Here is a 216,867-nt window from a genome sequence, read left to right on the forward strand (position 1 = left end):
GACCGGCGGTACGGACGCCCCGGAGTTCGAGACCGCCCGCGAGATCGGCGCCGCCCTGCTCGAGGCGTTCAACACGCCCTACGAGGAAGGCGGCGTGGACGAGATCCACGTGGTCTACACGCAGTTCAAGTCCATGGTCGTCCAGGAGCCCGCTGTCATCCGACTGCTGCCGCTGGAGGTCGTGGAGGAGGACGTCGTCCAGGAATCGGACCTGCTGCCGCTCTACGAGTACGAGCCGGAACCCGAACAGGTCCTCGACGCGCTGCTGCCCCGCTACATCGAGTCGCGGATCTTCGCGGCCCTCCTGCAGGCTGCCGCCTCCGAGCTCGCCGCCCGCCAGCGGGCGATGAAGTCCGCGGGGGACAACGCCAGCGAGCTGATCAAGAAGTACACCCGGCTGCGCAACAACGCGCGCCAGGCGGAGATCACGCAGGAACTGTCCGAAATCGTGGCCGGCGCCGACGCCCTGAGCGCCTAGACCCGGCCGACACACCTAACCAACGCTAGACACCCAAGCGAAGTGAGAGAGATGACTGCCCAACTCAACGAGCAGGGAACCGCCGCCGCGGCGCCGGGAGCCACCGGCCGCATCGCGCGCGTCATCGGCCCGGTCGTCGACGTCGAATTCCCGGCCGACGCCCTTCCCGAAATCTACAACGCGCTCACCACCGAGATCACGCTCAACGGTGAGACCAAGACCATCACCTTCGAGACCAGCCAGCACCTCGGCGACAACCTGGTCCGCGCGATCTCGCTGCAGGCCACCGACGGACTCGTCCGCGGCACCGTCGTCCAGGACACGGGCTCCGCCATCTCCGTCCCCGTCGGCGACGGCGTCAAGGGCCACATCTTCAACGTCCTCGGCAAGCCGCTGGACGTGGAGGAGTCGGAGCTCCAGGTCACCGAGCGCTGGCCGATCCACCGCAAGGCCCCGGCCTTCGCGACCCTCGAGGGCTCCACGGAGATGCTCGAGACCGGCATCAAGTCCATCGACCTGCTGACCCCGTACATCAAGGGCGGCAAGATCGGCCTGTTCGGCGGCGCCGGCGTGGGCAAGACGGTGCTCATCCAGGAGATGATCACCCGCGTGGCCCGGAACTTCGGCGGCACCTCGGTGTTCGCCGGCGTGGGCGAGCGGACCCGCGAGGGCAACGACCTCTGGGTCGAGATGGAGGAGGCCGGCGTCCTCAAGGACACCGCCCTCGTCTTCGGCCAGATGGACGAGCCGCCGGGCACGCGTCTGCGCGTGGCCCTGTCGGCCCTGACCATGGCGGAGTACTTCCGCGATGTGCAGAACCAGGACGTGCTGTTGTTCATCGACAACATCTTCCGGTTCACGCAGGCCGGCTCCGAGGTCTCCACCCTGCTCGGCCGCATGCCGTCCGCCGTGGGCTACCAGCCGAACCTGGCCGACGAGATGGGCCTCCTGCAGGAGCGCATCACGTCGACCAAGGGCCACTCGATCACGTCGATGCAGGCCATCTACGTCCCGGCCGACGACTACACCGACCCGGCCCCGGCCACGACGTTCGCCCACCTGGACGCCACGACCGAGCTCTCGCGTGAGATCGCCTCGCGCGGCCTCTACCCGGCGATCGATCCGCTGACGTCGACGTCCCGCATCCTGGACCCGCAGTACATCGGCCAGGACCACTACGACACGGCCGTGCGCGTCAAGCAGATCCTGCAGAAGAACAAGGAGCTGCAGGACATCATCGCGATCCTCGGCGTCGACGAGCTGTCCGAGGAGGACAAGATCGTCGTGGCCCGTGCGCGCCGCATCCAGCAGTTCCTGTCGCAGAACACCTACACCGCCAAGCAGTTCACCGGCGTCGAGGGTTCGACCGTGTCCATCAAGGACACGATTGAGGGCTTCAAGGCCATCTGCGACGGCGACCTCGACCACGTCGCGGAACAGGCCTTCTTCAACATCGGCGGGCTCGACGACGTCGAGCGGGCCTGGGCCAAGATCCAGGAACAGACCAAGTAGCCATGGCCGAACTCGAAGTCGAAATCGTCGCCGCGGACCACTTCGTGTGGTCCGGGGCGGCGACCATGGTCAAGGCACGCACCAGCGACGGCGAGATCGGCGTGCTGCCGGGCCACACCCCGGTGCTCGCGATCCTGGCGGAAGGGGTCCTCGAGATCCAGCCCGTCCAGGGTGCCCGCATCGTGGTCAACGCCGACGGGGGATTCTTCTCCGTCGACAAGGACCGCGTGGTGATCGTCGCCGACAACGCGCAGATCGACGAGTCCGCCACGGCAGGAAACCGATAGTCCTGCCTTGAACGACGTCGGCCTCCCGTTCGCCATCCTGGCCGCAGCCCTGCTGCTGATCCTGATGGCCCTCGGCGCCATGGGGCTGCGCCGCTTCCAGCTGCGGCGCGCCCTGGGCACGTTCGACGCCTCCATCTCCACCGCCCCCGGGCGGTGGATGATGGGGGTTTGTCGTTACGGGGAGAACCACCTGGAGTTCCTGCGGCTCTTCTCCGTTTCCCCGGTGCCGCGGCGCCGGTTCGTCCGTTCGTCGCTGGAGCTCAGGGGCTGGCGCGATCCGCTGGACGAGGAGTCCGGTCGGATCCAGCCGGGCAGCGTCGTCGTCACGCTCGACTACCGCGGCGAGAGCGTCCTGCTGGCGATGGACTACGGCGCGTACACGGGCCTCAGTTCATGGCTCGAGGCCGGTCCCGTCGTCGGGGTCGGGACCTGGCGTTAACGCACCAAGGGGCGCCACCTTCACAGGTGGCGCCCCTTGGCGTTGGCGGAGCTGCGGTCCGGTCTAGAGCGCCGAGACGCCGGTGGCCTGCGGCCCCTTGGCGCCCTCGCCGATCTCGAACTGGACCCGCTGGTTCTCCTCGAGCGTGCGGAAGCCGTTCGACTGGATCTCCGAATAGTGCACAAAGACGTCGTCCTTGGCGCCGTCCGGCGTGATGAATCCGAAGCCCTTTTCGGCATTGAACCACTTGACGGTTCCCTGTGCCATGCGTGTTTCTCCTACGGTGTAGCGCGTACGGCCGAAGCACCTCACTCCGGCCGGGTGGTACCGATGCGAGGAACCCGGCGGCCGGAGCCGCGGCTTCCACACCCGCAACCTGCTTTGCGGGTATGACAAACACCAACACAAAGACTGAGTCCAGCATCACATACCGGCGTTGGCTAGGCAACGGTTTTAGGCCAACGTTTCGTGAATGTCCGGTTTCACGTCGGTGCGGGGCGTCAGTCCCCGAGGGGGTCGAGCCGGCGCCCCTGGCGGTAGACGCCCAGGAGTCCGAGTCCGGGATCGAGCACCAGCACGTCGGCGCTGAATCCCTGGTGGAGGGAGCCCGCCTCGTCCGCCAGGCCCAGGACGGCGGCCGGGACGGACGTCGCGGAGACGACGGCGTCCTGCAGCGGGACGCCGGCCGCCACGGTGGAGCGCAGGACGTCGAGCATCGTGGCGGTCCCGCCGGCGAGGGAGCCGCCGGCGCCCAGCCGTGCCTCGCCGCCGCGGACGCTGACCTGCTGCGGACCCAGCTCGTAGTCGCCGTCCGGGAGTCCGGCGGCGGACATGGAGTCGGTCACGAGCGCGATGTTCCGGGCCCCGAGCAGGGAGAACACGGTGCGTACCGTGTCGGGGGCCAGGTGCACGCCGTCGGCGATGAGCTCGACGACGGCGCCCCCGGCCGCGGCTGCTTCGAGGCACGCCGCGACGGGGCCGGGGGAGCGGTGGTGCAGCGGCGGCATGCCGTTGAACAAGTGGGTCACCGTCGGCTTCTCGGTGTAGCCGTCGAATCCCGCCGAGGAGAGCTCCTCGGCGGCGAGCCGCAGGGACGCCGCCGTCGTCGCGGCATCGGCGTCGGTGTGCCCGAGGGAGGGGACGACGCCGTGGGAGGCGAGCTGCTCGACGAGGGCATCGGCGCCGTCGAGCTCGGGCGCGTACGTCATGGTCCGCAGCTGGCCGCGCGCCGCCTCGACGAGTTCGTCCACGAAGTCCGGCTCCGGCTCGGAGATGTGGGCGGGATCCTGGGCGCCGCAGCGGACCGTGGAGACGTAGGGGCCCTCGGAGTGGACGCCGGCGAGCAGCCCCTCCTCGGCGAGGGACGCGAGCACGCCGGCGGCATCGAGCATCGCGGCGCGGTCGGCGGTCACGAGGCTCGCGAGCAGCGTCGTCGTCCCGGAACGGTGCAGGAAGTCCACGGCCCGCCGGGCGGCCGCCTCGTCGCCCGCGGGGAAGTCGCCGCCGTTGGCGCCGTGGCAGTGCAGGTCGATGAGCCCGGGCAGCAGGAGGGAGCCGGCGGGCACGTCGACGCGTTCGAAGTCCTCGCGCTCCTCCCACTCGGCGAATTCCGCGGCCGTTCCGGTGAAGGCGATCCGGTCCCCTTCGAGGGCCAGGACGCCGTCGGGGATGTCGAGGCCGTCGGCGATGATGTGGCCGGGGATCCAGCGGTGGGAGGCGCTTCCGTCCGAGTACATGGAACCATCATAGGGGCCGGTCCCCGTGGCCTTGACGGTGGGGACCGGGCCTAGAACAGGCGTGACGCGGAGTCGTCGACCCCGCGCATCGCGTCGTAGTCGAGGGTGATGCACTCGATGCCGCGGTCCGTGGCCAGGGTGCGGGCCTGGGGCTTGATCTGCTGGGCCGCGAAGACGCCGCGGACGGGGGCGAGGAGGGGGTCGCGGTTCATCAGCTCGAGGTAGCGCGTGAGCTGCTCGACGCCGTCGATGTCGCCGCGCCGCTTGAGCTCCACGGCGACCGTGGCGCCGCCGGCGTCGCGGGCCAGGATGTCCACGGGGCCGATCGCGGTCATGTATTCGCGCCGGACCAGGGTGTACCCGGCGCCGAGGGTCTCGATCTGCTCGGCCAGGAGGCGCTGGAGGTCCGCCTCGACGCCGTCCTTGATGAGCCCGGGATCGATCCCGAGCTCGTGGCTCGAGTCGTGCATCTTCTCGTGGATGCGGATGACGAGGCGGTCGTCGCTCTTGGCGTGCTGGACGTTCCAGACCTCCGCGACGCCGGCGGCGGCGTCCTCCTCGTCCGCGGGCACGGACCGCATGGAGGCCGGGGGGCTCATCCAGTTCAGGGGCTTGTAGGAGCCGCCGTCGGAGTGGACGAGCACGGAGCCGTCGGCCTTGACCATGAGGAGCCGGGTCGCGAGGGGAAGGTGGGCGCGGAGGCGGCCCTCGTAGTCCACGGAGCAGCGGGCAATCACTAAACGCACACGAGCACTCTACCGGCTCGGTGCGGGCGCTTCGGCACCCGTGTTGCACAATAGGGGCATGCCCCGCTCCAATCGACCGCGCCGCTCCGCGTCCGGACGCGCGGGCAACAAGTGGGCCAGGGCGGAGGACGACGCCGGGGCGCCACTCGAGCGCTCGCGCTACGGCCTGCCGCAGCTCCAGTCGGGACGGGACGGGCAGTGGCACGTGCGCTCGATCGCTCCGGCGCGCGCCGGCAAGGACTACACGTGTCCCGGGTGCCACCGTGCCATCCCGCCCGGGACGGCGCATCTGGTCGCCTGGCGTGCGGACGACTGGCGGGGCGACGATCGCGCGGCGGCCGATCGGCGGCATTGGCACACGCATTGCTGGGCGACGCGCCAGGCGGGAGCCGGCTACTAGCCGGGCTTCCGCGCCCGGGCCGGCGGGTTCGCCGTGGCGCGGCCCGGGATCAGAGGCGGTCCTGCCGGGCGATGAAGACCTCGCGCAGCAGGAGCATCGACGCCGCCGCGAGGGGAATCGCCATGAGCGCCCCGACGATTCCCATGAGCGCGCCGCCCGCGATGACGGCGATGACGGCAACGGCTCCGGGAACGGCGACGGCCTTCTGCATGACGCGCGGCGAGATGAAATAGGCCTCGAACTGCAGGTAGGCGAAGTAGAAGACGGCGTAGACCACGGCGGTCTGCCATCCCGCGGTGAGGGCGACGAGCGAGACGAGGATCCCGGCCGTGACGGCTCCCACGAGCGGGATGAAGGCCAGCAGGGCCACGGCGACGGCGAGCAGCAGCGAGAACGGGACGTCCGTGATGCTCATGAGGATGAAGGCGTAGGTGGCGTTCGCGAGCGCCACGAACGCCTGGCCGATCACGTAGTTGCCGACGCTGTTGGTGATCTGTTCCGAGAGGGCCTGGACGCGGTTCCGCTTCGAGCGCGGCGCGAGGCGGTAGGCCCAGACCTTGATCGCGGGGAGCGAGGCCAGGAAGTACACGGCGAGGACCAGGACGGTCAGCGCCCCGAACATGCCCTGCGCGATGACGGTACCGGCCCCGATGACGCCGCCGAAGAGCCCGCCCACGTTGTCCGGATTGGAGAAGAACTTGTTGACCTCCTCCTCGAGCCGGTCCCTGACCTGGAACTGCTGGTCCGCGGTGAGGAAGAACTCGGAATTCAGGAAGTCGTCGACGAATCCGGGGGCCCGGGCGACGAACTGGGCGGTCTGGTCGACCATGGTCGGGATGAGCGTCGCGAAGACGGCCGCGAAGGCCGCCGCCAGGAGCAGCACGGCGGCGACGACGCCCAGCGGCCGGGGGGCGCCGCGCTTCTCGAGCCAGCGGACGATCGGATCCAGGCCCAGGGCGATGAAGAGCGCGAGGGAGATCCACACGAGGAGCGGCCCGACGTTGGTCAGGACGAAGTACCCGAGCAGGGCGAGCCCCACGCCGACGGTGCCCATGAAGCCCGTCTGGACCGGGTGGCGGAGCGTCGCGGACCCCAGTTGGCGTTCCGGTTCGTCGCCCTCCGGCTCCGGGGGCATGTCGTAGTGCGGGTACCGCGGTGGCAGCGCCAGGAGGCGGCGGACGCGGTCGCGCAGCCCCGCCGGCGCGGCCGCGACGGCTGCGGGCGTCGCCGGAGTGCCGCTTGCCGTCCGGAGGGGCGCCTCCTGCGGCGCCGGCTCGACGGGGGGCTGGTGGGTCGTGGCCGGTTCGCCGCCGCCCCCGGCCGCGACCGGCTCCGGCGGCAGGGAGGCCCCGGGGGAGTTGTCCTTCTCGTCCTTCGTCACGGGTCGAGCCTACCGGCCCGCCGGGGCTTCCCACGTGGTTCGGGACACAGCGGGGAACCGCTGCGGTAACCAATTCGTTATCATTGGGAAGCGGCGGTGCGCACCCGTGTGCCCACCGCGGCGTCGTGGCCATTCATCGACCCCTTCCGTTAGGTGTAGTTCAGTGCGTATTTTGTCAGCCGTGGTGGCGCTCCTGCTGGGTGCCGCCGCCCTCCTCGTCGGCATCGGCCAGAAGACCTTCTGGGCGCCGCCGGAAATGGCGACAGCGACCCTCTCCGCCCCGTTGCAGGACGCTCCGCTGACGGTCATCGAGCCCGCGGTCGGCGAGGTCCACGCCGATGCGGTGGACATCACCATCGAGTCGAGCGGCGAGTTCACCGCGGCGCTGGGCCGCAGCGGCGACGTCGAGGCGTGGGTGGGGGACGCGCGGCACAACGTCGTCTCCGGCGTGGACGCCGAGGAATGGATCCTCAACGCCGAGTACGTCGACGGAGAGGCCGAGGTCCCGAATCCCGCCGGCTCCGATCTCTGGGTCGCCACTGAAACGGCCGACGGCCAGCTGGTCCACCGCTGGACCGAGCCCGCGGAGGGCGACTGGTCCCTCCTGCTGTCCGCCGACGGCACGGAGCCCGCACCGGCGACCATCACCGTCACGTGGCCGAACGACGCGAGCACGCCCTTCGCCGTGCCGGCGATCATCGCCGGGGCCCTGCTGATCGTGCTCGGGCTGGCGCTGGCCGTCCGCGCCGGCCGGGGCGGACGCGGTCGGGGTGGCCCGGCCCGGGCCACCGCGCCGACCGGTCAGGGTGGGGCCCCGCAGCGGACCGGGGCTGCAACGACGGCCCAGACCGAACGCACCTCCGCCGCCGCCCCCGCGCGGCCCGTGCGCCGCCTCGCCGCCGTCGCGGCCGCCGCGCTGATGGCGCTGCTGCCGGCCGCGCCGGCCTCCGCCACGCCGAGCCCCTCGGAAGCGGCCTCCGAGAGCGCCCCCGCCTCGGAAGGCGCCGATCCATCCGAGCCGACGGACGGCGACGCCTCGCCGGAGGGAACCACCCCCGCCGATCCGGGGAGCGAACCGGCCGTCCCTGCCGTGCTCCTGGAGACGCAGCTCGAGCGCATCCTCGAGTCCGTGGAGGGAGCCGCCGCGACCGGGGACAAGTCCCAGGACTCCAAGGACCTCTCGGGCCGCTTCGCGGGCCGGGCGCTGGAGCTGCGGAAGACCAACTACGAGCACCGCTCCGACGGGGTGGACATCGCGGCGCCGGTCCCGGTGGCGGCCGGCCCCGTCCTCTCGGCGGCGGTCACGACGAGCACGGATTGGCCGCGCACGGTCACGGTCGTCACGCAGGGCCAGGACGCCACGGTCCCGCAGGTGCTGACCCTGCGGCAGGAGTCGCCGCGCGAGAACTACAAGGTCGTCTCCGCCGTGTCCATGCTCCCGGGGTCGGAGTTCCCGGGCATCGCCGTGGGCGATCCGTCCATCGCGACCCTTCCCCTGGACGCCGCCGGCCTCGTCATGACCCCGGCCCAGACGGCCGACAGGATCGCCAGGGTCCTGGACAATGCGGAGAACCAGCACGCGCCCTCGTTCGCCAAGAGCGTCTTCATCGACGCAACGCACCAGGCGCAGACCGAGGTGGCCGAGGACAACGACGATGCCCGGATCACGTACGCCCGCAGCGTCGACCGGGACTCGATCACGGCTTCCTCCACTCCCGACGGCGGGGCGATCGTCAGCGTCTACGTCACGAGCACGATGACCGCCGAGCCCAAGGAGGACGGCGGCACGGTGTCGCTGGACGAGGCCAGCGCCAAGCTCGCCGGTGCCTCCAGCACCAAGGACCAGGCCGTGATCACGTATGGTGAGTCGCTGGTGATGTACGTGCCGGCGGAGGGCAGCGACGAGCAGGTCCGGCTCATCGGCGGCGACGTCGTCCAGCTGGGCGCCGAGGTCGGCAGCTGACCGCGGCCCGTTTCGACGAGAACACCCCACGGTAGAGAGAGGTCCTTCCGCATGAGCACCACCCCCGAGCCCGCCGCCGCGTCGAGCCGAGGCGCCGTCGACTTGTCGGCGTTCGCCGGACAGCCCTCCGCCCCCGGCGGCGCGCCAGGAGGCGGCTGGACCCGCGCCGTCGGCCAGGCCGACTTCCAGGACGTCGTCCAGCTGTCCTCCGAGGTTCCCGTCGTCGTGTCGATCGGCAGCAGCGCCTCGCCCGCCTCGGGCGAGCTCGATGCCCTCCTGGGACGGATCGTGGACGGCTACGGCGGTCGACTGGTCCTCGCGACCGTCGACGCCTCCCGCGAGGCCGCCATCGTCCAGGCCTTCCGTGTCCAGCAGGTCCCGGCCGTCGTCGCACTCGTCAAGGGCCAGCCCGTGCCGATGTTCCAGGGGGCGCTGCCCGAGGCCCAGCTCCGCGAGCTCTTCGACGAGCTCCTCCAGCTCGGCGCGCAGCACGGGGCCACCGGAACCGTGCCGCCGTTCGGTGCCCCGGCCGAGGAGGCGCCGTTGCCCCCGGCCCACCAGGAGGCCCTCGACAAGATCGACGCGGGCGACTACGCGGGGGCCGCGGCAGCCTACCACAAGGCCCTGGCCGAGAAGCCGAACGACGCCGAGGCGGCCACGGGGCTGGCCAACGTCGAGCTGCTCGAGCGCACGAGCGGCATGGACGCCTCCGCCGTGCGGGCGGCCGGAGCCGAGGCGCCCGGGGACGTCGACGCGCAGCTGGCCGTCGCGGACCTCGATCTCGTCGGCGGCCACGTCGAGGACGCGTTCAACCGCCTGCTCTCCGCCGTCGGGCGGACCGCGGGCGAGGAGCGCGATCGGGTGCGCGCTCGGCTCGTCGAGCACTTCGGGATCGTCGGCGCCCAGGATCCGCGTGTGGGCGCGGCGCGGCAGAAGCTCGCGCGCCTGCTCTTCTAGCTCCGCCGGTCCCGCGGATCCACGGGACCGGCGGCGTAGTCCTTCCGGTGGACGTCCGCGGTTCGTCCGTCGGGATGATGACCGTCGGATCCCGGCGCTGCTAGGTTCGAGGCATGACCCAGGAACAGAGCACCTCCGCCGCGCCGGCGCTGGCGATCCGCGGACTCGGCAAGCGCTTCGGCGACAAGTCGGCCGTCAACGGCATCAGCCTGGACGTCCCGTCCGGTTCCTTCTACGGACTCGTGGGCCCGAACGGGGCGGGCAAGACGACGGCGCTGTCCATGGCCACCGGACTGCTGCGTCCCGACGCGGGCCAGGTCTGGATCCACGGCGTCGACATCTGGGTCGACACGCTCAAGGCGAAGTCCCTCCTCGGCGTGCTGGCGGACGGCGTGCGCCTCTTCGACCGGCTCAGCGGCCGCCAGCTCGTCACCTACGCCGGGCTGCTGCGGGGCATGGACGCGGCCACCGTGGAACAGCGCACGGAGGACCTCCTGCGCGTGCTCGACCTCGAGGAGGCCTCCGCCAAGCTCGTGGTCGACTACTCCGCCGGCATGACCAAGAAGATCGCGCTGGCCACGGCCCTGATCCATTCGCCCCGCGTCCTGGTCCTGGACGAGCCCTTCGAGGCCGTCGACCCCGTCTCGGCGGCCAACATCCGCGACATCCTCGCCGACTACGTCGCCCACGGCGGCACCGTGGTCGTCTCGAGCCACGTCATGGACCTCGTGCAGCGGATGTGTTCGCACGTCGCGGTGATCGCCCAGGGCAACCTGCTCGCCTCGGGCACCGTCGACGAGGTCCGGGCCGGCTCGAGCCTCGAGGACCGCTTCGTCGAGCTCGTCGGCGGCCGCGCCGACCGGGAGGGGCTCTCGTGGTTGCACAGCTCCTGAAGCTCAAGGCACGCCTCTTCGCCAACGGGCTGAGGCGCAGCCCGTGGCAACTCGTCGGCGTCGTCATCGGCGCCCTCTACGGCCTGTTCATCGCCGTCATGCTGCTCATCGGCCTCGCCTTCCTGGGCGGGCAGGATCCAGAGCTCATCGGTACGGTCCTGGTCCTCGGGGTCTCTCTCGCCGTCCTCGGCTGGGCCCTGATCCCCGTGCTCCTCACGGGCGTCGACCTGACCCTCGATCCCGCACGGTTCACGACCTTCACGATCCCGCCGCGGCAGCTCGTGGCCGGGCTGCTCCTGAGCGGGCTCATCGGGACGCCCGGAGCCATCACGCTCGTCCTGCTCGCGGGGCAGGGGCTCGCCTGGCGGCTGCACCCCGGGGCGGCCGCGGCCGCGGTGCTCTGCGGCATCCTCGCCACCCTGCTCTGCATGGCGCTGGCGCGCCTCACCACCACCGCCGCCACCGCCCTCACCGCCAACCGCCGCTTCCGCGAGATCTCCGTCGTCCTCCTGATGGTCCCCCTGCTGCTCCTCGGGCCCATCATCGACCGCGTCAGCGACGGCTTCGAGAGCGCCCTGGACTGGCTGCCGGCCATCACCGGCGTCCTCGGCTGGACGCCCCTCGGCTCCTTCGCGGCCGTCCCCTCGGACCTGGCCGCCGGGCAGCCCGCGCTCGCGGCCGCGCGCTTCGCCGTCTCGCTCGCCTACCTCGCCGTCATCGTGTGGGGCTGGAAGGTCCTGCTGCTGCGGGCCATGGAGTCTCCGGCCCAGTCCACCGGCGGCGGCCAGGCGGCCAAGGGCGCCGGTGCCTTCCGCCTCTTCCCCGCGACGCCCTGGGGCGCGGTCGCCGCGCGCTGCCTGACCTATTGGCTCAAGGACCCGCGCTACGCGGTCAGCGTCGTCATGGTGCCGCTGATCCCGTTCCTGCTCTGGTACTGGTCGGCGCAGTCCGGGGACTTCACGGCGCTCTTCTTCGCGGCGCCGATCATCGCGGTCCTCATGGGCTTCAGCATCTCCGCGGACATCTCGTACGACAGCACGGCGTTCGCGCTGCACGTCGCCACGGGCCTGAAGGGCCTCGACGACCGGCTGGGCCGGGTGCTCGCCTGCGCCGTCGTCGCGCTCCCCGTCGTCCTGCTCTCCGCGGTGGTCCCCGCCCTGCTGCTGGACCGCGCGGAGATCCTGCCCGCCGTCCTCGGGATGGCGCTCGGCGGACTCCTGACGGCCTTCGGGGTCTCCTCGATCGCCTCGGCCCGCTTCACCTACGGCGTGCCGCAGCCCGGCGACAGCCCCTTCAAGACCCCACCCGGCAACGGCGTGAGGATGGCCGTCGTGCAGCTGGCCATCTTCGCCGTCATGGGCGTGCTCCTTCTACCCGAGATCGGCTTGATGATCGCCTACCTCGTCACCGGGCAGGCCCTGTACGGCTGGCTCGCCCTGGCGGCCGGGCTCGTCCTGGGCGCCGTGTTCCTGGGCATCGGCCTGCGCGTCGGCGGGCGCTGGTGGGAGGCGAGGCTGCCCGAGCTCATGCAGGCCACGGTCGCCAACAAGTAGCGTGGTGATCCGGCGGGCGCGCCCCGCCGTCTTGGTAGACTGGGGTCCATGAGCAGCCTGCCCCCGGATCCCTTCGAGAACGACCCGCGCGACCCCGGAACCGGTGGCGGAACCGCCACGATCGAGCGCGAGCAGCTGCGCGAACACGTCGAACCCGGCGATGCCGAGCGCTTCGCGCACTACGTCCGCAAGGAAAAGATCATGGAATCGGCCTTGACCGGCGAGCCCGTGATCGCGTTGTGCGGCAAGGTCTGGGTCCCGGGTCGCGACCCGCAGAAGTTCCCGGTCTGCCCCGACTGCAAGGCGATCTACGAGGGCTTCGGCGCCGGCGGGGACGACGGCGGCAAGTAGCCGCAGCGCCGGGCCCGCCCCGTTTCCCCGGTGACGCCGGGCCGCCCCGGGCGGAACCGCACCCGCGCGCCCACTCCGCCATCCGACGTCGTACCCCTGAAGGAGCCGATCCGTGGACGAAGCCCTGTTCCACGTGGGCGAAAGCATGCCGCCCGCGTACCCCGAACGGGCGGCATGGGGCACCGCGCCCAAGCTGCGCCAATGGCAGCAGGAGGCGCTCGAGCTCTACATCGAGAGGGCTCCCCGGGACTTCCTCGCGGTGGCGACGCCGGGCGCCGGCAAGACGACCTTCGCGCTGCGCATCGCTGCGATGCTCGTGGACGCCGGCACGGTCAACCGCATCACGGTCGTCGCGCCGACCGACCACCTCAAGCGGCAGTGGGCCGACGCCGCGGCGAGGATCGGCCTCTCGATCGACCCCAACTTCAAGAACGCCGACGGGCGCCACGGCGCGGGCTTCATCGGGGTCGCCGTGACGTACGCGCAGGTCGCGAGCAAGCCGCTCCTGCACCGGGCCAAGACCGAGGCCGCCCGCACGCTCGTGATCCTGGACGAGATCCACCACGGAGGCGACGCCCTGAGCTGGGGCGACGGAATCCGCGAGGCCTTCGAGCCCGCGACGCGGCGCCTGGCGCTCACCGGTACGCCGTTCCGCTCCGACACCGCCGCGATCCCGTTCGTCGAGTACGCCGAGGACCGCGAGGGCATCCGGCGCTCCAAGGCGGACTACACCTACGGATACGGCAACGCCCTCAAGGACCACGTCGTCCGCCCCGTGCTGTTCATGGCCTACTCGGGGCAGATGCGCTGGCGGACGTCGGCGGGCGAGGAAATGGAGGCCCAGCTCGGCGCGGGCTTCACCAAGGACATCACCGCCCACGCGTGGCGGACGGCGCTCGACCCGCAGGGCGAGTGGATCCCCGCCGTGCTCGCCGCCGCGGACCGGCGGCTGACCGAGGTGCGGCGCACGGTGCCCGACGCCGGCGGGCTCGTGATCGCGACCGACCACGACGATGCCCGGGCCTACGCCGCGCAGCTCGCCCGCATCACGGGGGAGAAGGTCACGACGATCCTCTCCGACGACGCGAAGGCCTCCTCGAAGATCGAGGCGTTCTCCGCCGGGGGCGACCGCTGGATGGTCGCCGTGCGCATGGTCTCCGAGGGCGTCGACGTGCCCCGGCTCGCGGTCGGCGTGTACGCCACCTCGACGTCGACCCCGCTCTTCTTCGCCCAGGCCGTCGGCCGGTTCGTCCGCTCGCGCAAGCGCGGCGAGGTGGCTTCCGTCTTCCTGCCCTCGGTCCCGGTCCTCATGGAGCTCGCCAACCAGATGGAGCTCGAGCGCGACCATGCCCTGGACCGCCCCGAGCAGCACGTGGACGATCCGGAGTTCATCCCGGAAGAGGCGATGATGGACGAGGCCAACCGCGAGGAGAAGGCCTCCGATTCCCTCACCCAGCAGAAGTTCGAGGCGCTCCAGTCGCAGGCCTCCTTTGACCGGGTCCTGTTCGACGGGGGCGAGTTCGGCACGGGCGGACTCGTCGGCTCGGAGGAGGAGCAGGACTTCCTCGGCATCCCGGGGCTGCTCGACGCCGAGCAGGTCGGCACGCTGCTGCGGCAGCGCCAGCAGGAGCAGGTCACGCGGCGGGGCCGCAAGGCCGCCGTGCAGGGCGCGCACGAGGAGCCCGGGGTCGTGGATCACCGCCAGCTCATGGACCTGCGCAACCAGCTCGCGAAGAACGTCTCCGCCTGGTCGGCGCGGACCGGGACGCCGCACGGTGTCATCCACACCAAGCTGCGCGAGGTCTGCGGCGGGCCAGCGGTGGCCCAGGCGAGCGCCGAGCAGCTGACGCAGCGGCTCGGAAAGCTGCAGGACTGGTTCGTCGGGCGCCGCTGAACGTTGTCAGCCCCGCGGCGTCGGCACCCCGTCGAGGACCTCGATGCCCGCGCCGCGCAACTCGGCCGCGACGACTTCGATCCCCTCGGGGTGGACCGCCGCGGTCAGCGGCATGACGACGCGGACGGCGAAGCCCGCGGTCGCGGCGTCGAGCGCCGTGGCGCGGACGCAGAAGTCGGTCGCGATCCCCACGACGTCCACCGCGGCGATCCCCGCCGCGCGCAGCCAGTCGCCCAGCAGTGGCCCGCCGGCACCCGCCTCGTCCGTCCCGGGCGCGCCGGCGGCGGCCAGCCGGCCCTCGAACCCCGAATAGGCGGCCTCGAAGCGGCCCTTGCGGAAGAACGCGTCGATCTCGCCCCGGACGACGGCGGGGCCCAGCCCCGGGTGGGGATCGGCGCCCGGGGTGCCCGCGACGCAGTGGACGGGCCAGCTGTCGCGGAAGTCGGGCGTGGCCGAGAAGTGGGATCCCGGGTCGATGTGCCAGTCCTGGGTCGCGGCCACGGCGTCGTAGCCGCCGCGGTTCTGCGCGAGGAAGGCCTCGATCCGTTCCGCGACGGCTGCCCCGCCCGCGACGGCGAGCGATCCGCCCTCGCAGAAGTCGTTCTGCACGTCGACGACGACGAGCGCGCGACGCGCCGGACCCTCCGCGTGCTGCCCTGGGCCGGCCGCCCCGCCGCTCCCGTGTCCTAGCGTGTCCATGGGCTCCTCCTAGACCTCGTCGATGAAGCGCGTCGGGACGACGGGCTCGCCGCGCTGGAGCCGCCGGGCCACGCCGGGCAGCTCCTGGACCGAATCGTGGTGCCGCAGCGCCGCGCGGCGGACGCCCTCGGCGCCCGTCCACCCCTCGTGGAGCTCACCGCCCGTGACGAAGCGGCACAGCAGATCGCGGTCGTTGGCGTCGGCGTCCGGCCGTTCCCCGATGCCGACGAGCTCGGCCGTCGCCCGGCCGCGCTCGTTGAGCCGGCGCACGGCGCTCTTGCGGCCGCCGATGCTGGCCTTGTTCTCGGCGGCCTTGGCGACGTCGACGTACTCGCCCGCGTCGTTGGTCCGGCTGACGAGCTTGTAGACCATGGAGGCGGTGGGCGCCCCGGAGCCGGTCACGAGCGCCGTGCCGACCCCGTAGGCGTCGACGGGGGCGGACTGCAGGGCGGCGATCGCGTATTCGTCCAGGTCGGAGGTGACCATGATCCGGGTGCGGTCGTTGCCGAGGTCGTCGAGCAGCCGGCGCACCCAGCGCGCCTGCTCCACGAGGTCCCCGGAGTCGAGCCGCACGGCGCCCAGCTCCGGCCCCGCGACGTCGACGGCCGTGCGGACGCCCTGTTCGACGTCGTACGTGTCCACGAGCAGCGAGGTGCCCCGGCCGAGCGCGGCGACCTGCGCCTCGAAGGCGGCCCGCTCCGAGTCGTGCAGGAGCGTGAACGAGTGGGCCGCGGTCCCGACGGTCTTGAGCCCGTAGCGGTGGCCGGCCTCGAGGTTGGACGTGCTGTCGAAGCCGGCGATCACGGCGGCGCGGGCGGCGGCGACGGCCGACTCCTCCTGCGTGCGCCGGGAGCCCATCTCGATGCAGGGGCGGTTCCCGGCCGCGGCGACCATGCGCGACGCCGCGGAGGCGATCGCGGAGTCGTGGTTGAGCACGGAGAGGATGAAGGTCTCCAGGACGCACGCCTCCGCGAACGTCGACTCGACCGTGAGGATCGGCGAGTTGGGGAAGTAGAGCTCGCCCTCGGCGTAGCCGTAGATGTCGCCCGTGAAGCGGAAGCCCTCGAGGTACTCGAGCGTCGCCTCGTCGACGACGCGCGTGGAGCGCAGGAAGTCGATCTGCTCCGCGCCGAAGCGGAAGTGCTCGAGCCCCTCCAGGATGCGCCCGGTGCCCGCGACGACGCCGTAGCGGCGGCCGTCCGGCAGGCGGCGGGCGAAGGCCTCGAACACCGAGCGCCGGTGCGCGGCCCCGGAGCGGAGGGCCGCCTGGAGCATCGTGAGCTCGTAGTGGTCGGTGAAGAGCGAGGTCGGCTGCTGCCACATGGGCGTATCTCCTGGGGACGGCTGGCGTGGCCCTCGACGGGCCGTTCAGCGACCACTCTAGTTCCCCGCACCCGCCGTAGAATGGGTGACATGCCCCTGATGACAGCCCCCACCGACGTGCTCCCGCGCGAGGAGACCGAGCAGCTGAGGGACCTCGCCGTCCCGTACGTGCTGATCGTCTGGAACGACCCGGTGAACCTCATGAGCTACGTCAGCTACGTGTTCCGCAGCCACTTCGGATACAGCAAGGCCAAGGCCGACGCACTGATGCTCGAGGTCCACGAGCAGGGCCGGTCCGTGGTCGCCTCCGGCCCCCTGGAGAAGATCGAGTCCGACGTCGCGGCGATGCACGCGTTCGGCCTCTGGGCCACGTTCACCCGCGCGGACGGGGCCTGACGCGTGGCGAAGGCCTTCAAGAACACGCCCCGGGGCCTCAGCTGCCACCTCGAGAAGGCGGAACGCGAGCTGCTGCGCGGCCTCTTCAACGACGTCGTGACGATCCTCGAACCGGACCAGCCCGCGGCCGGCGCGGACACCGACCCCCTGTGGGCCCTGACCGGGATGGACCCGGCGGCCCATGCCGTCCCGGCCGCCGCGCCGCGGGACGGGGCCGAGCTGCGGTTGCTCCCGGACGCGATCAGGGACGACGACGGGGCCGCCCTCGAGTTCCGCCGCCTCACCGAGCGGGGGCTGCGGGAGACCAAGACCGCCGCCCTGCGCGGCGCGGCGCTCGCGCTCGAGTCGCCGACCGTCGTCCTCGACGAGGCGGCGGCCGTCCGCTTCGCGGCGGCGCTGAACGACGTCCGGCTCGTGCTGGCCCAGCGCCTCGGCGTCGAGACGGAGGAGGACGCCGAACGGGTCCACGCGGTGGAGGACTGGAGCGCCGCCGAGACGGTGGACGAGTACCTGGCGCTCGTCTACAACTTCACCACGTGGCTGCAGGAATCGCTCATGCAGGCGCTCGCCGACACCCTGTGAGCCGTGCCACACCCCGCCCGCGGCCGCTGCCGGCCGCGGGCGCAGGCAGTATCCTCTGTAGATCATGACCGACGAACCCCGCATCAGACCGGCCGGGCCGCAGGCATCGGCGCCCCTGGGCATCTTCGACTCCGGCGTCGGAGGCCTGACGGTCTCGCGCGCCGTCATCGACCAGCTGCCGAACGAGTCCACCCTGTACGTGGGGGACACCGCGAACAGCCCGTACGGGCCGCTGCCCATCGCCGAGGTGCGGGCCAACGCGCTCGGCGTCATGGACGAGCTCGTGGACTCCGGGGTCAAGCTCCTCGTCATCGCGTGCAACTCGGCCTCCTCTGCCGTGCTGCGCGATGCCCGGGAGCGCTACACCCACCGCTACGGGATCCCCGTCGTCGAGGTCATCCAGCCCGCCGTGCGCCGGGCCGTCTCGGCGACGCGCAACGGCAGGATCGGGGTGATCGGCACGCAGGCCACCGTCGGCTCGCGCGCCTACGAGGACGCGTTCGCCGCGGCTCCCCACTTGCGGATCCACTCGGCCGCCTGCCCGCGCTTCGTGGAGTTCGTCGAGCGGGGCGTCACGACGGGGGAGGAGCTCCTGGCGACCGCGGAGGAGTACCTCGCCCCGCTCAAGGAGGCCGGCGTCGACACGCTGGTCCTGGGGTGCACGCACTATCCCCTCCTGACGGGCGTATTGTCCTATGTCATGGGGGACAACGTCACGCTCGTCTCGAGCGCCGAGGAGACCGCCAAGGACGTCTATGCGGCGCTCATGCGCCACGGCCTGTCACGGCCTGGAGGCACGGCCCCGAGCCACCACTTCGTCGCGACGGGGGACGCGGCCTCCTTCGAGGTCCTGGCCCGCCGCTTCCTGGGGCCCGAGGTGCTCGGCGTCGAGCACGTCGACCACGTGGCGGCGCGCTACCCGACGGGGTCGATCGCCCGGATCACCCCCGAGATGATCGAGCGGGCCGCCGCCCGCGGGGGGATCGGATGAAGCTCACGATCGTCGGCTGCACGGGCTCGTTCCCGGGCCCCGGGTCCCCGGCCTCCTGCTACCTCGTCACGGCCCACGACGGCCAGCGCCCGTGGCGGATCCTCCTGGACCTCGGCAGCGGCTCGCTCGGCGTGCTGCAGCGCTACATGGACCTGAGGGACATCGACGCGGTGTTCCTCTCCCACCTCCACCCGGACCACTGCATGGACCTCTGCGGCCTGCACGTCGCCGTCCACTGGGACCCCGCGGGCTGGGGCCGCGAGCGGATCACGGTGTGGGGGCCGGAGGCCACGGCGGACCGGATGGCGACCGCGTACGGGCTCGAACTCGACCCGGGCATGCACGAGGACTTCGACTTCCGCCACTGGACGGCCCGCGAGCCCGTGCGGCTCGGGCCGTTCACGATCACGGCCCACGAGGCGCGCCACCCCGTGGACGAGGCCTACGCCATCCGGGTGGAGGCCTCCGAACCGCTCTCCGACGGCACGGTACGGACCTCGGTCCTGGCCTACTCGGGAGACACGGACACGTGCGAGGGGCTTGTCGAGGCGGCCCGCGACGCCGACATGTTCCTGTGCGAGGCGGCCTTCGAGGAGGGCCGCGACGACGCGATCGACGGCGTGCACCTCACCGGGCGCCGGGCGGGCCTGATGGCCACCGAGGCCGGGGCGCGCCGCCTGCTGCTGACCCACGTCCCGGTGTGGACGAGCGTGAACACGGTCGTCGACGAGGCCCGGGAGACGTACGACGGCGGACTGGCCGTCGCGGTCTCTGGCGTCACCTACGGCGTCTGGTCCGGCGACCGGCTCGCCGAGCCGAAGGCCGGCCCGAAGGCCGGCGACCCGCTCCACCGCTAGCGCCCGCCGTGAAAGACTGGGGGCATGACTGAATCCCCCCAGGACACCACCACCATCGTGCGCGCCGACGGCCGCACGCCCGGACAGCTGCGGCCCATCACCATCACGCGGGGCTGGTCCCAGCAGGCCGAGGGCTCGGCCCTGATCGAGTTCGGCAACACGCGCGTCCTGTGCACCGCCTCCTTCACCGCCGGAGTGCCGCGCTGGCTCAAGGGCGAGGGCCGCGGCTGGGTCACGGCCGAATACGCCATGCTGCCCCGCGCCACGAACACCCGTTCCGACCGCGAGTCCGTCAAGGGCCGGATCGGCGGGCGCACGCACGAGATCTCCCGCCTCATCGGCCGCTCCCTGCGCTCGATCATCGACACCGCGGCCCTCGGCGAGAACACCATCGTGCTGGACTGCGACGTCCTCCAGGCCGACGGCGGCACGCGCACGGCGGCCATCACGGGCGCCTACGTCGCGCTCGCGGACGCGGTGTCCTGGGCCCGCTCGGAGAAGCTCGTCCCGGCCAAGGCGCAGGTCCTCAAGGACTCCGTGGCCGCGGTGAGCGTCGGAATCATCGACGGCGTCCCGATGCTGGACCTGCCCTATGTGGAGGACGTGCGCGCCGAGACGGACATGAACGTCGTCGTCACGGGCGACGGGCGGTTCATCGAGGTCCAGGGCACCGCCGAGGGCGCGCCGTTCGACCGGGACGAGCTGGACCGCCTGCTCGACCTCGCCCTGGCGGGGACCTCGGAGCTCGCCCTCATCCAGCGCGAGGCGCTCGGGGATCGCGCATGAGCGCCGCCCCCGGGGCGCCGGGGGGCCCCGTCGTCGTCCTCGCGACCCACAACCAGGGCAAGCTGAGGGAGCTGCGGGAGCTCCTGCGCGGCCAGGTTCCCGGGCTCGACGTCGAGACCCAGGTCGTCGACGCCGCGGCGGTCGGCGGCCCGGACGTCGCCGAGACCGGCACGACGTTCGCCGAGAACGCGCTGCTCAAGGCCCGGGCCGTGGCCGAGGCCACGGGGCTCGTGGCCCTCGCCGACGATTCCGGCCTGGCGGTCGACGTGCTCGGCGGAGCGCCCGGCATCTTCTCCGCGCGCTGGGCCGGCCGGCACGGGGACGACGCCGCGAACCTCGGACTCCTCCTCGCCCAGCTCGCCGACATCGACGCGCCGCACCGCGGGGCGGCCTTCGTCTGCGCGGCAGCCCTCGCCGTGCCCGGCGGCGGCGACGCCGTCGAGATCGGCCGGCTCGAGGGGAGCCTGCTGACCGAGCCGCGCGGGGACGGCGGATTCGGCTACGACCCGGTCCTGCTGCCCGCCGGGCTGGACCGCAGCTGCGCCGAGCTCACGGCGGCCGAGAAGAACGCCATCAGCCACCGCGGACAGGCCTTCCGCGCGCTGCTGCCCGCCGTCGTCGGGGCGCTCGAGGCCCGCCCCTGAGCCCCCGGGCCGGGCGGGCCGCCACCCGCCCGGCCCGCCACGCGGAGGTGAGGACTTCGCCACACGGCCGGCGGCGCTGGGCGGCAGGGGCGGGGAACTAGGGCACACTGGTAGGTGATGAACCTCCTTGCCCCCACCGCCGCCACAGCCGCGCCCGCCGCGCCGTCCTCGGGAAGCTGGCTCAGCGACCTCGCCGACTGGTCCGTCCACCTCATGGAGGTCATCGGGGCGCCGGGCGCCGGACTCGCGATCGCGCTCGAGAACCTCTTCCCGCCGCTGCCGTCCGAGCTGATCCTGCCCATGGCGGGGTTCACGGCGAGCCGGGGCTCGTTCACGCTCTTCGAGGCGCTGCTGTGGACCACGCTCGGCTCCGTCGTCGGGGCGGTCGCCCTCTACTGGGTGGGACGCGCGCTGGGGCGGAACCGGACGCGCTGGCTCTTCGGCCGGCTCCCGCTCGTGAACCTCGAGGACGTCGACAAGGTGGAGGCGTGGTTCGACCGGCACGGTCCCCAGGCCGTCTTCTTCGGGCGCATGATCCCCATCTTCCGCAGCCTGATCTCGATCCCGGCCGGCGTCACGTCCATGGCGCAGTGGAAGTTCATCGCGCTCACCACGGCCGGCAGCCTCATCTGGAACACGATCTTCGTCATGGCCGGCTTCTACCTCGGCGAGCAGTGGCACGTCGTGGAGCAGTACGCGTCCGTCTTCCAGCGGATCGTCATCGTCGTCGTCGCGCTGCTCGTGCTCGCGTGGATCGTGGCCAGGCTGCGCCGACGGCGGTCGGCGACGCCCGCGTCCGGCCCGGACGACGTGCTCTGAGCGGATCCCCATGTCCTACGATTTCACGTCCATCGACTTCGAGACCGCCAACGGCTTCCGCGGCTCCGCCTGCAGCGTCGGCCTGAGCAAGGTGCGCGCCGGGAGGATCGTCGAGGAGGCCTCCTGGCTCATGCGGCCGCCCGAGGGCTATGACCACTTCGATCCGCGCAACGTCCAGATCCACGGCATCACGGCGGACCGGGTCGCGAGTGCGCCGCGGTTCGGGGAGCTCTTCGGCGACATCGCGGACTTCATCGGCTCCGACGTGCTCGTCGCCCACAACGCGGCCTTCGACGTCGGCGTCATCCGCTCCGCGCTCGAGGTCTCCCGGCTCCCGGGACCGGCCTTCGACTACGCGTGCACCGTGATCCTCTCGCGCCGCAGCTACCAGCTGCCGTCCTACTCGCTGCCCTTCGTGGCCGAGGCCGCGGGGGTCCCGCTGCGCCACCACCACGACGCCGTGGAGGACGCCCGCGCGTGCGCCGGGATCATGATCGACATCGGGCGGATCCACGGCGCCCCGGACGTCCCCGTCCTGCTCGACGGCGTCTCCGCCGGTTCCGGCCGCTCGCCCGCCTACACGCCGGGGGACCCGGTCTCCAAGGCCACGGCGGACGCCCTGAACTGGCGCGCCGCCGGCGGCGCCGTCCCGCAGCAGCCGGACTGGGCGGTGTGGCCGCAGGAAGGCGCCAACCCGCCCGCCAATCCCGCAGCCGATCCCGCTCATCCGCTGTTCCGCCAGACGGTGGTCTTCACCGGCAACCTGGGGATCAGCCGGCCCGAGGCGAAGAACCGGGCCGCCCAGGCCGGGGCGACGACGGCGAGCCGTGTCACGCGCTCCACGAGCGTGCTGGTCGTGGGCGACGGCTTCACGGCCGCGGACCTGCGCGGCGGGCGCCTCACGTCCAAGGCGCGCCACGTGCTCCGGCTCCAAGAGGCCGGGCAGCGGATCGAGGTGCTCTCCGAAGGCGAGTTCCTGCAGATGGTCGGCGGGTCCTGGCCGAGCGGACGCTGAGCCCGGCGGACGCCGGGATGTCCGCGCGCCGGCCCGGGTGGCCGCCGGGCCCGACGACGGCGGGCGGGCAGGAGACGGGCGCGCCGTGGCGCGCCGTGGCGGACTAGGCGAACACGAGGCGCGACCAGCGCCGGGCCCACTCGCGCAGGGCCGCGGCCGCGGGCAGCCGCGCTTCCCATCCGTCCGGGAGCGCGGCCGTGCCGAGGGCGCCGCCGAGCAGCATCCGGGCCATCGCCGTCGTCCCCGGGTCCGTCTCGCCGTGCGCGCACGCTTCCCGGACGGCGTCCCACGCGCCCACGGCGCCCCGTCCGGCGTCGAACGCGGAGCATCCCGCGGCGGCGGCCGCGCGGGCCTCGTGCAGCGCGTCGTGGGCCGGGCCGGCGCCCGCCTCGGCGGCGGCGGCCGCCGGGTCCAGGCCGGATTCCAGCGCGCCCGGACCTCCCGTCAGGGCCCGGGCGAGCAGTTCCGCGGCGGAGGCCGCGGCGGCCGCCGCGGAGGGCGAGCCGTGCGTCAGGCGGCTCGCGTCCGCGGCGAAGCGCGCCGCCGTCGAGGGCGTGACGTGGGGCAGGAAGGCGCTGACGGCCGCCGGCGCCAGGACGGCGGGGGAGTCCGCGGACGCGTCGTGCGGCCGTGCGGCCGTGCCCATGGCCTCGTGGCCGAGCCCCGCTGTCAGGGACTCGGACGCCGGACCGATGCGGACCGGGGTGCCCTCGAGCAGGGCGTCGATCCAGCGGGGCCGCGGTTCCGGGGCCCCGTCCGGGAACGCGCCCGTGGCGAGGCGGTACCAGCGCAGTCCGGCGAGCCACAGGCAGGCGGCCTCGTCGCTCGCGACGCCGTCGTGCGCCCACTCGAGGGCCTCGAGCAGCCCGTCGGCGAAGTACAGGGGCAGCAGTCCCGCTGCGTCGGGAACGGGGGAGAGGGCCTGCGCGGCCAGGGCCGCGATCGCGCGGTCCATGAAGAGGGCGGGATCGGACACGGGGCGGGGATCAGCGGAGGCGGTCACCCGGACAGTCTAGTGAGGAGCGGCCGAGGCCGAAGCGTCGGGGCCCGACAGTAGGGTGGCTTCATGCGATTCCTCCACACCTCCGATTGGCACCTCGGGCGCTCCTTCCACGGCGCCGGGATGCTCGATGCCCAGGCCGCGTTCATCGACGAGCTCGTCGCCACGGTGCGGGAGCGGCGCATCGACGTCGTGCTCATCGCGGGCGACGTCTACGACCGCGCGCTGCCCGGGGTCGACGTCGTGCGGCTCTTCGACGACGCCCTCGTCCGCCTGCGCGCGGCCGGGGCCGAGGTCGTGCTGAGCAGCGGCAACCACGACTCCGCGACGCGTCTGGGCTTCGGCGGACGGCTCCTGGGATCGGCCGGGATCCACGTGCGGACGCGGCTCGAGGAGCTGGACCGTCCCGTGGAGTTCGACGCCGGCGACCACCGGGTCGCCGTCTATGCGCTGCCGTACCTGGAACCGCGGATGACGGCGGACGCCCTGGGGGTCGAGGCGCCCGGCCACGGCCCCGTCGTCGCGGCGGCCGTCGGGCGGATCCGGGACGACGTCGAGACACGCGGCGCGGGCACCGGACCGCTGCGCACCATCGTCATGGCCCACGTGTTCGCCGCGGGCGGCAGCGGCAGCGACAGCGAACGGGAGCTGAGCGTGGGCGGGCTCGAGATCGTCCCCGTGGACGTCTTCGAGGGATTCGACTACGTGGCCCTGGGCCACCTGCACGGCCGCCAGACCCTGCGCCCCGGCGTGCGCTACAGCGGGTCGCCGCTGCCGTACTCCTTTTCCGAGGCGGGCCACGTCAAGGGCTCATTCATCGTCGAGACCAGCGCCGACGGGATCGACGTCGAGGAGGTCGAGTGGTCGCGCCCGCGTCCGCTCGCGGTGCTCAGGGGCCGGCTCGAGGAGCTCCTCGCCGACGAGGCGCTGGCGTGGGCGGAGCCCGCGTACTGCCAGGTGACGCTCACGGACGCGGACCGCCCGGCGCAGGCCATGCAGCGCCTGCGCGAGCGGTTCCCCGAGACCCTCGTGCTCGCCTTCGAGCCGGAAGGCCGCCGGGAGGAACGCGGGCGCAGCTACGGGGAGCGGATCGCGGCGGCGGCCTCGACGCTCGAGGTCTGCAGCGGATTCGTCGACCACGTGCGCCAGCGGCCGCCGTCGGAGCTGGAGACGGAGGTCCTCGCGGCCGCGCTGGCGGACGCGGCGAGCCGGGAGGTCTCCGCATGAGGATCCACCGCTTGCGCCTGAGCGCCTTCGGTCCCTTCGCCGGCACGGAGGACGTCGACGTCGACGCGCTGTCCGCCGACGGGCTGTTCCTCCTGAACGGGGAGACGGGGGCGGGCAAGACGAGCGTCCTGGACGCGATCTGCTTCGCGCTCTACGCGGGGCTGCCGGGCGCACGCGAGGGAACGACGCGCCTGCGCAGCGACCATGCCGAGCCGGGCGCCGTTCCGGAGGTCGTCCTGGAGTTCTCCTCCGGCGGACGCCGCTTCGAGGTCACGCGGTCCCCGGCCTGGGAACGCCCGAAGGCGCGGGGCACGGGCACCACGCGGCAACAGGCCCAGAGCCGGCTGCGCGAGCTCGTTCACGGGGCATGGGTGGAGAAGTCCACGCGCAACGACGAAGTGGCCTCGGAGATCCTCGCGGTGCTCGGACTCGGCAAGGAGCAGTTCACGCGCGTCGCGATGCTGCCCCAGGGCGAGTTCGCGGCCTTCCTCCGGTCCAAGGACCGGGACCGCGAGGCGCTCTTGAAGAAGCTCTTCGACACGAGCGGCTACGCGGGGGTCGAAGAGGCGCTCGCGCAGCGGACGGCGGCACTGCGCGAACGGGCCGCCGGCGCCGAGGCGCAGCGCCGTGCCGCGCTGGATCAGCTGCGCGCCGATGCGGCCGACGCGGTCGATGGATGGGATCCGGACACGGACGACGCCGGCCTCGTCGAGGCTTTCGAGGCCGGCCTCGAGGCGGCCCGGGGGCGTGTCGACGTCCGGCTCGACGCGGCGTCGACGGCGCACGCCGCAGCCATCGCCGACGCGGAGGAACTGACCCGCGCTGCCCGGGACCATGGACAGCTCGTCGCGTGGGAGCGCCGCCACGCGGCGCTCGAGGCCTCCACTTCCCAGGCCGATGCCGCCGGGCGGCTTCTCGCCGCGCACGCGGAGGCCGCCGCCGCGCAACCGGCGCGCCGGGCCGCGGAACGCGCCGCCGCGGAGCACCGGGACGCCGTCCGGACCGCGGAATCGGCCACCCGGGCCGTGGACGAGGACGGACTCGCCCCGGGCTACCGCGACGCCGCCGAGTCGATGGAGGGCGCGCGTTCGCTCGCCGCCGCAGAGCTCGCGGTGGCCCGGGCGGCCCGGCCCCAGGAAGACGAGCTCGCCGCGACGCTCGAGCGGATCGCCGCGGCCGGCCGTGTCGTCGAGGCGGCCGAGGAGCGCCGCGCCGCCTCCGAGCGCGAGGCCGCCGCGCTCGAGGACACGCTGCCGGAGCTGCGGTCCGCGCGGGACGCCGGGGCCGAAGCGGCGGGGCGCGTCGAGGGGCTGCGCTCGGCCGAACGGGCGGCGCGGTCCACGGCCGAGGCGGCGGAGGAACTCGAACGCCAGCTCCCGGTGCTGCGGGCGGCCGAAGAGGCGTGGGTCCGGGCCGAGGACGCCCGGTTGACGGCGCAGGGCCGGGCCGTCGAGCTCGGACGGCGCCGCTTGGCCCAGGCCGCGGCATCGCTCGCCCTCGGGCTCGAGGACGGATCGCCCTGCCCTGTTTGCGGCGCACCGGAGCACCCGCGGCCCGCGGCCGCCCCCGACGGATCGCTGGTCCAGGAGGCGGACCACGAGGCGGCCGTGGCGGAGGCCGAGCGCCTGGCCGTCGTCTCCAGCGGGGCACGCGACCGGCGGGACGAGGCCGCCCGACGTGCAGACCGCCTGCGGGGCGCGCTCGGGGAACGCGGTCACGACGAAGCCGTCACGGGGCTCGCGGCCGCCCAGGCCGCGCTCGCCGCGGCCGAGGGCGCCGTCGAGGGCCACCGGGCCGCCGAGGCGGCCGTGGTCGCAGCGGAGGCGTCGCTGGCCACGGCCCGCGCGGGGGCCTCGGCCGCCGCGGCGGAGCGGGCCGCCGCCGTGGCCTCGCGCGACGGCCTGGCTGAACAGCGCCTCCGGCTCGAGACGGCGCTGGAGGCGGCCCGCGGAGGACACCCGAGCGTCGCCGAGCGCGTCCGGGCCCTCGACGCGGCGACCGCCGTGCTCTCCCGCGCGGCGGAAGCGCTCGAGGGCCGTGCGCGCGCGGCCCGGGCCCACACCGAGGCGGAGGCGGAGTGGGCGCGGGCCCTCGCGGACCACGGCTTCGACACGGCCGAAGACCAGGCCGGGGCGCTGCTTCCCGAGGCCGAGGCAGCGCGGCAGCGCGAGACCGTCGAGCGGCACCGCGCCGAGCTGCACCGGCTCGAGGAGCTCGGCGCCAGCGAGGAGGTGGCCCGGGCCCGCCGGGCCCGCGCCGCCGGTGTCCAGCCGCCCGACGACGAGGCGCTCGAGGCCGCGGCGGCCCGCAGCGCCGAGGCCCGTCGCGGGCTCGACGAGGCGTTGAGCGCCCAGGCCGTCCTGGCCCAGCAGTCGGCGCGCTTCGCGGTGGCCCGGGACCGCCTGGCCGCGTTGGAGGCCCGGCAGGGACCGCTCCTGGCCGAGTACGATCTCGTCTCCTCGCTGGCCGAGCTGGCCCGGGGCACCGGGGAGAACCGCTTGAAGATGACGCTCAGCACCTACGTCCTCGCCGCCCGGCTCGAGGCGGTCGCCGCGGCGGCCACGGAACGCCTCGACGTGATGAGCAGCGGGCGCTACCGGCTCGTGCACGACGACGGTCCGCGCGGCAACAACAAGTCCGGCCTCGGCCTCCAGGTCGTCGATGCGTGGACCGGGCAGCAGCGCGACACCGCCACGCTCTCCGGCGGGGAGTCGTTCATGGCCTCGCTCGCCCTGGCACTCGGGCTCGCGGACGTCGTCCAGCAGGAGGCCGGCGGCATCGACATGGAGACCCTCTTCGTCGACGAGGGATTCGGCTCCCTCGACGAGGGCGCGCTCGAGCTCGTCATGAACGCGCTCGACGGGCTGCGCCAGGGTGGCCGCGTCGTCGGACTCGTCAGCCACGTCCCGGAGATGAAGCTGCGCATCCCCACGCAGCTGCACGTGCACAAGGGGCGCCGGGGCTCGCGGCTCGAACTCGTCCAGCACGACGTCGCCGATGCGTGAACCGCCCGGTATGATGGTGTGGTTCGCCGCCGTCGCGGCGGAATCCAAGGGTTGGGCGCACCGGGTGGCTGGGACGGTGCGCACGTAGAAGGACCCTGCCCATGACCGCCCGCTCCTCCTTCCGTTCGCTGCGCTCGCTCGCCGGAACGGTCTTCTTCCCCTTGGCCCTCGTCGCCCGCCTGCCGTTGGCGATGCTGACGATCGGCGCCCTCACCCTCGTCACCGCCACGACCGGTTCCTACTCCTCCGGCGGCGTCGCCGCCGGCGCGGTCGGCGTCGGCTCCGCCCTCGGGGCCCCCGCCTTCGGCTACGTGGCCGACCGCGTCGGACAGCGCCCCGTCCTGTTGCCGCTCGCGATCGTCCACGCCGCGGCGGTGGCCGCCCTCATCGCGGCCGCGCTCGGCCTGGCCGCTCCCGCCCTCGTCGCGGCCCTCGCCGTCGCGGCCGGCGCCAGCTGCCCGCAGGTCGGCCCCATGGCCCGCGTCCGCTGGATGGCGCTGACCGCCGAACGCCCCCACGGGCGCAAGGAGCTCGAGACCGCGCTGAGCTACGAGTCCACGGTCGACGAGATCACGTTCGCCCTGCACCGCACCGCGGCCAGCGTCCGTCCCCACCGGGGCACCGCGGCGGGCCAGTCCGATGCCGCCCGGTCCGCGGCCGCCTGGAACCGCGGGCGGACGCTGCGGGTCGGAACCGCCGTCGCCGGGATGATCGGCATGGGCACGATCTTCGGGAGCCTCTCCGCGGGAGCCGTCGCCTTTGCCGGAGCCCAGGGCGACTCCAATGCCGGAGGGCTGCTCTACGCGGCGCTGGGCCTCACCTCCGCCGCGGCCGCGCTGTCCGTGGCGGTCTGGCCGACGGCCTGGACACAGCACGGCCGGTGGATCGCCTGCGCCGCGCTCCTGCTTCCCGCGACCCTGCTGCTGCAGCTTCCGGACTCCACGCCCGCGATGGTCGCCGCGCTCATGCTCGTGGGCCTGCCCGTGGGCCCCGTCATGGTCGCGATCTTCACGCTCGGCGGCGACGTCGCTCCGCGCGGCCGCCTCGGCACGGTCATGACGCTGCTCGCGAGCGGCATCGTCGTTGGGACCGCGATCGGCAACACGCTCGCCGGGCTGCTCGCCGAGGACCTGGGCCACCACGGCGCGATGGGCGTCGCCTCGGCGGCCGCCGGGTTCCTGCTCCTGTGCGGCGTGGCCATGCGCGTCGGCCGGCCGGGGCGCCGGCGGGCGGCCCGGGCCGAGCACCGCTCCGCGGCGGCGTCGTAGCGGCCCGGGAGCGGCCTCAGTCGCCCGTGACGGCCGCGCCGAGGGCGCGCTCGATCGCCCCGGCCGCGCTCCGCACCCGGGCGCCGAGCGTGTCCTGGTCCTCGGCGTGCGCGGCGGTCGCGTAGACGACGGCGATCGCGGCCGGCAGCTGGCCCGGGGCGGTGATCGGGGCCGCCACGGAGGAGACCCCGTGGATGACCTCGTCGCGGCTCGTCGCGTAGCCGCGCGCCCGCGCGGCCGCGGCCTCCGGCCGGTACGGCTCGCCGGGGGAGCGCTGCGCCCACTCCTGGGCCGTGTGGGCGGACTGGATGGCGATGCCCGGCGCCCCCCGGTCGAAGGGGTGGCGGGAGCCCGGCTGCTGGATGACGCCGCCGGGACCGTGCCGCGGCTCGACCGTGACCAGGGTGATGCAGTCGTGGGGGTCCCAGACCGCCACGAAGGCGCACATGCCCAGGGAATTGGCGAGGTCCGTGAGTTCGGGCAGCGCCGCCGACTGCAGCCCGCGCTGGACGCCGCGGGCGAGCGCGGCCAGGCCGGGTGCCCCCTGGACGCGGCCCGAGTCGTCGCGCATCACGAGGAAGTGGTCCTCGAGCGTGCGCAGGATCCGGTAGGCGATCGAACGGTGCACGCCGAGGCGTCCCGCGAGCTCGGCGATCGTCAGCGGCCCGGCGGCGTCGGCGAGGATCTCCAGTGCGCGCAGGCCGCGCGAGAGCGTCTGGGAGTGGGGCGCCTTGGCGGGCTCGGTGGGCATGCGGTTCCTCGCTGCATCGTGTGTCCGGGGGTCCGGGACGCCTTGTGCCGCGGCGCCGGCTCCGATAGCTTCGGTAGTGGTTCATTATTAGAACATGGGGTTCGATAATTGAACACCAGTTCCGGGTCGGCAGCGCCCCGGTACCCGTGCAGCTCCAGGAGGCCCCGATGATCGTTCCGCGACGCGAGGCGGACAACGCGGCGGAGGGCCCGGTCTCCACGCCGCCGGCCCTGGACCTGAAGCACTTCCGCGGAAGCCTGGGCCGGTTCGCCACCGGCGTCGCCATCGTCAGCTTCGACGGGGCCTCGAAGCGCCACGGAATCACCGTGAACTCCTTCACCTCCGTCTCCATGGATCCGCCGCTCGTCCTGGTCAGCATCGCCCGGACCGCCCGCGCCCACGACGAACTCGCGGGACGGCCGTTCACGGTCAACATCCTCGGCGCGGAACAGCAGTCGCTGGCCCTCCACTTCGCCGGACGCCCGATCCGGGACCCGGAGTGGGTCGAGGGCGGCACCGCGCCGCGGCTCGCGCGTGTCCTCGCCTACTTCTCCTGCGCGCCCTGGGCGGAGTACGACGGCGGCGACCACACCCTCTTCCTCGGCGAGGTCCGCGACTTCAACTACCGCCGCGGGGACGCGCTCGCGTTCGCCAACGGCGCCTTCACGACGATCCCCGAAAGCCAGCTGGGGATGGAGGAACTCCTCTAGCCACCACGGCCCGGACCGCCTCCGCGCCCGGGCGCCACAGGAAAGGGACCACCATGGGAATCAGGACGGGACGCGAGTTCCTCGACAAGCTCGACGCGATGCGCCCGCATCTCGTCATCGACGGCGAGGTGGTCTCGGGAGGCCTCACCGCCCACCCGGCCTTCGCGGGCGTCGCGCGCAGCTACGCGGGGCTCTACGACCTCCAGCACGATCCCCGCCACCGCGACGTCCTGAGCTTCGTTGACCCGGAATCCGGGGAGCGGGTCTCGACGTCGTTCCTCGTGCCACGCTCGGCCGCGGACCTGGCGCGGCGCCGCGAGGCCGCGACCGTCTGGGCCCGGCACAGCAACGGCTTCCTCGGGCGCACGGGCGACTACATGAACTCCTGCCTGACGGCGCTGGCCTCCGCCAAGACGTTCTTCTCCCGCGCCGATCCCGTCTTCGGGGAGCGCATCGAGGCCTACACGGCCTACGCCCGGGAGCACGACCTGCTCGCGACGCACACGCTCATCCCGCCACAGGCGAACCGCTCGGTCTCCGGCTCGGAGCAGCTGGGCGGCCAGCTCGCCGCCCGCGTGGTCGAGGAGCGGCCGGACGGGATCGTGGTCACGGGAGCACGCATGCTCGCCACCGTGGCCCCGATCGCCGACGAGCTGCTCGTCTTCCCCTCCACCGTCCTGCGCGGCTCGCCCGACGACGCGCCCTTCTCCTTCGCCTTCGCGCTCCGGAACGACGCGCCGGGACTGCGCTACCTGTGCCGCACCGGACTGCACCACGGGGGGAGCGCGCACGACGAGCCCCTCGCCTCGCGCTACGACGAGGTCGACGCCGTCGTGGTCTTCGACGAGGTCTTCGTGCCGAACGAGCGGGTCTTTATGCTGGGCCGCCCGGAGCTGTGCAACGCGTGGTACCAGGACACGGGCGCGGCGGCCCTGATGACCCATCAGGTCCTGACGCGCACGGTGGCCAAGAGCGAGTTCTTCCTGGGGCTCGCCTCGGAGATCGCGGACGCGATCGGGATCGACGGCTTCCAGCACATCCAGGAGGACCTGGCCGAGCTCGTCCGCACGGTCGAGATCGGCAAGGCCCTCGCCGTGGCCGCCGAGGCCCAGGCGGCCCCGAGCCCGGACGGCGTCTACCTGCCCCACTGGCCCACGCTGAACGCGGCCCGGAACTGGTATCCCAAGGCCTCCCAGCGCTTCCCGGAGATCATCCGCACGTTCTGCGCGTCCGGGCTCATGGGCCTTCCCGGCGAGGCCGACCTCGCGATCGCCCGGGACGACATCGAGCTCTACCTCCAGTCCAAGGGGCTGACGGGTCCCGAGCGGATCCGCCTCTTCAAGCTCGCCTACGACGCCTCGATCAGCGGCTTCTCCTCCCGCCAGGCGCTCTACGAGTACTTCTTCTTCGGTGATCCCGTGCGGATGGCGGGCGCCCTCGTCAACGGCTACGACCGCGGCCCGGCGCGGGAACGGGTCCGCCGACTGCTGGAGGGATGAGGTGCCGGCGGACAGACGTGGCCCCGGGCTGTGATCCGCGCTACCATGTCCTAGATCACATATACCGTACGAACGTTCGGTAAATCACCACCGCTGTCACGACGACCCACCGGAGCATCCATGAGCACCATCGACCTGCCTCCCGCGAAGAAGCGGAACGAGGAACGCCGCGTCCTCGCCGGCACCCTGGTCGGCACCACCATCGAGTGGTACGACTTCTTCATCTTCGCCCAGCTGACGGCGACCCTGCTGACGCCCCTGTTCCTCGCCCCGCTCAACGAGAGCAACCCCGGGCTGGGCCAGATCCTCGCGTTCGCGATGATCGGCATCTCCTTCCTCTTCCGCCCGCTCGGAGCGGTCATCGCGGGACACCTCGGCGACAAGTTCGGCCGCAAGCGCGTCCTCGTGGCCACGCTCATCCTGATGGGCGTCGCGACCTCGCTCATCGGCCTGCTGCCCACCTACGCGCAGATCGGCCTGTGGGCCCCCATCCTCCTGGTGCTGCTGCGCATCGTCCAGGGCTTCTCCGCCGGCGGCGAGTGGGGCGGTGCCGCCCTGATGGCCGTCGAGCACGCGCCCAACCACCGCCGCGGCCTCTTCGGCGCGTTCCCGCAGATCGGCGTCCCGATCGGCATGATCCTGGCCACGGGCCTGCTCCTCGTCCTGCGCCTGTCGATGACCCCCGAGGAGTTCAACGCCTGGGGCTGGCGCATTCCGTTCCTGCTCTCGATCATCCTGATCGTCGTGGGCTACATGATCCGCCGTGCCGTCGAGGAGTCCCCGGTCTTCAAGCAGCTCGAGCAGCGCAAGGCCTCCGAGCACACGCCGCTGCGCGACCTCTTCCGGACCAACACGGCGGAGGTCGTCAAGGCCGCGCTGATCTTCATCTCGAACAACGCCGCCGGCTACCTGCTGATCGCGTTCTTCATCGCCTACACGACGCGCGTCCTGGAGATGCCCGTGACCCCGGTCCTGCTGGCCACGACGGTCGGCTCGTTCGGCTGGCTGATCTTCACGCTCATCGGCGGCTGGATCTCCGACTACCTCGGGCGCCGCAACACCTTCCTCATCGGCTACGGCATCGTGTTCGTCTGGATGATCCCGATGTTCATGCTGATCGACACGCGCAACCTGTTCCTCTACGGCTTCGCGATCTTCGTCCTCACGATCGGCCTCGGCCTGTCCTACGGCCCGCAGTCGGCGATGTACGCGGAGATGTTCCCGGCGCACATCCGCTACTCGGGCATCTCGATCGGCTACGCCCTCGGCGCGATCCTCGGCGGCGCGTTCGCCGCGACGATCGCCCAGGCCCTCCTGGAGGCCACGGGCAGCTCGATCTCCATCTCGATCTACATCATGGTGATCACCGTGGTCTCGATCGCGGGCGTGCTGTGGGCCGGAGAGACGCGCGGCAACAACCTCCACGTCGAGGACATCGAGCCCACCCCCGTCTCGAAGTAGGACGCCGCAGGCGGGGGCGAGGCGCCTCCGCCGGCCGTGCCGGGCCGTCCCGGAAGCCAGGGCCGCGGGCGCGGCCGGTCCACCCGGACCGGTCCCGCCCGCGGCTCAGCCGTGTCCGGCGCGCAGCAGGGCCAGGACCCGCTCGTCGTCGAGCTGTTCGAAGGCGTCGTAGTGTGCCCCCACCGCGCGGAAGCGAGGGGGCCTGAGGGGGCAGATCAGCTGGTCCGAGCGGGCCTCGATCGCCCGGCACGCCCCGGGGGCGCCCACGGGCGCGGCGGCGGCGACGTACGCGGCCCCGGCCTCCCGGAGGACCCCGACGGCGGCGAGCAGCGTCGCGCCGGTGGCGATCCCGTCGTCGCACACCACGACCACCCGGCCCGCGACGTCCTGCTCCCGCCCGCCGAGGTAGCGGCGCAGCCGCGCGGCCAGCACCTCGTGTTCGTATTCCTCCACGGCCCGCAGCGCGTCGTCGAGCCGGCGGCGACCGGCCGGGTCCCCGAGGCGGCCCATCTCGGCGGCGAGCACCGCGGGAACGTACTCGGTGTGGCGCCGGCCGGCCAGTCCGGCCACGGCCCCGAACGCGACCTCCGGGCTCGACGGGAGGCCGAGCTTGCGCACCACGAGCACGTCGCGTTCCACCGGTCCGCGCCCGGGCTCCGCCTCGAGCACTCCGGCGACGCCCCAGGCGATCGGGACGCCGCCACGGGCGAGACCGAGGACGACGACGGGGCGGTCCTCCGGGCGGGGAAGCCGGGGGAGCAGGGCCCGTCCGAGCAGCAGCGCGGCGTGGGCGCGGTCCCGGTAGGTGGGACCGTCCTGCGCCGGCGCGTCCATGCGCCCCAGTCTGCCCCGCCCCCACCCGGCACGCAACGAACGGGGGCGCAACGAAGCGGCGGCCGGCACCAGAAGGTGCCGGCCGCCGTCGTACCCTCCCGGGGACTAGACCTGGTTGCCCAGCTTGAAGCCCTTGGCCGCCTCGCCGTGGTAGCTGCCGTCCTCGTCGCCGGCCCGCGTGTAGGAGAAGCCGTCGGCGCCGATCGTCACCTCGAGCTCGGAATCGTCGGTCCGTTCCACGACCTCGCGCGGGTTGCCGTCGAGGTCGAGCACGAGGGAGGCCTCGGTGTACCACGAGGGCACCACGGGGTTGCCCCACCAGTCGCGGCGCTGGTTGTCGTGGACGTCCCACGTGATGACCGGGTTGTCGGGATCTCCCGTGTAGTAGTCCTGGGTGTAGATCTCGATCCGGTGGCCGTCCGGATCCAGGATGTACAGGTAGAACGCGTTGGAGACGCCGTGGCGTCCGGGGCCGCGCTCGATCCGGTCCGAGATGCGCAGGGCGCCCATCTTGTCGCAGATCTGGATGATGTTGTGCTTCTCGTGGGTCGAGAACGCGATGTGGTGCAGCCGGGGTCCATTGCCTCCGGTCAGCGCCGTGTCGTGGACCGTGCCCTTGCGGTGCATCCAGGCGGCATACGTGGTGCCCTCCGAGTCCTTGATGTCCTCCGTGACGCGGAAGCCCAGGTCCTCGAGGTAGGCCCGGCCGCGCGGGACGTCCGGCGTGACCTGGTTGAAGTGGTCGAGGCGGACGAGCTCGCCGGCGGAGTAGAGGTCGTAGCGCATGTGCAGGCGCTCGACGTGCTCCGTCTCGAAGAAGAACTCGTACGGGAAGCCCAGCGGGTCCTCGACGCGCACGGCGTCGCCGATCCCCTTGACGAAGCCCTCGCCGCGGCGTTCGGTGCGGCAGCCGAGCTCGCGGTAGTAGGCCTCGGCGGCGTCGACGTCCTGCGGAGTGCGGACCCGGAAGGCCATGGCCTTCAGGGCCGCGACCGGGCCGCGCGTCAGGACCAGGTTGTGGTGGATGAACTCCTCGAAGGAGCGCAGGTAGATCTGGTCCTCGTCCTCCTCGGTCACGTGCAGGCCCAGCACGTCGACGTAGAACCTCCGGGAGGCCTCCAGATCGGTGACGACGAGCTCGGCGTAGGCGCAGCGCAGGATGTCCGGCGCGGGCACGGAGGGCTTCGGGATGGGGTTGCTCATGGTTCTCTCCTTCGAAAACGCGGGCGCCTAGGCGCCGAACTTGGGGGTGTGGACGTCGCCGAGGGTGATGTGCACGGCCTGCTGGTCGGTGTAGAAGTCGATCGAGCGGTAGCCGCCCTCGTGGCCGAGGCCCGAGGCCTTGACGCCGCCGAACGGGGAGCGCAGGTCGCGGACGTTGTGGCTGTTGAGCCAGACCATGCCGGCCTCCACGGACTGCGCGAAGTTGTGGGCGCGCTTCAGGTCCGAGGTCCAGACGTAGGCGGCCAGGCCGTACTTGGTGTTGTTCGCGAGCTCCAGCGCCTCCTCGTCCGTGTCGAACGGCGTGATGGCGACGACGGGGCCGAAGATCTCCTCCTGGAAGATCCGCGCGTCGGGGGCGACGTCCACGAACACCGTCGGGGCCACGTAGGATCCGTTCTCCTGGCCCTCGGGCAGGTGCTCCGGGCGGCCGCCGCCGGCCACGAGCCGGCCCTCGGCCTTGCCGAGCTCCACGTAGGACATGACCTTCTCGTAGTGCTCAGGGTGCACGAGGGCGCCGACCTGGGTCTTCGGATCGTGCGGATCGCCGACGACGATGTTGCGGGCGCGTTCCGCGTAGGCCTCGACGAAGCGCTCGTAGATCCCGCGCTGGACCAGGATCCGGCTCCCGGCCGTGCAGCGCTCGCCGTTGAGGGAGAACACGCCGAAGAGGGTGGAGTCGATCGCCGCGTCGAAGTCGGCGTCGTCGAACACGATCGCCGGGGACTTGCCGCCGAGCTCCATGCTCATGCCCTTGAGCCCCTCGGCGCAGTTGCGGAAGATCGTCTGGCCCGTCGAGGACTCGCCGGTGAAGGAGATCAGCGGGACGTCCGGGTGCTTCACGAGCGCGTCGCCGGCGCTCTCGCCGAGGCCGTTGACGAGGTTGAAGACGCCGTCGGGCAGTCCCGCGTCCTTGAAGATCCGCGCCCACAGGGAGGCGGAAAGGGGCGTGAACTCGGCCGGCTTCAGGACCACGGTGCAGCCGGAGGCGATCGACGGCGCGAGCTTCCAGGACTCGAGCATAAAGGGGGTGTTCCACGGGGTGATGAGGCCCGCGACGCCGATCGGCTTGCGGTTGACGTAGTTGATCTGGGAACCGGGGACCTTGAAGGCGTTGTCGTGCTGCGCGACGATCAGGTCGGCGAAGAAGCGGAAGTTCTCGGCGGCCCGCTGGGCCTGTCCGCGGGCCTGCGTGATGGGCAGGCCGGTATCGAAGGTCTCCATCTCGGCGAGGCGGTCCTCCTGGGCGACGACGGCGTCGGCGATCGCATAGAGGACCCTGGCGCGTTCGCGCGGCTTCATCCGCGGCCAGGGCCCGTTGACGAAGGCCTCGCGGGCGGCGGCGACGGCGGCGTCGACGTCGGCCTTCATGCCGGAGGCGGCGGTCGCGTAGGGCTGGTTCGTGACGGGGTCGAGGACCTCGAACGTCTCGCCGCCGACGGAGTCGACGAACTCACCGCCGATGTAGTGCCGCAGGTGCGTGGGCAGCTCGTCCGGGACGAAGTGCTTGCTCATGGTGTTCCTTTCGATGGGAGGTTCCTAGAGGGCCGACGGTGCCATGCCGGCGGATTCGAGGTAGGCGTTGAGGGTGTTGGTGCGGTGGCGGCGCGCCGCGGACTCGACCTCGGCCGCGGGCGCGCCGGCCTCGATGAGGTCCAGCAGGGCGTCGTGCTCCTGGACGGAGAGCCGGGCGCGGCCCGGGATGTGCGTGAAGCTCGAGGAGCGCATCGTGCGCATCCTGTTCCAGCCGCGGTGGACGAGGTCCAGGATGTGCGGGTTGGGGCACGGCCCGTAGAGCACTTCGTGGAACTCGGTGTTCAGGGCCGTGAAGCGGGGCGGGTCGAAGTCCTCGAGGCACGCGCGCAGCTCGCGGTTGAGCCCGCGGGCCCGCTCGAGCTGCGCGGGGTCCAGGAGCGGAGCGGCGAGGGCCGTGGCCGCGCCCTCGATGACGGCGAGGGTCTGCATCGTGTGCAGGTACAGCGTGTTGTCGGCGGCGGCGACCGTCGCGCCCACGTTGCGCTCGAAGGTCACGAGCCCTTCGGCCTCCAGACGCCGCACGGCCTCGCGGACGGGAACCGTGCTGCAGCCGAGCTCGGCGGCGATCGCCCCGAGGACCAGGCGGTATCCCGGGCCGAAGCTCCCGTCGCCGATCTTGCGCTGGAGCAGCTCGTAGGCCTGTTCCGACTTACTCGGCGCCATCGGGTTCCCCCGCGTCGACCCACGCCTGGTAGCGGGCCTTCCACTCGCGATTCATCGGGAAGAGCCCGTCCACCTTGTGCCCGGCCCGGACCATCCTGAAGACGAAGCCGTCCTGGCGCTCCTGCTCGACGACCTCGTCGGCGATCTCCGCGGCGAGCGCCGGGGGGATGACGAGGATGCCGTTGTCGTCGGCCACGACGATGTCGCCGGGCTGGATCGTGGTCCCGCCGCAGCCGATCGTCACGTCGTGCTCCCACGGCACGTGCTTGCGCCCGAGCACGGCCGGGTGGCCGCCGTTGTGGAAGGTCGGGATGTCCAGGGCCGCGACCTCCGACAGGTCGCGGACGCCGCCGTCGGTGATGATCGCCTCGGCGCCGTTGACCTGGGCCCGCAGCGCGAGGATGTCGCCGAGCGTCCCGGAGCCCTTTTCCCCGCGGGCCTCCATCACGAGGATCTCGCCGGGTCCGACGGCGTCGATGACGCGCTTCTGGGCGTTGTATCCGCCGCCGTGGGAGGCGAAGAGGTCCTCGCGGTGGGGGACGTAGCGCAGCGTGCGGGCGGTGCCGATGGCCTTGCGGCCCGGCTTCGTCGCGGTGAGGCCGTCGACGCTGACGTTGTTGAGCCCGCGCTTGCGCAGCGCGCCTGAGATCGTCGCGGTGGCCACGGAGAGCAGCTTGGCCTTGACCTCATCGCTCAGGGCGGAGGTTCCGGTGACCGCGGGGACGACGCCGGCCGCCTCCTCGGAGCCGTAGGCGTCGATCCGGTCCGCCTCGCTCGTCTTCGGGCCGTTGCCGAAGGAGCCGAAGGCCACGGTGCCCTCGACGACCTCCGTGCGCAGCCGGCCCGTGCCGAGCCCGGAGGCCGCGTCGTCGACCTGGACCTCGACGACGTCGCCGGGGACGATCACGGAGGAGCCGGCCGGGGTCCCGGTGAGGACGATGTCGCCCGGGTGCAGGGTCATCTGCTGCGACAGGTCCGCCACGATCTGGGCGAAGGGGAAGATGAGCCCGGCCGTCGAGTCGTCCTGGGCGAGGCTGCCGTTGACCCACGTGCGCAGGCGCAGGGCGTCCGGATCCACGGAGGACGCGGGGAGCAGGGCCGGGCCGAGTGGCGTGTAGCCGTCGCCGGACTTGGAGCGGACGTTGGAGCCCTTGTCCGCGTACTTGAGGTCGTAGACGCCGAGGTCGTTGGACGCCGTGACCCATCCGACATGGGCCCAGGCCTCCTCGGGGGACACGCGCCGGGCCGTGGTGCCGATGACGAGCGCGATCTCACCCTCGAACGCCAGCAGCTCCGTGCCCGCAGGGCGTTCCACGGTGGAACCGGACAGGGCCAGCGAGGAGGAGGCCTTCATGAAGTAGGAGGGGAACGCGGGGATCCGCCCGCGCTGCTCGGCCCGTGAGCGGTAGCTCAAGTGCACCGCGAGCACCTTGCCCGCGGCCCGCAGCACCTCCTCGTCGACGGCTCGGGTGCTGGCGGCGGCGTTGCCCTGGGTCACGGTTCCTCCTGCGCTGGACGGTTACTGTGTACGAAATCGTATACGATCCAGTCTCGCGTGTGAACTGCGCTACGTCAAGGTCCCCGCGGCCGCCGCCCGCTCATTGGTCCCGTGGCCAGTGCGCCAGTGCGCCGGTCCGTCCATGCGCCCGTGCGCTCGTCAGCCCGCCGGCTGCGCGCTCACGAGCGGGGCGCACTCGGCGCCCTCCTCGTCGCCCGTGTGGATGTCCGTGATGAGGACGTCCTGGCTCGCCCCGCCGTCGAGCTCGTAGCTCTCCTCGGCGGAACCGAGGACGGAACCGTCGGCGGCCGAGACCGTGAAGCGGACCGTGTAGCTGTTCGCGGCCGTTCCGGGATTGGCCAGGACGCCGCGCGCGTTCCACCGGCCCGTGGTGTCCTGGGCGCACTCGACGTCGGTCAGGACGTCGGAACCGGAGCCGGAGGAGCCCTCGCGGACCGCGGCGAGGGTGCCGATCTGCTCCCCATCGGGGCCGAAGACACGCAGGATGCCCTCCTCGCGCTCGGCCCGCGCGGCGGTAGAGAGCCAGGTGTCGACGTCGGGGCAGGCCATCATCGTGCCCGCGAGCGCGTCGAAGACCACCTGCCCGCCCTCGACCGTCCAGCCGCCCATGAGCCGGTTGCATCCATCGGTCCCGGTCACGGAGCCGTCGTCCGTGAACTCGAGGGTGGGGAGGGAGGAGTCCGTGGGGTTGCCCCACGTCCCGACGACGTCCGTCCCGTGGGCGTCGTCCGTGCCCGCGGGTCCATCCCCGCAGGCGGTCAGCAAGAGGATCGCGGCCCCGGCCGCTGCGAGCGCACGACGTGGTTTCATACCGCTAGGGTAGGCCGGACTGCCCGGGCAGGGACAGGGTTGGCGCGTCGCAGGTGCCGCTGCCCGTGGCAGGACCCGGCCGCGGCGGGGTCCGGTCAGGGGCGGCATGCCCGGCAACGGGGCCGGGCGCCGGCACCGTCAGGACGCGAGGAACTCGACCGCGGCCTTCTTGAAGGCGCGCGAGGTGACCGCGTTCGCGTGGGTGCGGGCGGGCAGCAGGAGCTCCGTCGCGGCCTCGTCCCCGCCGCGGTCGCGCGCCATGCCGGCGAGCCGCGGCATGGTCTCGGCGAGCTCGTCCCGGTCGCCGGCGACGAGCAGGAGCGGCTGCCGGGGTACGGCGTGCCCGGGATCGAAGGGCTCCGACTTGACCGCCTCCACGAGGCTCATGAGCGCGAAGAGGTCGTTGGAGGGCACGAGCCGCGCCATCCGCAGCAGCTCGGCCGTGGACTCGTCCGCGATCGGCGTGCCGTCGGCGAGGTGGCGCTGGGCGGCGGCGAGGTCGAACGCGGCGAGGGGATCGACCGCGGCCGGCCCGCCGAGCGCCGCCCGGCGCACGAGCTCCGGCTGCGTCGCCGCGAGCTCCCAGGCCAGGCGCGCGCCGAGCGAGTAGCCGACGACGTCGACTCCCGAGGACGGATCGGACTCGTCCAGGGGAAGGACCCCCTGGTCCTCGAGGACCTGCAGAAGGTCCGCCCGGATCCGGCTCGGCGTGTAGGCGTCGAGCTCCTCCGGGGCGGACGCGGCCCCGTGCCCGGGGAGGTCGACGGCGATCGCCCGGCGTCCGGCGTCGTTCAGGAACGCCGTCCAGCCCGTCGCGACCCAGTTGAGCTCGGTCGACGAGGCGAAGCCGTGGATCAGCAGGACGGGGCGCAGTCCGGCGTCCTCGGCGGGTTCGAAGACCCGAACCGCGAGCCCGTTCGGCGTTCCCTCGACGAGGTGCGCGGCGCCGGCCACGGGCTAGTCCTCGTCCAGGGCGGCGCTCAGGCGGACGCGGCGCTTCGGCGCGGTCTCCTGCGGCACGGTGCCGACGATGCCGGCGGTGTCGTCCGGGACCTCGAAGACGATGAGCGGATCGCCCACGTTGATCGTGTCCCCGGGCCCGCCGTAGGTGCGCACGACCTTCCCGGACTGCGGGCTCGGCAGCTCGAGCGAGCTCTTGGTGGTCTCGACCTCCACCATGGGCTGGTTGCGCTCGACCTGCTCGCCCTCGGCGACGAGCCACTCCAGCACGGTGGCCTCGATGAGGCCCTCGCCCAGATCGGGAAGGGGAAAGGAAACTTCAGCCACGGCGGTACTCCAATACCCGTTGGATCCCATACAGGATGCGGTCGATGTTCGGCATGTACTCGGCCTCAAGGCTACCGGAGGGGAACGGGACGTCGAAGCCCGTCACGCGCTCCACGGGCGCCTTGAGCGTACCGAAGCACGCCTCGGTGATGGTCTGCGCGACCTCGGCGCCGAGGCCCGCGGCGCGCGGGGCCTCGTGGACGACGACGGCGCGGCGCGTCTTGGACACGGAGGCCGCGAGACCGTCCGCGTCGATGGGCTTGAGCCAGCGCAGGTCGAGGACCTCGACGTCGATCCCGTCCTCGGCGGCCAGCTCGGCGACCTGCAGGCAGCGGGCCACCATGCCGCCCCAGGCGACGAGGGTGAGGTGGCGGCCGGGGCGGGCGACGACGGAGCCCTCGAGCGGGCCCGGCTCGTCGAAGTCGACGGCGTCCTTCTGCCAGTAGCGGGACTTGGGCTCCATGAAGATCACGGGATCCGGCCGGGTCGCCGCGTGGCGCATCAGGTGGTAGGCCTGGTGTGGATTCGAGGGGGAGACGACCTTGAGCCCGGCGACGTGGGCGAAGAGCCACTCGAGCGATTCGGAGTGAAGCTCGGGGGAGTGGATGCCGCCGAAGCTGGGCATGCGCAGCGTGATCGGCATGGGCAGGGCGCCGCGGGTGCGGAAGTTCATCCGGGCGATCTGCGTGACGATCTGGTTCACGGCCGGGTAGGTGAAGCCGTCGAACTGCACTTCCGGGATGGGACGGTATCCGGCCATGGCCAGTCCCACGGACATGCCCAGGATGCCGGACTCGGCGAGCGGGGTGTCGAAGACGCGCTCCTCGCCGAAGCGTTCCTGGAGCCCGTCGGTGATGCGGAAGACGCCGCCGAGGCGTCCCACGTCCTCGCCGAGGACGAGGGCGCGCGGATCCTCTTCGAGGACGTCGGCGAGGGCCGCGTTGATGGCCTTGTTCAGGGACAGCTGCTCGGTCCCGGTGCGCTTCACTCGCGCCATGGCTTCCTCTCGGGTAACGGCTGGGCTAGACATGCTCGGACTCCTCGCGCCACAGGGCGGCCTGGCGCTTCAGCGCCTCGGTCTGCTCCTGGTAGACGAACTCGAACATCTCGGCCCCGGGGCGGGGGCCCTGGGCCGCGACGGCGGCGCGGGTCGCCTCTTCGAAGGCCTCGGCCCCGGCGCGGACGGCGTCGAGGTCCGCGGCGTCGGCCAGGCCCTCGGCCAGCAGGCGCTCGGCCAGCGAGGCGACGGGGTCGGCGCCGGCGTCGCGTCGCTCGTCCTCGAGGCTCCGGTAGCGGCCGGGGTCATCGGACGTGGAGTGGGGGCCGCGCCGGTAGGTCATGGCCTCCACGATCACGGGGCCCGCGCCGGAGCGGGTGTGCGCGAGGGCGGCGCGCATCCCGCGCACGACCGCCTCGACGTCGTTGCCGTCGAGCCGGATCGAGGCGATGCCGTAGCCCGGTCCGCGGGCCGCGACGGAACCGCCGGCGACCTGGCGCTCGGTGGGGACCGAGATGGCCCAGCCGTTGTTCTGGACGAAGAAGACGACGGGGGAGCGGTAGACCCCGGCGAAGTTCATGGCCTCGTGGATGTCGCCCTGGGACGACGCCCCGTCGCCGAGGTAGATCAGCGCCGTGGGCAGGTCCTCGGCCGGGCGGCCCTCGCGGAGGGCGTCGAGTCTCTGCCCGTGGCCCCAGCCGACGGCGTGCAGCGCGGAACCGGCGATGACGGTCTGGATCGGCGTGAAGCGGTACTTCGCCGCGTCGTAGAGTCCGCCGTTCCACGTCGCCTTGTGCGTGGCCATGAACTCCGGCATGTCCACGCCGGCCGCGAGGGCGGCGCCCATCTCCCGGTAGGTGGGGAAGACGAAGTCGCGCGCCATGTCCAGGGCGAAGACGCTGCCGACCTGCGCGGCCTCCTGGCCCTGCATGGGGGCGTAGCCGGGCAGGATGCCCTGGCGCTGCCACGCGATGGCGGAGACGTCGAGGTGCCGGACGGTCGCCATGAGGCGGTACAGCTCGAGCAGCTCGTCGCCGGACAGCGGTTCGCCGTCCGGGACGAGGGTGGTGGTGTCGTTCACGATGGATCCTCTCCGCGTGTGAAGGCCTACGGTGACCGTACTCACACGCCGACGGTGGCGCAATCTGCCAGCAAACGACCGCGCAAACTGTCAGAAGTGTGCGGCGATCTGCCATGATGGCTAGACAAATTGTCATCTTGAACGAGGGGGTGTGCGGCCATGGCGGTCGACGGACTGGATGCGCGCGTGCTGGAGCTGTTCTCGGACGATCCGCGGATGTCGGTACTGGAGGCCTCGCGCGTGCTGGGCGTGGCCCGGGCGACGGTGCAGGCGCGCCTGGACAAGATGCAGCGCGACGGCGTCGTGACGGGGTGGGGTCCCCGCATCTCGGCCGAGGGCCTCGGCTTCCCGGTGCGGGCGTACTGCTCCCTGGCCATCCACCAGGACGCGGGCCACGATGCCGTCGCCGCGGCCCTCGCCGCCATTCCCGAGGTGCTCGAGCTGCACACCGTCTCGGGCGAGAGCGACCTGCTGGCCTGCGTCGTCGCCCGCTCGAACGCGGACCTGCAGCGCGTGCTGGACGCCGTCATCTCCACGGGAACCGTCGTGCGCTCCTCCTCGCTCGTGGTCCTGAACACCCCGCTGCCGCTGCGCACCCTGCCGCTCGCCCGCGCGGCCGCCCGCCGCGACTGAGTCCGCTTCGGGCGACACATGCTTGGAAGGACCAATCCCGGAGGGGTATCCTGAGTTATTGTCGTCGTGACAATAACTTGTTCGTCCGCCGGGAGGGAGCCGCCATGGAGTTCGCGAACGTCTCCGAGCGCATGGCCCTGAGCCCCGAGCTCGCGGTCTCGACCGTGATCTTCGCGCTGCGCGACGCGGACGTCTCCGACGCGGGCCGCAAGGAACTCTGGCTGCCGCTCGTGCGCCGCACGCGCGAGCCGTTCAAGGGCCGCTGGGCCCTGCCGGGCGGCCCGCTCGGAGGCACGCAGGCGCTCCAGGACGCCGCGGCGGCCAACCTGCGCTCGACGACGGGGCTCGTGCCGCGCTACCTCGAGCAGCTGTACGCGTTCGGCGGCCTCGACCGCTCCCCGTCGCGCCGCGTCGTCTCGATCGTCTACTGGGCGCTCGTCCGGGAGTCCGACGCCGGTGCGCACCCCGCGCGCCCGGAGGCCGGAACCCGGCCGGTGACGGGAGCGGACGGGGAACCGGGGCCGACGTCGGTGCTGCGCGAGGACCCCAACGTCGCCTGGTTCGCCGCGGGGGACGAGGCCGTCCTGGACGGGCTCGCCTTCGACCACGCGGACATCGTCCGCTACGCCTTGTGGCGGCTGCGCAACAAGGTGGCCTACGGCTCGATCGCCCACCGCCTCCTCGGGGAGCGCTTTACGCTCGCGCAGGTCCGGGAGGTCTACGAGGCCGTGCTGGGCCGCAGCCTCGACCCCGCCAATTTCCGCCGGCAGCTGCTCGCCTCGCCGGGGATCGTCGAGACCGGCGAGTTCCTGCAGGGCGGCAAGCACCGCCCGCCCCGCCTCTACCGCTACGTCGAGCCGGAGCCAGCCGGCATCCCGGACCCCGGCTGACGCCGGCCGCACCGCCACCGGCCACCTCCTCCCCTCCCTCACCCTCGAAGAAAACGGACCACGCCATGACCAGTGTCAACGTCACGATCCAGGCCCTGAGCGGCCGCCCCGCCGAGGGGGCCGTGTTGACGCGCCCCTTGGGTACCTGCACCACCACGCTCGCGAGCCCGCCGTGGGACTTCGACGCGTCGCCCGGCTACGGGCCTGGCGCCTCGATGGGCGACGCCGCGCCGGCGGACACCCCCCGCCAGGGCGGCATTCCGTCCGCCTACCGCGAGGCCACCGACGAGGAGCTCGACGCGCGCATCCGCGCCGCGAAGGACGCCCTCGGCGAACGCCTCGTGATCCTCGGGCACTTCTACCAGCGGGACGAGATCGTCCAGTACGCGGACTTCATCGGCGACTCCTTCCAGCTCGCCAACGCGGCGCTGACCCGGGACACCGCCGAATACATCGTCTTCTGCGGCGTCCACTTCATGGCCGAGACGGCGGACATCCTGTCCACGGAACGGCAATCCGTGATCCTGCCCAACCTGGCCGCCGGGTGCTCCATGGCCGACATGGCCGACGAGTCCTCGGTCGAGGAGTGCTGGGAACAGCTCACCGAGCTCTACGGCACCGAGCCGGACGCCGAGGGCCGGGTCCCGGTCATCCCGGTCACGTACATGAACTGCTCCGCCGCGCTCAAGGCGTTCGTCGGCCGCCACGGCGGGATCGTCTGCACCTCCTCCAACGCGGCCACGGTGCTCGAGTGGGCGTTCGAGCGCGGCCAGCGCGTGCTGTTCTTCCCGGACCAGCACCTGGGCCGCAACACCGCCAAGGCGATGGGCGTCCCCCTGGAGCGGATGCCGATGTGGAACCCGCGCAAGCCCCTCGGCGGCAACACCCCCGCCGCGCTCGAGGATGCCAAGGTGCTGCTCTGGCACGGCTTCTGCTCGGTGCACAAGCGGTTCACGACCGCCCAGATCGACAAGGCCCGCGCCGAGCATCCCGGCGTCAAGGTCATCGTCCACCCCGAGTGCCCCATGGAGGTCGTCGACGCCGCGGACTCCGCCGGCTCGACCGACTTCATCCAGAAGGCCGTCGCCGCCGCCACGGAGCCCACGACGTTCGCGATCGGCACCGAGGTCAACATGGTCAACCGCCTGGCCGCCCAGTACCCGCAGCACACGATCTTCTGCCTGGACCCCGTGATCTGCCCCTGCTCGACGATGTACCGGATCCACCCGGGCTACCTCGCGTGGGTCCTCGAGGAACTCGTGGCCGGGCGCGTCGTGAACCGGATCTCGGTCGGCGAGGAGACGGCCGCCGAGGCGAAGACCGCGCTCGAGCGGATGCTGGCGGCCCGGCCGTGAGCACGGGCCCGGGGGCGCGCCGGAGCCGCCGGCTCGTCGTCGTCGGTTCCGGCATCGCCGGCCTCTACGGCGCCATCGCCGCCGCGGAGCGCGGCCACACGGCCCTCCTGCTGACCAAGGACCGCCTCCAGGACTCCAACACGTGGTACGCCCAGGGCGGGATCTCGGCCGTGGGACCCGCCGGCGTGGCGTCCGGGGACAGCGCCGCCGCCCACGTCGAGGACACCCTCCGCGCCGGCGCACGGCTGGGCGACGCGCGCGCCGTGCGGATGATGTGCACGAGCGCGTGGGGACACATCGAGGCGCTCGCCGCCCACGGAACGGCCTTCGATCCCGCCGTGCCGTCCGGCCGGGCCTCGGGGACGACGCCGGGGCCGCGCCCGGGCGCGGACGGTACCGGGGCGTGGGCCCTGGGCCTCGAGGCGGCCCACAGCGCCCCGCGCATCCTCCACGCGGGAGGGGACTCGACCGGGCGCGTCGTGGCTGCGGCGCTCATCGGCGTCGTCCGCCGGCTCGCCGCCGAGGGACGGATCGAGCTGCGCGAGCACACCCTCGCCGCGGGCCTGCAGGTGGCCGAAGGAGCCGTCGACGGGGTGCGTCTCGCCGACGGGACCGTGGAACGCGGAGACGCCGTGCTGCTGGCCACGGGCGGGATCGGACGCCTCTACCCCCTGACGACCAACCCGGCCGGCGCGACGGGCGACGGGGCGGCGATGGCCTGGGCCGCGGGCGCGGCGCTCGCCGACGCCGAGTTCGTGCAGTTCCACCCGACGCTCGTCCCGGACGGGCCGTTTATGGTCTCCGAGGCCGTGCGCGGAGAGGGGGCCGTCCTGCTCGACGGAACCGGGAGGCGCTTTATGGGCGCCGTCCACCCGGACGCCGAGCTCGCCCCCCGCGACGTCGTCGCCCGCGCCATCCACCGCGCGCGCCGCGAGACCGGCTCCGTGCACCTCGACGCGAGCGGCGTCGAGCGCACCCGCGGCCGCGGCTTCCTGGCCCGCCGCTTCCCGGGCATCACGGCCCGGCTGGCCGAGCTCGGCCACGACCTCGCCGCCGCGCCCGTCCCGGTGTCCGAGGCCCAGCACTACTGGATGGGCGGGATCCTCACCGACGCCCAGGGCCGCAGTACCCTCCCGGGGCTCTTCGCCGCGGGGGAGACCGCCTGCACGGGCGTGCACGGCGCCAATCGGCTCGCCTCGAACTCGCTCCTCGAGGCCATGTGGTCTTCGCGTGGAACGCGGCCGCCGCGCTCGACGGCGCCGCGTTCGACGACGCCGGGTGGACTCCGGAGCGCGTCCTCGCGGACGCCGGCTTCGCCGAGGCGACGCCGCTCCCCGGGCCCGCCGCGCCCGCAGTTCCCGGGCCCGGGAGCGCGCGCCGGGCCGGCGGCGCGGAGATCGGCGGCGCGGACGTCGGCGGAGCACACGTCGGCTCCGGTGTCCGGCCGCCCGCCGTCCACGACGGCGCGGCGGAGCCCTTCGCCGCGCTGCACGCCGTGACGGGCGCGTGGCTCGGCGTCGAACGCGACGCCGACGGGCTGGCGCGCGCCATCGGGCGCCTCGACGCACTCCAGTCGGAGGCGGCCTCCTCCGCGGCCGCGTTCTCCGCGGCGCGCGCGGCAGGGGCCGTGGCGGGGTCTTCGGCGAACGCCACGCCGTCCACCCCGGCCGGCGCCCCCGGTGGGCCGCCGGAGACCGGCGGGTCCCGCGCCCGCACCGAGGCGGCCCACCTGATCGCGCTCGCCGGCGTCATCGCCCGCGCCGCCCTCGAGCGGCCCGCGTCCCTCGGCGCCCATCACCGGACCGACGCCCCGGCACCCGGGCGCGCGTCCGGCGTCGTCCCCGCTCCGCGACGTGCCTACGTCCGCGGCGCCGCATCCCCGTCCCCGATCCCCGCCGCCACCGGCAGAACGGCCCGTCATGACTGAGCAGAGCACCACCGGGATCCCCGGCACCGCAGTGGACGCCACCGTGCCGTCCACCGCCGCGCACGACGACGGCGTGACGTGGCCCGTTCCCGCGGCGGCCGTGACCCGGATCGTCGCCGACGCCCTCGCCGAGGACCTGCCCCAGGGCGACCTCACCGCCCAGGTGCTCGTGCCCGCCGCGGCCGTGGCCCACGTCGCGGTGATCGCCCGCGAGCCCGGGGTCTGCGCGGGGATCGAGGTCTTCCGGGAGGCCATGCGCCAGGGCGGGGCGGGCGTGGACGTCCGGCCGGCCGTGCGCGACGGGGCCCGCTTCGCCGCCGGCGACGTGCTCGCCACGGCGAGCGGCCCGGCCCGCGCCGTCCTCGCCGCCGAGCGCGTCGGGCTGAACCTCCTGCAGCGCCTGTGCGGCGTCGCGACCCAGACGCGGGCCCTCGTCGACGCCGCCGGCCGCGACGACGTGCGGATCGCCGACACGCGCAAGACCACGCCGGGCCTGCGGGTGCTCGAGCGCTACGCCGTGCGCTGCGGCGGCGGGCACAACCACCGCGACAACCTCTCCTCGGCCGTGATGGCCAAGGACAACCACCTCGCCCTGCTCGGCACGGGCGCGGAGCTCACCGCGGCCCTGCGCGCGGCGCGCGCACGGCTCGGGCACACGGTGCACCTCGAGGTGGAGATCGACTCCCTCGAGCAGCTCGAGCCCGTCGTCTCCGCCGGCGTGGACACCGTCATGCTCGACAACTTCGGCCTCGAGGACCTCGCCGAGGGGGTGCGCCGGGTCGCCGGGCGCTGCCTCGTCGAGGCCTCCGGGAACGTCTCCGTCGAGACGGTCGCGGCCATCGCGGCGACGGGGGTCGACGTGATCTCGGCCGGATCCATCACGCACAGCGTCCGCTCCCTGGACCTCGGCCTGGACTGGGTGGGCGGGGCGTGATCTACCTCGACGCGGCGGCGACGACGCCCGTGCGGCCCGAGGTCCTCGAGACCGTCTGGCCGCTGCTCACGACGGACTTCGGCAACCCCTCGAGCCGGCACGGCGCGGGGGAGTCTGCCGCGCGCGCGCTGGCCTACGCGCGGCGGACGGCGGCCGAGGTGCTCGGCGTGCGGGACGGGGACATCGTCTTCACCTCCGGCGGGACAGAGTCCAACAACCTCGCCCTCAAGGGCCTGGCCCTCGCCGAGCCCAGGGGCCGGCACCTCGTCAGCACGGCGGTCGAGCACTCCTCCGTGCGCGGCGCGCTGGACTACCTGGTCCGGCACCACGGCTTCACCCTGGACGTCGTGCCCGTGGACGGTCTCGGACGGGTTGACGAACAGGCCTTGGCCGCGGCCGTGCGCCCGGACACGACGCTCGTGTCCGTCATGGCCGTCAACAACGAGGTCGGCACCGTCCAGCCGGTGCAGGCCGCCGCGGCCGTGGCGCGTTCCGCGGGGGCGCGCTTCCATACGGACGCCGTCCAGGCCGCCGGGTGGCTCGAGCTCGCGCCGCTGGCCGCCGTCGCCGACGCCCTGAGCCTGTCCGGGCACAAGGCCGGGGGGATGAAGGGGGCGGGGCTGCTCATGCTGCGCGGCCGCCTGGGCGCCGAGCCGATCCTGCACGGCGGCGGGCAGGAGCGCGGGCGGCGCAGCGGCACCGAGAACGTCGCGGGGGCCGTTGCGACGGCGACGGCGCTGCGCCTCGCCGCGGAGGCGACCGCGTCCGGCGGGCCGGAGGACGGCTACGGGGACTACCTGCGCCGCGCCGTGCTCGACGGGCTCGGGTCCGGGGCGTCCGCGGGCACCGTGCGCGCCGTGGCGACGGGCGATCCCGTGGACCGTGTGCCCGGGATCGTCTCCTTCTGCTTCCCCGGAACGGCGGGGGAGGCCGTGCTGCTGGAGCTCGAGCGCCGCGGCGTGCAGTGCTCCTCGGGCTCCGCGTGCCACGCCGGCTCCGACGAGCCCTCGCCCGTCCTGCTGGCCATGGGCTTCGACGCCGACACGGCGCTCACGGCCGTCCGGTTCAGCTTCACGCGGCAGGTCAAGGAGGCGGAGATGACGACGGCGGCGCGGGCGACCGTGGCCTCCGTCCGCGCCGTCGCGGGAGGGTAGCCGGGCGGCCTGCGCCCGGGGGCCGGAGCGGCTACGCTGGGACGCGTCGCCCCCGTCCGGTACCACCGCAGAGGAACCACCCACGCCATGTCGCGCACCGCTTCCGCCCGGATCGTCTCCCAGGCAGCCCCCGGTACCCGCCTCGTCTATGCCGTCGCGGCCGTCAGGGACCCGGGCTACGACGCGTTCGAGGAGCGCCTCGTCGTCACGATCGACGGCCGCGAGGTCGAGCCCGAGGAGGTCCCGGACCACCACGGCGGCCGCCTGCACGTCGTCGAGACCGACGACGCCGCCGAGGTCGTCCTGGACTATTCCCTGAGGGTCGAGGGCCGGGCCGACCCGGCACCCATCGACGTCGCCGACCTGATCCGCTACGTCCGGCCGTCCCGGTATTGCGAATCGGACAAGCTCCTTCCCACGGCCTACGCCCAGTTCGGGACCCTGCGCGGCGTGGAGCTCGTCCAGGAGGTCTCGGCGTGGGTCACCGAGCAGCTCGGCTACGTCTCCGGCTCCTCGCGCGGCAGCGACGGCTCCGTGGACACGCTGCTCGCCCGGCGCGGTGTCTGCCGGGACTTCGCCCACCTCGTGGTCTCCCTGCTGCGGGCCAAGGACGTGCCGGCCCGCCTGGCCGCGGCGTACGCCCCGCAGCTGCGGCCCATGGACTTCCACGCCGTCGCCGAGGCCTACGTCGACGGCGCCTGGTACGTCGTCGACGCAACCGGCCTCGCGCCGCGGCAGGGCCTCGTGCGGATCTCGACCGGCGCCGACTCCTCGGACACCGCCTTCCTCTCGACGGTCGGCGGCTCGCTGCAGCTGCGCTCGATGAAGGTCGACGCCGGCTCGGACGAGACCCTCGAGGACCCCGGCGCGCGGGCTCTCGTCCAGCTCCGCTGAGCCGCGGGCGGTCCCGCCGGTTTGCCCTGCAGATCCTGCGGCTTCCGAGGCCGGATTCGCGCAGGAGCTGCACACGAAACGCGCCGGTCGCGGGCGACCGCGCCTGGCAGCGGCGTCAGCCGCCCTCGACCGCTCCGCGCAGCTTGGCGGTGAGCCGTTCCAGTTCGCGCAGCTCCGCGGGTTCCAGCGCCGGGGAGACGAGGTCGCGGATGTGGCGCACGTGCGCCCGCCCGATCCGGCGCTGCACCGCGGCCCCCTCCTCGGTGAGCGTGAGGCGGACGGCCCGCTGGTCCGCGGGATCGGGCGCCCGCCGCAGGAAGCCGCGGGTCTCGAGGCGGTCGATCATGCGGCTCAGGCTCGGCTGGCTCATGAGCAGCAACGGTGTCAGGTCGCCTTGGCGCAGGCCGCCCTCGGGGCAGCGGGCCAGATTGAAGAGCACGTCGTACTCGCGCATCGAGAGCTCCTTGAACTCCTCGAGCTGCTGGAGCCGGCGCATGACGGCCACTTGCGCCCGGAAGAGCGATTCCCAGGCCTCCGCGGACAGCCGGACCCCGGCATCGTCGCGTGCCGGATCATCCTGCGCCATGTCAGCCCGCCCGTCCCGTGGGCGCTGTCGCGGTCGCGGTCGCTGTCGCGGCCGCGACCCGGCCCGCGTGCGTCGGCGGAGCGGGGTGGTCCGCCGGCGTCCGCTTGGCGTACTCCTCGCGCAGCCCGGGCAGCACGGTCTCGCCGAAGAGGTCCAGCTGGTTCAGGACGGTCTTGAGCGGCAGTCCCGCGTGGTCGATCAGGAACAGCTGGCGGTGGTAGTCGCCGAAGAACTCCTGGAACGAGAGGGTCTTCTCGAGCACCTCCTGCGGGCTGCCCACGGTGAGCGGGGTCTGGGCGGTGAAGTCCTCGAGCGAGGGGCCGTGCCCGTAGACGGGGGCGTTGTCGAAGTACGGCCGGAACTGGCGGACGGCGTCCTGGGAATTCCGGGCGAGGTAGAACTGGCCGCCGAGCCCCACGACGGCCTGGTCCGCCCGGCCGTGGCCGTAGTGCTCGTAGCGCTCGCGGTAGAGCCCGATCAGCTGCTGGTAGTGCTCCTTGGGCCAGAAGATGTTGTTGGCGAAGAAGCCGTCGCCGTAGTAGGCCGCGATCTCCGCGACCTGCGGGGTGCGGATCGAGCCATGCCAGACGAACGGCGCCACGCCGTCGAGGGGCCGCGGGGTGGAGGTGAAGTTCTGCAGCGGGGTGCGGTGCTTGCCGCTCCACGTCACGGTGTCCTCGTCCCAGAGGCGGCGCAGCAAGTGGTAGTTCTCGACCGTGAGCTCCACGGAGTCCTGCGCGCTCTTGCCGAACCACGGGTAGACGGGCGCCGTGTTGCCCCGGCCCAGGACCAGGTCGACGCGGCCGTCGGCGAGGTGCTGCAGCATCGCGAAGTCCTCCGCGATCTTCACGGGGTCGTTGGTGGTGATCAGGGTCGTGGCCGTGGAGAGGATGATCCGCTCGGTCCGCGCCGCGATGTTGGCCAGGAGCGTGGTCGGCGAGGAGGAGAAGAACGGCCGGTTGTGGTGCTCGCCGATGGCGAAGACGTCGAGCCCGATCTCCTCCACCTTCTGCGCGATGGCGACGGCGGCCTTGATCCTCTCGTGCTCGCCCGGCGTGGTCCCGTTGACCGGGTCGGTGGTGATGTCGCTGACGCTGAAGACGCCGATCTGCATGGTGCTGCTCCTGTCCCGTGCGGTGGTCCCGCCGATTCATCTTATATGCGTTTGCATACAAAACGAAGTGGGTGGCCGGGCTATTCCCGCACCATGGCCTGGCTCAGGCCGCGGCGTGCCGTGGGGCTCGCCGGGCCGTGTTCCGCCGTTCCCGGCGCACTTCGAGGAGGCGGTACAGCACGGGGACGAGCACGAGCGTGAGGGCCGTGGAGGAGACCAGGCCGCCGATGACGACGACGGCGAGCGGCTGGGAGATGAAGCCGCCCTCGCCCGTGATGCCCAGCGCCATGGGCGTGAGCGCGAAGATCGTGGCGAGCGCGGTCATCAGGATGGGCCGCAGGCGCTGCCGCGCGCCCTGGTGGATGGCGTCGTCGAGCGGCATCGCGGCCCGTCCTGGACCGGGCTTGCGGTACTGGTTGATGAGGTCGATCAACACGATCGCGTTGGTCACCACGATGCCCACGAGCATGAGCATGCCGATGAGCGAGGGCAGCCCGAGCGGCACGCCCGTGACGAGGAGCAGCCCGATCGCGCCCGTGGCCGCGAAGGGAACGGAGACCAGGAGGATGAGCGGCTGCGCGAGCGACTTGAACGTCGCGACCATGATGACGTAGACGATCGCGACCGCCGCCAGGAGGGCGAGGTAGAGCTGCTCGAAGGACTCCGCCTGCTGCGTCGCCGCGCCGCCGACGGTCGCCGCGGCACCCTCGGGCAGCTCGAGGGCGTCGATGCGCCCGGTGACCTCCGCGGCCACCCCGCCGAGGTCGTTCTCCCCGGGCGTCACGGAGACGGTCGCGATGCGTTCGCCGTTGGCGCTCGAGACGCTCGCGGGCGCCTCGACGACCTCGACGGCGGCGATGTCGCCCAGCTCCACGGGTCCCTGCGGCGTCGGGATGGCCAGCGCACGGAGCTCCTCCACCGTCCCGGCCGAGCCGCCCTCGCCGATGGCCACGGGGTACTCGGTGAAGCCGAGGCGGACGCTCCCGGCCGGCAGCGGGGCGAGCGCCGAGGCGGCGAGCCCGCCGATCTGCTGATCGGTCAGGCCGCGACGGGCCGCCTCGGCCGGGTCCACGGTGACCGAGACCTGTGGGCGGGAGGCCACGAGGTCCGATTCGACGCCGCGGGCGCCCTCGATGCCCGCCAGGCGCTCCTCGACGACGGCCGCCGCCTCCTCGAGGAGCTCCGGGGTCGGGGCCGTGATGTCGACGTCGACGGTGCTGCTCGTGCCGAAGCCGCCCTCCTGGGTGCTGAAGCGCGGCGCGGTCCCGCCGGCGGCCGCCTCGACGGCGGGGCGGACGGCGTCGATGAGCTCCTCGACGTCCCGGCCCTCCTCCGTGATGACCGTGAACTGGGCCCGGTCGGTCCCGGCGCCGAAGGACGCGAAGCCGCCCGAGGGATTGCCCACCGTCAGCTGCACATCGCGGATCCCGTCCCCGGCGCGCAGCGCCTCCTCCACGGGCAGGGCCGCGTCGAGGGTGGTCTGCAGCGAGGAACCGGCGGGTAGTTCCTGGACCACGCTGAAGCTGTTCTGGCCGCTCGAGCCGAGCAGGTTGGTCGGCAGGAGCGGCACCATCGCGACCGTGCCGGCGAGCAGGAGCACCGCGGCCGTCAGGGTGATGACGGGGTGGCGCTGGGTGGAATCGAGCACGGGGGAGTAGCCGCGCTGGAGCCAGCTCCCCCGTTCCCTCTCCAGGGCCCGCTCGCGGGCGGCCGCCGCGGCCCGGGGGGCACCGGCGTCGTCCGCTGCGGGGGAGGCGTGCCCACGGCCCAGGAACCAGTAGGCGAGCACGGGGACGATCGTCAGGGAGACCAGGAGCGAGGCCACGAGCGCGAGCGTCATGGTCAACGCGAACGGCCGGAACAGCTCCCCGGCGAGGTCGCCGACGAAGGCGACCGGGAGGAAGACCGCGACCGTGGTCAGGGTGGCGGCCGTGATCGCGGTCGCGACCTCCCGCACGGCCGTGCGGATGGCCGTGACCTTGTCCTCGCCGTAGGCCAGGTGCCGCTTGATGTTCTCGATCACGACGATCGAGTCGTCGACCACGCGCCCGATCGAGATCGTCAGCGCGCCGAGGGTCAGGATGTTCAGCGAGTACCCGAACGCGTTCAGGCCGATGAACGTCACGAGCAGGGAGAGCGGGATGGAGACCGCGGTGACCAGGGTCGAGCGGACGCTGAGCAGGAAGACCAGGATGACGAGCACGGCGAAGCCCAGGCCCAGCAGTCCCTCCGTCGTGAGGTCCTTGATGGACTTCTCGATGAAGGGCGCCTGGTCGAACACGGTCGTGAAGACGGCGTCGCCGCCCAGCTCGGCCTGCAGCGAGGGGAGGAGCTCGGCGACCGCGTGCGAGATCGCCACGGTGTCCCCGTCCGGCGTCTTGGTCAGCGCGAGCGCGAGGGTCTCCTCGCCGTTGGTACGGGTGACCGACGTCGGCTCGTCGTCGACGATCTCCACGCTCGCGACGTCGCCGATGACGGAGACGTCGTCCCGGCCCTCGATGCTCAGGGGAAGCCCGCGCACGTCGTCGAGGGAGGCGATGTCGGTCCCGGCCTGCACGGGCAGCGTGAGCCCCTCCTGGCCGACGCTGCCGATCGGGAAGAGCCCGGCGTTCTCGTCGAGCGCCGTGGCGATGTCGGCCACGGACGCTCCCGCCGCCGCGAGGTCCGCGGCGCGTGGCAGGACGGCGATGTGCTGCGTGGCGCCGCCCGTGACGTCGACGGTGCGCACCCCGTCGACCTTGCGCAGCTTGGGGACCGTGAGCCGCTCGAGGTCGGCCTTGAGGCCGTTGAGTGAGTCCCCGCCGGCGACGGCGAGGTAGACCACGGGGAAGTCGGCGATGGACCCGGCGAAGGAGCTCGGCTCGACGTCGTCGGGGAGTACCTGCCGGGCGTTGGCGACGGCCCGGTCCACCTGGTTGCGGGCGCGGTCCAGGTTGGTCCCATAGGTGAAGGCGAGGTTGATGGTCGCCAGCCCCGTGCGCGACGTGGCGGAGGAGGACTCGAGTCCCTCGACCGCCTGGAGGGCGTTCTCAAGGGGCTCGCCGACCTGGCGGTCCACGACCTCGGGGGAGGCGCCCGGCATCGCGGCCACGACCGTGATCTGCGGGAACTCGAGGGAGGGGATGAGCTCCTGCTTGAGCGAGCCCATGGTGATGACACCGAACACCGAGGCAAAGACGGTGATGAGGGCGATCAGCGCCCGGTTCCCCAATGACAGCTCGGCGAGGCGGTGCATGGTGCTCCTTCGGATCGGACCCGTCGCGGTCCCGGTGCCGGCGCGTCCGGCGGGCGGCCGCTCCGGTCCGGCCGGTGCCGGACGCCCGCCCGAGGCGTCAGGCGAGCTTGAGGGTGGAGTCGGTCGCGGCCGTGACCTCGGCCAGGAGCGCCGGGTTCTCGTTGAGCCGCGTGCCGTGGCTCGGGATGATCTCGGTGAGCTTGGACTCCCAGCCGCCGAACTGGGCGGGGAAGCAGCGGCGCAGGACCTCGATCATGATCGGGGCCGCGGTGGAGGCGCCCGGGGAGGCGCCGAGCAGGCCGGAGATCGTCCCGTCGGCGCTCGTGATGACCTCGGTGCCGAACTGCAGGACGCCGCCCTTCCGGGGATCCTTCTTGATCACCTGGACGCGCTGGCCGGCGGTGATGAGCTCCCACTCGCCGGAGACGGCGCCCGGGAAGTACTCGCGCAGCGCCTCGTCCTTCTTGCCGCGGGACTTCAGCACCTCCTTGACCAGGTAGGCCGTGAGGTCCAGGTTGTCCTTGCCGACGGCGAGCATCGAGAGCAGGTTGTGCAGGCGCAGCGAGCGCGGAAGGTCCCAGAAGGAGCCCGTCTTGAGGAAGTTCGTCGAGAACCCGGCGTACGGGCCGAACATCAGGGAGCGCTTGCCGTCCACGAAGCGGGTGTCGAGGTGCGGCACGGACATCGGCGGGGCGCCGACCGAGGCCTGGCCGTAGACCTTGGCGTGGTGGCGGGCGATCGTCGCGTCGTTGGTGTTGCGCAGGAACTGGCCGGAGACGGGGAAGCCGCCGAAGCCCTTGATCTCCGGGATGCCGGAGAGCTGGAGCAGGTGCAGGGCCCCGCCGCCGGCACCCACGAACACGAACTTGGCGTGCACGGTGTGCTTCTGCCCCGTCGCGTTGTTCTTCACCGTCAGGGTCCAGCCGCCGCCCGAGCGCTCGAGGCGCGTGACGCGGTGCCCGAAGTGCAGCTCGGTGCCGGCGGAGCCGAGGTGGGAGGTCAGCTGGCGGGTGAGCGAGCCGAAATCGACGTCGGTGCCGCCCGCGACGCGCGACGCCGCGACGCGGTGTGCGCCGTCGCGGCCCTCGGCCACGAGCGGCGCCCACTCGCCGATGGTGCCGAGGTCCTCGGTGTGCTCGATGGCCTCGAACAGGGGCTGCGCCTTGAGGGCCTCGTAGCGGGTGCGCAGGTAGTCGGCGTGCGCGTCGCCGAGGACGAAGCTCATGTGGGGGAGCGGGTTGATGAAGGACTCGGGCGCGCCGACGTGGCCCTGCTCGACGAGGTAGGCGTAGAACTGGCGGGAGACCTGGTACTGCTCGTTGATGCCGACGGCCTTCGCGGGGTCGACGCTGCCGTCCTTGGCGGCCGGCGTGTAGTTCAGCTCGCAGAGCGCGGAGTGCCCGGTCCCGGCGTTGTTCCACGGGCCGGAGGACTCGAGCCCGGCCTGGTCCAGGTTCTCGAACAATCCCATGGTCCACCCGGGCTCGAGCTGCTTGATGAGCGCGCCGAGCGTGGCGCTCATGATGCCCCCGCCGATCAGCGCGACGTCGAGGTTCTGGGTGGGGGTGGTCGCGGACACAGGCATTCTCCATCATCGGACGATCTGGGTGGCTTACGCCAAGGTTAGCGCGGCGCCTCGAGGCGGATGAAATCCCCGCCGGCCCGCGGCGTCAGTCCGTGACGACGCTCACGCGGTCGAACACCTCGTCGAGGACGGGGCTCGAGGGATAGCTCGTCACGGACTGGCCGACGGCGACGGCGGAGATCGGGTAGGCGATCGGCAGGGCCGGCAGGTCCGCGGCCAGCAGCTCGCCGATCGCCCGGTAGGCCTCCGTCCGCTCGTCGCCCGGGGCCATGGAACGCGCCGTCGTGATCTGCGTGCGCAGCGCGGTGGGCGCGTAGCCGAACTGGCGGGCCGAGGCGCCGAAGATCGAGCTGAGGAAGTGGTCCGGGTCGCGGTAGGAACCGGACCAGCCCAGGAGGTTGAAGCCCGGCTGCTCGCCGCCGAGGACCTGCTGGAGGTAGCCCTCGGACCAGGGCACGGGGACCGGTCGGATCGTGATTCCGACGGCGGAGAGCTGGCGGCTCAGTTCCGCGTAGATCCGCTCGGGCAGGGGAAGGTACGCCCGCGTGATGCCGAGCGGGTACGTGAAGGGGACCGGTTCGCCGTCGTACCCCGCCTCGGCCAGCAGCTCGCGTGCCGCTTCCGGGTTGTAGCCGTAGTAGCCCTCCGGGCTCGGCACCCCGAGGCTCGGCGGCAGGAAGCTGCGCGCCTCCTTGGTGCCGGAGATGAAGAAGCGCTCGATCAGCCGCTGCCGGTCCACGGCGTGCGCCACGGCCTGGCGGACGGAGACATCGGCCAGGACGGCGTTCTGCTGGTTCATGCCGAGGAAGAAGACGGAGAACGGATCGCGCTGCAACAGCTGCTGGCCGCCGCGGACGAGCTCGCGCAGCTCGTCGAGGGTGACCATGTCGTAGCCGTCGATGTCGCCGCGGCGCAGCGAGCGCAAGCGGGATCCGGCATCGCGCAGCACGCCGAACTCGACCGTGTCCACCTGGCCGCGGTCCTGCCAGTGGCCGTCGAAGGACTCGAGCACGACGCGGTCGCCGTCGACCTGGGCGAACGCGAACGGGCCCGTGCCGACGGGTGCCGCGCCGAAGGCGGAACGGGGGGCGCCGTTCTCGTCGAGCTCGACCTCGTCGGCCGCGAGCTCCTCGAGCGCCCGGGGGGAGGCGATGCCGAAGCCGGCCATCGTCAGGGCCTCGATCAGGCCGGTCAGCGGGGCGCGGAGCCGCAGCTCGAACGTCATGGGGTCCACGGCGGTGCAGCCGGCGAAGTAGCTCGCCCCGTCCAGGACCTCCCCGTCGATGCCCTCGACCTCGGCGTCCTCGAGGGCCTCCGCCCGGTCGGCCAGGGTGTCCTGGCCGCCGGTGTCGGCGACGACGGGGGCCGGGGGCTGCGGGTGGTGGTGGAAGACGGCGTCGAAGGCCTGTCCCGGGCGGGCCCCGAGCTCGGGCGGGAGGGAGGCCCAGCGCTGGAAGTTGGCGACGCAGGCCTCGGCGTCGAACGCGGTGCCGTCGTGGAAGAGGACGCCCTGGCGCAGCGTGAAGCGGTAGCGCAGGCCGTCGTCGGAGACGGTCCAGCCCGTGGCCAGGGCGGGCGTCGGCGCCCCGGTGTTGGGGTCGACGCCGACGAGGGTCTCGAAGACCTGGCGCGTGATGCGGAACGACTCGTTGTCGACCGCGAGCGCGGGGTCGAGGGTCTCGGGCGCCGCGGCCGTGCCGAAGCGGAAGACGAGCGGCTCGGGATCCCCCGTGGGACCGGGAGTGGTGGCCGGGGTCCCGACGGTGCCGGGGGTGCAGCCGGCGAGGGCCGCGGCCGCCACCGCGCCGAGTCCCAGGAAGCCGCGGCGTCCCAGAAGGCGGGGCCGCACGAGGCGTGCGTCGTCGTGTCCGGCGCTGCGCTCCACGCGTGCTCCTTGGGGTCGGGGCCTGCACGGCCCGGCGGTCGGGGGTGTGCCTGGTACAACGCACGGGGCCCCGCGGAAGATCCACGGGGCCCCGCGCGGCGCGTCCGGTGCGGCCGCGCAGAAGTGCGAGCGGGGGGACTTGAACCCCCACGTCCGAAGACACTGGAACCTAAATCCAGCGCGTCTGCCAATTTCGCCACGCTCGCGCGGACCGGGCTTGCGCGAAGCCCCGTTCAGTGTAGCCGACGGCCCTGCGCGGCCGGTCAGGCCGAGGCGAGCCCGAGGTCGCGGTGGAGCTTGGCGACGTGTCCCTTGGCCCGGACGTTGTATTGCGCCAGTTCGACGACGCCGTGCTCGTCGACGACGATCGTGGAGCGGATGAGTCCCTCGTAGGTGCGGCCGTAGTTCTTCTTCTCGCCCCACGCGCCGTAGGCGAGGGCCACGGCGTGGTCCTCGTCGGCGAGCAGGGTGAAGCCGAGGTCCTGGTTCCGGGCGAAGGCCTTGAGCTTCTCCGGGGCGTCGGGGGAGAGGCCGACGACCCGGTAACCGGCCGCGGCCAGGGAGCCGAGGGTGTCGTTGAAGTCGCAGGCCTGCTGCGTGCAGGCCGGCGTCGAGGCCGCGGGGTAGAAGTAGAGGACGGTCTTGCGGCCGGCGAACGAGTCGAGGGTGTGCGTGGCGCCTTCGGAGTCCGGCAGGGCGAAGGCCGGGGCGCGGTCCCCGGTGGTCAGGCGGGCGGCGGTCTGCGTCATCGTCGGTCCTTACGTTCGCGTGCGTTTCGGGTGCAGATGCAGAAAGAGGCCGGCCTGTTCGGCCGGCCTCCTTCGGGCTGGTGCACCCCCCGGGACTTGAACCCGGAACCCATTGATTAAGAGTCAATTGCTCTGCCAATTGAGCTAGAGGTGCATCATGCTGGGCGGCTGGTTCGTTTCCGACCGACCGCGTCTGCAACGGGATAAAACACTACCAGCGCTCCCCGCCCGATGCAAAACGGAACGGGGCAATGAGATCGACGTCACCTGCGCGCGTGCCGTGGCCGGGCCTAGGCTGGCTTGCATGGAACCCGTCACCGTCTTCACCTTCCCCGATTCCGCGCTGCTCGAGGCCTGCTCGCCCCTGCCCGAGGGGGTGCGTGCGGGCGTCTGGGACCTCGACGGCGACCCCGTCGGCGTGGACCTGGACGAGATCGAGGCGGTGGTGCTTCCGTACATCATGTCCGGCGGCTCCTTCTCCGCCGTGCGCAGGGCCCCGAACGTGCGGATCGTGCAGACCCAGTCCACGGGGTACGACGGCGTGGCGGAGCGCGTGGGAGGGCACGTCGCCGTGGCCTCGGCCGCCGGGGTGCACGCCGCGGCGACGGCGGAGCTCGCGGTCGGCCTGGCCCTGTCCTCCCTGCGCGGGCTCGACGAGGCGGCCCGGGACCAGCACGCGCGCCGCTGGGCGCCCGCCCGGTGGCGCGGTCTCGCCGACCGCAGGGTCGGCATCGTGGGCGTCGGCGGCATCGGCGAGGAGATCCGCCGCCGCCTGGAGCCGTTCGAGGTGGACCTCGTGCGGATCGGCCGCGGCGCGCGCGAGGACGGCCACGGCCGGATCCACGGCATCGACGAGCTCCCGGAGCTCGCCGGCGGGCTCGAGGTCCTGGTCCTGATCGTTCCGCTGGACGACTCGACGCACCACCTCGTCGACGCCGCCCTGCTCGCGCGGCTGCCCGACGGCGCGCTCGTGGTCAACGTGGCCCGCGGCCCCGTCGTCGACACCGACGCCCTCACCGCGGAGGTCGCCTCGGGGCGCCTGAAGTGCGCCCTCGACGTCGTGGATCCGGAACCGCTGCCGGAGGACCACCCGCTGTGGACCCTTCCGGGAGCGTTCATCACGCCGCACAACGGCGGCAACACGGACGCCTTTCCGCCGCGCATCACGGCCCTGCTCAAGCGCCAGATCGCGGCGCTGGCGCAGGGGCGCACGCCGGAGAACCTGGTCCACGAGGGGGACCGGCTGCTGGCCGGGCGGTAGACGCCCGGGATCCCTTACGCCTGGTTCGGAGCGTCGACGCATCGCCCTGGTCTGGAATGCAGATCGTGGGGGCTGGTTCTGGGTGTCGACGCTTTGCCCTGGTCTGGAATGCAGATCGTGGGGGCTTCGCGGCCCTGAAGCCACATCATCTGCAGGGCAGACTCGGGGAGACCGCCTGCGAGGGTTCAGGCGGACTCGCCCGAGATCTGCCGGCGCTTTTCGAAGGCGTGCTCGAGCCGGTCCAGGAACCTCGCGCGGCCGTTGGCGGTGAAGATGGCCTTGTCGGCCCGCACGACGATCCAGCCCAGGGATTCGTAGGCGAAGTCCCGGTTGATGTCCTTTCCGAGCTGGACCAGCTCGGAGTGGTGGGCACCCTCGTACTGGATGGCGATGCGGAGTTCCCTGTACTGCAGGTCCGGCAGGATCGTGGCTCCGCCGGGGCGGCTGACGGGTCGGTTGACGAGCGGTTCGGGATAGCCCGCCTCCACGATGAGCTGGCGCAGGATCGACTCCGGCCGCGAATCGACGCCGGGACGCATCATGGCCAGGGCCTTGCGCGCGGCGACGGCTCCCGGGATCCGTCCGCGACGGGCGAGTACGGCGGAAAGCCGCTCGACGGAGGAGACCGGGTGCCGGCCCAGGGGCCCTGACCGCCGGTTCGGGCCATCGCCTCTTTGGAGCAGGGAGTCCCCGGCGACCACGAGCTCCCTGACGTCCAGGCCCAGGGCGGCCAGATCGGTCCACGTCCACTCCGCGCTCGTCAGGCGCAGCGCGTCGAAGCTCCGGACGTCCTCCTTCGTGAGGGGAGCGGTGTGGCCGACGACGCCCTTGCGCCGTGGTGCCGCACCCCGTCCCGCGACCCGGGTCAGGTGGACCGGGCAGGTCGATTCGTGGCGCCGTTCGAGCCACATGCCCCACGCCTGGGCGGCACTCGTGTGGCTCACGTACGTGTCCGGTGTGATCGTCGAGTAGACCGCGAGGACCTGCCGCGCATCCGACTCGAACGCCGAGTTGATGCGGAGCCCGCGGCTGGGGACCGTCATCTCCGGCAGCCTCAACTGATGCCGGGTGACTCCGCCGGCAAGGGCGTCTTCGGCCGTGAAGATGCCCTTCTGGGCGGCGTCGGGCAGGCTCTTGCGTCGTGACATGAACCCATCGTCGCCCGGATGAGGCCGGCGCGATCTGGGTTATCCACAGGCGACGGCGCCCGCCGCGGGCCGCCACGCCGAGGATCGGCCCGGCCTGCCTTCTTTCGCTTGCAGATCGTGGGGGGTTCGCGGCCCTGAAGCCACATCATCTGCAGACCAGACCAGACCAGACCAGACCAGACCAGACCAGACCAGACCAAGCCGAGGTGGGAGGGGCCTAGTCGGCCGGGGCCGGCTCCTGCTCGGTGGAGAAGTCCTCGAGGCGGGTCATGAACTCGTCCATGAAGGCGCGGAAGTCCAGCGCGTCAGCCGCCTGGTCCAGCCGGACCAGGGACCCGCCGTCGGGAGATGCGGCCGGCGGGAGCGCAACGCTCGGCGCGTCCGCGACGTCGAAGCGGTAGACGCGGCCCGTGGTCGTCCCGACCTCGTAGCCGCCCTCCCGGACCTCGGCGAGGTGGGACACGTTCGTGAGGTTGATGGACACGGCATCGTCCAGGGGGGAGAGGTCGCGGGGCTGCAGGGGCGCCACGATGAGCTCGAGCGGCTGCCTCCGGTAGCCCACCACGAAGCTGCCCCCGCCGCCGGAACGACCGGCGCCGAAGACCAGGTTGTAGCTGCCGAAGTTGGGAATCTGCTCGTCGAAGGCGCCATGGAGGTGGGCCTTCAGCGCGGCGTCGCGTGCGTCGTCGTTCGTATCGTTCCCCATGGCAACCAGCATAGGCGCAGCCGCCGACGGCGTCCCCCGGAATGTTGCGGGAGCCGGTCACGGGTTCGTTGCGATACCGGAGCGTCACTAGAATCGCCAGCATGAGCCAGGACACCACTCCAGACATCAAGCCACGCAGCCGCGCCGTCACCGACGGCATCCACGCCGCACCGGCCCGCGGCATGTTCCGCGCCGTCGGCATGGGCGACGACGACTTCGCCAAGCCGCAGATCGGCGTCGCGAGCTCCTGGAACGAGATCACCCCCTGCAACCTCTCCCTGAACCGCCTCGCCCAAGGTGCCAAGGAAGGCGTCCACGCCGGTGGCGGCTTCCCCATGCAGTTCGGCACGATCTCCGTCTCCGACGGCATCTCCATGGGGCATGAGGGCATGCACTTCTCCCTCGTGTCCCGCGAGGTCATCGCCGACTCGGTCGAGACGGTCATGATGGCCGAGCGGATCGACGGCTCCGTCCTGCTGGCCGGCTGCGACAAGTCCCTTCCCGGCATGCTCATGGCGGCGGCCCGCCTGGACCTCGCGAGCGTCTTCCTCTACGCCGGCACCATCATGCCCGGCTTCGCCAAGCTCGAGGACGGAACGGAGAAGGAGGTCACGCTCATCGACGCCTTCGAGGCCGTCGGGGCGTGCGCCGCGGGCACCATGAGCGCCAAGGACCTCGACGCGATCGAGCGGGCCATCTGTCCCGGCGAGGGCGCGTGCGGCGGCATGTACACCGCCAACACGATGGCCTCCGTCGGCGAGGCGCTCGGCATGTCCCTGCCCGGCTCCGCCGCCCCGCCGTCCGCCGACCGGCGACGCGACATGTACGCCCGCAAGTCGGGCGAGGCGGTCGTGAACCTGCTGCGCAAGGGCATCACGGCCCGGCAGATCCTCACCAAGAAGGCCTTCGAGAACGCCATCGCCGTCACCATGGCGTTCGGCGGTTCCACCAACGCCGTGCTCCACCTGCTCGCGATCGCGCGCGAGGCCGAGGTCGAGCTGACCCTCGACGACTTCACGCGCATCGGCCAGAAGGTCCCGCACCTCGCGGACATGAAGCCCTTCGGCCGCTACGTCATGTACGACCTCGACAAGATCGGCGGCGTGCCCGTCGTCATGAAGGCCCTCCTCGACGCCGGCCTGCTGCACGGCGACGCGCTCACCGTCACGGGCAAGACCGTCGCGGAGAACCTGGCCGAGATCGATCCGCCGTCCCTCGACGGCAAGGTCCTGCGCACCCTCGACAACCCGCTCCACGCCACCGGCGGCGTGACGGTGCTGCACGGCTCGCTCGCCCCCGAGGGAGCGGTCGTGAAGTCGGCCGGCTTCGACGCCGACGTCTTCGAGGGCACGGCGCGCGTCTTCGAGCGCGAGCAGGGGGCGCTCGACGCGCTCGACCACGGCGGGATCAAGGCCGGAGACGTCGTCGTCATCCGCTACGAGGGACCCAAGGGCGGTCCCGGCATGCGGGAGATGCTCGCCATCACCGGTGCCATCAAGGGCGCCGGCCTGGGCAAGGACGTCCTGCTGCTCACCGACGGCCGCTTCTCCGGCGGGACGACGGGGCTGTGCATCGGCCACGTCTCGCCCGAGGCCGTCGACGGCGGCCCGATCGCCTTCGTCAAGGACGGGGACCGCATCCGCGTGGACATCGCCGCCCGGACGTTCGACCTGCTCGTCGACGAGGCGGAGCTCGAGGCGCGCAAGGTCGGCTGGGAGCCGCTCCCGGCCAAGTTCACGACGGGCGTCCTCGGCAAGTACGTCAAGCTCGTCAACTCGGCGAGCGTCGGCGCCTACTGCGGCTGACGCAAGGCGTCCGGTGGTCGGAAGTGTCCAGCCACCGGACGCCTTGTCCACATAGTGAGACGGCCGGGCGGCGTGTTGACAGTGTTCCCGACAGGCGGGGAGACTGGGGGACATGCACAAGACCACCGTTGTCCTACGAGTTACCAGGCGCGTCGCCTAGGTCCCATCGTCGGACCGGTGACGCGCAACCCCGCTGAGGCTTCGAGGCCGCCAGAGGGGTTTTTTTATGCGCAGAACCAACGGAGAGAAGGAAGAATCCTATGAGTAACGGAACACCCATCAGCCCCTCGCTGGTGGCCAAGGCCGCGGGCCGTGCCAAGGATGCTGCTCCTGTCTCTTCCGCCGTGGATGCACCGGGTCCCGTGCAGGGGCCCAACAACACCGTTGCACCCACGCAGATGACTGGCTCACAAGCCATCGTCCGCGCACTGGAAGAACTGGGCGTCACCGACGTCTTCGGGTTGCCGGGCGGGGCCATCCTCCCCACCTACGACCCACTGATGGACTCGACCAGGATCAACCACGTCCTGGTCCGCCACGAACAGGGAGCCGGGCACGCCGCCCAGGGCTACGCCATGGTCACCGGGGAAGTCGGGGTGTGCATCGCCACCTCCGGCCCGGGCGCCACCAACCTCGTCACGGCGATCGCCGACGCCCACATGGACTCCGTCCCGATGGTGGCCATCACCGGCCAGGTCGGCAGCGCGTTCATCGGCAGCGACGCCTTCCAGGAGGCGGACATCGTGGGCATCACGATGCCCATCACCAAGCACTCGTTCCTCGTCACCCGCGCCGCGGACATCCCGCGCGTCATGGCCGAGGCGTTCCACATCGCCGGCACGGGCCGCCCCGGTCCCGTGCTCGTGGACATCACCAAGGACGCCCAGCAGGCCACGATGGAGTTCTCCTGGCCGCCGCAGATCGACCTGCCCGGCTACCGCACCGTGGTGCGCGGGCACTCCAAGCAGGTCCGCGAGGCGGCGAAGCTGATCCAGGCCTCGTCCCGTCCCGTGTTCTACGTCGGTGGCGGCGTCATCAAGGGGCACGCCTCGCAGGAGCTGCGCGAGCTCGCCGAGCTCGTGGGGGCCCCCGTGGTGACCACGCTCCAGGCCCGGGGCGCGTTCCCGGACTCGCACGAGCAGCACGTCGGGATGCCCGGGATGCACGGCTCCGTCACCGCGGTGACCGCGCTGCAGCAGTCCGACCTGCTGATCACGCTCGGGGCCCGCTTCGACGACCGCGTCACCGGCGTCCTCTCCACCTTCGCGCCCCACGCCAAGGTGATCCACGCCGACATCGACCCGGCCGAGATCTCCAAGAACCGCGCCGCGGACATCCCGATCGTCGGCTCGGTCAAGGAGATCATCCCGGAGCTGCTCGAGGCCTGCCGGACGCGCTTCGCCGAGGACGGCGCCCCGGAGCTCGCCCCGTGGTGGGCGACCCTGAACCGCCTGCGGGAGACCTACCCGATCGGCTACACGGACACGAACGACGGGCTGTCCGCTCCGCAGAACGTGATCCAGCGGATCGGCGAGCTGACCGGTCCGGAAGGCGTCTACGTCGCCGGCGTCGGCCAGCACCAGATGTGGGCGGCCCAGTTCGTCAAGTACGAGCGGCCCCACCAGTGGCTGAACTCGGGCGGCCTCGGCACCATGGGCTACTCGGTGCCGGCGGCCATGGGGGCCAAGGTCGGGAACCCGGACCGCGTGGTGTGGGCGATCGACGGCGACGGCTGCTTCCAGATGACCAACCAGGAACTGGCCACGTGCGTCATCAACAACATCCCGATCAAGGTCGCCGTCATCAACAACTCCTCGCTCGGCATGGTGAGGCAGTGGCAGACGCTCTTCTATGAGGCCCGCTACTCCAACACCGACCTGAACACGGGCCACGGAACGGCCCGCGTGCCCGACTTCGTCAAGCTCGCCGACGCCTACGGCTGCGCCGGGCTGCGCTGCGAGCGGGACGAGGACATCGACGCCACCATCCAGCAGGCGCTCGCGATCAACGACCGCCCGGTCGTGGTCGACTTCGTCGTCAGCCGCGACGCGATGGTGTGGCCGATGGTGCCCTCGGGCGTCAGCAACGACGCCATCCAGATCGCCCGCGGCATGACCCCTGATTGGGAAGAGGAGGACTGACCATGGCACGCCACACGCTGTCCGTGCTCGTCGAGGACGTCCCGGGCGTCCTGACCCGCGTGGCCGGGCTCTTCGCCCGCCGCGCGTTCAACATCCACTCGCTCGCCGTCGGACCGACCGAGGTCTCCGGGATGTCCCGGGTCACGGTCGTCGTCGACGCCGAGGGTGACCTGCTCGAGCAGGTCACCAAGCAGCTGAACAAGCTCATCAACGTCATCAAGATCGTCGAACTCACCCCCGACTCGTCCGTGCAGCGGGACCACATCCTGGTCAAGGTGCGCGCGGATCCGGCGACCCGGCTGCAGGTAACCCAGGCGGCCGACCTCTTCCGTGCCTCGGTCGTGGACGTCTCCACCGACTCGCTCATCATCGAGGCCACGGGCACCGCCGAGAAGCTGAACGCGCTCCTGTCCGTGCTGGAGCCGTTCGGCGTCCGTGAAATCGTCCAGTCAGGGACCCTGGCCATCGGCCGGGGCTCCAAATCGATGTCGGACCGCGCCCTGCGCTCCGTCTCCGCTTGAAACCGCCCTTCTAAGGAGTAACCAAAGTGACCGAACTGTTCTACGACGACGACGCCGACCTGTCGATCATCCAGGGCCGCACCGTCGCCATCATCGGCTACGGCTCCCAGGGCCACGCCCACGCGCTGAACCTGCGCGACTCCGGCGTCGACGTGCGCGTCGGCCTGAAGGAGGGCTCGAAGTCCCGGGCCAAGGCCGAGGCCGAGGGCCTGCGCGTCGTCACCGTCGGCGAGGCCGCCGCCGAGGCCGACGTCATCATGATCCTGACCCCGGACCAGGTCCAGGCGAAGGTCTACGCCGAGGAGATCGCCGACAAGCTGCAGCCGGGCGACGCCCTGTTCTTCGGCCACGGCTTCAACATCCGCTTCGGCTTCATCCAGCCGCCGGCCGACGTCGACGTCGCGCTCGTCGCCCCGAAGGCCCCGGGCCACACGGTGCGCCGCGAGTTCGAGGCCGGCCGCGGCATCCCGGACCTGATCGCGATCGAGCAGGACCACTCGGGCGCCGCCCGCGAGCTGGCCCTGTCCTACGCCAAGGCCATCGGCGGAACCCGCGCGGGCGTCATCGAGACCACCTTCACCGAGGAGACGGAGACCGACCTCTTCGGCGAGCAGGCGGTGCTCTGCGGAGGCGCCTCGCAGCTGATCCAGTACGGCTTCGAGACCCTCACCGAGGCCGGCTACAAGCCGGAGATCGCCTACTTCGAGGTGCTCCACGAGCTCAAGCTGATCGTGGACCTGATGTGGGAGGGCGGCATCGCCAAGCAGCGCTGGTCCGTCTCCGACACGGCCGAGTACGGCGACTACGTCTCCGGCCCGCGCGTGATCACCCCGGAGGTGAAGGAGAACATGAAGGCCGTCCTGGCCGACATCCAGTCCGGCGCCTTCGCCCAGCGGTTCATGGACGACCAGGCCGCGGGCGGCAAGGAGTTCCTCGAGCTGCGCAAGAAGGGCGAGGACCACCCGATCGAGTCCACGGGGCGCGAGCTGCGCAAGATGTTCAGCTGGGTCGCCGCGAACGACGACTACACCGAGGGCGTCGCCGCGCGCTAACGGCGCGGTTCCCGTCCCACGGGGTACGACGGCGGCTCCCGCGCTTCGGCGCGGGGGCCGCCGTCCGTCGTCGTGCCCTGGGCGTAACATCCGGAGCCCGAACGCGATGGCCCGCGGGGGCGCGGGATAACCTTGGACGGGCGCCCCTGTGGGCGGCCGCCACGTTCACCGCATCCAACAGCAAAGGTGCCACCGAAGTGTCAGATCCCAAGCCCGTAGTCCTGCTGGCCGAAGAGCTTTCCCCCGCGACCGTCGAGGCGCTCGGGCCGGACTTCGAGATCCGCCGGACGGACGGTGCCGACCGTGCCCAGCTGCTGTCCGCGATCGCAGACGTCGACGCGATCCTGGTGCGTTCGGCGACCAAGGTCGACGCCGAGGCGATCGCCGCCGCCGGACGCCTGAAGGTCATCGCCCGTGCCGGAGTCGGCCTCGACAACGTCGACATCAAGGCCGCCACGCAGGCCGGCGTCATGGTGGTCAACGCGCCGACCTCCAACATCATCTCCGCCGCGGAATTGACCGTTGGGCACATCGTCTCGCTCGCCCGCCGGATCCCCGCGGCCAACGCCTCCCTCAAGGGCGGTGCCTGGAAGCGCTCCGCGTACACCGGCGTCGAACTGTTCGAGAAGACGGCCGGCATCATCGGGCTGGGCCGCATCGGCGCCCTCGTCGCCGCGCGGCTGCAGGGCTTCGGCATGAACGTCGTCGCCTACGACCCCTACGTCACCTCGGCCCGCGCGCAGCAGCTCGGCGTGCACCTGCTCGAGCTCGACGAGCTGCTCGAGACGTCGGACTTCATCACCATCCACATGCCCAAGACCCCCGAGACGGTCGGCATGCTCGGTGCCGAGGCCTTCGCCAAGATGAAGGACTCCGCCTACGTCGTCAACGTGGCCCGTGGCGGCCTCGTCGACGAGGAGGCGCTCTACGCCGCCCTCAAGGAGGGGACCATCGCCGGCGCCGGGCTCGACGTCTTCGTCAGCGAGCCGAGCACCGAGCTGCCGTTCTTCGAGTTCGAGAACGTCACCGTCACGCCCCACCTCGGCGCCTCCACCGACGAGGCGCAGGAGAAGGCCGGCATCTCGGTGGCCAAGTCAGTGCGCCTGGCCCTCTCCGGCGAACTCGTCCCGGACGCCGTGAACGTCGCGGGCGGCGTGATCGACGAGAACGTCCGCCCCGGCATCCCGCTGATCGAGAAGCTCGGGCGCATCTTCACCGCGCTGACGAGCGACTCGCTGACCACCATCGACGTCGTCGTCGCGGGCGAGATCGCCTCCCTCGACGTCAAGGCGCTCGAGCTCTCCGCGCTCAAGGGCGTCTTCCGCGACGTCGTCTCGGAGCAGGTCTCCTACGTCAACGCTCCCGTGCTCGCGGAGCAGCGGGGGATCGCCACGCGCCTCGTGACCACGTCCGAGTCGCCCGAGTACCGCAACGTGCTGACCCTGAACGGCGCGCTGTCCGACGGCACGCAGCTCTCCGTCGCCGGCACCCTGACCGGTCCCAAGCAGGTCGAGAAGCTCGTCGGGATCAACGGCTACGAGCTCGAGATCCCGATCGCCGAGCACCTGATCGTGCTGCTCTACCAGGACCGCCCGGGCGTCATCGGCTCCCTCGGCACGGCGTTCGGAACCCACGGGATCAACATCGCCGCCATGCAGGTGGCGCGCAAGGAGGAGGGCGGTCCGGCGCTGGCCGTGCTCGCCGTCGACTCGGCCCTTCCGGCCGGGATCCTCGACGAGGTGAAGGCGTCCGTCGGCGCGAGCGTGGCCCGCGAGGTGAACCTCGAGGACGATTAGAAGCCGCCGGCGTCCTGCGCCGGCGGTGTAGCGAAAGGGTCCCCGGCCGACGGCCGGGGACCCTTTCGCCTCACTCCTGAGGTCCGGCTACGACACGCGGCTCATGTAGCCGCCGGCCGTGACACGGACGACCGTCGTCGTGGAGCCCACCTTGATGGTGAGCTTGGTGGCGCCGTTCGGGTACTTGCCGGTCGTCACGGAGACTGCCGCGGTGGAACGGGCCGGGACGATCACGGAGAACAGCCCGAGGTTGTTGGACTGGTGCTTGAAGACGACCTGATCGGAGGGGACCCTGACCTGTTCGGTGGGGTAGTAGTGCCCGCGCGGTGCCGCGCTGACGACGCCGGGCGCCGCGTTGCGGTGGATGAGCGTCGAACCGGCGGGGACGCTCGAGATGCCGCTGAACGGCACCTGGACGATCGTCGTCTTCGTGGCCGAGCCCGGGGCCGAGGACTGGATCGTCGTCCGGTTCACGACCTTGGAGGTCTGGTCCGAGGGGAGGTTCCACAGGGTCTCGACCGTGTGCGTCTTCGCCTTGTCGTTGATCCTCACGCGGTCCAGGACCACCGCGATGTCGGGATCCTTCATCACGAGGATCCCGCGGGTGCGCTGGCCCTTGGTGTTGAAGGCCTGTGTCATCTCGACGAAGTCGCGGTCGCCCCGGGGGGAGTAGGCCTTCCTCGTCACGGTCGCGGGACCGCCCTTGCTCATGACGGTCGTCGGGATGAACGTGGTGCTGTGGGCGACCTCGCTGAAGCCCCAGCCCCGCCACGTGGTGCCGACGATGCCGGGGTGGCCGCCCTCGATGATCACGTCGCGCCCGCGCGCCGTGTAGAGGAACTCGAGGAGGTCGCCGCGGTGCGCCTTCTTCTCGCGTCCCGTGCCCCCACGGAACAGCCAGGAGTTCTCGTTGTTGAAGCCCGTCGCGCGGGATCCCCACGAGGAGCGGCCGAAGGCCATGCCGTTCTTGTAGATGGCGATGCGGTGCTTCGGCGCCGTGCCCTGCCGCCCGTTGCTGCCCGCGTACTGCATGTGCGGGGTGCCCGTGGCCGACGCGCTCAGGAGCTTGCTGTCCCCGTATTGGTGGTAGCGGCCGATGGAGTTGACCATGTGCGCGACCGAGGTGCCGAGGAGCCCGAGGCGCTCGTTGAACGCGGCGGAGCTCCAACCGCAGGCGGTCATCAGTTCCTGCATCTGCGCGAAGAGGCTGTAGTTGAAGAGGGCGTACGACGGCGAGGCCTCGTTGCTCAGGCCCTCGGCGTTGACCTGGGTCGGGAAGGCCTGGGCGATCCGGTCGACGGCCGTCTGCTGGTAGCGCCGCTCCCCGAGCAGGCAGCCCGTCCGCAGGAGCGCGAGGTTCTCCATGGAGCCGTGGTTGTGGGCTCCCGACCAGCGGGTCACGTTCTGCTCGGCATGTCGGTGGATGGCGGGCAGCAGCCACGCGGCGTTGGCCGGCAGGGCGCCGCCGTTCTGCTCCATCAGGACCTCCCGCAGGCACAACAGCGTGTTGAGCCGGTGGGTGTTCGATTCCTCGACGTCGGTGTTGCCCTTCCAGCTTCCCTGGTGGTCCTTGACCCAGTCCTCGGCCACGGTCGCGGCGCGCGCCAGGGCGGCCGCATCGCCGGCACGCCCGGCCTCGATGTTGTTGCCGAGCCAGCGGAGGCTGTGGAACCACAACCGCCAGCCCAGGTCCTTGTAGGGATTGGCGGCCCAGTTGATGTTTCCGCGGCCGTCGCCGACCTTGGCGGGCGCGTAGATGTGCCAGGCGTAGATGTCCTGATTGACCTGTGACACCGGGTTGTCGCGGGGCACGAGGCCGTAGCCCTGACAGCGGTACTGGGCCGGCACGGCGGCGGCCGTGGACTGTCGGGCCTTGCTCCGTTGCGGCGCGGGAAGGGGTGAAGAGAATTCCATGTCCCTCAGGGCGGGGACCTCCGGCGGCACGTAGCCGCCCGGGACGGTGCCGAGGTCGGCCGGTTCCCAGAAGCCTCCGACCTCGCCGTCTGCGGACGGCCCCTCGCCGGGAACGGCCCCGCCCGGCTCCGTGGTGCCGGATCCGGCCCCCCGGGGGGCCTCCTGCGCGGCGGCGATGGCCGGCGTCGTCCCGATGACCAAGGCCGTCGCCAGCAGCGCGGCAGACCAGCGATGGAGCGTGCTTCCCATGGATCTTCCCCCGGATTCCCCTGCCCGGTTCCCCCGATTGGTTCCGGCGCTCCCGTCAGGATAGCGCGTGGAACGCACCCGGACCCGATGCGGTCGACTCGGTGTTTCGCCCGCGCGTTTCCCTGTCCGTTTGCTTGACTGGTTCGCATCTCCAGTACCGGAAGCCGCTCCAGCGAACCCAGCGGCCCGCGGCCCGTTGACGGCCGGCCCGTCGTGCCGCCCGGAGGCCGTTGGTGGCGCCCCCTCTTCTGGACGCTCACGGGGGTGACCGTGGCCGTCGTCGCGGCGTCGGCCCTCATGCCCCTTGTCGTCGGCGTCTCGGCGGGGGACAGGACCTCTCCGGTCCGGGTCTTCTTCGACGTGACCGGCGAGCGCAATCTCCCGACGTGGTGGAACTCGGGGCTCCTGATGCTCGCGGGATTCCTCAGCCTCTGCGTCGGCGTGCCGATCGCGGCCGCCGTGCTGCTCTTCGCGTGGTTCGCCGCGCGCTTGCTGCCCCGGCCGAGCCGCGTCCTGCTGGCCTGGGGACTCGGCATCTTCTTCGCCGGGGCCATTGGCGTGGAGGCGCTCACCGGGCTCCTGCTGCCGCAGATCGGCCTCGGTTCCCCGCTCTACGTCGCGCTCTACCACGTCGAGGAGTTCCTCGAGTGCGTCGGCGCCGGGGTGCTGTGCGTCATGCCGCTGTCGGCCTCCGCCGTCGAGAGGATCCCGGGCAGCGGCCTGCGGGCCCGTTGGCTGCCGTTGGCGCCCCCGGCCGCGTCTCCGTCTGCGTCCGGCGCCCCGCCTGCGGTAGATTCTTCGGGTGACCACCAACGCTGAGCCCACCCCGTTCTACATCACCACGGCCATCTCCTACCCGAACGGCACCCCGCACATCGGGCACGCCTACGAGTTCATCGCGGCCGACGCGATGGCGCGCTTCAAGCGCCTCGACGGCTACGACGTCTTCTTCCTCACGGGCACGGACGAGCACGGGCAGAAGATGCTGCAGACGGCGGAGAAGGAGGGGATCAGCCCGCGGGAGCTGGCCCAGCGGAACTCCGACGTCTTCCAGGAGACGCAGGACGAGCTCGCGATCAGCTACGACCGCTTCATCCGCACGACCGACGCCGACCACTACGAGGCCGCGCAGGCCATCTGGCGGCGCATGGAGGCCAACGGGGACATCTACCTCGACAAGTACTCCGGCTGGTACTCGGTCCGCGACGAGGCGTTCCACTCCGAAGAGGACACCGAGGTCCGCGAGGACGGCGTGCGCTACGCCAAGGAGACGGACACCGAGGTGACCTGGACCGAGGAGGAGTCGTACTTCTTCCGGCTCTCCGCGTACCAGGACCGGCTCCTGGCGCTCTACCGGGACCAGCCGTCCTTCGGCGCCCCGCGCTCGCGCTTCAACGAGGTCATCCGCTTCGTCGAGCGCGGCCTCGAGGACCTGTCCATCTCCCGCACGACCTTCGACTGGGGCGTGCCCGTCCCGGGCAACCCGAGGCACGTGATGTACGTGTGGGTCGACGCCCTGACCAACTACCTCACGGGCGTCGGCTTCCCCGAGACCGGCTCTCCCGCCTTCCGGCGCTACTGGCCGGCGGACGTCCACGTCATCGGCAAGGACATCTCCCGCTTCCACGCCATCTACTGGCCGGCGTTCCTCATGAGCGCCGGACTCGAGCTGCCCGAGCGGGTCATGATCCACGGCCACCTGCACAACAACGGCGTGAAGATGTCCAAGTCGCTGGGCAACACCGTCGCCCCGACCGACTGGACGCAGGTCTACGGGCTGGACCAGACGCGCTTCTTCCTGCTCCGCGAGGTCGCGTTCGGCGCCGACGGCAACTACAGCCACGAGGCGATCGTCTCGCGCATGAACTCGGACCTGGCCAACAACCTCGGCAACCTCGCCCAGCGCTCGCTGTCGATGGTCGCCAAGAACTGCGGCGCAAGCGTCCCGGCGCCGGGCGGGCATTCCGACGCCGACCTCGCCCTGCTCGGGGCCGCCGACGCCCTGCTCGAGTCCAGCCGGGACTACTACTCGAGGCAGGAGTTCAGCCGCGCGCTCGAGGCCGCCTGGAACGTCCTGGGCGACGCGAACGCCTACTTCGCCGAGCAGCAGCCCTGGGTCCTGCGCAAGACGGACCCGGCGCGCATGGAGACGGTGCTCTACACGACGCTCGAGGTCGTGCGGAAGGTCGCCCTGCTCGCGCAGCCCGTCATGCCGGGTTCCGCCGGGCGGCTCCTGGACGCGCTCGGCCAGCCCAAGGGGGCCGCGCGCAGCTTCGCCGCCTTCGGCACGCCGCTCGAGCCGGGCACCGCGCTGCCGGCCCCGCAGCCGGTCTTCCCGAAGTTCGAGGAACAGGCCGGTTAACCGCCGTGGAACGTGCCCGGACCGGGAAGGGAGCCGTGTGAAGAAGTCGATCTTCATGTACGGCGGCTGCGTCACGCGCGATTCCTTCGCCTACATCGAGGACGAGTACCGGCTCGTCAAGTACGTCGCACGGCAGTCGCTCATCAGCGCCGGGCATCCGCCCGTGGACATCGCGCCGGAGCAGTCGCGGCTGGAGTCCAGCTTCCAGAACTCCCAGCTCCGGGGCGACATCGAGTCCAGCCTCCTGCCGGCCCTGCGCTCGCAGGCGGCCTCCGTCGACGCCGTGGTGCTGGACCTCGTCGTCGAACGGCTGGGCGTGGTCAAGTTCGGCGACGGGTTCCTGACGCGCTCCAACGAGTTGTCCAAGAGCCCCGCCCACGCCCTGCTGACCCCTGAGCACGAGGTGGTGCGGTTCGCGACGCCGCGCCACCTGCGCTTGTGGAAGTACTCGGCCCGCCGCCTGGTGCAGACGCTGTCCCGCCGGGGCGCCCTGGAGCGCACCGTGGTCCTCGACACGCCCTGGGCCACGCACTCGAACAGCGGCGCGCCCGTCGCCGGCTACCGGAACAGGCCGTCGGAGGCCATGAACGAGCTCTACCGGCCCTACTTCGCGTATCTCGCCGAGCTCGGCGTGCGGGTCGAGCGCCTGCCGGACGAGTTCGTCGTCGCGGACGACGACCACCAGTGGGGCGTGGCCCCGTACCACTACGTGCCCGCCGCGTACGAGTGGATCGCGTCGGTGGTCCGCTCGGTTCCGCCCCCCGCCTCCTGATCCCGGCGGTCGTCCGCCGGGACCAGGGGAGCGGGACGCCCGCCGCGTGCTCGGCGGGCCCCGGCGTCGCCCCTACTCCGTCGCGAGGCCCTCGACGGGGGAGAGCCGCGCCGCGCGCCGGCCCGGCACCACGGAGGCCGCGAGCGCGGCGAGGACCGCGACCGCCAGCACGAGGGCCAGCTGGGCCCACGGGACGGAGACGTGGATCGACGCGAAGGAGCCGATCGCGGACTGCGCCCCCAGGATGCCGTAGCCTGCGCCGAGGGCGGCGCCGAGGACCGCTGCCACGCCGGCGATGAGGACCGCCTCGAGCGCGAGCATCCCGCGCAGCTGTCCCCGGGTCAGGCCGAGGGCGCGCAGCAGCGATGACTCCCGCGTGCGTTCCAGCACGGAGAGGCTCAGCGTGTTGGCGACGCCGATGAGCGCGATGAAGACCGCCACGGCGAGCAGCCCGCTGACCACGAGCAGGAGCGTGTCGATCACCTGGGTGAACATGGCCCGCTCGAGCGCCCCGCCGGAGACGGCGTAGTCGGGCACCCCCAGCTGCGCGGACACGGCGGCCGCCAGCTCGGTGAGGGCGGCGGCGTCGAGCCCCGGATCGGCCTTGAGCCACAGCAGCGGCGTCATGCCCTGGGCGGCGAGCTCGGCCGCACCCAGGCCGGCGGTCCAGCCGGCCGCGGTCCCGCTCGTCACGAGCGGATCAAGGTAGTTGGCCCGCGTCGTCAGCGTGGCGAGCGGCCCCGAGACGGCCCCGGAGAGCGGTTCGACCGTCACCGTGGACTCCTCGACGTGCTGTGGGACGACGATCTCGCCGGGCCCCGGGACCATCGCCGGGTCGTTGACGACGGCGGCGAGGGCCGCCTCGTCGGCCGCGTACACGGGCGTGCCCGTCGGGCCATGGGCCACGGGGACGAGCAGGGCGGCGGAGGCGACGCCGTCGATCCCTTCCAGCGCGGCGGCGTCCGCGGCCGTGTAGCCGGTGTGGGTTCCGGGCGCGGCGCCGTCCACGGGTCCGGAGTCGTAGACGGTGAGGTCCACGAGGTACTCGCTGCCGAGTTCGGCCTCGAGGGTCGCCTTGGTGGTCTGGGCTCCGACCATCATCATCGCCACGAGCGTGACGCCGATGAGCAGGGCGGTCGCCGTGGTCGAGGTCCGGGCGGGGTTCCGCACGGCGTTGAGCGAGGCGAGGCGCGCCGGCACCCCACGCCCGCCGACGAGGCCGCACAGGCGCACGGCGGGCGGCAGGAAGACCGAGGCGAGGAGCAGGAGCCCCGTGAAGGACACGAGGCCGCCCGCGAAGCCCACGAGCAGTTGCGCCGCCGCGGCGCCCAGCGCCAGGAGCGCGCCGCCGCCGAGCAGCAGCACCGTCCCGGCCACGATCCGGAACCGTCCGGCCCGGTTGCCCGCGGTCGCCTCCTCCGCGGGCCGCAGGGCGGCCAGCGGGGCGACGCGCATCGCCCGGCGGGCCGGGAGCCACGCCGCGGTCAGCGTCATGAGCGTTCCGACGCCGAGCCCCGCCAGGACGGCGCCCGCGGGGACGGCCAGCACGGCGAAGGACGCCTCGGGAAGCGTGCCCACGTAGGCCACGAGGCCCGCCATGACGCCGATGGCCAGCAGCACGCCGAGGCCCGAGGCGACGAGGCCGACGAGGAGGGCCTCCACGAGGACCGAGCGGCGGATCTGCTGCTTGACGGCGCCGAGCGTCCGGAGCAGGGCGAGCTCGCGCGTGCGCTGGGCCACGAGGACGGCGAAGGTGTTCATGACGACGAGTCCGGTGACCACGAGGGCCACGAGCGCGAACACGAGGAGCACGATGGTCAGCTGGTCCTGTCCGCCCGTGAAGCCGGCGAGGTCCTGCGTCGTGCGCTCCGCCGGGGTCTGCACGATGGGCGCCGCGATCCCCGAGTCCCCGAGCGCCTTGGCGGCCGCCGCGGCGACCCCCACGGGATCGGCCCCGGCGTCGAGGCGCATCAGGAGGGCCTGGTAGACGGTGTCCCCGCCGAGGAGGCGTTCCGCGACCGCGGGCGCCGCGGTGAGCTGCGGGAAGCCGGAGACGAAGGGGTCGCTGCTCGGCACGCTCAGCCCCGCGACGGCGACGTCGAGGCTGAACGGCGTCCCGTCCGGGTCCGCCCCGGACAGGACGAGCCGGTCGCCGACGCCCACGCCGAGGCGCCCGGCGCTGCGCTCGTCGAGGAGGACGGAGCCGTCGTCGCCCGGCCAGTCGCCCGTGGCGAGGACCGTGCCGCGCAGCGCGGCGTCGTCGGCGAGGGGAAGGACGACGGCGTTGTGCTCGCCGTCGCCGGCCTGGAGCCTGCCGAAGCCGCGGAAGAGGGGGGACGCCGCGGCGACGCCGTCGAGCGCCTGCACGGCGTCGAGCTGGGCCGGGCCGAGCTGCCCGGCGTCCGGGACGCCGGGCTCGGTGCCGGCGACGAGCCCGGCCGGCTGGTAGGCCTCGCCGACGCTGCGCTCCAGGGACGCGGTGGTGGAGGCGTTGACCATGAGGGTCGCGGAGAGGAACGCGGTGCCGATCATCACGGCCAGGACCACCGCGATGAAGCGCCGCGCGTGCGTCCTGAGGTTGGCCAGGGCGAGCCCGAGCATGTCAGGCCCCCAATCCGGCCAGCGCAGCGGTGACGTTCTCCGGCGTCGGATCCTGCAGCCGGCCGACGATCTCCCCGTCGCGCATGAGCAGGACCTCGTCCGCGTAGCCGGCCGCCACCGGGTCGTGGGTGACCATGATGATGGTCTGGCCCATGTCGCGGGCCGAGGCCTTCAGGAGCGTGAGCACCTCGGCCCCCGTGCGGGTGTCGAGGTTGCCCGTGGGCTCGTCCCCGAAGACGACCTCGGGCCGCGTCAGGAGCGCCCGGGCCACGGCGACGCGCTGCTGCTGGCCGCCGGAGAGCTCGTGGGGCTTGTGGCCGAGGCGGTCGCCCAGGCCGAGGGTGTCGACGACGGTCGCGAGCCACTCGGCGTCGGGCCGGCGGCCGGCGAGCTGCAGCGGCAGGACGATGTTCTGCTCGGCGGTGAGGGTGGGGACCAGGTTGAAGGACTGGAAGACGAACCCGATCGTGTCCCGGCGCAGGCGGGTGAGCTGGTTGTCGTCGAGGCGGGTGATGTCCTGCCCCGCGATGAGGATCTCGCCGGAGGTGGCGGTGTCGAGGCCGGCGAGGCAGTGCATGAGGGTGGACTTGCCGGACCCCGAGGGGCCCATGATGGCGGTGAAGCGGCCGCGTTCGAACGCGACGTCGACGCCGCGCAGGGCCTCGACCCGGGTGTCGCCGGATCCGTAGTGCTTGGTCAGGCCGCGGGCCGCGACGGCCGCGGTGGACGTCGGGAGGGAGGTGTCGGTGATGGTCATGGCCTCCACGCTACGGAGGCCGGCGCCCGCGGGGCATCCACCGGGCGGACGGACTCGCAGGGCCGGCCGTCATCCCCAGGTATGAGCCGGCGGTCCCGCCCGGTCCTACGGCGTGACGACGCCGGTCGCGTAGGCGATCAGCACGGCCTGGACGCGGTCGCGGGCGCCGAGCTTGGCCAGGATCCGGCCCACGTGGGTCTTCACGGTGGCCTCGGAGAGGAACAATCCGGCGGCGATCTCCGGATTCGAGCGCCCCGCGGCGATGAGCTCGAAGACCTCGCGTTCCCGCGCCGTGAGCGAGCCGACGGCCGCGGCGTGCTCGCTGCTCTCCGGCGTCGGCCGCCGCAGCATGGGGGCGACGTGGTCCAGGAGCCGCCGCGTCGTGGACGGGGCGATCACGGCGTCGCCGCGGTGGACGGTGCGGATCGCCTCGAGCAGCTCCTCGGGCGGGGCGTCCTTGAGCAGGAAGCCGCTCGCGCCGGCCTGGATGGCCGCGAGCGCGTACTCGTCGAGGTCGAACGTGGTCAGGACGATGATCCGCGGGCCCTCGCCCTCGGCCCCGCCCAGGAGCCGTTCCGTCGTGGCGATCCCGTCGAGCTCGGGCATGCGCACGTCCATGAGGACGACGTCGGCGTGGGAGACCGCCGGGGAGGCAAGCGCCTCGCGGCCGTTGGCAGCCTCGGCGACGACATCGAGGTCCGGCTGGGAGTCGATCAGCATGCGGAAGCCGCTGCGGACCAGGAGCTGGTCGTCCACGAGGGCGACGCGGATGGGGCCGTGGGGGTCGTGCATCAGTCCTCCGAATAGGGAAGGAACACCGAGGCCTCGAAGCCGCCGGCGGGGCGGGGGCCGGCGTGGACGGTGCCGTCGTAGAGCCGGACACGCTCGGCCATGCCGACGAGGCCCTGGCGCGAGCCCGCGGTCTCCTCCGAGGCCGTGGCTCCCCGACCATTGTCCACGACGGAGACGGTCAGGCCGCCGGCGCCCCAGTCGGTCCTCACCGTCGCCGTCACCGCGGGCCCGGCGTGGCGGATGACGTTGGTCAGGCCCTCCTGGACGGCGCGGTAGGCGGCGAGCTCGGCCCCGGGCGGCAGGCTCCTGCGGCGGTTGCCGGAGGCGCCGAGGACGACGTCGAGTCCCGACGTGCGCGTGGCCTCCACCAGTTCGGGGATGTCCTCGAGCGTCGGCAGGGGAGCGGACGACGCCTCGTCGTCGCTGCGCAGCACGCCGAGGAGGCGCCGCATCTCGCGCAGGGACTTGCGCCCCTCGTCGGCGATCGTCCCGAGCGTCTCGACGGCGAGCCCGGGACGGTCCGCCGCGGCGTAGCGGGCGCCGTCGGCCTGCGTGATGATGATGGACAGGGTGTGGGCGACGATGTCGTGCATCTCGCGGGCGATCCGGTGCCGCTCGTCGGCGGCGGCGAGCTCGCGTTCCTGCTGCCGCTCGACCTCGAGGCGGCGGGCCCGGTCCGTCACGGCCTTCAGGGCCAGGCGCCGGTTCCGGGCGAGGTCCCCGAACGTCCAGGAGAGCAGGACGATCAGGCTGATGCCCAGGAAGCTCAGGACGAGTCCCTCGACGCTGAAGGCCCCGCCGACGGTGCCGAAGCGCAGGGTCGCCATGAGGGCGCCGGTGATGCCGAGCGCCAGGCCGGCGAGGGACTGCCAGCGGCGGCCGTAGGCGGCGAGCGTGTAGAGCGTGATCGGCACGGCCGCCTGGGAGGGCAGGAAGGTGTCGACGAACACGAGCTGCAGGAGGCTCCCGGCAACGACCGCCGCCGCGCTCGCGCCGGGGTGGCTGCGGCGCCAGATCAGCGCGAGGAGCTGGATCGAGGAGACCGCCAGGACGGGCAGCGCCGGCGTGAGGGCCGCGATGATCCCGGGGAGCAGTCCGAGGAAGAGCCACAGCGTCAGCGCGAGCGCCCGGTCGACGGCGGCCGGGTGCTCCCGGATCCAGCGGTCGAGCGAGCGGTGCGGGTTCATGGATCCATCCTAGGCGGGCAGGCCGCCTCCTCCGGCGACGTGTTTCGTCTCGCCATATGAGACGCATTGACCATCATGCGGACGCCGTTTTTAGAATGGTGGCATGAGCAGAACCATTGATCTCGCAGTCATCCCGGGCGACGGCATCGGCCCCGAAGTCATCGCCGAAGCCGTCAAGGTCCTCAAGCGGGCCACGCAGGTCGAGGACGTCCGGCTCACGCTGACGGACTACCAGCTCGGTGCCGCCCACTGGCTCGCCACGGGGGAGACGCTCACGGAGTCGACCCTCGCGGCGCTCAAGGGCCACGACGCCATCCTCTTCGGCGCGGTCGGCGCCGCGCCGGGCGACACCCGCGTCCCCTCGGGCCTCATCGAGCGCGAGCTGCTGCTCAAGCTGCGCTTCAGCCTGGACCACTTCGTCAACCTGCGCCCGTCCAGGCTCTACCCGGGCGTCCCCAGCCCGCTCGCCGAACCGGGCGAGGTGGACTTCGTCGTCGTCCGCGAGGGCACGGAGGGCCCCTACGTCGGCAACGGCGGCGCGTTGCGCGTCGGCACCCCGCACGAGATCGCCACGGAGGTCTCCGTCAACACGGCCCACGGCGTCGAGCGGGTCGTGCGGGATGCGTTCGAGCGGGCCGGCAGGCGGCGCAAGAAGGTCACGCTCGTGCACAAGCACAACGTCCTGGTGCACGCCGGGCACTTGTGGCGCCGGACCGTCGAGGCGGTCGCGGCCGAGTACCCGGACATCGAGCACGACTACCTGCACGTCGACGCCGCGACGATCTTCCTGGTCACCGATCCGTCGCGCTTCGACGTCATCGTCACGGACAACCTCTTCGGGGACATCCTCACCGACCTGGCCGGCGCCGTGACCGGAGGGATCGGGCTCGCGGCGTCCGGCAACATCAACATGTCCCGCACGGCGCCGTCGATGTTCGAACCCGTCCACGGCTCCGCGCCGGACATCGCCGGGCAGCAGAAGGCCGATCCCACCGCGGCCATCCTCTCCGCGGCGCTCCTGCTGGACCACGTCGGCCTGCCGGAAGCGGCGCGCCGGATCGAGGACGCGGTCGAGGCGGACATCGCCGGGCGGGCGGGCCTCGCCGGGGGGCGCAGCACGTCCGAGATCGGTGATGCCATCGCGCTGGCGTTGTCCTAAGCTGGTTAACGGTCATTAACGCAGCCCGCAAGGGCTCCAGTCGTAGAGGAAGTGCGCCGGCACATGGAATTCTCACAGCAGCTCTCCACCACCCCCAAGAGCGCCGAAGACCGCGCCGCCGTCCTGGCGAACCCGGGATTCGGCGACCACTTCACGGACCACACCGTCGTCATCGACTGGACCCTGGAGGACGGCCAGGGCGCCTGGCATAACGCGCGCGTCGAGCCCTACGGCCCGATCGCCATGGACCCCGCCGCGTCCGTGCTGCACTACGGCCAGGAGATCTTCGAGGGGCTCAAGGCCTACCGCCACGCCGACGGCAGCGTGTGGACGTTCCGCCCGGAGGCCAACGCGGCGCGCTTCAACAAGTCCGCCGAGCGCCTGGCGCTGCCGCAGCTTCCGGTCGAGGACTTCGTCGAGTCCCTGCGCCAGATCGTCTCCGCCGACCGCGACTGGGTGCCCTCGGGTGACGGCGAGGCCCTGTACCTGCGGCCCTTTATGATCGCTACGGAGGCCTTCCTCGGCGTCCGTCCCGCCCACGAGGTCTCCTACCGCGTCATCGCCTCGCCGGCCGGCAACTACTTCGGCGGCGAGCTCAAGCCCGTCTCGATCTGGCTCTCCACGCGCTACGCGCGCGCCGGCCGCGGCGGCACGGGCGAGGCCAAGTGCGGCGGCAACTACGCGGCCTCGCTCGCGGCCCAGCTCGAGGCCGAGGCCAACGGCTGCAAGCAGGTCCTGTTCCTGGATCCGTTCAACGACGACGCCGTCGAGGAGCTCGGCGGGATGAACGTGTTCTTCGTCTTCAAGGACGGGCGGATCGTCACCCCCGAGCTGAACGGCACCATCCTGCACGGCGTGACCCGCTCGTCCGTGCTGCAGCTCGCCAAGGACCGCGGCCTCGCGGTCGAGGAGCGCAAGATCACGCTCGAGGAGTGGCGCCGCTCCGTCGAGGACGGCAGCCTCGCCGAGGTCTTCGCCTGCGGCACGGCCGCCGTCATCACGCCGATCGGCGAGCTCAAGACCGAGGACGGCTCGATCACCTCCCCGGAGCCCGGGCCGGACTCGGTCGCCATGGCCATCCGCGAACAGCTCCTGGGCATCCAGACCGGGACCGTCGAGGACGCGCACGGCTGGCTGACGCGGCTGGCGTAGCGCGGGGCCGGTTCTCATAGACTGGCACCATGCGCATTCTCGTCACCGGCGGTGCCGGCTACATCGGGTCCCACACCGTCCTGCAGCTGCTCGAGGCGGGGCATGACGTCCACGTCCTGGACAACCTCTCCAATTCCTCTCCCGAGGCCCTGCGGCGCGTCGCGGAACTGGCGGGGCACGAGTCCCGCCTCCACGTCGCCGACCTCGTGGACGCGGAGGCGGTGGACGCCGTGCTGGCCGAGGCGGAGCCCGAGGCCGTCGTGCACTTCGGCGGCCTCAAGGCGGTCGGCGAGTCCTCGGCCCAGCCGCTGCGCTACTACCGCAACAACGTCGCGGGCACGCTCAACCTGCTCGAGGCCATGGACCGCCACGGCGTGCGCACCTTCGTCTTCAGCTCCTCGGCCACCGTCTACGGAGAGGCCGGCGGGGTCGTGGAGTACACGGAGGACCTGCCGCTGGACGCCATGAACCCCTATGGCCGGACCAAGATGCACATCGAGCAGATGCTCGACGACCTCGCCGCGTCCGATCCGCGCTGGGCGATCGCCAAGCTGCGCTACTTCAACCCCGTCGGCGCCCACGAGTCGGGCACCATCGGTGAGGACCCGCAGGGGGTGCCGAACAACCTCATGCCGTTCGTCGCGCAGGTCGCGGTCGGGCGCCGCGACGAGCTCAAGGTCTTCGGCGACGATTACCCGACGCCGGACGGGACGGGCGTGCGCGACTACATCCACGTCGTCGACCTCGCCGCGGGTCACCTCGCGGCGCTGGAGTTCGTGCTCGAGCACGGCGGGCTGCACGCCTGGAACCTGGGCAGCGGCCTCGGCTCCTCGGTTCTCGAGGTCGTCGCGGCCTTCTCGCGCGCCGCCGGACGCGAGGTGCCCTACACCGTCGTCGAGCGCCGGCCCGGGGATCTGCCGGCCTACTGGGCCGATCCCACGCGGGCCCGCGAGGAGCTCGGCTGGAAGTCCGAGCGCGGGCTCGAGGACATGGTCAAGGACGTGTGGCGGTGGCAGTCGGCCAACCCCCACGGGTACGACGACGGGGCCCCGGCCGGGATCCCGGAGGCCGGGGACGGAGCGGCACGGCTCCCGGCGGACGAGCCCGGCCCCGGCGATGCCCGCGCGGACGACGCCGCGGCAGTGGATAGGGTGTAGCCCATGCGCATCGCACGTTTCGTCATCGACTCTGATCCCCAGTACGGACTCGTGGAGGGCGACGAGATCGCCGCCATCGCGGGAGACCCCTTCTTCCAGGGCGTCCAGCCCACGGGCACGCGGCACCCCCTCGACGAGGTCCGCCTGCTCGCGCCGATCATTCCGCGGTCCAAGGTCGTCTGCTTCGGCCGCACCTACGCTGACCACGCCAAGGAGCTCGGCAACGAGGTCCCGGCCGCGCCGCTGATGTTCCTCAAGCCCAACACCGCCGTCGTTGGACCGGGCGATCCCGTGACGCTGCCCGCGTTCTCGGAGGAGGTCTCCTACGAGGCCGAGCTCGCCGTCGTCATCGGCCGGATCTGCAAGGACGTCCCGGCGGAGAAGGCCTCCGACGTGGTCTTCGGCTACACGATTGCCAACGACCTCACGGCCCGCGATGCCCAGCGGACGGACGGCCAGTGGGCCCGGGCCAAGGGCTGGGACGGATCCTGCCCGCTCGGCCCCTGGATCGAGACCGAGCTCGACGTCGACGACGTCACCATCAGCGGCCGGCTCGACGGCGAGCAGGTGCAGTCCGGCAGCACGGCGCAGCTGATCTGGAGCGTGGCCGACCTCGTCGCCTACGCCTCGCAGGCCTTCACGCTCCTGCCCGGCGACGTGATCCTGACGGGCACGCCGGCCGGCGTCGGGCTGGTCCGCGAGGGCCAGCGCTTCGAGGCCGAGATCGAGGGCATCGGGACGCTGTCGAACACCTTCCGGCGCTGACGTGTACGGACAGCGCCGCGTCGGCCGCGTGTTCGGCGGGGCCATGACGGAGATCCACAAGCAGCGCGCGGCCCGGCCCGCCTGGCAGAAGCGGCTGACGCGCCTGTGGTTCCTGGCCGTGGGCCTCGGCGTCGGGGCGCGGATCAACCATCATCTCGGCGGGCCGGACTGGGCGACGGGCGTGCTCCTGGCGACGGCGATCGGCCTGGCCGTGGCGCTGCTGGTCAGGCGGATCGCCGCCGCCCTACGGGCCCGCCCCGGAGGGGGCGCCGCGGGCTAGAGCGTCCGGCACTGGTCCTCCTTGCTGCCGGAGACCTTGTTCTTGCCTCCGACGGGCCGAGGACTGTTCTCCTTGCACTGCAGATTCCCGCGGACGATGTTGAAGCTGACCCGCTGCTGGCCCCGGTTCTTGAAGACCTGGATGTCGCCGCGCACGGAGTTGCGCACGATCCAGCCGGTCCTGCCCTCCTCGTGCTGGATGTTGCCGTTCACGGTGGTCCCGTCGGTGTGGACTGCCTGGTACTTGGTCTGGATGTCGCCGTCCACCCACGACTTGAAGACCTTGAGCGTGCCCACGGTGCGCTCGGTCTGCACGTTGCCCCAGACGCGCGCGTAGAGCACGTGCACGGAGCTGGCCTGCTTGGCCTGGACGTCTCCCTTGACGTGGGTGCGCGAGACGAGGATGTTCTTCGGCGCCGTCGTTCCCTGGATGTTCCCGTGGACCGTGCCGTAGTAGGAACCGAGCGTCGATCCCCGGCCCAGCTTGACGTCCCCGCGGACGATGACCCGGGTGAGCTTGCACGTGGCCCCGGCGGGTACCACGACGTTGCCGGAGACCGTGAGAGCTTTCTCATGTGCGCCGGGCGGCGGCTAGACTCGCTTGCATCATGACTGCACCAGCCACCATCCCCACCGTGACCGCCGAGACGCCCGTCCGCGTCCGCTTCTGTCCGTCCCCGACGGGGACCCCGCACGTCGGACTGATCCGCACCGCCCTCTTCAACTGGGCCTTCGCCCGGCACACGGGCGGGAAGATGATCTTCCGCATCGAGGACACCGACGCCCAGCGGGACAGCGAGGAAAGCTACGAGCAGCTCCTCGAGGCCCTCGACTGGCTCGGCATCGACTGGGACGAGGGCGTCGACGTCGGTGGCCCGCACGAGCCCTACCGGCAGTCCCAGCGCTCGGGGATCTACGAGGACGTCATCGCCAGGCTCCGTGCGGCGGGGCACCTGTACGAGTCCTACTCGACGCCGGAGGAGGTGGAGGCGCGCCACCGCGCGGCCGGCCGCGACCCGAAGCTCGGCTACGACAACCACGACCGCACGCTGACGGCCGGGGAGATCGAGGCCTTCCGCGGCGAGGGCCGCGAGCCGGTGCTGCGGGTGCGGATGCCGGACGAGGACCTCACGTTCACGGACCTGGTCCGCGGCGAGATCACCTTCAAGGCCGGCTCGGTTCCCGACTTCGTGGTGGTCCGCGCCAACGGCAAGCCGCTCTACACGCTCGTGAACCCGGTGGACGACGCCCTGATGGGCATCACCCACGTCCTGCGCGGGGAGGACCTGCTGTCCTCCACACCGCGGCAGATCGCCCTCTACCGCGCGCTCATCGACGTCGGCGTGGCCCGGTACATGCCGCTCTTCGGCCACCTGCCCTACGTCATGGGGCAGGGCAACAAGAAGCTGTCCAAGCGGGACCCGGAGTCGAGCCTCTTCCTGCACCGCGAACGCGGCTTCATCCCCGAGGGCCTGCTGAACTACCTGGCACTGCTCGGCTGGTCGCTCAGCGCCGACGAGGACGTCTTCGACCGCGCGCAGCTCGTCGAGGCCTTCGACGTCGCGGACGTGCTGTCCAACCCGGCCCGCTTCGACCTGAAGAAGGCCGAGGCGATCAACGGCACGCACGTGCGCAGGCTCGGGGCGGAGGACTTCCGGGAGCGGCTCGTGCCGTACCTGCGCCACGCCGGCCTCGTTGGCAGCGAGCCGTCGGCCCGGGAGCGCGAGATCCTCGCGGAGGCGGCACCGCTGGTCCAGGAGCGCATCACGCTCCTCGGCGAGGCCCCGGACATGCTCGAGTTCCTCTTCCGCGCGGACGAGGAGATCGTCGTCGCCCAGGACGCGCTCAAGGGCCTGCCGGGCAACACGGACGAGGTCCTGGCGGCGGCCGGAACGGCGCTGGAGGGGCTGGGGGAGTGGACCAAGGACTCCATCGAGGCCGCGCTGCGCGAGGCGCTCATCGACGGGCTGGGACTGAAGCCGCGGCTCGCCTTCGGGCCCGTGCGCACGGCCGTCTCCGGCAAGCGGATCTCGCCGCCGCTCTTCGAGTCCATGGTCATCCTGGGCCGGGAATCGTCCCTGGCCCGGCTCCGTCGGTTCGCCCAGGACATCAGGTCCCTCTAGCCGGCCCCGGGGTGGCGCGGCTCACACGGCAGGCCGCCCAGGCCGGTTTTGGATTTCGGATGAGTCTCCGGTAGAGTATTTACTCGTGCTGAGGCGCTAGAAACTTCCGCGAGGGAGGGCCTGGAGGCCGAAGTCCAGTGGGATATGGTGTAATTGGCAACACTACGGTTTCTGGTACCGTCATTCTAGGTTCGAGTCCTGGTATCCCAGCGAGGCGCTGCTCCGGCGGCGCTCTCATCCTGTCCGCTCCGGCGGGCGGGAAAGCGTCCGGCCCCATCGTATAGCGGCCTAGTACGCCGCCCTCTCACGGCGGTAACGCGGGTTCGAATCCCGCTGGGGTCACGGTCGCAACCAGCCAGTCGATGTGAATCGAAGGGCGCGGTTGCGGTGCTAGGGCCCCATCGTATAGCGGCCTAGTACGCCGCCCTCTCACGGCGGTAACGCGGGTTCGAATCCCGCTGGGGTCACAGGTTGAAGGATCGCGGAGCGCCATGGCGCACCGCGATCCTTCTTTTGTTTGGCAAGATGGATCCGTGAACGAACCCCCGCACGACCCAGTTGCCGTGGACCGGACCGTCGAAGGACTCGGGCAACTGCTCGAGGCCGCGGCCTCCGCCTCGCTGCCGCTCCCGCTGCCCGGTGCCGCCGAGGCCCGCGCGGCGGCCGCAGCGCTGGTCGACCAGGTCAACGACTACGTCCTGCCCCGCTACCGGAGCCTGGACGCCCCCCTGCTTGCCGTCGTCGGGGGCTCCACGGGCGCGGGCAAGTCGACGCTCGTGAACGGCCTCGTCGGCCGGGTCGTCACCCGGGCCGGTGCCATCCGGCCCACGACGCGCCAGCCGATCCTCCTACACCATCCTGGCGAAGCACGGTGGTTCGAGGGGGACCGGATCCTCCCGGCGCTGCCCCGCGTTTCCGGCCCGGCGGCAGTGTCGGCCGCGCCGACCGGACCGGCCGCTGATGGCCATGTCGAGACGCTGCTGCTCGTCGCCGATCCGGCCGTTCCCGCCGGCGTCGCCCTGCTCGACGCGCCAGACATCGACTCGGTCTCGGACGCGAACCGCCTCTTGGCGCGGCAGCTCCTCGCGGCGGCCGATCTGTGGCTCTTCGTCACCACCGCCAACCGCTACGCCGACGCGGTGCCGTGGGCGCTCCTGAAGGACGCGGCCACGCGCGACATCACGGTCGGCGTCGTCCTGGACCGGGTCCCCGCCGAGGTCGAGCGGGAGGTCGCCGACGACCTGCAGGCCATGCTCTCCCGCGAAGGCCTCCCGGACGCCCGGCTCTTCACCGTCCTCGAGCATCCGCTCGGCCCCGACGGCCTCCTGCCGCCCGAGGCGGTGGCCGGCCTGCGTTCCTGGCTCGAGGAGGTGGCCGGCGATGCCGCGTCCCGCACGGAGATCGCCCGCCGCACGCTCGCCGGGGTCGTCCGGCAGCTCGGGCCGCGGATCGAGCTCGTCGCCGCGGCGGAGGACGAGCAGCACGAGGCCGCCGCCCGGCTCCGCGCCGACGTGGACTCCGCCTTCGGCGAGGCGCGCGCCGGCATCGCCCGGGCTGCCGGCGACGGGACGCTGCTGCGCGGCGAAGTCCTGGCCCGATGGCAGGACTTCGTGGGCACGGGGGAGTTCTTCCGCTCCCTCGAGAGCGGGATCGGCCGGCTCCGCGACCGGATCGGTGCCTTCCTCAGCGGCAAGCCGCAGCCGGTCAAGACCGTCGAGGAGGCCATCGAGACCGGGCTGCACGCCGTGATCATCGACGAGGCGGCCACGGCCGCCGAACGGGTCGAGGAGCGCTGGCGGCAGGATCCCGCGGGACGGTCCCTGCTCGACGGCGCGGGGCTCGGTGGCGTCTCGGACGGCTTCAGCACCGAGGCGGCCGCGGCCATCCGGGCCTGGCAGGGCGAGCTCCTGGAACTCATCCGCACCGAGGGGCAGGGGCGCCGGTTGACGGCCCGCATGGCCTCCTTCGGCGTCAACGGGGTCGCCGTGGCGCTCATGATCGTCGTCTTCGCCTCCACGGCCGGGCTCACCGGTCTGGAGGTCGGCATCGCCGGCGGCTCCGCGGTCGTCGGGCAGAAGCTGCTGGAGGCGATCTTCGGGGAGGACGCCGTCCGGCGCCTGGCCCGCAAGGCCAAGTCCCTCCTCGAGGAGCGCTGCGCGGAGCTGCTCGACGCGGAGGCCGGACGCTTCACGGCGCTGCTTCCCTCGGGCCGGACCCCCGCGGACACCGAGGAGCTCCGCCGTCTGTCCCGCGAGCTGCAGGCGGGCTTCGACGGGGGCCGCTCGTGACCCGGCGCCGGCGCACGGCGTCGGCTTCGCCCCTCGAGGCCCGCCTCGAGGCACTCGACCGCGCCCGCCAGCTCGGCGACGGAGTCGTTCCCGTCGAGGCAGCGGGCACGGCGCTGGCCGTCCTCGAACGCGCCGCCTCCCGCCGGTCGCTCAGCCCGGACCACACCGTCGTCGGCTTCCTCGGCGCCACCGGAAGCGGCAAGTCCTCGCTCTTCAACGCCGTGACCGGGCGGGAACTGGCCCGCACCGCCGCCACGCGCCCGACGACCTCCCGCCCGATGGCCGCCGTCTCCGGAAGCGAGGGAAGCGCCGAGCTGCTCGATTGGCTCGGCGTCGAGGAGCGCCACCTCCTCGACGGGCCGGACGCGCCGGGACGGGCGGGCCGCGCGCGCCGGAAGAGCACACCTGGAGGGGTCGTCCTCCTGGACCTGCCGGACTTCGACTCCACCGAGGCCTCCCACCGGGAAACGGCCGAGCGCCTCGCCGGACAAGTCGACCTGCTCGTGTGGGTCCTGGACCCGCAGAAGTACGCCGACGCCGCGGTGCACCACGACTTCATCCGGCGCTTCGCCGGTCACGGTGCGGTCAGCGTCGTGGTGCTCAACCAGATCGACCGCCTGGCCCCGGAGGACCGCGGACCCGTCCTGCAATCCCTGCGCACGCTTCTGGATGATGAGGGCGTGCGGCCCGCCCGGATCCTCGCGACATCGGCGAAGACCGGGGAGGGTACGGGGGAGCTGCGCGAGCTCATCGGCCAGATGGCCGACACCCGCACGGCCGCGTCCGAACGCCTAACGGCCGACGTCCTGCACGCGGCGTCCCTCCTGGACGACGGCGGCTCCCGGCGGCCGGCGGAGGCCCCCGGCCGCGACGCCCGCGCCCGGCTCGGCCGCGAGCTCGCCGCCGCCGGAGCCGTCGGCACCGTCGTGGCGGCCGTGGAGAAGTCCTACCGCATCCGCTCGACCGCCGCCACGGGTTGGCCCCCCACACGGTGGCTGCGGAAACTACGTCCCGACCCCCTGCGCCGGCTCAACCTCCACCGCCCCGACGTCGCCCCGGAGCTCAACCGCACGTCCCTGCCCGCCCCCGGCGCCGCCCAGCGCGCCCAGGCCGACGCGGCCGTCCGCTCCTACGCGGAGGCCGCGGCCCACGGCGCTCCCGAGGCGTGGAGGGCCTCGATCCGCCGGGCCGCGCGGGCCTCGGCACAGGAGCTGCCCGACGCCGTGGACCAGGCCATCGCCCGTACCGGCACCACGGCCGGCCGGCGCAGCTGGTGGTGGGCACCGGTCTCGGTGCTGCAGTGGCTCGTGCTCGCCGCCGCCGTGGCCGGTGCCGTGTGGCTCGGCGGCCTCGCGGTCCTCGGCTACCTCCAGTTCGACGTCCCGCCGGCTCCCGCCGTGGAGGGCTTCCCGCTGCCGACCCTGATGCTGCTCGGCGGCATCGTCCTGGGCGTCGCCCTCGCGATGGCCTCGGGACTCGCGGCCCGGACGGCGGCCCGGCACAGGGCTCGCTCCGTCCGGCGGCGGCTCGAGGCCGCCGTCGACGACGTGGCGACGCGGCTCGTCGTGGAGCCCGTCGACGCCGAGCTGGGCCGCTACAACGACTTCCGTTCGGCCCTGGAGGCAGTCCGTGCGTGATGCCGACGCGACCATTGAGGGGCTGGGCGAGGCCGGCCTTCTGGATTTGATCCTGCCTCGGCTTCAAGGCGCTGGCGCCCTCCTTGGGCCGGGTGACGACGCCGCGATGATCGCAGCGCCCGACGGCCGCTTTGTCGTCAGCATCGACACACTCGTAGAGGACCAGGATTTCCGTCTCGTGTGGCCGTGTGGATATCGAACGACCGGATTCGACGTCGGCTGGAAGGCCGCTGCCCAGAACCTTTCCGACATTAATGCCATGGGTGCCGTCGCAACCTCGGCGGTGATCAGCCTGACGCTTCCTGGGCAAACCCCGGTCGGCTGGGTCACGGATCTGGCCGATGGCTTCAGCGCGGCTTGTCGTGAGTTGGGCGCCACGCGGTGTGCGATCGCCGGCGGCGATCTTGGCCGTGGAGAAGGTATCTCCGTCACCACGGCTGTGACGGGCGACCTTGAGGGGCGGGCCCCAGTTCTTCGCTCGGGAGCGAAACCGGGAGACGTGCTCGCTGTGACAGCGGGACTGGGGCGTGCGGCGACAGGGCTGGCTCTCTTGGAGTCACGCGACAACTGGACGTCCTGGAGCAGAGCATCGGCGGAGTTGGTTCGGGCGCAATTGCGGCCCCGCCCGCCACTATCGTTGGGGCCCGAGGCTGCGCGTGGTGAGGCAACGGCGATGATGGACCTCTCTGACGGGCTAGCTCGTGACGGGGGCCGACTGGCTCATGCAAGCGGACTTGCACTGAAACTCGATGCGGCGGCACTTGTGAACATCGGGACCGAAATCTCGAAGATTGTGCGAGTCGGGAGTTGCGATCCGTTGGAACTAGTCTGCGGCGGTGGTGAGGACTTTGGGCTCCTTGCGACGTTTGCTCCAGGGGCACTCCCCGGCGGATTCGTCCAGATCGGCCGTGCCGTCGACAGCAAGCCAGGGGTCACGCTGGATGGGCGACCTCTTGACCGTTGGGCATGGGACCACTTCAGGTAACGTGCCTCGGAGCTCTCCGCGACGCATGGCCACCACGCCAGTCATCTTCATGATCGAATTCACGTAGAACCGACCCTGAGCTCGAATCCTTACGGGCCGTGTAGCTTGAGAGGTGTGCCGATGAATCCATGGAGCAAGTTATGAAACGGACGCAAGTCGCCGGCGCCCTTCGAACGAACGCCGGGCTTCCAACCGTCGTGAGCTTCTTCGGAGGCGATCGCTACTACTTCGAATGCGCAGCGAAACTTCGCTCCGATTGTGAGCGACTTGGGCTCCCTCACCACATTGAGGAGGTCGAAACAGCGGGGCTTGAGTGGCCGGATATCTGCCGGTTGAAGATTGGATTCTTCCGTCGAATGCACAAGAAGTACGGTGCGATCTTGTGGATGGATGTCGACAATCGAATACTCAAGGTTCCTACGGTTCTCGAGGGTTGTCAGGCCGACATGGCGGGTTTCGTCGGAAGGCGGTCTTACATTCGAGACTATGACCCATATCGGGTAACACGGTTCTGGATTCCATCCGTTCTCTACTTTGGAAGTACTGAACGGGCGGGGCTCTTTCTTGACGCCTTGGTCAGGCTCGAGGCTTCGACGGATGACGACGTCACGGACGACTGGGTCTTGCATGAGACCTGGAAGTCATTCGAAGAGGAGCTGAACGTGCTCTTGCTCGCACCGTCTTTGCTGGCCCGGGAGCACGACGCCGAAGTGGATGCAGCGCTTTTCTGGGTAGGTGATAGCGGGCACGTTTCCGAGTACCGGACGCAAGTCGTCCAGCATCAACCGAAATTGCGCGATGTGGGTCTTCGTGGGCAGGCACTTGCCGCCGCTAGCATCGACGCGATGAGGTCCGGCAATCGTGCGGAGGCCTCCGTCTTGGCCCACTACGCGTATCGGTATCTTCCGGACGACAAGGAAGCGGCAGTGAGGCTATCGAACTACCTCAGCGTCAATGGGAACTCCGACCTTGCGGACGAGGTCTTGCGTGAGTTCGTCCGCCGGCATCCGCAAACAGTCAGCGTTCGAGAGGCCTTGGTGCGGAGAATGGTCAGGCGGGGCGACTTCGGCGGGGCTGACGAGTTGGTGAATGCCATGGTCCACGAAGCAGAAGATCGGGTCAAAGCCCGTGGCGAGGCATTGCAGTATGAGGTGGGTCTCGATCGACAGGCGGCATCGACGGAAGAATCGCCCGCACAGCGCCCCATGGTTTGGTGGTCCCGGGCTCCTTACCCTGGTCATTTCTCTGAAGTCCTCAAGCCGTGGATCGTAGACAGATTGCTGTCTTCCACGCCGCAGTTCGGGAGTCGGCAACGATCATTGCTGCTCGGCGAGGGGACGCTTGCCAACACCACGGCATCCAATGTCGTGTGGGGTGGCGGCATCCGTTCCGTTGGCGAACGCCCTAGTGCCGAAGCGCGCTATCTTGCCGTGAGAGGTCCCCGAACTCGGAGGGCCATCGTAGAGAATGGAGGTGAGTGCCCCGAGGTCTATGGGGATCCAGCTCTTCTCCTGCCTATGCTCATCCCGAGAGAGCGGCCGTCGAGGCGGCGAAACTACATCGGGCTACTCACCGGGCCTCGCGACTATAATGCTCACGTGTCCCTTGACGGCGTTCGCGCGATAGATCCGATCGGCACCGCGCCCGCCATACTGGAGCGCGTAATCGACGAGGTGCTTCACTGCCATGGAGTCCTGACCACGTCGCTGACTGGTCTCATGATCGCTCACGCATACGGCGTGCCAGTGCGATGGTGTGTCTTCGGGCATCACGTGGCGGCTGCCTTGACCGATGGTGAAGACTTCCACGACTACTTTGAGGCATTCGATTTGCCGACGATGGAGCCGTTCGATCTTTCCACCTATCGAGGATCCGGTCGGGATTTGATGAAGGAAATACCGAGCGCGATTCCGCCACCACGTCCATCCGGCGAATACCTCAGTGCCCTGCGTGAACTGTACAATCCGGACGACGGGTCCCGTGTTCTAGACTGATGCTATCCCGCGCCCCTGTGATCGGCTTCGAAAAGGATGAACTTGGTTGAATACGAGTCGCAGCTAGCTGCTCTTTGCGCGGATCTGCCACTCCAAACGGAGTATGGTGCCGCAATCGATGCCGGGCGTCCGCCTGCCCTTGGAGTGTTGGATTCATTCCAGACCAGAGCCCTAAACCGCAGGTATTCAGTCATTCCGGTAGGCGTTCGGGACGGGGAGCTCGCTATTGAGAGCCTCAGGGCCTCCTTGGTGATCTTTCAGACGACGGAGCAAACGGTTCATCCAGCCTGGCGGGGCAAACTCGGGAACGAGGGCCACGTGAACGCACACTTGACCGGGCTTCGAGATAGCGCACGGCGCCTGCAGGTTCCGTTCGTCGCGTTGTGCACCATCACGCCCGATTCGCTGAACGGATATCTTCCGAGCCTCTGCGTGGCCGATCTGATTTTGGTCTCACGAACCGACACGGCGCTACTTCTGAAGCGGGAGCTTGCTCCCGGACCATGCGTAATGTCCCCCCGGGACGTGGTTGAAACCGTCAGGGATGGGGCAACGGTGGGCAGTCTGACTTCCGACCACGTTCGACGCCTCGGACAAACATTCTTCGTTGCTGCGCTGACTGCGGCGGGGCTACGACCACGTGAGGATGGTGCAGCTCAAGAATGAAGTTCGCTTTGTTCGACTCCATCCTGGAGTCGCATGTTGTGAGGTCGTTGGCGCGAGCGCTGCGTGCGCGTGGTCACGAAGTCCTCGTTACGGGTCAACTTGCCCACACTCATTCGTTCATCTCGGCCCCCAGCGACATCCAGCGTGTGAGAGGCGCAATTGATGATGTGGTGGATTTTCGGCCAGATGCCACACTTGTATTCAGGCCCGCTAGCTTACCCGTCGCGCTCCTCAGTCGCTTGCGACGCGCAGGCGGTCACCTCTTTGCGTGGTTCTCCGACGATCCGGTGTTGTGGAAACTCTGCTACGGACCGGTGCTCGATTTCTATGACACCATCCTGCATTGCGGCGGAGTCCGGGTATTGGAGTTCTACGAGCGTCTCCACGGGAGGCCTACGGGCGTCAACTTCCCCTTTTGGTCGGACGGGGTGGAGTTTCCCCATGTCTATGGGTCCAAGGCTCCAGAGTCGGATGTCGTTTTCCTGGGAAACGTCAACGATAAGATTCGACGGAAACGCTACTATCAACTCGGGCTCTTGGGGCTAGACCTGCGTATCCACGGCCAGGTTGGCGACGACTACTTGAATGTCTCGGGCGGATACCTCGACACCCAGGAAGAGGTTCTCGAGGCCGGGTCACGGTCTCGGCTGGCGATCAACATTCCGCAGTTGTTCGCCGATCATCGCGGGGCGCCGACGTGGTTCGACGGGCTCGACAAACTCGGAAGCTTTCAGATTCCCAGCAGGGTGGTTCAATGTGCTGCGATGGGGCTACCGATCGTATCGCTGATGCCGTCAGGCGAGACGCTCGACGCGTTCCCCGAGGCCAAGTTGGTGCACGATGCCGAGAACCTCCGCGTCGTTTGTGCTGACCTGCTGTCGTCCGGTGAGCTGCCTGAACTGGGGCGACGCACGCGACGCCGGTTCGAGCTTGATTTTAGTGCCGCGTCGCGAGTGTTGGCTCTGGAGCAACTTCTTGTTGACGATGGATGGCGACGACTGGGGGCTTTGGAGCGGGCTGATTGGTTCCGCGGTTTTTCCTCTGCTGGGCAGGAAGGAAGCGAGGATCAGGCGGCAGATTCCCCCGCTTCGTGTCGTGAATCGATGCAGTTGTCGAGCATTGATGAATCGCGCGAGGCGGTGATCAACGAGCACTTGGCCGTCGGATGGGAGTCCTTGCCGCGGAAGAAGATCGCAGTTCTCGGGCGCGGCCGTGGGGATCACTTTTCCGCGCTGCGGACGGCAACCCGCGCACTGAGGTCAGCGGGACACGATGTAGTAGACGTGCTGCCCCAGGACTTGGAGGGCTGTCTGAGTCCCGACCCGTTCGGCGGATTTTCTGCGATAGTCGACCTTGACAAACTTCATGACCGGCTCTCAGGCGTCATTGATTGCTATGTCCTCGTCGGTGCCGTCTTCCTCCCGGCCCCCGCAGCTACGATCCGACTACGGGACCGCGCCGATGTCCTGGTGGTGGTACACCAGATTGAAGCGACAGGGTACTCCGAGTCTCTCGGCCGATTGGCGGCCCAAGCGGACGCCATCTCAGTGCTTCACGAGTCCGCTCGAGAGGCGCTGCTGGATTGGGGGATTGAGAATGTCATCGTGCTGCCCGATCTCGTCGATCGAGATTTCCTCCGAATCCTCCGAATGCAAGGGAACCGCCAACAGCGCGCGGTGATCGTGGCGGACGATCGGCGACAACTCGCAAGGAACTCGGATCTCATTGGGGGTCTGGGGGCCATGGAAGTCTCTACCTACGTGGCAGATGAAGTGCGCGGTCAGCCTCATGGGCTGGCCAAAGTGGCCCGTCTCGCGAACAGCACTTTGTCGATCGTGCTCACGGACGATTCCCGGCCTGGTCACCCACTCAACAGACTCTTTGGTCACTTTCTTTTGGGAGGAGGGCTAGTCGTGGTTGCGAGAACGCCTGCAAGTCGGACACCTGCTGGACAGGCGCGGGCTTGGATTGTCGCCGCAGAAGGTAGAGAGCTCCAGCGCAAGTTGGGCAGACTGGTGGCCGACCCCAGTGCGGCGCGTCAGGTGCGCTGCTCGGCGTTGGGCGTCGGGTTGGCTAACTTTTCCGCTGAAGAAGCACTAGAGCGCCTCCTGGAACAGGCGGAATCCAAGCCAAGGATCGACGATGACAATTCGGCGATGAGTTCAGACAGTCGACAGACATAGTTCGCGGGTTGTTAAGCCACGACGCGGTCGTTGCAGGAAATTTCTGCGAACATGGACTGAATCAGTCACCAGTACGTAGAACAGGGAGAATGTGAACACTAAGATTGAGCAGCTGCGGCAGGAACTTAGTGAGAAGATCTTCGATCAAGGATTCCATTGGAAGATTCTGTTCATTGGCACCTCCGTCAATGGCACCACGGACATCGTTTCGTCGCTGTCTCGATCGCTGCGAAACCTTGGGCACCATGTATTGGATCTGGACACTTCGCGACATCGCATTCTGGACAACCCGCTTCGCCGCCAAGGCGGCATGGGCCCGATCTACGTTCGATTGGAAAAGATTGAGGCAACGATCGATCGGTTTCAACCGCAAGTCGTCGTCTGTTGTGCCGGGGGACTGACGTTCACCGAAGAAGACGCGCAGAAGCTCAAAGATCGGGGCATTGTCCTGGTTGGAATCACGCTGAGCGATCCGGACGTTTTTCCGTCCATTCGGGACTATCAGCACGTTTTCGACGTACACACAACGAACGCGACGACGGCCATGGACATGTACCGCGACGCTGGCATCTTCAATACGGTGTACTTCCCGTTCGGGATCGATCGCGGCTTCGTTACCCAAGACATTCCTGCTAATCCTTCGTTCGACGCTGATGTGATTTGCCTTGGGCATGCTACGAATAGGCCGGATCGCAACGAGATGATGACGGCGCTCAACGAGAAATTCGATGTGCGGACGTACGGGCGGGGTTGGGAAGTTCCGGATTCGATCACCGTGGCGGGCCAGGAGATGGTGCAGGCTCTCCGTGGAGGTCGAATCCACGTCAATTTCCCATTGACCAGGGCCGGCTATATCAATATCAAGTGCGGTGTCTTCGAATCTGCCGGCCAGGGACGAATGGTCGCCACTGGGAAGTTCGACGAGATGTCGCAGTTCTTCACCTACGGCGAAGAGATCATCGGCTATGAAGACGAGGCAGACTTGTCCCGCCAGATCGACTACTACTTGAACAACCCGGATGAGTACGACCGGATCGTCGAGAATGGTTTTCGACGGATCGTCAACGACCATCTCTACGAGCATCGATGGATGGCTCTCTTGGACGTACTGCGCAATCTGGGGCGAGACGATAGCGTACGGATTTCAGCTGATCGCCTTGAGCAGGTTCGCAGGACGTTGTCTCGGTCCTACCCGCGTGCCAAGAAGGTCATCGTTTCCGGCTTTTACGGTGCGCGGAACCTGGGTGACGAGATGATCCTGCGATCGATCAGCTCGACTTTGATGGACGCGGATGAGGCCGTACAGGTGTACGTGGCCGCAGAGAGTCCAACTCAGGTCGAGGCCTCTCACGGTCTGCAGGCCTTTGACAGGAAGTCTCATGCCATCGCCGGCTACCAGGTGAAAACCGCATCGGCTGTCCTGCTCGGTGGAGGTGGATTGTGGCATGACTACACGTTCGAACGTGGGGGTGGCCTGCCAGCGATGTTCACCGGTGGGACGATCTCGATGGCCGGCTTCGGCATCCTCCCCTTGATGGGGAAGGTCCTCGAGATTCCATTTCATGTCGTCGGACTGGGTGTCGGGCCCCTGTCGGATCACTACGCCAGGCAGACGGTCAAGTTCCTAGCATCGCAGGCCGATTCGATCTACGTGCGTGACCCAGATTCCGGTGACATTCTCCGGAGTCTGCAGATCGCTGACGGCAAGCTCACTGTCGGGCCTGACTCCGTTTATGCCGTCGACCTAGACGGAACGGAATCCGTGGTTTCCGATGAAGTCCAGCAGCTGCGGGATGCGGGATACACTTTGGTCGGGTTGAACCTCAGGCCCTGGGGTCAGGCGGACATGGAAGTTGTCTGCCGCGAAGTTCGTGACGCGCTTGTTGATCTTTCGGGTCAGTTGACGGCGCGTGGTGAGAAACTGGCCGTCATTGCGCTTCCGATGCAAGCTGGTCCCCGCATGGACCGTAACGTCATCGGCGAGGTGACGCGGCGGCTTCCCAAGAGCATTCCAACCGTCTTCCTGGACAGGGGTGGTGAACTCAGCCTCGAGGAGTATCTGGGTGCGCTGCAGAGCTGCTCCGCGGTGTTGGCCATGCGCCTGCACGCCGCACTCATCGCACACCGTGTTCGAGTTCCCGTCGTCGGCTTGTGCTACGACCCCAAGGTCTATCGGCATTTCGCAGAAGTGGACCGTTCCGCTGACGGACTAGATCTCACGGCGTCCGCATCGACGATGACAGCTCGCCTTATCAGCTCTATCGCCGAGGGGATCTCCGAGAACAGCTCGAATCTGATTGCCGAACTTGAATCCGGGGCTCGTTCTGCACTTGACGTTTCAGCGCAGTCGATAGCTGAGGCCAATGCGGTTGTTGGGGTCTACGAAGTGCCCGCTGCCAATGAAGCGCCCGCCCGACGGAAGGCAGCGCCTCGCCATGACCTGGCTGCGCACTTCCAGGGCGTTGTTTCGTCGGCTGCCGGGCTTCCTGAGATGAAGGTTGGTGGCAATCCGCTTCTCAAGGCCGGGCTGCACCGACTAGAGCTTGCAATGGAGACGGACGTACCGAAATCGGGCATGTTGGTGTCCCATGAGGGTTCTATCAAGCTGCTCGAGCAGCGGGCAACGACCATTCAGATGGTGCTCCATTCGAAGTATCAGAACGAACGGGCCCTGGGCAAGCTCTTCGTTGAGGTCGACATCAATGGGCAGACGTTCCGCCAGGACTTGGCCGCATCATCCGAACCGGTGGAGCTCAACTTCATTACGTCCGGAAAGTCGGCGCTTCCGATCCGTTTTCGGGTTGTCGTTGAGGGCGAGGCCTTCAGAGCTCGTTCCTGGATTCAGGCCACAACCATTGCCTTGGAGATCGTCGGCACGAAGCCGATTCCGCCAGTCAAGGAGGATTCATTGATCGCCAGTCGAGGAGACGTCGTCACGACTGGATCGCGATGATCGCATTGTTGACCTTGTGGCAAACTCGGGAACGTCTTTTAGGCGAAGTTTGTCACAACCGGCGAGCCCAGTGCTTCCTGATTGGATGATGTAGATTCCTAGCCGAAACACGGCGAAAGCCGATCCATGCGGATAGACGCTCACGAGATCGGGGTAGGGGAGGGCGAGAACGGCTCGACGCCGGAAGAAGTCGTTCGCCGGAGTGCCCTCTCCTATCGGCGCTCCGAGAGTTCGGCGCGGACCTTTTTAAAGGCAGGAAAGTCCCGTCCCCCGAGCAGATCCGCGTGCAGCCGGCCGGCCGCTGCGACGAGCATCGAGCCGAGGCGGCGGTCCGTCGAGGCGTTGAACTGGGAGGCGCCGCCGGGCTTGGGCGTGAACTCGTTGAGCACGGGACCCGTGGGGGAGGCGAGGAAGTCGATCCGCAGGAACGGCGCAGGGACGGCCAGGCTCGTCTCGGCCGCCAGTTCTATGAGGCCGTCGGGGATCCCGTGCCCCGCGAACAGCTCCCGCGTGTACTTGCCCGTCGTGACGACCTCGCCCTTGGCGTTGTACCAGCACCGGCGGACGCCGTCGCCGCGGACCGTCTCGAGGGCGAGGCCGACCTGGCCGTAGAAGCTGTAGAACTTGATGTCGCGTGCGGGGGAGGACGGGTCGACGTCGCTCGTGACCAGTTCCTCCTCGATCCAGGCATCCGTGGCGATCCGCCCCGTGGCGACGGATGCGGCGACGCGGGCGCGGACCTCCTCGACCGAGGCGAGGTACTCGTTGCGCTCCAGATCGAAGATCGAGTCGCGGCCGATGATGAACACCCCCTGGGACATGAGGCCCTCGAGCGGCTTGGCCACGGTCCCCGGGGACAGCGCCAGCTCGGTGTGGGCGAGCGGCCTGGGGGAGACCGCCGGGACGCGGAGGCCGATCGCGGCGGCGAAGCGGTAGGCGGCGAGCTTGTCGTCCAGGATCCACGCCGTCGTGTCCCGCCGCACGTGCGCGCGCCGGCTCTGCATGGTGACCTCGTAGACGAACGACGGCGCCGGAGGGGCGCCCTGGGCGGGCCTGTTCACGGATTCTCCTGTCCCGTCCGGACGGCGTCGCTGAGCTGGGCCGCGATCCTGCACACGATGTCCGAGTGGACGCGTCCGGGCTGGCGGGTCAGGCGCTCGATCGGACCCGAGATCGAGACCGCCGCGATGACGCGTCCGTTGGGCCCGCGCACCGGCGCCGAGACCGAGGCGACCCCCGGCTCGCGTTCGCCGAGGCTCTGGGCCCAGCCCCGGCGTCGTACCCCGGCCAGGATCGTGGGGGTGAAGCGGGCGCCGTGGAGCCCGTCGAGGAGGCGCTGGTGGTCCTCCCACGCGAGGAGGACCTGGGCCGCCGAGCCCGCCTTCATCGACAGCTGCGTTCCCACGGGAATGGTGTCCCTCAGCCCCACGGGGCGCTCGGCCGAGGCGACGCAGACGCGGTGCTCGCCTTGGCGCCGGAAGACCTGCGAGCTCTCGCCCGTCGCGTCGCGCAGGCGCACGAGCAGCGGCCCGGCGGCGGCGATGAGCCGGTCCTCGCCTGCGGCCGAGGCGAGCTCGACGAGGCGGCCGCCGAGGACGAAGCGCCCGTGGATGTCCTTGCCGACGAGGCGGTGGTGGACGAGGGCCTGGGCCAGGCGGTGCACCGTGGGGCGGGAGAGGCCCGTCGAGGCCACGAGCTGGGCCAGGCTCGTGGGCCCGGCCTCGAGCGCGTCGAGCACCATGGCCGCCTTGTCGATCACTCCGACACCACTCGAGTTGTCCATAAGCTGATACTAGCGTCTCATTATATGAGATAGCCAGCCGGGGACTGGCGTGTCCACGCGGCACGGTGCTTCAGTTGAACCACGAACGCTGCGACACACGGGAGGAGGCTGGGATGTCCGCGGAGAAGAACGCGCTGACGCTGGCCGAGAAAGTTTGGAACGCGCACGTCGTGCGCCACGGCGAGGGCGAAGGCGCCGCACGCCAGCCCGACCTCATCTTCATCGACCTGCACCTCGTGCACGAGGTGACCTCCCCGCAGGCCTTCGAGGGGCTCCGGCTCGCGGGGCGGCGGCTGCGCCGGCCCGACCTGACGATCGCGACCGAGGACCACAACACGCCGACGCTGGACATCGACAAGCCCATCGCCGACCTCACGAGCCGCACCCAGATCGAGACCCTGCGCAGCAACTGCGCCGAGTTTGGCGTGCGCCTGCACTCCCTCGGCGACAAGGAACAGGGTATCGTCCACGTCGTCGGACCCCAGCTGGGGCTGACCCAGCCCGGGACCACGGTGGTCTGCGGCGACTCCCACACCTCCACCCACGGCGCCTTCGGCGCCCTCGCCTTCGGCATCGGCACCTCCGAGGTCGAGCACGTGATGGCCACGCAGACGCTCTCGCTCAAGCCGTTCAAGACGATGTCCATCAACGTCGAGGGGACCCTCCGCCCCGGCGTCACGGCCAAGGACATCATCCTCGCGGTCATCGCCAAGATCGGCACGGGCGGGGGGCAGGGCTACGTCCTCGAGTACCGCGGCTCGGCCATCCGCTCGCTCTCCATGGACGCGCGCATGACCATCTGCAACATGTCGATCGAGGCCGGCGCGCGCGCCGGGATGATCGCCCCCGACGCCACGACCTACGAGTACCTCAAGGGGCGCCCGCACGCCCCCGAGGGCGACGACTGGGACGCCGCCGTCGACTACTGGGACACCCTGCACACCGACGAGGGCGCCGCGTTCGACGCCGAGGTCCACCTCGACGCCGACGAGCTCGAGCCGTTCGTGACCTGGGGCACCAACCCCGGGCAGGGCGTGTCCCTGTCCGAACGCGTCCCCGCACCCGGGGACTTCGAGGACGAGAACGCGCGCGCCGCGTGCGAGCGGGCCCTCGAGTACATGGGCCTGGAAGCGGGCACCCCGATGAAGGAGATCCGGGTGGACACCGTCTTCCTCGGCTCCTGCACCAATAGCCGCATGGAGGACCTGCGCGCCGCCGCCTCGATCATCCAGGGGCGGGCGAAGGACCCCGACGTCCGCATGATCGTGGTGCCCGGCTCCGCGCGCGTCCGGCTCGAGGCGGAGGCCGAGGGGCTGGACCGGGTCTTCAAGGAGTTCGGCGCCGAGTGGCGGTTCGCCGGCTGCTCGATGTGCCTCGGCATGAACCCCGACCAGCTCTCCGAGGGCGAGCGCTGCGCGTCCACCTCCAACCGCAACTTCGAGGGGCGGCAGGGCAAGGGCGGTCGCACGCACCTCGTCTCCCCGCTCGTCGCGGCCGCCACCGCCGTGCGCGGCACCTTGAGCTCCCCGTCTGACCTCCCGCCGGCCGCCGAGGCCGCCGCGACGGCCGCCGCCTAGGAAAGGTGATCCCATGGAAAAGCTGAACACCCATACCGGCATCGGCGTCCCGCTGCGCCAGAGCAACGTCGACACGGACCAGATCATCCCGGCCGTCTACCTCAAGCGGATCACGCGCACCGGCTTCGAGGACGCGCTCTTCGCCGGATGGCGCAAGAACCCCGACTTCATCCTCAACCAGGAGCCGTTCTCGCGCGGATCCGTCCTGGTCGCGGGGCCGGACTTCGGCACCGGGTCCTCGCGCGAGCACGCCGTCTGGGCCCTGAAGGACTACGGCTTCAAGGCCGTTCTGTCCTCGCGCTTCGCGGACATCTTCCGGGGCAACTCCGGCAAGCAGGGGCTCGTCGCCGCCGAGGTCGAGCAGGCGGACATCGAGCTGATCTGGAAGGAGCTCGAGAACCACCCCGGCACCGGGGTGACCGTCGACCTGGCGTCGCGCACCGTCACCTGCGGCTCCCTCACGACGGGATTCGGGATCGACGACTACACCCGCTGGCGGCTCATGGAGGGGCTCGACGACATCGGCCTGACCCTGCAGCAGGAGGACGCGATCACGGCCTACGAGGCCACGCGGCCGGCCCACAAGCCGGTCACGCTGCCCGCCCGCAGCTGAGCCGCAACGCTCCGCCCCACGCCCTCCGCGACCGGCTGAATTGCCGGGTCCGCGGAGGGCGTGGCTGTATGCTTGCAGGGAAGTTCCGGGCTTCCGGAAGACCGATCCAAGTGCGAGGTACGACATCCATGGGCAAAGTCCTGACGATCCGCGGCGGAGTCCCGCTCCAGGGGAAGGTAAGAGTCAGGGGAGCCAAGAACCTCGTGCCGAAGGCGATGGTCGCGGCGCTGCTCGCCGAATCGCCGTCGGTCCTGCGCAACGTCCCGGAGATCCGCGACGTGGAGATCGTCACCTCGCTTCTGGAGATCCACGGCGTGACCGTGAGCAAGGACCCCGCCACGGGGGACCTGACCCTCGATCCGGCCGGCGCCAAGCAGGCGCCCTCCCGTGAGATCGACGCCCACGCCGGCGACTCCCGGATTCCCATCCTCTTCTGCGGACCCCTGATCCACAGCATCGGCGAGGCGTTCATCCCGGACCTCGGTGGCTGCCGCATCGGCGACCGCCCCATCGACTACCACCTGAACGTCCTGCGCAACTTCGGTGCCGTCGTCGACAAGCGCCCCGGCGGGATCGCGATCTCCGCCCCCCACGGCCTCAAGGGCGCCAAGCTCGAGCTGCCCTACCCGAGCGTCGGGGCCACCGAGCAGGTCCTGCTCACGGCCGTGAAGGCCGAGGGGATCACGGAGCTGAAGAACGCCGCCGTCGAGCCAGAGATCATGGACCTGATCTCCGTGCTGCAGAAGATGGGCGCGATCATCTCCGTGCAGACGGACCGCGTCATCCGGATCGAGGGCGTACCGTCGCTCGTCGGCTACAACCACCGTGCGCTGCCCGACCGCAACGAGGGCGCCTCGTGGGCCTCGGCGGCGCTCGTCACGCGCGGCGACATCTACGTCGAGGGCGCCGACCAGGAGGACCTCACCGCCTTCCTCAACACCTACCGCAAGGTCGGAGGCGCCTTCGAGGTGTACGACGACGGCATCCGCTTCTTCCACCCGGGCGGGCCGCTGAAGCCGCTCGTCCTGGAAACCGACGTGCATCCCGGCTTTATGACCGATTGGCAGCAGCCGCTCGTCGTGGCCCTCACCCAGGCCGAGGGCGTCTCGATCGTGCACGAGACCGTCTACGAGAACCGCTTCGGCTTCACCCAGGCCCTCGTGCGGATGGGCGCCACCATCCAGTTGCACCGGGAGTGCCTGGGCGCCGTTCCGTGCCGGTTCGGACAACGCAACTTCCTGCACTCCGCCGTCATCACCGGCCCCGCCCAGCTGAGCGGGGCGGAGATCGACATCCCGGACCTCCGCGGCGGCTTCTCCCATCTCATCGCCGCCCTCGCGGCCGAGGGGACGAGCCGCGTCACCGGCATCGAGATCATCAACCGCGGCTACGAGCGCTTCATGGACAAGCTGACCGCGCTCGGCGCCGACGTCGAGCTGTCCGCCGAGGTCCTCGCGCACCATGACTGAGACCTTCGGCGCCCGCGTCGTCTTCGGGATCGTCGCGGGCATCGCGAGGCCTGCGCTCAATCTCATGATGGGCCGGACGTGGGAGCGCTTCGATGCGCTTCCCGAGGGCGGATTCATCGCCTGCCCGAACCACGTGACGGAAATCGATCCGCTCGTCGTCGGGCACGCCTTCTACAACCACGGCCGCTTGCCGCGCTACCTCGCCAAGGAATCGCTGTTCAAAGTGCCTGTGGTCGGCGCCGTCCTGCGGGCGACCCGCCAGATCCCCGTGGCCCGCAGCACCGCGGGGGCCAACAAGTCGTTGACGCTGGCCCGCCAGCTCATCGACGAGGGCTCCGTCGCCATCGTCTATCCGGAGGGAACGCTCACGCGCGACCCCGACGAGTGGCCCATGCGCGGGCGCACGGGGGCCGCGCGCCTGGCCCTCCAGACCGGGGCGCCCGTGGTGCCGATCGCGCATTGGGGTGCCCAGCAGGTGCTGCCCCGCTACGGCAAGTCGCTCAAGATCTGGCCGCGCAAGACCGTCCGCGTGCGCGTCGGTGATCCGGTGGACCTCTCCGACCTCCTGGGCCGGCCCGTGACCCGGACCGTGCTCGAGGAGGCGACGTCCCGCATCATCGCCGCCGTCACGGCCGAGGTGGCCGTGCTGCGCGGCGCGGAACCTCCCGCGAAGCCGTGGGATCCCGCAGTGCACGGCCAGAAGGCCACGGGCCGCGATTTCGGCGCAGCGCCCACGGACGGGGAGCAGGCATGAGGCCCGCACCGCGTTCCATCGCGGTCATGGGGGCCGGGAGCTGGGGAACCACCTTCGCCAAGGTCCTCGGCGACGGAGGGCGCGCCGCGGGAACCACGGTGCGGCTCTGGGCGCGACGCACCGAGGTCGCCGAAGAGGTCAACCGGGACCACACCAACTCGGCCTACCTCGGCGAGACCGTCCTGCCGGGGAACATCGTGGCCGGAACGGACCCGGCGTGGGTCCTCGACGGAGCCGAGATCGTCGTCCTGGCCGTACCGGCGCAGACCCTGCGCGAACAGCTCCGCTCCTTCCGCCGGCATATCCCGGAGGGGGCCGTCGTCGTCTCCCTCATGAAGGGCCTCGAGCGCGGCACCGACGCCCGGATGAGCGAGGTCGTGATCGAGGAGTTGGGGCTCGCACCCGCCCGCGTCGCCGTGGTCTCCGGACCCAACCTGGCCATGGAGATCGCCCGCGAGGAACCCACGGCCTCGGTCGTGGCCTGCCTGGACGAGGACACGGCGGCATGGATCGCCGCGGCAGCGACGCCGCGCTACTTCCGGCCCTACACCAACGCCGATGTCGTCGGCGTCGAGCTCGGCGGCATCGTCAAGAACGTCATCGCCCTGGCCGTCGGCATCTGCGACGGGCGGGGGATGGGTGATAACACCAAGGCCTCCGTCATCACGCGCGGACTCGCCGAGACGACGCGGCTGACGCTGGCCCTCGGGGGCAAGGTGGAGACCATGGCCGGGCTCGCGGGCCTCGGCGACCTCGTCGCCACGTGCTCCTCGCCGCTGTCCCGCAACCGCACGGCGGGCCGGCTCCTCGGCGAGGAGCTGACCCTCGAGCAGGTCAACCAGCGCATGACCCAGACCGCGGAGGGCATCAAATCCGGCTCCGCGGTGCTCGACCTGGCCCGGCGCCACGGCGTCGAGATGCCCATCACGCAGGCCGTCGTCGACGTGCTCGAGGGACGGCTGTCCGTCGCCGGCATGGGCGACCGTCTCCTGGGCCGGGACCTGAAATCCGAAGGTGGAAACGCATGACCCAAGATTCCCTCCGCAAGCCGCGCGTCGCCCTGCTCTTCGGCGGCCGTTCCTCCGAACACGCGGTCAGCTGCGTCACGGCGGCCGGCGTCATGAAGGCGATCGACCGCGAGAAGTACGACGTCGTCCCCGTGGGCATCACCCGCTCCGGCTCGTGGTCGCTCGTCGAGCAGGACCCCGCCGACTGGTCGCTGTCCTCGGGAGAGGCCCCCGAGGTCGCAGGAGGGACTCCCGTCCGCCTGGCGGACGTCTCCGCCGGCAGCGAGCTGCAGGCGCACGACGGCAACGGGAGCGTGCGCAGTCTCGGGGGAGTGGACCTGGTCTTCCCCCTGCTCCACGGTCCCTTCGGCGAGGACGGCACCCTCCAGGGCCTGCTCGAGCTCGCCGACGTGCCCTACGTGGGCTCCGGGGTCTCCGCGAGCGCGATCGGCATGGACAAGCACTACATGAAGGTGGTCTTCGAGGCGGCCGGCTTCGAGGTCGGGCCCTACGTCGTCATCACGGACAAGGAATGGCAGCGCGATCCCGAGGCCGCGCTTGCGACCTCCGGGCGACTCGACTACCCGCTCTTCGTCAAGCCGGCGCGGGCGGGGTCCTCGGTCGGGATCAGCCGCGTCGACGACCCCTCGCAGCTGCGTGCCGCCGTCGAGGCGGCCCGCGAGCACGATCCAAAGGTCGTCATCGAGGCCGGGATCACGGGCCGGGAGATCGAGTGCGGCGTCCTCGAGGGACGCGGCGCCTCGCCGGCCCGCGCCTCCCTTCCCGGGGAGATCGCCGTGGAGGCCGGCGCGCACACCTTCTACGACTTCGAGGCCAAGTACGTCGACGGCGCCGCCGCAAAGCTCAGCTGCCCGGCCGAGCTGCCGGAGGGCGCGGGCGAGGAGCTCGGGCGGCTCGCCGTGGCCGCGTTCGACGCCGTCGGAGCCGAGGGCCTGGCCCGCGTGGACTTCTTCTACACCCCCGACGGCCGGTGGGTCATCAACGAGATCAACACCATGCCCGGATTCACGCCCATCAGCATGTACCCGCAGATGTGGGCGGCCTCCGGGCTGCCCTACCGCGAGCTCATCGACGAGCTGATCTGGCTTGCGATGAACCGGCGGACCGGGCTGCGCTAGGCACGTTCGTCAGGGCAGCTCGAGGTCCTGATCCACCGAGGTGCACTCGCGGTCGGCGGGAATGCGGCCCGCCGCCGCGGCGAGCTCGGCGAGCACCGTGCTCGAGGCCACGGCCGTCGGGTCGAAAAGGACCTCCGTGGCGGGCTCGCGGCCGTAAGTGGTCAGTGTCCACGCGGGGTCTCCCTCACGGGCCACCCAGTCGACGCCGTTGACGCTCACGCACGGATCCGTCGTGGGGCCGGGGATCGGCACGCCGCAGCGCAGGACGACGTGCGACGGATCGCCCCAGGCCGAGGTGGCCTGGCTGTTGGTGGGGCGCTGGGAGTGGCCGGCGAGCTCGTCCGGGAGGACGACCATCATGTCCGCGCAGCGGGGATCGTTGGCATTTTCCGCCGACTCGACGTCCAGCGGAACCGAACAGGCGGTCAGGAGCGCCGCCGCGGCGCACAGTGCCGCGACCGCCGTGGGCTTCCGGAGGGGAAAATTGGTCACCATGGGATACTATCGGTAGCTGCGGAGCGTCATGGGAACGTGCGCTCCGTGCCATGGGGGGGCAATAGCGTTGCCCCTCCGTGTCCAGAGACCGAGGGAGTCGCATGACCGGCGTGAACGAACTGATGGGCCAAGACCACGAGCCCGCCGCGCGGAAGCCGCGGAAGCGCCGCCCCGTGGTCGTGGTGATCGTCTCCCTGCTCGTCCTCGTAGCCGTCGCCGGGGCTATCGCCTTCGGCTACCTCTTCAGCCTCATGAACTCCTTCGAATCCAAGGCCCAGCGCATCGAGTCCGTCTTCCCGAGCGGCGCGGCCCGCCCCGAGACGTCCGACGCCAATAAGGACGCCCTCAATTTCCTGCTCATCGGCTCCGACGTCCGTGGTGGCAGCGGCGAGACGGAGGACCTGCCGTCCGTGCCCAATGGCGGCCGCTCCGACACGATGATGCTCGTGAACATCCCCGGGGACCGCAGCTCGATCAATGTCATGTCGGTCATGCGGGACACGTGGGTCGAGATTCCCGGTCAGGGCTCGCACAAGATCAACGCAGCCTTGGCCTTCGGGGGCATCCCGTTGCTCGTCGAGACGCTCGAGGGCATGTTCGAGGTGCCGATCGACCACGTGGCGATCATCGACTTCGAGGGTTTCCAGTCCCTGACCGACGCCCTCGGCGGGGTCACGGTGAACAACCCCCGCGCCTTCACCTCGACCGGTTCCCAGGGGGAGCACTTCCCGGCCGGGCCGGTGTTGCTCGATGGGGAATCGGCGCTCAAGTTCGTCCGGGAGCGCAAGCAGTTCAGCGACGGCGACTACTCGCGCGTCGCCAACCAGCAGCTCTTCCTCAAGTCGCTCATGTCCTCGTTCCTGACCCCCGATACCCTGCTGAACCCGGGCAGGATCTCCACGATCGTCGACGAATTCTCCCCCTATGTCTCCGTCGACGAGGGCCTGGGAGGGGCCGAGATCGGCCAGCTTGCCGTCGGCCTGCGCGACGTCCGCTCCGGCGACGTCCACGCCTTCACCCTGCCCAACCGGGGCGTCGGCCGCTCCGCCGATGGTCAGTCGATCGTCGTCAACGATCCCGAGGCCGTGGGTGCGATCGGCGAAGCGCTCCGGGACGACGCCTTGACGGCGTACGTCGTCGAGAACGGAATCGGGAACTAGGGATGGGTCGGCGTTGGCGCGAGCGGCGTCCGGGAGCCCCGGCGGCCGCCGGGGCGGTCCTGGCCGCCGTCCTGCTTGGCGCCGCCGTGGGCGCTCCGCCGGCGGCCGCCGAGCCGCTTCCCGTGGTCCAGGCCACGGAGACCCCTCCGCCGGCCACCGAGCCAGTGGACCCGGACCCGGGCACCGGGGACCCGACGACGGGCCCGACGCAGGATCCGACGCCCTCCACCACGGCCCCCGCCGCGCCGACCACGGCCCCCCGGCCGTCGTCGAGCCGGCGCCCCTCCGTTCCGGCCCCCACGCCGACGGCCCAGCGACCGACCGCGCCCGCGGCCGCCGTCGACCCCCGCACGGGCTTCGCAGTCGACGCCTCTTCCGGCTTCCTGGTGCACCCGCGGACGGGACTGCTCATCAATCCCGCGAGCGGAATCATGGTGGTTCGGGGATCGCTGGCCCCGAGCGGCTTCCAGTACGACTTCGCCTCACGTCAAGTCCTCTATGCCTCGACGCCGACACCGGGCGCGCCGGAGTCCGCCGCCCCCGAGAGCACGAGTGCCGAACCACCCACGAGCAGTGAGGCGTCCACCGCACCCGCGGCGGCATCCTCGGCTTCGGCCGGCGTCCCCTCCAGCCCGGCGCCCTCCAGCACGCCTTCGCCCGAGCCCGCCACCGCGGACACGGAGCAGGCCTCATCGGCCACCGGTTGGGGCGGCCAGACGCTGGTCCACGTCCTCCTGGGTGCCGGCGTCCTGACGTTGGGCGTCTGGTACTACCTCAAGGTCTTCCGGGCCCCCCGGCGAGGGGCGGGCAAGTGAGGCGGCTCCTGGCACTGCGGCATACTGTGCGACGCCACTTGCGCGAGGATCCCGTGGCCTTCTGGCTGCGGCTGTGGGGCCGCAAGTCGACGCCGGGACTGCAGCGGTGGCTGCGGCGGATGGACTCGATCCTGGCCGTCGCCCCGGCCTCGCGCCTCGGCGTGATGACGGCCCTGCTCGTCGGCGACGCCCGGATCCTGCGCCATCGACTCACCGTGGCCCTGGAGAAGGCCCCCCGGGGCGCGCGGGCCAAGTACCTGGCCGATGTGTCCCTCGCGGGGGAGCTGCCGGCACTCGGCCAGACCTTCGCCACCCGCATGGATCCAGCAGCGGACGGCGGGGGCACCACCTGGGCCAAGATCCACTGGTACAACGGGCGGGTCAGCGAGGCCATCAACTGCCTCCGCGAGGACGACGCGCGCACGCGGCGGCTCCGCGAACGCTACCTCGCCGAGCAGGACGTCTACGGCCGGTGGACCCCCGTCGTCGAAGCGGTCCCGGACTACGAGCCCCGCGAACGGGTGGTGCTGCACCTGCTCAACAATTCCCTGCCCTACACCCAGACGGGCTACACGAAGCGCTCGCATTCCCTGTTGAGCGCCCAGCACGAGCTGGGCTGGGACGTGCACGCGGCGACGCGACTCGGCTACCCCGAGACGCTCGGCATCCTCGGCCCCAGCCGGAAGCACGACATCGACGGCGTCCGCTACCACCGCCTGCTCTCCCGAAACGGCATCCCCAACCTCCGCGACCGGCTGCAGGAGGAGGCCGAGCAGCTGCTGGCTCTCGTCCTGGACGTCAGGCCGTCCGTGCTCCACACCACCACGCACTTCGTCAACGGACTCGTCGTGCGCGCCGTGGCCGAAGCCACGGGGCTGCCCTGGATCTACGAGGTCCGCGGTCAGCTCGCCGACACCTGGGTCTCGAAGCGGAGCCCCGAGGCCGCCACCTCCGAGCGCTACCTCGACTTCACCCGGCGCGAAACCGACGTGATGCTGTCCGCCGACCTCGTCTTCACCCTGGGCCACGCCATGCGTCAACGCATCATCGGGTTCGGCGTCGACCCGGCCCGCGTCCTGCTATCACCGAACGCCGTCGGCGATGCCTACTTGGACATGCCGCCACCGCCGCGCGTCGCCCGCTCGGAGATGGGCCTGGACCCCGAGCCGCTGCTCGTCGGGACCGTCTCGAGCCTCATCGGCTACGAGGGCATCGACGACCTCGTCGAGGCCTACGCGATCCTCCGCAGGGAACGCGATGACGTCCGGCTCAAGGTCGTCGGCGACGGGCCGGCCCTCTCGGAACTGCGGCTGCAGGCCGCCGCGCTCGGCCTCGATCCGCACGAGGTCTTCCCCGGCCGGGTCAGCGCAGAGCGTGCCGTCCGCTACCACCGGGCCATGGACGTTTTCGTGGTGCCCCGCAAGGACTTCGCCGTCACGCGATCCGTCACCCCCCTGAAGCCCGTAGAGGCGATGGCCACGTGCCGGCCCGTCGTGGCCTCCGACCTCCCTGCGCTGCGGGAAATGGTCGTCCCCGGCGTGACGGGGCTATGCGTTCCCGCCAGCGACCCGGCGGCGTTGGCGCGTGCGATCGAGACTCTGCTCGACGATGGGAGCCAGCGGGCCGCGATGGGACGGGCGGGCCGGTCCGTGGTGCTCGAGACCCGGACGTGGCAGCGCGTCGCGGAACTGAGCATCGCCCGCTATGGACAATTGCGCGCCGAGGTGGTGGATCAGTGACGGCATCCAACGGAGAGAGCGGGCCGGAAGCGGAAGCCAGCGAGTTGGTCTTCGTCGACGTCACCGGGCTCAAGGTCCAGGGCTCGCGCGACGGACTGGCCGATGAGCTGGTCAAGATCTGGGACGCCCGCGGCTACATGTTCCACGAGGCCCGCGCCCATGTGCAGGGATCTACGCGCGGCCAACGCCTGGGCAGCCTCTGGCTGATCCTCAATCCGATCCTCAATGGGGCCATGTACTACGTGGTCTTCGGCATCATCCTGCAGACGAGCCGGGGGATCGAGAACTTCATCGGCTTCCTGCTCATTGGCGTGTTCTTCTTCCAGTTGACGACCAAGTGCATCACGGGGTCCTCGACGTCTCTCCTGAAACAACGAGGGGGAACGGCGGGAACGCGCCTGCCGCCGGCCACGGCGCCCGTCGTCGTCAATCTCCGGACCTGGCTCAGCGGCTTCCCCAGCTACCTCGTGCTGCTGTTGATCATCATCATCCTCCCTCCCCAGGAGGTCTTCTCGCCGCTCGCGCTGCTCGTGGTGCCCATCATCGCCGCGCAGATGGCCCTGAACCTGGGCCTTTCGCTCCTGGCCGCGCACTTCGTCGGCCTCGTGCCAGACCTGCAGAACCTGCTCAGCATCGCGGTGCGCGCGTGGATGTTCGGCTCCGGTGTGATGTTCGCGGCCGAGCGCTTCGCCGATCTGGGGCCCGCCGTCGCGACGGCCATCCACTGGAACCCGATGTACTGGATCCTCGAGCATGCCCGCTCCGTGCTCATCTACAACACGCTCCCGGACCCCGAGGGCTGGCTCATCATCCTCTTCTGGGCCGCGCTCTCCCTGGCGCTGGGCACGCTTTTGGTCTGGCGGCGCGGAGGCCGCTACGGTGAACGGGCAACGGAAGGCGGCGATGACGGAATCGACTAGCACCTCGGTAGTGCGGCCCCGGGCCTTCCTCCATGAGGTCCGGTACGAGCGTCCGGCCAAGGGCCGCGTTGCCGCCGGACCCGCGCTCCGGGACCTGACGTTCCTCGTGGCGCCCGGAGAGGCCGTGGGAGTCCTCGGGACCCGCAAGGACGGGGCGGATGACCTCGTCGACCTGGTCTGCGGCTTCACCGCCCCGGACCGGGGGACGGTCTACGTCGAGGAGTCCATGGCGACGGTCACCCGGGCCACGGCGTTTACCCTCGACGAGTCGCTCCAGTTCAACATGGAGCGTGTCGCCATGGGCTACGGGATCAACGGAGCCGCCCTGAAGTCGACCGTCCGCCTGGTGGGGGAGGAGGCCGAAGCCGCCGAGGACCTGCCCCGCCTCGTCTCCGATTGCGACGAACTCGTCATCGAACGCGTCCGGCTCTGCCTCGCGCTGGCCACCGGCGCGCCCCTGCTGCTGCTGGACGAACCCGCGGCCCAGGGCAGGGCCCTCACCTCCGACGACGCCGCGGAACGTCTGGGCCGCTACCTCCGGCAGGGCGGGTCGATGCTCGTGGTGAGCAAGAGCCCGCGCCTTCTGTCCCAGCTCACCGAGAGGTCATTGTGGCTTCACGAGGGCGAAGTGCTCGCGGAAGGACCGTCGGCGACCGTCGCCCGTAGATTCCGCCAACACGCCCAGGCCGTCAAGGACGGAGACCGGAACCTCGCGCGGCAACTACTGCGCCGCTTCCGCCGTCAACACAAGCCAGCCCGTTACCTCCTTCAGGAAGGCGGTCGGCGCCGCGCATGACTTCCAGGGACCAGAGCTCCACCGCCGCGCCCCTGGAGCGCGCCCTCATCCACCGGGTCCGCCAGGACCCGGCGGCCATGGCGGACGAGATCGTCCGCCTGCGCCGCCTCGCGAGGGATAACGCCGAGCAGATCCACCACTTGGAGAACGAGGCCGCGAGCCTGCAGGCGGCGGCGGGGAAGGCCGCGGAGAAGCTCGCCAAGGCCGTGCGCCGGCGCGAGCGGCTCGAGTTGATGCTGGAGCGCCAAACGGAGCGGGTGGCCAAGTACAAGACGGCCTATGAGCAGTTGAGGTCCGTTCCCCATCTGAAGACGGCGGCGGCGGTGCTGCAGCCGGTCGTCACGACGCGCAGGTTGTGGGCGAAGGCGGCCCGTGGAAGGAAGCCGCGCCCCGCCGTCGTGCCGCCCGGGCCGGCGCTGGATCCGGCCAACGGAGCCGCCGCGCGGACCGTGCCTGCGGCCACAGGCGCCTCGTCGGAGTCCCCGGCACCCGCTGCGGGGCTGACGCGGGCGGTCCTCGAGGCCAAGCAGGACTTCTTTATGAACGGCCGGATCGGCGTCCCGGCCGAAGAGCTGCGCAGGGCATGGGACGGCGCGGACACGGAAGAGCGCGAAGCGCTCAGCGAGCGGGATGCGGCCTTCGTCGGGCAGCTGTTCGGCATGGAACGCCTCGCCTCGACCCCTCCGGAGCCGGGACCGCGCCAGCCGGGGCCGGGCTACGTGCCCGTGCGCGGGCGCGTGATGTATTGCGCGCACAGCACCGGACGCTTCAACAGCAACGGCTACTCCACCCGGACGGCGGGACTGGTCCAGGCGCTCTTCGAGACGGGAAGCGACGTCTTCGTCGCGGCGCGGCCGGGCTATCCCTGGGACGTGAAGACGAGCGAGCAGCCACCCGGCAGGACGCGCTTCGAGCAGGAGATCGACGGCGTCCGCCACGTCTTCAACCCCGGACCCCGCTGGACCCGTGACCCCCTTGACACCTACGTCCTCCACGCGGCGGATGCCTTCGTGCGCGAGGCCATGGTCAATCGCCCCGCTGTCATCCACGCAGCCTCCAACCACGTCACGGCCCTGCCCGCCCTCCTGGCGGCGCGCCGCCTCGGCCTCCCCTTCATCTACGAGGTCCGGGGCCTGTGGGAGGTGACGGAAGCCGCTGGGCATGCGCGGGAGTGGCTGGAGAGCGATCGCTTCGATCTCGCCGTGCGCCTCGAGACGCTCGTCGCGACGTCGGCGGACCGGGTCCTGGCGATCACCGAGGAGGTCAGGGACGAGCTGGTCCGCCGCGGCGTCGATCCCGCCCGGATCCGGATCGTCCCCAACGCGGCCGACACCTCCCGCTTTGTTCCGGTCCCGCCGGACCGGAAGCTGGCCAAGAAGCTCGGGCTCGTGCCGGGGCAGTTCGTCGTCGGCTACGCGGGCAGCCTCGTGGCCTACGAAGGGCTTGAGGTGCTGCTCGTGGCGCACCGGCAACTGCTGGAGGCCGTTCCCGACGCGCGCCTGGTCATCGTGGGTGACGGCCCCGCCGGCGAGGCGCTGAAGAAGAGGGCGACGGAGCTCGGGATCAACGAGCACGTCACCTTCACGGGCCGCGTCCCCGCCGAGATGATCCCGCGGTACCTGAGCCTCTTCGACGTGGCCCCCTGCCCCCGCGTGAGCAACATGGTCACGGAGATGGTGTCCCCGCTCAAGCCGCTCGAGGCCATGGCCGCCGGCCGCTGCGTCGTCGCGTCCGACGTCGCACCGCTCCGGCACCTTCTCGGTCCCGACGGTGAACGCGGCGTCCTGGTCTCCGCGGGCTCGAGCCGCGCCCTTGCGGACGCGCTCAAGCATCTTGCAGGTGATGCCCGTCACCGGGCAGACCTGGGCCGTGCGGCCCGCGCGTGGGCCGTCCAGGAGAGGTCCTGGCCCGCGGTCGCGCGCGCCGTGCGCGCGGAGCACCGCGTGATCGAAGGGGACGCTCACGTGGAGGGCGGCCGGGCGCTCCGGGAGGTCACGGTGGGCCTGATCGCCGACGAGTTCACCACCACGGCACTGGCCCCCGAATGCCGCATCGTCCGGATCGCCCCGCCGGGGGAGTGGGACCGGCAGCTCGACGAGGCGCCCTTCGACGTGCTCGTCGTCGAATCGGCGTGGTCCGGTAACGGCGGCTCGTGGCACCGGAAGGTCGGCTACTACGGAGAGCAGGAGTTCGACGAGCTGAAGCGGTTCGTCGAGGCGTGCCGGCGGCGCGGCATTCCCACGATCTTCTGGAACAAGGAAGACCCCGTGCACGTGGAGCGGTTCCTGCCGACGGCGGCGGAGTTCGACCACGTCTTCACCACGGACGCCGACTGCATTCCCCGGTACCTCGCCCATCCGGGGCGCCGCGCCGCCACGGTTGCGGCGCTCCCCTTCTTCGCCCAGGCGGAACTGCACCGGCCCTTCGGGAGCGACCGCCCGTTCGAGCCCTCCGTGGCCTACGGCGGCTCGTTCTACGGAGACCGCTATCCCCAACGCAGCCGGGAACTGGCCCGCATCCTCGACGGGGTGGGCGGCCATGGCCTGACGATCTACGACCGGCAGGTCAACCACCCCGACAGTCCCTACCGCTTCCCGGACCGGCTGGCCGGATTCGTCCGCGGCGGCCTCGAGTACGCGGAGATGGTGAAGGCCTACACGTCCCATCCGGTGCACGTGAACGTCAACTCCGTGGATGCATCGCCGACGATGTTCTCCCGCCGGGTGATGGAGCTCGCGGCCTGCGGCACACCCGTGATCAGCGGCGCGGGCCGGGGCGTCGCGACGTTCTTCGGCGAGCAGGTGCCCCAGGCGGGCACCGCCGACGAGGCCTCGGCGCTGGCCGAGTACTGGCTGAACGACGAAGCGGCACGTAACGCCGACGGCTGGGCCCTCCATCGGACGGTCTACCGAGCGCATCTGGCCTCCCACCGGCTCGCGTTGATGCTCCGTACGGCCGGTCTCGTTGTCGCCGTCCCCGCTGTGCCGGCCTACGTTCTCGAGCTCGCGTCCTTGGACGAGCCCGCCGCCGTTGACGTGCTGCGGCAGACGCACCGACCCCTCGCGGTCCACGTCGCCGATCGCGGCGAGGTCACGGAGTCGGCCAGGGAGCGTCTGATGCGGGCCGGGATCCCGGTCCACCTCGGCCACGACGAGGCGGCTCCCGGGGACGTACCCCGTGCGTTCCTGGACCGCTGGGCCGGCGATCCGGTGTTGGCGGAGGACCTCGCGCGCAGCTACGCCCTCGCGGGGACCACCGCAGAGCTCCAGGACCATGACCTCGAAGAATGCGGCCATTCCCTGCTCGAGACGCGGGCGGCCGTCGGCGGCCGGCCGTGGTTCGGCCTGCCGCCGGAAGTCGGCGCCCGGGTCGTAGGCGTCCGCCGGGCCCTTCCCGTCGTTCCGGAGCGGGAGGCCTCCGCCGTCGTCGAGCCGGAGCAGCCAGCCGAGGCGCGCACCGTTCTCGTGGCGGGCCACGACCTCAAGTTCGCGGGCGGGATCATGGACCGTCTCCGCGCATCCGGCCACACCGTCCTGATCGACCACTGGGCCGACCACGACCAGCACGACGCGGCGGCGAGCCGAGAGCTCCTGGCGAGCGCCGACGTCGTCTTCTGCGAATGGTCCCTTGGAAACGCGGCATGGTATGCCCGCAACAAGCGCCCCGGCCAGCGACTGACCGTCAGGTTCCACTCGCAGGAGCTGTTCACGGGGCTGCCGGGACGCACGCAGCTCGGTCGCGTCGACCACACGGTCTTCGTCGGCGAGCTGATCCGTTCGATGGCGGCGCGCAAGTTCGGCCACGACCCGGCACGTACCTCCGTGGTTCCGAACGCCGTCGATGCCCGCTTGTTCGACGCCGCGAAGGACCCCGCGGCGCGCTTTGTGCTCGGCCTCGTGGGGATCGTCCCGGCGCAGAAGCACCTGGACCGCGCTCTCGACGTCCTCGCCGGGCTCCGCGCCGTCGACGACCGCTACGTGCTGCGGATCAAGGGCAAGACCCCGGCCGACTACCCCTGGATGGCCAAGCGCCCCGAGGAGATGGCGTACTACGACGAGCAGTTCCGACGCCTCGAGGAGGACCCGCTCCTCGCGGGCGCCGTTCACTTCGACGCCCACGGGGACGACATGGCCGAGTGGTACCGCACGGTCGGAACCGTGCTGTCCGTCAGCGACTTCGAGTCCTTCCACCTCACCCTGGCCGACGGCGCCGCGTCGGGTGCGCTTCCGGTCAGCCTGGCCTGGGCCGGCGCGGAGTCGATCTACCCCGGACACTGGCTGCACCTGTCCACCGCCTCCATGGTGGAGCGGATCCTCGCGGTCTGTTCCGAGCCGGACGCGTGGGCACGGGCCACCACCGAAGCGCGGGACTACGCCCGCGAGCACTTCCACGAGGACGACGTCCTGGCCCGCCTGGAGGAGGTCATTCTGGGAGCACCCGCCGGGGACGGGACGGGGACCCCGTGAGGCTCCGCGCCGTCGTCGCCGGCTCCGGCCCCGTGCCGGCCGAGGCGGGTGCGGCCGAGCCATCGCCCGGACTGCACGTGTGGGGGAGCGACTTCCTCCATTGGGACGGCCCGCGCGGCTACGCCCTGGACGGGGCGAGCGTCCTCGGCGACGTCGCCGTCACCCGGCCCGAGGAGGCCGCGGCATGCCTCGGCGGACGGGCGTCCACCACGCGGCGGATCGCCGAGACCTGGGGGGAGCGGGCCCGCAACCCGTCCTGCCTCGTCGTCGTGGACCGGGACGAGGGCCTCGCGCTCTTCCTCCCCGACCCGCTCGGCGGCTGCCTCGTGTGGAGGCTGGCCGCCGGGCCGTTCGACCTCGTCTCGAGCGACCTCGTCTCGCTCGTGGAGGTCGCCGCCGTGCTGGGCCACGCGCCCCGCAAGTCGGTCGACTTCCAGCTCGAGCGCATGGTCCTGGGCAACGGCGGGCTCACGCCGGCCAGCTACGACGGCGTGGAACGTGCGGAGATGTTCGGGTACTGGACCCTCTCGTCCACCGGCGTCGTGGCCGGAAGGTACAGTTCCGTCGTCGACGCCGTGGACGAGGAGAAGGGCTACGGCGAGGCGCTGGCCTCCGTCCGGCAGGAGGTGATCGACGCCGTCACGGCGATCGCACGCCTTCCCGCGAGCCACCGCGTCGCCCACCTGACGGGCGGATTCGACTCCCGGCTGGTGCTCGGGGCCATCCTGGAAACCGGCACGCAGAAGGACTTCCAGTTCTTCTGCTCCGGCCCCGAAGGCACGCACGACCGGGCCGTGGCCGACGGGCTCACGGCCCGCTTCGGCCTGCAGCGCACCGACAGCGCGGGACTCTCACCCACCCCGCTGGGCGCCCTCCACGGGCGGCTCACCGCGCCCATCTTCCACTCGGGCGGCCTCACCGCGAGCGGACCCGTCGGCGGGGAGCGCCCGCAAGGCGTCGTCGCCGTGGGCGGCGGCTACGGGGAGGTCCTGCGCAGCTGGTATTCCGTGCGCTGGCCCGAGGCCCCCGCGGATCCCGCGGATCCGCTCGAGCTGCTGGCACGGCTGACGGGCGCCACCCCCGAGGGTGGCGGCCTGCTGACCGCCGGCGCCTACGAGGGGATCGGACGCCGCCTCGCCGGACACTGGAAGGCCGCGTCGGCCGCGGGGCACCCGCGGGACTTCATCGGCGACGCCCTGTACTCGCAGATCCGCAACCGCTACCACATCGGACAGAACTCCGTGCTCTGGAGCCGCACCGGCGCGCGGTTCGATCCGCTGTACTCCGTCGCCGGGTTCGCCGCCGCACGCCAGCTGCCGCTCGAGGCGCGGTCGGCCAACGTCCTGGGTTTCGACCTCATGCGCGGCCTGGCCGGCGACCTGGCCGGCTATCCGTTCGACAAGGACCGGATCAACGAGGCCTACCTCCGCCAGCGGCGGGCGCCACGCCCGCGGTCCTTCCCGGAACCCGCGCGGATCGGTCCCGTGTCCCGCTTCGTCGCCGAACACGGACCCGTCGGGGACCTGCCGGCCGGCCTGGATGACCTCGCGGTCGCGGCGCCGGCCCTCGGCCCCGACGCGCGCCGGGAGCTCGTGGAGCGGGCCAACACGCTCGGCGTCAACTACTGGCAGCTCACGAGCCTCGACGGAGCCCACGCGTCCTTGCGCACGGCCCTCGAGCGGCTCGACGCCGAGCGATACGCCGGCAGCCTGAATCTCGAGTACGTCCGGCATCTGGCGAACTACAAGGCGCGGACCCGGCAGGAGGTGAGGGGCGTGTACAGCGCCCTGACGCTCATCGCCTGGCTCGGGCTCGACTAGCTAGCCGCTGGGAGCGGCTTCCGCGTCCGGGTTGCAGATCGTGTGGGTTTCCTGCGCCCGGAGCGACAGGATCTGCACGGCAGACTCGTGGCGTGCGCCGGAGTGGATCAGCGGTTCAGCAGGAACAGGCCGAGTCCCAGGAGCGGGATCGCGGCGACGGTACCGGCCACCAGGAGCGCGGCGACCCGCCGCTTGCGGCGCTGGCGCTCGGGGCTCGGTGCCCGTGCCACCCACGGTGCCAGCCCGGCGGGCCCCGCCGCCACGGCGGTCGGCTCGGCCGGCGCTTCGGCGGCCCGCGGCGCCGGTGCGGGATCAACCCGGGATGGCCGTTCGGCCACGGCGACCAGGGTGGAATCGACGGGCGCGTGGGGCCGGGGGCGGGAATCCGCCACCCAGGCGTCCCGTGCACGAAGATGCCGGGCGCCGGGGATTTCGACGTACTTCACGGACCGTGGCCTCCTGAGCTGTGGTGACTTGACTTCGATCCTACGCCGAACCGCGGCCGCGGCCGCACCTGTGGACCCTCCTCGGCGCGAGGCGGCCGATGGGATAGTCTTGAACCGCAAAACCCGTACCCGGGAGCGGCACGGCGCGGGTACCCGGAGGGCGATCGATGGGATGGATGTGCAGCAGCGATACATCACCGGGACCCCTGGCGCCCGCGCGTGGCTCAAGGCCGCCGAGCAGGCCGTCGGCAACCACAGCGACCGCTTGAACGCGATCAACGTCTTCCCCGTCCCGGACGGGGACACCGGCAGCAACCTCTACCAGACCATCAAGACCGCGTCCTCCGTCGCCTCGCGGAGCGACGCCGACGACTGGGGTGCCGTCCTGGCCGCGGCGGCCAACGCGGCGCTCGACGACGCGCGGGGCAACTCCGGGACGCTCTTCGCCGTCTTCCTCACCGGATTCGCCGAGCCGCTCGCGGGCCGGGAGCGCCTGACGGCGGCGCTGCTCTACGAGGCGCTCGAGCGCGGACAGCTGCGTAGCTGGTCCGCGCTGACGGATCCCGTCGAGGGCACCATGCTGTCCGCCATGTCGTCCGCGAGCGCCGCGCTGCGTGCCGCGGCCGGCCCGGAACGGGACGAGTCCAACGCCTCGTTGGTCAGGACCCTCGACTTGGCCATCGAGGGGGTGCGTGGCGCCGTGCTGCGCTCCGAGGCCGAGCTGGGAGCGCTGGCCCGCGCCCACGTCGTCGACGCCGGAGCGGTCGGATTCCTCCTGATCATGGAGAGCCTGCGCGCGGCGATCACCCAGCGGCCCTTCGACGACACGGCACTGGAGGAGCTGCACGGCTACCGCATCCAGGACCGTCACGTCCATGCCGACTTCGACGGCGACGACGGGATTGAGTTCATGTGCTCGGTGGCCCTGACGCCCCTTGAAGCGGCCTCCCTGCGCGCGGAACTGGACGGCCTCGGCGAGTCCGTCATCATGAGCGCGCTGAACCTTCCCGGGGACGCCAACCACCGCTGGAGGATCCACGTGCACGTCGCCGATGCCGAGGCCGCCCTCGCCGTCGTGGAGCGCTACGGCGCCCCGGAGAACGTCTCGGTGACCGAGCTGTCCGGCGATTCAGCGGCCCGGCGGGACTAGGGCATGGGCGTGACGAGCCGGACCCAGGCGCTCGAGCTGGAGCTGGAGCGCCTCCTGGGCCCGCCGACGGCCAAGATCCTGTCCCGTGAACTGGGGATCACGACGGCCGGTGGGCTCTTGAACCACTTTCCCCGCCGCTACGTGGAGCGCGGGGCGCTGTCCGATCTCGAGAGCCTGCCGCACGACGAGCTCGTGACCGTCGTCGCGCGGGTGGTGCGGGCCTCGACCCGGAAGATGCACCACCGCAAGGGCTTCCTGACCGAGGTCGAGGTCGCCGACGAGGGCGAAGGTTCCCAGGGGACCCTCGCTGTCTCCTTCTTCAATTCCCGCAAGGCGATGAACGAACTGCTTCCGGGGGCCCGGGTCATGTTGGCAGGAAGGGTGGGGGTCTACCGCCACCAGCAGACCCTGAGCCACCCGGACTTCGAGGTGCTGCCCGAGGACCATGCCCTCGACGAGGCCGATCTGGGGCCCGTCCCGATCTATCCCGCGACCGGGTCCCTTCCGAGCTGGCGCATCCGCAAGGCGGTCGACACGCTCCTGCGCCTCGACCTCCTCGACGGCGTGGCCGATCCCCTGCCGGCAGAGGTCCTCCGCGCCGAGCGCCTCATGGGCCTCGACGAGGCCTACGGAGTCATCCACGCGCCCCTTGACCTCATCGAGGCCGAGGGAGCGCGCCGCCGCTTCCGCTTCCAGGAGGCCTTCCAGCTGCAGACCGCGCTGGCCATCCGGCGGGCCGAGCGGATGGCCCGTCCCTCCTCGCCCCGCCCGCCGCGGGCCGGAGGGCTCCTGGAGGCCTTCGACGCCCGCCTGCCGTTCACGCTCACCGACGGGCAGATCGGCGTCGGCGCGGAGATCTCCACGGAGCTCGGGCAGCCGCACCCCATGAACCGGCTGCTCCAAGGGGAAGTGGGTTCGGGCAAGACGGTCGTGGCCCTCCGTGCGATGCTGCAGGTCGTCGACGCCGGCGGGCAGGTCGCGTTCCTCGCGCCCACCGAGGTCCTCGCGGACCAGCACTTCCGTTCCCTGAGCCGGCTCCTCGGCCCCCTGGGGGAGGCCGGGCAGCTCGGGGCGCCCGAGACGGCCTGCTCGATCGCCCAGCTCACGGGCTCCATGCCCTCCACCGCGAAGAAGAAGGTCCTGCTGGACATCGCCTCCGGCGCCGTCGACATCGTGGTCGGAACCCACGCGCTGCTGTCCGACATGGTCCAGTTCGCCGAGCTCGGCCTTCTCGTGGTCGACGAGCAGCACCGGTTCGGGGTCGGGCAACGCGACGCCCTGCGGACCCGCTCGGGGACAGCTCCGCACGTCCTGGTCATGACCGCGACGCCGATCCCACGGACCCTGGCCATGACCGTCTTCGGGGACCTGGAGGTCTCGACGCTCGACGAGCTTCCGGAAGGCCGGCTCCCTCTCGCCACGCACGTCGCCGCATTGCACGAGCACCCCGGCTGGGAGGACCGGCTCTGGTGGCGCAGCCGCGAGGAGATCGACGCCGGTCGGCAGGTCTTCGTCGTCTGCCCGCGGATCGGCGACGAATCCGACGCCGGGCCCGGTGGGGATGCGTCGACCGCCTCGGTCACGGAGACCATGGCCCGGCTGGGGGAGCACCCTGCGCTCGCAGGGATCCGCATCGAGGCCCTGCACGGCGCCTTGGGGCCCGAGGAAAAGGACGCCGTGATGTCCGGCTTCGCCTCGGGAGCCATCCCGCTGGTCGTGGCGACGACCGTCGTCGAGGTCGGCGTCGACGTCCCCAACGCCACGCTCATGGTGGTCCTCGACGCCGACCGCTTCGGCGTGGCCCAGCTGCACCAGCTCCGCGGGCGCGTGGGTCGTGGAGTCCACCAGGGGACCTGTCTCCTGGTCACGCGCCTGCCTCAGGACCACCCGGCACGTCAGCGGCTCGACGTGGTCGCCACGACGAGCATCGGCACGCTCCTGGCGGAGTTCGACGTCGCCCAGCGCAAGGAAGGCGACATCCTCGGCTCCTCCCAGTCCGGAACAGCCAGCACCTTGCGCCTGCTCCGGGTCGTGCGGGACGCGCCCCTCATCGAGCAAGCCCGCCAGGCGGCCCGCCGGATCGTGGATGCCGACCCCCTGCTGCGGAACCACCCCGTCCTGGCCGGGATCGTGGCCGGCCTCGACGACGAGCGGAAGGACTACCTTGAACGCGGATGACGCTGGCGGCGCGGTCGCGCCGGAGGTCCCCTCGTGAGCCGCATTATCGGCGGCGCGGCCGGCGGGCTGACGCTGGCCTCCGTCTCCGGAGACGGGACGCGTCCCACGACGGACCGCGTCAAGGAATCGCTCTTCGCCAGGCTCGACCACCTGGACGCCGTCTCGGGGTGCCGCGTGCTGGACCTCTACGCCGGCAGCGGGGCCCTGGGCCTGGAGGCGGCGAGCCGCGGCGCCCATCGGGTCGTGCTCGTGGACGTCTCGGCGGCGGCCCTCAAGTCGGCCAAGGCCAACGCCGCCAGGATCAACAAGGCCCTGGGGGCGCAGACGGTGTCCGTGGTCAAGGGCCGTGCGCCGTCGATCGTGCGCAGCCTCGGGACGGACTGGGACCTGGTCTTCCTCGACCCGCCCTACCCCCTCGCCGAGGAGGAGCTGGCCCGCTGCCTCGAGGTCGTGGCGCCGCACGTCGCGCCGGACGGACTCGTCGTCGTCGAGCGTTCCTCGCGCTCCCCGGAACCGGAATGGCCCGCGGCCCTCGAGCGCACGGGGGAGAGGCGCTACGGGGAAACGGTCCTATGGTTCGCCGAAGGCGTCGGCGTCGCTCCCGCATAGCGTCGTCGCCGGGTGCGGTCCGGCGGCGTCGACGGCCGAGGCCGTCGACGCGTCGAAGGGCGTGTGGGAACCGGCCGCGATGACGTTGCCGGAGTAGCGCCCGCTGAAGAGCCGGGCCTCCGCGGTGACCAAGACGTCCGCGAAGACGGACTGCAGGGAGCGGACCTGCCGGCGGGCGAACGCCATGCCGGCGTCGTCGCCGAGGTTGACCACGACCGTCCCCCCGGGGGCGCAGCGCCCCGCCAGGAGCGAGTAGAAGGCCGGATCGGCCAGGTGCGCGGGGGAGTCGGGACCCGTGAAGATGTCCAGGAAGACGACGTCGAACGCGGAGCCCGCCGGCAATCCCTCCACGAAGTCGCGCGCGTCGGCCGTGACGCACTCGATGTCGGCCTCCGCCGGCAGGGGCAGCGACGTCAGGACGAAGTCGACCAGCTCCCTCTCGATCTCGACGACGGTCTGCCGCGAGCCGGGACGCCTCGCCTCGAGGTAGCGGGGCAGCGTCAGCGCGCCGGCTCCCAGATGCAGCGCCCGCACGGGGGCGCTGCCCGGGAACACCGCGTCGACGACGTGCGCGGCCCGCTGCAGGTATTCGTAGAAGATGCGTTCCGGCTGCCCGGGGTAGACGTGGGACTGCTCGGCCCCGCCCAACAGGAGGACGCGTCCCTCCGGCTGCAGCGGGTCCTCGATGATCTCGGCGGTCAGCCCCGAGGACATCCTGATGCTGCGCCGGGGCGGACGGGTGCCGTCCTGGCGGCTACGTGGCACGGAGGACCCCGTGCTCGGAGAGGGCCCGGCCGGCCGCGGTGAGGACGTCCCGGTGCTTGCAGAACGCGAAGCGCAGGAGGCTCGCGTAGGAACCGGCGTTCCCGGGCAGCGCGAAGACGCCGACGGGGACCGCGGCGACGCCCGTCGTCGAGGGCAGCTCCCGGGCGAGAGCCACGGCGTCGTCCACGCCGAGGTCCGCGGCGTCGGCCATGAGGAAGTAGCCCGCGGCCGGCGCGTTGACACGGAATCCGACGTCGGTCAGCGCGGAGGCCAGCAGCTCCCTCTTCGAGGCGAGGTCCGAGGCCACGGCGGCGAAGAAGGCGTCTGGATAGCCGAGACCGTGCGCCACGGCCGCCTGGAAGGGGCCGCCGGAGCTGTAGCTGAGGAACTGCTTGACCGTCCGGACGGCGGCCACGAGCTCGCGCGGGCCGGTGATCCACCCGACCTTCCATCCCGTCAGGGAGAAGGTCTTGCCGGCGGAACCGATCGTCAGCGTGCGGTCCCACGCGCCGGGGAGGGTGGCGACGGGGACGTGGCTGCCGTCGAAGACGAGGTGCTCGTAGACCTCGTCGCTGACGATCACCGCACCGGCCCGCTCGGCGGCGGAGGCGATCAGGGCCAGGGCCTCCGTCCCGAGGACCGTGCCCGTGGGGTTGTGCGGCGTGTTGAGGAAGACCATCCTCGTCCCCGGCGTGATGGCCGCGGCGATGTCCTCGGCCCGCGGCTGGAAGTCCGGCCAGCGCAGCGGGATGGTCTTGTGCACGGCGCCCGCCATCGACAGCAGCGCGCCGTAGGAATCGTAGAACGGCTCCAGGGTGACGACCTCGTCGCCGGGGGAGACCAGCCCCAGGATGCACGCGGCGATGGCCTCGGTCGCGCCGGTCGTGACCAGCACCTCGTCGTCGGGATCGGGCGTCAGGCCGTAGAACCGTTGCTGGTGCGCTGCCACGGCCTGCCGCAGCACCGGGAGGCCACGGCCCGGTGCGTACTGGTTCAGTCCGTCGGCCACGTGGCCGCGGGCGATGTCCCTCAATTCCTGCGGCCCGTCGGCATCCGGGAAGCCCTGTCCCAGGTTGATCGCGCCGTGGAGCCGTGCGAGTTCCGTCAGCTCCTCGAAGATCGTCGGGCGCGGCCGGCCGTCATCGTCCAGGAGATGCGCCCCTTGTGCGGCACGCTGCCACGGAAGTCCACCGCTCATGTTCTCTCCTCCCGCGATCCCGGGCCTACGCCCCGATCGTCCCGGTTCACGTCCCCGGAAGCGCCGTGAGATGCTGGAACGAGTCATGAGCACACACCCCGAGGATCGCGCCGGCGTCTCCCGGCGCACCGTCTTGTCCGTCTCATTGTCCACCATGATCGCGTTGGGCCTCGCCGGCTCGACGCTCCGGGACCCCCAGGCGCCGGGCCCCGGCGGTCCCGGGCTTCCGCTCGTGCCGCCGCCGGATCCCGGTCCCGGCGAGCACGCGCTCGGGACCCCCATGGAGACGGTCGTGGTGCCGGCGGCGGCCTTCACCGAGGGAAGCGACGGGGTGGCCGTCGCGGTCATGGTGGCCTCCGGCGCGCCGGCCCGCGTCAGCATCGTCTCGCTGCGGACCGGACGGCGCGTCGCGGACCGTCCGTTGGACGAGGACGGCGACGCCTCGGCGACGGTCTGGGCCCTGGCGGCGGACGCGGCCAGCGGCCGGGTCCTCCTCGGCACCACGCAGGGACGCGTCTACCTCTTGGATCCCGGGGGATGGGAGCTGAGCGAGATCGACGGGCCGGACGGCGTCGAGTCGCCGTACTTCCAGCGGGCGGCCGCGCTGCCGGACGGCGGATTCCTCGTGACGAGCTACCCCGATGCCCGCCTCCACCACTACGACCCGGCCCGCGGCACGTGGACGAGCCATGGGAGCCTCGGGGAGGGGAACGACTACGCGATCGGCGTCGCCGTCCGCGGAGGCCATGCCTACGTCGGTACGGGCACCGAGGACCCCGCCGTCTTCCGGGTGCGGCTCGCGGACGGCGAGACCGCCCGGATCGACCTGCCAGATCCGCCGCCCGACGCCCCGCGCCGCGACTTCGTCTACGACGTGGCCGCGACGCGGCGCCACCTCTTCGCCCGTGTCGAGTCCGAGGCGGCCGTCTACGTCAGGGACCTCGTCGACGGCCGGTGGGTGGACCGCTTCGACGGGGTCCTGCCCGGGCTCGTGGCAGCTGAGAACGGCGAAGACGTCTACTGGACCGACGAGGAGCACCGCGTCCACTGCTACGACGGTGCGGAGGGGCGTTCGCGGCCCCTGCCCGGCGGGTTCGTGGTGAGCCGGTTCCGCGGCGGCGCCGTGTTCCGGCCGCAGTCCGGTGGCGGATCGCCCACGCTCGTCACGGTCAACGCCTCGGGCCGCATCCTGGGCTGGGACCTGGAAGCCGGTAAGGACGTCGGCCACGCCTCCGACGTCGCGCCGGGGGCCTTGCGCCTCCGCTCCCTCGGCGTCGACCCGCAGGGCCGGATCCTCGTCTCCGCGCTCGCCAGCACCGGCCATGTGCGCCGCTACGACCCGGCCGGCGGAGCATTCGACCGCCTCGCCTCGAGCGGGCAGGTCGAGTCCTTCGGCGTCGTCGACGGGGCGGTGCTCGCGGGCGCGTATCCCGGTGCGGTGATCCGTCGGCTCGGCTCCGGTCCGTCGACGCCGCCGCGGGACCCCCCGTCCGCGGCGGACGACGGCGGGCTGCGCATTCCCGACGGACAGGACCGCCCCGTGGCCATCGTCGAAGCGGCAGGAGGACTCGCCGTCGTCGCGACCACGCCCGTCTACGGGCAGAGCGACGGCGCCCTCTCCGTCGTCGACGTGGCGGCGGGCTCGGTGGAAACCCACCGTGGGATCGTGCCCGGCCAGTCGCCGCTGTGCCTCGCGGCCGATCCGGCGTCCGGAACGGTCTTCGCGGGAACCGGCGGAGCCGCCGGGTTGGGAAGCCGCGCGGCCCGGGCGGGGGACGGCCGCGTCCTCGCCTTCGACGTGCGTTCGGGGCGGGTACTCGCCTCGCGGATCCCGGTCCCGGGCGATCCGAACATCGCGGCACTGGTCCTCGACGCGCGCGGCCGGCTCTGGGGCCTCTCTTCCAACGCGGTCTTCGAGCTGGACCCGGCCTCCCTGGACGTCGTGCGGGTGGGCCGGCACTCCCAGCGGGCCGATTCCGGGTCCTATGTCACGGGCCGGACCCTCACGGACGGAGGCGACGTGCTGTACGGCTGCTGGGGCGGAGGCATCCACCGCATCGACAAGGAGACGCTGGGCGTCACCGCCGTCGGCGAGGGCCAGCACATGGTGCGCGCCCCCGACGGGAGCCTCTACTACGCCCGCGGTGCCCGGCTGTACCGGAGGGTCCTCGGCTAATGTGCCCCGTTGACGGCGCGCTCGGGTAGATTCGGGGACATGAGACGCGCCGTATGCCCCGGTTCCTTCGACCCGATCCACAAGGGCCACGTGGAGATCATCGCCCGTGCCAGCAGCCTCTTCGACGAGATCGTCGTGGTGGTCTCCACGAACTACTCCAAGAAGTACCGCTTCTCGGAGGAGGAACGGATCGCCATGGTGCGCGAGACCGTCTCCGGACTGCGCGGCATCAGCGTCGAGCCCATGGGAGAGGGTCTCCTGGCCGACTACTGCAAGGGCATCGGCGCCGAGGCCATCATCAAGGGCCTGCGCAACACCGCGGACTTCCAGTACGAATCCCCGATGGCCGCCATGAACCGTCACCTCACGGGGATCGAGACGGTCTTCCTCCTGGCCGACAACCGCTATACGCACTTGTCCTCGAGCCTGCTCAAGGAAGTCCAGGCCCTCGGCGGAGACGTCGAGGAGTACCTTCCGCGCGCCGTCGTGCAGCGGCTTCGACAGGGGGTATGACCTGCGTGACGCGCGCAACCTTCCGTTAACCACCGATCAAGTAGAGTCGGAATCATGAGCTCATCCACCCGCATCACCAAGGCCGTGATTCCCGCTGCCGGACTCGGCACGCGCTTCCTTCCCGCCACCAAGGCCATGCCCAAGGAAATGCTTCCCGTGGTCGACGAGCCGGCGATCCAGTACGTCGTCGCCGAAGCCGCACGGGCCGGCCTGAGCGACGTCCTGATGGTGACGGGTCGCTCCAAGCGCGCGCTCGAGGACCACTTCGACCGCGTCCCCTCGCTCGAGGCCACGCTGGCCGAGAAGGGGGACACGGAAAAGCTGCGCAGGATCCAGCAGGCGACGGCCCTCGGCGACATCCACTACATCCGGCAAGGCGACCCCCGCGGCCTCGGACACGCCGTCCTCTGCGCCAAGCTGCATGTCGGCAACGAGCCGTTCGCCGTCCTGCTGGGCGACGACCTCATCGACGAACGCGACGAGCTGTTGAGCACGATGATCGACGTCCAGCAGCGGAGCGGGGGGTCCGTGATCGCCGTCATGGAGGTCGAGCCCGAGGCGATCAGCGCCTACGGGGCCGCGGACGTCGAGGAAGTCGAGGGCGAGGACTACGTGCGGGTGAAGAAGCTCGTCGAGAAGCCCGCCCCGGAAGAGGTCCCTTCCAACCTGGCCGTGATCGGCCGCTACGTGCTGCACCCGGCGGTGTTCGAGGTGCTCGAGCGCACGGCCCCGGGCCGGGGCAACGAGATCCAGCTGACCGACGCGCTCGAGGAACTGGCCACGCGCGACGGCGAGGGCGGCGGCGTCTACGCCGTGGTCTTCCGCGGCCGCCGCTACGACACGGGCGACAAGCTCAGCTACATCAAGGCCGTCGTCACCCTCGCGTGCGACCGTGGGGACCTCGGTCCCGAGCTCAGGCCGTGGCTGAAGTCGTTCGTGGCCGGCCTGGACTAGGAACGGACCCGCAGGGAGCCGAACCGACGCGCCACGGGGTCGGCGTTTTGAGTAACCTCGGGGCTTCAGGCTAAGATGTAATGTCGGTCTATGTTCTAGGGGAGTCCTCATCAGCGAGAAGCGCAACGATCGTTCGTCGTCACACGGCATCGATCGCAGTTCGCCCTTGGCCTTCTCGGTCAAGGACCTCGGGCGCAGCCCGGGAAGCATGAAGACCCTGGAGGAATCGATCGCGGCACCGGCCGAGCTCGGAGCCGCGCTCATCGGAGTCCGGGAAGGATCGGTAGTCGATCTGGACCTGAGGTTCGAGGCCGTGCACGAAGGGATCCTGGTCTCCGGGACCGCCTTCGCCGAAATCACCGGCGAATGCGGTCGCTGCCTGGGACCCATCGCGTACGACCTCGGGGCGAGGCTCCAGGAGCTTTTCTACTACGAGGGCAGCGAGCTGCCCGAGGAGGAGGAAGCAGAGCAGTACATGGTCCAGGGAGACTTCGTCGACCTGGACGGTGTCCTGCGGAACGCAGTGGTGACCGCGCTGCCGTTCCAGCCGGTGTGCCGGGAAGACTGTCCGGGATTGTGTTCCGAATGCGGAACGCGTCTCGAGGATGATCCCGACCACCACCACGAGGTCATTGATCCTCGCTGGGCGGCCCTCACCGGGCTGGCCGGCACAGCCGCGGACGACGCGGTGCAAGAAACCGAATCCGTCGAGAGAGAAGAGAGTTAGCCGTGGCTGTTCCCAAGCGGAAGATGTCCCGCTCGAATACCCGCGCACGCCGTTCCCAGTGGAAGGCGACCGCGCCGAACCTGGTGAAGACCGTGGAGAACGGCCGCGTCAGCTACAGCCTGCCGCACCAGGCCAAGGTCGTGACCGACTCCGCCGGTACTGCGCTGTTCCTTGAGTACAAGGGCCGCAAGGTCGCCGACGCCTAACCGCGTTCGATGCCTTCAACTGAAGAGCTTGCGCAGCGTCTCGGGGTCGACATCGACCCCGAGACGCTGCGTCTTGCCCTGACGCACCGCTCCTATGCCTATGAGCATGGCGGTGTCCCCACCAACGAGCGACTCGAGTTCCTCGGTGACTCGATCCTCGGGTTCTCCGTCACGGAGCACCTCTACGCCGAGTACCCCGAGCTTCCCGAAGGGGATCTCGCGAAGCGGCGCTCCGCCGTCGTCAGCACCCGCGCCCTCGCCGGCATCGCCCGCACGCTGGGCCTGGGCGAGTTCGTCCTGCTGGGCCAGGGGGAGAAGCTGACGAACGGGGCCGATAAGGCCAGCATCCTCGCCGACACCATGGAAGCCGTGATCGGCGCCGTGTTCCTCAGCGCGGGGATCGATCCGGCCCGTGCGCTGGTCCTGCGCCTCGTCGGCCCGCTGCTCGACGACGTGGCCCTGCGGGGAGCCGGCACCGACTGGAAGACGTCCATCCAGGAGATCGTCGCCGCACGCAAGCTCGGCACCATCGAGTACCTGATCCAGGGTTCCGGACCGGACCACGCCCGCGTCTTCGAGGCCACCCTGGCGGTCAACGGAACCCGCTACGGGTCCGGGACCGGCCCGTCCAAGAAGGAAGCCGAGCAGGAGGCCGCCGCCGTCTCCTTCCGCATGCTCACCGCGGGCAGCGAACCTCCGCGGAGAACCTGAGCGGTGCCCGAACTGCCCGAGGCGGAAGTGGTCCGCCGCGGCCTTGAGGAATGGGTCGCGGGCCGCCACGTCCTCTCGGCCACCGTGCACGATCCGAGGTCCCTGCGCCGACAAGCCGGAGGCCCGGACGAGTTCGTCGCGGCGGTCCGGGGCGCCCGCTTGGCGGCAGCCGTCCGCCGGGGCAAGTTCCTGTGGATGCCGCTCGAGGGCCAAGGCCTGTCGCTCGTCGCCCACTTGGGCATGAGCGGCCAACTCCTGGTCCAGGACAAGGACCACCCGGAACCACGCCACCTCAAGGCCACGCTGCGCCTGAGCCCGTCCGCCGGAGCCCCGGACGAGCTGCGCTTCGTCGACCAGCGGATCTTCGGCGGCCTCCACACCTCCCGGCTCGTGGCGACGGGCGACGGCGGCCCCGGAGGAACGGGCTCCGAGGAGCCGCTCCTGCCCGTCGCCGCCGCGCATATCGCGCGCGACGTCCTCGACCCCGCCGTGACGGCCCGGGGGCTCCACGCGCTGATCCGCTCGAGGCGAAGCGGCATCAAGCGGGCGATCCTCGACCAGCGCCTGCTCTCGGGAGTGGGCAACATCTATGCCGACGAGGCCCTCTTCGACGCCAGGATCCACTACGACAGGCCCTGTTCCTCGATGCGTCCCGGCCAGACCGCGCGGCTGCTCGAGTCCCTCCGGGAGGTCATGCTCCGTGCGTTGGACCAAGGCGGCACGAGCTTCGACTCGCTGTACGTCAACGTCAACGGATCCTCGGGCTACTTCGAACGCTCGCTGCAGGTCTACGGCCGGGAGGGGAGGCCCTGCCGGCGGTGTCTCGCCGCGGGCCGCGCGGGAGTGATCCGGCGGAGCTCGTTCATGGGGCGTTCGTCGTTCTGGTGCGCGTGGTGCCAACGCGCTCCGCGCGGGTGAATCCGGCCCCCGTCCCGGGCACGGGCCTGCAGCAATCTCACAGAAAATGCGTCTACAGTAGTGGGGATCCATTCCCTGCACGGCAAGGAGCCCCGTATTGCCACGCCCTCGGCGCCTCACCGGCTATCAGCCGCGACACCGGGCCCAGCCCAAGCGCCGTCGGGGACGCATCGCGATCGCCGCGGCCCTCGTCCTGGTGCTCGGCGCCGTCGTCGTCGTCGGGAGCTACGTGGCCAACCTTGCCGGGACGTTCAATTCCCGGAGCAACACGATTGCCTCTGCCTTTCCCAGCGAACGCCCCGACAAGGACATCGACGACGGCTCCCGGAACATCCTGCTCCTCGGATCCGACAGCCGCGGTGACGGGCTCGACACGGAGGAGAACAAGGGCGAGGCCGGGGAACGCTCCGACACGATGATGCTCGTCCACCTGCCGGAGGACCGGCGGAACGTCTACGTCATGTCGATCGTGCGCGATCTCTGGGTCGAGGTTCCCGGGCACGGGGAGCGCAAGATCAACGCCGCGCTCAGCCTCGGGGGATACCCCTTGGTGATCGAGACCATGGAGCACCTGCTCGACACCAAGATCGACAACATCGTCTCGATCGACTTCGAGGGGTTCGGCGCGCTGACGGAGGCGCTGGGCGGCGTGACCGTGGACAACCCGGTTCCCTTCTGCGCGGGCCAGGTCAATCCGTCGTGCTTCGAAGCCGGCGAGATCACGCTCGAGGGGACCGCCGCGCTGCGCTACGTGCGCGAGCGGAAGTCCTTCGCCGACGGCGACTTCCACCGCGTGCAGAACCAGCAGCGCTTCGTCAAGGGCGTCCTGGAGCGCTTCCTCAACGCGGAGACCCTGGGGAACCCGGCCCGCATCCAGGACGTGGTCTCCGAGTTCTCGGGCTTCCTCAGCGTTGACGACACCCTGGATGCCGCCACGCTCGCCGGGCTGGCCTTCCAGCTGCGCGACGTCCGCGCAAGCGACGTCACGATGTTTACGATTCCGACGGGACCACCTGCCACCGTGCCTGGGGGAGCGGACATCATCACGCGCGACGACGCCGTGCTCGCCGAACTCCGCAGGGCCCTCCGCACGGACACCCTCGCTGACTTCCTGGCCTCGGGCCACGGACGGAACGCCTTCGGCGGATCGATAACCGACGAGCCGACGGACGGCTCGTCGACGGGATCCGAGGATGCCGACGACGGTATCGGCGGCTGAACGGCATGCGCGTCCTCTTGATGACACACTCTTACGACCCCGAGTCCACACCACCGCAGCGGCGTTGGAGCGGGTTCATCCGTGCGTTCCGCCGCCATGGATGGGACGTTGACGTCGTGGTTCCGATGCCGCATCCCGACCGGTGTGCTCGGGGGGCCGCGGACAATGGCGGGCTCGTGGCGTGGCGTCGCGCTCCGGGCAGGTATGGGGAGTCTGTGCGCCGCGTGCCACTCCTCAGGCACCGGGAGTCCCGCGCCAGCAAGCTGCTGAGCAACGTGGCTGGTGCGCTCGTCATGGTTCCCGCCGGCCTCGCCGGGCCCCGGCCCGACCTTGTCGTCGTCACGATCCCGGCACTGCCGACGATCCTTGCCGGCTTCCTCGTCTCGAGACTCCGACGACGCCCCCTCGTCGTGGAGATGCGCGACGCCTGGCCGGACCTCGCCGTCGAATCCGGTGCGGCGCCCGGCGCCGTGACGGGCGCATTCCACGCGGTCCTGACATGGTTTCAGCGAAGGGCCGCCGTGGTGGTGACGGTCACCGACGGGTTCGGCGACGTGCTCGCCGGACGCGGCATCCAGGCCGTCTCCATTCCCAATGGCGTGCGGCCCTCGTCCCTGCCGCATGTCCCGGCGCACGAATTCGGTCCCGGGCCCCTCAAAGTCCTCTACCTCGGCAACCACGGGGAGAGCCAGGGACTGGACCGGATCGTCCGCGCGGCCGCACTCGCCGAGGGCTCGGTCCAGGTCAAATTCGTCGGAGAGGGGACCGAGAAGCAGTCCTTGCGGGCGCTGGCTGAGCGGCTCGACGCTCCCGTCGAGTTCCTGGAGCCTGTGCCCGCCGGCGCCGTCGGCGCCTGCTACGCCTGGGCGGACACATGTGTCGTGTCGCTTCGCCCCGACTGGCCGAGCTTCAAGTGGACCATCCCCTCGAAGACCTACGAGCTCATCGCGACGGGGCGCCATCTGACGTGCGTTGTCCAGGGCGAGGCGGAATCGGTGCTACGTGCCGCAGGCGTGGGGGATTTCGTGGACCCGGATCCAGCGGCCATCGCCGCGTTGTGGCGTGGATTGCTGGACGAGCCGGAACGGCTCCGGGTATCCGCCGACGGACGGGGCTGGGTGGCCAGGCACGCGGACATCGAATTGATCGCGGGCCTCTACATCAGAGTGCTTGAGCAGGTAGTCGCCGGGAAGAACGTCGTCAGGAGGCAAGGATGAACGTGGGACCACGGCTTCTGCGAGCCCAGTCGTTCAGGGTGCTCAAGCGGCTCGCGGGCAACCTCCTGATGACCGTGCGCACCGTCGTCGAGCACCTCTCGGATGACCCGGTCGTTCTGGTCCTCCAAGGGGGAAGGCGGTTCGGACATCCTGCGCTGAACTCCGCCGTGGGCTCCGTCGCCGGGTTCTTCCGGCGAGACGACTCCGTGTGTGGAGCAGTCCTCAAGGTCCTCGCGGGGGACGACGCCTCCGTCGCGGCCGCCTTGCGCCGAGCCGCCGGGTTCAGCCCCGCTCCGCGGCGCGCCTGCCGCCTGGCCGACGTTGCGATCGCGATCGGGGACGTCGAGGCGGCTGAACGGCTCCTGGAAGCCGTCCCTGTCGGAACCCCTGACGCCAGCGCGACGCGTGCCCGCCTACGCTGGCACATGGGCGACATGACCGGCGCGCTGGAAGCGCTCGAAGGCGCCACCGGCTCCGCCGGCACGCTGCGGAGCAGACTTGGTTCGGAGCTGCAGGTCTTTCGCGGGGCGCGAATCCAGCTGGAGCCCCGCCCGGGTTTCGTCGGCCGTCCACGGCGCGTCCTGCACGTCCTGATCAATTCCCTGCCGCACACCGGCAGCGGCTACGCCCAGCGGAGCCACTCGACACTGGTCGCCCTGAGGGATCAAGGATGGGACGTCCTCGCGGCAACCCGCGTGGGCTACCCGGTCCAGGTCGGACGCATCCTGGCTGCGGACCGCGACACCGTGGACGGCATCGAGTACCGGCGCCTTCTTCCGTGGCGCCTCGCGGACGGCATGGAGCAGCGTCTGCAGCAGCAGGCCACGATCCTCGCAGGGATCGTCGAGGAGTTCCGCCCATCAGTCCTCCACACCACGACGCACTTCGTCAACGCCGCCGTGGTGCGAGCCGTGGCGGAAGCGTACGGCATTCCCTGGGTCTACGAGGTCCGTGGACAGCTCGCCGACACATGGGCCTCGACCCGTCCAGTCGAGGCACGCGGCTCCGAACGCTACCGGCTCTTCCGCGAGCGGGAAGGCGACGCTGTCCGTTCGGCAGACGCCGTCGTGACCCTCGGGGCACAGATGCGGGACGAGGTCGCCCGACAGGGTGTGGATCGCGCGCGGATAACGATCTGTCCGAACGCCGTCGGCGAGGCCTTCCTCGCTGAACCGCAGACCGCCGAACGGGCACGGACGGCGCTCGGCCTCGACCCGGCGGGCGAGTACATCGGGACGGTCTCGAGCATCGTCGCCTACGAGGGCCTCGACGACCTCGTCGCGGCGTTTGCCGTCCTTGCGCGGGAGCGCCCGGCGCTCCGGCTCCTGATCGTCGGCGATGGCGAGGCGCTGCCACGCCTCAAACTGCAGGCGCGCGAGCTGGGGATCGCCGACCGTTGCCTGTTTCCCGGCCGCGTGCAGCGTGCGGATGCGCCCCTCTACCATCAGGCACTCGACGTCTTCGTCGTGCCCCGCAAGGACCTCGAAGTGACCCGCTCGGTGACCCCGCTCAAGCCCGTCGAGGCCTCCGCCTCTGGTCGCCCGGTCGTCGCCTCCGCCCTGCCCGCGCTGGGCGAGCTCGTCGATGAGGGAGTCACCGGACGGCTGTTCCCGGCCGAGGACGTCCAAGCGCTCGCGCGAATACTTGGTTCGCTGCTCGATGACGCCGGAGCGCGGACCGCGCTCGGAACGGCAGGCCGCTCCTGGGCGTTGGCGTCCCGCACGTGGGCCGCCAATGCCGAGCGATACGCCACGCTCTACGAGGCTCTCCCGGCGGCAGTCGACGGTGGGTAAGGTGCCCAGCCAATCGACACCCGGCCCCGGAGGCCGCCCCGTTCTACGAAAGGAAGCAACCGTGGCCACGCAGCCCGCCGCGACATCACAGGCACCGCAGCGCTCCGCGCCCGCGTCGGCGCTCGACCGGTTCCAGCCGGAGATCCAGGGGCTCAGGGCAGTCGCCGTCCTCCTCGTTGTGATCTACCACTTGTGGCCTAATCGCCTTCCCGGTGGATTCGTGGGCGTGGACGTCTTCTTCGTCATTTCCGGCTTCCTCATCACGGCCCACATCTACCGCGAAGTCCGTGATACCGGACACCTCAAGCTCGCGGCCTTCTGGGGCCGGCGCGTACGCCGCCTACTCCCGCTGGGTTTCCTGGTCCTCGCGGTTTCCGCGGCCATCGCCCTCGCGGTGATCCCGGCGACGGCCTGGGGCACCACCTTCCGGCAGATCATCGCCTCCGCACTCTACGTGCAGAACTGGGTGCTCGCCGCTGATGCGGTTGACTACTCCGCGATGGACGAGTCCGCGACAGTCGTGCAGCACTATTGGTCCCTCTCCGTCGAGGAACAGTTCTACATCGTCTGGCCGCTCCTGTTGACTGGTCTCCTGTTCCTCGTGTCCCGCCTGCGCCGCGGTACCGTGGTGGATTCGCGGCGCGTCCTGATCGTGGGTCTCACCGGCGTCGGCGTCGTGAGTTTCGCGTGGTCGATCGCGGCTACGGCGTACGACCCGGCGACGGCCTACTTCATCACACCGACCCGCATGTGGGAGTTCGTCGTCGGCGCTCTCGTGGCGCTCGTCTTCATGGGTCGCCAACTCGGTGGGCGACTCGGGAACCTCCTGGGATGGCTCGGTATCGCCATGCTCTTGACCTCCGGCCTGCTCTATTCGGCGTCCACGCCGTTCCCCGGCTATACGGCGCTGCTGCCCGTGCTCGGGACCGCGCTGGTCATGGTGGCCGGTGGGACCACACCGGTCACGGGGGTCCACTGGTGGCTCTCCGTCCGTCCGGCCCGCTTCATCGGCGATGTCAGTTACGGCATGTATCTGTGGCACTGGCCGTTCATCGTCGCCGCGCCGTTCCTCTTCGTCGACGGGTTTACCTGGCGGCACAAGCTCGGAATCCTCCTCCTGACGATCCTCGTCTCCTGGGCGTCGAAGGTCCTCATCGAGGACCCTTTCCGGATCCGTCCCTGGATCAAGACGCTGCCCCGCGCGTATGCGTTCGCCGCCACGGGGATGGCTGCGATCGTGGCCCTTTCGGCTTTCGCCCCTGGTGCGCTTCAGAACGCCCAGCGCGGTCCTGTGCTCTCCTCCGGTGACGAGTGCTATGGCTACGAGGCGCTCGCGGACGGATGCACGCCCATCGAAGGGGAGCTGGAGCCCTTCCCAGCCCCCGCCGAGGTCGCTGCCGCGGCACGCAACCCCCTCTTCCCGGGGTGCCAGGCCGAATCCGATGATCCCGAGGTCGTGAGCTGCGAACTTGGTGTGCCCGTCTCCGAAGCCGAGGCGGTGATCGCCGTCGTCGGAGACTCGCACGCCACCGCGTGGCTCCCGACGCTCGAAGTCCTGGCCCAGCGGAACTCTTGGTCCATCAGGACCTACACACGTTCCGCGTGCACGCCGTCGACCGCGGACCGCGTGATGGAGGGCGGCAACACCGCGACGCGGCGCTTGGCTGAGCTGTGTACCGAGAAGAACCGTGAGGTAGCGAATATCATTGCCGGCGATGCCGCGGTCGATGCCGTCTTCACGGCTGCCTCCGCCGTGACCCGGCCGTATGAGGACGCTGCCGGTGCCGGAATGGAGGATCCGCAGGTGGAGGGCTTCACCACCATGTGGCAACGCTGGATCGACACCGGCAAGCACGTCGTGGCCATCGATGAGATTCCGCGCATGGCCAACCGCGATGTGCCCGAGTGCGTCGAGACGCATCGCGACGAGCTGGCCGCCTGCACGGTGGCCAGGAAGGACGCCTTCCCCCAGACGGCCAACATCGCCCGTGCGGCCGAGTCCATGTCGGCCTCCGGATTCCATGAGGTCGACATGACGAACGGATTCTGCGACGACACCACGTGCTACCCCGTCGTAGGGACCCTGATCACCTACTACGACAAGTCCCACGTGTCGGTCGAGTATGCCCGTTCCCTTGCACCGCTCATGGAGAAACAGCTCGAAGGAACGGGGCTCCTCAAGGACTGAGCCATCATTTCCCGAGCCCATGCCTCCCCGGCGGGAATCCGGTGTGTGCCACGGCGCATAATGCGGTGGGGAACAGCTGGCCATGTCTATACTGGACGTTGTTTTGCGTGAACGGCCGTGAGGGCCCGGCGCACGGATGCCCGGGCATGCCGAGATGAGGGTGGATCCGCGAGGACGCCATCGAGAACCGAGTCAAAGGAAGTCTTCATGACGGAGATCAAGAACGTCGCCGTAATCGGCCTGGGCTATATCGGCCTGCCGACCGCCGCCATTTTGGCAACGAACGGCGTGGACGTCGTCGGCGTGGACGTCAACCCTAAGACGGTCGAAGCCGTGGGGCGGGGCGAAGTCCCCTTCGTCGAACCCGATCTGGGTGGGCACGTTGCCAAGGCCGTCGCCGAGGGGCGCCTGCGCGCCTCGCTGGAGACCCCCGTCGCAGACGCCTACATCGTGGCGGTTCCGACGCCGTTCAACGCCGACAAGACGGCCGACTTGTCCTACATCGAGGCCGCCGGAACCAACATCGCGCCGCAGTTGCGCGGTGGCGAGCTCATCATTCTCGAGTCGACCTCCCCCCCCGGTGCCACGCAGCACCTCGCCGACCACATCCTCGCCTTGCGCCCCGACCTGTCGCTCGACAATCTTCTCGTGGCCCACTGTCCGGAGCGCGTGCTGCCCGGCCGCGTCATGATCGAACTGGTCACCAACGACCGCATCGTCGGCGGCATCACGCGTGAAGCGGCGGAGGCCGCGCGCGACCTCTACCAGACCTTCTGCCAGGGCGAGATCCTGCTCACGGATGCCACCACGGCGGAAATGGCCAAGCTCGTCGAGAACTCCTTCCGCGATGTCAACATCGCCTTTGCGAACGAGCTGTCCGTCATCAGCGACAAGCTCGGCATCAATGTCTGGGAACTCATCGAACTCGCGAACCACCACCCCCGAGTGAACATCCTGCAGCCCGGTCCCGGGGTCGGCGGCCACTGCATCGCCGTCGACCCGTGGTTCATCGTCTCCAGCGCGCCCGAGGAGTCCAAGCTCATTCGGCAGGCCCGGGAGACAAACGACGCCAAGCCGGAGTGGGTCCTGGACCAGGTGGGCAAGGCCCTCGACGGCGCCGATGCCAACTCCACCGTGGCGGTACTGGGGCTGGCCTTCAAGGCCAACATCGACGACCTGCGAGAGTCGCCGGCGATCTCGATCACCCAGCGGCTCTCTGAGCGCTTCGCCACAGCGGACTTCAAGGTCGCCGAGCCGCACATCCACGAACTCCCGGCGTCCCTCGCCGGCCGTGGAAATGTCGAGTTGGCGGAGACCCACGCGGCGATCGCCGGGGCCGACGTCGTCCTGCTCCTCGTCGACCACCAGCAGTTCAAGGCCATTCACGCCGACGAACTGGCAGGCAAGGGAGTCATCGATACCCGGGGCATGTGGCGCTAAGCTGGAGTAGCCAGGCGAGGGCGGCCGGGGGGAATGAACCCCCGAGTCCGCCCTCGCGTCTTCAGCTCGGAGGTACGACTTGACCCCTGGACCGGCCCCGGGCGGCATCATGCTCATCTCGACCGCCTACCCGTCGAGTGACGATCCCTACAGGAACGCGTTCCTCCACACCCGCGTCGCGGGCTACCGGAGCCGCGGAACCGACGTCCAGGTGTGCGTCGTCGACCCGTCCGCCGAAGTATCGAGCCGCCATCAACATGACGGAGTAGACGTCCTGACCGGCCCGCCAGAGGCCGTTGCGGAGCTGATCGAAGACCGCGACCCGCGGACGGTGCTGATCCACTTCGTCTCGCCCGGCTGGTTCGCCCGGATCCGGCCGGCCCTTGCGGGGCGTCGCGTCCTGATCTGGCTGCACGGATTCGAAGCCGAGGCCTGGTACCGCCGCTGGTTCAACGTCGTGGACGATGCCTCGGCCCTCCGCTCACTCGTCGCCCGTCGAACCAGGGCATTCGCCGCACGCCGCGCGTTCTTCCAGGAACTGTCCGCGGACGACGGACTCGATGTCGCGTTCGTGACGGTCTCGCACTACTTCCGGTCCCACGTCGTGGCCGTGGACGCAGGCGTTCCCCTGAACCTGTGCGCCGTCATTCCCAATCCGATCGACTCGGAACTCTATACGGCGGGGGCCAAGCCCCCGGAGCATCGCACCCGTGTCCTGACGATCCGCCCCTTCACCTCCGCGGCCTACGGCAACGACCTCATGGTCGAAGCCGTCCACGACGTCGCCACGGGGGAGGGGGGGAGCAGGTTTCGTTTCACCATCATCGGCGACGGCCCGCTCTTCGAGGACACGCTGGCCCCGCTGCAGGGCCTCGAGAACGTCGACATCCGGCGGGGCTTCCTCGATCCCCGCCAGATCGCGGACGAGCACCGCAAGCACGGAGTGTTTCTCGCCCCCGGACGCATCGACAGCCAGGGCGTCTCGCGGTGCGAGGCCATGTCCTCGGGGCTGGTTCCGATGGCCAACGCCGTGGCCGCCGTTCCGGAGTTCGTCGAGCACGGATCCAGCGGCTGGCTGGCGCCACCCGAGGACTGGCGGGGCCTGGCCCGGGGACTGCGTGCCGTCGCGGACGATCCGGAGCTCTTCGCCAGAATGTCGATGGCTGCGTCCGAGCGCGTCCGGTCCCAGTGTGCTGCCCGTGATACGATCCCGGCCGAACTCGGCCTCCTCTTGTCCCCGGCGGGTGCCCGCGAGGCGGTGGCCGAACTGGCCGCGGGAGAAGCCCCGGCAGCGCCCGACGTCGATCCCGCGGCCGATATCGAGGCGGAGTTTGCCCGCGCCCTCTCAGCGATTGCCGCCCGAGACGTCGAACGCGAGCGGCGCATTCGCCATCTGGGACATCGTCTCGAGAAGTCCCAGGACCGCATCGAGGCGTTCCAGGGAAGCCACGGGAGGGCGCTGGAGCGGATCGCGGCTCTCGAGGGGCAGCTTCGGCGCATCCAAGAGCGGGCGCTCCACACCGACGCCGAACTGCAAAGGCTCCGCGGGCGGCCGTTGAACCGCGCTACGGCGCGCCTGTCCCGGGTGCTGCGTCTTGTCCGGCGTCGCTAGGAGCCGTCGCGCAACTCGCGATAGGCGTCGGTGAAGACGCGGACGACCGTGTCCCACGAGCGTTCCCTCGCGACCCAGTCGCGGCCCGCTGCGCCGAGGCTGGTCCTCAGGGCCTCGTCGTCGAGCAGCCGCTCGATCGCCGAAGCCAGGGCGGTCACGTCTCCCGAGGGGAAGGACAGCGCCCTCTCGTGGTCGCCTGCGATCTCGAGCAATGGCGGCACGTCGCTGACGACGACCGCCTTACCCATGGCCAGGGCTTCGAAGGGCTTGAGCGGTGTGACGACGTCCGTCGCAGGAGTCGAGTGCCGCGGGTAGACCATGATCTGCATGGCGGAGTACCGGTCGCGGACCTGATCGTGGGGAATCCGCCCGGTCAGCTGTGCGATGTCGCCGAGCTTCAAGCGAGCGGCAGTCGACTTCAGCGCCGGCAGCGCGAGGCCGTCGCCCACCACGACGACCTCGAAGTCGTCGCGGCGGCGACGCAAGAGGTCCGCCGCGGCCAGCAGGTCGCCAAGCCCTTCATAGTCGACGATCGAACCGATGTAGCCGATGACGGTCCGCGCGCCGCGGTGCTCGGCCTTGGCGGCGGCGGTGTCGGTGAACGTCGAGATGTCCACCGCGTTGGGGGCCAGGTCGATCTTGCCCCGGTCCGCCCCGCGCGAGGCCAGAACGTCGATCATCGCCGTGTTCATCGTGATGATCTTGTCCGCCGCGTCGGCCGCAGTGCGCTCGAAGAACGTGGCGAACGCGGAACGGGAGTTCAAAGCGCCGGCCTCTTCGCGTGCCTCGTAGACGAGTTCCCACAGCCCCGAGACCTCGTACACGGTCCGCAGCCCGAGCTCGCGGGCCGCGATCAGCGCCGGAACGGCGATGAGGAAGGTCGAACGGACGTGGACCGCCGTGGCCCCTTGGCGGCGGAGTTCCTCCTTGTACGCGTCCACGCACGCGAGCATGTAGCGCGCCTCGCCCGCTTCGCGCGGGATCACGGGCGCCAGACGCCCGTAGACGATCCCGTCGACCTCATCGGCCGATGGCCTGGCCGTCGCGTCCGCGCCTCCCGGTGGGTCCACCGGGAATCCCGGGCGCGTGACGGGTCGGATGTCGGTGCCTTGGGCGTGCAGCGCCTTGAAGATCCCGTGTGCGCGGATGGCGTAGCCACCTGATTGTTGCGGGGAGGAGGCGTGCAGGAAGCAGACGGTCGTTTCCGGCCGGCCTTCAGGCGCCCCGCCGGCCGTCCGCTCACAGCTCGCTCCCAGACGGTCCAGCAGGGCCGCGGACGCCACGGCCTCGGCCAGCACCCAGCGGCTGTTCAGGTCCGGGTCCTCCGGAGCCGCGGCGAGGACGCCTGCGAAGTCGTTGGCCTGGAACAGGCGGCGCAGACGCAGCTGATCGGAGAACTGCGTGCGTCCGATGTGCTCCGCGCTGGCGACGAGCTCCGGGATCTCGCTGAGTGGACGCTCGAGCAGGAGCGACTCCAGCTGCGCCGCCGCGGTTTCGCCACGGCTCCCCGGTGCGGCCCGCCACAGCCTTTCTGCGATGGTCGCGGCGACCGAGACGGCGTCGGGCAGCCGCTTGACGTCGCGCCGGATCCAGTCGTGGACGGGGCGCAGGGTGTCCGGAAGCAACGGGTTCTCTTGGACATAGTGCTGCAGGTCACGTCCGATCACGGACGCGGCCCCGATGTGCCGCAGCGCCGAGGAGAGGTCGATGAACCTCTGGCGGTAGTCCACGCCGCTTGCGAGATCCCTTGCGGTCACCAGGCGCCCGAACTCCCCGACACCGAGCCACGTGGCCGGGTTGAGCCGCCACAACTCGTGTCCGACTCCGCTGAGTTGAGAGGCGGACGGCGGCTCCGGATGCCGGCCCGGATTGCTGGACAGGGCGACGGCCACGCACGGGAGCCCGAGCGCGCCGGCGAGCCACAGCGCGTCGATTTCGGCACGTCCGTCGGCTTCCACCAACACGACATCCCGAGCGGACGTGCCAGGCAGCTCCAGGCAGGCCGACAACAGCGCGTCCCGGTCGCCTGCCACGGCTCGTAGGCGTTCCGCAACGGGGCGGATCGAGTCAATGCGGGGAGCCGCCTCGACGAAGCGTTGAGTCGCGGTCAACCGCCCAGAGGACCCGGGCAGCACGATCCACCGTACGCCCTTTCCGAGTCCGAAGGCGTCGGTCCCGGGATCCATGCGCGCCTTGCGGCGGATGCCTTCGAGGACGCTGCGTTCGTCTTCGGGAAGGACGTCCAGGCGAACCCGGCCCACGACGCGGGCCGCCTCTGTTCCCGCTCCAAGCCGTGCCGTGAGGCGGGCGATCGCGGCGGCGTCCTCCACGGGGCAGAGTGCGTTGGCGATCCGCAGCTGGGCCCGCAGCGCCGCCGCGTCGGCCGGCGCGAGCCGTACAGGCGCCTGCACGATCCCCTCGAGGAGGCGCGGGCCGAGCCGCGACTCGCCCAGCCGCTGCTCATCGAGTCCGGACGCACTCTCGAGGAGGCTGGTCAGCGTATGGCTCGACACGTGATCAGCCCTCCCGGCGTTCGGTTTCGGTTTCCACCGCGGCCCAGAACTCCAGGACGTCGGGATCGGACCATTCGTGGTCGCCGTACATCCGCCCCAGGCGGGCGACGACTGCCATGGCCTCGTCGCGGTGTTCGTCCTTGACCAATCGGAGCTTGGAGAGGAACCAGTCCCTGAAGAAGGGTTCGAGTCGCGTGGCGCGGTACTCGGCGTCGAGGCCGATGTCGAAGAGCCACCGGGAACGCGCTTCCTCCAAGGGAAGGTACTTCTCGAAGAAGCCGACGGAGACCGAATTGACCGTCGAATTGGCCACCGCGCTGTAGTAGGTGTGGATCGTGCGGTTGAAGACCTTGATCTTCCGTGCGTAGTAGAGCATCTGCTGGAAAAAGAAGGAATCCTGTCCGACGGCGCCGACGGGCTGCTCCAGGCCCAGTGGACGGAGCCAGGCGGTTCTGGCGACGGCTGCTTGGATGCTCATGGTGCGGAAATCCAGGGCGGGAAGTGAGGAACGATCCGGGAAGTGGAAGCCGTCCTCCTCACGCAGATACTTGCGCAGATAGTTGGAGTAGTTGGCGATGCGGTGGCTCTCCCGCCAGATGGACATGTTGCCGATCGCGAAGTCGGCGTCGTTGTCCTGGAGGGAGTCCCACAGGATCGCGTATCCGTCTTCGACGGCCTCGTTGTCCGGATCCAGGTAGGTCACGAACGGTGCCGTAGCCAGTTCGAGGCCCTTGTTTCGAGGCCGGGAGGCACTCCCCGAACCACCGGGCGGGAAACGGTGGACCTTGACGTTCGAGAACGAATCGGCCAGTTCCTGCAAGGTGGCGACGGTGGCCGCCTCGGTTGATCCGTCGTCGACGAGGATGATCTCCATGGCGTCGAACATCGACGAGCGACGCAGGCTGGCGAAGCACTTGTGGCGCAAGTGGCCGCCGTTGTTGTAGACCGGGACGACCACGGACAGCTGAGCCGGGCGGGCAGGTATCGTGCGCACGCGGACGGTGGGCCGACCACGCGGCGCGAAGCCGAAGGCGTCGGTCGAATAGACGGTCCCGTCCTCAAGTAACGCACGCCCGGCGGGGCCGCGCCAGCGGGCGGTTCCGGCGGTTTCGCGGACCCGGTCCGCGAACCGGTGGCTCGCCGCGTCCTCCTCGGCCAAGGTACCGGGGAGCTTTTGAACCACGTCGGCGTCTGCGTACTTGAAGGCGTTCACGAGGTCCTTGACATACTCCGCCCCGTAGCTGAACGCGGGATCGACCTCAAGGACGATGTCGGCTTCGGAGCGCTGCTCGTCGTATTGGGCACGGTCCTGCACACGGACTTCGCCAACGGTCTGAGCCGCGAACTCTTCGCGGAGGGCATCGTCGGGCGTGGGGGCCACGACATCGACGGTGAGGCCGGGCCGGGGTGCCGCCAATCCCGCTGTCTCAAGGATCTTGTCGAGCCTGTACAGGGAGAGCTCCGTGTCGAACACGGACCGGATGCCAGCGGCCTGGACTTCCCGGAGCTCTTCGAAGGATAGGGTATCGAGCATGTCCCTCACGTCGCGGACGGAATTCGCAATGTGGATCTGCGGGAAGCGGGAGTTGAGGCCCTGGTTGTAGCTCGATACGACGAGCGTTCCCGCCGCCTGGAGTTCGACCGCACGGTTGGCGTACATCGACTGGCTGGCCATGACGGAATTGAGATTGACGGCGACGTCGGAGACCCGTTGCAGGTCGAGCAGGAAGTCGTGCCCGACCGCGTCATTGATGTACGGCGAGTAACGGAGCGGGAAGTCGTACTTGCCGTTCTCGATCGCCGAGTTCCGGTTGAAGATGGTCAGGCTGTATCCGTTCGCAGCAGCGAGACCGTCGAGGATTCGCGTCCCCCACTTGGCGCGGCCAGCGTACTTGCCCGTGAACCAGGATCCAGCGAAGAAGGCCGCGTTGGAGGGGGCGGTTCGGCTACCGATGGGGGAATGGAAGCGGGGGTTGACGCCGAACGGGAGGACGTCATAGCCTGCCGCGCCCGGGCAGTCCCGCTGGTAGCGGGGGATCATTTCCACGGCGCTCGTGAACACGAAGTCGCAATGCGCCGCCAAGGGGGCGAAGCGCCGATAGTTGGGCGGGTCCTCCTTGGAGTAGTAGACGACGGGGATGCCCGCCGCGCGGTAGAGCGGGATGATCCGCTCCAGCAGGGTGGCCCTGACGTCGGAGTTTCCCCCCAGGCCCACCCAGGATGCGTTGTCGAGCCCCCGCCACGTGCTGACAACGAGCAAGAGTTCGAGCGATTCCCGGTGTTCCTCGTAGTTCTCCGGGGTGATCGCGACGAAGTCGGCCAGGCCCTCGAAGCTCTTGTAGAGAAACAGGTCCGCAATGATCCCGATCCGCGTGGCATGCGGTCGATACGCTCGGCCCGAGGAGGTCGGTGGCAGTTGTTCGACGAGCGCGGTCAGGTGCGGCATGGCGTCGCTTGGCTCGTTCTCCTGGACCGCTTGGCGGTACAGGTTGTTCTGGCGCGACTGCGCGACGGCGATCGCCAGTCGTTCGCCCGGCAGTTCCGCGGCCGAGCCGTAGGTCTCGATCAGGGCCCGGTCGCGCACGGATCCGGTCACGAGCTCCTCGATGCGCTTGGCCAGAAGCTGGCGTTCGGTCGACGTGGGGTAGAGACGGGTCATTACTTGCGGATTCCCAGCTTGCGGGCCATCCGGCCAGCGAGACGGCGCACCTTACGGTAGGCCGCCCGGCCCTCTGCCTTGACCAGGTTCTTCGCCGAGGCAGGTCTCTTCCCCGCCCGCCCCGGGAGGGCGGTCAGGACGCGTGCGGCGAAATAGGTGGCCACGCCACGGTGGCGCAGCAGTTCCTCCAAGACGACGATCCGACTGAGTTGGGCCTCCTGCTTGCGGTAGGCAGCCAGCAGCTCCTTCCTCAGCTCCGCGCGTTGGCGGACTTCCTCGACCAGCAGCCGACTGAGTTCTTCAGGGCTGGAGGTGGGGGAGACGTTGTCTTGCTCTGTCACGTGTGGTCCTGTCTTCGTAGCGCCGACGCCGGTTCTTGCCTCTAGTTGCCGAACTCGTCGATCCGTTGCCCCACGCCCAGGAGCTCGGCGATCGCGGCAACGGTGCGCTGGGCGGCCCGTCCGTCTCCGTAGGGGTTGACCGCGTTGGCCATGGCGTTGAAGTGGGCATCGTCGTGCAGCAGGCGCCCCACTTCGCCTACGATCCGCTCCTCATCGGTGCCGATCAACAGGACGGTGCCGGCCGTAACCGCTTCCGGTCGCTCCGTGTTCTCACGCATGACCAGGACGGGCTTGCCGAGGCTTGGGGCCTCCTCTTGCACTCCGCCCGAGTCCGTGAGGACCACGTGGGCCAACGAGAGCATGCGCGTGAACTCGCCGTAGGCGAGCGGTTCGGTCACGATGACGTTTCCGGCGCCCTCGAGAGCGGGCAGGACGGCCTCGCGGACGACGGGGTTCTTGTGCGCGGGGAGGACGATCGTCAGATCCGGCTCGGAGGCGGCGATCCGTGCGAGCGCGCGTCCCACGCCCTGCATGGCCCCCCCCTGGTTCTCCCGGCGGTGCGTCGTGACGAGGAGGATCCGGCGTCCGCTGGCCGCGAGCTCTTCGAGCTGCGGGTCGCTGAAGGGCACCTTCTTGCCGACCGTGGTCAGGAGCGCGTCGATGACCGTATTGCCGGTGACGACGATGTCCTCTTCGGCCGTGTTCTCCGTGAGGAGGTTCTGCTTGCTCACGCCCGTCGGGGCCAAATGGAGGGCCGAGACCTGCGAGGTGATCTTGCGGTTGGCCTCCTCCGGGAACGGCGAGAGGATGTTGAAGCTCCGGAGGCCCGCCTCGGCATGGACGACGGGGATGCCGTGATAGAAGGCTGCGATGGCTCCGGCGGTCGACGTCGTCGTGTCGCCCTGAACGATCACGGCCGCTGGTCGGTTCTCCTTGAAGATCTCGTCGAGTCCGTCGATGGTCCGCGTCATGATGCCGCTGAGGCTCTGGTTGGGTCGCATGATCTGCAGGTCGATGTCCGGGACGATGTCGAAAAGGTCATTAACCTGGTCGAGCATCTCGCGGTGCTGCCCGGTCACCACGACGGTGCAGTCAAAGAGGTCGGAATTCTCGAGCTCCTTCACGATCGGGGCCATCTTGATCGCCTCGGGACGTGTGCCATAGATCGGCATGATGACAGGTCGCATAGTGCAGTGGGTTCCCTTGTTCGCGGATATCTGGGCCACTCTATCAAGGCTCTCGGTGAATCAGCCGAGGCGTGCCGCGGTTCCACGACGCCCACCCGTATGATGGACGCTTGTGAGTATTCCCCGTGGGAAAGCGATGGCTTCATGACAGACCCAGCACCCGAATCGGAGGCGCAGCCGCCCGCTCCCCGGACGGTGGTCGTGAAGGAGGGATCCCTGCGTCGGGTCGGGGCCCGCCTGCCGTTCTTCCAGTACGTCGCCGAAGTGTGGAAGTACCGGCACTTCATTCTGTACGACGCCCGGTCCAGAGTTCAGTCGGCCAACAACAACGACCAGCTGGGCCGCCTGTGGACGGTGCTGAACCCCATCCTCAATGGCCTGAGCTACTTCCTGATCTTCGGGATCCTGCTGCAGACGAGCCGCGGCATCGAGAACTTCATCGGCTACCTCGTCATCGGCGTGTTCACCTACCAGCTGACGGCCCGCACGGTGAACTCCGGTTCCCGTTCGATAGCCCGGAACCGGACCATGATCCGCGCGTTCACGTTCCCGCGCGCCACGTTGACGATCGCCACGGCCGCCCGGGAGGCCATCGCCTTCCTTCCCGTGCTCGCGACGATGTTCTTCCTGGTCCTTGTCTTCCCGCCTGTGGAAAAGATCACGTGGCTGTGGCTGCTCGTCGTGCCGATCTACGTATTGCAGACGCTTTTCAACATGGGGTTGGCCCTCATCCTCGCAAGGTGGGTCGCGCTGTCGAGCGACATCTCCAACATCATCAGCTTCTCACTGCGCATCTGGATGTACATGTCCGGAGTCTTCTACTCCTTCGACCGATACGTCGAACACCCCTGGCTCGTACAGATCCTTCAGTTCAATCCCCTCCATCAGGCGATGCACATGGTGCGTGAGTCGGTCCTCTATGAGCGCTTCCCGGCAGCCGACTCGTGGATGATCCTCGGTGGATGGGCGGTCCTGACGATGTTGGTGGGCAGCATCTATTTCTGGAAGGCGGAAGAGCGCTATGGCCGAGACTAACGATGTTATCGAAGGTGCAGAGGACGAGCACGACGTACCAGCCGCCGTCATCCGTTCTGCCGAGCCCGCCGTGGTCCTGGACAACGTCTCGATGACCTACGCGGTGCAGTCCAACGCGGACCGCGCAGATCTGCCGGTGGGTCGGCGTGACAAGATCGCGGGCGCCCTGACGCGGAAGAAGCCCAAGGTCAAGGTGCAGGCCCTCAAGCCCATCACCCTTGATTTCTACCATGGCGAGTCCGTGGGGATCATCGGCAGGAATGGTTCCGGAAAGAGCACGCTCAGCAAGATCATCAGCGGGCAGATCGCCCCGACCGGAGGTCAGGTCCTGGCCAGTTCGACGCCGATCATGCTCGGCGTCAACGCCGCTTTGATCGGGGACCTCTCAGGTGATCAAAACGTCTACCTGGGATGTCTGGCCATGGGAATGAGCCGCGCGGAGATCCGCGAACGCTTCGACGACATCGTCGAGCTCTCCGGGCTCGACGACGCCATCTACCTCCCCATGAACACCTATTCCTCCGGGATGTCCTCAAGACTGCGCTTCGCGATCGCTGCGGCCATCGATCCGGAAATCATCGTGATCGACGAGGCCCTGAATACCGGCGACGCACAGTTCAAGGACCGCACCAAGGCCCGCATGGACGAGTTGCGGGGGAACGCCGGTCTCGTGTTCCTCGTGAGCCACAACCTGGGCACGATCAAGTCCATCTGCACGCGAGTGATCTGGCTCGACAAGGGCGAACTTCTGATGGACGGCGACACCGAGACCGTGCTGGCCGCCTACAGAAAGTACGTCTGGAATCTGGCACGACAGCGAGAGGGCAGGCTCGCTGAACTCCGGGAAATGGCCCTGGCCACTTTGCCGAAGGTCAGCCTGGAACGTCGCTGAGCACCGCGTCGCTGAGCGCCGGCCAGGCCTCGGCCGCCCACGGACCGAAGTCACGATCGGCCAGCGCCACGCACGCGAGCCCGGCCGCGGGGTCGACCCAGAGGAAGGTCCCCGACTGGCCGAAGTGGCCGAACGTGGCGGGAGAGTTCCGCGAGCCCGTCCAGTGCGGCGTCTTCTCCGCCTTGAGCTCGAAGCCGAGGCCCCAGTCGTTCCGGGCCTGCCGGCCGAAGCCCGGCAGGACGCCGGCCGTCCCCGGGTACTGCACGCTCGTGGCCTCCGCCAGCGTCTGCGGCGCCACGAGCGTGGGGGACTGGAGCTCGGCGGCGAAGCGCAGCAGGTCATCCACCGTCGAGACGCCGTCGGCGGCCGCGGAACCCCGGAGGGCGGAGGACGCCATCCCGAGCGGCTCGAACACGGCCTCGGCCAGGTACTGCGCGAATCCGATCCCGGTGGCCTCCTCGACGGCGGCGGCGAGGGCGTCGAAGCCCGTGTTGGAGTACAGCCGCCGGGCGCCGGGGGCGAAGCGGACGGTCTCGGAGGCGAAGTCGTAGCCGCCCGTGTGGGCCATCAGGTGCCGCACGCTCGCCCCCTCGGGACCGGCCGGCGTCGCGTACTCGAGAGCGCCCTCCTCGACGGCCACGAGCACGGCGTAGGAGCTCAGGAGCTTGGTGACGGAGGCCAGCCGGAACGGCTCGGTGGTGGGCCCGCGGCGGGCCAGGACGGTCCCGTCCGCGGCGACGACGCCGGCCGCGGCGTGGTCCACGGGCCAGCCGTCGATGAGGTTCAGCGCGTCCATGTCTTCCCTTCGTAGTGGCGGGCCAGGCGGGCGTAGCCCTCCTCGATGCCGATCCGCGGCGCCCAGTCCAGGACCTCGCGCGTCGTGCGCTGGTCGAACCAGTGTGCCGTGGAGAGCTGTTCCGCGAGGAAGCGCGTCATCGGCGGCTCGTCGCGCACCCAGCCCCGGGACCCCGCCGCATCCCAGACGCGTTCGATGACGGAGCCCGCGCCGCGGGCGAGCCAGCCGGGCACGCTGCGCACGGGCACGGGAACACCGCCGGCCCGGCAGATCTCGGCGATGAGCTCGCCGACCGGACGGGGCTCCCCGTTGGTCAGGACGAGGGCACGCCCGTGGGCGGCGTCCAGGCGGTCGAGGCAGCGCACGATCCCGTCGACCGCGTTGTCCAGGTAGCTCGTGTCGATGAGCGCCCGCCCGCCGTCCAGCAGCGGCAACCGGCCCGCCGCGGCCCGGGCGAGGACCCGCTCCACGAGCTGGGTGTCGCCGGGTCCCCAGACGATGTGCGGCCGGATCGCCGCGACGCGGAAGCCGCCGGAATCGGCGGCCAGGGCCAGTTGCTCGGCGGCGGCCTTGGAGCGTGCGTAGTTCCCCCGGGCCCGTTCCGGATCCGCCGGTCCGGCCCCGCCGCCGGCGATGGAGTGCCCCGCATGGGCGACCGAGGGCGAGGAGACGAACACCATGCCCGAGGCACCCGCGTCGCGGGCCGCGGCCAGGAGCGTGCGCGTGCCCTCGATGTTGATCCGCCGGTATTCGTCCCACGGCCCGGAGACGGAGACCCTGGCCGCGAGGTGGACGACGGCCTCCTGCCCGGAGACCGCCCGGGCGACGGCGCGCGGGTCCTCGAGCGATCCGAGGACCTCGGCGGGGCCGTCGAGTCCCGCCGGCCGGCGCTGGAACACCGTGACGTCGTCGCCCCGGTCGGCAAGGACGCGCGCCACCGAGCCTCCGAGCAGCCCGCTGGCTCCGGTGACGAGGACCCTCACGGCGTGCCGATCCCGCCGCCGCCGAGGGCCTTCCCGCTCCACGCGGCGAGCGCCGTGCGGTCGATCTTGGAGTTGTGGCGGATGTCGGTCGGCAGCGAGGGCACGGCGAGCACGGCGGCAAGCTCGAGCCCGGTACCGTTCGCGACCGCGGCGCGGACGCTGCGGGTGAGGTCACCCGGCGCCAATCCAGGCCGGGGGGCGGGCGGCGTCGTCTCGACGACGGCGACGGGCACCTGGGCGCCCGCCGGTCCCACCCCGACGACGGCGGCGCGAGCCACCTCCGGCACCGCTTCCGCGTGCTGCTCGGCGGCGACGGGGGTCCGGACCCCGGAGGCGGTCGTGAGGACGTGTCCGAGGCGTCCCTCGATCCAGAGCCGTCCCTCGGCGTCGAGGTGCCCGACGTCGCCCGTGCGGTGCCAGCCCGGCAGGGACGAGGCGGCCAGCTCGGTGTGCCAGAGCCGGTCGTAGCGCTCCTTGACGTGCGGGGCCGCGACGAGGACCTCGCCCGTGGTCCCGGGAACGGTGGTTGATTCCCCGGTGGCGCGCCCGGCGTCGTCGAGTCCCGCGACCGCGACCGCGACGCCGGGGAGGGGCCGGCCGACGCAGACGCCGTTGCCCTGGCCGGCGGCCCGGATGCCGGCGAGGTCGATGTCGGTGACGGGCAGGGCCTCCGTCATGCCGTACGGCGTGTGGAGCGCCGCCGCGGGCACAAGCGGCTGCAGCCGCGCCAGGAGCGGCTCGGGGATCGGGGCCCCGGCGGAGAGGAGCAGGCGGACCCGGCCGAGCGCCTCCCGGCCGGCCGCGTCGAGGCCGTCGGCGGTGGCCTGGACATTGGCCAGCGCGGCGGGAGAGGCGAAGACGATCGTCGCGTCGATGGCCGCGGCGGCCTCGGCCAGGGCCGAGGCCGTGAGGGTACGCGGAGCGGTGACGTCCATGTCGGGGGTCACCGACGTGGCCCCCAGCGCGGGGCCGAGGAGGGCGAAGGGGGCGAAGCCGGCGACGAGTCCCTCGCCCTCGCGGATCCCGTAGCCGTCCTTGAGCGTGTCCCGCATGGCGGCGAGCCGGCGGTGCGTGTAGACGACGCCCTTGGCCGGTCCCGTGGAGCCCGAGGTGAACAGCACGGCCGCGTCCGCGTCCGGGGCGGGAACGTCGAAGTCGAGTCTGCCGCTGGCGGACTCCTCCCGCGCTCCGGACTCGAGGAGCTCACCGAGCGTGTGCTCGATCCCGAGCAGGCGGCGCTTGGCGGACGAAGGGCTCCCGAGCCCGATCCGGCGGCCGGGCCAGCCGAGGGCCCGTGCGCCGGCCAGGGCGCGGTCGATGCCGACGAGGTAGGCGGGGCCGGCACCCGTGATCGCGCGGCCGAGGCCCCGTGTCCCCAGGCCCGCGTCGGCCACGACGATGACGGCGCCGAGCCTCAGGCAGGCGTAGATGAGGCTCGTCAGCTCGATCCCGGGCGGGACGAGGAGGCTGACGCGGTCGCCGGGCCGGACGCCGGCGGCGCGCAGTCCAGCGGCTAGATGGTCCACGCGGCGGACCAGGCCGGCCCAGTCGAGGGACACGGGGCCCTCGGGAGTCATGTCGACGACGGCGGTGCCCGCCTCCGAGCGCCGGGCGTCGAGCTCCGCGGTCATCGGGACGTAGTCCGGGACGACGCCGGGGCCCCCCGGTGCCGCGGGAGCCGGGGCGGAGACCGCCAGCCACTCGAACACGGGCGTGCCGAGGTCCCGGTCCTCGATCAGCAGGTGGCCGGCGCCCTCGAAGCGGTGGACGTCGGCGTGCGGGAGGCGGTCCATGAGGTCGCGGAGGTAGCGGTCGGAAAAGACCGGGTCGCGGGGGCCCCAGAGGAGCAGGGCCGGCACGTCGAGCGAGCGCACGCCCCCGGCGATCTCCTCGAGGGCCGCCCAGCTGGGATGGCCCGGCGCCGCCGGGATGTCGGAGACGAAACGTCCGACCCCCTCGCGGCGTGCCGCCGTGCGGTAGGGGGCCAGGTAGGCGCGCCGAACCGCCGGTTCGAGCCGCGGGCTGGCCAGGGCATGCGTGACGTCGAGGAACGCGGTGCTCGTTGTGGTGCCCCAGCGGTGCAGCGCCGGATGCAGGGCGGGACGGAGGACCGCCGGCACGTCGTAGCCCGCCGGGTGCACGGCCGTGTTGGTCAGGACGACGCCGGCCAGCTGCTCCCGGTGGCGCAGGGCCCAACCGAGCGAGACGAGGCCGCCCCAGTCGTGCCCGGCGGTGACGACGGGCCCCTCGAGTCCCAGCGCGGCGGTGAGGTCGGAGAGGTCGGCGACGCGGTCGGCCAGGCGCCGGAAGGCCCCGGTGCGCTCGGAGAACCCCATGTCGAGCTGGTCGACGGCCACGACGCGCCAGGGCCGGGCGGCGTCGGTGCCGGCGGCGAGGAGGGAACGCCACAGGTAGGACCACGTGGGATTGCCGTGGACGCACAAGAGCGTGCCGGCAGGCTCGACGCCCCGTGCGCGCAGTTGCTCGAGGTTATCGAGCACGTGCCAGCGGTGCGAGCGCCCGCCCGCCGGGCCGCCGGAAGCCGCCGCGGTGGAGGGGACCTCGACGATCCGGGACCAGGCAGGATCGACGCCGGGCCAGGGGCCGGCCGTGGGCGCTGCTACCACGCGAGCTCCATCATGGCCGTGTTGAGGCCGGAGCCGACGCCCATGCACAGCACGCGGTCGCCGGGGTTCAGCGTGCCCGCCTCCTGGGCGAGGGTCATCGGGAGCGAGGCCGGGCCGACGTTGCCCCACTTGGGGAACGTGATCGGCACGCGCTCGCGGACGAGGTCCACGGCCTTGATGATGGCGTTGGTGTAGGAATTGGAGACCTGGTGCGTGACGTAGCGGTCCATGCCGCGCCAATCCCAGCCCGTCGAGTGCGCCTCGTTCCACGCGTCCACGACGAGCTCGAGGCCGTTGTCCAGGAGCCCCTTGGTGTCCGTGTGCATGCCGTCGGGACCGCCCACGCACAGCTCGTGGTGCTGCGTTCCGGCGCGCGAGACGCCGCCGAGGATGCGGTGTGATCCGGGATGGTCGTCCGCCGGGCCGATCACCGCGGCGGCCGCCCCGGAACCGAGGGTCAGGGTCGCGAACTCGCGCAGGTAGTCCTCGCGCGTGGAATCATTCCGGTTGAGGCGGTCGAACGTCGGTTCCTGGGCGATCCGCGAGTCCTCGCCGGCGACGATGAGGGCGTAGCCGATCTGACCGGAGTCGATCATGTTCGCGGCGAGCGTCATGCCGTTGACGAAGCCCAGGCACGCGTTGGCCAGGTCGAAGTTGAGGGCGGAGGAGGGGAGCCCGAGGCCGTTGTGGATCTTCACGGCCACGGAGGGTTCGAGGTTCCGCCGCGTCACCGAGGTGTTGATCAGCAGCCCGACCTGGGAGGCCTCCACCCCGGCCTCGGCGAGGGCCTTGGCGCCCGCCTCGGTCGCCGCGTCGTCGAAGCCGGTCCCCGCGGGCCACCAGCGGCGCTCGCTCACGCCCGCGACCCGCTCGAGCAGGCGCTTGGACAGGCGGAGGCGCTTCAGGCTGGGTTCGAGCCGACGGTCGAACTCCGCGGACGTGACCACCACCGGCGCCTCGACGCTGGTGACGGACAGGATCGCCGCGTTCTGGTGCCGGAACGTCGCATTTCCGCTCAATCTCTACCTTCGTCCAGTCGATTCATCCGGAGCGCTAGCTGCGCCCCGCCGTCTTTCACCACGCCTCAACCCTTAACTATGCACGTCCGACGCGCCTGCCCGCACATTCCCCGGCAGGCATGTTCACGGCACGGCGCGCCACCCCGCCCGGCGTCCACGGCAGTAGATTAGGGGGAACACCCGTCAGCATCGCCCCGATGCGTCCCCGAGTCCCGAGAGCGAACCGTGCACCTGAAGTCCCTGACCGTCCGAGGATTCAAGTCCTTCGCGTCGGCCACCACGTTCGAGTTCGAGCCCGGCGTGACGGCCGTCGTCGGACCGAACGGCTCGGGCAAGTCCAATGTCGTGGACGCGCTCGCCTGGGTCATGGGGGAGCAGGGCGCCAAGACCCTGCGCGGGGGCAAGATGGAGGACGTGATCTTCGCGGGCACCTCCGGGCGCGCCCCGCTGGGCCGGGCCCACGTGTCCCTCACCATCGACAACGCGGACGGCGCGCTGCCGATCGACTACTCCGAGGTGACGATCTCCCGCACGCTCTTCCGCTCGGGGGGATCCGAGTACGCCATCAACGGGGAGTCGTGCCGCCTGCTCGACATCCAGGAGCTGCTCTCCGATTCGGGCCTCGGCCGCGAGATGCACGTGATCGTCGGCCAGGGTCAGCTCGACCGGGTGCTCCACGCCACCGCCGAGGACCGGCGCGGCTTCGTGGAGGAGGCGGCCGGCATCCTCAAGCACCGCCGCCGCAAGGAGAAGACGGTCCGGAAGCTCGAGGCGATGCAGGCGAACCTCGCCCGGCTCCAGGACCTCACGGGCGAGCTGCGCCGCCAGCTGACGCCCCTCGGACGTCAGGCGGAGGTCGCCCGGCGGGCCCAGGGCATCCAGTTCGACGTCCGCGACGCCCGCGCGCGCCTCCTCGCAGACGACCTCGTCACGCTCCGCACGGCCCTCGAACAGGAGGTCGCCGACGAGCAGGCCCTCAAACAGCGCCAGGAGGAGGTCGGCCGCGCGCTGGAGGGGGCGCGGCACCGGCTGGCCTCGCTCGAGCTCGAGGCCGCCCGCGCCGTCCCGGCGGGCAACGCGGCCCGCGACACCTACTACGGCCTCGGCTCCGTCCGCGAGCGCTACCGATCGCTCGCCGCGCTCGCCGCCGAAAGGGCCCGCCTGCTCGGCACCGCGGACCAGCAGCCGGCCGACGGCGCGCGCGACCCGGACCGGCTTGAAGAGCAGGCGGAGCGCCTCGGTTCGGAGCTCCGGCAGGCCCGGGACGACGCCGCCCGTCGCGCCGAGGCGCTGGCTGCCGCGGAGTCCGCGCGCGCTGCCGCCGAGGTCGCCGCGGCCGAAGAGGACAAGGCGCTCACGGCCCTGCTGCGCGCCGTCGCCGACCGCCGCGAGGGCCTCGCCCGGCTTGCGGGACAGGTCGGCGCCGCCCGGAGCCGTGCCGAGGCCGCCGAGGGCGAGCTCGGGCGTCTCCGGACGGCGCGCGAGGAGGCCGCGGCGCGGAGCCGCTCGGCCCAGGAGGAGTACACGCTGCTGGAGCAGCAGGCCGCGGGCGTCGAGGAGGGCGAAGAGGGCCTGGACCAGGCCTACGAGGACGCCGCCGGCAGGCTCGATGCCGCCGAGGCCGGGCTCGAGCGCCTGAACCGCCTCGACGCCGAGCAGCAGGCCGCCCGCGGCGCGCTCGCGGCACGGCTGGAGGCGCTGCGGCAGTCCCTGCACCGGCGGGACGCGAGCCGGGACCTCGAGGGCGCCGAGGGCGTCCTGGGCCGGGTCGCCGAGTCGCTCGGCGTCGAGAAGGGCTGGGAGGCCGCCGTCGCCGCGGCCCTCGGCCCGCTGGCCGAGGGACTCGCCGTCGCCGGGCTGGGCCGGGCCGCGGAGCTGCTCGCCACCCTCAAGCAGGACGACGCCGGACGGGCGAGCCTCCTCGTCGCCCCGGCCGGGGAGGGAACCGGCCCGGGCATGGACCCCGGGGCAGGGGAGGCGCCGGCCGACGCCGCGACCGCCACGGGGGGCGCGGTCGGAACGCCGCCCGGTCCGCCAGCCCCCGGGAGGGGAGCCGCGGGGCTCGTGGAGGCACCGGCGTCGTACGGGAACGCGGTCCGGCGGCTCCTCGGCCGCACGGCGTTCGTCGAGACATCGGCCGATGCGGTGGCGGTCCTGGCCGCGGATCCGGGCTGGACCGCCGTGACCCGGGACGGTGACGTCTATACCGCGGCGAGCGCGGCGGGCGGCACGCCGAACGCGCCCTCGACGATCGAGCAGCAGGCCGCGATCGACGAGACCGAGGCACGCCTGGGCGAGGTGGAACGCGATGCCGAGCGCCTGCGCTTCGAGAAGGCCCGCGCCGCCGCCGCGCGGGACGCGGCGGCCGAGGCGGCCGACGCCGCGCTGGAACGGCTGCACGAATCCGACGCCCGGATCTCGGCCGTTGCCGAGCGCCTGGGCCGGCTGGGCTCGGAGCTGCGGCAGTCCACGGCCGAGCAGGAGCGCCTCGCGGGCCAGGCCGCGGCGGCCGAGGAGCAGCTCGCCCGCGAGCTCGCGGCACTGAAGGAGGCGGGCGAGCGGCTCGACGCCGCGAACAACGCCCCCGCCGAGGCCGATCCCTCGAGCGGGCGGCGCGACGCGCTCATGGCCGGGGCCGCGACGGCACGGTCGGCCGAGCTCGAGGCACGGCTCGCCCTGCGGGCCGCCCAGGAACAGGAGAAGGCGCTCGGGGGCCGGATCGAGTCACTCCGGCGGGCCGCGGCCACCGAGCGCGCCGCGCGCGAGGCCGCGCGGCGCCGTGCCGAGCGGCGCGAGCGGCAGGCCGCAGCCGCCCGGGCGGTCGAAGACGGCGCCGCGCGAGTGGGCGCCTGGCTCGAGGCCTCCCTGCGCGGCGCGGCCGCCGCCCGGGACGCCGCCGACGAGGAGCGGCGCAGCATCGAGGAGCAGCTGGCCTCCGCGCGCGCGGAATCCGCGGAGCTCACCGCGGAGCTCGCGCGGCTGACCGATTCCGTGCACCGCGACGAGCTCGCGCGCACGCAGCAGCGCCTGCGCATCGAGGCCCTAGAGAACCGCGCCGTCGAGGAACTCGGCCTGACCGCCGACCACCTCGTCGCCGGCTACGGGCCCGACGTCCCGGTGCCCGTGCCCGAGGAGGGCGCGGACAAGTGGGCGGCGCTGCGGCAGGAGGTCGACGACGAGGGCCGGCCCGTGGCGGCCGGCGTGCCGTTCGACCGCGCTGAGCAGGAGAAGCGGCTGCGGAAGGCCGAGCGCGAGCTCGCCTCGCTGGGCAAGGTGAATCCGCTCGCGCTCGAGGAGTTCGCGGCGCTCGAGGAGCGGCACAAGTTCCTCTCCGGACAGCTCGAGGACCTCAAGTCCAGCCGCAAGGACCTCCTGGACATCATCCGCGACGTCGACGAGCGGGTCGAGCAGGTCTTCACCGAGGCCTTCGCCGACACCGCCGTGCAGTTCGAGCGGGTGTTCGCCCGCCTGTTCCCGGGCGGCGAGGGCCGGCTCGTGCTGACCGACCCGGAGGACATGCTGAACACCGGCATCGAGGTCGAGGCCCGGCCGGCGGGGAAGAAGATCAAGCGCCTTTCGCTGCTCTCCGGCGGTGAGCGCTCCCTGACCGCGGTGGCCCTCCTCGTGGCGATCTTCAAGGCCCGGCCGTCGCCGTTCTACGTCATGGACGAGGTCGAGGCCGCGCTCGACGACACCAACCTGGGGCGGCTCATCACGATCTTCGAGGAGCTGCGCGAGTCGAGCCAGCTGATCGTCATCACGCACCAGAAGCGGACCATGCAGGTCGCCGACGCGCTCTACGGGGTCTCGATGCGCGGCGACGGCGTGTCGATGGTGATCAGCCAGCGGCTGGAGCGCTCCGGCTAGGCGGGACGCCGAGCCAGGTGGCCGTGCCGAGCAGCCCGACGAGCCCCGTGGCGGCGAAGGCCCAGCCGTAGCCGTAGGCGTCGGCGAGGAGGCCCGCGGCAACCGGTCCGGCAATGGCGCCGAGATCCGTGGCCATCTGGAAGCCGGCCAGCGCCTGGCCACCCTGGTGGTCCTGCCCCACGACGTCGGCGACGGCCGCCTGCTGGGCCGGGTTCATCAGACCGGTCCCGGCTCCGGCCAGCACGGAGAGGGCGATGAACAGGGGGACGGTGTCCGCGAACCCGAACAAGAGGGTCGCGATTGATGCCGTGGCCAGGCCCGCCAGGACGGGGCCGCGCCGGCCCCAGGTATCCGCCAGCCGGCCGCCGAGCCCGAGCGTCGCGGCGTTCCCCGCGGCGAAGAGGGCCAGCGAGATCCCCGCGATCGCCACGCCGTTGCTGAAGGTCTGCACGGCGAACAAGGGCACGAGGGCGACGCGGACGCCGAAGGTCGACCACCCGTTGGCGAAGCCGGAGGCGAGGCACGCGCGGTAGACGGGCGAGGCGAGGGCGGCCCGGAAGCCGAGCTTCGGCCTCAGGTCCGTGGTCCGCGCCCGGCGCCGCCCGCCGACGCCCAGGAGCGAGAAGTAGACGATCGCCGCCGCGACCACGAGCGCTCCGCCGTAGATGAAGAAGGGCAGGCGGTAGCCGAAGCCCGCGACGAGGCCGCCGAGGACGGGGCCCGCGATGTTCCCGGTCAGGAACGCGGTGGCGTAGTAGCCGGAGATCCGTCCGCGGATCTGCGGCGGGGCGAGCCGCGTGATGAGCGCCATGGCGGAGACCGTGAACATCGTCGACCCGATCCCGCCCAGGGCGCGGAACAAGAGGAGCTGGACATAGCCGTCCGCGACGGCGCACAAGAGCGTCGACACCGCGACCACGAGGACGCCCCCGACGTAGACCACGGGTTCGCCGAGCCGGTCCGTCATCCGGCCGCTGGCCGGCGCGAAGGCCAGCCGCGTCACCGCGAACACGGACACGATGAAGCCCGCCGCCGCGATGCCGACGTCGAAGCTGCGGGCGAACTGCGGCAGGACCGGGGCGATCAGCCCGAAGCCGATGGCGATCACGAACGCCGCGCAGATGAGGACCTTGATCTCGCCGGGAACGCGCGGCAGCGTCCCGGCGGCGGTGGGGGAGTCAGGCATGGCACCCCGAGTCTATCCGTGGCCACGGGGGCGCGGCGCCGCCGTCGTCGCGGCCCACACGGCACCGTGGCACGTGGTCGCTAAGCTAGGGGCGTGCCTATCGATCCGCTGCTCATTGCCCTTGTCGTCGCCCTGGTCCTGTTCCTGGGCGTCGGCGCCTTCTTCCTGTTCCGCGGGCGCAAGACGCCCCCCGGGACCTACACGACCACGCGCGATCCGGACGACGCCCCGCCCGGCGGAACGCTCGTCGAGGAGCGCCCGGGGACCGCCCCCGCCCAGGAGGCCCCCACGGGCGCGGCCCCCGGCGGGGAAGCCCCCGGCGACGTCGCGGACGAGGGCGCCGGCACCGTCGTCGTCCCGGTCGAGACCCCGGCACCGGTCCTCGGGCGCCTCGCCCGGCTCCGCTCGCGGCTCGTCAAGTCGAACAACGCCCTCGGCAAGGGCCTCCTCGCCCTGTTGTCCCAGGACAGGATCGACGAGGACGTCTGGGACGAGATCGAGGAGACGCTGCTGTTGGCGGATCTCGGAACCGAGCCCACGATGGAGCTCGTCGACGCGCTGCGCGAGCGCGTCAAGGTCGAGGGGCACCGCGATCCCGAGGCCGTGCGGGCGCTGCTGCGCGGGGAACTCGTGAAGCTCGTCGATCCCGGGATGGACCGCGCGCTCGTGGATACGCGCCAGGGCGAGCGGCCCAGCATCGTCCTGGTCGTCGGGGTCAACGGCGTCGGCAAGACCACGACGATCGGCAAGATCGCCCGCGTGCTCGTCGCCCAGGACAAGGACGTGCTGCTCGGCGCCGCGGACACGTTCCGTGCGGCGGCCGCCGAACAGCTCGCGACGTGGGGCGCCCGCGTCGGTGTGCCCACCGTGAAGTCCGACGTCGACGGCGCGGACCCCGCGTCCGTCGCCTTCGAGGCGGTCAAGGCCGGCATCGAGCAGGAGGTCGACGTCGTCATGGTCGACACCGCCGGGCGCCTGCAGAACAAGGTCGGGCTCATGGACGAGCTCGGGAAGATCAAGCGCGTCATCGAGAAGCAGGCGCAGGTCGACGAGGTCCTGCTCGTCCTCGACGCGACGACGGGCCAGAACGGGCTGAACCAGGCCCGCGTGTTCTCGGAGGTCGTCAAGGTCACGGGCATCGTCCTGACCAAGCTCGACGGCACCGCCAAGGGCGGCATCGTCGTGGCCATCCAGCGCCAGCTCGGCGTCCCGGTCAAGCTCGTGGGACTGGGCGAGGGGCCCGACGACCTGGCACCGTTCGACGCCGAGGCGTTTGTCGACGCCCTGCTGGACTGACGCCGCGGGCGCCGCCCCAGGGGGAGGGGAACCGGGATCCGGGGCGGTGAAACATCGGCGAAACATGGCGGCCACGTGCTTTTTACGTGGCCGCCTTTCCCGTAACCGGCGGGAAATGGGGACCTGCGGCGGGCGAAACATGGGCCGGTCAAAGTTGTGTCAAGGCGGGAGCAACCCGCACTGGACACACAGGAGGACGGACATGGATCTGACCGCAGGTCACGTCTGGATGATGGTCACGGCAGCCATGGTGCTGTTGATGACCCCGGCACTGGCATTCTTCTACGGCGGCATGACGCGGGCGAAGAGCGTACTGAACATGATGATGATGAGCTTCGTCGCCTTGGGCATCACGGGCGTCGTCTGGATCCTCTGGGGCCACTCGATGGCCGGAGGCGGGGATAGCATCGGCGGCTTGTTCGGCAACCCCTTCACGCAGTTCGGCATGGAGGCCATGCTGGACACCGAGGACCTCATCGGGGCCGGCTTCGGGGCGACGTTCGCGATCATCACGGTCGCGCTCATCTCCGGCGCCATCGCCGACCGCGCCAAGTTCGGCGCCTGGTCCATCTTCGTGCCCGTCTGGGTCACGCTCGTCTACGCGCCGCTCGCGTTCTGGGTCTGGGGCGGCGGACTGCTCTCGGCGGACGGCGCCATCGGCAGCTGGGCCGGCGAGGCCATCGACTTCGCCGGCGGCACCGTGGTGCACATCAACGCCGGCGTGGCCGCGCTCGTCCTGGCACTGATCATCGGCCAGCGCAAGGGCTTCGGCCGCGACCCAGGCCAGCGCCCCCACAACATCCCGTTCGTCATGCTCGGCGCCGCGCTCCTGTGGTTCGGCTGGTTCGGATTCAACGGCGGAGCCGCCGGCAGCGCCGAGGAGGCCGGCCTGATCTGGGTCAACACCCTCGCCGCCCCGTCCGCCGCGATGCTCGGCTGGGTCGTCACCGAGCGCATCCGAGACGGCCGTCCCACCTCCCTCGGCGCGGCCTCCGGCGTCGTCGCGGGCCTCGTGGCCATCACCCCGGCCTGCGCCAACGTCTCGCCCATCGGGGCGATCGGCCTCGGCATCGTCTCCGGCATCCTCTCCGCCCTCGCCGTGGGCCTGAAGTACAAGTGGGGCTACGACGACTCGCTCGACGTCGTCGGCGTCCACCTGGTCTCCGGGCTCGTCGGCACGCTGGCGCTCGGCTTCATCGCCCTGCCCGTCGAGGGCGAAGGCGGCGGCCTCTTCTACGGCGGCGGATTCGCCCAGCTCGGTGCGCAGACCGTCGCGGCCGTGGTCTCCATGGCCTTCACGGCGGTGATGACGCTCATCATCGGCCTCGCCATCCACAAGAGCATCGGCTTCCGGGTCACCGAGGAGTCCGAGTCCACGGGCGTCGACCTGACCGAGCACGCCGAGACCGCCTACGAGTTCGGGGGACTGGGAACCAGCGGCACGTTCGTCCCGCACCCGGCCACTTCCGGCCACCTCAAGACCCACACCAAGGAAGGTGCCAACGCATGAAGCTCGTGACAGCCATCGTCCGCCCCGACAAGCTCGACGCCATCCGGGGGGCACTGGAAAGCTACGGGGTCCAGGGACTGACGGTCAGCCAGGCCAGCGGCTACGGCCGGCAGCGCGGCCACACCGAGGTCTACCGCGGCGCCGAGTACACCGTGGACCTGCTGCCCAAGGCGCGCGTCGAGGTGCTCGTGAGCGACGAGTGGGCCGGCGACATCGTCGACGTCCTGGTCGCCACGGCCAACACGGGCCGCGCCGGTGACGGCAAGGTCTGGGTGACCGCCGTCGAGGAGGCCGTCCGCGTCCGCACCGGTGAGCGCGGCGACGCCGCCCTCTGACACCACTCGCATCACCGGAACCGCCCGGCCACCGCATCCGCGGGGCCGGGCGGTTTCGTGCGCCCGTCCTCTTGTTCCGGGGGCCCGTGCAGAGGATCATGGGCGGCAGGGAGGCCGCAATGGCGCGGCCCGGGGCGAGGACGGCCGGCATGGGGACCACGCGGACGGGTGCGCGATCCACGCAAGGCGAAGCGCGGTCCAGGCCGGACGCCGCCCGGCACGGGCCGCGGCGGCGGGGAGGGACGTACGGCGGCGGGGCCGGCGCGAGGGGCCTTCCGAGGCAAGACGCCAACCTTCGTTGGGTCGCTCCGATGGCCGTGGCAGCGCTCGTGGCCGGGCTCATCGGGGGGCTCCCCACCCCGCCCGCCGCCGCAGCAGACCTGCTCGGGCACGATGTCTCGTGGCCCCAGTGCACCACCGCCGAAGGGGGCTTCGGACTGCCGATGCCCCCGGACGATTCGGCCTTCGTCATCATCGGTCTCACCCGGGGACTGGCCTACACGGAGAATCCCTGCCTCGCCCGGCAGCATGCCTGGGCGGCCCAACGCGCGAAGCGCGCCCATGCCTACGGGATGGCGACGTTTCCCACGGCGGCCCAGCTGTCCACGCACGGCTCCAGTGGCCCGTGGTCGGCGGCGACGCGGGCGGGCCGGGTCTCCAATGCCGGCTATGCGCAGGCGTCGGAGGCCGTTGCCTCGTTGCGCCGCATCGGCTGGTCGCCAGCGGCCGTCTGGGTGGATGTCGAGCCCCGCCCGGCCCAGCCGTGGCCCGTGGGGTCGGCCGCCATGGCCGAGAACCGGATGGTCGTCGAGGGCTACCTGCGTGGGCTGCAGGACGCTGGGTTCGCCTCCGGACTGTATTCCTATGCGAACGGCTGGCGGGAGATCGCGGGTGCCTGGACCCTGCCCCATGTGCCAGTCTGGGCCACGGCGGGGCAGCTCGACTACCCGGAGGAAGCACGTGACCGTTGCCTGCAGCCGGGCTTCTCTTCTGGTCCCGTCCTGCTGGCCCAGTGGACGGACGGAGTGCGCGACTACAACAGGACCTGCCCGGGGTACCGGTTCACCGCCTTTGCCCAGCCGCCGCCGGCACCCGGTGCGGCACCGCGCGACCTCGACCGCGACTGGAACAACGACCTCGTGGCCCGCGACGGCGAGGGACGGCTCTGGACGTATCCGGGCAACGGGCGCGCCGGCTGGAAGCCGTCCGTCCACGTCGCGTCGGGGTGGGGGATCATGGACGCACTCGCAGCGACCGGCGACCTGAACGGAGACGGCCTGGGAGACGTCGTGGCCAGGCAACGGGCCACGGGAAAGCTCTGGCTCTACCGGGGCACCGGTCAGGGCGGCTTCCTCCCCGCCCTGCAGATCGGCACCGGGTGGAACGGTATGGACTTGCTGACGGGACCCGGCGACATCGACGGCGACGGACGGAACGACCTCGTGGCCCGCCACGCGGCGAGCAATCGGCTCCTGGTCTACCCGGGAAACGGGCGGGGCGGCTGGCTGGCCCCACGGCAGATGCCCGGAGTGTGGGGAGGCTACGACCGGCTCGCCGGCGGAGGGGACCTCAACGGCGACGGAAGGGCCGATCTGCTCGCCAGGAACGCCGCGACGGGAGAGCTGTGGCTCCATCCCGGCACCGGGAGCGGCGGCCTCCAGCCCGCGATCCGCGTGGGGCGCGGTTGGCAAGGCATGGACTTCCTGCTGGTGCCGGGGGATTTCGACGGCGACCGCCGGACGGACCTCGTGGCACGCCAGGGGTCCACGGGGGCCCTGTGGCTCTATCCCGGTAACGGGTCCGGCGGCTGGCTGCCACCCGTACGGATCGGACGTGGCTGGAACGGAATGTCCCTTACCGGCTGAGTCCGCCCGCGTGCCTCGGTTCGGCGCGGGGCCCCGGGCCGTCGGCGTCCACCGTGTCGTGCTGCGAGGTCGCCCAGTGCGCCGGGCCGCTGCTGCCGGCCGCGTACTCGTCCATCGGGACCTCGTCGGCCGCCCAGGCGGCCAGGACCGGTTCGACGATCCGCCAGCATTGCTCCGCGGTGTCGCCGCGGACCGAAAGCGTGGGATCGCCGGTCAGCACGCCGAGCAGGACCTCGCCATAGGGCAGCAGGTCGGGGGAGTTCAGCGCGGCGCTGAGATCGATTCTGTCCAGCGTGAACATGTCCCCGGGCCCGTTGACGTCCAGCTCGAGGTCCAGGGTGTCGGGGCCGAAGCCGATCCGCAGCCGGGTGGGGGAGTCGCAGCCCTTGAAGCCCGAGGGAAGGTGGGCGACGGGCTTGAACGTGACCACCGCTTCCTTGCGCTTGCGCCCCAGCGCCTTGCCGGACCGCAGGATGAACGGGACGCCGGCCCATCGGGCGTTGTTGATCCGCACCTCGATCTCCGCGAGGGTCTCCGTGCCCCGCGCGGGGTCCACGCCGTCCTCCGCCGTGTAGTCCGGGACCGTGCGCCCTCCGGCGGTGCCCGCGGCGTATCGGGCGCGGCGCGTGCTGGCGGCGAAGTCCTCCGGAACCGAGGCGGCGCGCAGGACCGAGCCGATGTGGTCGCGCAGGTCGCGCTCGCCGAGGGTCGCCGGCGCGTTGAGGGTCAGCAGGGCGAGGATCTGCAGCAGGTGGGACTGGATCATGTCCCGCAGCGCCCCGGCCTTGTCGTAGTACCCGGCCCGCCCTTCGAGCGCGAGCTCCTCGTCGTAGAAGATCTCCATCTTCGCCACGTGCTCGTTGGTGAACAGCGGCTCCAGGAAGCGGTTGGCGAAGCGCAGCCCGAGGATGTTGAACACCGTGGCCTTGCCGCGGAAGTGGTCGACGCGGTGGATGTCCTCCTCCGGGACGAGCCGCGTGAGGATCCGGTTCAGCTCGGCGGCCGACTCGGAGCCGGAGCCGAAGGGCTTCTCCATGACCAGGCTCGTGCCCTCGGGGACCTCCTCCGGAGCCAGGACCTCGCAGGCCTTCTGCGCGACCGCGGGCGGGAGGGCGAAGTAGACGGCCACGGGGGCCTCGAGCTCGGCGAGGAGCGCGCCGAGGGCGCCGGGCTCGGTGACGTCGACGACGTCGTAGCGCGTCCGGGCGGCGATCCGCTCCAGTTCGACGGCGCCGGCCTCGGCGGCCCCGTCCCGCTCGGCGGCGAACACCTCGTCGACGCGCCGCTGCCAGTCCGCGGCGGAGAAGTCCGCGCTGCCCGCGCCGGCGAGGGCGAGGCCGGGCACACGGCCGGTGGCCAGCAGGCGGGCCAGGCCGGGGAGCAGGAGCCGCCCCGTCAGGTCGCCCGAGGCACCGAGGATCAGGAGGGTCTTGACGCGAAGTCCGTTGTCAGCACTCACGGACTCCACCTTGCCACTCTTGGCGCGCCGTTGTCGCCACCGGGCTTGGTAACCTTGGAAGTCGAGTCCGGCGGGAGTCCCGCCCAGCCGCCAAGCGAAGGAATCCACGGCACGTGTTCAATTCACTTTCTGACCGCCTCAGCGCGACCTTCAAGAACCTGCGCGGAAAGGGACGGCTGTCCGAGGCCGACGTCGACGGCACCGTCCGCGAGATCCGCCGCGCCCTCCTCGACGCCGATGTCGCCGTCTCCGTAGTCCGCGAGTTCACCGCCCACGTCAAGGAGCGGGCCCTCGGCGAGGAGGTCAGCCAGGCGCTGAACCCCGGCCAGCAGGTCGTCAAGATTGTCAACGACGAGCTCGTGCGGATCCTCGGCGGGCAGACCCGGCGACTGACGCTCGCGAAGTACCCGCCCACCGTCATCATGCTCGCGGGCCTCCAGGGCGCCGGCAAGACGACGCTGGCCGGGAAGCTCGCCAAGCACTTGAAGTCGGAGGGGCACACCCCGCTCCTGGTCGCCGCGGACCTGCAGCGCCCCAACGCCGTCAAGCAGCTCCAGGTCAACGGCGAGCGGGCCGGCGTTCCGGTCTACGCCCCGCACCCCGGCGTCTCGAGCGAGTTCGAGGCCGCCACGGGCGACCCCGTGGTGGTGGCGCGCAACGGCGTCTCCGAGGCGCGGCAGAAGCAGCACGACATCGTCATCGTCGACACGGCCGGGCGGCTCGGCGTCGATGCGGAGATGATGCAGCAGGCCGCGGACATCCGCGCGGCGATCAACCCGCACGAAGTGCTGTTCGTCATCGACGCGATGATCGGCCAGGACGCCGTCAACACGGCCCAGGCCTTCAACGACGGCGTGGACTTCACCGGCGTCGTGCTCTCCAAGCTCGACGGGGACGCGCGCGGCGGCGCAGCCCTCTCCGTCGCGTCGGTGACGGGCAAGCCCGTCATGTACGCGTCGACGGGCGAGGGCCTGGGCGACTTCGAGGTCTTCCACCCGGACCGCATGGCGAGCCGCATCCTGGACATGGGCGACATCCTCTCGCTCATCGAGCAGGCGGAGAAGACCTGGGACAAGGGCGAAGCCGAGCGGATGGCGCAGAAGTTCGTCGACCGCGAGGACTTCACCCTCGACGACTTCCTGGCCCAGATGCAGCAGATCCGCAAGATGGGCTCGATGAAGAAGATGCTCCAGATGATGCCGGGGGCGCAGATCTCCCGGCAGCAGCTGGAGCAGTTCGACGAGCGGCAGATCGACCGCGTCGAGGCCATCGTGCGGTCCATGACCCCGCACGAGCGCGTGGCGCCGAAGATCATCAACGGCTCGCGGCGCGCCCGCATCGCGAAGGGCTCGGGCGTCTCGGTGTCCGAGGTCAACCAGATGCTCGAGCGCTTCGGCGAGGCGCAGAAGATGATGAAGCGCATGGCGGCCGGAGGGGCGATCCCGGGCATGGGCGGCGCGGGCCGGGCCCGCAAGGGCCAGTCCAAGGGCGGCGCCAAGAAGAAGCAGAAGTTCGGCAACCCGGCCAAGGCGGCGCAGGCCGCGGCCGAGGCCCAGAACCGCAAGCCCGCCTCGAGCGGGGCGGCGTTCGGCCAGCAGTCCGCCCAGGACTTCGACCCGTCGCAGCTGAACCTTCCCAAGGGCTTCGATAAGTTCCTCGGCAAGTAGCGCCGTGGCGCAGCTTCAGGGACTGGACTCCTTCCTCGGCTCCCGGTGGAGGCACCGGGCCCACGCCGCGGTCCTGCTCCGGCGCGCCGACGGCGCCGTGCTCGTCGTCCGTGCCGTCGGCACCGATGCCGGGGTTCCCTGGATCCTGCCCGCATCGCCCGTGCGTTCCGGCGCGACTCCGCGGGGCACGGCGGGTCGGGTCCTGTCGCGGCTCGCGCTCGAGCCGGAGCCCGGACGGCTGCTCGTCCACGAGTTCATCGGTGGACCTGCTTCGGAGGCGGGAGGTGCCGAGCACCTGGTGTACGACGCCGGGACCTGGCTGACCGACGTCGACGGCTTCACCGCGGACGGGGGACGCCTCGACGTCCGCTTCCTGGCACCGGACGCGCTGTCGCCTTCCGTCCCGCGGCCCGAGGTCACGCGCATCCTCGCGGCGCTGGACGCGCTCGAGCTCGGCGGGGTCGCCGAGCTCGAGGACGGCCGCGACGTGACGCCCCGGGAGGCGCCGGGGAACGGCGCGCCGGCGCGGAGCCTCATGCCCGAGCTGCCGGCAGGGGCTCCGGTGCCCGGGCTTCGTCGACGGGCCACCGTCCGGACGTGATGCACCCCATGGCGCGCTTTGCTTGAAGCTTCAAGTGAAATCTGCGATGATGGTGTCATCACAGAGCGGGTGGCACCCGGGAAGGCAGGACGGCGATGACCGAGCAGACGATGACGGCGGACGGCGGTGCGCGGATCGGCGCCTCCGGGGAGCGGCTCCCCGACGGGCTGGGGATGGGCGCGGTCACGCTCAAGGTGGCGGACCGGGACGGCATGACCGACTACTACGGCCGGGGGCTCGGACTGCAGGTCCTCTCCGAGGACGCCGCCGCCACGGTCCTGGGCCGAGGCCGGGAGCCTCTCGTCCGGCTGGAGCCGGGAACGGGGCTGGAACTGCCCGGGCGCGGCGAGGCCGGGCTGTTCCACACCGCCTTGCTGTTCGAGACGCAGGCGGACCTCGCGTCGACGGTGCTGAGCGCCGCCCGCTTCGATGGCAGCCTCTTCACCGGCAGCTCGGACCACCTCGTCTCGGAGGCGTTCTACTTCAACGATCCCGAAGGCAACGGGATCGAGCTCTACTGGGACCGGCCCCGCGAGGAGTGGATCCGCGAGGGGAGCGGCGTCCGGATGGACACCCTCTACCTCGACCCCAATGGATTCCTGCGCGAGCACCTCGACGAGGAGGCCGTCTCGCGGCAGGCCGACGCTGCTGCCGCGGTCGGGCACGTCCACCTGCAGGTCGGCGACACGGCGACGGCCGAGCGCTTCTACGTCGATGCGCTGGGGTTCGAGAAGACGGCCTCCTTCCACGGGCAGGCCCTGTTCGTCTCCGCCGGCGGCTACCACCACCACATGGCCATGAACGTCTGGAACAGCCGCGGCGCGGGCCCGCGCAAGGACACGCTCGGCCTCGGCGAGGTCCTCATCCAGCTGCCGGGAGCGGACGACGTCGGGGCGCTGGCCGAGCGGCTGTCCTCCGCCGGGATCCGGCACCACCACACCGGCGCCGAGCTCGTCTTCGACGACCCCTGGCGCAACCGGCTCCGCGTCGCGGTCGGCTGATCCCCGCCGCGGCGCGCCGCGGTTCGCGCGCCGCCCGGCCATCTGCCATAATGGCTGGGTACTCGATCGGCGCGGCCCCTCTCTCCGCGCGCGCATCCTGTCCCCTTGAACCCCGAAGTACGGCCCGCCCCACGGGTGCGGAAAACAGGGTTCGCCCTTTGTTGAGAACCAGGAGTGACCACAACAGTGGCCGTTAAGATTCGACTCAAGCGCTTCGGCAAGATGCGCGCCCCGTACTACCGCATCGTCATCATGGACTCCCGCGCCAAGCGCGACGGACGTGCCATCGAGGAGATCGGCAAGTACCACCCGACCGAGGAGCCCTCGTTCATCGAGGTCAACTCCGAGCGGGCCCAGTACTGGCTGTCCGTCGGCGCCCAGCCGACCGAGCAGGTCTCCGCGATCCTCAAGATCACCGGCGACTGGCAGAAGTTCAAGGGCATCGAGGGCCAGGAAGGCACCTTGAAGACCAAGGCCCCGAAGGAGGCCTTCACGGCCCCCGAGAAGGGCTCGGTCATCCTCCCCGAGGCCATCACCAAGAAGGCCGACAAGACCGAGGAAGCCCCGGCCGCAGAGGCCGAGGCCGCCGAGGCCGAGTAGCCATGCTGGCCGAGGCCCTGGAGCACCTGGTGCGCGGCATCGTCGACTCCCCGGAGGACGTCGCCGTCGCGCTGAAGGGCAACCGCCGCGGGGACATCCTGGAAGTCCGGGTCCACCCGGACGACCTCGGCCGCGTGATCGGCCGCCAGGGCCGCACGGCCAGATCGCTGCGCACCGTCGTGGCGGCCCTCTCCGAGGGCGAACCGGTCCGCGTCGACGTCGTCGACACCGACCGCCGCCGCTAGCCGGCACCGGGCGGCCCGCCCGCCCCCGTTGGTCCCACGCCGCCCGGCGTGGGACCAACGTCGTTAAACGCACTCCGCCACGCGGCGCCGCTAGGATGATCCGCGAACCCACCACGAAGGAGAGACCATGCGCCTCCAGGTCGCACGCATCGGCAAGCCCCACGGCATCCGGGGCGAAGTCACCGTCCAGGTCATGACCGATTCGCCCGCCGAGCGCTTCGTCCCCGGCGCCGTCCTCGAGGTGGAGCCGGCGTCGCCGGCCACCCTGACCGTCGAGGGCGCCCGCTGGAACAAGGACATCCTCCTGATCGCCTTCGAGGAGGTCCTCGACCGCAATGCCGCCGAGGCGTTGCGCGGCGCCAAGCTCTTCGTCGAGAGCGACGACGAGGCGGACGACGATCCCGAGGCGTGGTACGAGCACGAGCTCGTGGGACTCGAGGTCCGCGTCGACGGCCGCGCCGTCGGCAAGGTGGCCGGGCTGCGCACCATGACGGTCCAGGACCTCCTCGTGCTCGACCTCGGCGACGGTGAGGACGTCCTCGTCCCCTTCGTCGAGGCGATCGTGCCCGAGGTCGACGTCGAGGCCGGCTTCGTCGTCCTGACCCCGCCGCCGGGCCTCCTGGAACTGAACCGCGGCGACGAGGCGACGGAGCGCTGAGCGTGCGCATCGACGTCGTCAGCATCTTTCCCGAGTACCTCGACGCCCTCGGGCTGTCCCTGATCGGCAAGGCGCGGCGCGACGGGCTGCTCCGGCTGGACGTCCACGACCTGCGCGCCTTCGCCCACGACCGCCACCGGACCGTCGACGACACGCCCTACGGCGGCGGCGCCGGCATGGTCATGAAGCCCGGGCCCTGGGGCGAGGCGCTGTCCGCGATCGCCGACGCCCCGGACGCCGCCGAACGTCCCCTGCTGATCGTCCCCTCGCCGGCCGGCGCCGTCTTCAACCAGGCCATGGCGCAGGAGCTGTCCACGCGCGGGCACCTCGTGTTCGCCTGCGGCCGCTACGAGGGCATCGATGAGCGCGTCCTCGAGTGGGCCGCCGAGCGCTTCGAGGTCCGTCCGGTCAGCCTCGGCGACTACGTGCTCAACGGGGGGGAGGTGGCCGTGCTCGCCATGGTCGAGGCCGTCGGCCGGCTCGTGCCCGGCGTCGTCGGCAATCCCGAGTCGCTCGTCGAGGAGTCGCACTCCGACGGGCTGCTCGAATACCCCGTCTACACCAAGCCGCCGGTCTGGGAGGGCCGGGCCGTGCCCGAGGTGCTGCTGGGCGGAAACCACGGGAAGATCGCGCGCTTCCGGCGCAACGAGCAACTGGCCCGGACCGCGGTTCGGCGCCCCGACCTGGTCCTCGCCATCGATCCCGCGGGGCTGAACCGGCACGACCGCGACGCCCTCTGGCACGCCGGGTTCATGATCGACGACGGCCGCGTCGTGCGCCGCCCCGACGCCGGGGACACCGCGGGGTAGGGGCCGTTTGGGCGGTCCGCCCGGCTGTGGAATAATGGTGCCTTGCGCCTACTGGACCGCCTCCTGCCGCAGGGGGAGCCGGTCAACAGTCGGGCCGCTGGACCGGCGCTTCCGTCCGGAACCAGTTCAACCGCTTCGGCCGCGACGGCCGGCACCACGCTCCGCCGTGGCGCCCACGTCCGGCCGCGTCGACGGTGGAGGACCTGCGGCGTCCACCCAGGAGTAGCAGACATGCATATCCTCGATTCCCTGAACGCGGCCTCGCTGCGCAGCGACGTTCCCGCGTTCCGCCCCGGCGACACCCTCAAGGTGCACGTGAACATCGTCGAAGGCAAGAACTCCCGTATCCAGGTGTTCCAGGGCTACGTCCTGGGCCGCCAGGGCTCGGGCGTCGGCGAGACCTTCACCGTCCGCAAGGTCTCCTTCGGCGTGGGCGTGGAGCGCACCTTCCCGGTGCACTCCCCGATCATCGACAAGATCGAGGTCGTCACCAAGGGCGACGTGCGCCGCGCCAAGCTGTACTACATGCGCGACCGCCACGGCAAGGCCGCCCGCATCAAGGAGAAGCGCGACTTCGGACCGGCTGCCAAGTAGCCACGACGAATCCAGGGCCGGTCCGCCGGCCCCGCTTCGACCTGTGATCGACACACCCGGCCCCGGCGGCACGCCGCCGGGCCCCCCGAAGCGCCGGTCCCGATTCCGGGACTGGCGCTTTGTCGTGCCGGTGCTCCTGGCCGCCGCCCTCGTCGCCGTCATGGTCCGCGCCACGCTTGTGGACTTCTACTACATCGAGAGCCGCTCCATGGAGCCCACGCTCGCCCCGGGAGACGGCCTGCTCGTGGACCGCACGGCTGCGGACCGGATCGGGCGCGGCGACGTCGTCGTCTTCGACGGCCGCGGCTCGCTGCTCGCCTACAGCCGGGACAACGCCACGCAGACCGTGGCCAAGGCCCTGCGGCTGGCCGGCGACGACACGGTGTTCGTCAAGCGTGTCATCGCGGTCGGCGGCGACACCCTAAGCTGTTGTTCAGACGACGGCAGGATCCGCCTCAACGGCCAGCCGCTCGACGAGCCCTACCTCCAGCCCGGCGACGCGCCGAGCCTGACGGCCTTCGACGTCGCGGTGCCCGAAGGGCGCATCTGGGTCATGGGGGACCACCGTTCGGCGTCTGCCGATTCCCGGTCCCTGCTCGGCGCGCCGGGCGGGGGCATGGTGCCGCTGGAGCGCGTGATCGGCCGGGTCGAGAGGATCGTCTGGCCGCTCGAGCGCGCCGCACCGCTGCAGAGAGAAGAGACCGAGTGAACGCAGAAGCCGCATCCGCCCCCGACGACTCCGGGCCGGGCGGGCGTGCCCGCGACGGCGCGTGGGGATGGTTGAGGGAGATCCTCATCGTCGTCGGCATCGCGCTCGTGCTCTCGTTCGTCATCAAGACGTTTTTCTTCCGCGCCTTCTACATCCCCTCGGGTTCCATGGAGCCGACCCTCGAGGTCAACGACAGGATCTTCGTCAACCTCATGGTGCCCGGTCCGTTCGAGCTCAACCGGGGAGACGTCGTCGTGTTCCGCGACGACCTCGGCTGGCTCGGCGAGGCGCCCCAGCCGCAGGCCAACCCCCTCGGCGAGGCCCTGGTCTTCCTCGGCCTGCTCCCCGACACGGCCGACCAGCACCTCGTGAAGCGGATCATCGGGCTCCCCGGCGACGTCGTGGAGTGCTGCGACGCCGACGGCCGAATCACCGTCAACGGCACGGCCGTCGACGAGCCCTACGTGTGGCCGGGCGCCGCCCCCTCGGACCAGCCGTTCTCCGTGACCGTGCCCGAAGGGCGCCTGTGGCTCCTCGGGGACCACCGGAACGCCTCCGCCGATTCCCGCTACCACCAGGACGCCGAGGGTGGATTCGTCGCGGTCGACCAGGTGGAGGGCAAGGCCACCGTCATCGCCTGGCCGCTGAGCCGGCTCGGAACCGTCGACGACCACCACGAGGTCTTCGGCGGCGTCCCCTCGGCTGAGTCCCGGCCCGCGGGCGACGCGGAAGAATGAGCGCGGCCGCGCCCACGCTCGACGTCGAACGATCGCTCGCCACCGGCGGGCTCCGCTACGTCGCCGGGTGCGACGAGGTCGGCCGCGGCGCGCTGGCCGGCCCCGTGAGCGTCGGGATCGTCGTCGTCGACCCGTGGACGTCTCCCGTGCTCGAGGGCGTCCGGGACAGCAAGCTCCTGCGGCCCGCGGCCCGGGAGGAGCTCGTCCCGGCGATCCGTGCCTGGGCCGCCGCGTACGGCGTCGGGCACGCGAGCGCCGCGGAGATCGACGAGCTCGGCCTGGTTCCCGCCCTCGGCCTCGCAGGGCGCAGGGCGCTGTCCGCGGCCCGGGTACGCCCCGACGTCGTCCTCCTGGACGGCAACCTGGACTGGCTCGCCGGGGGCGGGCAGGGGGACCTGTTCGACGACGGTGCCGGGGCCGGCGACGTGCCGCCCGTCGCCTTGCGGGTCAAGGCGGACCTGCAGTGCCTCTCCGTCGCCGCCGCCTCGGTCCTGGCCAAGGTCGAGCGCGACGGGCTGATGGACGGGTACGACGTCGGCGAGCCCGCCTTCGGATGGGCCCGGAACAAGGGCTACGGCACGGCCGCCCACCGCGCCGCGATCCTGGCCGGGGGGCCGAGCCGGTACCACCGCCGCAGCTGGCGGCTCGGACTGCCGGATCAGGCACAATAGAGGAGGCCAACAGGAGGAACGATGAGCGCTGAAGATCTCGAGAACTACGAAACCGACATGGAGCTGCAGCTCTACCGCGAGTACCGCGACGTGGTGAACCTGTTCAGCTACGTCGTCGAAACGGAGCGGCGCTTCTACCTGGCCAACCACGTCGACCTGGTGCCGAAGTCCGCCGACGGCGAGATCTACTTCGACGTCAAGCTGCAGGACGCCTGGGTGTGGGACGTCTACCGCACCGCGCGGTTCGTGAAGAACGTCCGCATCATCACCTTCAAGGACGTCAACGTGGAGGAACTGAGCAAGTCCGAGGACCTGACGATTCCCAAGGGCGCGGGCCTCGGCTAGGCCTCCACAGGGCCGCCAGGCGGCCGCCCATCCACAAGGGCCCCGGACACGCGTCCGGGGCCCTTTCCCGTGCCCGAGACTGGTCGCGGAGGTGGAACATGGCACACAATCAACGGCTCGGGGCCCGCGGCGAGGAACTCGTCGCCCGCTACCTCGCCGACCTGGGATGCACCGTCCTGGACCGCAACTGGCGGTGCCGGGCCGGGGAACTGGACCTCGTCGTCCTCGACGGGACGGTGGTCGCGGGAGTCGAGGTGAAGACGCGGACCGGCATCGGCTACGGGCACCCTGCGGAGGCCGTGCGCGGCGACAAGCTGAGGAGGCTGCACGTCCTGGTGCGGCAATGGTGCCGAGAGCACGGGATGCGCTCCGACGCGGGCCGCGTCGACGTCGCGGCGGTCCTCGTCGAGCCGGATGGACGGCACCGGATCGACTACTACCGGGCGGTGGCGCCATGAGCCTGGGCAGGGCCTCCGCCGTCTCGCTCGTGGGGCTGAACGGCTCCATCGTGGACGTCGAGGCCGATATCGGCGGCGGACTGCCCGCCTTCATCCTGCTCGGCCTGCCCGACGCGTCGCTGGCGGAGTCCAAGGACCGGATCCGCTCAGCCGCCCGCAACAGCGGAATCGAACTCAGCCCACGCCGCATCACCGTGAACCTCGTGCCCGCGTCGCTGCCCAAGCGCGGCTCGGGCTTCGACCTCGCCATCGTCGTCGCGGCCCTCGCGGCCGCCGGCGAGGTGCGGCCGCCGCGCGACGCCGTCTTCCTCGCCGAGCTCGGCCTGGACGGCTGCCTGCGGCCCGTCCAGGGCGTGCTGCCCGCCGTCATGGCGGCCGTGGCCGCCGGCCGGAGCGACGTCGTCGTCGCCGCGGGGAACCGGGCCGAGGCCGAACTCGTCTCGGGCGCCACGGTGCACGGCTACGCGCACCTGAGCGAGGTGCTCCACGCGCTCGGTGCCGATCCGGCACGCCTCGTGCGGCACCATGCCCCGCCGGCCAATCCGGCGCCGGCCGCACCGGATCCTGGGAGCGACGGGCCGGTCAAGCCGCCTGACCTGGCCGATCTCTCCGGCCAGCACGAGGCGCGCTTCGCCCTCGAGGTCGCGGCGGCCGGGGGACACCACTTGATGATGGTGGGTCCGCCCGGGGCCGGGAAGACGATGCTCGCCGAGCGGCTTCCCGGGATCCTGCCGGAGCTCGATGACGCCGAGGCCCTCGAGACAACGGCCGTGCACTCCCTTGCCGGGGGCGCCGGGCCGCTCGAGCGGCTCATCCGCCGGCCCCCGTTCGAGAGCCCGCACCACAGCGCCACGATGGCGTCCCTCATTGGCGGCGGATCGGGACTGCCGCGCCCCGGGGCCGCCTCGAGGGCGCACCGCGGAGTCCTGTTCCTCGACGAGGCCCCCGAGTTCTCCGTCAAGGTCCTCGACGCCCTCCGCCAGCCCCTCGAATCGGGGCGGCTGACCCTGCACCGGGCCGCCGGCTCGGCGAGCTATCCCGCCCGCTTTCAGCTCGTCCTCGCGGCCAATCCCTGCCCCTGCGGGATGTCGGTGGGCAAGGGACTGCTCTGCACGTGCTCCACCCAGCAGCGCCGACGGTACTTCGGGAGGCTCTCCGGGCCGCTCCTGGACCGGATCGACCTCCAGGTGCAGGTCCCGCGGGTGACCTCGCTCGACCTGGCCGGCGGCAGCGGAGAGGACTCGTCCACCGTGGCCGGGAGGGTCGCTGAGGCGCGGAGGCTCCAGCGGGAGCGCCTGGCCGGGTTCGGCCTCAACCGGAACGCGGAGCTGGGCCGCCGGGAACTCGCCGGAGAGCTGGCCCCCGAGCGCGGCGCCGCCGCGTCGCTCGGGCGGCTCATGGACGAGGGGCGGCTGACGGCACGCGGACACGGGCGCGTGCTGCGCATCGCCTGGACCGTCGCCGACCTCCGGGGCGCAGGACGTCCCGGGACCGAGGACGTGGAGATCGCCCTGCACTTGCGGCAGGCCACCGGGGAGGCGGCATGAACGAGATCGAACGCATCAGGACGGCCCGTGCCGGACTGGCCCGCTTGTTCGAGCCCAACGACGCCACCGGGAACGCGCTGGTGAGGGCCGCCGGCCCCGTCGATGCCTACCGCCTCATCACGGGACACACGGGACAGGCCCCCGCGGCGCTTCAGCAGGCCGTCGCAGAGCTCCTGGACGGCTCCCCGCGCCAGGAGCTGCGCCTCGACCGGGGCCTGGAGCGGTGGCGGCCCCGGGCCGCCGACGCGCGGCCCGAACGGGACCTCGCCACCATGGCCCGGCTCGGCGGAGGGCTGCTCGTTCCCGAGGACGAGGCATGGCCACGGCAGCTCGACGACCTCGGCCCGGCCGCCCCGTTGGGCCTGTGGTGGAGGGGCCGGGAATTGCCGCGCCGCATCGCGGAGGCCTCCCGGTTGATGGCCGTGGTGGGAAGCCGGGACGCCACCGACTACGGCCGCCAGGTGACCGCGCAGCTGAGCGCCCAGGTGGTCTCGGCCGGCGTCACCGTCGTCTCCGGCGGGGCGTTCGGCATCGACGCGCGCGCCCACGCGGCGGCCCTCTCGGCGCCGGCGGGGACCGCATCCCCGCCGACGATCGCCGTGATGGCGGGCGGGCTGGACCGCTTCTATCCGGCCGGCAACGAGGAACTCCTGCGCGCGGTCGCCGGGGACGGCGTGCTGCTCGCCGAGGTCGCACCCGGCGCGAATCCGAACCGCTGGCGCTTCCTCCAGCGGAACCGGATCATCGCCGCGCTGTGCGGGGCCACGATCGTCGTCGAGGCGCGATGGCGCTCCGGCGCCCTGACGACCGCGCGGCGGGCCGCCGAGATCGGCCGCGAGGTCGGGGCCGTTCCGGGTTCGGTGTTCTCGAGCAACTCCGCCGGATGCCACCGCCTGCTGCGCGAGGGCGCGGCCGTCGCGGTCACCGACGCCGCGGAGGCCCTCGAACTCCTGGGGCAGGCCGGCGGCGCGCTCTCCGCTCCCGCCCGGGCGGCGGAGGACGCCCGCGACGCGCAAGCCCGCCGCCCGCACGACGGCCTCGACATCCAGGACCTCCTGCTGCTCGATGCCCTCCCCGTCCGCAGCGGCGCAAGCCCCGACAAGCTCACCGCGGTGGCGGGGCTCGGCATCGGAGCGGTCCTCGGCGGGCTGTCGCGCCTCGAGGCGCGCGGCCTGGCACGGCGGACGGAGGGCGGCTGGCAGCGCGTGCGGCCCGCGCATGGGTAGGCTCATAGCGGCCGGTCCCGAGGGGCGGCAGCGGACGGCGCGGGCCGGCGCAGGGGACCACAGGGTGCGAGGGCCGGAGGCCGTGTGGAACGGTGGCAGGGTGCCATGCGGCGTGGAGCCTTGGGATGCGCGTCGCCTCCGGGCAAGCTGGGGGAATGGACGCCACGCAGTCGAATCCGGGGGAGCGGCCCACCGCCGCGCCCGCCCTCGTGGCCGCCCTCGACGGCTTCGAACGGCACCTGCGGCTGGAACGGGGCCGGAGCGCGCATACCGTCCGCGCCTACATCGGCGACGTCCGGTCACTCATCGCGTCCGCCTCCACGCAGGGCATCGCACGCTGGGAGGACTTCGACCTGGGATTCCTGCGCTGGTGGCTCGGTGAGCAGCGCGAGTCCGGCCTCGCACGATCCACGCTGGCCCGCCGCACGGCCGCCGTCAGGACCTTCCTGGCCTGGGCCCGCCGGGAGGGCATCGTCGAGTCCAACGCCGCCGCGCGGCTCCTCGCACCCCGGGCCGAACGCGTCCTGCCCCACGTGCTCCAGCGTCCCCAAGTGGACCGCCTCCTCGAGCAGTCCGCGGATGCGCTGGAGGACGACGACGCCACGGCGACCGCCCGGCACGACCGCGACCGCGCCCTGCTCGAGCTCCTCTACGCCACCGGCCTGCGCGTCGGCGAGCTCGTGGGGATCGACCTCGACGACGTCGACCACGACCGCCGCGCCGTGCGCGTCATCGGCAAGGGGGACAAGGAGCGGACCGTGCCCTTCGGCGTTCCCGCCCTCGACGCCGTCTCGGACTGGCTGCGGCGCGGACGGCCCGTGCTCGCGAACGACCGGAGCGGGCGGGCGCTCTTCCTGGGGCTCCGCGGCGGCCGCTTGGGCCAGCGCCAGGCCCGCGACGCCGTCGCCCGGGCACTGGCCCGCCTCGGCGACACCGCCGCCTCCGGCCCCCACGCCCTGCGCCACACCGCCGCCACGCACCTGCTGGACGGCGGGGCGGACCTGCGCGCCGTCCAGGAGCTCCTCGGCCACAGCTCCCTGAACACGACCCAGCTCTACACGCACGTCTCGGTGGACAGGCTGCGCCAGAGCTACCAGCAGGCGCACCCCCGCGCCTGAGCGGAAGGCCGCACCGTGGCCTTCCGGTGCGGCCGGTGGCGCGCGGCGCCGTAATCGTGCACAATGATCCCTAGTGACACCGCTGTTCCACAGGATCCGCTTGGTCGTAGGGGAAGACGTACCAACGGCAACTGGAGGATGGCATGTCTGTACCAACGACGCGGGGCACCTTGTTCATACACTCGGCCCCTTCTGCACTGTGCCCGCATATCGAGTGGGCGATCGGTTCCGTCGTCGACGAGCGGACCGATCTGAAGTGGTCGCCGCAGTCCGCCGCGCCCGGAATGTACCGCTCCGAGATCGCCTGGGCGGGACCGCAGGGAATCGGCGCGCAGCTGGCCTCCGCCCTGCGCGGCTGGGCCCACCTCCGCTACGAGGTGACGGAGGAACCGAGCCCCGGAGCCGACGGCAGCCGCTGGTCCCATACTCCCGAGCTCGGGATCTTCCACGCCACGACGGACAGCGCCGGCAACATCATGGTCGGCGAGGACCGCATCCGCTACGCCTATGAACAGGGCTCGGGCGATCCCGCCGCCGTCTACCAGGAGCTCTCCCTGGCGCTCGGCGAGGCGTGGGACGAGGAGCTCGAGCCGTTCCGCCACGCCACCGACGGGGCTCCCGTCCGCTGGCTGCACCAGGTCGGCTAGGGCCCTCCGAATCCCGACGAGCGCCCGCCGGACCTCCAGCCGGCGGGCGCAGCCGTGCCCCGGGATACCACGGACGGTTGCGGCTGCGGCAACGGCAACAGCAACAGGGAAGGGCCGGGCGCGGAACCCTCGGGTTCCGCTCCCGGCCCTTCGCACGAGGTGCGCTGCCTAGACGCTCCGGATCGCCACGACGGCGTTGTGCCCTCCGAAGCCGAAAGAGTTGTTCAGGGCGACGACCTGGCCCGCCGGAAGCTCCCGCGGGGTTCCCGTGACGACGTCGAGCGGGATGTCGGGGTCCTGGTTCTCCAGGTTGATCGTCACCGGGGCCCGGCGCTCGTGGACCGCCAGGACCGTCAGGACCGACTCGACGGCGCCCGAGGCGCCGAGGAGGTGCCCCATCTGCGACTTCGTGGCCGAGACGGCGACATCGTCGACGCGGTTCCCGAGGGCGGCCTTCAGCGCGGTGTACTCCGGCTTGTCTCCGACGGGGGTCGACGTCGCGTGCGCGTTGACGTGGACGACGTCCTCGGGCTGGATCCGGCCGTCGAACATCGCGGCCTTCAGCGCGCGCGTCGCGCCCAGACCCTCGGGGTCCGGGGCGGTGATGTGGTAGGCGTCGGCGGTCACGGAGGTCCCGGCGAGCTCGGCGTAGATCCTGGCTCCGCGGGCCAGCGCGTGTTCCTCCGCCTCGAGGACCAGGGCACCCGCGCCTTCGCCCATGACGAAGCCGTCGCGGTCGATGTCGTACGGGCGCGAGGCGTGCTCGGGATCGTCGTTGCGCTTGGAGAGCGCCTGCATGGCGGCGAAGGAGGCGAGCGGCATCGGGTGGATGGCGGCCTCGGCGCCGCCGACCATGACCACGTCCGCCTTGCCCTCGCGGATGAGCTTGAGGCCCACGTCCATCGCCTCGGTGCCGGAAGCGCAGGCCGAGACGGGCGTGTGGGCGCCGGCACGCGCGCCGAGGTCGAGGCTGACGGCGGCGGCGGGACCGTTCGGCATCAGCATCGGAACGGTCATCGGCAGGACGCGGCGGGGCCCCTTCTCCTTGAGCGTGTCCCACGCGTCGAGGAGGGTCCAGACGCCGCCGATGCCGGTCGCGAACGCCACGGCGAAGCGGTCGTGGTCGATCTCCTCGATGCCCGAGTCCCGCCAGGCCTCGCGCGCGGCGACGACGGCGAACTGCGTCGAGGGGTCCATGCGCTTCATCTCGACGCGGCTGAGCACCTCGGAGGCGGGGGTCGAGGCCCGGGCCGCAAAGTGGACGGGCAGCTGGAATTCCTCGACCCAGGGATCCTCGAGGGTCCGGGCCCCGGAGACGCCCTTGAGCGCGTTCGCCCAGAGGGTCGGGACATCCCCGCCGATCGGCGTGGTCGCGCCGAGCCCGGTGATGACTACTTTGCGTGCCATGGGTCTTCTCTCTGTCCTGATGGAGGGTCGATCGGGGATGCTGCGACGGGCGGCCCGCCGGGGTGCGGGGGACCGCCCGTCCGACGGCGGAGAGTCCCGCCGCCGTCGCCTACCGCAGGCTAGGCCTGGGCGGAGGCGATGAAGTTGACGGCGTCGCCGACGGTCTTGAGGTTCTTGACTTCCTCGTCGGGGATCTTGACGTCGAACTTCTCCTCGGCGTTGACGACGATCGTCATCATCGAGATGGAGTCGATGTCGAGGTCGTCGGTGAAGGACTTGTCCAGCTCGACCGCCTCGGTGGCAAGGCCGGTCTCTTCGTTGACGATCTCGGCCAGGCCGGCCAGGATTTCTTCGTTGCTAGCCATGGTGGCTCCCTTTCTCTTGTGCCGGGGCTGTCCCGACGTGTGTTCCGCCGCGCGGGCGACGGGGATCTGTGGTGTCCGCGTCCAGCCTAGGGCAGGACGATGACCTGCGCGCCGAAGACCAGGCCCGCGCCGAAGCCGATCTGCAGGGCGAGTCCGCCGGAGAGTTCCGGCTGCTCCTGGAGCAGGCGGTGCATGGCGAGCGGAATGGAGGCGGCGGACGTGTTCCCCGAGTCGACGATGTCGCGGGCGACGACGACGTCCTCGGGCAGCTTGAGCTGCTTGACCATCTCGTCGATGATCCGGATGTTGGCCTGGTGCGGCAGGAACGCGGCGAGATCCGAGGCCTGGATGCCGGCCTCCTCGAGGGCGCGCTTGGCGACCTTGGCCATTTCCCACACGGCCCAGCGGAACACGGTCTGCCCGTCCTGGCGCAGCGTCGGCCACAGCTTGGCCTCGGACGTCCCGACGGGGAACGAACCGTCGAGCTCCTCTTCGGCCTCGACGACGACGTCGCGCAGGTCGACGAGCGAGTGCGTCATGCCGATCGCGTCCCACTTTCCGCCGTCGGAGCCCCAGATGGAGGGACCGATCCCGGGGGCGTCGGCCGGGCCGATGACGACCGCGCCGGCGCCGTCGCCGAGGAGGAAGGAGATGGTGCGCTCGTGCCGGTCGATGAAGTCGGAGAGCTTCTCGGCGCCGACGACGAGGACGTACTCGGCGGAGCCGGATTTCACGAGGGCGTCGCCCTGGGCGATCCCGTAGCAGTACCCGGCGCACGCGGCGGAGATGTCGAACGCGGGGGCCGGCGTGGCGCCGAGCCGCTCGGCGAGGGCGGAGGCGGCCGACGGCGTGGCGTAGGGGAACGTCACGGTGCTCACGATCACGGCGCCGAGCTGTGACGCCTCGATGCCCGCTGCCGCGAGGGCGTCCCGGGCGGCACCCTCCGCCATGTCCAGCAGCGAGGTCTCGGCGCCGGCGCGGTGGCGCGTGACGATCCCCGTGCGCTGGCGGATCCACTCGTCGGAGGAGTCGATCCACTGGCAGACGTCGTCGTTGGTGACGATCACGTCCGGGCGGAACGCGCCGACGCCGTGGATGCGGGTGTGCTCGCGGAGCGGTTTCTGGGCCAGGGTGGGGCTCATGCGGGGGAGTCCTCTCCATCGGTGGTCGCGGAATGCTCGGCCACGAAGGCGCGGGCGGCGTCGAGGTCCTCGGGGGACTTCAGCGCGAGGGTGGCCACGCCCTTGAGGCCGCGGCGGGCCAGGCCCGTGAGCGTGCCGGCGGGCGGGAGCTCGAGCAGGCCCGTCACGCCGAGGGCGGCGAGCCGTTCCATGCAGAGGTCCCAGCGCACGGGGCGGGAGACCTGGGCGACGAGGCTGTCGAGGTTGGCCGCGCCGTCGGTGACGGGTGCGCCGTCGTAGTTGCTCAGGAGCGTCGTGGCCGGATCCGCGGGGGCGAGCCGGGGGGCGAGCTCCCGCAGCACGTCGACGGCCGGGGACATGTGGTGGGTGTGGAACGCGCCGGCGACCTTCAGCGGGATGACGCGGGCCTTGGACGGGGGCTCGACGGCGAAGGCGGCGAGCTGCTCGAGGGTCCCGGCGGCGACCGTCTGGCCCGCGCCGTTGGCGTTGGCGGCGGTCAGCCCGGCGGCGGAGATCGCCGCGGCGACCTCGTCCGGATCGCCGCCGAGGACGGCGGTCATGCCGGTGGGCGTCGCGGCGGCGGCCCCGGCCATCGCGTTGGCGCGTTCGCGGACGAACGTCACGGCGTCGGCCTCGCCCAGGGCGCCGGACAGGGCGCTCGCGGTGATCTCGCCGACGGAGTGCCCGGCGAGGACGGTCCCGGCCGGCAGGGCCCCGCCGGCAAACAGGGCGCGTGCGGACACGAGGCCGGCGGCGACGATGAGCGGCTGCGCGACGGCGGTGTCCTTGATCGTCTCCTCGTCGGAGACCGTGCCGTGGGCGGCGAGGTCGCGCCCGGCGATCTCCGAGAGGGAGGCGAGGTGGTCGGCGACGCCGGGGAGCTCGAGCCATGGGGACAGGAAGCCCGGCGTCTGGGATCCCTGGCCGGGGCACACGATTGCTAGCACTGTTCCAGCTTTCCAAAGATGTGGGCGTGAACGGGTGTCGTGGCGCACCAAGCTCGTCGGAACGCCTTGTAGGTATCCTACAAGGCCTTCGCGCGCTCGAGCCGCCCCACGACGAGGGCGGTCTGGAGGACGAAGGCCTCGCGGGGGATGAGCGGATCCCACCCCGTGATGTCGCAGACGCGCTTGAGCCGGTAGCGCACGGTGTTCGCATGGACGAACAGCTCCCGCGCCGTTCCCTCGAGGGAATGGCCGAGCGCCAGGTAGCTCGTGAGCGTCTCGACGAGGCCGTTCCCCGCGGCGACGAGGGGCTCGAAGATCGCCTCGGCAAGCGAGGTCCGCGCCGCGGCGTCACCGTTCATGACCCGTTCCGGCCACAGGTCGTCGGCCGAGACGGGGCGCGGCGCGAGGAGCCACGCGCCGGCCGCGGCCAGGCCGGCGAACGCCGCGTGGGCGGACCCGGCCGCCTCCTTGAGGCTGCCCGCCCGGGGGCCGTAGACCACCGGCCCCGGGCCGAAGTACTCGGCGAGCCGCCCGAAGCCGTCCCGGTCCTCGGCGACGCCGCCGAGCATCAGGATGAGCCGTTCGCCCTGGATCCCGACGAGGCAGTCCTGTGCGTGGCGCAGGCCCGCGCGGCGCAGCTCGCCGACGAACCCCGGGGAGGCAGCGTCCGGCGCGCTGCCGACCATGACGTGGATCCCGCTCTGCGAGGTCCAGCCGACGGCGGCGATGCGGGAGCGCAGGGCGTCTGCGCCCTCGCCGCGCAGGACGGCGTCGACGACGAGGGCCTCGAGCCGGCTGTCCCATGCGCCGCGGGACTCGGCGGCCCGCGCGTAGACGTCGGCGGCGGCGAAGGCGACCTCGCGGGAGTAGCGCAGCACGGCCTCGCGCAACTGCACCTGGTCCGCTTCCGGCGCGAGGTCGGGGACTTGGTTCTCGACGACCTCGACGATCGTGCGGATCAGCTGGAGCGCCTTCTGCAGGGAGATGGAGCGCGTGAGCTCGGTCGGCGCGGCGCCGAAGACATCGGTGAGGACCCATTGGGGCGATGTGGGCCGTTCGTACCAGGAGACGAAGGAGGCGATGCCCTTCTGGGCCACGAGTCCGAGGGCCGCGCGCTCCTCGGGCCGCAGCCCCCGGTACCAGGGCAGCGATTGGTCGAGGTGTTTGAGCGCGACCGTGGACAAGACGCCCAAATGTGACTTGAGCCGGGCGAGCGTCTCGGGGCTCGCCTGGGTCTGCCGCACGGGCCGGATGCGGGCCGGCTGGGCCGGGCGCTCTTCAGTCATGCTTCGAGGATACGCAGGCGTGGCGCACGGCACCATTTTGTGTGAACCGTACAAAAGGACGACGCCGGGGCCACGCCCAGGTCCCGGCCGGCGGTCGGCGCTGTGCGTCGCGGCCGGGACGCGCGAGGGCCCCGGGAGCCTGCGCTCCCGGGGCCCTCGCGGTGGTGGCGTCGCCTACGCGTCGCCTCCCACGGTGCCGGAGGTCCCGGCGTTGACGTCGGCCAGGCGGTACTTCTCGAAGGCCTGGGCGGCGGCCTCGGCGGGGACCTCGCCGCGGCGTCCGAGCATCTCCAGGGCCCGGACCACGATGCTGTGGGCATCGATCTTGAAGAAGCGGCGTGCGGCGGCGCGGGTGTCGGAGAAGCCGAAGCCGTCGGCGCCGAGGGTCGCGAACTCGTTCGGGACGAACTGGCGGATCTGGTCCGGGACGGCCTTCATGTAGTCGGACACGGCCACGATCGGGCCGGTCGCGCCGGCGAGCTGCTGGGTGACGAACGGGACGCGGGCCTCGGAGCCGGGGTTGAGGAACGCCTCCTCCTCGGCGGCGAGGCCGTCGCGGCGTAGTTCGGTCCAGCTGGTGACGGACCAGACGTCGGCGGAGACGCCCCACTCGTCGGCGAGGATCTGCTGGGCCTCGACGGCCCACGGCACGGAGACGCCGGAGGCGAGCAGCTGGGTCCGGGGACCGTCGACCTTGGCCGGAGCGGCCAGGTAGATGCCTCCGAGCAGCCCGTCGACGTCCAGTTCCTGCGGCTCGGCCGGTTGGATGATCGGCTCGTTGTAGACCGTAAGGTAGTACATGACGTTGGGGTCCGGGTGGTTCCCGCCGTACATGCGCTCGAGGCCGGCGCGCATGATGTGCCCGATCTCGTAGCCGTAGGCCGGGTCGTAGGTGATCACGGCCGGGTTGGTCGAGGCCAGCAGGGGGGAGTGCCCGTCGGCGTGCTGCAGGCCCTCGCCGGTGAGCGTGGTCCGGCCGGCGGTCGCGCCGATGATGAAGCCGCGGGCCATCTGGTCCGCCGCGGCCCAGAAGGAGTCCCCGGTGCGCTGGAAGCCGAACATCGAGTAGAACACGTAGATCGGGATCAGCGGCTCGCCGTGGGTGGCGTAGGAGGTCCCGGTCGCGGTCATCGCCGCGACGGCGCCGGCCTCGTTGATGCCCGGGTGCAGGATCTGCCCGGCGGGGGACTCCTTGTAGGCCAGGACCAGGTCCCGGTCCACGGAGAGGTAGTTCTGCCCCTTGGGGTTGTAGATCTTCGCGGTCGGAAAGAAGGAGTCCATGCCGAAGGTGCGGGCCTCGTCCGGGACGATCGGCACGATCCGCTTCCCGAACTCCTTGTCCCGCATCAGGTCCTTGAGCAGGCGCACGAACGCCATCGTGGTCGCGGCCTGCTGCTTGCCGGAGCCGCGCTTGGCGATCTCGTAGGCCTTGTCCCCGGGCAGGGCGAGCTCCCGGTCCTTCACGCGCCGCTCGGGCACGGCCCCGCCGAGCGCGGCGCGGCGCTCGAGCAGGTACTTCACCTCGGGGGCCTCGAAGCCCGGGTGGTAGTACGGGGGCAGGTAGGGGTCCTTCTCGAGCTCCTCGTCGGAGATCGGGATGCGCAGGTGGTCGCGGAAGGCCTTGAGGTCCTCCAGGGTCAGCTTCTTCATCTGGTGCGTGGCGTTGCGGGCCTCGAAGTGCGGGCCCAGGCCGTAGCCCTTGACCGTCTTGGCCAGGATCACCGTGGGCTTGCCCTTGAACTCGGTCGCGGCGCGGTAGGCGGCATAGACCTTGTGGTAGTCGTGGCCGCCGCGCTTGAGGTTCCAGATCTGCTCGTCGCTGTAGTCGGCGACCATGTCCTTGGTCTCGGGGGACTTGCCGAAGAAGTGCTCGCGCACGAAGCCGCCGGACTCGGCCTTGTAGGTCTGGTAGTCCCCGTCCGGGGTCTGGTTCATGATGTCCACCAGCGCCCCGTGCTCGTCGCGGTCCAGCAGCTCGTCCCACTCGCGGCCCCAGACGACCTTGATGACGTTCCAGCCCGCGCCGCGGAAGAACGCCTCGAGCTCCTGCATGATCTTCCCATTACCGCGCACCGGCCCGTCCAGGCGCTGCAGGTTGCAGTTGATGACGAAGGTCAGGTTATCCAGCTGCTCGTTCGCGGCCAGCTGGAGGAAGCCGCGGCTCTCGGGCTCGTCCATCTCCCCGTCGCCGAGGAACGCCCACACGTGCTGCTCCGAGGTGTCCTTGATCCCGCGGTTGTGCAGGTAGCGGTTGGTCTGCGCCTGGTAGATCGCGTTCGCCGGGCCGATGCCCATCGACACGGTCGGGAACTCCCAGAACCCGGGCATGTTCCGCGGGTGCGGGTAGGAGGGCAGCGCGTGGCCCTCCTTGGACTTCTCCTGCCGGAAGCCGTCGAGGTCCTCCTCGGACAGCCGGCCCTCCATGAACGCGCGGGAATACATCCCCGGGGAGGCGTGGCCCTGGAAGAAGACCTGGTCCCCGCCGCCGGGGTGGTCCTTGCCGCGGAAGAAGTGGTTGAAACCCACCTCGTACAGCGTCGCCGCGCCCGCGTAGGTCGAGATATGCCCACCGACCCCGATCGAGGGATGCTGGCCGCGGTGCACCATCACCGCCGCGTTCCACCGCATCCACGCCCGGTAACGGCGCTCGATCTCCTCGTTCCCCGGGAACTCCGGCTCCTGATCCACCGGAATCGTATTGACGTAGTCGGTCGTGGTGACCATCGGGACGCCGACGCTCTTGGCGCCCGCGCGCTGGAGCAGCGAGCGGACGATGAACTGCGCGCGCTCCGTGCCCTGGGTCTCAACAAGATCGTCGAACGACTCCAGCCATTCGGCGGTTTCCTCCGGATCGCGGTCCGGCAGCTGGCTGGTCAAGCCGCTGCGGATGTGGGAAATGTGATCGTCTTCAGCCACGTCCAACTTCTCCTTGTTACGGGTACAGCGTGGGGATTCCGGCGGGGACGGGCGTCGTGGACGGCCCGGCTCGGCCCACCGCGGCGGTCTGGCCGCCGGTTGTGGTGGTGCTCCGGCGGCGGGTTGGCCGTTGGGCACCTTTCCAGCCACTCTAGTGCGCCGCGGCACCTGATGCGTAGCCGGTGCGTTTGCGGGGCCGAGTACGACGCCGGGGCGGGCCCCGGGGGCTCCCGGAAGCGTGTCGGACGGGGTCCGCTTGATGGACGGGGACAAAAGGTGTTGGCTTGGGGTGACGGCAACCACCCCGAGGAGGACAAACGTGAGCGAGGCCGGAGCCGCACACAGCGCGGCCGTGGGCAAGATGGGCTTCAAGGACGGCGACCTGCTGCAGGAGCTCGGCTATGACGACGACGTCGATTTCGAACTGCGCGAGGCGCTGGAGGACCTGACGGGTGCGGAGCTCCTGAGCGAGGAGGACCACGACGTCGTCGACGGGATCGTCCTGTGGTGGCGCGACGGCGACGGCGACCTCGTCGATGCCCTCATGGACTCGCTGACCAACCTCGACGAGGGCGGAGTGGTCTGGCTGCTGACTCCCAAGGCGGGACGGGACGGCCACGTCAAGCCGGTGGAGATCCAGGAAAGCGCCCCGACCGCGGGGCTCCACGTCACGAGCAGCGAGGGCGTCTCCCAGGACTGGTCGGCGTCGCGGCTCGTGCCGCGGCGCAAGAACTAGCGTGCCCGCCCTGGCGGGCCCCGGCGTCGGAAGCGCCGTCCCGCGCTTCTCGCTCGTGGACCAGTTTGGCGCGCCCGTCGATTCCGGGCGCTTCGCGGACGAGGACGCGTTCCTCGTCTTCTACCCGTTCGCGTTCTCGCGCGTGTGCACCTCGGAGCTCGGGGCCCTGGAGGCGCTGCGCCCGGAACTGGAGGAGCAGGGGATCGGGGTCTATGGCGTGTCCGTGGACCACAAGTACGCCCTGCGCGCCTACGCCGCGGACGAGGGCCTCGGCTTTGGGCTGCTCTCCGACTTCTGGCCGCACGGCGCGGCGGCCACGGCCTTTGGCTGCTTCGACCCGGAGCATGGACGCGCGCTGCGCGAGACCTTCCTGCTCTCGGGCGGGCGCATCGCCGACCGCTTCGGCAGCGCCCCGGACGCCCAGCGCCCCGTCGAACGCTATCGAAGCGCGGCCCGGGCGCTCCGGCGCGCCTGAGCCGCGCCCCCGCGTTTGGCCGGCCGGGAGCGCCCACGGTAGGCTCGTGCACCGCAAGGGCCTTTAGCTCAGCTGGTAGAGCGCCACGTTTACACCGTGGATGTCATCGGTTCGATCCCGGTAGGGCCCACGCATCAGGCGTCCGTTCCCCGGAACCCAGGGGGCGGACGCCTTGCCGTTTCCCCGGGACCGGGATCCTCAAAGGTAGTACTTATTTGGGCAAAGAGTGGTCTGGCTCGCACCCCGCCAACTAGGCTGGTGCGGGGGCCGAGACCGAGGCACCCCACACCGCTTTCCTTGGAGGACATTCCAGCATGCCAGCACAGATCGGCGTCACCGGCCTTGCCGTCATGGGCGCGAACCTCGCCCGCAACTTCGCCCGCAACGGCTACACGGTGGCCCTGCATAACCGCTCGGTGGAGAAGACCGACGCGCTCCTCGCGGCCCACGGCTCCGAGGGCGAGTTTGTCCGCACCGAGTCCCTGCAGGAGCTCGTGGACGCCCTCGAAGTGCCGCGCCGGGTCCTCATCATGGTCAAGGCGGGTGCGCCGGTCGACTCCGTCATTGAACAGCTCGTGCCGCTCCTCGAGGAGGGCGACATCGTCATCGACGCCGGCAACTCCCACTACGAGGACACGCGCCGCCGCGAGGCCGCCCTCGCCGAGAAGGGCCTGCACTTCGTGGGCATCGGCGTCTCCGGCGGCGAGGAGGGGGCGCTCCTGGGCCCCTCGATCATGCCCGGCGGCTCCAAGGACTCCTACGCGGCCCTCGGCCCGATGCTCGAGAAGATCTCCGCCAAGGTCGATTCCGAGCCGTGCTGCGCATGGATCGGCACCGACGGCGCCGGCCACTTCGTCAAGATGGTCCACAACGGGATCGAGTACGCCGACATGCAGGTCATCGGCGAGGCCTACGACCTCCTGCGCTCCGCCGCCGGGATCGAACCGGCCGAGCAGGCCGCGATCTTCGAGGAGTGGAACCGTGGCGAGCTCGCGTCCTTCCTCATCGAGATCACCGCCGAGGTGCTCGGCCACGTCGACGCCAAGACGGGCAAGCCGCTCGTCGACGTCATCGTCGACTCCGCCGGGCAGAAGGGGACGGGCCGCTGGACGGTCGTCTCCGCGCTCGAGCTCGGCTCGCCCGTCTCCGCGATCGCCGAGTCGGTCTTCGCCCGCGGCCTGTCCTCCCAGCGTGCCCAGCGCGCCGCGGCCAACGGCGTGCTCGCCGGGGCCGAGCTCGAGGCCGAGCTCGGCGACGGCTTCGTCGAGGACGTGCGCCAGGCGCTGTACGCGTCCAAGCTCGTCAGCTACGCGCAGGGCCTGGACATGCTGACCTCGGCCGCCGACAACTACGGCTGGGAGCTCAAGCTGGACGAGATCGCCTCCCTGTGGCGCGGCGGTTGCATCATCCGGGCCGAGCTCCTGAAGGAGATCACGCGGGCCTACGCCGGCGGCGAGCGCCCCGAGAACCTGCTGCTGGCACCGGCCTTCAGCGAGGCCATCGCGGCCGCCGTCCCGGCCTGGCGCCGCGTTGTCTCCGCCGCGGTGCGCCTGGGCATCCCCGTGCCCGTGTTCGCCTCCTCGCTGGCCTACTACGACGGCCTGCGCCGCGACCGCCTGCCGGCCGCCCTGACCCAGGGGCTGCGCGACCTCTTCGGCGCCCACACCTACGGCCGCGTCGACGCCGAGGGGACCTTCCACACGCTCTGGAGCGGGGATCGCTCCGAGGTGTCCGCGGTCGACACCCACTAGGGACCGGGCGCGGGGCGCACGCCCCGCCCACGGCACAACGCAGGACGACGGCGGAACCGGGGTTCCGCCGTCGTCCTGCGTTGTCCTGCGCCCGGGCTCAGGCGTGCCCTGGACGGGCGTGCGCCGAGGCGACGGAGGGGGTCAGATCCACATCGCGGGGTCGATGTACTCCGCCGGATCGACGGCCGGCTTGTGCTCCTCCGGGCGCCGGGGCCGGTTGCTGGCCGGGATGCCGGTGATGATGCTGTCCTGGGGCGCGTCCTTGACGACGACGGCGTTGGCCCCGATCGCGGAGTCGGCCCCGATCACGATGGGACCCAGCACCTTGGCGCCGGCCCCGATCACCACGCGGTCTCCGATCGTCGGGTGCCGCTTGACCTTGGCCAGCGAGCGGCCGCCGAGCGTGACCCCATGGTAGATCATCACGTCGTTGCCGATCTCCGCGGTCTCGCCGATGACGACGCCCATGCCGTGGTCGATGAAGAAGCGGCGCCCGATCGTCGCCCCCGGATGGATCTCGATCCCCGTCAGGAACCGGCCCAGCTGCGAGATCAGGCGCGCGGGCAGCCGCAGCGACTCGTTCTGCCACAAGCGGTGCGTCAGGCGGTGGATCCAGATGGCATGCAGGCCCGAGTAGGCCAGGAGGTTCTCGGTGTTCCCCCGTGCCGCCGGGTCGTGCGCCCGGGCGCCCTCGAGGTCTTCCTTGAGTCGGGAGAAGAAGCTCACACCGTGCCTTTGCTGGTTGTGGTGGCCGCCGCGGGTCCCCCCGCGGCGGCCGGGAGGGGGACTAGCCGCGGATGTCGTCGTAGAGGAGCGTGGAGATGTAGCGTTCGCCGAAATCGGGGACGACGGCCACGATGAGCTTACCGGCATTCTCCGGGCGGGCGGCGACCTGCAGGGCGGCCCACACGGCCGCTCCGGAGGAGATGCCGCCGAGGATGCCCTCCTGGGTCCCGAGGGCCCGGGCGGTCGCCACGGCGTCCTCGATCGAGGCGTCGATGACCTCGTCGTAGACCCCGGTGTCCAGGATCTCCGGGATGAAGTTGGCCCCGAGGCCCTGGATCTTGTGCGGGCCGGGGGTGCCGCCGTTGAGGATGGGGGAGTCCTTGGGCTCGACCGCGACGACCTGCACGGACGGCTTGAGCTCCTTGAGCAGGGCCCCCGCGCCGGTGATGGTGCCGCCGGTGCCGATGCCGGAGACGAACACGTCGACGGCGCCGTCGGTGTCGTCCCAGACCTCCTGGCCGGTCGTCGCGCGGTGGATCTTCGGGTTGGCGTCGTTGGCGAACTGCTGCGCCCAGATGGAGTTCTCGGTCGAGGCCACGATCTCCTTGGCCTTCTCCACGGCGCCGCGCATGCCCTCCGAGCCCGGCGTCAGCACGATCTCGGCGCCGAAGGCGCGCAGCATGACGCGGCGCTCGGTGGACATGGTCTCCGGCATGGTCAGGATCACGCGGTAGCCGCGGGCCGCGCCGACGAGTGCCAGGGCGATCCCGGTGTTGCCCGAGGTCCCCTCGACGATCGTCCCGCCGGGCTTGAGGGCGCCGGCGGCCTCGGCGGCGTCGACGATGGCCACGCCGATGCGGTCCTTGACCGAGTTGGCCGGATTGTAGAACTCGAGCTTGACGGCGACCTGGCCGGGCAGGCCCTCGGCGAGGCGGTTCAGGCGCACGAGCGGCGTGCGTCCCACCAGTTCGGTGACGTTGTTGTAGATCTTGCCCATGGATTTCCCCTGTTTCTCTGGTCTGAGGCGGTGCAATTCTCCGGATCCAGACTAGTCAAGCCCCTCAGGGCGCTCAGTCAAGGAGCCACTCGGAGTAATATTTCCTGGCTTTGGCGAGCTTGGGGTTGATGATGACGCGGCAATAGCCCTCCCAGGGGTTGCGTCCGTAGAAGTCCTGGTGCTCCTCCTCGGCCACGTGGAAGCGCGGGGCCCGCACGATCTCGGTCACGATCGGCGCGTCCCAGCGCTCCTGGCTGCGCTCGAGCGCCGCGTGGAACGCCGACTTCTGCGGCTCGTCCAGGTAGAACATCGCCGAGCGGTACTGCGTGCCGACGTCGTAGCCCTGGCGGTTCGGCGTCGTGGGATCGTGCGTCGCGAAGAAGATGTCAAGTATGACGTCCGCGGGCACGACCTCGGGATCGAATGTGACGGCGACCGCCTCGGCGTGCCCGGTGGTCCCCGAGCAGACCTCGAGGTAGCGGGGTTCGGGGGCGTGCCCACCGATGTAGCCGGAGACGACGTCCACGGCGCCCCGGACCCTGCGGTAGACGGCGTCGAGGCACCAGAAACAGCCTCCGGCGAGGATGAACGTGGTCGTCGACGTGCCCGAGGGCGCGCCGCGTTCCTGGGTGAAGGCTCGGGTACTCACACACTCCTTAAGTCGCGGCGCCTGCGAAAGATTCCCGCGCTACCGTAGAAGGCATGAGAACAGACGACGACGGCGCCCGGTCCTCCGGGCACGCCGAGCCCGCCGACGACGCAGGGGCGGGGCCGGATGCGCAGGACGCTGCGGCGGAGGAGGCCGCGGCCGCCGGGAACGCGCCGACGCTGGGCGAGGTCCTTGTGGCGATCGAGGAACTCTGGCCCGCCTCGCTCGCCGAGGGCTGGGACCAGGTCGGACTCGTCGCGGGCCGCCCGGAAAACCCCGTGCGCCGGATCCTCTTCGCGGTCGACCCGACGGTCGCCGTCGTCCGGGACGCGGTGGAGCGGGGCGTGTCCCTGCTCATCACCCACCACCCCCTGCTGCTGCGTGGCGTGCACGGCGTGGCCGCGACGACGGCCAAGGGGGAGGCCGTGCACCAGCTCATCGAGGCGGGGTGCGCACTCGCCACGGTCCACACCAACGGGGACTCCGCCGTCGGCGGGGTCTCGGACGTGCTGGCCGACATCCTGGGCCTCGTGGACGTCGAGCCGCTCGCGCCCGCCGACGCAGGCCTGCCGGAGGAGGGCATCGGCCGGGTCGGATCGCTCCCGTCGGCGATGACCCTGGGGGACTTCGCGGCCCGCGTCTTCGGCGCCATGCCCGCGGTGGCCGGCGGCGTTCGGGTGGCAGGCGACCGGCTCGGCGTCGTCCGCCGCGTCGCGGTCTGCGGCGGGGCGGGAGACGGGCTCTTCGACCGCGTCCGGGCCAGCGGCGCGGACGTCTACGTCACGGCCGACCTGCGGCACCATCCGGCGTCCGAGGCGCGGGAGGAGGCGGTCAACTGCCGGCCCTACCTCGTGGACGTCTCCCATTTCGCGAGCGAATGGCTGTGGCTGCCGGCGGCCGCGGAGGCCCTCGGGAACGTCCTGCGGGACCAGGACTTCGAGGTGGAGATCGCCGTGAGCGGCATCAACACCGATCCCTGGGATTTCGTCCTGACCCCCGGCGCCTGAGCTCCCCGGCCGGGCCCCGCCGTCGTCCGCCGCAGCGGCCCCTCCAGTGGCCCGGGGCGGCCGGCGCGCACTAGGCTGGGGCATCACGGTGCGCCGCACCCGCCGCACCGGGCGAGAGCACTCACCGCCGGAACCGGGCCAGCCCCGGACCGGCAGAACGGAGCCGACCATGGCCAAGGCCCCGCAGCAGGAGCAGCACCGCCTGCTGGACCTGCAGGCGTTCGATTCCCGGCTGCAGGCGCTCAAGCGCCGCGCCGCCGAGCTCGCCCAGGACCCCGGCGTCGCGGCCGCCGCCGCCACCGGGGCCACGCTGCGGGCGGAACTGGCCGAGGCGGACGCCGCGCACGAGGAGGCGCGGGCCGCGCTGGCGGCGTCCGAGCAGGAGGTCGAGCGGGTCCAGGCCCGGATCGAGAAGGACCGCAAGCAGCTCGAGAGCGGCTTCGGCGACTCCAAGAGCCTCATGGGACTCCAGCACGAGCTCGAGACCCTCGCGGCGCGGAAGTCGGAGCTCGAGGACGCCGAGCTGGAGCTCATGGAGGCGCTCGAGGAGGTCGGCGCCGCCCGGGAGCAGGCGGCGGCGGCCTCGGCCCAGGCGGACGCAGCGCTCGCCGCCGAGGAGGCGCGGCGGGACTCGGAGCTGGAGGCCGTCGGCGCGGAGCGCGGCGAGGTCCAGTCCGGCCGCGATGCCTTGTCCGCCGAGCTCGACCCGGGGTTGCTGGCGCTGTACGAGAAGCGCCTGGCGCAGCGGGGCATCGGCGCGGCGCGCCTGTACCACGGCGCGTCGGAGGGCTCGGGCATGAAGCTGGCGCCCGGGGACCTCGCAGAGATCAAGGCCGCGGCCGACGACGACGTCGTCTACTGCCCCGACTCCGGCTGCATCCTCGTGCGGTCCGCCGACTGGAACTGAGCCCGGGCGGACCGCAGCGGCCGACGACGGCGACCCCGCCGCCGTCGTCCACGCCTGCCAGGCAGCGCACTCGGCGGCCTACGGCCAGGTGGACCGGGCCCAGTGCAGGAGGTTGGTCAAGGCCGCTCCGCCGGCCGCCACGTTCTGGCGCGGTTCCCCGAAGTTGTCCTCACCGCCGGAATGGGTGCCGACGACGCACGGCGTACCGCTGAACCACGCGAACACCGGCGCCCCGCTCTGGCCGCCTTCCGTGTCGGCCCGGTACTCGAGCTCGACCCCGGCGCCGTCGTTGTCGTCGTCGATGATCGGGAAGTTCAAGTGCAGCCACGGCCGGTTGCCGCCGTCCTTGTCCCACGGGTATCCCGGAAGCGTCCAGATGTTCCGGTCCTGCCACGCCGGGCGGTAGGTCTGGAACCCGAACCAGCCCAGGTTGTTGCCGAGCGGCACGGCGAGGCGCAGCACGGCCATGTCGTCGCCCTGGGCATGACGCTGGTAGCCGCGGACGTTGGTCACCCAGGATGCGGCCCAGGAGCCGTGGATCGAGGCGCCGTCGTAGAACGCGGGGACGAACAGGGCCTTCCAGTTCGCCGAACCCCAGGGCACGACGTGGCTGGCCGTGAGGATGGTGCGCGTCCCGAGAAGCCCCGCGGTGCCCCACCACGTCCAGTTCGGAGTGGCGGCATTGCGCCAGACGAAGATCCTGCCCACGCAGGAGAACGGATAGGTATTGGGGTAGTACGAGGTGCGGTTGTCGGGAGGGATGACCCACTCGGGGCGGACCTTGGCGCCGCTGCGCCGGATCAGGACCTGGGGATCGGCCGCGGGCGCGATCGACGGCGTGGGGGACACGCCGATCCAGTCCGGCACGTACGCCCCGCCCCCGTCGGCGGGGTCCGCGTCGTCGGCCGAGCGCGGCAGGGCGTCCACCTCTGCCTGGACGTCCTCGGGCGTGCTGGGTTCGGCAGCACCGAGCACGATGCCCAGGACGCTCTCGGGGTCGGTGATCGCGAGGCGGCCGTCGGCATCCACGCTCGTCGCGGCAGGCCCTTCGCCGGTGGCGTCGGCTACGCGGTCGAAGACGAGGTAGTTGGCCGGGTCGTTGAGTTCCTGCGGGACGTCGCCGCTTTGCGGCCGCGCCGCCGCCCAGGCGGCGTCCAGCGGCTCTGGTTCAAGCTGGGGCATGGTCTTCTTCTCTCGGACGGCCGGGCACCGCAGCGTCCGGCGGGATGACCCTGCGAGCTTAGGCTCCCTGGCGTCACCGGTCCGTCACGGAGCGGAGGGACCGCTCGGGCCCGAGAAGAGGGGGCCGCTCACACGGAGAAGCTGTGGTCCTCCGGCAGGACGACGACGAGCTGGTGGGGTTTCCGGGCGGTGGCGGGGACGAGCTCGGCCCGCCACTTCTCCCGGGCGGCGGTGAGCACGGCGTGCGGTGTTCCGGGGCGGCGTCCCGGCCTCGTCAGCAGGTGCCGCGCGAGCTCGCCGCGGGTGTGCTTGGCGAAGTGGGACACGACCTTTCGGGCGCCGCCCCGTTCCTGGACCACGGAGACGGCGACCGTCCGGGCCGGCGGGGGAGCGTAGGCGGCTGCGTAGCTGCTGGAACGGCAGTCGACGACGAGGCCGTCGCCGGAGCGCTCGTCCAGGACGGGCGTCAGGCGCGGCTTCCACCAAGCCGGGAGGCCGCCGATGCCCGGGAGCTTCACGGACATCGAGAGGCGGTAGGCCGGGATCCGGTCGGCGAAGCCCACGGCGCCCCAGAGCGCGGAGACCACGACGATCGACGCGTCGGCCTTCCGGCGCTGGGGGGCTGTCAGGCCGGAGTATCCGAGGGCCTCGTAGAGGACGCCCGTGTAGACGGTATGGGCCGGGGCCGCGGGAAGCTCCGTGAGCCGCCGGTTCCGGGCGATCTCGTGGGCGAGGGACTCGCCGACGCCTAGGACCGCATGGGCGTCCTCGCCCGAGGAGGCCTCGGCCAGGGCAGCGAGCACGTGGCCGCGCTCGGGGCCGAGGCCCGGGAAGGACAGGGAATCGAGGGAGAAGGGCTCGCCGTGGTCCGCGGCATGCTTGCCCTCGGAGGGCGGGAGGAGAATCAGCACGCCGACCAGCCTAGCGCCGCCGCGGCCCCGAGCCGGCAGGTGACGGCACGGGAGTGGCCGGAGCGGTAGTCGGGGGACGGGATGGCCTGTACGCCGGGTTCTGTTCCGGAGCCGGTTGCCCGGATTCCGGTGACGATCATCCATCTAGGGCCACCGTTGCCGATGGCCTCGAGCGGCCTACCCGGCTGCTCGGGCGGACAGCCCTCGGTCGCAGCCTGTCTGGCCTTGCTCCGGGTGGGGTTTACCGAGCCGGCCCGGTCACCCGAGCCGCTGGTGGTCTCTTACACCACCGTTTCACCCTGACCCGCGCGTGGCGGGCGGTTTGTTTTCTGTGGCACTGGCCTGCGGGTTGCCCCGAGTGGGCGTTACCCACCACCCCGTCCTGTGGAGCCCGGACGTTCCTCGGGCCGCCTTCGGCGGCACGCGATCGTCCAGCCATCCCGTCCAACGGACAGTCTACCGCCGCTCCGGGGGTTGCGGCGCCCTGTGAGGATCCTCATGGGCCGCCGTCCCGGGCCGACGCGGCGAGAGCCTAGAATGGAAGGCGGGCCCAGCCCAAGGGGAAAGATCCTGATACCCCGACCAACCGTATCTGCAATGGTGCTTTCGCGGTGCCAACCGGCCAGTGGATCCCGGCCGGCTGAATTGGAAGGACAACAAGTGACCCAGCAGTCTGTGGCCGCCCTCGAGGAATGGAGCGGCCGGGAAGAACTCGCCGAGGCCATGATCCCGCTCATCGGGCGGCTCTACCGCAAGAACAACGTGGTGACGTCGATCTACGGACGCAAGCTCATCAACAAGTCGGCCATCGACATCCTCAAGGCCCACCGCATCGCCCGCCACGTCGACGGCGCCGAGCTGCCGCTCGAGGAGACCTTCCCGCTGCTCCAGGCCCTCGTCGGCCTGAACCTGGGCGCCGTCTCCGCCGACCTCGCGCGGCTCGTGAGGAAGTTCCGGCAGCAGCCCGGGGGGACGGAGCTGTCCGCCTTCCTCAAGGAGGAGTTCGGCGCCAAGGTGGGTGCCGCGGGCGCCACCGACGCCGAGCCGACCGACGTCGTCCTCTACGGCTTCGGCCGCATCGGCCGGCTCCTGGCCCGCATCCTGATCGAGCGCGGCGGCTACGGCCTGCGCCTGAGGGCGATCGTGGTCCGCAACGGCGGCGCCAACGACCTCGTCAAGCGCGCCTCCCTGCTGCGCCGCGACTCCGTGCACGGCCCGTTCGACGGCTCCATCACGGTCGACGAGGAGAACAACACGATCCTCGCCAACGGCACGCTGATCCAGGTCATCTACTCCAACGATCCGTCTACGGTGGACTACACCGCCTACGGGATCGCCAACGCGATCGTCGTGGACAACACGGGACGCTGGCGCGACCGCGAGGGGCTTTCGCAGCACCTGCAGTCCCGCGGGGTCGCCCGCGTGCTGCTGACGGCGCCAGGCAAGGGCGACCTGAAGAACATCGTCCACGGAATCAACCACGCGGACATCACCGCCGAGGACACGATCGTCTCGGCGGCCTCCTGCACGACCAACGCGATCACGCCCGTCCTCAAGGCGCTCAACGACGAGTTCGGCGTCTCCCACGGCCACGTGGAGACCGTCCACTCGTTCACGAACGACCAGAACCTGATCGACAACTTCCACAAGGGAGACCGGCGGGGACGCTCGGCGGCGCTGAACATGGTGATCACGGAGACCGGGGCGGCCAAGGCCGTGTCCAAGGCGCTGCCCGAGTTCGAGGGCAAGCTCACCGGCAACGCGATCCGCGTCCCCACCCCGGACGTGTCGATGGCGATCCTGAACCTGAACCTCGAGCGCGAGACCACCAAGGAGGAGCTCAACACCTACCTCCGGCAGGCCTCGCTGACCTCGCCCCTGCACAAGCAGATCGACTACATCGATTCGCCCGAGGTCGTGTCCACGGACTTCATCGGATCCCGCCGCGCGGGCATCGTGGACGGCCTGGCCACGATCGCCACCGGCAAGAACGCCGTCGTCTACGTCTGGTACGACAACGAGTTCGGCTACTCCTGCCAGGTGGTCCGCGTCATCGAGGAGATGGCCGGAACCCACCCGCGGGCCTACCCGTCCGTCGAGGAATCGGCCCCGGTCGAGATCAACGCCTAACGGCCTCCACGCCCGGTCCGCGGGCGTGCAGAGCGAGGAAGGGACGCCGCCCCGATCGGGGCGGCGTCCCTTCCTCGTTGCGGCCTCGCCGCCGCGGGACGTCAGTGGCCGAACGGATCGGGGTCGACCCCGGGCATCCACGAGTGTCCGGGCACGCCCCACCCGAGGGACTTCTTCGCCTTCTTCCAGCGGCGCGTCCACGTCGGGTTGAGCTTATCCACGTAGAGGAGGCCGTCCAGGTGGTCGTATTCGTGCTGCATGACGCGCGCGAACCAGCCGGTCGCCTCGAAGTCGACCTCGCGTCCGTCGGCGTCGAAGCCCTGCACCCGGGCGTAGTCGGCCCGCTTGAGGGGGAAGGACAGGCCGGGGGCGGAGAGGCAGCCCTCGACCTCGTCGTCGGGGTCCGGGGACGCGCCGGAGACCTTGGAGAGGGTCAACCTGGGGTTGACCAGGACGCCGCGCGGGGCCACGCCGTCGTCGTTCTCGTACTCGTAGGTGAAGATCCGCAGCCCGACGCCGATCTGTGGCGCCGCGAGGCCGACCCCGTGGGCGGCGTCCATGGTCTCGAACATGTCCGCGACGAGGTCGCGGAGTTCCTGATCGAAGTCCTGGACCTCGGCGGCCCGCCGATGCAGGGACTCTTCGCCGTAGACGACGACGGGACGAACCGCCATGCTTCCTCCTCGTGGGGGCGGGCCCGGCCCGCCGGGTCGGGGCGTTGGATGACACAAAACCGCCCCGGACGGATCCGGGGCGGCTTCTCTGGGGTGAGTAACGGGGCTTGAACCCGCGACCTTCTGGACCACAACCAGACGCTCTGCCAACTGAGCTATACCCACCATTGCGCCGTTCGGCGCGGTGCCCGCCGGCAGTGGATCTGCATCCCTGCCGTCCGGGCAACGGATAACAGTCTACACACATTCGAGCGCCGATGAGGAATCGGGGGTGGTGTGCCGTGCGGCACACTGCCGCCCTCGGCGCTAGGGCGTGGCCCGCTGCTCCGTGATGCCCCGCGAAATGGCCTGCGCCGTCTTGCTGTCCGGCCCGGGCGCGGGAACCATGACCGCGGCGCGGTAGTACCGCAGCTCCTCGATGGAGTCGCGGATGTCGCCGAGCGCCCGGTGGCCACCCGTCTTGGGCGGCGCCTGGAAGTAGGCCCGCGGATACCAGCGCCGCGAGAGCTCCTTGATGGTGGAGACGTCGATGACGCGGTAGTGGAGGTGGTCGATGACGCCGGGCATGTCGCGGGCCAGGAAGTTCCGGTCCGTCCCGATCGAATTGCCGGCCAGCGGGGCCTTGCCGGGCTCGGGGACCCACTCGCGGATGTAGGCGAGGACTTCCTCCGTGGCGGTCTCGAGGTCGGTCCCGTTCCCCAACTCGTCCAGCAGGCCGCTGTCCGTGTGCATGCCGCGCACGAAGTCGCCCATCTGCTCGAGGGCCTCCAAATCGGGCTTGATCACGATGTCCACTCCGTCGCCGAGGATGTTCAGCTCGGGGTCGGTGACGAGGACGGCGACTTCGATGAGGGCGTCGGTCTGCAGGCTCAGGCCGGTCATTTCGCAGTCGATCCATACGATGTTTTCAGCAGAGATAGGCACGCGCCCAATCTACCCGAGGACGGGCGGGATCGGCCGGGGCGACGGCTCGACGGCGGCGCGGGACGCGTCCGGGCCGCGGCGGATCAGGGAGCCGCGTCGCCGGGGGCCAGGAGCCACAAGAGGGCGAACACCACGGCCATCGTCGCGGCGAGCGCGACGGCGGCGACGGCTCCGAGGCCGAGCATCGGCCCGCAGACGCCGAGCAGGACCGCGCTGAAGAGCCCCCAGCCGAGGAGTCCGAGGGGCCGTCCCCCGCTACCGCGGCCCGCGGGCCCCGTCGATGCATGCCGGCCCACGGCACCCCCTTGTCGTCGTCCCGGATCATGGTCCGCCCTCAAGCCTAGGGGCTGGGCGGGGCAGCGGCGGGCATCCCGCGCCGTGCCGCGCCCTGCCGCGCCGGGCACGGTGTTCCCGGGGGTCGGTAGCGGGCCGGATGCTAGGATCGGGTGAGGTTTTTTTCAGGTTCGTGCGGCGATGGCCGCGGCGGCGCCGCCTGGCGCGGAAGAGGGAATGGGTCCTGAGGGAATGAACGTGGCATCGACCGGTGCGCAGACCACCCGGCCGGTCGGGTCAGCGGCCAGGACGCTCGCGTCCGGATTCGCCGGGTCCTTCCTGGTGCTCCTCGGCTCCTTCGGGGTCGGGTGGCTCGCCATGGTCTCGCCGCTCAACCGCAACGCCCTGCTGATCGCCGTGCGGACCGAGACCTGGGGCGTGGTCCTGTCCACGATCGTGCTCACGCTGGGCTGCTGGGTCCTCTTCCGGGCCTGGCTCAGGCTCGGTCAAGTCCTGTCGGGGTGGCCGGAGGGATCGCTCGCCACCGTCCGTGCCGCGAGCTACCTCTGGTCCGTACCGCTGCTGTTCTGCCTGCCGATCTTCAGCCGCGACGTCTTCGCCTATATCGGCCAGGGCCGGCTCGTCGCCGCGGGACAGGACCCCTACCAGGACGGGATCTCGACCCTCTCGAACTGGTTCCAGCTGGGCACCGACGTCACGTGGGCCGAGGCCGAGACCCCGTACGGACCCCTCTTTCTGAGCATCGAGCACGCCGTCCACCAGCTCGTCAACGCCTCGCCCGACCTCTCCGTCCTCCTGTTCCGGCTGGTCGCCTTCGCCGGCGTCGTCCTGTGCATCGTCTACGTCCCCCGGCTCGCGGAGCTGCACGGCGTAGCAGGGGCCAAGGCACTGTGGATCACGGTGGCGAACCCGCTTTTCCTCATCTCCTTCGTGGCCAGCGCCCACAACGACGCGCTCATGGTGGGCCTCGCCGTCGCCGGAACGTACTACGCGGCGACGGGCCGCGGCATCACCGCCGTCGTCCTCGTGACGGCGTCGACAGGCATCAAGCCGATCACCATGGTCCTGCTGCCGTTCATCGGCCTCCTGTGGGCCGGAGCGGGGGCCTCCTGGCCGCGCCGCTTTCTGTACTGGGGGTATACGGCCGGGCTGTCGCTCGGCATCATGGCACTCATCGGCGTGGTCAACGGCTACGGCTTCGGCTGGCTCTCCGTCATGCTCTCCACGGGCACGGGCAGCGTGTTCTTCGCACCGCTCGGCATGCTGACGACCTTCTTCCAGGCGGCCTTCGGCGCCCTGGGACTCGAGACGGCCTGGGTGCTGCCGGTCCTGAAGACCGTGGGCCGCATCGCCTCCGTCGCCGTCGTGCTGCTGCTGATGTTCCGTGGCAAGGACAGCCACCTGGTCCAGCGGCTCGCGCTCGCCTTCACGGCCCTCGTGGTGCTCTCGCCCATCATCCAGCCCTGGTACCTCTTGTGGCTGTTGCCGTTCTTCGCCGTCACCGGCATCCGCGACGACTGGCAGCTCATCTGGGTCTACTTCACCGTCGCGTTCTTCATCGCCTTCGGCGCGGCCGACCAGTTGTTCATCTGGCAGTTCCTGAGCCACCTCGATCCCTGGGTCAAGCACCTCTCGACCGGCATCTCCTGGGCCGCCATGGCCTATCTGGCGTTCCTGGACCCGCGGACCAAGGAGCTCTTCCGGATCGACCGGGCCGCGTGGCGGCTGCCGTGGAAGGCCGCCTAGTGCCTGCTGGTTCCGGCGTCCGCGGGCCGGCGATGCCGGTCCTGACGGAGCTCCTGCATCGGCTGCGCGGACGCGTCGCCCGGACGCCCCTCGTCGGACGCCTCGCGGGCGGCGACGAGGAGAGCACCGCCGTCGCCCTGGCCCAGGGCTTCGTGGCCTCGCTTATGATCCTCGTCGGCTCCTGGGGGGTCGGCTGGCTGGCGAGCACCCAGCAATCGGTCTTCGCGCGCACGACCTTCCTGCACCCCCTGCGGGTGGAGGCCCCCGGGGTCATCGCCTGCACGGTCCTGCTGGCCCTCGGATCCATGGTCCTGTGCCGCGCCTGGCTGCGGCTCGGGCAGCGCGGAGGGGACGACGCCGGAACGCAGGGCAGGGCGGTCCGCAATGCCGTGCTGCTGTGGTCGGCGCCCCTCATGCTGACCTTCCCCATCTTCAGCCGGGACGTCTACTCGTACTTCGGGCAGGGGCGGCTCCTGCATTCGGGGCTGAGCCCCTATGAGAACTGGATCTCCCAGCTGCCCGGCTGGTTCGCGCAGGGTTCAGACAGCCTGTGGGCGGAGTCGGCCTCGCCGTACGGGCCGCTGTTCCTGATGGCCTCCCAGGCCATCTACTTCGTGACCAACGCGGTCCCGGAAGCGGGCGTGATCCTCTTCAGGGTCCTCGCCGCGGCCGGAGTGCTGCTGTGCCTGTACGTGCTGCCCCGGCTCGCCTCGGCGCACGGATCGGATCCGGCGTGGGCGGTGTGGATCAGCCTCTCGAACCCGCTGTTCCTGCTCAACATGATCGCGGGCGTGCACAACGACGCGCTCATGCTCGGCGGCATCCTGCTGTCCTTCCTGCTCGCCCGGCGCGGCCGCCCGCTCGCGGCCCTCCTCGCGGTCTCGGTCGCGATCGGCATCAAGCCGATCGCCGTCCTCGCCCTGCCCTTCATCGGCCTGGCCCTCGCGGGCCGTGGAGCCGGCTGGCCGGCCCGTGTCCGGGCCTGGCTCTACACGGGGGCGGTGGTGGCCGCCGCGCTGACGCTCTTCGGCTGGGTCTCGGGACTCTGGTTCGGCTGGATCCCCGCCATGGCCGGGGCCGGTTCCGCCGCCTTCCCGTATGCCCCGGTGGGGCTGCTCGGCCTCGGGATCGGCTGGCTCGCGAGCCTCGCCGGGGCCGATCTGTCCACCGTGGCGGACCTCGTCTTCACGGTCTTCAAGCTCGCCGCGCTCGGCCTCACGGCCTTCCTCGCGCTGCGCCGCCCCGCCATGGAGCCCGTCCTGGGCTGCGCCTACGCCCTGACGGCGGCCGTCGTCCTCGCGCCGATCATCCAGCCGTGGTACTTCCTCTGGCTCGTCCCGCTCTTCGCCGCCGTCAAGGTCCACACGGGAGGCTGGGTGCGGTTCTGGTACCTGCTGTCCATGGTCCTCGTCCTCGCCGGCGTTGTGGACCAGGTCAGCGTCGCCCAGTGGATCAACATAGCCCTCGTCCGCGGGATCGCCGCCGCAGTCGGCCTGCTCTACCTGGCCTACCTCGTCTTCGTCGACCCGAAGACAGCCCAGCTGTTCACCCGCCGCACGCTCGAGAAAGGCCCCCAGACACCGTGACCGGACCCGTGAAGACCCTCCTCGAGGCCCGGCGGGCCACGCGCACTGTCGTGTGGCTCCTCCTGGCCGCCACCGCAGTGGGCGCGGTGCTCGCGATGCTCTCGAAGCAGTGGTGCCGCGTCAACGGCTGGAACGGCGCCGAGCAGCACCTGCACTTCTGCTACTCCGACTTCGCACAGCTCTTCGGGACCCGCGGCCTCGCGGACCGCCTCTTCCCGTTCTACACGGGGCTTCCGGCCGAGCAGGCCATGGAGTATCCGGCGCTCCTGGCCGTCGTCGCCGGTGTCACGGCGTTCATGATCCCGGGGACCGGGGACACGGCGGTCCGCCAGCTGGCCTACTTCGACCTCAACGCCCTGCTCTCCTTCGGCTGCTGGGCCGTCGTCGTCGTCGCGGTGGCCTACGCTGCCCGCAACCGCAGCCGCGACGCCCTCATGGTGGCGCTCGCACCCGGCATCATCCTGACCAGCACGCTGAACTGGGACCTCTGGGCCGTCATGTTCGCGACCCTGGCCATGCTCGCCTGGGCGCGGGAGCGGCCCGTCGTGGCCGGAATCCTGATCGGGCTGGGAACCGCCGCGAAGCTCTACCCCCTGTTCCTGCTCGGGGCCGTCCTGGTCCTGTGCTGGCGTGCCGGGCGGATGCGCGACTTCTGGACCGCGACCGGTGCGGCGGTCGCGGCGTGGCTCGTCGTCAACGTGCCATTTATGCTGACGGCCTACGAGGAGTGGTCGCGCTTCTACACCTTCTCCTCGGAGCGCGAGGTCAGCTTCTCCTCGATGTGGCTCGCCTTCACCTGGACGGGGCTCGACGGGAAGGACTTCTCGCTCGTCTCCAACGGCCTGTTCGCCCTTGCCTGCGCCGGGATCGCCTACCTCGGCCTGAGCGCCGCCCGGCGTCCGCGCATGGCGCAGCTCGCGTTCCTGATCGTGGCCGCGTTCGTGCTGCTCAACAAGGTCTACTCGCCGCAGTTCGTCATGTGGCTCATCCCGCTCTACGTGCTCGCCCGGCCCAAGTGGCGGGAGTTCCTTCTCTGGCAGGCCATCGAGGTGTTCCACTGGGCGGCGGTGTGGCTCATGAGCGCCAAGATCGTCAGCGGCGGGGAAGTGGGCGCCGGCTCGCCGCTCATCGAGATCCTGTACGGGGCCGGGATCGCCGCGCACATGGCGATGGTCGTCTACCTCTGCGTCAAGGTCGTGGGCGACATCCGGCATCCGGCCCGGGACGTGGTCCGCGCCGACGGCAGCGACGACCCCCTCGCCGGGCGCCTCGAGCACCGGCCCGACGCGTTCACGCTGCCGGCCGCCCAAGCCCGGTAGGGGAGCGGGCCCCGTCCCGCGCCGTCCCCTGGAGGACGACGGCGGTGCGGGGCGCGCGTTGGCGCGGCACCGGCGTCGTACCGCGGGGCAGGGACGCTCAGTCGTAGGGAAGGTAGTCCGCGCAGACGGGCGAGACCGGGATGTCGCGGTGCAGGACCCAGATGCCGTGGTCGTCCTCGGTGACGGGGACGAAGCCCAGGCGCTCGGCGCGCTCGAGGGCCTCGTCGGGGGAGAGGGGATCCCATCCGCCGAGCTCCTCGACGTTCGCATCGATGATCATCCAGCTCGACAGCTCGTCCCCGATGTCCCCGTGCAGGCCCACGTAGCTTCGGTCGACGAGGTGGGGGACGGCCGTGTCGGCGGCCTCGACGCAGACCCCGTTCGGGATCAGCGCGACCGCCCGCTCCTGCGCCTGGGCGATCTCCGGCATGGACCAGTTCGCGCCCGTGAGCGTCCGGCCGAACGGGAAGACGGCGTGGATGAAGAGCGTGCAGACCACCGCGAGTCCGAGGAGGAAGGCCGGGGCGCCGACGGCGAGGCGCGCCCAACCCGTCCGTCGGGTGACCTTCGCGAGGACGTGGACGGCCGCCAGGAGGAAGACCGGCGCGAGGATCGCGTCGTACTGGTAGACGGGCGCCCAGGTGTTGAGCCGGTCGTTGAACAGGCGGCTGAGCAGGATCGGCGCGCCCAGGATGACGTAGGGCGAGAAGAACGGCAACAGGGCGAGGGGCACGAAGCTCATGATCCAGAGCAGCACCTTGAGTTCGTGGTCGAACAGGAGCGCGAGGGTCTGCAGCGGGTGCGCGGCGATGAAGAGCAGCGCCGCGCCGGCCGTGGCGCCGAGGGCCGTGTACTGCCAATAGGACATGGCGTCCGGCGGCGCGAGGGCGGGGATCAGGAGGCTCGTGGTGACCCAATAGCCGGCGAGACCCATGGCGGCGAGCAGGACGGCCTTGAGCCACTGGCGGTGGAAGGCCATGACGATCCCGACGGCCACGACCGTGATGCCCATGTCCTCGCGGACCAGCAGGAGCAGGGCCGAAAGGCCCATGACCAGGCGGTAGCGGCCGCGGTCGAAGGCCCAGATCACCCACGCCATGATCGGCACGCCGAACGCGACCTCGTGGAAGTCCCAGTTCACGATCGCCTGGAACGGCCACCAGAGCAGCAGCGCCGAGGCGGTCAGGAGCCCGCCAACGTGCCCGAGGTGGCGGCGCGCGAAGAGGTAGACGGGCACCGCCGTCGAGACCAGCAGGCCGATCATGCCCAGGTTGAGCATCCGGGGATCCGGCCAGATCCAGTACAGCGGCGCGAACAGCGCGATGACCGGGTGGAAGTGGTCGCCGAGGAGGTTGAAGTCGACGCCCTTGACCGGGACGATCGGGGCCTTGAAGAGCGCGTACTGCCGCACGGCCTGGTCGAAGATCCCGAGGTCGTAGCCCTTGGCTTCGAAGTTGCGGAAGCGCAGGAACGAGTGGGCCGTGTACAGCGCCGCGGCGGCCGCCATGACGGCGGCCAGCTGGATCCACTGCGCGCGCGTGGCCGCGCCGCCCCCGTGTCCGGCGTGGGGGATGCCGCCCGCGGGCGTGGCGTCCGGGGAGGCGGCGGCGGGATCTGGCATGGCCCCGATTCTACCGCCGGGGCCCGGCCGCTTCGGAGCCGCCGGCACGGTCAGGCGCGGGCCGGGGCGATCCCCGTGCGGGCCATCGCGTCGGCGTAGGCCGCCTGCATCTGGTCCAGGTGGGCCTGCTGGCGCTCCGCCGAGCCGGCGAAGGCGCGCCCTTCGAGGGGCTTGACCTTGTAGGTCTTGAAGCCGCGCCGCCAGAGCAGGGGGTTCTCGGTCTTCAACAGCTGCTCGGAGAGCCGGTGGGCCTCGGTGCCGTGGGCGATCAGGACGGAGGCGCGGGGGACCACCTTGAGCAGGCGCAGCAGGGGCTTGAGGCCGGCCGTGATCTCGGCGGGCGTCGGCTTTCCCGGCTCCGCCTCGTCGGAGTCCCACGGCTGGACGCGCCAGGGCATGACGGACTCGGGGCGCAGGCCCAGGCTCCACTGCAGGCCGAGGAGCCGCGTGACCGCCTCGCTGCCGCCGGGGGTGACGAAGCCCTCGGCCCCGGCGGTTCCCCGGGACGAGAACAGGGTGATGATCTTCGCCTGATCGACGTCATGGATGGGATCGACGTAGGAGACGGTGCTTCCGGGCCGCAGGGCCGCCGTATCGTCCAGGAGCCGGTTGACGGGCGCGATGTGGTCGTCGTAGCGGCGGTCCCAGAGCGAGGAATGGGTGGATTCGGCGGCGAGTGCAGTCATCGGGGCGTGGTTCTCCTGGGGTGGGGGTGCCGGGCACGGGGCAGCCGCGGCGTCGATGGGGAGCGGTGGCCCGAGGGCCGGGAGAAGCCGCCTTCCGCGACCGGGAAAACGGTGGCCCGGTGCGGCCGGCGAAGTGCTTCTACCACCATAGCAACTCGACGTCACCCCGGGTTCACCCGCCATTCACCCGGCCGGGTGATTCCGGCCACCCCACGAGGTTTCGCCGGGCCGGGAGTCCCTGCTTGATAGGGTGGCGGCGGAGTGCCGGGCGGCCGGCCGGGCGCGCCGCCAGGAGGGGAGGACGACGGCGATGGGTAGCGTGTGGGAGCACCTCGAGGACGGCCTGCGTGCCGACGTGGCAGCGAGCGCGGCCGAGTACGCTCGCCTACGGCCTGCCCTTGAGTCCGTCACGGACGACGTCCGGGCGAGGATCCAGGCGATCTTCGAGGACGCGGAAGTGCAACCGCTCTTCATCACGGCACGGACCAAGACCGTCGAGTCCTTCCGGGACAAGGCCTCACGCACGCTCGATGCCTCCGGCCCCGACGGCTCGGCTGCCCTCGAGTTCCCCCAGCCGCTGCGCGAGCTGCACGACTTGGTCGGCGTCCGCGTCATCGTGAGCCTTCCCCACGAGGTCCGCGAGGCCGCGAACCTCATCAAGCGCCGCCGGAGCGAGTTCGACTGCCGCTCCGATCGGGAGAAGGACATCGGATCGGTCGAATCCGGCACCTACGGCTACTCGAGCCGCCACCTCATCCTCAGGACGCGGCAGAACGCCGCCGTCCGGGCCTTCCAGCAGGACCTGGGCGGGCAGGTCAAGGCCAACGGCAACTACGCCTTCGAAGTGCAGATCCGCACCATCTTGGCCCACGCCTGGAGCGAGATCGAACACGACATCCGCTTCAAGAACGTGGACCAGCGGGCCTGGAGCCCCTACCTGGACCGGCAGTTCACGGCGACGGCCGCCATGCTGGAGGCCGTCGAGACGACGTTCTCCGAACTGCACGAGCGCTACCGGGCCGTGACCGGGTTCTGGGACGAGGACGGAGATGGCGCCCAGGAGCTCACCCCGGAGAAGATCGGCGAGGTCTGGCGCACCCTGCTGCCGCACGTCGACCGGAAGCCGGACGACGACTGGGGCTGGGCGCTGGAGCTGCTCGGCGCACACGGCCTGGTCCGGACGAAGGACCTGGCCAGCCTCCTCGAGGCGGACGCCATCACGAAGGTGCGGCAGGCCCTGGACCACCGCTACTCGCCCGGCCCGGACCGGCTCCTGGACGACGTCCTCCTGTGGCGCTTCGGACGCCGGCACATCGAGCTCACCTCCGGGAACGACCAGCAGCGCCAGGCCAGCCTGGAACGCCGTCTGGCGCAGATGGACGCCTTCCGCGCCGGAGGCTAGCCCCGGCGCGTAGCATGGCCCCATGGGACACGACACCGCACCGACGAGGCCGCTGGTCAACGGGGCCGAGATGCCCCTTCTGGGGCTCGGCACCTACCCGATGGACGACGCGGAGGCCGGCGCTGCCGTCGTCCACGCCCTCGAGGCCGGGTACCGGATGATCGACACGGCCGAGAACTACCGCAACGAGGAAGGCGTGGGGCACGGGATCGCCCGGGCCGGCCTGGCGCGCGCGGAGCTGTTCATCACCACCAAGTTCAACAAGGAGTGGCACTCACGCGAGGGCGTGCGGACGGCCTGGGAGCACAGCGCCACGCGGCTCGGCCTCGACTACATCGACCTGATGCTCATCCACTGGCCCAATCCCGGGCTGGGACGCTACGTCGAGGCGTGGGAGGGGCTCGTCGAGCTGCTCTCCGAGCGCAAGGTCCGCGCGATCGGCACCTCCAACTTCACCCCGGCCCAGCTGACCGAGCTGATGAAGGCCACGTCCGTCGTGCCCGACGTCAACCAGATCCAGCACAGCCCTTGGTGGCCGCGGCACGACGAACTGCGGTTCCACGCCGAGCACGGGATCGCGAGCCAGTCGTGGAGCCCGCTCGGGCGGGGCCGGGGCCTGCTCGAATCGCCCGTCGTGGCCGAGGTGGCCGGCGAGCACGGCATCGAGCCGGCGCGGATCGTCCTGAGGTGGCACGTGCAGCACGGCACCGTGCCGTTGCCGAAGTCCATCGATCCGCGGCGGCAGCGCGAGAACCTCGACGTCTTCGGGTTCTCGCTCTCGGCCGATCAGGTGTCCCGACTGGATTCGCTCGCGGGCGGCGGTCCCGCCGTCATGGACCCGATGGAGTTCGGGCACTAGACCCTGGACGTGGTCGCGGGCCTCGTGGCCCGCGGCGTCGCCGCGAAGGAGACCAGCAGCATCGCGGCGACGAACCAGAAGGCCGCGAGCAGCCCGTAGGACTCGCCGAGGAATCCGAGCACGGGCGGGCCGACGAGGAATGCCGAGTAGCCGAAGATCGAGACGATGCTGACCCGGCGTGCCGCGTCGACGGGGTGGTCGGCGGCGACGGAGATGCCGACCGGGAAGCCGAGTGATCCGCCGAGCCCCCAGAGGACGACCGCGGCGAAGGCGAGGACGGGGTCCTCGGCGAGGATGAAGCCCGCGATGCCCGCGATCCCGAGCACCGCCATGGCCATCAGGACGGTGCGCCGGCCGAAGCGGTCGATCAACGGACCGCCGGCCACGCGGCCGAGCGTCATCGCCGCGACGAACGCCCCGTAGACGAGGGCACCCGTCGCGTTGTCGAAGCCGTGCCCGTCGACGGCCGCCAGCGCGAGCCAGTCGTTGGCCGATCCCTCGGCAAAGGCCATGCCGACCACCATGAGCCCGATCAGGACCAGGTGCGGGTCGCGGGCGAGCAGGAGCGTGGAGCGCATCCGCCCGGGCCAGGTGCGTGGCGCGGTGGCAGCCGCGGCGGGGGAACCGGGCCCGCGCAGGGCCGAGCCGGCGACGGGGACATGGCGGCAGGAGAGGAGTCCGGCGGCCGCGATGACGAGGCCGAGAGCTGTGAAGTGGACCTCCACGCTGACGCCGGCGGCCGCCGCGGCGGATCCGCCCAGCGCCCCGAGGATGGTGCCGACGCTGAAGAACGCGTGCATCAGCGGCAGGAGCGTGCGCCGGGAGGCCTTCTCCACGAGGGCGCCCTCGATGTTCATGACGACGTCCGTGATGGAGTAGACGAAGCCGAAGGCGACCAGGACCGCGGCGGTGAGGGCCGCGGATCCCAGCCAGCCGGCGGAGAGCCCGAGCGCGATCTGGCTCACGGCCATCGTCGACAGGGTGACCTGCAGGCCACGGGCGGCACCGAATCGCGCGAGGAACGCCGGCGCCGCCGCGAGGCCGGCGATCGACCCGCCGGCGAGGCCGAAGAGCATCAGCCCGATCGTGGACGTGGACAGCTCGAGGTCGTCGCGTACGGCGGGGATCCGCGAGACCCACGTCGCGAAGCCCACGCCGGACAGCGCGAAGACGACGAAGATGGCGTTGCGCCACGGGGCGAGGCCCGTCGGCGGGGTCTGCAGGGGAGTGCTGCTCTGCACGTCACGCTCCACGGTGGTGGTCTGTTGAGGGTCTGGGCTGCCTGACGGCGCGGGGAGTCGGGCTCACAGGCGTCCGAGGAGCCCCTTCCACGTGCTGCGCCAGTGCTCCACCGCCTCGGGGGAGCCGAGCTTGGTGTGGTTGATGCCCATGCTCGACCGGCCCGGGGCCTTCTCGTAGATGTCGAGGCTGACCCGGCTGCCATCGGCCAGCGGGGCGCGCCAGTACCTCCACTTCTCGGATTCGGACAGCGTCGCGTCTTGGTCGAGGGGCACGCCGCCGAAGTCCTCGAGGCCGGAGACGAGGTCCCCCCAGGCGGTGCGGGCCTCGTCCATCGAGCCGTTGAAGGTCCGCGAGGCTCCGACCTGGTAGCTCCCGTCGCAGGACTGTCCGGGCATCCGCCGCCCCGTGTGCTGCTCGTAGGCGACGGCGACACCCTGCGCCCACCAGCCCGGGTTCCCGGGAATCGTGGACAACTCCGCGTAGGCGAGATCGGCCAGCTCCCGATGCCCGAGAGTGCGGCCCCCGGCCCCGTCGAGGTACGCGACCCAGGCGTCCCATCCGCGGCCCGTGGCCCGCTCGATCGCGGCCGTGTTGGAGGGCTTAGCCTTGATCCACCGACCGTCACGCTTGAGGTGGGACGTAATTAAGCACGAAATGCCCGTCTGACCGGGAAGAATGGGACTTGTTCAGGGTTCCGTTCCACCGCGATGAGAGGGCATCTCGTAGATGCAAGTTTCCCACACCCGGGCCGCACTGTCAGTTTCCTTCGACGAACCGAACCTCGTCGGTTCCGCGGGGTTGGTGCCGGTGATGGAACTGGCGCGAGAATCGGGCTTGCACTCACTGGCCGGCAGGCAGCTGACGGTGCCGACGGACAAGGGCGCCAATGCCGGGGCGAAGGTCGCGGCCTTGGTGGCTGGCATGTGTGCCGGCGCCGATTCGATCGACGATATGGCGGTACTGCGCCATGGGGCGATGAAGCGGGTCTTCAGTGCCTGTTATGCGCCCTCGACGTTGGGCTCGTTCCTGCGCGCCTTCACCTTCGGGCACGTCCGCCAGCTCGACGCGGTCGCCACCCGGCTCTTGGCGAACCTGGCCGACCGGGCCCCGCTACTGGGCGCTCCGGCAGACGGCGCAGGAGGATTCGTGTTCGTGGATGTGGACGACACGATCATCGAAGTCCACGGCTACGCCAAGCAGGGCTCCGGATACGGATACTCCGGAGTCCGCGGGCTCAATGCCCTGTTGGCCACCGCCAGCACCGAGACTACGGCCCCGGTGATCCTGGGCCAACGCCTGCGCCGCGGCGCGGTGGGCTCCCCACGCGGGGCCTCCCGGTTCGTCGCCGACGCACTGGCCACCCTGAAGCGAATGCCTCCGGCCGCCGGCACCCGGGTACTGGTTCGCGCCGATTCCGCCTTCTACGGACACCCCACCGTGGCTGCCGCGCTCACCGCGGGGGCCGATGTCTCCGTCACCGTGCGGATGGACAAAGCAGTCAAGAAGGCCATCGCCACCATCGACGAGCAGGCCTGGACCGGCATCAAGTACCCACAGGCGATCTACGACGAGGGCACCGACACCTGGACCTCGAAGGCCGAGGTCGCCGAGGTCCCCTTCACCGCCTTCACATCCCGGAAGAAGGCCGAGAGGATCCCCGGACGGCTGGTGGTGCGCCGGATTCCCGAGTTGAACCCCAAACACGGCGACGGGCAGCCGACCTTGTTCGACACCCACCGGTTCCATGCCTTCTTCACCACCACCGATCCCGAGGTCCTGGATACCGTGGCCGCCGACAAGGCCCACCGACAACACGCGATCATCGAGCAAGTCAACGCCGATCTCAAGGACAGCGCCCTGGCCCACCTGCCCTCCGGACACTTCTGGGCCAACAGCGCCTGGCTGGCCTGCGCGGTGATGGCCTACAACCTCACCCGTGCAGCCGGGATCCTCGCCGCCGGGACCTTCACCCGGGCCCGCACCGGCACTATCCGGGCCCGGCTGGTGAACCTGCCGGCCCGGATCGTCTCCAGCGCCCGCAGAATCCGGATACGCCTGCCCGAGTCCTGGCCCTGGCAGCAAGCCTTCGAACGACTCTTCACCGCCCGCCACCGGCCACCGCAGCCCGCATAGAAGCCATCCACCAGCCGACACCGGCGCGACAGAGGGAACCCACCGTGGAACACGACCGGCAGCGAGGCCGGCTACACGGTCATGCCAAAATCCCGCTCAAGGCTGCTTCAGAAATCCAGCCCCCGACTACATCGCCCGTCGGTGGATCGAGGCT

Annotated in this window: 185 protein-coding genes, 7 tRNA genes and 1 other RNA gene (1 of these 193 only partly in view); 123 read left to right on the top strand and 70 right to left on the bottom strand. The window is 71.1% G+C overall.

The window, feature by feature from the left end:
* The 4 genes in view from ACQ3I4_RS03785 to ACQ3I4_RS03800 are tightly spaced (at most 51 nt apart) and all read left to right on the top strand, a layout consistent with a single transcriptional unit that may run on beyond the window.
* Positions 1-478 carry the 3' portion of a F0F1 ATP synthase subunit gamma gene (locus ACQ3I4_RS03785; RefSeq protein WP_329860990.1) on the top strand. 413 nt of this gene lie to the left of the window's left edge, so 478 of the gene's 891 nt are visible here — the last part of the coding sequence; its start codon lies off the left edge, out of view; it ends in the stop codon at positions 476-478.
* 51 nt (positions 479-529) lie between these two features.
* On the top strand, positions 530-1,990 hold the full coding sequence (gene atpD / locus ACQ3I4_RS03790) for a F0F1 ATP synthase subunit beta (protein ID WP_329860989.1): 1,461 nt from the start codon (positions 530-532) through the stop codon (positions 1,988-1,990).
* A gap of 2 nt (positions 1,991-1,992) precedes the next feature.
* Positions 1,993-2,277: a F0F1 ATP synthase subunit epsilon gene (locus ACQ3I4_RS03795; protein ID WP_329860988.1), complete on the top strand. Its 285-nt coding sequence runs from the start codon at positions 1,993-1,995 to the stop codon at positions 2,275-2,277.
* A gap of 7 nt (positions 2,278-2,284) precedes the next feature.
* The gene (locus ACQ3I4_RS03800) at positions 2,285-2,716 is read left to right on the top strand and encodes a DUF2550 domain-containing protein (RefSeq protein WP_430632841.1); all 432 of its coding nucleotides are present in this window, start codon (positions 2,285-2,287) and stop codon (positions 2,714-2,716) included.
* Positions 2,717-2,779: 63 nt separating this feature from the next.
* Here ACQ3I4_RS03800 and ACQ3I4_RS03805 read toward each other — a convergent pair whose 3' ends face one another.
* The 3 genes from ACQ3I4_RS03805 to nucS form a co-directional block, all read right to left on the bottom strand.
* Positions 2,780-2,983, bottom strand: coding sequence for a cold-shock protein (locus ACQ3I4_RS03805; RefSeq protein ID WP_329860985.1), 204 nt, complete (start codon positions 2,981-2,983; stop codon positions 2,780-2,782).
* Positions 2,984-3,216: 233 nt separating this feature from the next.
* The gene (locus ACQ3I4_RS03810; RefSeq protein WP_430632842.1) at positions 3,217-4,452 is read right to left on the bottom strand and encodes an N-acetylglucosamine-6-phosphate deacetylase; all 1,236 of its coding nucleotides are present in this window, start codon (positions 4,450-4,452) and stop codon (positions 3,217-3,219) included.
* Positions 4,453-4,502: 50 nt separating this feature from the next.
* Positions 4,503-5,198, bottom strand: a complete 696-nt coding sequence (gene nucS / locus ACQ3I4_RS03815; RefSeq protein WP_329860983.1) for an endonuclease NucS — start codon at positions 5,196-5,198, stop codon at positions 4,503-4,505.
* Positions 5,199-5,256: 58 nt separating this feature from the next.
* On the opposite strand from nucS, the gene ACQ3I4_RS03820 reads away from it, so the two are divergent.
* Positions 5,257-5,598, top strand: a complete 342-nt coding sequence (locus tag ACQ3I4_RS03820) for a hypothetical protein (RefSeq protein WP_430632843.1) — start codon at positions 5,257-5,259, stop codon at positions 5,596-5,598.
* A 49-nt stretch (positions 5,599-5,647) separates the two neighbouring features.
* Here the strand turns inward: ACQ3I4_RS03820 and ACQ3I4_RS03825 are convergent, their stop codons facing one another.
* Entirely contained in the window at positions 5,648-6,979 is a 1,332-nt protein-coding gene (locus ACQ3I4_RS03825) for an AI-2E family transporter (protein ID WP_430632844.1), read from the bottom strand.
* A 163-nt stretch (positions 6,980-7,142) separates the two neighbouring features.
* Between ACQ3I4_RS03825 and ACQ3I4_RS03830 the strand changes: the two genes are divergently transcribed.
* The 6 genes from ACQ3I4_RS03830 to ACQ3I4_RS03855 all read left to right on the top strand — a co-directional run bounded on the left by ACQ3I4_RS03830 (position 7,143) and on the right by ACQ3I4_RS03855 (position 14,590).
* Positions 7,143-8,942, top strand: a complete 1,800-nt coding sequence (locus tag ACQ3I4_RS03830; RefSeq protein WP_430632845.1) for a hypothetical protein — start codon at positions 7,143-7,145, stop codon at positions 8,940-8,942.
* 51 nt (positions 8,943-8,993) lie between these two features.
* On the top strand, positions 8,994-9,899 hold the full coding sequence (locus ACQ3I4_RS03835; protein WP_430632846.1) for a co-chaperone YbbN: 906 nt from the start codon (positions 8,994-8,996) through the stop codon (positions 9,897-9,899).
* A 113-nt stretch (positions 9,900-10,012) separates the two neighbouring features.
* Positions 10,013-10,792, top strand: a complete 780-nt coding sequence (locus tag ACQ3I4_RS03840; protein WP_430632847.1) for an ABC transporter ATP-binding protein — start codon at positions 10,013-10,015, stop codon at positions 10,790-10,792.
* Positions 10,774-12,345 carry a transporter gene (locus ACQ3I4_RS03845; protein WP_430632848.1) on the top strand — a complete coding sequence of 524 codons (1,572 nt, stop codon included), beginning with the start codon at positions 10,774-10,776 and terminating at the stop codon, positions 12,343-12,345. The genes ACQ3I4_RS03840 and ACQ3I4_RS03845 overlap by 19 nt, the downstream gene beginning before the upstream one ends.
* Before the next feature lie 48 nt (positions 12,346-12,393).
* Entirely contained in the window at positions 12,394-12,696 is a 303-nt protein-coding gene (locus ACQ3I4_RS03850; RefSeq protein ID WP_430632849.1) for a DUF3039 domain-containing protein, read from the top strand.
* A 112-nt stretch (positions 12,697-12,808) separates the two neighbouring features.
* On the top strand, positions 12,809-14,590 hold the full coding sequence (locus tag ACQ3I4_RS03855) for a DEAD/DEAH box helicase (protein ID WP_430632850.1): 1,782 nt from the start codon (positions 12,809-12,811) through the stop codon (positions 14,588-14,590).
* 6 nt (positions 14,591-14,596) lie between these two features.
* On the opposite strand, the gene ACQ3I4_RS03860 is transcribed toward ACQ3I4_RS03855, so the two are convergent.
* Together ACQ3I4_RS03860 and ACQ3I4_RS03865 are read right to left on the bottom strand one after the other, a co-directional pair.
* Complete coding sequence (locus ACQ3I4_RS03860) at positions 14,597-15,289, bottom strand: isochorismatase family protein (RefSeq protein WP_430632851.1); 693 nt, start codon at positions 15,287-15,289, stop codon at positions 14,597-14,599.
* 9 nt (positions 15,290-15,298) lie between these two features.
* A complete protein-coding gene (locus ACQ3I4_RS03865) occupies positions 15,299-16,612 on the bottom strand; it encodes a nicotinate phosphoribosyltransferase (RefSeq protein WP_430632852.1) in 1,314 nt (437 codons plus the stop codon).
* Between the two features lie 99 nt (positions 16,613-16,711).
* Between ACQ3I4_RS03865 and clpS the strand changes: the two genes are divergently transcribed.
* The 8 genes from clpS (at position 16,712) to ACQ3I4_RS03905 (ending at position 22,702) form a co-directional block, all read left to right on the top strand.
* Positions 16,712-17,008: an ATP-dependent Clp protease adapter ClpS gene (clpS, locus tag ACQ3I4_RS03870; RefSeq protein WP_329861029.1), complete on the top strand. Its 297-nt coding sequence runs from the start codon at positions 16,712-16,714 to the stop codon at positions 17,006-17,008.
* A 3-nt stretch (positions 17,009-17,011) separates the two neighbouring features.
* Positions 17,012-17,590 carry a DUF2017 family protein gene (locus ACQ3I4_RS03875; protein ID WP_329860969.1) on the top strand — a complete coding sequence of 193 codons (579 nt, stop codon included), beginning with the start codon at positions 17,012-17,014 and terminating at the stop codon, positions 17,588-17,590.
* Positions 17,591-17,654: 64 nt separating this feature from the next.
* The gene (murI, locus tag ACQ3I4_RS03880) at positions 17,655-18,581 is read left to right on the top strand and encodes a glutamate racemase (protein WP_329860968.1); all 927 of its coding nucleotides are present in this window, start codon (positions 17,655-17,657) and stop codon (positions 18,579-18,581) included.
* Positions 18,578-19,438, top strand: coding sequence for an MBL fold metallo-hydrolase (locus tag ACQ3I4_RS03885; RefSeq protein ID WP_430632853.1), 861 nt, complete (start codon positions 18,578-18,580; stop codon positions 19,436-19,438). The genes murI and ACQ3I4_RS03885 overlap by 4 nt, the downstream gene beginning before the upstream one ends.
* 24 nt (positions 19,439-19,462) lie before the next feature.
* Positions 19,463-20,224 (top strand): ribonuclease PH, encoded by a 762-nt coding sequence (rph, locus tag ACQ3I4_RS03890; RefSeq protein ID WP_430632854.1) that lies wholly within the window; start codon positions 19,463-19,465, stop codon positions 20,222-20,224.
* Positions 20,221-20,868: an RdgB/HAM1 family non-canonical purine NTP pyrophosphatase gene (gene rdgB, locus ACQ3I4_RS03895; protein WP_430632855.1), complete on the top strand. Its 648-nt coding sequence runs from the start codon at positions 20,221-20,223 to the stop codon at positions 20,866-20,868. The genes rph and rdgB overlap by 4 nt, the downstream gene beginning before the upstream one ends.
* Before the next feature lie 117 nt (positions 20,869-20,985).
* Positions 20,986-21,687, top strand: coding sequence for a DedA family protein (locus tag ACQ3I4_RS03900; protein ID WP_329860963.1), 702 nt, complete (start codon positions 20,986-20,988; stop codon positions 21,685-21,687).
* A gap of 10 nt (positions 21,688-21,697) precedes the next feature.
* Positions 21,698-22,702, top strand: coding sequence for an exonuclease domain-containing protein (locus ACQ3I4_RS03905; protein WP_329860962.1), 1,005 nt, complete (start codon positions 21,698-21,700; stop codon positions 22,700-22,702).
* 103 nt (positions 22,703-22,805) lie between these two features.
* Here ACQ3I4_RS03905 and ACQ3I4_RS03910 read toward each other — a convergent pair whose 3' ends face one another.
* Positions 22,806-23,705 carry a hypothetical protein gene (locus tag ACQ3I4_RS03910; RefSeq protein WP_430632856.1) on the bottom strand — a complete coding sequence of 300 codons (900 nt, stop codon included), beginning with the start codon at positions 23,703-23,705 and terminating at the stop codon, positions 22,806-22,808.
* Positions 23,706-23,768: 63 nt separating this feature from the next.
* Between ACQ3I4_RS03910 and ACQ3I4_RS03915 the strand changes: the two genes are divergently transcribed.
* The 3 genes from ACQ3I4_RS03915 to ACQ3I4_RS03925 all read left to right on the top strand — a co-directional run bounded on the left by ACQ3I4_RS03915 (position 23,769) and on the right by ACQ3I4_RS03925 (position 29,202).
* Positions 23,769-24,929 (top strand): exonuclease SbcCD subunit D, encoded by a 1,161-nt coding sequence (locus tag ACQ3I4_RS03915; protein WP_430632857.1) that lies wholly within the window; start codon positions 23,769-23,771, stop codon positions 24,927-24,929.
* On the top strand, positions 24,926-27,934 hold the full coding sequence (locus ACQ3I4_RS03920; protein WP_430632858.1) for an AAA family ATPase: 3,009 nt from the start codon (positions 24,926-24,928) through the stop codon (positions 27,932-27,934). The genes ACQ3I4_RS03915 and ACQ3I4_RS03920 overlap by 4 nt, the downstream gene beginning before the upstream one ends.
* A gap of 101 nt (positions 27,935-28,035) precedes the next feature.
* Complete coding sequence (locus ACQ3I4_RS03925; RefSeq protein ID WP_430632859.1) at positions 28,036-29,202, top strand: MFS transporter; 1,167 nt, start codon at positions 28,036-28,038, stop codon at positions 29,200-29,202.
* A 16-nt stretch (positions 29,203-29,218) separates the two neighbouring features.
* On the opposite strand, the gene ACQ3I4_RS03930 is transcribed toward ACQ3I4_RS03925, so the two are convergent.
* Positions 29,219-29,953 (bottom strand): IclR family transcriptional regulator, encoded by a 735-nt coding sequence (locus ACQ3I4_RS03930; RefSeq protein WP_329860955.1) that lies wholly within the window; start codon positions 29,951-29,953, stop codon positions 29,219-29,221.
* A 167-nt stretch (positions 29,954-30,120) separates the two neighbouring features.
* On the opposite strand from ACQ3I4_RS03930, the gene ACQ3I4_RS03935 reads away from it, so the two are divergent.
* From ACQ3I4_RS03935 to ACQ3I4_RS03945, 3 genes are all read left to right on the top strand, one after another.
* Complete coding sequence (locus ACQ3I4_RS03935) at positions 30,121-30,663, top strand: flavin reductase family protein (protein WP_329860953.1); 543 nt, start codon at positions 30,121-30,123, stop codon at positions 30,661-30,663.
* 53 nt (positions 30,664-30,716) lie between these two features.
* Positions 30,717-32,162 carry a 4-hydroxyphenylacetate 3-monooxygenase, oxygenase component gene (gene hpaB, locus ACQ3I4_RS03940; RefSeq protein ID WP_329860952.1) on the top strand — a complete coding sequence of 482 codons (1,446 nt, stop codon included), beginning with the start codon at positions 30,717-30,719 and terminating at the stop codon, positions 32,160-32,162.
* A 120-nt stretch (positions 32,163-32,282) separates the two neighbouring features.
* Positions 32,283-33,623, top strand: a complete 1,341-nt coding sequence (locus tag ACQ3I4_RS03945; protein ID WP_329860951.1) for an MFS transporter — start codon at positions 32,283-32,285, stop codon at positions 33,621-33,623.
* A gap of 105 nt (positions 33,624-33,728) precedes the next feature.
* On the opposite strand, the gene ACQ3I4_RS03950 is transcribed toward ACQ3I4_RS03945, so the two are convergent.
* The 10 genes from ACQ3I4_RS03950 to ACQ3I4_RS03995 all read right to left on the bottom strand — a co-directional run bounded on the left by ACQ3I4_RS03950 (position 33,729) and on the right by ACQ3I4_RS03995 (position 43,496).
* Entirely contained in the window at positions 33,729-34,457 is a 729-nt protein-coding gene (locus tag ACQ3I4_RS03950; protein WP_329860950.1) for a phosphoribosyltransferase family protein, read from the bottom strand.
* Between the two features lie 105 nt (positions 34,458-34,562).
* Entirely contained in the window at positions 34,563-35,660 is a 1,098-nt protein-coding gene (hpaD, locus tag ACQ3I4_RS03955; RefSeq protein ID WP_430632860.1) for a 3,4-dihydroxyphenylacetate 2,3-dioxygenase, read from the bottom strand.
* Positions 35,661-35,687: 27 nt separating this feature from the next.
* Positions 35,688-37,193 carry a 5-carboxymethyl-2-hydroxymuconate semialdehyde dehydrogenase gene (gene hpaE, locus ACQ3I4_RS03960; RefSeq protein ID WP_430632861.1) on the bottom strand — a complete coding sequence of 502 codons (1,506 nt, stop codon included), beginning with the start codon at positions 37,191-37,193 and terminating at the stop codon, positions 35,688-35,690.
* 24 nt (positions 37,194-37,217) lie between these two features.
* Positions 37,218-37,877, bottom strand: coding sequence for a GntR family transcriptional regulator (locus tag ACQ3I4_RS03965; RefSeq protein ID WP_430632862.1), 660 nt, complete (start codon positions 37,875-37,877; stop codon positions 37,218-37,220).
* Positions 37,864-39,375 carry a fumarylacetoacetate hydrolase family protein gene (locus ACQ3I4_RS03970; RefSeq protein WP_430632863.1) on the bottom strand — a complete coding sequence of 504 codons (1,512 nt, stop codon included), beginning with the start codon at positions 39,373-39,375 and terminating at the stop codon, positions 37,864-37,866. Before ACQ3I4_RS03970 ends, ACQ3I4_RS03965 begins: the two co-directional genes overlap by 14 nt.
* 159 nt (positions 39,376-39,534) lie before the next feature.
* Entirely contained in the window at positions 39,535-40,206 is a 672-nt protein-coding gene (locus ACQ3I4_RS03975) for an META domain-containing protein (RefSeq protein ID WP_430632864.1), read from the bottom strand.
* A gap of 138 nt (positions 40,207-40,344) precedes the next feature.
* On the bottom strand, positions 40,345-41,160 hold the full coding sequence (locus tag ACQ3I4_RS03980; RefSeq protein ID WP_329860943.1) for an alpha/beta fold hydrolase: 816 nt from the start codon (positions 41,158-41,160) through the stop codon (positions 40,345-40,347).
* A 3-nt stretch (positions 41,161-41,163) separates the two neighbouring features.
* The gene (locus ACQ3I4_RS03985; protein ID WP_329860941.1) at positions 41,164-41,493 is read right to left on the bottom strand and encodes a biotin/lipoyl-containing protein; all 330 of its coding nucleotides are present in this window, start codon (positions 41,491-41,493) and stop codon (positions 41,164-41,166) included.
* The gene (locus ACQ3I4_RS03990) at positions 41,486-42,490 is read right to left on the bottom strand and encodes an alpha-ketoacid dehydrogenase subunit beta (RefSeq protein ID WP_329860939.1); all 1,005 of its coding nucleotides are present in this window, start codon (positions 42,488-42,490) and stop codon (positions 41,486-41,488) included. Before ACQ3I4_RS03990 ends, ACQ3I4_RS03985 begins: the two co-directional genes overlap by 8 nt.
* A 25-nt stretch (positions 42,491-42,515) precedes the next feature.
* Complete coding sequence (locus ACQ3I4_RS03995; RefSeq protein WP_329861028.1) at positions 42,516-43,496, bottom strand: thiamine pyrophosphate-dependent enzyme; 981 nt, start codon at positions 43,494-43,496, stop codon at positions 42,516-42,518.
* 234 nt (positions 43,497-43,730) lie between these two features.
* On the opposite strand from ACQ3I4_RS03995, the gene ACQ3I4_RS04000 reads away from it, so the two are divergent.
* The 8 genes from ACQ3I4_RS04000 (at position 43,731) to ACQ3I4_RS04035 (ending at position 51,358) form a co-directional block, all read left to right on the top strand.
* Positions 43,731-44,204 (top strand): Lrp/AsnC family transcriptional regulator, encoded by a 474-nt coding sequence (locus tag ACQ3I4_RS04000; RefSeq protein WP_329860937.1) that lies wholly within the window; start codon positions 43,731-43,733, stop codon positions 44,202-44,204.
* A gap of 104 nt (positions 44,205-44,308) precedes the next feature.
* Positions 44,309-45,094, top strand: coding sequence for an NUDIX hydrolase (locus tag ACQ3I4_RS04005; protein WP_329860935.1), 786 nt, complete (start codon positions 44,309-44,311; stop codon positions 45,092-45,094).
* 65 nt (positions 45,095-45,159) lie between these two features.
* The gene (gene nadA / locus ACQ3I4_RS04010) at positions 45,160-46,449 is read left to right on the top strand and encodes a quinolinate synthase NadA (RefSeq protein WP_430632865.1); all 1,290 of its coding nucleotides are present in this window, start codon (positions 45,160-45,162) and stop codon (positions 46,447-46,449) included.
* On the top strand, positions 46,446-47,948 hold the full coding sequence (locus ACQ3I4_RS04015) for an L-aspartate oxidase (RefSeq protein ID WP_430632866.1): 1,503 nt from the start codon (positions 46,446-46,448) through the stop codon (positions 47,946-47,948). Before nadA ends, ACQ3I4_RS04015 begins: the two co-directional genes overlap by 4 nt.
* Positions 47,945-48,376 (top strand): hypothetical protein, encoded by a 432-nt coding sequence (locus tag ACQ3I4_RS04020; protein WP_430632867.1) that lies wholly within the window; start codon positions 47,945-47,947, stop codon positions 48,374-48,376. The genes ACQ3I4_RS04015 and ACQ3I4_RS04020 overlap by 4 nt, the downstream gene beginning before the upstream one ends.
* Entirely contained in the window at positions 48,369-49,310 is a 942-nt protein-coding gene (gene nadC, locus ACQ3I4_RS04025; protein WP_430632868.1) for a carboxylating nicotinate-nucleotide diphosphorylase, read from the top strand. The genes ACQ3I4_RS04020 and nadC overlap by 8 nt, the downstream gene beginning before the upstream one ends.
* A complete protein-coding gene (locus ACQ3I4_RS04030; RefSeq protein WP_430632869.1) occupies positions 49,307-50,464 on the top strand; it encodes a cysteine desulfurase family protein in 1,158 nt (385 codons plus the stop codon). Before nadC ends, ACQ3I4_RS04030 begins: the two co-directional genes overlap by 4 nt.
* Positions 50,465-50,551: 87 nt before the next feature.
* Entirely contained in the window at positions 50,552-51,358 is an 807-nt protein-coding gene (locus ACQ3I4_RS04035; protein WP_430632870.1) for a transglutaminase-like domain-containing protein, read from the top strand.
* Between the two features lie 115 nt (positions 51,359-51,473).
* Here the strand turns inward: ACQ3I4_RS04035 and ACQ3I4_RS04040 are convergent, their stop codons facing one another.
* The 8 genes from ACQ3I4_RS04040 to ACQ3I4_RS04075 all read right to left on the bottom strand — a co-directional run bounded on the left by ACQ3I4_RS04040 (position 51,474) and on the right by ACQ3I4_RS04075 (position 60,666).
* Positions 51,474-51,944 (bottom strand): MarR family winged helix-turn-helix transcriptional regulator, encoded by a 471-nt coding sequence (locus tag ACQ3I4_RS04040; protein ID WP_329860924.1) that lies wholly within the window; start codon positions 51,942-51,944, stop codon positions 51,474-51,476.
* Between the two features lies 1 nt (position 51,945).
* Positions 51,946-53,058: an LLM class flavin-dependent oxidoreductase gene (locus ACQ3I4_RS04045; protein ID WP_430632871.1), complete on the bottom strand. Its 1,113-nt coding sequence runs from the start codon at positions 53,056-53,058 to the stop codon at positions 51,946-51,948.
* Between the two features lie 103 nt (positions 53,059-53,161).
* Positions 53,162-56,293: an efflux RND transporter permease subunit gene (locus ACQ3I4_RS04050; RefSeq protein ID WP_430632872.1), complete on the bottom strand. Its 3,132-nt coding sequence runs from the start codon at positions 56,291-56,293 to the stop codon at positions 53,162-53,164.
* Between the two features lie 97 nt (positions 56,294-56,390).
* Positions 56,391-57,878: a malate:quinone oxidoreductase gene (locus ACQ3I4_RS04055; protein ID WP_329860910.1), complete on the bottom strand. Its 1,488-nt coding sequence runs from the start codon at positions 57,876-57,878 to the stop codon at positions 56,391-56,393.
* A gap of 85 nt (positions 57,879-57,963) precedes the next feature.
* Positions 57,964-59,763: an ABC transporter substrate-binding protein gene (locus ACQ3I4_RS04060; RefSeq protein WP_430632873.1), complete on the bottom strand. Its 1,800-nt coding sequence runs from the start codon at positions 59,761-59,763 to the stop codon at positions 57,964-57,966.
* Between the two features lie 124 nt (positions 59,764-59,887).
* Positions 59,888-59,969: transfer RNA gene (locus ACQ3I4_RS04065), tRNA-Leu, on the bottom strand.
* A 57-nt stretch (positions 59,970-60,026) separates the two neighbouring features.
* Complete coding sequence (bcp, locus tag ACQ3I4_RS04070) at positions 60,027-60,512, bottom strand: thioredoxin-dependent thiol peroxidase (RefSeq protein WP_430632874.1); 486 nt, start codon at positions 60,510-60,512, stop codon at positions 60,027-60,029.
* A gap of 78 nt (positions 60,513-60,590) precedes the next feature.
* Positions 60,591-60,666: transfer RNA gene (locus ACQ3I4_RS04075), tRNA-Lys, on the bottom strand.
* 150 nt (positions 60,667-60,816) lie between these two features.
* Here ACQ3I4_RS04075 and ACQ3I4_RS04080 point away from each other — a divergent pair.
* The gene (locus tag ACQ3I4_RS04080; protein WP_430632875.1) at positions 60,817-61,773 is read left to right on the top strand and encodes a 2-hydroxyacid dehydrogenase; all 957 of its coding nucleotides are present in this window, start codon (positions 60,817-60,819) and stop codon (positions 61,771-61,773) included.
* 185 nt (positions 61,774-61,958) lie between these two features.
* Here ACQ3I4_RS04080 and ACQ3I4_RS04085 read toward each other — a convergent pair whose 3' ends face one another.
* Both ACQ3I4_RS04085 and ACQ3I4_RS04090 read right to left on the bottom strand, forming a co-directional pair.
* Positions 61,959-62,921, bottom strand: a complete 963-nt coding sequence (locus ACQ3I4_RS04085) for a hypothetical protein (RefSeq protein WP_430632876.1) — start codon at positions 62,919-62,921, stop codon at positions 61,959-61,961.
* 217 nt (positions 62,922-63,138) lie between these two features.
* Positions 63,139-63,627, bottom strand: coding sequence for a hypothetical protein (locus tag ACQ3I4_RS04090; RefSeq protein WP_329860902.1), 489 nt, complete (start codon positions 63,625-63,627; stop codon positions 63,139-63,141).
* A gap of 101 nt (positions 63,628-63,728) precedes the next feature.
* Between ACQ3I4_RS04090 and ilvD the strand changes: the two genes are divergently transcribed.
* The 5 genes from ilvD to serA all read left to right on the top strand — a co-directional run bounded on the left by ilvD (position 63,729) and on the right by serA (position 70,942).
* Positions 63,729-65,432, top strand: coding sequence for a dihydroxy-acid dehydratase (gene ilvD / locus ACQ3I4_RS04095; RefSeq protein ID WP_329860901.1), 1,704 nt, complete (start codon positions 63,729-63,731; stop codon positions 65,430-65,432).
* A gap of 260 nt (positions 65,433-65,692) precedes the next feature.
* Positions 65,693-67,573, top strand: a complete 1,881-nt coding sequence (locus ACQ3I4_RS04100) for an acetolactate synthase large subunit (protein WP_329860900.1) — start codon at positions 65,693-65,695, stop codon at positions 67,571-67,573.
* A gap of 2 nt (positions 67,574-67,575) precedes the next feature.
* Positions 67,576-68,094 (top strand): acetolactate synthase small subunit, encoded by a 519-nt coding sequence (gene ilvN / locus ACQ3I4_RS04105; RefSeq protein WP_329860899.1) that lies wholly within the window; start codon positions 67,576-67,578, stop codon positions 68,092-68,094.
* A 26-nt stretch (positions 68,095-68,120) separates the two neighbouring features.
* The gene (ilvC, locus tag ACQ3I4_RS04110; protein WP_329860897.1) at positions 68,121-69,146 is read left to right on the top strand and encodes a ketol-acid reductoisomerase; all 1,026 of its coding nucleotides are present in this window, start codon (positions 68,121-68,123) and stop codon (positions 69,144-69,146) included.
* 197 nt (positions 69,147-69,343) lie between these two features.
* Positions 69,344-70,942, top strand: a complete 1,599-nt coding sequence (gene serA / locus ACQ3I4_RS04115) for a phosphoglycerate dehydrogenase (RefSeq protein ID WP_329860896.1) — start codon at positions 69,344-69,346, stop codon at positions 70,940-70,942.
* 87 nt (positions 70,943-71,029) lie between these two features.
* Here serA and ACQ3I4_RS04120 read toward each other — a convergent pair whose 3' ends face one another.
* Complete coding sequence (locus tag ACQ3I4_RS04120; protein WP_430632877.1) at positions 71,030-73,105, bottom strand: heparinase II/III domain-containing protein; 2,076 nt, start codon at positions 73,103-73,105, stop codon at positions 71,030-71,032.
* 264 nt (positions 73,106-73,369) lie between these two features.
* Here ACQ3I4_RS04120 and ACQ3I4_RS04125 point away from each other — a divergent pair, with 264 nt between their 5' ends.
* From ACQ3I4_RS04125 to ACQ3I4_RS04135, 3 genes are read left to right on the top strand one after another with little or no spacing between them, the layout of a single operon-like run.
* The gene (locus ACQ3I4_RS04125) at positions 73,370-73,924 is read left to right on the top strand and encodes a hypothetical protein (RefSeq protein ID WP_430632878.1); all 555 of its coding nucleotides are present in this window, start codon (positions 73,370-73,372) and stop codon (positions 73,922-73,924) included.
* Positions 73,908-75,467, top strand: a complete 1,560-nt coding sequence (gene metG, locus ACQ3I4_RS04130; protein WP_430632879.1) for a methionine--tRNA ligase — start codon at positions 73,908-73,910, stop codon at positions 75,465-75,467. Before ACQ3I4_RS04125 ends, metG begins: the two co-directional genes overlap by 17 nt.
* A 37-nt stretch (positions 75,468-75,504) precedes the next feature.
* Positions 75,505-76,239, top strand: coding sequence for a DUF6270 domain-containing protein (locus tag ACQ3I4_RS04135; RefSeq protein WP_329860893.1), 735 nt, complete (start codon positions 75,505-75,507; stop codon positions 76,237-76,239).
* A gap of 72 nt (positions 76,240-76,311) precedes the next feature.
* Here ACQ3I4_RS04135 and ACQ3I4_RS04140 read toward each other — a convergent pair whose 3' ends face one another.
* The 4 genes from ACQ3I4_RS04140 to ACQ3I4_RS04155 all read right to left on the bottom strand — a co-directional run bounded on the left by ACQ3I4_RS04140 (position 76,312) and on the right by ACQ3I4_RS04155 (position 81,576).
* On the bottom strand, positions 76,312-78,840 hold the full coding sequence (locus ACQ3I4_RS04140; protein WP_329860891.1) for an FtsX-like permease family protein: 2,529 nt from the start codon (positions 78,838-78,840) through the stop codon (positions 76,312-76,314).
* A 1-nt stretch (position 78,841) separates the two neighbouring features.
* Positions 78,842-79,597, bottom strand: coding sequence for an ABC transporter ATP-binding protein (locus tag ACQ3I4_RS04145; protein WP_329860890.1), 756 nt, complete (start codon positions 79,595-79,597; stop codon positions 78,842-78,844).
* A 105-nt stretch (positions 79,598-79,702) separates the two neighbouring features.
* A complete protein-coding gene (locus tag ACQ3I4_RS04150; RefSeq protein WP_329860889.1) occupies positions 79,703-80,389 on the bottom strand; it encodes a response regulator transcription factor in 687 nt (228 codons plus the stop codon).
* A complete protein-coding gene (locus ACQ3I4_RS04155) occupies positions 80,389-81,576 on the bottom strand; it encodes a sensor histidine kinase (RefSeq protein ID WP_430632880.1) in 1,188 nt (395 codons plus the stop codon). The genes ACQ3I4_RS04150 and ACQ3I4_RS04155 overlap by 1 nt, the downstream gene beginning before the upstream one ends.
* A 103-nt stretch (positions 81,577-81,679) precedes the next feature.
* On the opposite strand from ACQ3I4_RS04155, the gene ACQ3I4_RS04160 reads away from it, so the two are divergent.
* From ACQ3I4_RS04160 to ACQ3I4_RS04180, 5 genes are all read left to right on the top strand, one after another.
* Positions 81,680-82,735 carry a 3-isopropylmalate dehydrogenase gene (locus tag ACQ3I4_RS04160; protein WP_430632881.1) on the top strand — a complete coding sequence of 352 codons (1,056 nt, stop codon included), beginning with the start codon at positions 81,680-81,682 and terminating at the stop codon, positions 82,733-82,735.
* Positions 82,736-82,798: 63 nt separating this feature from the next.
* Positions 82,799-83,887 (top strand): branched-chain amino acid aminotransferase, encoded by a 1,089-nt coding sequence (locus tag ACQ3I4_RS04165; protein WP_430632882.1) that lies wholly within the window; start codon positions 82,799-82,801, stop codon positions 83,885-83,887.
* 29 nt (positions 83,888-83,916) lie between these two features.
* Complete coding sequence (gene galE / locus ACQ3I4_RS04170) at positions 83,917-85,044, top strand: UDP-glucose 4-epimerase GalE (protein WP_430632883.1); 1,128 nt, start codon at positions 83,917-83,919, stop codon at positions 85,042-85,044.
* Positions 85,045-85,047: 3 nt separating this feature from the next.
* A complete protein-coding gene (locus tag ACQ3I4_RS04175; protein WP_430632884.1) occupies positions 85,048-85,809 on the top strand; it encodes a fumarylacetoacetate hydrolase family protein in 762 nt (253 codons plus the stop codon).
* 1 nt (position 85,810) lies between these two features.
* Complete coding sequence (locus ACQ3I4_RS04180) at positions 85,811-86,089, top strand: hypothetical protein (protein ID WP_430632885.1); 279 nt, start codon at positions 85,811-85,813, stop codon at positions 86,087-86,089.
* Here ACQ3I4_RS04180 and ACQ3I4_RS04185 read toward each other — a convergent pair.
* On the bottom strand, positions 86,086-86,631 hold the full coding sequence (locus ACQ3I4_RS04185; protein ID WP_430632886.1) for a hypothetical protein: 546 nt from the start codon (positions 86,629-86,631) through the stop codon (positions 86,086-86,088). The genes ACQ3I4_RS04180 and ACQ3I4_RS04185 overlap by 4 nt on opposite strands.
* Positions 86,632-86,696: 65 nt before the next feature.
* Here ACQ3I4_RS04185 and gltX point away from each other — a divergent pair, with 65 nt between their 5' ends.
* The 10 genes from gltX to ACQ3I4_RS04235 all read left to right on the top strand — a co-directional run bounded on the left by gltX (position 86,697) and on the right by ACQ3I4_RS04235 (position 100,917).
* On the top strand, positions 86,697-88,211 hold the full coding sequence (gene gltX, locus ACQ3I4_RS04190) for a glutamate--tRNA ligase (RefSeq protein ID WP_430632887.1): 1,515 nt from the start codon (positions 86,697-86,699) through the stop codon (positions 88,209-88,211).
* A 138-nt stretch (positions 88,212-88,349) separates the two neighbouring features.
* Positions 88,350-88,421 (top strand) — tRNA-Gln (locus ACQ3I4_RS04195).
* Positions 88,422-88,480: 59 nt separating this feature from the next.
* Positions 88,481-88,553 (top strand) — tRNA-Glu (locus tag ACQ3I4_RS04200).
* Positions 88,554-88,605: 52 nt separating this feature from the next.
* Positions 88,606-88,678 (top strand) — tRNA-Glu (locus ACQ3I4_RS04205).
* Between the two features lie 24 nt (positions 88,679-88,702).
* The gene (locus ACQ3I4_RS04210; protein ID WP_430632888.1) at positions 88,703-90,499 is read left to right on the top strand and encodes a dynamin family protein; all 1,797 of its coding nucleotides are present in this window, start codon (positions 88,703-88,705) and stop codon (positions 90,497-90,499) included.
* Complete coding sequence (locus ACQ3I4_RS04215) at positions 90,496-92,136, top strand: GTPase family protein (RefSeq protein ID WP_430632889.1); 1,641 nt, start codon at positions 90,496-90,498, stop codon at positions 92,134-92,136. The genes ACQ3I4_RS04210 and ACQ3I4_RS04215 overlap by 4 nt, the downstream gene beginning before the upstream one ends.
* Positions 92,129-93,121 (top strand): thiamine-phosphate kinase, encoded by a 993-nt coding sequence (thiL, locus tag ACQ3I4_RS04220; protein ID WP_430632890.1) that lies wholly within the window; start codon positions 92,129-92,131, stop codon positions 93,119-93,121. The genes ACQ3I4_RS04215 and thiL overlap by 8 nt, the downstream gene beginning before the upstream one ends.
* 140 nt (positions 93,122-93,261) lie before the next feature.
* Positions 93,262-95,115: a hypothetical protein gene (locus ACQ3I4_RS04225; RefSeq protein WP_430632891.1), complete on the top strand. Its 1,854-nt coding sequence runs from the start codon at positions 93,262-93,264 to the stop codon at positions 95,113-95,115.
* A 662-nt stretch (positions 95,116-95,777) separates the two neighbouring features.
* On the top strand, positions 95,778-97,964 hold the full coding sequence (locus ACQ3I4_RS04230) for a hypothetical protein (protein ID WP_430632892.1): 2,187 nt from the start codon (positions 95,778-95,780) through the stop codon (positions 97,962-97,964).
* 91 nt (positions 97,965-98,055) lie between these two features.
* Positions 98,056-100,917 carry a glycosyltransferase family protein gene (locus ACQ3I4_RS04235; protein ID WP_430632893.1) on the top strand — a complete coding sequence of 954 codons (2,862 nt, stop codon included), beginning with the start codon at positions 98,056-98,058 and terminating at the stop codon, positions 100,915-100,917.
* 212 nt (positions 100,918-101,129) lie between these two features.
* Here the strand turns inward: ACQ3I4_RS04235 and ACQ3I4_RS04240 are convergent, their stop codons facing one another.
* Both ACQ3I4_RS04240 and ACQ3I4_RS04245 read right to left on the bottom strand, forming a co-directional pair.
* Positions 101,130-101,978: an ATP-grasp fold amidoligase family protein gene (locus ACQ3I4_RS04240; RefSeq protein WP_430632894.1), complete on the bottom strand. Its 849-nt coding sequence runs from the start codon at positions 101,976-101,978 to the stop codon at positions 101,130-101,132.
* Positions 101,975-102,700, bottom strand: coding sequence for an IclR family transcriptional regulator (locus ACQ3I4_RS04245; protein ID WP_430632895.1), 726 nt, complete (start codon positions 102,698-102,700; stop codon positions 101,975-101,977). The genes ACQ3I4_RS04240 and ACQ3I4_RS04245 overlap by 4 nt, the downstream gene beginning before the upstream one ends.
* A gap of 113 nt (positions 102,701-102,813) precedes the next feature.
* Here ACQ3I4_RS04245 and leuC point away from each other — a divergent pair, with 113 nt between their 5' ends.
* The 6 genes from leuC to ACQ3I4_RS04275 all read left to right on the top strand — a co-directional run bounded on the left by leuC (position 102,814) and on the right by ACQ3I4_RS04275 (position 109,259).
* On the top strand, positions 102,814-104,277 hold the full coding sequence (leuC, locus tag ACQ3I4_RS04250; RefSeq protein WP_430632896.1) for a 3-isopropylmalate dehydratase large subunit: 1,464 nt from the start codon (positions 102,814-102,816) through the stop codon (positions 104,275-104,277).
* Between the two features lie 13 nt (positions 104,278-104,290).
* Positions 104,291-104,890, top strand: coding sequence for a 3-isopropylmalate dehydratase small subunit (leuD, locus tag ACQ3I4_RS04255; protein WP_430632897.1), 600 nt, complete (start codon positions 104,291-104,293; stop codon positions 104,888-104,890).
* 128 nt (positions 104,891-105,018) lie between these two features.
* A complete protein-coding gene (murA, locus tag ACQ3I4_RS04260; protein ID WP_430632898.1) occupies positions 105,019-106,359 on the top strand; it encodes a UDP-N-acetylglucosamine 1-carboxyvinyltransferase in 1,341 nt (446 codons plus the stop codon).
* Positions 106,352-107,113, top strand: coding sequence for a lysophospholipid acyltransferase family protein (locus ACQ3I4_RS04265; protein WP_430632899.1), 762 nt, complete (start codon positions 106,352-106,354; stop codon positions 107,111-107,113). Before murA ends, ACQ3I4_RS04265 begins: the two co-directional genes overlap by 8 nt.
* Positions 107,110-108,141: an NAD(P)H-dependent glycerol-3-phosphate dehydrogenase gene (locus tag ACQ3I4_RS04270; RefSeq protein WP_329860860.1), complete on the top strand. Its 1,032-nt coding sequence runs from the start codon at positions 107,110-107,112 to the stop codon at positions 108,139-108,141. Before ACQ3I4_RS04265 ends, ACQ3I4_RS04270 begins: the two co-directional genes overlap by 4 nt.
* Positions 108,138-109,259: a D-alanine--D-alanine ligase family protein gene (locus ACQ3I4_RS04275; RefSeq protein ID WP_430632900.1), complete on the top strand. Its 1,122-nt coding sequence runs from the start codon at positions 108,138-108,140 to the stop codon at positions 109,257-109,259. The genes ACQ3I4_RS04270 and ACQ3I4_RS04275 overlap by 4 nt, the downstream gene beginning before the upstream one ends.
* Before the next feature lie 9 nt (positions 109,260-109,268).
* Here the strand turns inward: ACQ3I4_RS04275 and ACQ3I4_RS04280 are convergent, their stop codons facing one another.
* Positions 109,269-109,754 (bottom strand): DUF3515 domain-containing protein, encoded by a 486-nt coding sequence (locus tag ACQ3I4_RS04280; RefSeq protein ID WP_430632901.1) that lies wholly within the window; start codon positions 109,752-109,754, stop codon positions 109,269-109,271.
* Positions 109,755-109,855: 101 nt separating this feature from the next.
* On the opposite strand from ACQ3I4_RS04280, the gene ACQ3I4_RS04285 reads away from it, so the two are divergent.
* Genes ACQ3I4_RS04285 through ACQ3I4_RS04315 form a run of 7 tightly spaced genes read left to right on the top strand, consistent with a single transcriptional unit; the run spans position 109,856 to position 121,470 of the window.
* Positions 109,856-110,914, top strand: coding sequence for an LCP family protein (locus tag ACQ3I4_RS04285; RefSeq protein ID WP_430632902.1), 1,059 nt, complete (start codon positions 109,856-109,858; stop codon positions 110,912-110,914).
* 2 nt (positions 110,915-110,916) lie between these two features.
* Positions 110,917-111,729 (top strand): hypothetical protein, encoded by an 813-nt coding sequence (locus ACQ3I4_RS04290; protein WP_430632903.1) that lies wholly within the window; start codon positions 110,917-110,919, stop codon positions 111,727-111,729.
* Positions 111,730-111,782: 53 nt separating this feature from the next.
* On the top strand, positions 111,783-113,468 hold the full coding sequence (locus tag ACQ3I4_RS04295; protein ID WP_329860852.1) for a glycosyltransferase family 4 protein: 1,686 nt from the start codon (positions 111,783-111,785) through the stop codon (positions 113,466-113,468).
* Entirely contained in the window at positions 113,465-114,388 is a 924-nt protein-coding gene (locus ACQ3I4_RS04300) for an ABC transporter permease (RefSeq protein WP_329860851.1), read from the top strand. Before ACQ3I4_RS04295 ends, ACQ3I4_RS04300 begins: the two co-directional genes overlap by 4 nt.
* A complete protein-coding gene (locus tag ACQ3I4_RS04305; protein ID WP_430632904.1) occupies positions 114,372-115,184 on the top strand; it encodes a hypothetical protein in 813 nt (270 codons plus the stop codon). The genes ACQ3I4_RS04300 and ACQ3I4_RS04305 overlap by 17 nt, the downstream gene beginning before the upstream one ends.
* Positions 115,181-119,650, top strand: a complete 4,470-nt coding sequence (locus tag ACQ3I4_RS04310; RefSeq protein ID WP_430632905.1) for a glycosyltransferase — start codon at positions 115,181-115,183, stop codon at positions 119,648-119,650. The genes ACQ3I4_RS04305 and ACQ3I4_RS04310 overlap by 4 nt, the downstream gene beginning before the upstream one ends.
* Entirely contained in the window at positions 119,647-121,470 is a 1,824-nt protein-coding gene (locus ACQ3I4_RS04315) for a hypothetical protein (protein ID WP_430632906.1), read from the top strand. The genes ACQ3I4_RS04310 and ACQ3I4_RS04315 overlap by 4 nt, the downstream gene beginning before the upstream one ends.
* Before the next feature lie 107 nt (positions 121,471-121,577).
* On the opposite strand, the gene ACQ3I4_RS04320 is transcribed toward ACQ3I4_RS04315, so the two are convergent.
* On the bottom strand, positions 121,578-121,916 hold the full coding sequence (locus ACQ3I4_RS04320; RefSeq protein WP_430632907.1) for a hypothetical protein: 339 nt from the start codon (positions 121,914-121,916) through the stop codon (positions 121,578-121,580).
* A 178-nt stretch (positions 121,917-122,094) separates the two neighbouring features.
* On the opposite strand from ACQ3I4_RS04320, the gene ACQ3I4_RS04325 reads away from it, so the two are divergent.
* Genes ACQ3I4_RS04325 through rsmD form a run of 3 tightly spaced genes read left to right on the top strand, consistent with a single transcriptional unit; the run spans position 122,095 to position 125,853 of the window.
* Positions 122,095-123,066: a DAK2 domain-containing protein gene (locus ACQ3I4_RS04325; protein ID WP_329860846.1), complete on the top strand. Its 972-nt coding sequence runs from the start codon at positions 122,095-122,097 to the stop codon at positions 123,064-123,066.
* 3 nt (positions 123,067-123,069) lie between these two features.
* Positions 123,070-125,244 carry an ATP-dependent DNA helicase RecG gene (locus ACQ3I4_RS04330; protein ID WP_430632908.1) on the top strand — a complete coding sequence of 725 codons (2,175 nt, stop codon included), beginning with the start codon at positions 123,070-123,072 and terminating at the stop codon, positions 125,242-125,244.
* Positions 125,245-125,277: 33 nt separating this feature from the next.
* The gene (gene rsmD, locus ACQ3I4_RS04335; RefSeq protein WP_329860843.1) at positions 125,278-125,853 is read left to right on the top strand and encodes a 16S rRNA (guanine(966)-N(2))-methyltransferase RsmD; all 576 of its coding nucleotides are present in this window, start codon (positions 125,278-125,280) and stop codon (positions 125,851-125,853) included.
* Here the strand turns inward: rsmD and ACQ3I4_RS04340 are convergent.
* Together ACQ3I4_RS04340 and ACQ3I4_RS04345 are read right to left on the bottom strand one after the other, a co-directional pair.
* Positions 125,815-126,618: a spermidine synthase gene (locus tag ACQ3I4_RS04340; protein ID WP_329860841.1), complete on the bottom strand. Its 804-nt coding sequence runs from the start codon at positions 126,616-126,618 to the stop codon at positions 125,815-125,817. The two genes, rsmD and ACQ3I4_RS04340, sit on opposite strands and share 39 nt — an antisense overlap.
* Positions 126,608-127,816 (bottom strand): aminotransferase class I/II-fold pyridoxal phosphate-dependent enzyme, encoded by a 1,209-nt coding sequence (locus ACQ3I4_RS04345; protein WP_430632909.1) that lies wholly within the window; start codon positions 127,814-127,816, stop codon positions 126,608-126,610. Before ACQ3I4_RS04345 ends, ACQ3I4_RS04340 begins: the two co-directional genes overlap by 11 nt.
* 85 nt (positions 127,817-127,901) lie before the next feature.
* Between ACQ3I4_RS04345 and ACQ3I4_RS04350 the strand changes: the two genes are divergently transcribed.
* The 13 genes from ACQ3I4_RS04350 (at position 127,902) to ACQ3I4_RS04410 (ending at position 143,490) form a co-directional block, all read left to right on the top strand.
* Positions 127,902-129,992 (top strand): hypothetical protein, encoded by a 2,091-nt coding sequence (locus ACQ3I4_RS04350; protein ID WP_430632910.1) that lies wholly within the window; start codon positions 127,902-127,904, stop codon positions 129,990-129,992.
* Positions 129,993-130,031: 39 nt separating this feature from the next.
* Positions 130,032-130,505: a pantetheine-phosphate adenylyltransferase gene (gene coaD, locus ACQ3I4_RS04355; RefSeq protein ID WP_329860837.1), complete on the top strand. Its 474-nt coding sequence runs from the start codon at positions 130,032-130,034 to the stop codon at positions 130,503-130,505.
* Positions 130,506-130,559: 54 nt separating this feature from the next.
* Positions 130,560-131,459 carry a UTP--glucose-1-phosphate uridylyltransferase GalU gene (galU, locus tag ACQ3I4_RS04360; RefSeq protein WP_430632911.1) on the top strand — a complete coding sequence of 300 codons (900 nt, stop codon included), beginning with the start codon at positions 130,560-130,562 and terminating at the stop codon, positions 131,457-131,459.
* 166 nt (positions 131,460-131,625) lie between these two features.
* Positions 131,626-132,186 carry a YceD family protein gene (locus ACQ3I4_RS04365; RefSeq protein WP_430632912.1) on the top strand — a complete coding sequence of 187 codons (561 nt, stop codon included), beginning with the start codon at positions 131,626-131,628 and terminating at the stop codon, positions 132,184-132,186.
* Between the two features lie 2 nt (positions 132,187-132,188).
* Positions 132,189-132,392, top strand: a complete 204-nt coding sequence (rpmF, locus tag ACQ3I4_RS04370) for a 50S ribosomal protein L32 (RefSeq protein ID WP_329860833.1) — start codon at positions 132,189-132,191, stop codon at positions 132,390-132,392.
* A gap of 9 nt (positions 132,393-132,401) precedes the next feature.
* Positions 132,402-133,103, top strand: a complete 702-nt coding sequence (gene rnc / locus ACQ3I4_RS04375; protein ID WP_430632913.1) for a ribonuclease III — start codon at positions 132,402-132,404, stop codon at positions 133,101-133,103.
* 3 nt (positions 133,104-133,106) lie between these two features.
* Positions 133,107-134,021, top strand: a complete 915-nt coding sequence (mutM, locus tag ACQ3I4_RS04380) for a bifunctional DNA-formamidopyrimidine glycosylase/DNA-(apurinic or apyrimidinic site) lyase (protein ID WP_430632914.1) — start codon at positions 133,107-133,109, stop codon at positions 134,019-134,021.
* Between the two features lie 97 nt (positions 134,022-134,118).
* The gene (locus ACQ3I4_RS04385) at positions 134,119-135,240 is read left to right on the top strand and encodes an LCP family protein (protein ID WP_430632915.1); all 1,122 of its coding nucleotides are present in this window, start codon (positions 134,119-134,121) and stop codon (positions 135,238-135,240) included.
* A 20-nt stretch (positions 135,241-135,260) separates the two neighbouring features.
* Positions 135,261-136,457 carry a glycosyltransferase family 4 protein gene (locus ACQ3I4_RS04390; protein WP_430632961.1) on the top strand — a complete coding sequence of 399 codons (1,197 nt, stop codon included), beginning with the start codon at positions 135,261-135,263 and terminating at the stop codon, positions 136,455-136,457.
* Positions 136,458-136,459: 2 nt separating this feature from the next.
* Positions 136,460-138,250 (top strand): glycosyltransferase family 4 protein, encoded by a 1,791-nt coding sequence (locus tag ACQ3I4_RS04395; RefSeq protein WP_430632916.1) that lies wholly within the window; start codon positions 136,460-136,462, stop codon positions 138,248-138,250.
* Between the two features lie 61 nt (positions 138,251-138,311).
* On the top strand, positions 138,312-140,438 hold the full coding sequence (locus ACQ3I4_RS04400) for an acyltransferase family protein (protein WP_430632917.1): 2,127 nt from the start codon (positions 138,312-138,314) through the stop codon (positions 140,436-140,438).
* 207 nt (positions 140,439-140,645) lie between these two features.
* Complete coding sequence (wecC, locus tag ACQ3I4_RS04405) at positions 140,646-141,878, top strand: UDP-N-acetyl-D-mannosamine dehydrogenase (protein WP_430632918.1); 1,233 nt, start codon at positions 140,646-140,648, stop codon at positions 141,876-141,878.
* Between the two features lie 79 nt (positions 141,879-141,957).
* A complete protein-coding gene (locus ACQ3I4_RS04410; protein WP_430632919.1) occupies positions 141,958-143,490 on the top strand; it encodes a glycosyltransferase in 1,533 nt (510 codons plus the stop codon).
* Here ACQ3I4_RS04410 and ACQ3I4_RS04415 read toward each other — a convergent pair.
* Genes ACQ3I4_RS04415 through wecB form a run of 4 tightly spaced genes read right to left on the bottom strand, consistent with a single transcriptional unit; the run spans position 143,487 to position 150,175 of the window.
* On the bottom strand, positions 143,487-146,003 hold the full coding sequence (locus ACQ3I4_RS04415; protein ID WP_430632920.1) for a glycosyltransferase family 4 protein: 2,517 nt from the start codon (positions 146,001-146,003) through the stop codon (positions 143,487-143,489). The two genes, ACQ3I4_RS04410 and ACQ3I4_RS04415, sit on opposite strands and share 4 nt — an antisense overlap.
* A gap of 4 nt (positions 146,004-146,007) precedes the next feature.
* A complete protein-coding gene (locus ACQ3I4_RS04420) occupies positions 146,008-148,662 on the bottom strand; it encodes a glycosyltransferase (RefSeq protein ID WP_430632921.1) in 2,655 nt (884 codons plus the stop codon).
* Entirely contained in the window at positions 148,662-149,003 is a 342-nt protein-coding gene (locus tag ACQ3I4_RS04425) for a hypothetical protein (protein ID WP_430632922.1), read from the bottom strand. The genes ACQ3I4_RS04420 and ACQ3I4_RS04425 overlap by 1 nt, the downstream gene beginning before the upstream one ends.
* A 41-nt stretch (positions 149,004-149,044) precedes the next feature.
* Entirely contained in the window at positions 149,045-150,175 is a 1,131-nt protein-coding gene (wecB, locus tag ACQ3I4_RS04430) for a non-hydrolyzing UDP-N-acetylglucosamine 2-epimerase (protein WP_430632923.1), read from the bottom strand.
* Positions 150,176-150,334: 159 nt separating this feature from the next.
* Here wecB and ACQ3I4_RS04435 point away from each other — a divergent pair, with 159 nt between their 5' ends.
* Positions 150,335-151,225: an ABC transporter permease gene (locus ACQ3I4_RS04435; protein WP_430632924.1), complete on the top strand. Its 891-nt coding sequence runs from the start codon at positions 150,335-150,337 to the stop codon at positions 151,223-151,225.
* On the top strand, positions 151,212-152,117 hold the full coding sequence (locus ACQ3I4_RS04440) for an ABC transporter ATP-binding protein (RefSeq protein ID WP_430632925.1): 906 nt from the start codon (positions 151,212-151,214) through the stop codon (positions 152,115-152,117). The genes ACQ3I4_RS04435 and ACQ3I4_RS04440 overlap by 14 nt, the downstream gene beginning before the upstream one ends.
* Here the strand turns inward: ACQ3I4_RS04440 and ACQ3I4_RS04445 are convergent.
* The 4 genes from ACQ3I4_RS04445 to ACQ3I4_RS04460 are packed head-to-tail and all read right to left on the bottom strand — an operon-like array spanning position 152,098 to position 157,542.
* Positions 152,098-152,913 carry a serine hydrolase domain-containing protein gene (locus tag ACQ3I4_RS04445; protein WP_430632926.1) on the bottom strand — a complete coding sequence of 272 codons (816 nt, stop codon included), beginning with the start codon at positions 152,911-152,913 and terminating at the stop codon, positions 152,098-152,100. The genes ACQ3I4_RS04440 and ACQ3I4_RS04445 overlap by 20 nt on opposite strands.
* Positions 152,901-153,896: an NAD-dependent epimerase/dehydratase family protein gene (locus ACQ3I4_RS04450; RefSeq protein ID WP_430632927.1), complete on the bottom strand. Its 996-nt coding sequence runs from the start codon at positions 153,894-153,896 to the stop codon at positions 152,901-152,903. Before ACQ3I4_RS04450 ends, ACQ3I4_RS04445 begins: the two co-directional genes overlap by 13 nt.
* Positions 153,893-156,523, bottom strand: a complete 2,631-nt coding sequence (locus ACQ3I4_RS04455; protein ID WP_430632928.1) for an alpha/beta fold hydrolase — start codon at positions 156,521-156,523, stop codon at positions 153,893-153,895. Before ACQ3I4_RS04455 ends, ACQ3I4_RS04450 begins: the two co-directional genes overlap by 4 nt.
* Positions 156,517-157,542, bottom strand: coding sequence for a 3-oxoacyl-ACP synthase III (locus tag ACQ3I4_RS04460; protein WP_329860803.1), 1,026 nt, complete (start codon positions 157,540-157,542; stop codon positions 156,517-156,519). The genes ACQ3I4_RS04455 and ACQ3I4_RS04460 overlap by 7 nt, the downstream gene beginning before the upstream one ends.
* A gap of 225 nt (positions 157,543-157,767) precedes the next feature.
* On the opposite strand from ACQ3I4_RS04460, the gene smc reads away from it, so the two are divergent.
* Entirely contained in the window at positions 157,768-161,409 is a 3,642-nt protein-coding gene (gene smc / locus ACQ3I4_RS04465; RefSeq protein ID WP_430632929.1) for a chromosome segregation protein SMC, read from the top strand.
* Here smc and ACQ3I4_RS04470 read toward each other — a convergent pair.
* Entirely contained in the window at positions 161,381-162,595 is a 1,215-nt protein-coding gene (locus tag ACQ3I4_RS04470) for an MFS transporter (protein ID WP_430632930.1), read from the bottom strand. The genes smc and ACQ3I4_RS04470 overlap by 29 nt on opposite strands.
* A gap of 138 nt (positions 162,596-162,733) precedes the next feature.
* Here ACQ3I4_RS04470 and ftsY point away from each other — a divergent pair, with 138 nt between their 5' ends.
* From ftsY to ACQ3I4_RS04490, 4 genes are all read left to right on the top strand, one after another.
* Positions 162,734-163,891, top strand: coding sequence for a signal recognition particle-docking protein FtsY (gene ftsY, locus ACQ3I4_RS04475; RefSeq protein WP_430632962.1), 1,158 nt, complete (start codon positions 162,734-162,736; stop codon positions 163,889-163,891).
* 202 nt (positions 163,892-164,093) lie between these two features.
* Positions 164,094-165,401: an ammonium transporter gene (locus ACQ3I4_RS04480; protein ID WP_329860798.1), complete on the top strand. Its 1,308-nt coding sequence runs from the start codon at positions 164,094-164,096 to the stop codon at positions 165,399-165,401.
* Positions 165,398-165,736 (top strand): P-II family nitrogen regulator, encoded by a 339-nt coding sequence (locus ACQ3I4_RS04485; protein WP_329860796.1) that lies wholly within the window; start codon positions 165,398-165,400, stop codon positions 165,734-165,736. The genes ACQ3I4_RS04480 and ACQ3I4_RS04485 overlap by 4 nt, the downstream gene beginning before the upstream one ends.
* 311 nt (positions 165,737-166,047) lie before the next feature.
* The gene (locus ACQ3I4_RS04490) at positions 166,048-167,601 is read left to right on the top strand and encodes an FG-GAP-like repeat-containing protein (RefSeq protein WP_430632931.1); all 1,554 of its coding nucleotides are present in this window, start codon (positions 166,048-166,050) and stop codon (positions 167,599-167,601) included.
* On the opposite strand, the gene ACQ3I4_RS04495 is transcribed toward ACQ3I4_RS04490, so the two are convergent.
* The gene (locus tag ACQ3I4_RS04495) at positions 167,591-169,069 is read right to left on the bottom strand and encodes a glucose-6-phosphate dehydrogenase (RefSeq protein ID WP_430632932.1); all 1,479 of its coding nucleotides are present in this window, start codon (positions 169,067-169,069) and stop codon (positions 167,591-167,593) included. The genes ACQ3I4_RS04490 and ACQ3I4_RS04495 overlap by 11 nt on opposite strands.
* Before the next feature lie 104 nt (positions 169,070-169,173).
* Here ACQ3I4_RS04495 and ffh point away from each other — a divergent pair, with 104 nt between their 5' ends.
* The 17 genes from ffh to ACQ3I4_RS04580 all read left to right on the top strand — a co-directional run bounded on the left by ffh (position 169,174) and on the right by ACQ3I4_RS04580 (position 182,693).
* Positions 169,174-170,727 carry a signal recognition particle protein gene (gene ffh, locus ACQ3I4_RS04500; protein ID WP_329860793.1) on the top strand — a complete coding sequence of 518 codons (1,554 nt, stop codon included), beginning with the start codon at positions 169,174-169,176 and terminating at the stop codon, positions 170,725-170,727.
* A 4-nt stretch (positions 170,728-170,731) separates the two neighbouring features.
* On the top strand, positions 170,732-171,328 hold the full coding sequence (locus ACQ3I4_RS04505) for a hypothetical protein (protein ID WP_329860792.1): 597 nt from the start codon (positions 170,732-170,734) through the stop codon (positions 171,326-171,328).
* 95 nt (positions 171,329-171,423) lie between these two features.
* A complete protein-coding gene (locus ACQ3I4_RS04510; RefSeq protein WP_430632933.1) occupies positions 171,424-172,329 on the top strand; it encodes a VOC family protein in 906 nt (301 codons plus the stop codon).
* Between the two features lie 186 nt (positions 172,330-172,515).
* The gene (gene rpsP / locus ACQ3I4_RS04515; RefSeq protein WP_430632934.1) at positions 172,516-172,929 is read left to right on the top strand and encodes a 30S ribosomal protein S16; all 414 of its coding nucleotides are present in this window, start codon (positions 172,516-172,518) and stop codon (positions 172,927-172,929) included.
* 2 nt (positions 172,930-172,931) lie between these two features.
* Positions 172,932-173,174, top strand: a complete 243-nt coding sequence (locus ACQ3I4_RS04520) for an RNA-binding protein (protein WP_329860788.1) — start codon at positions 172,932-172,934, stop codon at positions 173,172-173,174.
* A 127-nt stretch (positions 173,175-173,301) separates the two neighbouring features.
* Positions 173,302-173,832 carry a ribosome maturation factor RimM gene (gene rimM / locus ACQ3I4_RS04525; protein WP_329860787.1) on the top strand — a complete coding sequence of 177 codons (531 nt, stop codon included), beginning with the start codon at positions 173,302-173,304 and terminating at the stop codon, positions 173,830-173,832.
* Between the two features lie 2 nt (positions 173,833-173,834).
* Entirely contained in the window at positions 173,835-174,641 is an 807-nt protein-coding gene (gene trmD, locus ACQ3I4_RS04530; protein ID WP_430632935.1) for a tRNA (guanosine(37)-N1)-methyltransferase TrmD, read from the top strand.
* A 231-nt stretch (positions 174,642-174,872) separates the two neighbouring features.
* Positions 174,873-175,235 (top strand): 50S ribosomal protein L19, encoded by a 363-nt coding sequence (gene rplS / locus ACQ3I4_RS04535; RefSeq protein ID WP_329860784.1) that lies wholly within the window; start codon positions 174,873-174,875, stop codon positions 175,233-175,235.
* Between the two features lie 124 nt (positions 175,236-175,359).
* Entirely contained in the window at positions 175,360-175,944 is a 585-nt protein-coding gene (gene lepB / locus ACQ3I4_RS04540; protein WP_329860783.1) for a signal peptidase I, read from the top strand.
* Entirely contained in the window at positions 175,941-176,681 is a 741-nt protein-coding gene (gene lepB / locus ACQ3I4_RS04545) for a signal peptidase I (RefSeq protein ID WP_430632936.1), read from the top strand. The genes lepB (ACQ3I4_RS04540) and lepB (ACQ3I4_RS04545) overlap by 4 nt, the downstream gene beginning before the upstream one ends.
* Positions 176,678-177,352 (top strand): ribonuclease HII, encoded by a 675-nt coding sequence (locus ACQ3I4_RS04550; protein WP_430632937.1) that lies wholly within the window; start codon positions 176,678-176,680, stop codon positions 177,350-177,352. The genes lepB (ACQ3I4_RS04545) and ACQ3I4_RS04550 overlap by 4 nt, the downstream gene beginning before the upstream one ends.
* A 21-nt stretch (positions 177,353-177,373) precedes the next feature.
* A complete protein-coding gene (locus ACQ3I4_RS04555; protein WP_329860779.1) occupies positions 177,374-177,697 on the top strand; it encodes a DUF2469 domain-containing protein in 324 nt (107 codons plus the stop codon).
* Positions 177,698-177,795: 98 nt separating this feature from the next.
* Positions 177,796-178,155, top strand: coding sequence for a YraN family protein (locus ACQ3I4_RS04560; RefSeq protein ID WP_430632938.1), 360 nt, complete (start codon positions 177,796-177,798; stop codon positions 178,153-178,155).
* Positions 178,152-179,702 carry a YifB family Mg chelatase-like AAA ATPase gene (locus ACQ3I4_RS04565; protein WP_430632939.1) on the top strand — a complete coding sequence of 517 codons (1,551 nt, stop codon included), beginning with the start codon at positions 178,152-178,154 and terminating at the stop codon, positions 179,700-179,702. Before ACQ3I4_RS04560 ends, ACQ3I4_RS04565 begins: the two co-directional genes overlap by 4 nt.
* Entirely contained in the window at positions 179,699-180,928 is a 1,230-nt protein-coding gene (dprA, locus tag ACQ3I4_RS04570) for a DNA-processing protein DprA (protein ID WP_430632940.1), read from the top strand. The genes ACQ3I4_RS04565 and dprA overlap by 4 nt, the downstream gene beginning before the upstream one ends.
* Before the next feature lie 155 nt (positions 180,929-181,083).
* Complete coding sequence (locus tag ACQ3I4_RS04575) at positions 181,084-182,046, top strand: tyrosine recombinase XerC (RefSeq protein ID WP_430632941.1); 963 nt, start codon at positions 181,084-181,086, stop codon at positions 182,044-182,046.
* Between the two features lie 143 nt (positions 182,047-182,189).
* Positions 182,190-182,693, top strand: coding sequence for a DUF3145 domain-containing protein (locus ACQ3I4_RS04580; protein WP_329860773.1), 504 nt, complete (start codon positions 182,190-182,192; stop codon positions 182,691-182,693).
* Positions 182,694-182,861: 168 nt separating this feature from the next.
* Here ACQ3I4_RS04580 and fabF read toward each other — a convergent pair whose 3' ends face one another.
* The 6 genes from fabF to aceE form a co-directional block, all read right to left on the bottom strand.
* Entirely contained in the window at positions 182,862-184,100 is a 1,239-nt protein-coding gene (gene fabF, locus ACQ3I4_RS04585; RefSeq protein WP_430632942.1) for a beta-ketoacyl-ACP synthase II, read from the bottom strand.
* A 119-nt stretch (positions 184,101-184,219) separates the two neighbouring features.
* Positions 184,220-184,465 carry an acyl carrier protein gene (locus ACQ3I4_RS04590; protein ID WP_329860770.1) on the bottom strand — a complete coding sequence of 82 codons (246 nt, stop codon included), beginning with the start codon at positions 184,463-184,465 and terminating at the stop codon, positions 184,220-184,222.
* A gap of 86 nt (positions 184,466-184,551) precedes the next feature.
* Complete coding sequence (locus ACQ3I4_RS04595) at positions 184,552-185,607, bottom strand: beta-ketoacyl-ACP synthase III (protein WP_329860768.1); 1,056 nt, start codon at positions 185,605-185,607, stop codon at positions 184,552-184,554.
* Entirely contained in the window at positions 185,604-186,554 is a 951-nt protein-coding gene (locus tag ACQ3I4_RS04600; RefSeq protein WP_430632943.1) for an ACP S-malonyltransferase, read from the bottom strand. The genes ACQ3I4_RS04595 and ACQ3I4_RS04600 overlap by 4 nt, the downstream gene beginning before the upstream one ends.
* Positions 186,555-186,631: 77 nt before the next feature.
* A complete protein-coding gene (locus ACQ3I4_RS04605) occupies positions 186,632-187,840 on the bottom strand; it encodes a PucR family transcriptional regulator (RefSeq protein ID WP_430632944.1) in 1,209 nt (402 codons plus the stop codon).
* Positions 187,841-188,014: 174 nt separating this feature from the next.
* Positions 188,015-190,756 carry a pyruvate dehydrogenase (acetyl-transferring), homodimeric type gene (aceE, locus tag ACQ3I4_RS04610; protein ID WP_430632945.1) on the bottom strand — a complete coding sequence of 914 codons (2,742 nt, stop codon included), beginning with the start codon at positions 190,754-190,756 and terminating at the stop codon, positions 188,015-188,017.
* A 319-nt stretch (positions 190,757-191,075) separates the two neighbouring features.
* On the opposite strand from aceE, the gene ACQ3I4_RS04615 reads away from it, so the two are divergent.
* From ACQ3I4_RS04615 to gndA, 4 genes are all read left to right on the top strand, one after another.
* Positions 191,076-191,492 (top strand): DUF3052 domain-containing protein, encoded by a 417-nt coding sequence (locus tag ACQ3I4_RS04615; protein ID WP_329860761.1) that lies wholly within the window; start codon positions 191,076-191,078, stop codon positions 191,490-191,492.
* A 1-nt stretch (position 191,493) separates the two neighbouring features.
* A complete protein-coding gene (locus ACQ3I4_RS04620) occupies positions 191,494-191,967 on the top strand; it encodes a redoxin domain-containing protein (protein WP_430632946.1) in 474 nt (157 codons plus the stop codon).
* Between the two features lie 57 nt (positions 191,968-192,024).
* Positions 192,025-192,097, top strand: a tRNA-Val gene (locus ACQ3I4_RS04625).
* A gap of 184 nt (positions 192,098-192,281) precedes the next feature.
* Positions 192,282-193,718 (top strand): NADP-dependent phosphogluconate dehydrogenase, encoded by a 1,437-nt coding sequence (gene gndA / locus ACQ3I4_RS04630; protein ID WP_329860758.1) that lies wholly within the window; start codon positions 192,282-192,284, stop codon positions 193,716-193,718.
* A gap of 141 nt (positions 193,719-193,859) precedes the next feature.
* On the opposite strand, the gene epsC is transcribed toward gndA, so the two are convergent.
* The 3 genes from epsC to msrA form a co-directional block, all read right to left on the bottom strand.
* Positions 193,860-194,444: a serine O-acetyltransferase EpsC gene (gene epsC / locus ACQ3I4_RS04635; protein WP_329860757.1), complete on the bottom strand. Its 585-nt coding sequence runs from the start codon at positions 194,442-194,444 to the stop codon at positions 193,860-193,862.
* A gap of 61 nt (positions 194,445-194,505) precedes the next feature.
* Positions 194,506-195,441, bottom strand: coding sequence for a cysteine synthase A (cysK, locus tag ACQ3I4_RS04640; protein WP_329860756.1), 936 nt, complete (start codon positions 195,439-195,441; stop codon positions 194,506-194,508).
* Between the two features lie 73 nt (positions 195,442-195,514).
* Positions 195,515-196,090 (bottom strand): peptide-methionine (S)-S-oxide reductase MsrA, encoded by a 576-nt coding sequence (gene msrA, locus ACQ3I4_RS04645; protein ID WP_430632947.1) that lies wholly within the window; start codon positions 196,088-196,090, stop codon positions 195,515-195,517.
* A gap of 53 nt (positions 196,091-196,143) precedes the next feature.
* Here msrA and ACQ3I4_RS04650 point away from each other — a divergent pair, with 53 nt between their 5' ends.
* Both ACQ3I4_RS04650 and ACQ3I4_RS04655 read left to right on the top strand, forming a co-directional pair.
* Complete coding sequence (locus ACQ3I4_RS04650; RefSeq protein ID WP_430632948.1) at positions 196,144-197,097, top strand: Nif3-like dinuclear metal center hexameric protein; 954 nt, start codon at positions 196,144-196,146, stop codon at positions 197,095-197,097.
* A 169-nt stretch (positions 197,098-197,266) separates the two neighbouring features.
* A complete protein-coding gene (locus tag ACQ3I4_RS04655; protein ID WP_430632949.1) occupies positions 197,267-198,004 on the top strand; it encodes a zinc ribbon domain-containing protein in 738 nt (245 codons plus the stop codon).
* Positions 198,005-198,082: 78 nt separating this feature from the next.
* Here the strand turns inward: ACQ3I4_RS04655 and ACQ3I4_RS04660 are convergent, their stop codons facing one another.
* The 3 genes from ACQ3I4_RS04660 to rnpB form a co-directional block, all read right to left on the bottom strand.
* Positions 198,083-199,186, bottom strand: coding sequence for a trypsin-like serine peptidase (locus ACQ3I4_RS04660; protein WP_430632950.1), 1,104 nt, complete (start codon positions 199,184-199,186; stop codon positions 198,083-198,085).
* 128 nt (positions 199,187-199,314) lie between these two features.
* On the bottom strand, positions 199,315-200,097 hold the full coding sequence (locus ACQ3I4_RS04665) for a YaaA family protein (RefSeq protein ID WP_329860748.1): 783 nt from the start codon (positions 200,095-200,097) through the stop codon (positions 199,315-199,317).
* A gap of 73 nt (positions 200,098-200,170) precedes the next feature.
* Positions 200,171-200,540: RNase P RNA component class A (rnpB, locus tag ACQ3I4_RS04670), an RNA gene on the bottom strand.
* A gap of 217 nt (positions 200,541-200,757) precedes the next feature.
* Here rnpB and ACQ3I4_RS04675 point away from each other — a divergent pair.
* Positions 200,758-202,227, top strand: a complete 1,470-nt coding sequence (locus tag ACQ3I4_RS04675) for a glyceraldehyde-3-phosphate dehydrogenase (RefSeq protein WP_430632951.1) — start codon at positions 200,758-200,760, stop codon at positions 202,225-202,227.
* Between the two features lie 101 nt (positions 202,228-202,328).
* On the opposite strand, the gene def is transcribed toward ACQ3I4_RS04675, so the two are convergent.
* The 4 genes from def to ACQ3I4_RS04695 all read right to left on the bottom strand — a co-directional run bounded on the left by def (position 202,329) and on the right by ACQ3I4_RS04695 (position 204,121).
* Positions 202,329-202,901, bottom strand: coding sequence for a peptide deformylase (def, locus tag ACQ3I4_RS04680; protein ID WP_329860744.1), 573 nt, complete (start codon positions 202,899-202,901; stop codon positions 202,329-202,331).
* Between the two features lie 89 nt (positions 202,902-202,990).
* Positions 202,991-203,066: transfer RNA gene (locus ACQ3I4_RS04685), tRNA-His, on the bottom strand.
* Positions 203,067-203,207: 141 nt separating this feature from the next.
* Positions 203,208-203,825 carry an oligoribonuclease gene (gene orn, locus ACQ3I4_RS04690; RefSeq protein ID WP_430632952.1) on the bottom strand — a complete coding sequence of 206 codons (618 nt, stop codon included), beginning with the start codon at positions 203,823-203,825 and terminating at the stop codon, positions 203,208-203,210.
* A gap of 83 nt (positions 203,826-203,908) precedes the next feature.
* Positions 203,909-204,121: a hypothetical protein gene (locus ACQ3I4_RS04695; protein WP_430632953.1), complete on the bottom strand. Its 213-nt coding sequence runs from the start codon at positions 204,119-204,121 to the stop codon at positions 203,909-203,911.
* 229 nt (positions 204,122-204,350) lie between these two features.
* Between ACQ3I4_RS04695 and mptB (ACQ3I4_RS04700) the strand changes: the two genes are divergently transcribed.
* The 3 genes from mptB (ACQ3I4_RS04700) to ACQ3I4_RS04710 are packed head-to-tail and all read left to right on the top strand — an operon-like array spanning position 204,351 to position 208,770.
* Positions 204,351-205,865, top strand: coding sequence for a polyprenol phosphomannose-dependent alpha 1,6 mannosyltransferase MptB (gene mptB / locus ACQ3I4_RS04700; protein WP_430632954.1), 1,515 nt, complete (start codon positions 204,351-204,353; stop codon positions 205,863-205,865).
* Complete coding sequence (mptB, locus tag ACQ3I4_RS04705; RefSeq protein WP_430632955.1) at positions 205,865-207,451, top strand: polyprenol phosphomannose-dependent alpha 1,6 mannosyltransferase MptB; 1,587 nt, start codon at positions 205,865-205,867, stop codon at positions 207,449-207,451. Before mptB (ACQ3I4_RS04700) ends, mptB (ACQ3I4_RS04705) begins: the two co-directional genes overlap by 1 nt.
* On the top strand, positions 207,448-208,770 hold the full coding sequence (locus tag ACQ3I4_RS04710) for a glycosyltransferase family 87 protein (protein ID WP_430632956.1): 1,323 nt from the start codon (positions 207,448-207,450) through the stop codon (positions 208,768-208,770). Before mptB (ACQ3I4_RS04705) ends, ACQ3I4_RS04710 begins: the two co-directional genes overlap by 4 nt.
* A gap of 97 nt (positions 208,771-208,867) precedes the next feature.
* On the opposite strand, the gene ACQ3I4_RS04715 is transcribed toward ACQ3I4_RS04710, so the two are convergent.
* A complete protein-coding gene (locus ACQ3I4_RS04715) occupies positions 208,868-210,391 on the bottom strand; it encodes a DUF2079 domain-containing protein (RefSeq protein WP_430632957.1) in 1,524 nt (507 codons plus the stop codon).
* Positions 210,392-210,441: 50 nt separating this feature from the next.
* The gene (locus ACQ3I4_RS04720; RefSeq protein ID WP_329860732.1) at positions 210,442-211,077 is read right to left on the bottom strand and encodes a uracil-DNA glycosylase; all 636 of its coding nucleotides are present in this window, start codon (positions 211,075-211,077) and stop codon (positions 210,442-210,444) included.
* Positions 211,078-211,387: 310 nt separating this feature from the next.
* Here ACQ3I4_RS04720 and ACQ3I4_RS04725 point away from each other — a divergent pair, with 310 nt between their 5' ends.
* Both ACQ3I4_RS04725 and ACQ3I4_RS04730 read left to right on the top strand, forming a co-directional pair.
* Positions 211,388-212,479 carry a GTP pyrophosphokinase gene (locus tag ACQ3I4_RS04725; RefSeq protein ID WP_329860731.1) on the top strand — a complete coding sequence of 364 codons (1,092 nt, stop codon included), beginning with the start codon at positions 211,388-211,390 and terminating at the stop codon, positions 212,477-212,479.
* 22 nt (positions 212,480-212,501) lie between these two features.
* Positions 212,502-213,338 carry an aldo/keto reductase gene (locus ACQ3I4_RS04730; RefSeq protein WP_329860730.1) on the top strand — a complete coding sequence of 279 codons (837 nt, stop codon included), beginning with the start codon at positions 212,502-212,504 and terminating at the stop codon, positions 213,336-213,338.
* On the opposite strand, the gene ACQ3I4_RS04735 is transcribed toward ACQ3I4_RS04730, so the two are convergent.
* Both ACQ3I4_RS04735 and ACQ3I4_RS04740 read right to left on the bottom strand, forming a co-directional pair.
* The gene (locus ACQ3I4_RS04735; protein ID WP_329860729.1) at positions 213,335-214,579 is read right to left on the bottom strand and encodes an MFS transporter; all 1,245 of its coding nucleotides are present in this window, start codon (positions 214,577-214,579) and stop codon (positions 213,335-213,337) included. The genes ACQ3I4_RS04730 and ACQ3I4_RS04735 overlap by 4 nt on opposite strands.
* A gap of 63 nt (positions 214,580-214,642) precedes the next feature.
* Entirely contained in the window at positions 214,643-215,053 is a 411-nt protein-coding gene (locus ACQ3I4_RS04740; protein ID WP_430632958.1) for a hypothetical protein, read from the bottom strand.
* 253 nt (positions 215,054-215,306) lie between these two features.
* On the opposite strand from ACQ3I4_RS04740, the gene ACQ3I4_RS04745 reads away from it, so the two are divergent.
* A complete protein-coding gene (locus tag ACQ3I4_RS04745) occupies positions 215,307-216,713 on the top strand; it encodes an IS1380 family transposase (protein ID WP_430632959.1) in 1,407 nt (468 codons plus the stop codon).
* Positions 216,714-216,867: the final 154 nt, after the last annotated feature.

Source organism: Zafaria sp. Z1313, from assembly GCF_050563205.1.
In the GTDB taxonomy this organism is placed as follows: domain Bacteria; phylum Actinomycetota; class Actinomycetes; order Actinomycetales; family Micrococcaceae; genus JAZDCJ01.

Bases quoted from the DNA above. Each gene is read 5' to 3' on its own strand.
- atpD (WP_329860989.1), top strand. From the start codon at position 530: ATGACTGCCCAACTCAACGAGCAGGGAACCGCCGCCGCGGCGCCGGGA.
- ACQ3I4_RS03795 (WP_329860988.1), top strand. From the start codon at position 1,993: ATGGCCGAACTCGAAGTCGAAATCGTCGCCGCGGACCACTTCGTGTGG.
- ACQ3I4_RS03805 (WP_329860985.1), bottom strand. From the start codon at position 2,983: ATGGCACAGGGAACCGTCAAGTGGTTCAATGCCGAAAAGGGCTTCGGA.
- ACQ3I4_RS03810 (WP_430632842.1), bottom strand. From the start codon at position 4,452: ATGTACTCGGACGGAAGCGCCTCCCACCGCTGGATCCCCGGCCACATC.
- ACQ3I4_RS03820 (WP_430632843.1), top strand. From the start codon at position 5,257: ATGCCCCGCTCCAATCGACCGCGCCGCTCCGCGTCCGGACGCGCGGGC.
- ACQ3I4_RS03835 (WP_430632846.1), top strand. From the start codon at position 8,994: ATGAGCACCACCCCCGAGCCCGCCGCCGCGTCGAGCCGAGGCGCCGTC.
- ACQ3I4_RS03840 (WP_430632847.1), top strand. From the start codon at position 10,013: ATGACCCAGGAACAGAGCACCTCCGCCGCGCCGGCGCTGGCGATCCGC.
- ACQ3I4_RS03850 (WP_430632849.1), top strand. From the start codon at position 12,394: ATGAGCAGCCTGCCCCCGGATCCCTTCGAGAACGACCCGCGCGACCCC.
- ACQ3I4_RS03860 (WP_430632851.1), bottom strand. From the start codon at position 15,289: ATGGACACGCTAGGACACGGGAGCGGCGGGGCGGCCGGCCCAGGGCAG.
- ACQ3I4_RS03865 (WP_430632852.1), bottom strand. From the start codon at position 16,612: ATGTGGCAGCAGCCGACCTCGCTCTTCACCGACCACTACGAGCTCACG.
- clpS (WP_329861029.1), top strand. From the start codon at position 16,712: ATGACAGCCCCCACCGACGTGCTCCCGCGCGAGGAGACCGAGCAGCTG.
- murI (WP_329860968.1), top strand. From the start codon at position 17,655: ATGACCGACGAACCCCGCATCAGACCGGCCGGGCCGCAGGCATCGGCG.
- ACQ3I4_RS03885 (WP_430632853.1), top strand. From the start codon at position 18,578: ATGAAGCTCACGATCGTCGGCTGCACGGGCTCGTTCCCGGGCCCCGGG.
- rph (WP_430632854.1), top strand. From the start codon at position 19,463: ATGACTGAATCCCCCCAGGACACCACCACCATCGTGCGCGCCGACGGC.
- rdgB (WP_430632855.1), top strand. From the start codon at position 20,221: ATGAGCGCCGCCCCCGGGGCGCCGGGGGGCCCCGTCGTCGTCCTCGCG.
- ACQ3I4_RS03900 (WP_329860963.1), top strand. From the start codon at position 20,986: ATGAACCTCCTTGCCCCCACCGCCGCCACAGCCGCGCCCGCCGCGCCG.
- ACQ3I4_RS03905 (WP_329860962.1), top strand. From the start codon at position 21,698: ATGTCCTACGATTTCACGTCCATCGACTTCGAGACCGCCAACGGCTTC.
- ACQ3I4_RS03915 (WP_430632857.1), top strand. From the start codon at position 23,769: ATGCGATTCCTCCACACCTCCGATTGGCACCTCGGGCGCTCCTTCCAC.
- ACQ3I4_RS03920 (WP_430632858.1), top strand. From the start codon at position 24,926: ATGAGGATCCACCGCTTGCGCCTGAGCGCCTTCGGTCCCTTCGCCGGC.
- ACQ3I4_RS03925 (WP_430632859.1), top strand. From the start codon at position 28,036: ATGACCGCCCGCTCCTCCTTCCGTTCGCTGCGCTCGCTCGCCGGAACG.
- ACQ3I4_RS03930 (WP_329860955.1), bottom strand. From the start codon at position 29,953: ATGCCCACCGAGCCCGCCAAGGCGCCCCACTCCCAGACGCTCTCGCGC.
- ACQ3I4_RS03935 (WP_329860953.1), top strand. From the start codon at position 30,121: ATGATCGTTCCGCGACGCGAGGCGGACAACGCGGCGGAGGGCCCGGTC.
- hpaB (WP_329860952.1), top strand. From the start codon at position 30,717: ATGGGAATCAGGACGGGACGCGAGTTCCTCGACAAGCTCGACGCGATG.
- ACQ3I4_RS03945 (WP_329860951.1), top strand. From the start codon at position 32,283: ATGAGCACCATCGACCTGCCTCCCGCGAAGAAGCGGAACGAGGAACGC.
- ACQ3I4_RS03950 (WP_329860950.1), bottom strand. From the start codon at position 34,457: ATGGACGCGCCGGCGCAGGACGGTCCCACCTACCGGGACCGCGCCCAC.
- hpaD (WP_430632860.1), bottom strand. From the start codon at position 35,660: ATGAGCAACCCCATCCCGAAGCCCTCCGTGCCCGCGCCGGACATCCTG.
- hpaE (WP_430632861.1), bottom strand. From the start codon at position 37,193: ATGAGCAAGCACTTCGTCCCGGACGAGCTGCCCACGCACCTGCGGCAC.
- ACQ3I4_RS03965 (WP_430632862.1), bottom strand. From the start codon at position 37,877: ATGGCGCCGAGTAAGTCGGAACAGGCCTACGAGCTGCTCCAGCGCAAG.
- ACQ3I4_RS03975 (WP_430632864.1), bottom strand. From the start codon at position 40,206: ATGAAACCACGTCGTGCGCTCGCAGCGGCCGGGGCCGCGATCCTCTTG.
- ACQ3I4_RS03990 (WP_329860939.1), bottom strand. From the start codon at position 42,490: ATGGCGCGAGTGAAGCGCACCGGGACCGAGCAGCTGTCCCTGAACAAG.
- ACQ3I4_RS03995 (WP_329861028.1), bottom strand. From the start codon at position 43,496: ATGGCGACCGTCCGGCACCTCGACGTCTCCGCCATCGCGTGGCAGCGC.
- ACQ3I4_RS04000 (WP_329860937.1), top strand. From the start codon at position 43,731: ATGGCGGTCGACGGACTGGATGCGCGCGTGCTGGAGCTGTTCTCGGAC.
- ACQ3I4_RS04005 (WP_329860935.1), top strand. From the start codon at position 44,309: ATGGAGTTCGCGAACGTCTCCGAGCGCATGGCCCTGAGCCCCGAGCTC.
- nadA (WP_430632865.1), top strand. From the start codon at position 45,160: ATGACCAGTGTCAACGTCACGATCCAGGCCCTGAGCGGCCGCCCCGCC.
- nadC (WP_430632868.1), top strand. From the start codon at position 48,369: ATGACTGAGCAGAGCACCACCGGGATCCCCGGCACCGCAGTGGACGCC.
- ACQ3I4_RS04035 (WP_430632870.1), top strand. From the start codon at position 50,552: ATGTCGCGCACCGCTTCCGCCCGGATCGTCTCCCAGGCAGCCCCCGGT.
- ACQ3I4_RS04040 (WP_329860924.1), bottom strand. From the start codon at position 51,944: ATGGCGCAGGATGATCCGGCACGCGACGATGCCGGGGTCCGGCTGTCC.
- ACQ3I4_RS04045 (WP_430632871.1), bottom strand. From the start codon at position 53,058: ATGCAGATCGGCGTCTTCAGCGTCAGCGACATCACCACCGACCCGGTC.
- ACQ3I4_RS04050 (WP_430632872.1), bottom strand. From the start codon at position 56,293: ATGCACCGCCTCGCCGAGCTGTCATTGGGGAACCGGGCGCTGATCGCC.
- ACQ3I4_RS04055 (WP_329860910.1), bottom strand. From the start codon at position 57,878: ATGCCTGTGTCCGCGACCACCCCCACCCAGAACCTCGACGTCGCGCTG.
- bcp (WP_430632874.1), bottom strand. From the start codon at position 60,512: ATGACGCAGACCGCCGCCCGCCTGACCACCGGGGACCGCGCCCCGGCC.
- ACQ3I4_RS04080 (WP_430632875.1), top strand. From the start codon at position 60,817: ATGGAACCCGTCACCGTCTTCACCTTCCCCGATTCCGCGCTGCTCGAG.
- ACQ3I4_RS04085 (WP_430632876.1), bottom strand. From the start codon at position 62,921: ATGTCACGACGCAAGAGCCTGCCCGACGCCGCCCAGAAGGGCATCTTC.
- ACQ3I4_RS04090 (WP_329860902.1), bottom strand. From the start codon at position 63,627: ATGGGGAACGATACGAACGACGACGCACGCGACGCCGCGCTGAAGGCC.
- ilvD (WP_329860901.1), top strand. From the start codon at position 63,729: ATGAGCCAGGACACCACTCCAGACATCAAGCCACGCAGCCGCGCCGTC.
- ACQ3I4_RS04100 (WP_329860900.1), top strand. From the start codon at position 65,693: ATGAGTAACGGAACACCCATCAGCCCCTCGCTGGTGGCCAAGGCCGCG.
- ilvN (WP_329860899.1), top strand. From the start codon at position 67,576: ATGGCACGCCACACGCTGTCCGTGCTCGTCGAGGACGTCCCGGGCGTC.
- ACQ3I4_RS04120 (WP_430632877.1), bottom strand. From the start codon at position 73,105: ATGGGAAGCACGCTCCATCGCTGGTCTGCCGCGCTGCTGGCGACGGCC.
- ACQ3I4_RS04140 (WP_329860891.1), bottom strand. From the start codon at position 78,840: ATGCTCGGGCTCGCCCTGGCCAACCTCAGGACGCACGCGCGGCGCTTC.
- ACQ3I4_RS04145 (WP_329860890.1), bottom strand. From the start codon at position 79,597: ATGACCATCACCGACACCTCCCTCCCGACGTCCACCGCGGCCGTCGCG.
- ACQ3I4_RS04150 (WP_329860889.1), bottom strand. From the start codon at position 80,389: ATGCACGACCCCCACGGCCCCATCCGCGTCGCCCTCGTGGACGACCAG.
- ACQ3I4_RS04155 (WP_430632880.1), bottom strand. From the start codon at position 81,576: ATGAACCCGCACCGCTCGCTCGACCGCTGGATCCGGGAGCACCCGGCC.
- ACQ3I4_RS04160 (WP_430632881.1), top strand. From the start codon at position 81,680: ATGAGCAGAACCATTGATCTCGCAGTCATCCCGGGCGACGGCATCGGC.
- ACQ3I4_RS04165 (WP_430632882.1), top strand. From the start codon at position 82,799: ATGGAATTCTCACAGCAGCTCTCCACCACCCCCAAGAGCGCCGAAGAC.
- galE (WP_430632883.1), top strand. From the start codon at position 83,917: ATGCGCATTCTCGTCACCGGCGGTGCCGGCTACATCGGGTCCCACACC.
- ACQ3I4_RS04175 (WP_430632884.1), top strand. From the start codon at position 85,048: ATGCGCATCGCACGTTTCGTCATCGACTCTGATCCCCAGTACGGACTC.
- gltX (WP_430632887.1), top strand. From the start codon at position 86,697: ATGACTGCACCAGCCACCATCCCCACCGTGACCGCCGAGACGCCCGTC.
- ACQ3I4_RS04210 (WP_430632888.1), top strand. From the start codon at position 88,703: ATGGCGCACCGCGATCCTTCTTTTGTTTGGCAAGATGGATCCGTGAAC.
- ACQ3I4_RS04225 (WP_430632891.1), top strand. From the start codon at position 93,262: ATGAAACGGACGCAAGTCGCCGGCGCCCTTCGAACGAACGCCGGGCTT.
- ACQ3I4_RS04230 (WP_430632892.1), top strand. From the start codon at position 95,778: ATGAAGTTCGCTTTGTTCGACTCCATCCTGGAGTCGCATGTTGTGAGG.
- ACQ3I4_RS04245 (WP_430632895.1), bottom strand. From the start codon at position 102,700: ATGGACAACTCGAGTGGTGTCGGAGTGATCGACAAGGCGGCCATGGTG.
- leuC (WP_430632896.1), top strand. From the start codon at position 102,814: ATGTCCGCGGAGAAGAACGCGCTGACGCTGGCCGAGAAAGTTTGGAAC.
- leuD (WP_430632897.1), top strand. From the start codon at position 104,291: ATGGAAAAGCTGAACACCCATACCGGCATCGGCGTCCCGCTGCGCCAG.
- murA (WP_430632898.1), top strand. From the start codon at position 105,019: ATGGGCAAAGTCCTGACGATCCGCGGCGGAGTCCCGCTCCAGGGGAAG.
- ACQ3I4_RS04265 (WP_430632899.1), top strand. From the start codon at position 106,352: ATGACTGAGACCTTCGGCGCCCGCGTCGTCTTCGGGATCGTCGCGGGC.
- ACQ3I4_RS04270 (WP_329860860.1), top strand. From the start codon at position 107,110: ATGAGGCCCGCACCGCGTTCCATCGCGGTCATGGGGGCCGGGAGCTGG.
- ACQ3I4_RS04275 (WP_430632900.1), top strand. From the start codon at position 108,138: ATGACCCAAGATTCCCTCCGCAAGCCGCGCGTCGCCCTGCTCTTCGGC.
- ACQ3I4_RS04280 (WP_430632901.1), bottom strand. From the start codon at position 109,754: ATGGTGACCAATTTTCCCCTCCGGAAGCCCACGGCGGTCGCGGCACTG.
- ACQ3I4_RS04285 (WP_430632902.1), top strand. From the start codon at position 109,856: ATGACCGGCGTGAACGAACTGATGGGCCAAGACCACGAGCCCGCCGCG.
- ACQ3I4_RS04290 (WP_430632903.1), top strand. From the start codon at position 110,917: ATGGGTCGGCGTTGGCGCGAGCGGCGTCCGGGAGCCCCGGCGGCCGCC.
- ACQ3I4_RS04305 (WP_430632904.1), top strand. From the start codon at position 114,372: ATGACGGAATCGACTAGCACCTCGGTAGTGCGGCCCCGGGCCTTCCTC.
- ACQ3I4_RS04310 (WP_430632905.1), top strand. From the start codon at position 115,181: ATGACTTCCAGGGACCAGAGCTCCACCGCCGCGCCCCTGGAGCGCGCC.
- ACQ3I4_RS04330 (WP_430632908.1), top strand. From the start codon at position 123,070: ATGGGCGTGACGAGCCGGACCCAGGCGCTCGAGCTGGAGCTGGAGCGC.
- ACQ3I4_RS04345 (WP_430632909.1), bottom strand. From the start codon at position 127,816: ATGAGCGGTGGACTTCCGTGGCAGCGTGCCGCACAAGGGGCGCATCTC.
- ACQ3I4_RS04350 (WP_430632910.1), top strand. From the start codon at position 127,902: ATGAGCACACACCCCGAGGATCGCGCCGGCGTCTCCCGGCGCACCGTC.
- coaD (WP_329860837.1), top strand. From the start codon at position 130,032: ATGAGACGCGCCGTATGCCCCGGTTCCTTCGACCCGATCCACAAGGGC.
- galU (WP_430632911.1), top strand. From the start codon at position 130,560: ATGAGCTCATCCACCCGCATCACCAAGGCCGTGATTCCCGCTGCCGGA.
- rnc (WP_430632913.1), top strand. From the start codon at position 132,402: ATGCCTTCAACTGAAGAGCTTGCGCAGCGTCTCGGGGTCGACATCGAC.
- ACQ3I4_RS04390 (WP_430632961.1), top strand. From the start codon at position 135,261: ATGACACACTCTTACGACCCCGAGTCCACACCACCGCAGCGGCGTTGG.
- wecC (WP_430632918.1), top strand. From the start codon at position 140,646: ATGACGGAGATCAAGAACGTCGCCGTAATCGGCCTGGGCTATATCGGC.
- ACQ3I4_RS04420 (WP_430632921.1), bottom strand. From the start codon at position 148,662: ATGACCCGTCTCTACCCCACGTCGACCGAACGCCAGCTTCTGGCCAAG.
- wecB (WP_430632923.1), bottom strand. From the start codon at position 150,175: ATGCCGATCTATGGCACACGTCCCGAGGCGATCAAGATGGCCCCGATC.
- ACQ3I4_RS04435 (WP_430632924.1), top strand. From the start codon at position 150,335: ATGACAGACCCAGCACCCGAATCGGAGGCGCAGCCGCCCGCTCCCCGG.
- ACQ3I4_RS04440 (WP_430632925.1), top strand. From the start codon at position 151,212: ATGGCCGAGACTAACGATGTTATCGAAGGTGCAGAGGACGAGCACGAC.
- ACQ3I4_RS04445 (WP_430632926.1), bottom strand. From the start codon at position 152,913: ATGGACGCGCTGAACCTCATCGACGGCTGGCCCGTGGACCACGCCGCG.
- ACQ3I4_RS04470 (WP_430632930.1), bottom strand. From the start codon at position 162,595: ATGCCTGACTCCCCCACCGCCGCCGGGACGCTGCCGCGCGTTCCCGGC.
- ACQ3I4_RS04480 (WP_329860798.1), top strand. From the start codon at position 164,094: ATGGATCTGACCGCAGGTCACGTCTGGATGATGGTCACGGCAGCCATG.
- ACQ3I4_RS04485 (WP_329860796.1), top strand. From the start codon at position 165,398: ATGAAGCTCGTGACAGCCATCGTCCGCCCCGACAAGCTCGACGCCATC.
- ACQ3I4_RS04490 (WP_430632931.1), top strand. From the start codon at position 166,048: ATGGCCGTGGCAGCGCTCGTGGCCGGGCTCATCGGGGGGCTCCCCACC.
- ACQ3I4_RS04510 (WP_430632933.1), top strand. From the start codon at position 171,424: ATGACCGAGCAGACGATGACGGCGGACGGCGGTGCGCGGATCGGCGCC.
- ACQ3I4_RS04520 (WP_329860788.1), top strand. From the start codon at position 172,932: ATGCTGGCCGAGGCCCTGGAGCACCTGGTGCGCGGCATCGTCGACTCC.
- rimM (WP_329860787.1), top strand. From the start codon at position 173,302: ATGCGCCTCCAGGTCGCACGCATCGGCAAGCCCCACGGCATCCGGGGC.
- rplS (WP_329860784.1), top strand. From the start codon at position 174,873: ATGCATATCCTCGATTCCCTGAACGCGGCCTCGCTGCGCAGCGACGTT.
- ACQ3I4_RS04550 (WP_430632937.1), top strand. From the start codon at position 176,678: ATGAGCGCGGCCGCGCCCACGCTCGACGTCGAACGATCGCTCGCCACC.
- ACQ3I4_RS04555 (WP_329860779.1), top strand. From the start codon at position 177,374: ATGAGCGCTGAAGATCTCGAGAACTACGAAACCGACATGGAGCTGCAG.
- ACQ3I4_RS04560 (WP_430632938.1), top strand. From the start codon at position 177,796: ATGGCACACAATCAACGGCTCGGGGCCCGCGGCGAGGAACTCGTCGCC.
- ACQ3I4_RS04565 (WP_430632939.1), top strand. From the start codon at position 178,152: ATGAGCCTGGGCAGGGCCTCCGCCGTCTCGCTCGTGGGGCTGAACGGC.
- dprA (WP_430632940.1), top strand. From the start codon at position 179,699: ATGAACGAGATCGAACGCATCAGGACGGCCCGTGCCGGACTGGCCCGC.
- ACQ3I4_RS04575 (WP_430632941.1), top strand. From the start codon at position 181,084: ATGGACGCCACGCAGTCGAATCCGGGGGAGCGGCCCACCGCCGCGCCC.
- ACQ3I4_RS04580 (WP_329860773.1), top strand. From the start codon at position 182,190: ATGTCTGTACCAACGACGCGGGGCACCTTGTTCATACACTCGGCCCCT.
- fabF (WP_430632942.1), bottom strand. From the start codon at position 184,100: ATGGCACGCAAAGTAGTCATCACCGGGCTCGGCGCGACCACGCCGATC.
- ACQ3I4_RS04590 (WP_329860770.1), bottom strand. From the start codon at position 184,465: ATGGCTAGCAACGAAGAAATCCTGGCCGGCCTGGCCGAGATCGTCAAC.
- ACQ3I4_RS04595 (WP_329860768.1), bottom strand. From the start codon at position 185,607: ATGAGCCCCACCCTGGCCCAGAAACCGCTCCGCGAGCACACCCGCATC.
- ACQ3I4_RS04605 (WP_430632944.1), bottom strand. From the start codon at position 187,840: ATGACTGAAGAGCGCCCGGCCCAGCCGGCCCGCATCCGGCCCGTGCGG.
- gndA (WP_329860758.1), top strand. From the start codon at position 192,282: ATGCCAGCACAGATCGGCGTCACCGGCCTTGCCGTCATGGGCGCGAAC.
- cysK (WP_329860756.1), bottom strand. From the start codon at position 195,441: ATGGGCAAGATCTACAACAACGTCACCGAACTGGTGGGACGCACGCCG.
- ACQ3I4_RS04650 (WP_430632948.1), top strand. From the start codon at position 196,144: ATGAGAACAGACGACGACGGCGCCCGGTCCTCCGGGCACGCCGAGCCC.
- ACQ3I4_RS04655 (WP_430632949.1), top strand. From the start codon at position 197,267: ATGGCCAAGGCCCCGCAGCAGGAGCAGCACCGCCTGCTGGACCTGCAG.
- ACQ3I4_RS04660 (WP_430632950.1), bottom strand. From the start codon at position 199,186: ATGCCCCAGCTTGAACCAGAGCCGCTGGACGCCGCCTGGGCGGCGGCG.
- def (WP_329860744.1), bottom strand. From the start codon at position 202,901: ATGGCGGTTCGTCCCGTCGTCGTCTACGGCGAAGAGTCCCTGCATCGG.
- mptB (WP_430632954.1), top strand. From the start codon at position 204,351: ATGAACGTGGCATCGACCGGTGCGCAGACCACCCGGCCGGTCGGGTCA.
- ACQ3I4_RS04715 (WP_430632957.1), bottom strand. From the start codon at position 210,391: ATGCCAGATCCCGCCGCCGCCTCCCCGGACGCCACGCCCGCGGGCGGC.
- ACQ3I4_RS04720 (WP_329860732.1), bottom strand. From the start codon at position 211,077: ATGACTGCACTCGCCGCCGAATCCACCCATTCCTCGCTCTGGGACCGC.
- ACQ3I4_RS04725 (WP_329860731.1), top strand. From the start codon at position 211,388: ATGGGTAGCGTGTGGGAGCACCTCGAGGACGGCCTGCGTGCCGACGTG.
- ACQ3I4_RS04730 (WP_329860730.1), top strand. From the start codon at position 212,502: ATGGGACACGACACCGCACCGACGAGGCCGCTGGTCAACGGGGCCGAG.
- ACQ3I4_RS04745 (WP_430632959.1), top strand. From the start codon at position 215,307: ATGCAAGTTTCCCACACCCGGGCCGCACTGTCAGTTTCCTTCGACGAA.